The organism is Nonomuraea sp. NPDC050404 (assembly GCF_040655495.1).
Lineage (GTDB): Bacteria > Actinomycetota > Actinomycetes > Streptosporangiales > Streptosporangiaceae > Nonomuraea.
Window position 1 is genome coordinate 1 of sequence record NZ_JBFAKB010000020.1, and the last position, 229,211, is coordinate 229,211.

196 protein-coding genes and 2 riboswitches (1 of these 198 running past the window's edge) are annotated in these 229,211 nt (G+C 71.7%); of the genes, 87 read left to right on the forward strand and 109 right to left on the reverse strand.

The genetic code is table 11. The annotated features are described in order from the left end of the window. The first annotated feature begins 660 nt into the window (after window positions 1-660). The 3 genes from AB0I81_RS42300 to AB0I81_RS42310 are packed head-to-tail and all read left to right on the forward strand — an operon-like array spanning window position 661 to window position 3,250. Window positions 661-1,659 carry an NAD-dependent epimerase/dehydratase family protein gene (locus AB0I81_RS42300; RefSeq protein ID WP_360669745.1) on the forward strand — a complete coding sequence of 333 codons (999 nt, stop codon included), beginning with the start codon at window positions 661-663 and terminating at the stop codon, window positions 1,657-1,659. Beyond that, entirely contained in the window at window positions 1,656-2,459 is an 804-nt protein-coding gene (locus AB0I81_RS42305) for an inositol monophosphatase family protein (protein WP_360669748.1), read from the forward strand. Before AB0I81_RS42300 ends, AB0I81_RS42305 begins: the two co-directional genes overlap by 4 nt. Beyond that, window positions 2,459-3,250: a hypothetical protein gene (locus AB0I81_RS42310; RefSeq protein WP_360669751.1), complete on the forward strand. Its 792-nt coding sequence runs from the start codon at window positions 2,459-2,461 to the stop codon at window positions 3,248-3,250. The genes AB0I81_RS42305 and AB0I81_RS42310 overlap by 1 nt, the downstream gene beginning before the upstream one ends. A 136-nt stretch (window positions 3,251-3,386) precedes the next feature. Here AB0I81_RS42310 and AB0I81_RS42315 read toward each other — a convergent pair whose 3' ends face one another. Then, entirely contained in the window at window positions 3,387-4,022 is a 636-nt protein-coding gene (locus AB0I81_RS42315) for a pyridoxamine 5'-phosphate oxidase family protein (RefSeq protein ID WP_360669754.1), read from the reverse strand. An 82-nt stretch (window positions 4,023-4,104) separates the two neighbouring features. On the opposite strand from AB0I81_RS42315, the gene AB0I81_RS42320 reads away from it, so the two are divergent. From AB0I81_RS42320 to AB0I81_RS42340, 5 genes are all read left to right on the forward strand, one after another. After that, on the forward strand, window positions 4,105-4,896 hold the full coding sequence (locus tag AB0I81_RS42320; protein WP_360669756.1) for an AraC family transcriptional regulator: 792 nt from the start codon (window positions 4,105-4,107) through the stop codon (window positions 4,894-4,896). Window positions 4,897-5,041: 145 nt separating this feature from the next. Beyond that, window positions 5,042-6,100 carry an ABC transporter substrate-binding protein gene (locus tag AB0I81_RS42325; RefSeq protein ID WP_360669759.1) on the forward strand — a complete coding sequence of 353 codons (1,059 nt, stop codon included), beginning with the start codon at window positions 5,042-5,044 and terminating at the stop codon, window positions 6,098-6,100. Then, window positions 6,097-7,140: an iron ABC transporter permease gene (locus tag AB0I81_RS42330; RefSeq protein ID WP_360669762.1), complete on the forward strand. Its 1,044-nt coding sequence runs from the start codon at window positions 6,097-6,099 to the stop codon at window positions 7,138-7,140. Before AB0I81_RS42325 ends, AB0I81_RS42330 begins: the two co-directional genes overlap by 4 nt. A 206-nt stretch (window positions 7,141-7,346) precedes the next feature. Next, complete coding sequence (locus AB0I81_RS42335) at window positions 7,347-8,366, forward strand: iron ABC transporter permease (RefSeq protein ID WP_360670328.1); 1,020 nt, start codon at window positions 7,347-7,349, stop codon at window positions 8,364-8,366. Next, entirely contained in the window at window positions 8,363-9,178 is an 816-nt protein-coding gene (locus AB0I81_RS42340) for an ABC transporter ATP-binding protein (RefSeq protein WP_360669765.1), read from the forward strand. The genes AB0I81_RS42335 and AB0I81_RS42340 overlap by 4 nt, the downstream gene beginning before the upstream one ends. A gap of 74 nt (window positions 9,179-9,252) precedes the next feature. On the opposite strand, the gene AB0I81_RS42345 is transcribed toward AB0I81_RS42340, so the two are convergent. Further along, a complete protein-coding gene (locus tag AB0I81_RS42345; protein ID WP_360669768.1) occupies window positions 9,253-10,290 on the reverse strand; it encodes a serine hydrolase domain-containing protein in 1,038 nt (345 codons plus the stop codon). A gap of 32 nt (window positions 10,291-10,322) precedes the next feature. Next, window positions 10,323-11,033 carry a WD40 repeat domain-containing protein gene (locus AB0I81_RS42350; RefSeq protein WP_360669771.1) on the reverse strand — a complete coding sequence of 237 codons (711 nt, stop codon included), beginning with the start codon at window positions 11,031-11,033 and terminating at the stop codon, window positions 10,323-10,325. Window positions 11,034-11,231: 198 nt separating this feature from the next. Between AB0I81_RS42350 and AB0I81_RS42355 the strand changes: the two genes are divergently transcribed. Further along, on the forward strand, window positions 11,232-12,524 hold the full coding sequence (locus AB0I81_RS42355) for a cytochrome P450 (RefSeq protein ID WP_360669774.1): 1,293 nt from the start codon (window positions 11,232-11,234) through the stop codon (window positions 12,522-12,524). Continuing rightward, window positions 12,521-13,165: a TetR family transcriptional regulator gene (locus AB0I81_RS42360; RefSeq protein ID WP_360669777.1), complete on the forward strand. Its 645-nt coding sequence runs from the start codon at window positions 12,521-12,523 to the stop codon at window positions 13,163-13,165. Before AB0I81_RS42355 ends, AB0I81_RS42360 begins: the two co-directional genes overlap by 4 nt. Window positions 13,166-13,177: 12 nt before the next feature. On the opposite strand, the gene AB0I81_RS42365 is transcribed toward AB0I81_RS42360, so the two are convergent. Together AB0I81_RS42365 and AB0I81_RS42370 are read right to left on the reverse strand one after the other, a co-directional pair. Further along, a complete protein-coding gene (locus tag AB0I81_RS42365; protein WP_360669780.1) occupies window positions 13,178-14,074 on the reverse strand; it encodes a M23 family metallopeptidase in 897 nt (298 codons plus the stop codon). A gap of 178 nt (window positions 14,075-14,252) precedes the next feature. Further along, on the reverse strand, window positions 14,253-15,461 hold the full coding sequence (locus tag AB0I81_RS42370) for an MFS transporter (RefSeq protein ID WP_360669783.1): 1,209 nt from the start codon (window positions 15,459-15,461) through the stop codon (window positions 14,253-14,255). Window positions 15,462-15,584: 123 nt separating this feature from the next. Between AB0I81_RS42370 and AB0I81_RS42375 the strand changes: the two genes are divergently transcribed. From AB0I81_RS42375 to AB0I81_RS42385, 3 genes are all read left to right on the forward strand, one after another. Beyond that, on the forward strand, window positions 15,585-16,199 hold the full coding sequence (locus tag AB0I81_RS42375; protein ID WP_360669786.1) for a TetR family transcriptional regulator: 615 nt from the start codon (window positions 15,585-15,587) through the stop codon (window positions 16,197-16,199). A 91-nt stretch (window positions 16,200-16,290) separates the two neighbouring features. Then, entirely contained in the window at window positions 16,291-17,874 is a 1,584-nt protein-coding gene (locus tag AB0I81_RS42380) for an MDR family MFS transporter (RefSeq protein WP_360669789.1), read from the forward strand. 105 nt (window positions 17,875-17,979) lie between these two features. Further along, window positions 17,980-19,365 (forward strand): glutamine synthetase family protein, encoded by a 1,386-nt coding sequence (locus tag AB0I81_RS42385; RefSeq protein ID WP_360669792.1) that lies wholly within the window; start codon window positions 17,980-17,982, stop codon window positions 19,363-19,365. A gap of 22 nt (window positions 19,366-19,387) precedes the next feature. On the opposite strand, the gene AB0I81_RS42390 is transcribed toward AB0I81_RS42385, so the two are convergent. After that, on the reverse strand, window positions 19,388-20,020 hold the full coding sequence (locus AB0I81_RS42390) for a shikimate kinase (RefSeq protein WP_360669795.1): 633 nt from the start codon (window positions 20,018-20,020) through the stop codon (window positions 19,388-19,390). A gap of 72 nt (window positions 20,021-20,092) precedes the next feature. On the opposite strand from AB0I81_RS42390, the gene AB0I81_RS42395 reads away from it, so the two are divergent. Beyond that, entirely contained in the window at window positions 20,093-21,364 is a 1,272-nt protein-coding gene (locus AB0I81_RS42395; protein ID WP_360669798.1) for a PP2C family protein-serine/threonine phosphatase, read from the forward strand. Here AB0I81_RS42395 and AB0I81_RS42400 read toward each other — a convergent pair. The 5 genes from AB0I81_RS42400 to AB0I81_RS42420 are packed head-to-tail and all read right to left on the reverse strand — an operon-like array spanning window position 21,357 to window position 26,209. Next, entirely contained in the window at window positions 21,357-22,040 is a 684-nt protein-coding gene (locus AB0I81_RS42400; protein ID WP_360669801.1) for a hypothetical protein, read from the reverse strand. The genes AB0I81_RS42395 and AB0I81_RS42400 overlap by 8 nt on opposite strands. A 5-nt stretch (window positions 22,041-22,045) precedes the next feature. Further along, window positions 22,046-22,936, reverse strand: a complete 891-nt coding sequence (locus AB0I81_RS42405; protein ID WP_360669804.1) for a carbohydrate ABC transporter permease — start codon at window positions 22,934-22,936, stop codon at window positions 22,046-22,048. Further along, the gene (locus AB0I81_RS42410) at window positions 22,936-23,832 is read right to left on the reverse strand and encodes a sugar ABC transporter permease (protein WP_360669807.1); all 897 of its coding nucleotides are present in this window, start codon (window positions 23,830-23,832) and stop codon (window positions 22,936-22,938) included. The genes AB0I81_RS42405 and AB0I81_RS42410 overlap by 1 nt, the downstream gene beginning before the upstream one ends. A gap of 54 nt (window positions 23,833-23,886) precedes the next feature. Next, the gene (locus tag AB0I81_RS42415) at window positions 23,887-25,161 is read right to left on the reverse strand and encodes a sugar ABC transporter substrate-binding protein (protein WP_360669810.1); all 1,275 of its coding nucleotides are present in this window, start codon (window positions 25,159-25,161) and stop codon (window positions 23,887-23,889) included. Window positions 25,162-25,198: 37 nt separating this feature from the next. Further along, entirely contained in the window at window positions 25,199-26,209 is a 1,011-nt protein-coding gene (locus AB0I81_RS42420) for a hydroxyacid dehydrogenase (RefSeq protein WP_360669813.1), read from the reverse strand. A 279-nt stretch (window positions 26,210-26,488) separates the two neighbouring features. On the opposite strand from AB0I81_RS42420, the gene AB0I81_RS42425 reads away from it, so the two are divergent. Further along, window positions 26,489-28,579 carry a DUF2264 domain-containing protein gene (locus tag AB0I81_RS42425; RefSeq protein WP_360669816.1) on the forward strand — a complete coding sequence of 697 codons (2,091 nt, stop codon included), beginning with the start codon at window positions 26,489-26,491 and terminating at the stop codon, window positions 28,577-28,579. Window positions 28,580-28,675: 96 nt separating this feature from the next. Here AB0I81_RS42425 and AB0I81_RS42430 read toward each other — a convergent pair whose 3' ends face one another. Together AB0I81_RS42430 and AB0I81_RS42435 are read right to left on the reverse strand one after the other, a co-directional pair. Beyond that, complete coding sequence (locus tag AB0I81_RS42430) at window positions 28,676-29,800, reverse strand: substrate-binding domain-containing protein (RefSeq protein ID WP_360670331.1); 1,125 nt, start codon at window positions 29,798-29,800, stop codon at window positions 28,676-28,678. An 82-nt stretch (window positions 29,801-29,882) separates the two neighbouring features. Then, window positions 29,883-31,961, reverse strand: a complete 2,079-nt coding sequence (locus AB0I81_RS42435) for a heparinase II/III family protein (RefSeq protein WP_360669819.1) — start codon at window positions 31,959-31,961, stop codon at window positions 29,883-29,885. Window positions 31,962-32,129: 168 nt separating this feature from the next. Here AB0I81_RS42435 and AB0I81_RS42440 point away from each other — a divergent pair, with 168 nt between their 5' ends. From AB0I81_RS42440 to AB0I81_RS42455, 4 genes are all read left to right on the forward strand, one after another. Next, the gene (locus AB0I81_RS42440) at window positions 32,130-33,317 is read left to right on the forward strand and encodes a serine hydrolase domain-containing protein (RefSeq protein WP_360669822.1); all 1,188 of its coding nucleotides are present in this window, start codon (window positions 32,130-32,132) and stop codon (window positions 33,315-33,317) included. A gap of 53 nt (window positions 33,318-33,370) precedes the next feature. Next, window positions 33,371-34,855: a sulfatase gene (locus AB0I81_RS42445; protein WP_360669825.1), complete on the forward strand. Its 1,485-nt coding sequence runs from the start codon at window positions 33,371-33,373 to the stop codon at window positions 34,853-34,855. Beyond that, a complete protein-coding gene (gene dacB, locus AB0I81_RS42450; RefSeq protein ID WP_360669828.1) occupies window positions 34,852-36,432 on the forward strand; it encodes a D-alanyl-D-alanine carboxypeptidase/D-alanyl-D-alanine-endopeptidase in 1,581 nt (526 codons plus the stop codon). The genes AB0I81_RS42445 and dacB overlap by 4 nt, the downstream gene beginning before the upstream one ends. A gap of 137 nt (window positions 36,433-36,569) precedes the next feature. Then, window positions 36,570-37,868, forward strand: a complete 1,299-nt coding sequence (locus tag AB0I81_RS42455; RefSeq protein ID WP_360669831.1) for an alkaline phosphatase family protein — start codon at window positions 36,570-36,572, stop codon at window positions 37,866-37,868. Here AB0I81_RS42455 and AB0I81_RS42460 read toward each other — a convergent pair. Both AB0I81_RS42460 and AB0I81_RS42465 read right to left on the reverse strand, forming a co-directional pair. Beyond that, window positions 37,862-38,893: an alpha/beta hydrolase gene (locus AB0I81_RS42460; protein WP_360669834.1), complete on the reverse strand. Its 1,032-nt coding sequence runs from the start codon at window positions 38,891-38,893 to the stop codon at window positions 37,862-37,864. The two genes, AB0I81_RS42455 and AB0I81_RS42460, sit on opposite strands and share 7 nt — an antisense overlap. A 15-nt stretch (window positions 38,894-38,908) precedes the next feature. After that, window positions 38,909-40,003, reverse strand: coding sequence for a LacI family DNA-binding transcriptional regulator (locus AB0I81_RS42465; RefSeq protein WP_360669837.1), 1,095 nt, complete (start codon window positions 40,001-40,003; stop codon window positions 38,909-38,911). A gap of 181 nt (window positions 40,004-40,184) precedes the next feature. Here AB0I81_RS42465 and AB0I81_RS42470 point away from each other — a divergent pair, with 181 nt between their 5' ends. From AB0I81_RS42470 to AB0I81_RS42480, 3 genes are read left to right on the forward strand one after another with little or no spacing between them, the layout of a single operon-like run. Next, complete coding sequence (locus tag AB0I81_RS42470) at window positions 40,185-41,096, forward strand: sugar ABC transporter permease (protein WP_360669841.1); 912 nt, start codon at window positions 40,185-40,187, stop codon at window positions 41,094-41,096. A gap of 2 nt (window positions 41,097-41,098) precedes the next feature. Beyond that, window positions 41,099-42,022 carry a carbohydrate ABC transporter permease gene (locus AB0I81_RS42475; protein ID WP_360669844.1) on the forward strand — a complete coding sequence of 308 codons (924 nt, stop codon included), beginning with the start codon at window positions 41,099-41,101 and terminating at the stop codon, window positions 42,020-42,022. Between the two features lie 32 nt (window positions 42,023-42,054). Beyond that, a complete protein-coding gene (locus AB0I81_RS42480; RefSeq protein ID WP_360669847.1) occupies window positions 42,055-43,392 on the forward strand; it encodes a sugar ABC transporter substrate-binding protein in 1,338 nt (445 codons plus the stop codon). A gap of 37 nt (window positions 43,393-43,429) precedes the next feature. Here AB0I81_RS42480 and AB0I81_RS42485 read toward each other — a convergent pair whose 3' ends face one another. Then, window positions 43,430-43,555, reverse strand: coding sequence for a hypothetical protein (locus AB0I81_RS42485; protein ID WP_360669850.1), 126 nt, complete (start codon window positions 43,553-43,555; stop codon window positions 43,430-43,432). After that, window positions 43,552-44,544: a magnesium/cobalt transporter CorA gene (gene corA / locus AB0I81_RS42490; protein ID WP_360669853.1), complete on the reverse strand. Its 993-nt coding sequence runs from the start codon at window positions 44,542-44,544 to the stop codon at window positions 43,552-43,554. The genes AB0I81_RS42485 and corA overlap by 4 nt, the downstream gene beginning before the upstream one ends. Before the next feature lie 46 nt (window positions 44,545-44,590). Here corA and AB0I81_RS42495 point away from each other — a divergent pair, with 46 nt between their 5' ends. Together AB0I81_RS42495 and AB0I81_RS42500 are read left to right on the forward strand one after the other, a co-directional pair. Next, a complete protein-coding gene (locus AB0I81_RS42495; protein WP_360669856.1) occupies window positions 44,591-44,932 on the forward strand; it encodes a VOC family protein in 342 nt (113 codons plus the stop codon). Window positions 44,933-45,071: 139 nt separating this feature from the next. Next, the gene (locus AB0I81_RS42500; RefSeq protein ID WP_360669859.1) at window positions 45,072-45,725 is read left to right on the forward strand and encodes an aquaporin; all 654 of its coding nucleotides are present in this window, start codon (window positions 45,072-45,074) and stop codon (window positions 45,723-45,725) included. A 53-nt stretch (window positions 45,726-45,778) separates the two neighbouring features. On the opposite strand, the gene AB0I81_RS42505 is transcribed toward AB0I81_RS42500, so the two are convergent. Together AB0I81_RS42505 and AB0I81_RS42510 are read right to left on the reverse strand one after the other, a co-directional pair. Further along, window positions 45,779-47,191, reverse strand: coding sequence for an APC family permease (locus AB0I81_RS42505; RefSeq protein ID WP_360669862.1), 1,413 nt, complete (start codon window positions 47,189-47,191; stop codon window positions 45,779-45,781). Between the two features lie 510 nt (window positions 47,192-47,701). After that, complete coding sequence (locus AB0I81_RS42510; protein WP_360669865.1) at window positions 47,702-48,049, reverse strand: hypothetical protein; 348 nt, start codon at window positions 48,047-48,049, stop codon at window positions 47,702-47,704. 802 nt (window positions 48,050-48,851) lie between these two features. On the opposite strand from AB0I81_RS42510, the gene aroQ reads away from it, so the two are divergent. After that, window positions 48,852-49,460: a gamma subclass chorismate mutase AroQ gene (gene aroQ, locus AB0I81_RS42515; protein WP_360669868.1), complete on the forward strand. Its 609-nt coding sequence runs from the start codon at window positions 48,852-48,854 to the stop codon at window positions 49,458-49,460. 236 nt (window positions 49,461-49,696) lie between these two features. Here the strand turns inward: aroQ and AB0I81_RS42520 are convergent, their stop codons facing one another. The 3 genes from AB0I81_RS42520 to AB0I81_RS42530 all read right to left on the reverse strand — a co-directional run bounded on the left by AB0I81_RS42520 (window position 49,697) and on the right by AB0I81_RS42530 (window position 53,582). Next, window positions 49,697-51,877 (reverse strand): fibronectin type III domain-containing protein, encoded by a 2,181-nt coding sequence (locus AB0I81_RS42520; protein ID WP_360669871.1) that lies wholly within the window; start codon window positions 51,875-51,877, stop codon window positions 49,697-49,699. Window positions 51,878-52,067: 190 nt separating this feature from the next. Beyond that, window positions 52,068-53,354 carry a glycoside hydrolase gene (locus tag AB0I81_RS42525; protein ID WP_360669874.1) on the reverse strand — a complete coding sequence of 429 codons (1,287 nt, stop codon included), beginning with the start codon at window positions 53,352-53,354 and terminating at the stop codon, window positions 52,068-52,070. Window positions 53,355-53,384: 30 nt separating this feature from the next. Next, complete coding sequence (locus AB0I81_RS42530) at window positions 53,385-53,582, reverse strand: hypothetical protein (protein ID WP_360669877.1); 198 nt, start codon at window positions 53,580-53,582, stop codon at window positions 53,385-53,387. A gap of 143 nt (window positions 53,583-53,725) precedes the next feature. Between AB0I81_RS42530 and AB0I81_RS42535 the strand changes: the two genes are divergently transcribed. Next, complete coding sequence (locus AB0I81_RS42535; RefSeq protein WP_360669880.1) at window positions 53,726-54,139, forward strand: spore-associated protein A; 414 nt, start codon at window positions 53,726-53,728, stop codon at window positions 54,137-54,139. Between the two features lie 46 nt (window positions 54,140-54,185). Here the strand turns inward: AB0I81_RS42535 and AB0I81_RS42540 are convergent, their stop codons facing one another. Both AB0I81_RS42540 and AB0I81_RS42545 read right to left on the reverse strand, forming a co-directional pair. Next, on the reverse strand, window positions 54,186-54,689 hold the full coding sequence (locus tag AB0I81_RS42540) for a DoxX family protein (protein WP_360669883.1): 504 nt from the start codon (window positions 54,687-54,689) through the stop codon (window positions 54,186-54,188). A gap of 195 nt (window positions 54,690-54,884) precedes the next feature. Next, a complete protein-coding gene (locus AB0I81_RS42545) occupies window positions 54,885-57,509 on the reverse strand; it encodes a CHAT domain-containing protein (RefSeq protein WP_360669886.1) in 2,625 nt (874 codons plus the stop codon). Window positions 57,510-57,598: 89 nt separating this feature from the next. On the opposite strand from AB0I81_RS42545, the gene AB0I81_RS42550 reads away from it, so the two are divergent. The 4 genes from AB0I81_RS42550 (at window position 57,599) to AB0I81_RS42565 (ending at window position 63,073) form a co-directional block, all read left to right on the forward strand. Further along, complete coding sequence (locus AB0I81_RS42550) at window positions 57,599-58,813, forward strand: S8/S53 family peptidase (protein ID WP_360669889.1); 1,215 nt, start codon at window positions 57,599-57,601, stop codon at window positions 58,811-58,813. Window positions 58,814-58,911: 98 nt separating this feature from the next. Further along, window positions 58,912-60,516 carry a hypothetical protein gene (locus AB0I81_RS42555; protein WP_360669892.1) on the forward strand — a complete coding sequence of 535 codons (1,605 nt, stop codon included), beginning with the start codon at window positions 58,912-58,914 and terminating at the stop codon, window positions 60,514-60,516. Then, window positions 60,513-62,576 carry a hypothetical protein gene (locus AB0I81_RS42560; RefSeq protein WP_360669895.1) on the forward strand — a complete coding sequence of 688 codons (2,064 nt, stop codon included), beginning with the start codon at window positions 60,513-60,515 and terminating at the stop codon, window positions 62,574-62,576. The genes AB0I81_RS42555 and AB0I81_RS42560 overlap by 4 nt, the downstream gene beginning before the upstream one ends. A gap of 26 nt (window positions 62,577-62,602) precedes the next feature. Then, on the forward strand, window positions 62,603-63,073 hold the full coding sequence (locus AB0I81_RS42565) for a hypothetical protein (RefSeq protein WP_360669898.1): 471 nt from the start codon (window positions 62,603-62,605) through the stop codon (window positions 63,071-63,073). Here AB0I81_RS42565 and AB0I81_RS42570 read toward each other — a convergent pair whose 3' ends face one another. After that, the gene (locus AB0I81_RS42570; protein ID WP_360669901.1) at window positions 63,074-63,640 is read right to left on the reverse strand and encodes a sigma-70 family RNA polymerase sigma factor; all 567 of its coding nucleotides are present in this window, start codon (window positions 63,638-63,640) and stop codon (window positions 63,074-63,076) included. 191 nt (window positions 63,641-63,831) lie between these two features. On the opposite strand from AB0I81_RS42570, the gene AB0I81_RS42575 reads away from it, so the two are divergent. Both AB0I81_RS42575 and AB0I81_RS42580 read left to right on the forward strand, forming a co-directional pair. Beyond that, the gene (locus AB0I81_RS42575) at window positions 63,832-64,923 is read left to right on the forward strand and encodes a hypothetical protein (protein ID WP_360669904.1); all 1,092 of its coding nucleotides are present in this window, start codon (window positions 63,832-63,834) and stop codon (window positions 64,921-64,923) included. A gap of 245 nt (window positions 64,924-65,168) precedes the next feature. Then, window positions 65,169-68,441, forward strand: a complete 3,273-nt coding sequence (locus tag AB0I81_RS42580) for a glycoside hydrolase N-terminal domain-containing protein (RefSeq protein ID WP_360669907.1) — start codon at window positions 65,169-65,171, stop codon at window positions 68,439-68,441. A 93-nt stretch (window positions 68,442-68,534) separates the two neighbouring features. On the opposite strand, the gene AB0I81_RS42585 is transcribed toward AB0I81_RS42580, so the two are convergent. From AB0I81_RS42585 to AB0I81_RS42595, 3 genes are all read right to left on the reverse strand, one after another. Beyond that, on the reverse strand, window positions 68,535-69,938 hold the full coding sequence (locus tag AB0I81_RS42585) for a BNR repeat-containing protein (RefSeq protein WP_360669910.1): 1,404 nt from the start codon (window positions 69,936-69,938) through the stop codon (window positions 68,535-68,537). Between the two features lie 186 nt (window positions 69,939-70,124). Then, the gene (locus tag AB0I81_RS42590; protein ID WP_360669913.1) at window positions 70,125-71,120 is read right to left on the reverse strand and encodes a putative FMN-dependent luciferase-like monooxygenase; all 996 of its coding nucleotides are present in this window, start codon (window positions 71,118-71,120) and stop codon (window positions 70,125-70,127) included. A 121-nt stretch (window positions 71,121-71,241) separates the two neighbouring features. Then, complete coding sequence (locus AB0I81_RS42595; RefSeq protein ID WP_360669916.1) at window positions 71,242-72,174, reverse strand: squalene cyclase; 933 nt, start codon at window positions 72,172-72,174, stop codon at window positions 71,242-71,244. Window positions 72,175-72,400: 226 nt separating this feature from the next. Here AB0I81_RS42595 and AB0I81_RS42600 point away from each other — a divergent pair, with 226 nt between their 5' ends. Then, a complete protein-coding gene (locus AB0I81_RS42600) occupies window positions 72,401-73,819 on the forward strand; it encodes an amidase family protein (protein WP_360669919.1) in 1,419 nt (472 codons plus the stop codon). Window positions 73,820-73,848: 29 nt separating this feature from the next. Here the strand turns inward: AB0I81_RS42600 and AB0I81_RS42605 are convergent, their stop codons facing one another. From AB0I81_RS42605 to AB0I81_RS42615, 3 genes are read right to left on the reverse strand one after another with little or no spacing between them, the layout of a single operon-like run. After that, complete coding sequence (locus AB0I81_RS42605) at window positions 73,849-75,813, reverse strand: ABC transporter ATP-binding protein (RefSeq protein WP_360669922.1); 1,965 nt, start codon at window positions 75,811-75,813, stop codon at window positions 73,849-73,851. Further along, window positions 75,810-77,546 (reverse strand): ABC transporter ATP-binding protein, encoded by a 1,737-nt coding sequence (locus AB0I81_RS42610; protein ID WP_360669925.1) that lies wholly within the window; start codon window positions 77,544-77,546, stop codon window positions 75,810-75,812. Before AB0I81_RS42610 ends, AB0I81_RS42605 begins: the two co-directional genes overlap by 4 nt. After that, complete coding sequence (locus AB0I81_RS42615) at window positions 77,546-78,148, reverse strand: helix-turn-helix domain-containing protein (protein ID WP_360669928.1); 603 nt, start codon at window positions 78,146-78,148, stop codon at window positions 77,546-77,548. The genes AB0I81_RS42610 and AB0I81_RS42615 overlap by 1 nt, the downstream gene beginning before the upstream one ends. 217 nt (window positions 78,149-78,365) lie before the next feature. Between AB0I81_RS42615 and AB0I81_RS42620 the strand changes: the two genes are divergently transcribed. Both AB0I81_RS42620 and AB0I81_RS42625 read left to right on the forward strand, forming a co-directional pair. Further along, window positions 78,366-80,603, forward strand: a complete 2,238-nt coding sequence (locus AB0I81_RS42620) for a hypothetical protein (RefSeq protein WP_360669931.1) — start codon at window positions 78,366-78,368, stop codon at window positions 80,601-80,603. 189 nt (window positions 80,604-80,792) lie between these two features. Next, window positions 80,793-81,596 (forward strand): IclR family transcriptional regulator C-terminal domain-containing protein, encoded by an 804-nt coding sequence (locus AB0I81_RS42625; protein ID WP_360669934.1) that lies wholly within the window; start codon window positions 80,793-80,795, stop codon window positions 81,594-81,596. Window positions 81,597-81,615: 19 nt separating this feature from the next. On the opposite strand, the gene AB0I81_RS42630 is transcribed toward AB0I81_RS42625, so the two are convergent. Genes AB0I81_RS42630 through AB0I81_RS42650 form a run of 5 tightly spaced genes read right to left on the reverse strand, consistent with a single transcriptional unit; the run spans window position 81,616 to window position 85,957 of the window. Continuing rightward, entirely contained in the window at window positions 81,616-82,650 is a 1,035-nt protein-coding gene (locus AB0I81_RS42630) for a zinc-binding dehydrogenase (protein ID WP_360669937.1), read from the reverse strand. Continuing rightward, window positions 82,650-83,012, reverse strand: coding sequence for a hypothetical protein (locus AB0I81_RS42635; RefSeq protein ID WP_360669940.1), 363 nt, complete (start codon window positions 83,010-83,012; stop codon window positions 82,650-82,652). Before AB0I81_RS42635 ends, AB0I81_RS42630 begins: the two co-directional genes overlap by 1 nt. After that, complete coding sequence (locus tag AB0I81_RS42640) at window positions 83,009-83,875, reverse strand: extradiol ring-cleavage dioxygenase (RefSeq protein WP_360669942.1); 867 nt, start codon at window positions 83,873-83,875, stop codon at window positions 83,009-83,011. The genes AB0I81_RS42635 and AB0I81_RS42640 overlap by 4 nt, the downstream gene beginning before the upstream one ends. Next, complete coding sequence (locus AB0I81_RS42645; protein WP_360669945.1) at window positions 83,868-84,716, reverse strand: citryl-CoA lyase; 849 nt, start codon at window positions 84,714-84,716, stop codon at window positions 83,868-83,870. The genes AB0I81_RS42640 and AB0I81_RS42645 overlap by 8 nt, the downstream gene beginning before the upstream one ends. 50 nt (window positions 84,717-84,766) lie before the next feature. Further along, window positions 84,767-85,957: a CoA transferase gene (locus AB0I81_RS42650; protein ID WP_360669948.1), complete on the reverse strand. Its 1,191-nt coding sequence runs from the start codon at window positions 85,955-85,957 to the stop codon at window positions 84,767-84,769. Window positions 85,958-86,155: 198 nt separating this feature from the next. Here AB0I81_RS42650 and AB0I81_RS42655 point away from each other — a divergent pair, with 198 nt between their 5' ends. Further along, complete coding sequence (locus AB0I81_RS42655) at window positions 86,156-87,598, forward strand: amidohydrolase family protein (protein WP_360669950.1); 1,443 nt, start codon at window positions 86,156-86,158, stop codon at window positions 87,596-87,598. A gap of 155 nt (window positions 87,599-87,753) precedes the next feature. On the opposite strand, the gene AB0I81_RS42660 is transcribed toward AB0I81_RS42655, so the two are convergent. Both AB0I81_RS42660 and AB0I81_RS42665 read right to left on the reverse strand, forming a co-directional pair. Next, entirely contained in the window at window positions 87,754-88,725 is a 972-nt protein-coding gene (locus AB0I81_RS42660; RefSeq protein WP_360669953.1) for a glycoside hydrolase family 11 protein, read from the reverse strand. A gap of 292 nt (window positions 88,726-89,017) precedes the next feature. Further along, window positions 89,018-90,442, reverse strand: coding sequence for a glycoside hydrolase family 28 protein (locus AB0I81_RS42665; RefSeq protein WP_360669955.1), 1,425 nt, complete (start codon window positions 90,440-90,442; stop codon window positions 89,018-89,020). Between the two features lie 175 nt (window positions 90,443-90,617). Beyond that, window positions 90,618-90,747, forward strand: a riboswitch (cobalamin riboswitch). 32 nt (window positions 90,748-90,779) lie between these two features. On the opposite strand from AB0I81_RS42665, the gene AB0I81_RS42670 reads away from it, so the two are divergent. The 6 genes from AB0I81_RS42670 to AB0I81_RS42695 are packed head-to-tail and all read left to right on the forward strand — an operon-like array spanning window position 90,780 to window position 96,607. Then, window positions 90,780-90,968 (forward strand): CbtB domain-containing protein, encoded by a 189-nt coding sequence (locus AB0I81_RS42670; protein ID WP_360669957.1) that lies wholly within the window; start codon window positions 90,780-90,782, stop codon window positions 90,966-90,968. 8 nt (window positions 90,969-90,976) lie between these two features. Continuing rightward, window positions 90,977-91,771 (forward strand): CbtA family protein, encoded by a 795-nt coding sequence (locus tag AB0I81_RS42675; RefSeq protein WP_360669959.1) that lies wholly within the window; start codon window positions 90,977-90,979, stop codon window positions 91,769-91,771. Window positions 91,772-91,788: 17 nt separating this feature from the next. Continuing rightward, window positions 91,789-92,463 (forward strand): histidine phosphatase family protein, encoded by a 675-nt coding sequence (locus AB0I81_RS42680; RefSeq protein ID WP_360670334.1) that lies wholly within the window; start codon window positions 91,789-91,791, stop codon window positions 92,461-92,463. A gap of 3 nt (window positions 92,464-92,466) precedes the next feature. Further along, window positions 92,467-94,635 carry a VWA domain-containing protein gene (locus AB0I81_RS42685; protein ID WP_360669961.1) on the forward strand — a complete coding sequence of 723 codons (2,169 nt, stop codon included), beginning with the start codon at window positions 92,467-92,469 and terminating at the stop codon, window positions 94,633-94,635. A gap of 2 nt (window positions 94,636-94,637) precedes the next feature. Beyond that, window positions 94,638-95,240 carry a cob(I)yrinic acid a,c-diamide adenosyltransferase gene (cobO, locus tag AB0I81_RS42690; RefSeq protein ID WP_360669964.1) on the forward strand — a complete coding sequence of 201 codons (603 nt, stop codon included), beginning with the start codon at window positions 94,638-94,640 and terminating at the stop codon, window positions 95,238-95,240. After that, entirely contained in the window at window positions 95,237-96,607 is a 1,371-nt protein-coding gene (locus AB0I81_RS42695) for a cobyrinate a,c-diamide synthase (RefSeq protein ID WP_360670337.1), read from the forward strand. Before cobO ends, AB0I81_RS42695 begins: the two co-directional genes overlap by 4 nt. Here the strand turns inward: AB0I81_RS42695 and cobN are convergent. Then, on the reverse strand, window positions 96,562-100,233 hold the full coding sequence (gene cobN, locus AB0I81_RS42700) for a cobaltochelatase subunit CobN (RefSeq protein WP_360670340.1): 3,672 nt from the start codon (window positions 100,231-100,233) through the stop codon (window positions 96,562-96,564). The two genes, AB0I81_RS42695 and cobN, sit on opposite strands and share 46 nt — an antisense overlap. A 170-nt stretch (window positions 100,234-100,403) precedes the next feature. Further along, window positions 100,404-100,561, reverse strand: a riboswitch (cobalamin riboswitch). 38 nt (window positions 100,562-100,599) lie between these two features. Here cobN and cobG point away from each other — a divergent pair. The 3 genes from cobG to cobJ all read left to right on the forward strand — a co-directional run bounded on the left by cobG (window position 100,600) and on the right by cobJ (window position 104,096). Further along, window positions 100,600-101,853, forward strand: coding sequence for a precorrin-3B synthase (gene cobG / locus AB0I81_RS42705; RefSeq protein WP_360669967.1), 1,254 nt, complete (start codon window positions 100,600-100,602; stop codon window positions 101,851-101,853). Between the two features lie 135 nt (window positions 101,854-101,988). After that, window positions 101,989-102,609, forward strand: a complete 621-nt coding sequence (locus tag AB0I81_RS42710; protein ID WP_360669970.1) for a precorrin-8X methylmutase — start codon at window positions 101,989-101,991, stop codon at window positions 102,607-102,609. 5 nt (window positions 102,610-102,614) lie between these two features. After that, a complete protein-coding gene (gene cobJ, locus AB0I81_RS42715) occupies window positions 102,615-104,096 on the forward strand; it encodes a precorrin-3B C(17)-methyltransferase (protein WP_360669972.1) in 1,482 nt (493 codons plus the stop codon). Here the strand turns inward: cobJ and AB0I81_RS42720 are convergent. The 12 genes from AB0I81_RS42720 to AB0I81_RS42775 all read right to left on the reverse strand — a co-directional run bounded on the left by AB0I81_RS42720 (window position 104,084) and on the right by AB0I81_RS42775 (window position 115,204). Continuing rightward, window positions 104,084-104,824 carry a cobalt-precorrin-6A reductase gene (locus tag AB0I81_RS42720; protein ID WP_360669974.1) on the reverse strand — a complete coding sequence of 247 codons (741 nt, stop codon included), beginning with the start codon at window positions 104,822-104,824 and terminating at the stop codon, window positions 104,084-104,086. The genes cobJ and AB0I81_RS42720 overlap by 13 nt on opposite strands. A 49-nt stretch (window positions 104,825-104,873) precedes the next feature. Next, window positions 104,874-105,629, reverse strand: coding sequence for a precorrin-4 C(11)-methyltransferase (cobM, locus tag AB0I81_RS42725; protein WP_360669977.1), 756 nt, complete (start codon window positions 105,627-105,629; stop codon window positions 104,874-104,876). Further along, the gene (gene cbiE, locus AB0I81_RS42730) at window positions 105,626-106,840 is read right to left on the reverse strand and encodes a precorrin-6y C5,15-methyltransferase (decarboxylating) subunit CbiE (RefSeq protein WP_360669980.1); all 1,215 of its coding nucleotides are present in this window, start codon (window positions 106,838-106,840) and stop codon (window positions 105,626-105,628) included. The genes cobM and cbiE overlap by 4 nt, the downstream gene beginning before the upstream one ends. Continuing rightward, a complete protein-coding gene (locus AB0I81_RS42735) occupies window positions 106,837-107,229 on the reverse strand; it encodes a pyridoxamine 5'-phosphate oxidase family protein (protein ID WP_360669982.1) in 393 nt (130 codons plus the stop codon). Before AB0I81_RS42735 ends, cbiE begins: the two co-directional genes overlap by 4 nt. 75 nt (window positions 107,230-107,304) lie before the next feature. Continuing rightward, window positions 107,305-107,931, reverse strand: coding sequence for a helix-turn-helix domain-containing protein (locus AB0I81_RS42740; RefSeq protein WP_360669985.1), 627 nt, complete (start codon window positions 107,929-107,931; stop codon window positions 107,305-107,307). Between the two features lie 87 nt (window positions 107,932-108,018). Continuing rightward, window positions 108,019-108,996: a sugar-binding transcriptional regulator gene (locus AB0I81_RS42745; RefSeq protein WP_360669988.1), complete on the reverse strand. Its 978-nt coding sequence runs from the start codon at window positions 108,994-108,996 to the stop codon at window positions 108,019-108,021. Window positions 108,997-109,087: 91 nt separating this feature from the next. Then, window positions 109,088-110,080, reverse strand: a complete 993-nt coding sequence (locus AB0I81_RS42750; RefSeq protein ID WP_360669991.1) for a D-ribose ABC transporter substrate-binding protein — start codon at window positions 110,078-110,080, stop codon at window positions 109,088-109,090. 18 nt (window positions 110,081-110,098) lie between these two features. Further along, entirely contained in the window at window positions 110,099-111,196 is a 1,098-nt protein-coding gene (locus AB0I81_RS42755) for an ABC transporter permease (protein WP_360669994.1), read from the reverse strand. Next, a complete protein-coding gene (locus AB0I81_RS42760; protein ID WP_360669997.1) occupies window positions 111,193-112,719 on the reverse strand; it encodes a sugar ABC transporter ATP-binding protein in 1,527 nt (508 codons plus the stop codon). The genes AB0I81_RS42755 and AB0I81_RS42760 overlap by 4 nt, the downstream gene beginning before the upstream one ends. Then, window positions 112,716-113,360 (reverse strand): DUF2291 domain-containing protein, encoded by a 645-nt coding sequence (locus AB0I81_RS42765; RefSeq protein WP_360669999.1) that lies wholly within the window; start codon window positions 113,358-113,360, stop codon window positions 112,716-112,718. Before AB0I81_RS42765 ends, AB0I81_RS42760 begins: the two co-directional genes overlap by 4 nt. A gap of 12 nt (window positions 113,361-113,372) precedes the next feature. Further along, window positions 113,373-114,326, reverse strand: coding sequence for a transketolase C-terminal domain-containing protein (locus AB0I81_RS42770; protein WP_360670002.1), 954 nt, complete (start codon window positions 114,324-114,326; stop codon window positions 113,373-113,375). Continuing rightward, window positions 114,323-115,204: a transketolase gene (locus AB0I81_RS42775; RefSeq protein ID WP_360670005.1), complete on the reverse strand. Its 882-nt coding sequence runs from the start codon at window positions 115,202-115,204 to the stop codon at window positions 114,323-114,325. Before AB0I81_RS42775 ends, AB0I81_RS42770 begins: the two co-directional genes overlap by 4 nt. A 221-nt stretch (window positions 115,205-115,425) precedes the next feature. On the opposite strand from AB0I81_RS42775, the gene AB0I81_RS42780 reads away from it, so the two are divergent. From AB0I81_RS42780 to AB0I81_RS42805, 6 genes are all read left to right on the forward strand, one after another. Next, complete coding sequence (locus AB0I81_RS42780) at window positions 115,426-116,418, forward strand: sugar phosphate isomerase/epimerase family protein (protein ID WP_360670008.1); 993 nt, start codon at window positions 115,426-115,428, stop codon at window positions 116,416-116,418. Further along, window positions 116,418-118,079, forward strand: coding sequence for a DUF4038 domain-containing protein (locus AB0I81_RS42785; protein WP_360670011.1), 1,662 nt, complete (start codon window positions 116,418-116,420; stop codon window positions 118,077-118,079). Before AB0I81_RS42780 ends, AB0I81_RS42785 begins: the two co-directional genes overlap by 1 nt. 149 nt (window positions 118,080-118,228) lie before the next feature. Further along, window positions 118,229-118,894 carry a DUF998 domain-containing protein gene (locus AB0I81_RS42790; RefSeq protein WP_360670014.1) on the forward strand — a complete coding sequence of 222 codons (666 nt, stop codon included), beginning with the start codon at window positions 118,229-118,231 and terminating at the stop codon, window positions 118,892-118,894. A gap of 39 nt (window positions 118,895-118,933) precedes the next feature. Then, the gene (locus tag AB0I81_RS42795) at window positions 118,934-119,308 is read left to right on the forward strand and encodes a hypothetical protein (RefSeq protein WP_360670016.1); all 375 of its coding nucleotides are present in this window, start codon (window positions 118,934-118,936) and stop codon (window positions 119,306-119,308) included. A 59-nt stretch (window positions 119,309-119,367) separates the two neighbouring features. Next, window positions 119,368-120,624, forward strand: a complete 1,257-nt coding sequence (locus AB0I81_RS42800) for an RNA polymerase sigma factor (RefSeq protein ID WP_360670019.1) — start codon at window positions 119,368-119,370, stop codon at window positions 120,622-120,624. 170 nt (window positions 120,625-120,794) lie between these two features. Then, entirely contained in the window at window positions 120,795-122,123 is a 1,329-nt protein-coding gene (locus AB0I81_RS42805) for a hypothetical protein (RefSeq protein WP_360670022.1), read from the forward strand. Here AB0I81_RS42805 and AB0I81_RS42810 read toward each other — a convergent pair whose 3' ends face one another. Continuing rightward, window positions 122,124-125,348 carry an amidohydrolase family protein gene (locus AB0I81_RS42810; protein ID WP_360670025.1) on the reverse strand — a complete coding sequence of 1,075 codons (3,225 nt, stop codon included), beginning with the start codon at window positions 125,346-125,348 and terminating at the stop codon, window positions 122,124-122,126. 356 nt (window positions 125,349-125,704) lie between these two features. Between AB0I81_RS42810 and AB0I81_RS42815 the strand changes: the two genes are divergently transcribed. Next, window positions 125,705-126,550, forward strand: coding sequence for a TIGR03943 family protein (locus AB0I81_RS42815; RefSeq protein WP_360670028.1), 846 nt, complete (start codon window positions 125,705-125,707; stop codon window positions 126,548-126,550). Between the two features lie 60 nt (window positions 126,551-126,610). Here the strand turns inward: AB0I81_RS42815 and sigJ are convergent, their stop codons facing one another. Further along, entirely contained in the window at window positions 126,611-127,492 is an 882-nt protein-coding gene (gene sigJ, locus AB0I81_RS42820) for an RNA polymerase sigma factor SigJ (RefSeq protein ID WP_360670030.1), read from the reverse strand. 79 nt (window positions 127,493-127,571) lie between these two features. On the opposite strand from sigJ, the gene AB0I81_RS42825 reads away from it, so the two are divergent. Further along, window positions 127,572-127,715, forward strand: coding sequence for a hypothetical protein (locus AB0I81_RS42825; RefSeq protein ID WP_360670034.1), 144 nt, complete (start codon window positions 127,572-127,574; stop codon window positions 127,713-127,715). On the opposite strand, the gene AB0I81_RS42830 is transcribed toward AB0I81_RS42825, so the two are convergent. The 16 genes from AB0I81_RS42830 to AB0I81_RS42905 all read right to left on the reverse strand — a co-directional run bounded on the left by AB0I81_RS42830 (window position 127,716) and on the right by AB0I81_RS42905 (window position 145,724). After that, complete coding sequence (locus AB0I81_RS42830; RefSeq protein WP_360670037.1) at window positions 127,716-130,451, reverse strand: fumarate reductase/succinate dehydrogenase flavoprotein subunit; 2,736 nt, start codon at window positions 130,449-130,451, stop codon at window positions 127,716-127,718. Further along, window positions 130,451-131,233, reverse strand: coding sequence for an ATP-binding cassette domain-containing protein (locus AB0I81_RS42835; protein WP_360670040.1), 783 nt, complete (start codon window positions 131,231-131,233; stop codon window positions 130,451-130,453). Before AB0I81_RS42835 ends, AB0I81_RS42830 begins: the two co-directional genes overlap by 1 nt. Then, entirely contained in the window at window positions 131,230-132,006 is a 777-nt protein-coding gene (locus AB0I81_RS42840) for an ABC transporter permease (RefSeq protein ID WP_360670043.1), read from the reverse strand. The genes AB0I81_RS42835 and AB0I81_RS42840 overlap by 4 nt, the downstream gene beginning before the upstream one ends. Then, window positions 132,003-133,382, reverse strand: coding sequence for an ABC transporter substrate-binding protein (locus tag AB0I81_RS42845; protein WP_360670046.1), 1,380 nt, complete (start codon window positions 133,380-133,382; stop codon window positions 132,003-132,005). The genes AB0I81_RS42840 and AB0I81_RS42845 overlap by 4 nt, the downstream gene beginning before the upstream one ends. 11 nt (window positions 133,383-133,393) lie before the next feature. Beyond that, entirely contained in the window at window positions 133,394-133,621 is a 228-nt protein-coding gene (locus AB0I81_RS42850) for a 4Fe-4S dicluster domain-containing protein (RefSeq protein WP_360670049.1), read from the reverse strand. Next, window positions 133,618-134,391 carry a GntR family transcriptional regulator gene (locus tag AB0I81_RS42855; protein WP_360670052.1) on the reverse strand — a complete coding sequence of 258 codons (774 nt, stop codon included), beginning with the start codon at window positions 134,389-134,391 and terminating at the stop codon, window positions 133,618-133,620. The genes AB0I81_RS42850 and AB0I81_RS42855 overlap by 4 nt, the downstream gene beginning before the upstream one ends. A gap of 115 nt (window positions 134,392-134,506) precedes the next feature. Then, window positions 134,507-136,222, reverse strand: a complete 1,716-nt coding sequence (locus tag AB0I81_RS42860; protein ID WP_360670055.1) for an ABC transporter ATP-binding protein — start codon at window positions 136,220-136,222, stop codon at window positions 134,507-134,509. Further along, complete coding sequence (locus tag AB0I81_RS42865) at window positions 136,219-137,049, reverse strand: ABC transporter permease (protein ID WP_360670058.1); 831 nt, start codon at window positions 137,047-137,049, stop codon at window positions 136,219-136,221. Before AB0I81_RS42865 ends, AB0I81_RS42860 begins: the two co-directional genes overlap by 4 nt. Before the next feature lie 3 nt (window positions 137,050-137,052). Continuing rightward, a complete protein-coding gene (locus AB0I81_RS42870) occupies window positions 137,053-137,958 on the reverse strand; it encodes an ABC transporter permease (protein WP_360670060.1) in 906 nt (301 codons plus the stop codon). A gap of 83 nt (window positions 137,959-138,041) precedes the next feature. After that, entirely contained in the window at window positions 138,042-139,637 is a 1,596-nt protein-coding gene (locus tag AB0I81_RS42875) for an ABC transporter substrate-binding protein (RefSeq protein WP_360670063.1), read from the reverse strand. Continuing rightward, window positions 139,634-140,719: an LLM class flavin-dependent oxidoreductase gene (locus tag AB0I81_RS42880; RefSeq protein ID WP_360670066.1), complete on the reverse strand. Its 1,086-nt coding sequence runs from the start codon at window positions 140,717-140,719 to the stop codon at window positions 139,634-139,636. The genes AB0I81_RS42875 and AB0I81_RS42880 overlap by 4 nt, the downstream gene beginning before the upstream one ends. After that, window positions 140,716-141,759, reverse strand: a complete 1,044-nt coding sequence (locus tag AB0I81_RS42885; RefSeq protein ID WP_360670069.1) for an LLM class flavin-dependent oxidoreductase — start codon at window positions 141,757-141,759, stop codon at window positions 140,716-140,718. Before AB0I81_RS42885 ends, AB0I81_RS42880 begins: the two co-directional genes overlap by 4 nt. Beyond that, window positions 141,756-142,919: an LLM class flavin-dependent oxidoreductase gene (locus AB0I81_RS42890; RefSeq protein ID WP_360670072.1), complete on the reverse strand. Its 1,164-nt coding sequence runs from the start codon at window positions 142,917-142,919 to the stop codon at window positions 141,756-141,758. Before AB0I81_RS42890 ends, AB0I81_RS42885 begins: the two co-directional genes overlap by 4 nt. Then, entirely contained in the window at window positions 142,916-144,238 is a 1,323-nt protein-coding gene (locus AB0I81_RS42895; protein WP_360670075.1) for an NtaA/DmoA family FMN-dependent monooxygenase, read from the reverse strand. Before AB0I81_RS42895 ends, AB0I81_RS42890 begins: the two co-directional genes overlap by 4 nt. Further along, window positions 144,235-145,143, reverse strand: a complete 909-nt coding sequence (locus AB0I81_RS42900) for a glutathione S-transferase C-terminal domain-containing protein (RefSeq protein ID WP_360670077.1) — start codon at window positions 145,141-145,143, stop codon at window positions 144,235-144,237. Before AB0I81_RS42900 ends, AB0I81_RS42895 begins: the two co-directional genes overlap by 4 nt. A 20-nt stretch (window positions 145,144-145,163) precedes the next feature. After that, window positions 145,164-145,724: a flavin reductase family protein gene (locus AB0I81_RS42905; RefSeq protein WP_360670080.1), complete on the reverse strand. Its 561-nt coding sequence runs from the start codon at window positions 145,722-145,724 to the stop codon at window positions 145,164-145,166. A gap of 424 nt (window positions 145,725-146,148) precedes the next feature. Here AB0I81_RS42905 and AB0I81_RS42910 point away from each other — a divergent pair, with 424 nt between their 5' ends. Continuing rightward, complete coding sequence (locus tag AB0I81_RS42910) at window positions 146,149-147,963, forward strand: beta-L-arabinofuranosidase domain-containing protein (RefSeq protein ID WP_360670343.1); 1,815 nt, start codon at window positions 146,149-146,151, stop codon at window positions 147,961-147,963. Between the two features lie 54 nt (window positions 147,964-148,017). Here the strand turns inward: AB0I81_RS42910 and AB0I81_RS42915 are convergent, their stop codons facing one another. Further along, complete coding sequence (locus tag AB0I81_RS42915) at window positions 148,018-148,197, reverse strand: hypothetical protein (RefSeq protein WP_360670083.1); 180 nt, start codon at window positions 148,195-148,197, stop codon at window positions 148,018-148,020. 123 nt (window positions 148,198-148,320) lie between these two features. On the opposite strand from AB0I81_RS42915, the gene cobF reads away from it, so the two are divergent. Together cobF and AB0I81_RS42925 are read left to right on the forward strand one after the other, a co-directional pair. After that, window positions 148,321-149,070: a precorrin-6A synthase (deacetylating) gene (gene cobF / locus AB0I81_RS42920; RefSeq protein WP_360670086.1), complete on the forward strand. Its 750-nt coding sequence runs from the start codon at window positions 148,321-148,323 to the stop codon at window positions 149,068-149,070. Between the two features lie 94 nt (window positions 149,071-149,164). Beyond that, window positions 149,165-149,365 carry a hypothetical protein gene (locus AB0I81_RS42925; RefSeq protein WP_360670089.1) on the forward strand — a complete coding sequence of 67 codons (201 nt, stop codon included), beginning with the start codon at window positions 149,165-149,167 and terminating at the stop codon, window positions 149,363-149,365. Window positions 149,366-149,405: 40 nt separating this feature from the next. Here the strand turns inward: AB0I81_RS42925 and AB0I81_RS42930 are convergent, their stop codons facing one another. The 8 genes from AB0I81_RS42930 to AB0I81_RS42965 all read right to left on the reverse strand — a co-directional run bounded on the left by AB0I81_RS42930 (window position 149,406) and on the right by AB0I81_RS42965 (window position 160,911). Further along, on the reverse strand, window positions 149,406-150,278 hold the full coding sequence (locus AB0I81_RS42930) for a siderophore-interacting protein (protein ID WP_360670092.1): 873 nt from the start codon (window positions 150,276-150,278) through the stop codon (window positions 149,406-149,408). After that, window positions 150,275-151,981, reverse strand: coding sequence for an ABC transporter ATP-binding protein (locus AB0I81_RS42935; RefSeq protein WP_360670095.1), 1,707 nt, complete (start codon window positions 151,979-151,981; stop codon window positions 150,275-150,277). The genes AB0I81_RS42930 and AB0I81_RS42935 overlap by 4 nt, the downstream gene beginning before the upstream one ends. Beyond that, window positions 151,974-153,689, reverse strand: coding sequence for an ABC transporter ATP-binding protein (locus AB0I81_RS42940; protein WP_360670098.1), 1,716 nt, complete (start codon window positions 153,687-153,689; stop codon window positions 151,974-151,976). Before AB0I81_RS42940 ends, AB0I81_RS42935 begins: the two co-directional genes overlap by 8 nt. A gap of 35 nt (window positions 153,690-153,724) precedes the next feature. Next, on the reverse strand, window positions 153,725-154,816 hold the full coding sequence (locus tag AB0I81_RS42945) for an iron chelate uptake ABC transporter family permease subunit (RefSeq protein ID WP_360670101.1): 1,092 nt from the start codon (window positions 154,814-154,816) through the stop codon (window positions 153,725-153,727). After that, entirely contained in the window at window positions 154,813-155,829 is a 1,017-nt protein-coding gene (locus AB0I81_RS42950; protein WP_360670103.1) for an iron chelate uptake ABC transporter family permease subunit, read from the reverse strand. Before AB0I81_RS42950 ends, AB0I81_RS42945 begins: the two co-directional genes overlap by 4 nt. Next, window positions 155,826-156,698 carry an ABC transporter substrate-binding protein gene (locus AB0I81_RS42955; RefSeq protein WP_360670106.1) on the reverse strand — a complete coding sequence of 291 codons (873 nt, stop codon included), beginning with the start codon at window positions 156,696-156,698 and terminating at the stop codon, window positions 155,826-155,828. The genes AB0I81_RS42950 and AB0I81_RS42955 overlap by 4 nt, the downstream gene beginning before the upstream one ends. A 481-nt stretch (window positions 156,699-157,179) precedes the next feature. Further along, window positions 157,180-159,807, reverse strand: a complete 2,628-nt coding sequence (locus tag AB0I81_RS42960) for a DUF4132 domain-containing protein (protein WP_360670109.1) — start codon at window positions 159,805-159,807, stop codon at window positions 157,180-157,182. 189 nt (window positions 159,808-159,996) lie between these two features. Next, window positions 159,997-160,911, reverse strand: a complete 915-nt coding sequence (locus tag AB0I81_RS42965) for an ATP-binding cassette domain-containing protein (protein ID WP_360670112.1) — start codon at window positions 160,909-160,911, stop codon at window positions 159,997-159,999. Between the two features lie 163 nt (window positions 160,912-161,074). Between AB0I81_RS42965 and AB0I81_RS42970 the strand changes: the two genes are divergently transcribed. Both AB0I81_RS42970 and AB0I81_RS42975 read left to right on the forward strand, forming a co-directional pair. Further along, entirely contained in the window at window positions 161,075-162,460 is a 1,386-nt protein-coding gene (locus AB0I81_RS42970; protein WP_360670115.1) for a histidine kinase, read from the forward strand. Beyond that, entirely contained in the window at window positions 162,433-163,095 is a 663-nt protein-coding gene (locus AB0I81_RS42975; RefSeq protein WP_360670118.1) for a response regulator transcription factor, read from the forward strand. The genes AB0I81_RS42970 and AB0I81_RS42975 overlap by 28 nt, the downstream gene beginning before the upstream one ends. On the opposite strand, the gene AB0I81_RS42980 is transcribed toward AB0I81_RS42975, so the two are convergent. The 5 genes from AB0I81_RS42980 to AB0I81_RS43000 all read right to left on the reverse strand — a co-directional run bounded on the left by AB0I81_RS42980 (window position 163,068) and on the right by AB0I81_RS43000 (window position 169,656). Beyond that, window positions 163,068-163,877, reverse strand: a complete 810-nt coding sequence (locus AB0I81_RS42980) for a MaoC family dehydratase N-terminal domain-containing protein (protein WP_360670121.1) — start codon at window positions 163,875-163,877, stop codon at window positions 163,068-163,070. The genes AB0I81_RS42975 and AB0I81_RS42980 overlap by 28 nt on opposite strands. Before the next feature lie 17 nt (window positions 163,878-163,894). After that, on the reverse strand, window positions 163,895-165,127 hold the full coding sequence (locus tag AB0I81_RS42985; RefSeq protein ID WP_360670124.1) for a CoA transferase: 1,233 nt from the start codon (window positions 165,125-165,127) through the stop codon (window positions 163,895-163,897). A 20-nt stretch (window positions 165,128-165,147) separates the two neighbouring features. Continuing rightward, entirely contained in the window at window positions 165,148-166,122 is a 975-nt protein-coding gene (locus tag AB0I81_RS42990; RefSeq protein WP_360670126.1) for a hydroxymethylglutaryl-CoA lyase, read from the reverse strand. Continuing rightward, entirely contained in the window at window positions 166,119-167,393 is a 1,275-nt protein-coding gene (locus AB0I81_RS42995) for a hydroxymethylglutaryl-CoA reductase, degradative (protein ID WP_360670129.1), read from the reverse strand. The genes AB0I81_RS42990 and AB0I81_RS42995 overlap by 4 nt, the downstream gene beginning before the upstream one ends. Before the next feature lie 115 nt (window positions 167,394-167,508). Then, entirely contained in the window at window positions 167,509-169,656 is a 2,148-nt protein-coding gene (locus AB0I81_RS43000; protein ID WP_360670132.1) for a GAF domain-containing protein, read from the reverse strand. 129 nt (window positions 169,657-169,785) lie between these two features. Here AB0I81_RS43000 and AB0I81_RS43005 point away from each other — a divergent pair, with 129 nt between their 5' ends. Then, a complete protein-coding gene (locus tag AB0I81_RS43005; protein ID WP_360670135.1) occupies window positions 169,786-170,403 on the forward strand; it encodes an FMN-binding negative transcriptional regulator in 618 nt (205 codons plus the stop codon). A gap of 4 nt (window positions 170,404-170,407) precedes the next feature. On the opposite strand, the gene AB0I81_RS43010 is transcribed toward AB0I81_RS43005, so the two are convergent. Genes AB0I81_RS43010 through AB0I81_RS43035 form a run of 6 tightly spaced genes read right to left on the reverse strand, consistent with a single transcriptional unit; the run spans window position 170,408 to window position 178,193 of the window. After that, the gene (locus AB0I81_RS43010) at window positions 170,408-171,181 is read right to left on the reverse strand and encodes an ATP-binding cassette domain-containing protein (protein ID WP_360670138.1); all 774 of its coding nucleotides are present in this window, start codon (window positions 171,179-171,181) and stop codon (window positions 170,408-170,410) included. Further along, the gene (locus tag AB0I81_RS43015) at window positions 171,178-172,878 is read right to left on the reverse strand and encodes a dipeptide/oligopeptide/nickel ABC transporter permease/ATP-binding protein (protein ID WP_360670140.1); all 1,701 of its coding nucleotides are present in this window, start codon (window positions 172,876-172,878) and stop codon (window positions 171,178-171,180) included. The genes AB0I81_RS43010 and AB0I81_RS43015 overlap by 4 nt, the downstream gene beginning before the upstream one ends. A 4-nt stretch (window positions 172,879-172,882) precedes the next feature. Then, on the reverse strand, window positions 172,883-173,911 hold the full coding sequence (locus AB0I81_RS43020) for an ABC transporter permease (RefSeq protein ID WP_360670143.1): 1,029 nt from the start codon (window positions 173,909-173,911) through the stop codon (window positions 172,883-172,885). A 3-nt stretch (window positions 173,912-173,914) separates the two neighbouring features. Further along, window positions 173,915-175,495: an ABC transporter substrate-binding protein gene (locus tag AB0I81_RS43025; protein WP_360670146.1), complete on the reverse strand. Its 1,581-nt coding sequence runs from the start codon at window positions 175,493-175,495 to the stop codon at window positions 173,915-173,917. After that, window positions 175,492-177,078 (reverse strand): hydantoinase/oxoprolinase family protein, encoded by a 1,587-nt coding sequence (locus AB0I81_RS43030; protein ID WP_360670149.1) that lies wholly within the window; start codon window positions 177,076-177,078, stop codon window positions 175,492-175,494. The genes AB0I81_RS43025 and AB0I81_RS43030 overlap by 4 nt, the downstream gene beginning before the upstream one ends. After that, window positions 177,075-178,193 (reverse strand): DUF917 domain-containing protein, encoded by a 1,119-nt coding sequence (locus AB0I81_RS43035; protein WP_360670152.1) that lies wholly within the window; start codon window positions 178,191-178,193, stop codon window positions 177,075-177,077. The genes AB0I81_RS43030 and AB0I81_RS43035 overlap by 4 nt, the downstream gene beginning before the upstream one ends. A gap of 73 nt (window positions 178,194-178,266) precedes the next feature. On the opposite strand from AB0I81_RS43035, the gene AB0I81_RS43040 reads away from it, so the two are divergent. Further along, a complete protein-coding gene (locus AB0I81_RS43040; protein WP_360670154.1) occupies window positions 178,267-179,838 on the forward strand; it encodes a helix-turn-helix domain-containing protein in 1,572 nt (523 codons plus the stop codon). Window positions 179,839-180,022: 184 nt separating this feature from the next. Beyond that, on the forward strand, window positions 180,023-181,555 hold the full coding sequence (locus AB0I81_RS43045; protein ID WP_360670157.1) for an amidohydrolase family protein: 1,533 nt from the start codon (window positions 180,023-180,025) through the stop codon (window positions 181,553-181,555). Window positions 181,556-181,694: 139 nt separating this feature from the next. Here the strand turns inward: AB0I81_RS43045 and AB0I81_RS43050 are convergent, their stop codons facing one another. Both AB0I81_RS43050 and AB0I81_RS43055 read right to left on the reverse strand, forming a co-directional pair. Next, window positions 181,695-182,048, reverse strand: a complete 354-nt coding sequence (locus AB0I81_RS43050) for an Lsr2 family protein (protein WP_360670159.1) — start codon at window positions 182,046-182,048, stop codon at window positions 181,695-181,697. 281 nt (window positions 182,049-182,329) lie between these two features. Further along, window positions 182,330-182,920 carry a TetR/AcrR family transcriptional regulator C-terminal domain-containing protein gene (locus tag AB0I81_RS43055; RefSeq protein WP_360670162.1) on the reverse strand — a complete coding sequence of 197 codons (591 nt, stop codon included), beginning with the start codon at window positions 182,918-182,920 and terminating at the stop codon, window positions 182,330-182,332. A 91-nt stretch (window positions 182,921-183,011) separates the two neighbouring features. Between AB0I81_RS43055 and AB0I81_RS43060 the strand changes: the two genes are divergently transcribed. Continuing rightward, a complete protein-coding gene (locus AB0I81_RS43060) occupies window positions 183,012-184,247 on the forward strand; it encodes a cytochrome P450 (protein ID WP_360670164.1) in 1,236 nt (411 codons plus the stop codon). A 167-nt stretch (window positions 184,248-184,414) separates the two neighbouring features. Here the strand turns inward: AB0I81_RS43060 and AB0I81_RS43065 are convergent, their stop codons facing one another. Beyond that, complete coding sequence (locus AB0I81_RS43065; protein WP_360670167.1) at window positions 184,415-184,975, reverse strand: isochorismatase family protein; 561 nt, start codon at window positions 184,973-184,975, stop codon at window positions 184,415-184,417. Window positions 184,976-185,148: 173 nt separating this feature from the next. On the opposite strand from AB0I81_RS43065, the gene AB0I81_RS43070 reads away from it, so the two are divergent. Further along, window positions 185,149-186,849 carry a ThuA domain-containing protein gene (locus AB0I81_RS43070; RefSeq protein ID WP_360670170.1) on the forward strand — a complete coding sequence of 567 codons (1,701 nt, stop codon included), beginning with the start codon at window positions 185,149-185,151 and terminating at the stop codon, window positions 186,847-186,849. Window positions 186,850-186,869: 20 nt separating this feature from the next. Here AB0I81_RS43070 and AB0I81_RS43075 read toward each other — a convergent pair whose 3' ends face one another. Beyond that, window positions 186,870-187,307 (reverse strand): hypothetical protein, encoded by a 438-nt coding sequence (locus AB0I81_RS43075; protein WP_360670173.1) that lies wholly within the window; start codon window positions 187,305-187,307, stop codon window positions 186,870-186,872. 170 nt (window positions 187,308-187,477) lie between these two features. On the opposite strand from AB0I81_RS43075, the gene AB0I81_RS43080 reads away from it, so the two are divergent. Continuing rightward, the gene (locus AB0I81_RS43080; protein WP_360670175.1) at window positions 187,478-188,704 is read left to right on the forward strand and encodes a cytochrome P450; all 1,227 of its coding nucleotides are present in this window, start codon (window positions 187,478-187,480) and stop codon (window positions 188,702-188,704) included. On the opposite strand, the gene AB0I81_RS43085 is transcribed toward AB0I81_RS43080, so the two are convergent. Beyond that, window positions 188,694-189,449 (reverse strand): class I SAM-dependent methyltransferase, encoded by a 756-nt coding sequence (locus tag AB0I81_RS43085; RefSeq protein ID WP_360670178.1) that lies wholly within the window; start codon window positions 189,447-189,449, stop codon window positions 188,694-188,696. The two genes, AB0I81_RS43080 and AB0I81_RS43085, sit on opposite strands and share 11 nt — an antisense overlap. Before the next feature lie 106 nt (window positions 189,450-189,555). On the opposite strand from AB0I81_RS43085, the gene AB0I81_RS43090 reads away from it, so the two are divergent. From AB0I81_RS43090 to AB0I81_RS43100, 3 genes are all read left to right on the forward strand, one after another. After that, entirely contained in the window at window positions 189,556-190,146 is a 591-nt protein-coding gene (locus tag AB0I81_RS43090) for a TetR/AcrR family transcriptional regulator (protein WP_360670181.1), read from the forward strand. A gap of 97 nt (window positions 190,147-190,243) precedes the next feature. Then, a complete protein-coding gene (locus AB0I81_RS43095) occupies window positions 190,244-190,657 on the forward strand; it encodes a ribonuclease domain-containing protein (RefSeq protein WP_360670184.1) in 414 nt (137 codons plus the stop codon). Between the two features lie 8 nt (window positions 190,658-190,665). Then, a complete protein-coding gene (locus AB0I81_RS43100) occupies window positions 190,666-191,022 on the forward strand; it encodes a barstar family protein (protein ID WP_360670186.1) in 357 nt (118 codons plus the stop codon). On the opposite strand, the gene AB0I81_RS43105 is transcribed toward AB0I81_RS43100, so the two are convergent. Both AB0I81_RS43105 and AB0I81_RS43110 read right to left on the reverse strand, forming a co-directional pair. Then, window positions 191,011-191,655 (reverse strand): response regulator transcription factor, encoded by a 645-nt coding sequence (locus AB0I81_RS43105; protein ID WP_360670189.1) that lies wholly within the window; start codon window positions 191,653-191,655, stop codon window positions 191,011-191,013. The two genes, AB0I81_RS43100 and AB0I81_RS43105, sit on opposite strands and share 12 nt — an antisense overlap. Window positions 191,656-191,658: 3 nt before the next feature. After that, complete coding sequence (locus tag AB0I81_RS43110) at window positions 191,659-192,873, reverse strand: sensor domain-containing protein (protein ID WP_360670192.1); 1,215 nt, start codon at window positions 192,871-192,873, stop codon at window positions 191,659-191,661. A gap of 173 nt (window positions 192,874-193,046) precedes the next feature. Here AB0I81_RS43110 and AB0I81_RS43115 point away from each other — a divergent pair, with 173 nt between their 5' ends. After that, window positions 193,047-194,489 carry an alpha/beta fold hydrolase gene (locus AB0I81_RS43115; RefSeq protein ID WP_360670195.1) on the forward strand — a complete coding sequence of 481 codons (1,443 nt, stop codon included), beginning with the start codon at window positions 193,047-193,049 and terminating at the stop codon, window positions 194,487-194,489. Window positions 194,490-194,494: 5 nt separating this feature from the next. On the opposite strand, the gene AB0I81_RS43120 is transcribed toward AB0I81_RS43115, so the two are convergent. Next, window positions 194,495-195,454, reverse strand: coding sequence for a nitronate monooxygenase (locus AB0I81_RS43120; protein ID WP_360670198.1), 960 nt, complete (start codon window positions 195,452-195,454; stop codon window positions 194,495-194,497). A gap of 154 nt (window positions 195,455-195,608) precedes the next feature. Here AB0I81_RS43120 and AB0I81_RS43125 point away from each other — a divergent pair, with 154 nt between their 5' ends. The 3 genes from AB0I81_RS43125 (at window position 195,609) to AB0I81_RS43135 (ending at window position 202,686) form a co-directional block, all read left to right on the forward strand. Then, a complete protein-coding gene (locus AB0I81_RS43125; RefSeq protein ID WP_360670201.1) occupies window positions 195,609-197,312 on the forward strand; it encodes a phosphodiester glycosidase family protein in 1,704 nt (567 codons plus the stop codon). Window positions 197,313-197,461: 149 nt separating this feature from the next. Continuing rightward, window positions 197,462-202,207, forward strand: a complete 4,746-nt coding sequence (locus AB0I81_RS43130) for a GH92 family glycosyl hydrolase (protein WP_360670204.1) — start codon at window positions 197,462-197,464, stop codon at window positions 202,205-202,207. A gap of 230 nt (window positions 202,208-202,437) precedes the next feature. Next, window positions 202,438-202,686: a hypothetical protein gene (locus AB0I81_RS43135; protein ID WP_360670207.1), complete on the forward strand. Its 249-nt coding sequence runs from the start codon at window positions 202,438-202,440 to the stop codon at window positions 202,684-202,686. A 141-nt stretch (window positions 202,687-202,827) separates the two neighbouring features. On the opposite strand, the gene AB0I81_RS43140 is transcribed toward AB0I81_RS43135, so the two are convergent. Continuing rightward, window positions 202,828-203,337 (reverse strand): DUF305 domain-containing protein, encoded by a 510-nt coding sequence (locus tag AB0I81_RS43140; RefSeq protein ID WP_360670210.1) that lies wholly within the window; start codon window positions 203,335-203,337, stop codon window positions 202,828-202,830. Between the two features lie 228 nt (window positions 203,338-203,565). On the opposite strand from AB0I81_RS43140, the gene AB0I81_RS43145 reads away from it, so the two are divergent. Next, complete coding sequence (locus tag AB0I81_RS43145) at window positions 203,566-203,982, forward strand: ankyrin repeat domain-containing protein (protein ID WP_360670213.1); 417 nt, start codon at window positions 203,566-203,568, stop codon at window positions 203,980-203,982. Continuing rightward, on the forward strand, window positions 203,979-204,521 hold the full coding sequence (locus AB0I81_RS43150; RefSeq protein ID WP_360670216.1) for a DUF6461 domain-containing protein: 543 nt from the start codon (window positions 203,979-203,981) through the stop codon (window positions 204,519-204,521). Before AB0I81_RS43145 ends, AB0I81_RS43150 begins: the two co-directional genes overlap by 4 nt. A gap of 82 nt (window positions 204,522-204,603) precedes the next feature. Here AB0I81_RS43150 and AB0I81_RS43155 read toward each other — a convergent pair whose 3' ends face one another. Both AB0I81_RS43155 and AB0I81_RS43160 read right to left on the reverse strand, forming a co-directional pair. Then, the gene (locus AB0I81_RS43155; protein WP_360670219.1) at window positions 204,604-205,200 is read right to left on the reverse strand and encodes an aldo/keto reductase; all 597 of its coding nucleotides are present in this window, start codon (window positions 205,198-205,200) and stop codon (window positions 204,604-204,606) included. Between the two features lie 87 nt (window positions 205,201-205,287). Beyond that, on the reverse strand, window positions 205,288-205,710 hold the full coding sequence (locus tag AB0I81_RS43160; protein ID WP_360670222.1) for a VOC family protein: 423 nt from the start codon (window positions 205,708-205,710) through the stop codon (window positions 205,288-205,290). Between the two features lie 113 nt (window positions 205,711-205,823). Here AB0I81_RS43160 and AB0I81_RS43165 point away from each other — a divergent pair, with 113 nt between their 5' ends. The 3 genes from AB0I81_RS43165 to AB0I81_RS43175 all read left to right on the forward strand — a co-directional run bounded on the left by AB0I81_RS43165 (window position 205,824) and on the right by AB0I81_RS43175 (window position 209,089). Beyond that, window positions 205,824-206,903 carry a WYL domain-containing protein gene (locus tag AB0I81_RS43165; protein ID WP_360670225.1) on the forward strand — a complete coding sequence of 360 codons (1,080 nt, stop codon included), beginning with the start codon at window positions 205,824-205,826 and terminating at the stop codon, window positions 206,901-206,903. A 41-nt stretch (window positions 206,904-206,944) separates the two neighbouring features. After that, window positions 206,945-207,832, forward strand: a complete 888-nt coding sequence (locus AB0I81_RS43170) for an AraC family transcriptional regulator (RefSeq protein WP_360670227.1) — start codon at window positions 206,945-206,947, stop codon at window positions 207,830-207,832. 99 nt (window positions 207,833-207,931) lie between these two features. After that, complete coding sequence (locus AB0I81_RS43175) at window positions 207,932-209,089, forward strand: FAD-dependent monooxygenase (protein ID WP_360670229.1); 1,158 nt, start codon at window positions 207,932-207,934, stop codon at window positions 209,087-209,089. Here the strand turns inward: AB0I81_RS43175 and AB0I81_RS43180 are convergent. After that, a complete protein-coding gene (locus AB0I81_RS43180) occupies window positions 208,989-210,266 on the reverse strand; it encodes an AI-2E family transporter (RefSeq protein ID WP_360670232.1) in 1,278 nt (425 codons plus the stop codon). The two genes, AB0I81_RS43175 and AB0I81_RS43180, sit on opposite strands and share 101 nt — an antisense overlap. A gap of 104 nt (window positions 210,267-210,370) precedes the next feature. Here AB0I81_RS43180 and AB0I81_RS43185 point away from each other — a divergent pair, with 104 nt between their 5' ends. Then, entirely contained in the window at window positions 210,371-211,165 is a 795-nt protein-coding gene (locus tag AB0I81_RS43185) for a hypothetical protein (protein ID WP_360670235.1), read from the forward strand. 33 nt (window positions 211,166-211,198) lie between these two features. Beyond that, window positions 211,199-211,834 (forward strand): TetR/AcrR family transcriptional regulator, encoded by a 636-nt coding sequence (locus tag AB0I81_RS43190; protein WP_360670238.1) that lies wholly within the window; start codon window positions 211,199-211,201, stop codon window positions 211,832-211,834. On the opposite strand, the gene AB0I81_RS43195 is transcribed toward AB0I81_RS43190, so the two are convergent. From AB0I81_RS43195 to AB0I81_RS43210, 4 genes are all read right to left on the reverse strand, one after another. Next, a complete protein-coding gene (locus tag AB0I81_RS43195; RefSeq protein ID WP_360670241.1) occupies window positions 211,831-212,058 on the reverse strand; it encodes a hypothetical protein in 228 nt (75 codons plus the stop codon). The genes AB0I81_RS43190 and AB0I81_RS43195 overlap by 4 nt on opposite strands. A 14-nt stretch (window positions 212,059-212,072) precedes the next feature. Then, window positions 212,073-213,410: a TRAP transporter large permease subunit gene (locus AB0I81_RS43200; RefSeq protein WP_360670244.1), complete on the reverse strand. Its 1,338-nt coding sequence runs from the start codon at window positions 213,408-213,410 to the stop codon at window positions 212,073-212,075. Window positions 213,411-213,491: 81 nt separating this feature from the next. Next, a complete protein-coding gene (locus tag AB0I81_RS43205) occupies window positions 213,492-214,508 on the reverse strand; it encodes a CoA ester lyase (RefSeq protein ID WP_360670247.1) in 1,017 nt (338 codons plus the stop codon). Further along, the gene (locus tag AB0I81_RS43210) at window positions 214,505-215,680 is read right to left on the reverse strand and encodes a CoA transferase (RefSeq protein ID WP_360670250.1); all 1,176 of its coding nucleotides are present in this window, start codon (window positions 215,678-215,680) and stop codon (window positions 214,505-214,507) included. Before AB0I81_RS43210 ends, AB0I81_RS43205 begins: the two co-directional genes overlap by 4 nt. 68 nt (window positions 215,681-215,748) lie before the next feature. Between AB0I81_RS43210 and AB0I81_RS43215 the strand changes: the two genes are divergently transcribed. Then, on the forward strand, window positions 215,749-216,402 hold the full coding sequence (locus AB0I81_RS43215; protein ID WP_360670252.1) for a GntR family transcriptional regulator: 654 nt from the start codon (window positions 215,749-215,751) through the stop codon (window positions 216,400-216,402). Window positions 216,403-216,424: 22 nt separating this feature from the next. Here the strand turns inward: AB0I81_RS43215 and AB0I81_RS43220 are convergent, their stop codons facing one another. Then, on the reverse strand, window positions 216,425-217,261 hold the full coding sequence (locus AB0I81_RS43220; RefSeq protein WP_360670255.1) for a Scr1 family TA system antitoxin-like transcriptional regulator: 837 nt from the start codon (window positions 217,259-217,261) through the stop codon (window positions 216,425-216,427). 136 nt (window positions 217,262-217,397) lie between these two features. Between AB0I81_RS43220 and AB0I81_RS43225 the strand changes: the two genes are divergently transcribed. Next, window positions 217,398-218,123 (forward strand): hypothetical protein, encoded by a 726-nt coding sequence (locus tag AB0I81_RS43225; protein ID WP_360670258.1) that lies wholly within the window; start codon window positions 217,398-217,400, stop codon window positions 218,121-218,123. Further along, complete coding sequence (locus AB0I81_RS43230; RefSeq protein WP_360670260.1) at window positions 218,120-218,830, forward strand: HAD family hydrolase; 711 nt, start codon at window positions 218,120-218,122, stop codon at window positions 218,828-218,830. The genes AB0I81_RS43225 and AB0I81_RS43230 overlap by 4 nt, the downstream gene beginning before the upstream one ends. Here the strand turns inward: AB0I81_RS43230 and AB0I81_RS43235 are convergent, their stop codons facing one another. Continuing rightward, a complete protein-coding gene (locus AB0I81_RS43235; protein WP_360670263.1) occupies window positions 218,831-219,604 on the reverse strand; it encodes an inositol monophosphatase family protein in 774 nt (257 codons plus the stop codon). Window positions 219,605-219,690: 86 nt separating this feature from the next. Here AB0I81_RS43235 and AB0I81_RS43240 point away from each other — a divergent pair, with 86 nt between their 5' ends. Together AB0I81_RS43240 and AB0I81_RS43245 are read left to right on the forward strand one after the other, a co-directional pair. After that, window positions 219,691-220,431, forward strand: a complete 741-nt coding sequence (locus AB0I81_RS43240; RefSeq protein ID WP_360670266.1) for a GntR family transcriptional regulator — start codon at window positions 219,691-219,693, stop codon at window positions 220,429-220,431. A 228-nt stretch (window positions 220,432-220,659) separates the two neighbouring features. After that, complete coding sequence (locus AB0I81_RS43245; protein WP_360670269.1) at window positions 220,660-222,897, forward strand: alpha/beta fold hydrolase; 2,238 nt, start codon at window positions 220,660-220,662, stop codon at window positions 222,895-222,897. 3 nt (window positions 222,898-222,900) lie between these two features. Here the strand turns inward: AB0I81_RS43245 and AB0I81_RS43250 are convergent, their stop codons facing one another. Both AB0I81_RS43250 and AB0I81_RS43255 read right to left on the reverse strand, forming a co-directional pair. Beyond that, complete coding sequence (locus tag AB0I81_RS43250) at window positions 222,901-223,890, reverse strand: aldo/keto reductase (RefSeq protein WP_360670272.1); 990 nt, start codon at window positions 223,888-223,890, stop codon at window positions 222,901-222,903. A gap of 31 nt (window positions 223,891-223,921) precedes the next feature. Further along, entirely contained in the window at window positions 223,922-224,392 is a 471-nt protein-coding gene (locus tag AB0I81_RS43255) for a hypothetical protein (RefSeq protein WP_360670274.1), read from the reverse strand. Between the two features lie 206 nt (window positions 224,393-224,598). On the opposite strand from AB0I81_RS43255, the gene AB0I81_RS43260 reads away from it, so the two are divergent. The 4 genes in view from AB0I81_RS43260 to AB0I81_RS43275 are tightly spaced (at most 2 nt apart) and all read left to right on the forward strand, a layout consistent with a single transcriptional unit that may run on beyond the window. Beyond that, window positions 224,599-226,524 (forward strand): beta-L-arabinofuranosidase domain-containing protein, encoded by a 1,926-nt coding sequence (locus tag AB0I81_RS43260; RefSeq protein WP_360670277.1) that lies wholly within the window; start codon window positions 224,599-224,601, stop codon window positions 226,522-226,524. Further along, on the forward strand, window positions 226,521-228,209 hold the full coding sequence (locus tag AB0I81_RS43265; RefSeq protein ID WP_360670280.1) for an ABC transporter substrate-binding protein: 1,689 nt from the start codon (window positions 226,521-226,523) through the stop codon (window positions 228,207-228,209). The genes AB0I81_RS43260 and AB0I81_RS43265 overlap by 4 nt, the downstream gene beginning before the upstream one ends. A gap of 2 nt (window positions 228,210-228,211) precedes the next feature. Beyond that, on the forward strand, window positions 228,212-229,147 hold the full coding sequence (locus AB0I81_RS43270; RefSeq protein ID WP_360670282.1) for an ABC transporter permease: 936 nt from the start codon (window positions 228,212-228,214) through the stop codon (window positions 229,145-229,147). Continuing rightward, window positions 229,147-229,211 carry the 5' end (the start) of an ABC transporter permease gene (locus AB0I81_RS43275; protein WP_360670285.1) on the forward strand. It continues 931 nt past the right edge of the window, so only the first 65 of its 996 coding nucleotides appear in the window; it begins with the start codon at window positions 229,147-229,149; its stop codon lies off the right edge, out of view. Before AB0I81_RS43270 ends, AB0I81_RS43275 begins: the two co-directional genes overlap by 1 nt.

Here is a 229,211-nt window from a genome sequence, read left to right on the forward strand (position 1 = left end):
TCGGTGAAGCTGCCGGCGGTGGCGGCCTTGCCGGCCGCGAGGTTGACCTCGGCGGCGGCCTGCGCGGGCGGGGCGATGAGAAAGGCGAGCAGTAACGTGAGGGCGGCTAACAGAGCTCTCATGGGGGTGGCCTTTCGGGTAAGGCGGATGGCCGAACCATAAGATGTCGAGCAGATAGCCGCAATATTTCGACGAGATTGCGCAAAGAACTAACTTTCATCGGCAGGGTATTGGGCGGTCTTCTCCCTGCGTGCGCCTGCGGACTGGGCAGCCAGCCGATTTCAGAGGACCGCAAGGCACGACGTCGTGCGAGCGCAAGAAACTTGCAAGTCTTGCGTCCCATACGACGTCACTTGCGCGGCGACGGCGCAGGCGGGTCGCCCGATGCTCTCCGGCGCTTCTGCCGTGCAGGTCTCCCCGCCGGCGATGTCACGCCCCGTGGTGCTCCAGATGTGAAAGTGAATTGCCCGAACATGGCCACCTCCCAAAAAAACAGCTAATCAGCGGGAGGAGGCGGACATATTCCGAGACAGTATCCAGGGTGGCATCACCCGGTCGAATTGATCTTTATATTGAAGGCGCAGGCAGCGCGGCGTATGATGGCGACATCAGCACCCACACCGGCGAGAAGCGGGGCCCGGTTTGAGTGGAAAGGTTTTGGTGACAGGCGCCGGAGGATTCATCGGCGGGCATATGGTCAGGAATCTACTGGATTCCGGCCACTCCGTAACCGGGGTCGATATCAAGCCTTTGCATGAATGGTGGCAGCGTTTCGACATTCACAATATCGTGGCCGACCTCAGGGATCCGGCGGCCGGCCGGGAGCTCAGTCGGAACATCGATGTGATCTACCATTTCGCGGCCGATATGGGCGGGATCTCCTACATCAGCGAAAACGACTGGGACTGCGCCTCTTCCGTCGCCATGACAGTCAATCTCCTGCGTGCCGCCACCGAAAGAGACGTACGGTCCTTCGTCTACGCCTCCTCCGCCTGCGTCTATCCCGCGACCTTGCAGGGAAGCGATCCCTCACCACTACGCGAAGAGCTGGCGCATCCGGGCGACCCAGAAGGCGGATACGGCTGGGAGAAACTGTTCTCGGAGCGATTATGCCGGTATGCGGCGCGGGCCGGTGGTCCCGGCGTCAGGATAGCCCGGCTGTTCAATGTCTATGGCCCGCACGGCACCTGGCGCGGCGGCAGGGAAAAGGCACCGGCCGCCATCTGCCGGAAGGTCGCCGAGGTCGCACTGGGCAAGTCGGACCAGGTAGTGGTCTGGGGCACCGGCACCCAGCTCAGAAGCTTTCTCTACATCGACGACTGCGTACGAGGATTGGCCGCGCTCGCGCGGGCGGGCGATGCCCGGCCGACGAATCTGGCGAGCGACGAGCTCGTGACCGTGGCCGAGCTGACGGCGTTGACGGCGGCGGTCGCCGGCGTGGAGGTTTCCCTGCGATACGACCCAGCGCAGCCCACTGGCGTACGGGCACGAATTCCGGACATTTCATGTGCCGCGCAGCGGCTCGACTGGCACCCTGCGTTCTCCCTTCTGGAAGGTATTCGGCTCACCTATCGATGGATTTGCGGTCAGCTCGGTGGAGAGAGAGCTCCACGAACACACGACAGATTCTCACAGGGAGAGACGGAGAAGATCACATGAATTTGCTGCGAATCGCGAAAGAACTCGAAGAAGTGCTACGCGAAGCGCCCTCCGAACATCTGACCGACGTGCGGGTGACACGAGCGGACGACAATCCGCAGACCGACTTGGACAAACGCATTGACAACTACCTGGCGACGGCGCTGCCGAAGATCCTCGATGTGCCGATCATGTCGGAGGAGGATCCGGACAAGGTCCTGGGCCGGTCGGGCCTGTGCTGGATCGTGGATCCCATAGACGGCACGATCAACGTCATCGCCGGAGCCGGAGAATTCGCGATCTGCGTGTCCCTGGTGGACGCGACGACACTGCGGTCGTTGGTCGGCATGGTATACCTGCCCCGCCCGGCACAGCTCTTGAAAGCCGTGTCCGGCGAAGGTGCATACCAAAACAGTGAGTTGCTGGACAAACGGACAGTCTTTGAGAAAGACTCACTCACGATTCAGCGTATCGCCGCCTTCGGAGTGCCCAAAGACGGGCAGGCCGTGGCCCGCCGCATGTCCGACGCGTTGCACAACCTTTTCGCCTCGGGCTGGATCACCCGTCAGCAGGGAGCAGCGTCCGTGGACATCTGCCGGGTGGCGACCGGGTCCTGGGCCGCCTTCTTCGAGTACGGGTTGATGTATTGGGATTTCGCCGCCGCCGCTCTCATCGCGGCCGAGGCGGGTTGCTCGGTGCGCGCCATACCGTGTCAACCGGTCCTGCCGGACGTCGTACCCGTCGAGTACGACCTCGTGGTGGCCCGGACACCCGGACTCCTGGAGGAAGTCATGACCGCGATCGGCATCCGGGGAGGGTGATGACGGCCGCCGGCCTGATTCTCTCCGTCGTAGGCGTCTTACCGGTCGCGGCGGCGGTCTGGTACTGGCTACAGCGTTTCCATCGGGGTCGCAGGATCCTGCAGTTCTCCCGCACCGCGCCCATCGACCTGGTCCTGACGACCTCGTCAGTGACCGCGGCCGTGCACGGGGTGCCGGCCAATCGCCCTCTCACCGGGTACGGGCAGGTGCGCGCGGTGGCGAGCTGTGTACGAGCGCTGGCCTCGCTCTACCCTCGCAAAAACGTGAACATCCACCTCAGCGGGTTCATCAGGAACCGGCTCGACCGGGACCTCGTGGTCCTCGGCGGCCCGGCCAAGAACGAAGCGGCCGCGGCCATGCTGGACGATTTCCTGCTTGCCCATGATCTGCAGCGGTTCTCCTTCGACGACGTGGCCGACACCCTCGAGATAGCCGATCACGACAGGCATTTCGAGGTGAAGGACTTCGACCCGCGCATCACCGATGGATACCCCGCCAACGACCACGGTCTGATCATCGTTACGTACCACCATGGGAAGAGCGGCCGGCGATACCGGTCCATCCTGTGCGCGGGCTTCACAACGTACGGGACGGCGGCGTCCGCGGAGTACCTGTTCGGGGACCTGGTTAGGCTCTCCGCCCGGAGGTTCGCCGAACGTACCGGAATCCGGTCCCCGCGGCGCTCGCATGCCTTTGTCATCGTCGTCTCTGCACGGTTCTCCCGGGGAGAGTGCACCGAGGTCCGCCTGGTCTTCGGCCAGGCTCTGCGGCACCGCGAAGCGACCGGATGATGTTCCGCTCCGCGTGGCCGGCCGCCTGCCGGGCTCCCCGACCACGGGCCAGGCCGGGCAAGGCCCAATGCCGGCCTCGCGCGGGAGGCCGACGTGCTCGGCGAAGCCCGGGCCCCTCAGATCGCCCTGCGGGTCATCAGTACTGGTTGTGCACGGCGTCCCGGTCGAATCCCTCGTCGAGCGACTCCGCCGTCGCCTCCTTGATGTTCATGTGGTCCTTGGCGATCCGTCCGAGGGTGGGCAGGCCCTTGCGGTCCGGCCAGGTCTCGGGCTTCCACAGGGACGAGCGCAGGAACGCCTTCGCGCAGTGGATGAACAGCTCTTCGACCTCCACCAGGACCGCCAGCCGCGGCCGTTTGCCCTGCACCACCAGGTCGTCGAAGAAGGGCGCGTCCGACACGAGCGTCGCCCGGCCGTTCACCCGCAGCGTCTCGTTCATCCCCGGCACCAGGAACAGCAGCCCGACGTGCGGGTTGCGCAGCACGTTGCGGAAACTGTCGACCCGATGGTTGCCGGGCCGGTCGGCGATCGCCAGCCGGTGGTCGTCCAGGACCAGCACCGACCCGGCGGGGTCGCCGCGGGGCGAAACGTCGCAGGTCCCCTCCGGGGTCGAGGTCGCGAGCAGCACGAACGGCGAGTTCGCGATGATCGTACGCGCATGCTGGTCGATGCGGGCGATGTCCTTGTCCCAGATGACCTTGTGGGGCTCCTGCACGACCTCGCGCAACTCGGCCTCGGTCGTCACCGTACGAATGTCAGTTTGATCCACCATCTGACTAAGGTAAGCCTAACCGGTAGGGCCGGTCGACATCTCCCCCGGCTCCCGGCGCCGGCCGCCCGGTTAAGCTGGGCGAATGCCGCTCGTCTCGCGCCCGCCCACGACGAGGGAGTTTCGTGAGCTGCCCGTGCTCGCGGCGGCCGAGATGCCGTTCGTGATGGTGAGCTGGAGCGAGAGCTTCACCCGGGACATCACCTGGAACGAGCACTCCCACCCCTTCCACGAGCTGCTCTGGAACGAGCGGGGCGCGTCCACGGCGGTGGTGAGCTCGCAGGTCTGGACGATCACCCCCACCCTGGGCCTGTGGATGCCGGCGGGCACGCTGCACTCCGGCTCGGCCATCGCCGGCACCTGGTGCCGCGCCACCTTCTTCGGCTTCGGCACCGTGACCTCGATCTCCCCCGCGCCCGTCGGCGTCGAGATCACGCCGCTGCTCCGGCTGCTGCTGGAGCGGCTGGCCGACAAGGAACTGCCCGCCGAGTCGCGGGCGGTGACCGAGGCGATGGTGCTCGACGTGCTCAAACCCACCACGCGCGAGCTGCTGCTGCACCTGCCCACCTCCGACCTGCTGCGCCCGATCGCGGACGCGGTCATGGACAATCCCGGCGATCCGCGCACGCTGACCAACTGGGCGTCCCAGCTCGGGGTCAGCGCCCGTACGATCAGCCGTGCCTTCAACGCCGAGACGGGCACCAGCTTCGCGCGCTGGGTCGCGGCGGTGCGCGCCCAGCACGCGGTGGAGCTGCTGGCCAGGGGCTGGGAGGTCGATGCCGTGGCCGAGCAGGTCGGTTACCGGTCGGCCAGCGCGTTCGGTGTGGCCTTCCGGCGTACGACCGGGCTGACTCCGGGGGCGTTCAGGACCTCCTGAGACGGGCGGCGATGTCCCGATCTCGACAAAGGCTGTCCCAAAAGATCGATTGCGACAACTCGGTCATGTCTCTTATCGTGCGAGCAAGGCAAGCCTTACCTAACGAGCCTGGTTTGCCAGCGGATCTTTCGAAGTGGAGTACGGATTGAAGCGACCACCGAGCCTGCGCATTTTCGCCGTGGCCGCGGTACTGCTGGGCCTGACGGCCTGCGGCAGCACGACGGAGACCGCCGGCCAGAGCGCGAGCCCCAGCACCGCCGCCAGTACGGGCGGCGCCTCGAACGCCTTCCCCATGACGATCAAGCACGCGCTGGGCACGACCACCATCGAGGCCAAGCCCGAGCGGGTGGCCACGGTCAACTGGGCCAACCATGAGGCGCCGCTGGCCCTCGGCGTCGTCCCGGTCGGCATGGCCGCCGCCAACTTCGGCGACGACGACAAGGACGGGTTGCTGCCCTGGGTGTCGCAGCGCCTGAAGGAGCTCAACGCCAAGACGCCCGTGTTGTTCGACGAGACCGACGGCATCGACTTCGAGGCCGTCGCCGACACCCGGCCGGACGTGATCCTGGCGGCCTACTCGGGCCTGACCAAGCAGGACTACGACACCCTGAGCCAGATCGCCCCCGTGGTGGCCTACCCGGACGCCGCGTGGGCGACGCCGTGGCGCGAGATCATCAAGCTGAACAGCAAGGCCATCGGCCTGGCCGCCGAGGGCGACAAGCTCATCAGCGACATCGAGGGCGACATCCAGGAGGTCGTCGCCAAGTATCCGCAGCTCAAGGGCAAGTCGGCGATGTTCATGACGCATGTCGACCCCAATGACGTGAGCGAGATCGGCTTCTACACCTCGCACGACACCCGCACGCTGTTCTTCGAGGACCTCGGACTGACGATCCCGGGCAGCATCGCCGAGGCGTCCAAGGGCACCGAGAAGTTCGCCCTGAGCCGGAGCGCCGAGCAGATCGACGTGTTCGACGACGTGGACATCATCACCGGGTACGGCGGCGACAACGCCTCCCTGCTGGAGAAGATCCGCAAGGACCCGCTGCTGTCGAAGATCCCGGCCGTCAAGCGCGGCTCGATCTACCTGCTGCCCGACAGCAAGCCGCTGGGCACCGCCGCGAACCCCACTCCCCTGTCGATCTCGTGGGTGCTGGAGGACTACGCCAAGGCGCTCGCAGAGGCCGCGGACAAGGTCAAGTGACCCAGGCCGATCTCGACCGTACGCCGGACGTCGTCATCGGACGGCGTCCGGCGCGCGTGCGGGTCCTGTGGTCGCTCGTCGCGGTCCTGGTCCTGGCCCTGCTCATGGTGGCCTCCGTCGCCCTGGGCTCGCGCGACGTCGCCTGGTCCGACGTCTGGGCGGCACTCGGCGGCGCGGAGGGCTCGCTCGAACAGGCCGCCGTGGCCAAGCGCATCCCGCGTACCCTGCTCGCGGTGATCGTCGGGGCCGCGCTCGGCCTGGCCGGCGGGGTCATGCAGGGCGTGACCCGCAACCCGCTGGCCGACCCGGGGATCCTCGGCGTCAACATGGGCGCCTCGCTCGCCGTCGTCACCGGCGTCTCCTTCTTCGGGCTCACCTCGCCGACCGGGTACGTCTGGGTCGCGATGGCGGGGGCCGCGGCCGCCGCCGTGTTCGTCTACACCGTCGGGTCGCTCGGGCGGGGCGGCGCGACGCCGCTCAAGCTCGCCCTCGCCGGAGCCGCCACGTCGGCGGCCTTCGCCTCCCTGGTCAGCGCCGTCATCCTGCCCCGCAACGACATCGCGGGCAGCTTCCGGCTGTGGCAGATCGGCGGGGTCGGCGGCGCGTCGTACGAGCGCATCGGCCACGTCCTGCCGTTCCTCGCCGTCGGCTTCGCCATCTGCCTGCTGTCCGCGCGGGCGCTGAACCTGCTCGCCCTCGGCGACGAGATCGCGGCCGGGCTCGGCGAGCGCGTGGCCCTGATCAGGGCCACGGCCGCGCTCGGCGCCGTCGTCCTGTGCGGCGCGGCGACGGCCGTCGCCGGGCCGATCGCGTTCGTCGGGCTCGTCGTCCCGCACGCGTGCCGCCTGCTCATCGGGGTGGATCACCGCTGGCTGCTGCCGCTGTCCGCGCTGACCGGCGCGTCGCTGCTCACCGCCGCCGACGTCATCGGCCGCATGGTGACACGCCCGTCGGACGTGGAGGTGGGCATCGTGACGGCGCTGATCGGCGCCCCGTTCTTCATCCACATCGTACGCCGCCAGAAGGTGCGTGAACTGTGAGCGAGCGAACCGGCCGGCCCGGCGGCACCGCGCCCGCCGTCCCGGACGAGACACGCGTCGCGAGCGCGGCCCCTGCCGTTCCCGAGCCGCCTGCCATTCCCGAGACGCCCGCTGTTTCCGAGACGCCCGCCGTTCCCGACACGCCCGCTCTTCCCGACACGCCAGGCACCCGTGCGGCCGCGTCCGGGGTCCCGCGGCCGGCCGTCGTGCAGGCCGTCGCCCGCGGCAGGCGCCGGCGCTCCACCCGCCGCCTGCTGATCATCGGGACGCTGGCGGTGCTGGCCGTCGCCGCGTTCGCCGTGTCCCTGATGTTCGGCCAGCGCTTCTATCCGCCCGCCGACGTGCTGAACGTCATCCTCGGCGAGCAGGTTTCCGGGGCGTCCTTCACGGTCGGGCGGCTCCGGTTGCCGCGGGCCGTGCTCGCCGTGGTCGCGGGGTTCAGCTTCGGGCTGGCCGGCGTCACCTTCCAGACGATGCTCCGCAACCCGCTGGCCAGCCCCGACATCATCGGCATCAGCTCGGGGGCGAGCGCCGCGGCGGCCATCGCGATCGTGTCGATGTCGCTGGGCGGCACCCAGGTGTCGATGTTCGCCATCGTCTCCGCCCTGGCCATCGCGTTGCTGGTCTACACGCTGGCCTTCCGCGACGGCGTCGCCGGCACACGCCTCATCCTGATCGGCATCGGGATCTCCGCGATCCTCGACAGCATCACCAGCTACGTCCTGTCCCGGGCCGCCGAATGGGACCTTCAGGAGGCCATGCGCTGGCTGACCGGCAGCCTCAACGGCGCGTCCTGGGAACAGGTCCTGCCCGCCCTCGTCGCGCTGGTCGTCCTGACCCCGGTCCTGCTGACCAAGGCGGGCGACCTGTCGGCGATGCAACTAGGCGACGACACCGCCGCCGCGCTCGGCGTCCGCGTCGAACGTACCCGCGTCCTGGTGATCGTCGCCGCCGTCGGGCTGATCGCCTTCGCCACGGCGGCGGCCGGGCCGATCGCGTTCGTGGCGTTCCTGTCCGGTCCCATCGCGGCCAGGCTCGTCGGCGCGGGCGGCTCGCTGCTGGTGCCCGCCGGGCTGGTCGGCGCCCTGCTGGTGCTCGTCGCCGACTTCGCCGGCCAGTACGCCTTCGGCACCCGCTACCCGGTCGGGGTCGTCACCGGCGTGCTCGGAGCGCCGTACCTCGTGTATCTGATCGTCCGTACGCATCGGGCCGGAGGCTCGCTATGACCACGTCCCACTCCCTCGCGGCCGAGGACCTCACGCTCGGCTACGGCGACCGCGTCGTGGTGGAGTCGCTCGACCTGGTCGTGCCGCCCGGCGAGATCACCGTCATCGTCGGCGCGAACGCCTGCGGGAAGTCCACGCTCCTGCGTTCGTTGTCCCGGCTGCTCACCCCGCGTGCGGGCCGGGTCGTCCTGGACGGCAAGGAGGTGCACTGGATGCCCGCCAAGAAGCTGGCGCGCACGCTCGGGCTGCTGCCCCAGTCGCCGGTCGCGCCGGAGGGCATCACCGTGCTCGACCTCGTCGGCCGGGGCCGCCATCCCCACCAGGCCATGTTCGCCCGCTGGAACAGCAAGGACGACACCGCCGTGGCGGCCGCCCTGGAGGCCACGCAGACGACGGACCTCGCCGACCGCTCCGTGGATGAGTTGTCCGGCGGCCAGCGGCAGCGGGTCTGGATCGCCATGGCACTGGCCCAGCAGACCGACCTGCTCCTGCTGGACGAGCCCACCACCTTCCTCGACGCCAGCCACCAGATCGAGGTCCTGGACCTGCTGACCGACCTGAACCGTTCCCGCGGCACCACCATCGTGATGGTCCTGCACGACCTCAACCTCGCCGCCCGCTACGCCGACCACCTCATCGCCCTGGCCGGCGGCCGCCTGCACGCCTCCGGCACACCGGCCGAGGTCCTCACGGAGGACAGCGTGCGTACGGTCTTCGGCCTCGACAGCCGCATCATCGAGGACCCTCTCACCGGCCGCCCCCTGATGCTCCCCATCGGCCGCCACCACGTCCGCCCGCAGCCCGCTCCGTGAGGTTTCCTCCTACCAGGAGGCGCCCGTGCATCAGGAGGCGCCGACGCGGGAGTGGCTGAGGTCGGCTAGCAGGTTCAGGCTGGCTCGGGGGTGCCGAGGTCGGCCAGCAGGGTCAGGCCGGGGCGGTCGACCGAGCGCGCGTCGGCGCTGAGGATGACGACGGCGGTCCGCCGTTCGGGTACCACGGCCATGATCGAGCGGTAGCCGCCGGTGCCGCCGTTGTGGAACAGCGTGCGCGGCCCCTCGCGATCGGGCCCGCCGGGCAGCGAGATCCAGCCCGGATGGGCCAACGCCGGGCCGCGCAGCGGATGGACGGTGTCCCTGGTCAGCGCGAAGGCCCGTACCAGCTCCTCCGGCGCGTCCCCGAACGTGGCCCTGGCCAGCCGCAACATGTCGGTCACCGTGGAGGCCAGCCCGCCGGCCCCGGCAAGCGCGGCCAGCCGCCAGCGCGAACGGCTTCTGCCGAAGCGGGAGTGCCCCGGCGCGAGCCTGGCGGTCTGCTCCTCGTCGAGCACCACCCGGGTGTCGGCCATGCCGAGCGGCCGGCAGATCTCCGCATGGACCAGGTCCTCGTAGCCGACCCCGGCGTGCCGGGCCAGCGCGATCCCCAGCACGCCCGCGCCGAGGTTGGAGTAGTGGAACCGATCCCCCGGCACCGACCGCAGCCGGGTGGCGGCCAGCCCGCCCAGCACCACCTCCTCGGTGCAGCCCGCATAGGGGTCGGCGGCGAACATCCCGCGCGGCATCAGCCCTTTGGGCAGCCGGGGCAGGCCGGAGATGTGGCAGGCCAGATGCCCCAGCTCGATGTCGCGCCCGTCGCGCTGCGGAACGGCCGTGCCGGGCGGCAGCAGCTCACGCACGGGCCGGTCGAGCGCGAGCTCACCGCGCACCACCATCTTGGCCAGCATCAGCGAGGTGAACGTCTTGCTGATCGAGCCGATCTCGAACACGGCGCGCGGATCGGCGCCGTGGGTCGCGCTCTCTTCGCCCCTGATCGCGCCGACGGCCACCGCACCGCGCCGCCCGGAGGCGACCTCTGCGGCGGTACGCCGTACGAGGTCGGCCAACGGCAAACCGCCGGCCGCTTCCCTGGCTCGTTTACGTCCGATCACGCGTCAATCATGGTTGACGACACGATCGCACGTCAACACGGCGGATCGTGCGGCACGTCGGGCAGGTATCGCTCCCATTCCGCCGCCGTCAGCGGGTCACCGGCCAGTGCGCACAACTCCCTGGCCACCCGCTCGGGATCGGTCGTCCACAGGCGCACGGTCGCGTCGGCCCCGCCGGCGGAGAGCAGGCGGCCACCGGGGCCGAAGCTCACCATCCAGACGGCGCTGCTCCCGCCCGCGAGCGTCGCGTACGTCACGGGCCGCGCCGGATCGCGCACGTCCCACAGCCAGACGGTGCCGTCTCCGCCGCCGGCGGCCAGCGTGTGCCCGTCGGGACTGAAGTCCAGCCAGTAGACGGTGTTGTTCGGCCCGGTCAACGGCTTGCCCAGGCGCCTGGGCCGCCCGGCGATGTCCCACAACTGGATCGTCTTGTCCGCGCTGCCGGCCGCCAGGAGGCGGGCTCGCGGGTCGATCGCGACGGAGTAGACCTCCTGGCGGTGGCCGTGCAGTTCCCCGAGCTTGACGGGGCGGCGGCGGTCCTCGACATTCCACAACCAGGTCTTCTTGTCGCCGCTGCCCGCCGCCAGCAGCCTGCCGTCCGCGCTGAACGTGGTGGCGTACACGTAGTCCCGCGGGTCGTCCAGGGTGGTGAGCGCGGCGGGCTCGTTCGGGTCGGTGACGTCCCACAGGCGTATTGCGGTGTCGTCACCGGCGACCGCGGACCGTGGCGCCGTCCGGGCCACCTGATCCTCCAGGCGTCGGACAACCGCTACGTCACCGGGGGCCGGGTGGGCCTGTGGAGCTACCGCGCGCAGATCAACGTCAAGAACTTCACGGTGAAGGCCACCTGATCCGCATCAAACATGCACGATGTGCATGCATGCACGTCGTGCACGTTTGAGGTAGCGTGGCACGAGACCCCCGAGGAGAGGATGCGGCGAATGACGGCTTCCGGCGAGCGGACCAGCGCTTCGACCACCGAGTCCCCGACAGCGATGCGCCGGCTGCTGCCGGCGGACATGGTGGAGCGGGGCAAGTGCCCCTTCGATCCGCCCGAGGGGCTGCGGCGGCGGCGTGGACAGGGCGCGGTGCAGCCGCTGGAGCTGGCCAACGGGGCTTCCGCCTGGCTGGTCACCAGCATTGAGGCGGCCAGGGCCGTGATGGCGGACGTGCGCTTCAGTTCCGACCGGGTGCGTTATCCCGACGCCACCAAGTTGCAGCCGCACGAGGTCGAGGAGCTGGCCGCGGGCAAGGCCGCCCTTACGCCGAAGGTGGACAGTCGCGAGGACGGGATGTTCGTCTTCATGGACCCGCCCGAGCACACGCGGCTGCGGCGCCTGCTGACCGGCCAGTTCACGGTCCGGCGGATGAAGGCGCTGGAGTCACACATCCGCGACATCGCCGTACAGCACATCGAGGCGATGCGGGCGGCGGGCACCGAGGCCGACCTCGTGCCCGCGTACGCGCTGCCGATCCCCTCGCTGGTGATCTGCGAGCTGCTCGGCGTCGACTACGCCGACCGCGACCAGTTCCAGGAGCGCACCGCGATCGCGCTGAACTCCAACACCCCCGACGACGAGCGGGCCACCGCCGGCATGGAGCTGTACGGCTTCATCCAGGACCTGGTGAGCGCCAAGCGCAAGGAGCCGGGCGACGACATCCTGTCCGGGCTGATCCACGACGCCGACCCGCCGCTGACCGACGCCCAGCTCACCGACGTGGCCCTGGTGCTGCTCGGCGCCGGCCACGAGACCACCGCCAACATGCTGGGGCTGGGCACGTTCGCGCTGCTGGAGCACCCGGAGCAGCTCGCGGCGCTGCGCGCGGACCCGGCCCTCCTGGACGGCGCGATCGAGGAGTTGCTGCGTTACCTGTCCATCATCCAGATGGGCGTCACCCGGGTGGCCACCGAGGACCTCACGGTCGATGGCGTGCGGATCGCCGCGGGCTCCACCGTGATCATCGCGACGCCCGAGACCAACCGCGACCCGGAGCACTGGGACGAGCCCGACCGGCTCGACGTGCTGCGGCCCCGCGCCTCGCACCTGGCCTTCGGGCATGGCATCCACCAGTGCCTGGGGCAGCAGCTCGCCCGGGTGGAGATGAAGGTCGGCCTGGGCGAGCTGGTCACCCGGCTGCCGGACCTGCGCCTGGCCGTGCCCGCCGACCAGGTGCCGCTGCGTAATGAGATGCTCATCTTCGGGGTTCACTCGCTGCCCGTCACGTGGGCATGATCCTTCGGGAGGACGCGGGGATGTCCGGGCGGCGCGAGCGCAAGAAGCTGGCCACCCGCGCCGCCGTACGGGAGGCGGCGCTGCGCCTGGCCGCCCGTCACGGTGTGGAGAAGGTCACCGTGGAGCAGATCGCCGCCGAGGCCGACATCGCGTTGCGGACCTTCTTCAACTACTTCTCCAGCAAGGAGGAGGCGGTGGTCGCCACGCTGGCGGCCGGGGCCGAGGAGCTCATCGCCGAGTTCCGGGCCCGGCCGCGTACCGAGCCGGTGTTGCGGGCGCTGCGCGAGGCGGTCCTCGTCGTCATGGCGCACGGCGACGCCGGCAGGCGCGACCACCTTGAGGCGCTGCACCTGATCCGCAGGGCCCCGTCGCTGGTGCCCCAGCAGCTGGCCGTGCTCGCCGCCCAGGAGAAGGCGCTCGCCGAGGCCATCGCCGAGCGCCTCGACCAGGACGCGGACGACATCTATCCCATGTTGTGCGCGGCCACGGTGATGACGGCCCTGCGCGTGGTGTTCAACCGGTGGCTGGACCGCGCCGTCGAGTCCACGGACCTGCCGTCCATGACCGCGCTGCGCGAGGAGGTGGACGAGGCGATCACCGAGCTCGCCGCCGGTCTCGACCGGCCGGGACGGGCCCGGTGATCACCTCTCACCTCAGTCGCAGTGCTCGAAGGGGCTGGTGTAGGTGCTGCTGCCGACCGAGCCGCCCCACTTGACGCACTGTCCGGGCGCGCTGGTCGTGACGGGCCCCGCGTAGTAGCCGTAGCTGCCCGAGTCGGTCTTCCTGGACTCCCCTTGCGGCTCCAGGAAGGCCGACACCGGGGTGGACGTGCCGAGGTTCGTCGACTTCAGCGTCACGACGCAGTTGTTCTTGTTGCCCGAGTTGTAGAGCAGGTAGACGCGGCCTCCGGTGAGCGCGGCCGAGTCGATGACCCCGTAGCCGCTACCGCAGGCCTCCTCCGGCGTGTACGGGTTGCCGCTGCCGCCGCAGGAGTTGGTGCTCGTGATGGCCTTCTTCTGGCCCCGGGAGACGGTCACGCCCTCCACGGTCGGGCTGGTGTCCACCGCGCCGCCGGAGGTCCGCTGCTCGTAGTGCAGGTGCGGGGCGTTGGAGCCGCCCGAGGAGCCGACGGTCCCGATGGTGGTGCCCTGGCTGACGGTCATGGAGCCGCCCGCCGCCCGCACCATGGTCGCGAGGTGGGCGTAGCGGGTCCTGGTGCCGTCGCCGTGCCGGATCTCCACCCACTTGCCGTAGCTCGAGCTTCCCGTGTCGGCGAAGTACGCGGTGCCGGCGGCGGTGGCACGCACGGTCTCACCGTTGATGGCGTCGCTGCCGTAGTTCTGCCAGTCGATGGAGCCCGGCGGGTTGTGGTCCGGGGTGTCGATCCAGTTGTTGGCGTTGAAGGTCTTCCCGCAGTTAAACGGGCTCTTGTGCGTCGCCAGGAGGCCGGTTTCCTGTGCCGAGGCCGCCTGCGGGACCAGTGCCGTGGCAAAGATGACCGATAGGGCAGTGATCGCGATTCTGAGGGCCGATGTACCGAGTGCGGGCATGCTCACCTCTCCGGGCAAGGGCGTAGGGGGGAATACGTGCGGTGCCCAGCGCTGGATCGCACCGTCCATGGGAGGTGGACGGCCGATCATGAAGATAACTCTGAAAGTTCTTTTCATCAATCGTTATGAGATGAAATTTTTATGACGCGAGGGCGGCCGGCTCGGACAACCTCCGGCCCTACGGGGGCGGCCGGCCCGCGTACCCGCCGGTCGTCGCCGGTGAGAGCCGGTGCGCCAGCACGGCGAGCAGCACCACCGCCACGACGATCGAGACCAGCGCGAAGCGGAGCCCGATGAGGCCGCTCAGGGCGCCGATCATCGCCGGGGCGGCGATCGACGCTCCGGGCATCTGGCCGATCTCCACCATCGAGACCCCCTCGCTCGGTGACAGCCCCTCCTGCGTTCCCGCGAGGGTGTAGATGCTCGGATTCACGCCGGCCATCCCGATCGCGAGCAGGACGAACCCGGCGATGGCCGCGCCCGGACCGCCGATCGCCAGGCAGAGGCCGAAACCCGCCGCGGCGAACAGCGTGGACCCGCGTACCAGGGCAACGATGCCCAGCCGCGCCGTGGCCCGGTCCACCGCCACCAGCGCCGCGAGGGTGCCGGCGGTGGCGGCGAGGGTGTAGGAGACGCCGCCGGCGACGGGGCCCGCGCGCAGGGTGTCGGCCACGTAGACGGCGTTCCAGAGGATCGCCGACTCCGACACGTACCCGGACAGGAAGGCCATGGCGGTGATCGGCAACATCCGGCGGTGGAACCTTCTGCGCAGCGACATGCGCAGCGTCCCTGGCGTCCGCCCGTGCTCCTCGGGCAGCCATCGGGCCGTCGCCGCCAGGCACAGGCCGAGCAGCGCGCTGGTGACGGCGAACTGCACCCACGGCCGTACGTCCAGCGCCGCCGCGAGCGTGCCGGTGGCGCCGCCGGCCAGGGTGCCCAGGCCGAAGCAGGCGTCAAAGGCGCCCATGAGGGGTCTGCGGTAGCGGCGTTGCACGTCGAGCGCGAGCGCGCCCATGGGCATGTCCATGATGTGGGCGACCAGCGCCCAGGTCGTCAGTCCGAGCACCATACCCGTGAAGCTCGCCGACAACGCCGTCAGCGGCACGGTCAGCAGGACCAGGCCGGAGCCGATGACGGCGAGCGGGCGGTTGCCGGTCCTGCCCGCCAGCAGCAGGATCGTGCAGAGCCCGATGATGTTGCCGGCGCTCGGCACGGTGTTCGCCAGGCCCCAGAGCGCGTCGTCCGCGCCCACCTGGCGGCGGAGGTCGGGAACCCGGGCGGCCCACCCGCCGATGGGCATGCTCATGATCACGTAGAGCAGGGCGACGGATAATCGTGCCCGCCGGTTCTTCGCGGCGTCGATCGGGGTGTGCCGTGTCGGAGCCATCGCCGGGAACGCTACGAACGGACCACAGGTCCCGTCAATCCCGTCCGTACCCTGCTGTGATCTGCCACACTTCAGGCTCTGAAATCTTGCAGATCCTGAAATTTCACCTCTAATCTTGACATCGTGACCATCGTGGACAGCGCTGACGAACTCGGCCGCAGGGATCGAAAGAAGCTCGAGACCCGCGCCGCGCTCGAACACGCCGCCCTGACCCTGGTCGCCGAGCGCGGCCTGGCGGGCGTCACGGTGGAGGACATCGCCGAGGCGGTGGACGTCTCCTCGCGCACGTTCTTCAACTACTTCCCGGCCAAGGAGGACGCGCTCGTCGGCTCGGGCTCCGCCTCGGCCACCGATCTGCGCGAGAAGCTGGAGGCGGTGCCCGCGCGGGTGCCCGTGCTGGAGGCGCTGCGCCTCATGTCGCGGGCCGAGGCCGAGCGCGTACAGGAGCAGCGTGAGCAGTGGCTGCTCCGGCTGAAGGTGTTTGAACAGAACCCGTCGTTGTTCCCCCGGCTGGTCGCCAGCGGCACCGAGACCGAACGCGTCGTGATGACCGCGGTCGCCCGCCGGGCGGGCGTCGAACCGGGCACGAGCGGCTATCCCGAACTGGCCACCGCGGCGGCCATGGCGGCCTTCAGGGTGGCGATGATGCGCTGGGGCGCCGCGGGCGGCCGGCCGGTCCTGGCCAACCTCGTCGACGACGCCTTCTCCCAGCTCGCCGCCGGTCTGCCCAATCCGTGACCGGCCTGGTCACCGACTTTATTTCTGACTGAATCCGCGTACGCGGGAGCCCCGCGGGACGGCGGCCCCTGCACGAGAAAATCGAGGGAAAATGACAACCACCAGCGCGCAGCCCGAGCCCGTGGCCGCGACGCCGACCTCCAGACGGAAGGTCCTGCAGGCGCTTTCCGGGCTGATGGTGGGCATGTTCGTGTCCATCCTGGCCTCCACCGTGGTGGCCAACGCCCTGCCCCGCATCATCACCGAATTGCACGGCACGCAGACGATCTACACCTGGATCGTCACCTCGGAGCTGCTGGCCATGACGGCCACGGTGCCGCTCTGGGGCAAGATGGCCGACCTTTACAACAAGAAACTACTGATCCAGCTATCGCTCGGACTGTTCGTGGCGGGCTCCCTGATCGCGGGCCTCACCCCGAACGTTGAGATTTTGATCGTCAGCCGCGTGGTGCAGGGCATCGGCGCGGGCGGCATGACGGCGCTGTCGATGGTCGTGATGGCGGCCATGATCCCGCCGCGTGAGCTCGGCCGCTACGCCGGGATCTTCGGCGCCGTGTTCGGCGTCGGCACCGTGGCCGGGCCGCTCATCGGCGGTGTGCTCGTTGACACCTCCTGGCTCGGCTGGCGCTGGTGCTTCCTGCTCGGCGTGCCGTTCACGATCGTGGCCATCATCCTGCTGCAGCGCACCCTCGACCTGCCGGTGGTGCCCAAGAAGGACGTCAAGGTCGACTACCTGGGCGCCCTGCTGATCACGGTCGGCGTCTCCACGCTGCTGATCTGGTCGTCGCTCGCGGGCAACCAGTTCGAGTGGGGCTCCATGTGGACCGTCGGCCTCGTGGGCGGCGGCCTACTCATCCTCGCGCTGGCCGTCTTCGTGGAGTCGCGGGCGGCCGAGCCGATCATCCCGCTGGCCATCTTCAGGAACCGCACCGTCGCCCTCGCCACCGTGGCCAGCGCCCTGGTCGGCGTGGCCATGTTCGGCGGCACGGTCTTCCTGTCGCAGTACTTCCAGGTGGCGCTCGGCAAGTCGCCGACGGTCGCCGGACTGATGAGCCTGCCGATGGTGTTCGGCCTGCTGATCTCCTCCACCGTGGCGGGCCAGCTCATCACCAAGTCGGGCCGCTGGAAGCGCTTCCTGGTGGCCGGCGGCATCGTCATGCTCGGCGGCATGGGCCTGCTGTCCACCATCGACGGGGAGACCGGCACGGTACTGCTCGGGGTCTACATGGCGGTGCTCGGCATCGGCGTCGGCATGCTCATGCAGAACCTGGTGCTCGCCGCCCAGAACGACGTGCCCGCCCAGGACCTGGGCTCCACCACCTCGGTGCTGACCTTCTTCCGCAGCATGGGTGGCACGATCGGCGTCAGCGCCCTGGGCGCGGTGCTGGCCAACCGGGTCACCTCGCTCATGACGGAGAAGCTCGGCCCGATGGCCGCCGCCGGTGGCGGGGGCGGCGACGCGCACGCCGTACCCGACATCTCCAAGCTGCCCGCCCCTGTGGTGAAGGTCATCCAGGACGTGTACGCGACCGCGACGGCCGAACTGTTCCTCATCGGCGTACCGCTCACCGTGCTCGCGCTGGTGGCGGTGCTGTTCATCAAGGAGAAGCCGCTCAACACGCTGTCGGGCGAGGAGCGCCTGGCCCAGGAGCGGCTCGCGCAGTCCGGCCACTGAGCGGCAGGCGGTTGCCCGGCCGACACAACTTGACGTTAAGTGCCCTTGCGAACGCACAGCGTGATCTAGTCTGTACGCGGGTGTGATCGCGAGGAGGCTATGTCGATGCTCGACCAGGCAACCGCCGGCCCAACGCCGGAGACCAGCACGGACGACCTGGCCCAGGCAGGTGTCGTCGGAGTCACCATCGTCTGGGCCGACAACAACGGGATCCCCCGCTCCCGCACGGTGCCCATCGGGGCGTTCGGCGCGGCGGCGGAGCGGGGCGTCGGCGTCACCCCGCTGTTCGCGGTGTTCGACTCCCACGACGCCATCACCTTCGACCACGCCCCCTTGGGCACCCCGTCGGGCGACATCCGGCTGGTGCCGGTGTCCGAGCGACTCGTCCGGCTCTCCGGGCAGCCCGGGTTCGCGTGGGTGCCGGGGCGGCAGGTGGCGCCCGACGGCTCGGTGTGGCCGTACGACCAACGCGGTGTGCTGGAGCGGCAGCTCTCCCGGGCCTCAGAGCTGGGGCTGGACTTCCTGGCCGGCTACGAGATGGAGTTCCACCTCAGCCGGGCAGAGGATGACGACGGCGGCGCGCACGTGCGCCCCGTCTACGACGGGCCCTCCTACGGGCCGGCCAAGATGCTGGCCGTGGACGGCTTCGCCGAGCAGTTGCTGCGCGACCTCGACCGCAACGGCGTGCCGATCGGCCAGTTGCACGGCGAGTACGGCCCAGGGCAGTTCGAGTTCAACATCGCCCCCGCCGACCCGGTCACCGCCGCCGACCTGCAGCTTCTGGCCCGCCAGACCGTGCACGCCGCCGCCCGCGCGCACGGCCTGCGGGCGAGCTTCGCGCCGCTGGTGAACCCCGGCCAGGTGGGCAACGGCTGGCACCTGCACACCTCGTTGTCCCGCGCCGGGGCCAACCTGCTGTCCGGCGGCGACGGACCCGCCGGGATGACCGCCGAGGGCGGCGCCTACCTGGCCGGGCTGCTGCGCGACCTGCCCGCCATCGTGGCCGTCACCGCGCCGAGCCTGTCGTCGCTGCAACGGCTGCGGCCCGGGTACTGGTCCGGCGCCTACACCTGCTGGGGGGTGGAGAACAGGGAGGCGTCGTTGCGGCTCGTACCGGCCACTCCCCTGCTGGGCGGCGCGAACGCCAACGTCGAGCTCAAGCCGTCCGACGCCGCCGCCAACCCCTACCTCGCGATGGCCGCGGTGATCGCGGCGGGGCTGGCCGGCATCGAGGACGGTCTCACGCCGCCCGAGCCGGTGCAGGAGAACCCGGGCCTGTGGAGCGAGGAGCAGCGGGCCGGACGCGACATCCGCCGGCTGCCCACCAGCGTCGAGGAGCAGCTCGGCGCGCTGCTGGCCAACCGGCGCATCCGGGCGGCGCTGGGCGAGGAGCTGACCGACGCCTTCCGTGCGGTACGCGCCTCCGACGCCGCCCGCGCCGACGGCCGCGACCCGGCCGAAGTGCTGCGCTCCTACCGCTGGCTCTACTGAGCTGCTTGGACGGTCACTGCCGTCAGAGCCCGAACACCGCCGTCACCCGCGCGGCCAGCTCATCCTCGGTCATCGGGGCGCGGACCTCGATGACCGGCAGGCCAAGGCGTCCGGTCTCCTCGTGCAGGCGCTCGGTGAACATGCGGTCGCGTTCGAGCAGGTTCCGCAGCGCCCGCTCCGGGTCGCCGGTCCGCCCGGCGATCTCCCACAACGAACCCCGGCTCTCGAACGCGCTCCGGCGGAAGTCCGGCGTGGGCAGCAGCCAGACAGCTTGGGCGGGCGTGGCCAGGAGGGGCTTGACGAGGTGGGGCAGCAGCCGGAAGCCCTCGACGATCACGCCCTGTTCCGGCGGCAGCCGCAGCAGGTCCTCGACGATCAGGCCGAAGCCCTCGCCCCGGTACCAGTGGAAGGTCTCCAGCATGGTCCGCGCGGAGCGGTTCACCCAGCGTTCGTCCATGTCCATGGCGGCGAACTCGCGCAGGTACGGGGCGTCCTCGGGAGTGCTGCGGGCGGCGTGGTCGGTCATCGTGTCGTCGGTGGCGTAGAGGCGCAGGCCGTGCCGGGCCGCCAGCCGCCGGCCGATGGTCGACTTGCCCGCGCCGCTCGCGCCGCCGATCCAGAAGACGTGCCGCAGCCGTTCGGTTCGTGCTCTCACCCCGTACACGTGATCACACGGTACCGGCATGCCGATCACCGGCCGCCCGCCCCGAGTCGTTACGGTGGGTGCATGACCGCTCACGATGACCTCGAAGCGAGGTCGGCGGCGGCGCGGGCGGCGATGTTCGGGGCGCTGATCTCCGCGAGCCACACCTCCACGCTGGAGCAGGTCCCCGGCCTGGTCTCCGAGCACGCCGGGCAGGCGGGGCTGGACGAGGTGGTGATCTACCTGGCGGACCTGCAGCAGGATGTGCTCTCCCCGCTGGTCGCCCGGCCCGAGCCGGCCGGCGAGGGCGAGAGCCACGAGATCGGCATCGAGGGGACGGTCGCGGGCCGGGCCTTCCAGCACGGAAAGATCTTTCCTGCCACGGTACGGGACCCGCGTCAGTGGTGGGTGCCGCTGGTGGACGGCACGGACCGGCTGGGCGTGTTGCGGATCACCGTCGCCGGCGCGGACACCGGGGCGCTGCTGGACATGGAGCGGCTGGCCGGCCTGGTGGCGCTGCTGGTGGTCTCCAAGCGTCCGCTGAGCGACACCTACGCCAGGCTGGTGCGGCGCAGGCGGATGAGCGTGCCGGCGGAGATGGAGTGGCGGCTCATGCCGCAGCGCACGTTCGCCACCGACCGGCTGGTGATCAGCGCGGTGATGGAGCCCGCGTACGACGTCAGCGGCGACGTCTACGACTACGCCTTCGAGGGCGACACGACACATCTGGCGATCTTCGACGCGATGGGGCACGACACGGCCGCGGGCCTGACCGCCAACCTCGCGCTGACGACGTTGCGCAGCAGCCGCCTCGAAGGCCAGGGGCTCGCCCGCGCGGCGACCCGGATGGACGAGGCGCTCATGGGGCTGTTCGCCGGCGACCGGTTCGCCACCTGCGTCGTCGCCGCCCTGGACGTCACCAGCGGCGCCCTGGACTGGGTCAACTGCGGCCACCATCCGCCGGTCATCCTGCGCAGGCGCACCACCATCGAGCTCGCGTGCGAGCCGAGCCCGCCGGCGGGCACCGGGCTGAACCTGCCCGTGACGGTGTGCCACGCCCAGCTCCAGCCCGGGGACCGGCTGCTGCTCTACACCGACGGCATCACCGAGGCGCGCAACGAGCACGGCGAGGAGTTCGGCATGGACCGCTTCACCGACTTCCTCATCCGGCACCAGGCCGACGAACTGCCGGTGCCCGAGACGTTGCGCCGCCTGATCCACCACCACCTCGACTATCACAACAGCCGGCTGCGCGACGACGCCACCGTCGTGCTGGTCGAATGGCCCGGCACCCCCTACTCGCAGGAGGAGGTGGAGGCGCTGGGCGGCCTGCCGCCTGAGACGCCGCTCAAGTGACCGCGTCGCTCAGCAGAGGCGTGAGGACGAACCGGGTCGTGGCCCACACCAGGTACAGCAGGGGCGCTCCGAGGAGCAACACGCCGATCACCGGCCTGGTGAGCACGACGGTGACGGCCACGCCCAGCGCGGCGACGTTGAGCGCCGCCAGGTACCAGCGCCGCGCCACCAGGTAGAGGCAGGGACGCAGCACGTCGCGGACCCGTACCGGCTCGCCCGGCTCGGCGAGCAGCACCAGGACGGCGATGAGCACGCAGGCCACCAGCGCCGCCGCCGTGGCGAAGAACGGGACCAGCGCCGGGCCCCAGGCGGTGGGCATGACGACCGCGGCGTCGAGCGCGAGCACGCTGACCACCGCGGCGCCGCCCGCCCAGGCCAGGGCCGCGCGGGCCGCGCCACGCCGGTAGCCGGTCAGGAACGGGCGGAGCACGACGGCCTGGCCGGGCTCGCCCAGCGCGGCGAAGCACGCGAACGCCCCCGTCAGCGCCGGCGCGCACAACGACGACAGGACGGCGAAGAACGGCCACGACGCGAGCGGGTCCCGCACGATCGCCAGAGCCGCCAGCAGCGGGGAGACGGCGACGGCGAGCAGGACGTTCGTCATGAGGCCGACGTAGACGGTGCCGAAGATCCGCTCGTACGTGGTCTGGGCGGCCGGCCGCAGCAGCCGTCGCACCCCGTTCATCCCTTGAGCCCGCTGGTCGCGATGCCGCGGATGAAGTACCGCTGGCCGAGCAGGAAGACGAGGAGGATCGGCAACACCGACAACACCGCGCCGGTCATCATCATCGCGTAGTCCGCCTCGTACTGGCCGACGAACGAGCGCAGGCCCAGCTGCACGGTCCACAACTCGTTGCTGGTCAGATAGATGAACGGCCCCATGTAGTCGTTCCAGGTGTTGACGAAGGTGAGCAGCGCCAGGCTGGCCAGTGCCGGTTTGGACAGCGGCAGCATGATCCGCCAGTAGATGCCGTACTCGCTGAGCCCGTCGATCCGCGCGGCCTCGCAGAGGTCGTCGGGGATCGACATGTAGTACTGGCGCATGAGGAAGACGCCGAACGCGCCGAACGCCTGCAGCAGGATGATCGACCAGTACGTGTTCGTCAGCTCCGCCCGCTGCATCATGATGTACTGCGGCACCATGTAGGCCTGCCACGGCACCGCGATGGTGGCGATGTAGGCGACGAACAGCGCGTCCCGGCCGGGGAAGCGCACCTTGGAGAACCCGTAGGCGGCGAAGCTGCCGGTGAGCAGTTGCAGCAGCGTGATCGTCACGGCGAGGAACGCGGAGTTGCCCAGGTAGGTCAGCAGCGGGATGCGGTCCCAGATCTCGACGAAGTTCGACCAGCGCAGCTCGTCCGGGATCCACTGGATGGGGATGGTCAGCACCTCGTTGTCGCGTTTGAGCGACGCGGAGATCATCCACCCGAACGGCACCAGGACCAGCACCGTGACCACGGTCAGGACCACGTACGTGATCGCCTTGCGGACGAGCCCGAGGCCGCGACTTACCGGGGCGGGCGGCGCCGGCCGCGTGGCGGGGGCGGGAGGGGCCTCGCGCAGTGTCGTCATCAGCCGCTCCTGCGTTCGTTGAGCCGGAACTGGATGAGGGTGGCGGTGAGCACGATGAGGAAGAGCACCAGGGCGATCGCCGAGGAGTAGCCGAAGCGGCCCTCCCTGATCCCCTGCTCGTAGACGAGTTGCGCCAGCACCTTCGTGCTGCGGCCGGGTCCGCCCTCGGTCATGACCACGATGAGGTCGAGGACCTTGAAGCTGTGGATGGTCAGCATGACCACGACGAAGAACGTCGTCGGCCGCAGGCTCGGCAGGGTGATGCTCCAGAAGCGCTGCCAGGCGTTGGCGCCGTCCACCGTGGCGGCCTCGTAGTACTCCTTCGGGATCGTCTGCAGGCCGGCCAGGTAGAGCACCATGTAGTACCCCATGTCCCGCCACACGCTGGTCACGATCACCGCGGGCATCGCCCAGTCCGTGCTGGCCACCCACCTGGGCGGGTCGTCGATGCCGATCGCCAGGAGGAACTGGTTGACCGGTCCCGCCGTCGGGTTGAACAGCATGTTCCAGACAATGGCCACGGCGACCAGCGAGGTGATGTACGGGAAGAACGCCGCGGTACGGAAGATGGCCATGCCGCGCAACTTGCGGTTGAGCACCAGCGCCAGGCCCAGCGCGGCCACCAGGGTGAGCGGGATGTGGCCGAGGGCGTAGTAGAGCGTGTTGCGCAGCGCGACGTGGAAATTCTCATCGCCCAGCATGCGCTGGAAGTTGTCCAGGCCGACCCATTCCGGGGTGCCGTAGGAGTCCCAGTCGAGGAAGGCCAGGGCGAAGGCGGCCAGCATGGGGACGAGGGTGAACAGCGCGAAGCCGATGAAGTTGGGCAGGATGAAGCTCCACCCGATGAGGATCTCGCGCCACGCGCGTTTCCTGGAGGGCGGCGCCGGTTGCGTCATCACATGGGCCATAAGCGTCCTCAGTACCTTCTTGGGGAGTCGGCGCAGGGGCCGTTAGTTGAGCGCCTCGCTCTTGACGCGCTCGTTCATCGAACGCAGGCCGTCGGCCAGCTGCTTGTCGCCGACCATGATGAGCTGGTGCTCCTCGTTGAGAATCGTGTCGATGTCGGAAGTCTTGTCGCTGACCGGCATCTCCAGCACGACCTTGTCCGGCTCGAACGCCTTCTTCGACAACTCGTCGGAGGGCATGCCCTCACGCTCGAAGTACGCCTTGGTGATCTCGGGCGTCTGCAGCGCGGGCACCACGCCCACCTTGGTGATCGCCTCGGCGCCGGCCTGGCTCGCGGCGAACTGCACGAACTTCTTGGCGGCGTCGGTGTTCTCGGCCTTGGCGTTGACGGCGAAGGCGGTCGGCGAGCCGAAGGTCGTCACGCCGGAACCGCCGGGGCGCTGCGGCATCGGGGCCAGCGCCCAGTCGACGTCGGTGGCCGCCTTCTCCTTGGCCTCCAGGATGCCGGCGACGTACCAGGTGCCCATGGGCATCATGGCCGCCGCGCCGGTCTCGAACTGCGTGCGGTAGTCGGACTTCTGCGCGCTCGCGGTGCCGAAGTCGAGGACCGCGCCGGCCTTCTGCAGCCCGAGCGTCATCGTGTACTGGTCGTTGAAGAAGGAGTACTCGCCGCCGAGCTGGTCGCCGCCGGTCTGGGCGGCGGAGATGGCCTGCACCAGCGAGCGCCAGATGTGGTGGTAGGTGCCGTAGACCTTCTTGCCGCCCTCCTCGCGGGTGAGCTGCTGCGCGAGCTTGGCGTACTCGTCCCAGGTGAGCTTGTCCGGCATCGTGACGCCGGCCTTCTTGAAGGCCTTCTTGTCGTAGTAGAGCAGCCAGAAGTCCTGCCGGTAGGGCACCGCGAAATACTTGCCCTGGACGTTGAACGTCTCCAGCCCCGCCAGCTTCGTGGCGTCCGCGGACTTGGCCAGGTCGCTGACGTCGAGGAGCTGGTTCCTGCTGGAGAAGCGCGAGTAGTCGATGACGTTCTTCATGGCGATCACGTCGGTCGTGTCGCCGCCGGCGAGCATCGTGGTGACCTTCTCCGGATAGTCGTCCGCGAGGATGTCCACCGGCTTGACCGTGATGCCGGGGTTCGCCTGCTGGAAGGCGTCGAACAGCGCCTTGAACTCGGGGGTCTTGGCGAGGTTCCACACCGAGACCGTCAGCGTGACCTTCCCGTCGGCCGCCTGCTCGCCGGAGCCTCCGCCGCCACAGGCGGTCGCGGCGAGTGCGAGCACGGCCACCGCCGCGAGGCGGCGTGAGGTGTTAGAAGCGATCATTGATCCGGTTCCTTTCCGTTGAGCCGGGGTCCGGGGCTCAGGCGCTCACCTTGAACTCGTCCGCGGTCACGGCCGCACGCGGCGGCCGGCCGGTCAGATGGCGTTCCAGCTCGTCGAGCGCGCTCTCGCTCATCCGCCGGGTCTCCGAGCCGAGAGATCCGGCGACGTGGGGGGTGATCATGACGTTGGGCAGGCCGTACAACGGGGAGGCCGACGGGAGTGGCTCCGGGTCGGTGACGTCGAGGATCGCGTTGAGCCGGCCGGCGACGCACTCGCGTTCCAGGGCCGCGGTGTCCAGGACGGCGCCGCGGGCGGTGTTGATCAGGGTCGCGCCGTCCGGCAGCAGGGCCAGCTCCGGCGCCCCGATCAGGTGGCGGGTGGCGGGCAGCGCCGGGACGTGCAGGGTGAGCACGTCGCAGCGCGGCAGCAGCTCGGGCAGCTCGACCAGGCGGGCGCCGGCCTGGCTCACCTCGGATGCGGTGGCGTACGGGTCGGCGACGAGGATCTCGACCTCCAGGGCGCGCAGCCGTTCGACGACCCGGCGTCCCACCCGGGAGTAGCCGACGACCCCGACCGTGCGCCCGCGGTTGGACAGGTCCTCGCGGTGCACCATGGAGGACCAGACGGCGCGGCGCATGCGCGCGTCCCTGGCCAGGAAGGGCGCCTTCTTCCCGGCGAAGATGATCGCGGCGAGGGTGAACTCGGCGACCGGGATCGCGTTCTCGTCGGCGGCGCTGGTGACCAGGATGCCCCGGCGCCACACCTCTTCGGTCACGAACGAGCGGACCGTGCCCGCGCAGTGGAAGATCGCGCGCAGCCGCGGCGCGTCGGCGAGCCGCTCGGCCGTCAGCGGCGGGCAGCCCCAGGAGGTCAGCAGCACCTCGGCCTCGCGCAGCCGGTGCCGCGCCCGCGCCGTGTCGAGGTCGGCGGTCACGATCGGCTCGCCGAGGTCGGCGAGCTCCCGCAACCGGCGCAGCTGCGGTTCCTTGAACTGCATGCCGAAGGTCGCGTGATCCATGACCAGCAGGGCCTGCGGTCGTCCCGTCATGACGTCTCCGCCTCCGTGGCGGGCCTCACGACCACGTTGCTGAGCTTGATGGTTTCGCCTCGCTTCACTCGGCACATTCGGTCACCCGGCACGCTCGGTCACTCACAGCAAGCGCTTTCCGATGGCGCCGATCATGTCCGATCGTTACAATCGCGTCAATACCTGGTTAATCAGATCGATCACGTTTACCTGATCGATATTGATCGTTCTCGCTCCATGGATCCTGACGCGTGATATCAACGGCGGAACGCCATGCGCCCGATCACGTCAGGAGGACGGATGCCCACTCTGCGGGACTCTCTGCGGGAACTCGACGACCGCCGGCTCTCGCCGTACACCGGATGGACGAGGGATCACTGGGCGGCGCTCGCAGACCACCTCCTGCTCTCGGCCCGCCCCTACGCCTCGGCCTCGCACGCGCGCGTCTCCTTCCCCGGGGCGCCCGGCGGGTACGGGCCGGACGTGGACGGGCTGGAGGGTTTCGCGCGCACGTTCCTGGCCGCGGGCTTCCGGGTGGCGGGCGAGGGCGGGCGCGATCCGCTGGGCCTGATGGACTGGTACGCCAAGGGCCTCGCGGCCGGCACCGACCCCCGCTCGCCGGAGCGCTGGGTCCGGCTCGACGAACACGGCCAGCCCAAGGTCGAGGCCGCCTCCATCGCCCTGGTGCTGCACCTGACCAGGCCGTGGTTGTGGGACCGGCTCACGCCGCTCGTCCAGGAGCAGGTGGTCGACTACCTCGCGCCCGCGATCGGCTCCGGCTACCCGCCGATCAACTGGATCTGGTTCCAGATCGTCGTCGAGCAGTTCCTGTCCTCCGTCGGCGGGCCCTTCTCCGCCAAGGACATCTCCGAGGGCCTCGCGCTCACCGACGGTTTCGTGCGTCAGGACGGCTGGTACGCCGACGGGGCCGAGCGGGCCTACGACCACTACGTGGGCTGGGCGCTGCACTTCTACCCGTTGTTGTGGACGGAGATGGCGGCCGGGGATCCGGTGGCGGACGCGCGGCGGCCGGTCTACCTGGAACGCCTCGAACGCTACCTGCACGACGCCGTCCACCTCGTCGGCGCCGACGGCTCCCCCCTCCTCCAGGGCCGCAGCCTCACCTACCGCTTCGCCGCCGCCGCCCAGTTCTGGATGGGCGCACGGGCCGGCGCGCCGGGCGGGCCCGGCACAGGGGCCGACGCGCAACACGGGCCCAGCGCGGGACCCGGCCCGGGGGCCGAGGTGGGACCCGGCTCGGGGGCCGAGGTGGGCTCGGGGGCCGGGGCGGGGGCCGGGGTGTCGATGCCGGGGTTCGGGCTTCTGCGCCGGGCCGCCTCGGGTGTCGCCCGGCACTTCACCGAGCACGGCGCTCCCGACGAACGGGGGCTGCTGACGCTGGGGTGGCACCGGGAGTGGCGGCCGATCGCGCAGTCCTACTCGGGGCCCGGCTCGCCGTACTGGGCGGCCAAGGGCTTGTTCGGTCTGACGCTACCTGCCGACCACCCGGTGTGGACGGCCGTCGAAGAGCCCCTGCCGGTCGAGTCGGGTGACTTCCGGCTCGCCGTCCGCTCCCCCGGCTGGCTCGTCAGCGGCACCCGCGCCGACGGGATCGTACGCGTCGTCAACCACGGCACCGACCACTCCCACCCCGGCACCCACCTGACCGACTCACCGCTGTACGCGCGCCTCGGCTACTCCACCGCGACCTCCCCCCTGCTGACCGGCGAGCCCTTGGACCAGTCGGTCGCGCTCCTCGACGACGACGGGCTCCCCAGCCACCGGACCGGCTTCGAGACCACCGCCACCAGCCGCCTCCCTTCCGGAACCCTCGTCGGCGCGTCACGCTGGCAGGCCCACTGGGTCACCCCCGAGGCCGACCAGCCGGACCACGGCAGCGGCCGGTCCGGGGCACTGCGGCTGGGGCCGTGGCTGGAGGTGATCTCCGCGGTGCGCGGGGCCTGGGAGGTGCGCCTGGTGCGGGTGAACACGTACACGGAGAATGCCGGGGAGAGCGGGCCGTTGCGCGTCGGCGGATGGCCGCTCCCCGTCACTGGGGAGGTCCGCGAAGAGGGAACCACCGCCTGGAACGGCACCCGATGCTCCCGGCTCGTCCCAGGACCCGGGCTGGCGTCGTCCGGAGTGCTCGGCGTCGAGGACTCCTCGCCGCTCGCGGTCCGCACGCTCATCCCCTGGTGCGCCACCGACGGCCCCGCACAACCGGGCATCTGGTACGACGTGGCGCTCTACCTGGGCGGACACCACCCGGGCGAACCGCCGGCCCTGTCCTGGGACGGCACCGCAACCGCCGTTCTGACCTGGCCGGACGGAACACGGGACCATCTGAACGCGGCCGAGGCCCTGGGCGAACCGGCAACGCGAACGCCCTGACCCACGCCCGACCCTCCCCGGGCACTCTCACACGGGCACGCACCACGCCCTCGGGGCGCAGTGCGCCGGGCGCGGTGGCCCGGGCGGGGGCGGGCGCTATGACGACGAGGAGCGCACGATCAGGCGTGGCTCGATGGTGACGCGGTGGGTGGGCCGTTCCGGGTCGGGGTCGGCCAGGCGTCCCGCGAGCAACGCGAACGCCGCCCGCCCGATCGCCGCCTTGGGCGGCCGGACGGCGGTCAGCGGCGGATCGCACAACTCGGCCACCTCGTCGTCATACGTCACCAGCGCCAGATCCCCCGGAACCCGGATGTCGCGTTCCCGGCAGCGTTCCACCAGGCCGATCGCCTCCGGATCCGAATGCACCAGCAGCGCCGTCGTACGAGAGGCGACACACGCGTCGATCACCTCATCCACCGCCTCCGGCCAGCCGGGATCCCACTGATCGACCGTGTCGACGTCCGGCACGCAGGCGTCATCAGGGGTGACGCCGTCCCGTGCGAGGCCGTCGAGTTCGAGGTCCTCGCACGCCTGCCGCCACCCGCGCCGCACGTGCGGGCTCGTCGGGCTCCGCCGGGTGACCAGGCCGATGCGCCGATGCCCCAGCGCGGCCAGGTGCCGTACGGCCATGGCGGCCCCGAACGCGTGATCGCTGACCACCGACTCCATCGCCTCCCGGTAGTCGCCCACGGCGGCGGCCCGTTCGACGAGCACGACCGGCACCCCGGCGCCCTGCAGCCACCGCACCAGCGCCTCCCCGTCGTCGCCGGTCGTGGTCGGCGTCACCAGCAGGCCGTCCAGGCCGTGCTCCTCGACCAGACGGGCGAGCTGGCGGCGCTCGTCGGCGGCGTGGTAGCTGGCGCCGCGCAACACGATCCGCGCCCCGGCCGCCGCCGCGGCCTCGCGCACGCCGCGGATCACGTCCGGGTAGTAGTAGGTCAGCGACGGCACCATCATGCCGATGGTCAGCTGTCTCTCCTCCGTCGCCGGGTCCTCGCCGCCGAGGGTTTCGGCGATCGGGCCGCTCTGGAGTGCGGCCCCGCCGCGTACCCGGCGGATGAGGCCCTGCGAGGAGAGCAGCGAGATGTCCCGCCGGATGGTGATGACCGAGACGTCCAGCTCTGCGGCCAGTTCGTTGACGCGTACGACACCGCGCCGCCGCAGCACCTCCAGGAGCTGGGTACGGCGTTCGTCCGGCAGCGCGGCCGGCGGATCCGGCACTGTCAATGTGGCACCGTCTTTCTCGAAGGCACCGCTACGGTGCCCGGGCAAGGAACTCGGCCGGGGACGGGGCGTGCACGCCTCACTGCCCCACCTCCACCCGCACTGCGAAGGCGCCGCCCGCCGTACCGGGCAGGAGCAGTTCGAGCCTGGTCAGGCGCTCGCCCCACACGTCCGACACCATGGGGTCCTCCAGCGTACGCACGGTGAAGCCGGCCGTCGCAAGATCAGGATCCCAGGAGATCAACGCGGTACGCGTCCCGTCCACCGGCCGCACCGCGACCTGACCGGCGGAGCGCCGCTCGACCTCCCCGGCCAGCACGAAGTGCAGGACACTCGGGCCAGCCGAGCCGCCATCCGAGCCGCCGTCCGGGGTGAAGTCCGGGGTGAAGTCCCAGGCGTCCTCGATCGTCACCAGGCTCTCGGCCCGGTCCAGGGAGGCCGTCCGTGACCACCGCCGCAGGCCCGGCACGGGATAGGCGGCGGCCAGGTCCATCTCCACGGCGAACCGGCCGCCGTCGTCCGCCACCCGCACCTCGCGCGCGTGGAACCCGCGTCCCTCCCCCTGCGAGACACCCCGCACGCGCGGGACGTTGTGCCAGTCGCTGACCATCGTCCAGATCGCGTACCGGTCGGGCCCGAACGTCTGCGCCGTGTACGTCGGCCGCCCCGGATCGACGAGCACGGGCACGCCGTCCAGCGCGACGACGACGGATCCGGCGTCGTTGTGGTTGTGGTGCTCCCCGTTGTGCCCGCCCTTGACCGCCAGCGTCAGGCCGTGCGCCCGACCGCCCGCCGTACGCGCGACGGCGACCTGCGTACCCGGCAGCCAGACCCCGGCCACCAGCGGCGGTTCGGCCGGCCCGCACGCCTGCCACTCCTCGTCCGCCAGTTCCCGCAGCGCCCGCCCGAGTTCCGCCGAGACGCCGATCGAGGCCGCGCGCTGGGACCGCGCGTGGCGTACCACGTCGGGCTCGCCCAGTCTGCGACCCCAGCGGTAGGGCACGTGCCAGGGCTGGCCGGCCGGCGGGCGGGCGCGCGCGTCGGCCAGGTTCAGGTACCACGGGCCGCCGAGGTGCATGCGGTGCGGGAAGTGCACGGTCTCGCGCACGACCGGGATACCGGCCGCGCCGAGCGCCCCCGAGGTGGCGTGTTCGAGGATGTCGAGCGCTTCGAGGGCGCGGCACGCCCCGTTCCACCAGTATTCGTACCCTTCGTCCACCGAGCCGTCCTCCGGCAGCGCCGCGAGGTAGCGGTCCACTCCCGCGACGGCGTGGGCGACCTGCGTAGCCCGCTCGCGCTCGCCCTCGCCCAGCCGCAGCGCGGCGACCAGGACATTGCCGCAGATCCACGGGCACCAGTTGTGCACGTCGCCGTCGAGCCCGAGCCAGTGCCAGTCGCGCCGCGTGACGAACGGTTCGAGCACCCGCACCCGCACTTCCGCGCGTACGCGTTCGCGCAGGCCGGGGAAGTGCTCACGGAGCCGGTCGCCGAGCACCTGGTCGGCCCAGGCCAGCTGGGCGGCGACGTCGGCGGCGCCGAGGTCGAGGCACGGCGCGGCGGGGTCGGGCAGGACGGTGCCGCGCGGGCGGCAGGTGTCCTCGTGGGCGGGCCAGCACCAGGAGCTCTGCTCGCACAGCTGCACGATGCCGTCGGCCGCCTCGTCCAGCCACACCTGCTCGCCGGTGACCGTCGCCATGAGCACCGCGCGGGTCAGCCGGTCCTGGCGCTCGAAGACACTGCTCTCGTACGCGGTGCGGTTGCCGTCGCGGAAGTAGCGGGCGTACTGCGAGGCCAGCGGCTGCGGCCACGGCGTTCCCAGGTCCGCCGACGCCCGCTCGCGCACGGCGAGCAACACCTGCCCCGCACCGGCCCCACTCCGCAGGCCGTCCCCGTCCAGGAGGCCGGCTCGATCCCAGCGGCCGTCCCCGGCGGCGGGCACCGGCAGCGCGGTCTCCGGCGGCAGGAGAACACCCATCAGACCGTCCGGCTCGGCACCGGCCCCCCAGGCAGCCAGCAGCGGCCCGGCCACCGCCCGCCCCGAGCCGATCGCGCCGGCAGCGGGCCCTGAGCCGGTCGTGTGGGTGTGGCCGAGAGGCTCGCCCTCCTCCCGGCCGGGAGGCTCGGCCGCCTCGCTTCGCCCGGTCACCGTGTTCGTCATATTCCTCCTAGCCGGCGGTCCATGCTACCGATCCAAAGGTGATCGAAGTTGAATCATCATGATAGAGGTGATCGAAATGTCACCGCCCTCCCGTCCCGGTCGGAGAAACGCCCAGGAAACACCGCGTTGTGTTCCATCGGGCTCAACAGGACGTAAGGAGGCGTTGTCATGGAAAAGCCGTCAGCATCCAGGCGATCCGTGTTAGGGCTGCTAGGAGCCGCTCCGGTCGCGATCGCGGCGGGTCCGGCCCGCGCGTCCACCGGCGCGGGCGAACGCGGCGGGGTGCCGCGCGACCTGCGTCCCGGCGGCGAGTACGACCGTTTCGTCGCCGAACGTGCCGCCGCCGACGAGTTCTCCGGCACGGTGCTGCTGGCCCATCGCGGCAAGACCGTACTGCAGCGGGCCCACGGCATGGCGGACAAGGACAAGAAGCTCCCCAACCGCACGGACACCCTCTTCCTGATCGGATCGATCACCAAGTGCTTCACCGCCACGGCGGTGCTGCAACTGCTCCAGCGGCGCAAGGTGGCCCTGCACGAGCCGCTGGGCACCTACCTCGACGGTTTCCCCGCCGAGGCCGCCGCGGCGACCGTGCACCAGTTGCTGACCCACACCTCCGGCGTGGGCAGGTCGCCGATCAGGAACGGGCCGCCCGGCGAGGAGGAGTTGTCGTGGGACACGGTCGAGGAGGTGTGGGAGGGCAACCTGGCGATCATCCGCGCGCTGCCGCCGCAGTTCACACCGGGCACCCAGTACCGGTACAGCAATGACGGCTACATCGTGCTCGGCGCGATCGTGGCCGCGGTGTCCGGCATGACCTACTACGACTACGTCCGCGAGCACGTGTTCAAACCGGCCGGCATGACCAGGACGGCCTTCTACACCAGGCCGGAGGTGCTGGCCGCGGACGACATGGCCCACTCCTACACGATCCACCGCCAGACGGGCGAACGTTACGACTTCACCAAGAGCAGGGAGTTCCAGTTCGTCGGCACGCCCGCGGGCAGCGCCTTCTCCACCGCGGGAGAGCTGCTGAAGTTCGTGACGGCCCTGCGCGAGGACGGCAAGCTGCTCAGGCGCGCCTTCGCCGAGCTGGGCACCGGCGCCAAGACGGTCGTGCCGCCGGAGGAGGGGCAGGACCCGCTGCTGATGTGCTCGCACTACGGCTACGGGTTCGCCTCCCACATCTTCGACTTCCAGCGCCTCTTCGGCCACACCGGCGGCGGTTTCGGCATCAGCACGAGCTGGAACCGCTACCCCGATCTCGACTGGGTGTCGGTGATCCTCGGCAACTACGACAGGCAATCCACCAAACCCGTACTCGCGCTGGAACGCCGGCTCATCACCGCCCGATGACCGCGGCCGGTCCCCGACGAAACCCGCCACTCACACGAACAGGTGATCAACGTATGGGCTCTCCGCTCACCCGACGCACACTCCTGTCCGCTGCCGCCGCCGCCCCGCTCGGCGCCGGCCTGGCCGCCCGCCCGGCCTGGGGCCGGTCCGGGAGCTCCGCCGCCGGGCCGCCGAACATCCTGCTGTTCACCACCGACGACCTGGGCGGCAACTCGCCCGGCTGCTTCGGCGGCCCCGCCGACCTCACTCCTGCCATCGACCGGCTGGCCGCCGAGGGCGTCTCCTTCCACCGCGCGCACGTTCCGGTCGCGATCTGCCAGCCGAGCCGCTCGGCGGCGCTGACCGGCCGCTACCCGCACCGCAACGGCGCGGAGGGCTTCGAGCCCATCCGCGACGACGTGCCCATCCTGAACGACGTGCTGCGCGCGCGGGGTTACCTGACCGGCATCCTGGCCAAGGTCCAGCACCTCACTCCCATCCCGCGGTTCGCCTGGGACCTGCAGGTCGGCCAGACGGATCTCGGCATGGGACGCGACCCGGCCCGCTACGCCGAGCAGGCCGCGGCCCTGTTCGCGCGGGCGAAGTCGGAGAACAGGCCCTTCTTCCTGATGGCCAACGCCCAGGACCCGCACCGGCCCTTCAGCGGCAGCGCCGACGAGCAGAACCTGCCGTCGAGGGATTACCCGGCGCCGTCCCGGGTCTACACGGCCGACGAGGTGAGCGTGCCCGGCTTCCTGCCCGACCTGCCCGAGATCCGCACGGAGGTCGCGCAGTACCAGAGCAGCGCCCGCCGCGCCGACGACACGCTCAAGGCCGTGCTCGCCGAGCTGGAGGCCGCCGGCCTGGCCTCGAACACCATCGTGATCTTCATGTCGGACAACGGCATCGCGTTCCCGTACGCCAAGGCCAACGTCTACCAGCACTCCACCCGCACGCCGCTGATCGTCCGCTGGCCCGGCACCACCCGCCCGGGCCGCGCCGACCGTACCCACTTCGTCTCCACCATGGACCTGTTCCCCATGCTCTGCCGGGCCGCGGGCGGGACGACGCCGGACGGGATCGACGGCCGCGACCTCACCCCGCTGCTGTCCGGCGGCGCCCAGACCGGCCGCGACCGCCTCACCACCGTCTTCCACGAGTCCAGCGCCGAGCAGCGGTACGACATGCGCGGCGTCCACGACGCCCGCTGGACCTACGTCTGGAACGCCTGGTCCGACGGCCAGACCAGCTACCGGGCCGAGAACATGGCGGGCCTGAGCTGGAACGCCATGGTCGCGGCCGCCGGCAGTGACCCCGCCGTCGCCGCCCGGGTCGGCTTCTACCAGCTCAGGACCCCCGAAGAGCTGTACGACCTCGACGCCGACCCGCACGCGCTGCACAACCTCGCCCAGGACACCCGTCCCGAGGTCGCCGCCGCGCTGGCCGCCAGGCGCACCGCGCTGGACGCCTGGATGAGCGCGACCGGCGACCCGGCGCAGCAGCAGTACCGCGACCAGATCATCAACCCGCCCGCCACGAAGGGAGCCGACGCGTCATGAACCGCTGGTCACGCAGGTCCGTGCTCGGGCTGATGGCCTCCGCCCCCTTCCTGGCCGCCGCGCCGCGCGCCGCCCACGCCGTGAGCGCGCCCACCGGCGACCTGGAGACCAGGATCCAGGAGATCATCGGCAGGCCGGAGTTCGCCGGCTCGCACTGGGGGATCGAGTTCCACGCGACGGACACGGGGCAACCGCTCTACTCCCTCAACGCCGCCGAGCTCTTCGTCCCCGGCTCCTCCTTCAAGGTCTTCCCCGCCGGCACCGCGTTCGAGACGCTCGGCGCCGGCCACCGCTTCCGCACCCGGGTGTACCGGACGGGACCACTGGTCAAGGGGGTGCTGAAGGGCGATCTGGTGCTGGTCGCGGGCGGGGACCTGCTGCTGTCCGGGCGGCTACGGCGGGACGGCTCCCTGGCATTACCCGACCCGGACCATTCCTACGATCTCAGCCAGGGAGCGGGCCCCCTTCCCGGCGACCCGCTGGCGGAGCTGCGCGGGCTGGCCCGCCAGGTCGCGGCCCGCGGGGTGCGGCGGGTCGAGGGCCGGGTGCTCGTGGACGTCTCGTTGTTCCGCGAGGGCAAGGAGAGCCTGGCCAACGGCATGCAGAACGCGACGATGTCGCCCGTCATGGTCAACGACAACCTCGTGGACATCACGGTGAAGCCGGGCGGCGCCGCCGGTCAGCCGGCCGTGCTGGAGGTCTCCCCGCCGAACGCGTACCTGAAGGTGCTCAACGGGGTCACCACGGTCGCCGCGGGCACCGCCGCGCGGCCGCTCACCTTCACCGGCGCGGCGGACGCCCCGGACGGGACGCACAGCGTGACGATCACCGGCGACGTGCCGCTCGGCGTTCCGAAACTGTTCCGCGCGTACTACGTGCCCGCGCCCGCCCGCTTCGCGGCGGCGCTGTTCGCCGGGGCGCTGCGGGACGAAGGGGTACGGGCCGAGGCCGGGCTGACGGAAAGCCCGCGGCCGTCGTCGCACTACACGCACGGCAACCGGCTGGCCGAGCACGTGTCCCCTGCGCTGCCCGACGAGCTGAAGGTGATGCTCAAGGTCAGCTCGAACATCCACACCGCCATGTGGCCCTACCTCATCGGCGCGATCGCGGGCCGCGACGCGGAGAACGCCAAGGCGGCGGGGATGGCGCTGCAGCGGGAGTTGTTCGAGAGGGCAGGGCTGGACGGGACGCCGCCGGGAGCCTCGGAGGGCACGTACACGCCGCGGTTCTTCACGCGGTTCCTGGACCACATGTCGCGCCGGCCGTACTATCGCGCCTACCGCCGGACTCTGCCGATCCTGGGCAGGGACGGCACGCTGGCCGACGTGCAGCCGGACTCGCCGGCGGCCGGGCACGTCTTCGCCAAGACGGGAACCGCGGTACGCCTGCAGCAGGGCCCCGCGGACCTCAGCAAGGGGCTGGCCGGCTTCGTGGAGTTGCCGGACGGCCGGGTGCTGACCTTCGCGACGTTCGCGCGCCTGCGTGCGCCGTCGGCGGAGGGGGCGATGGAGCTGGCGCGGCTCGCGGGCCAGGCTCTGGGCGAGATCGCGGCGGCCTCCTACGAGACCAGCCGCTGAGGCGGACGGAGATGGTTTGACGACATGATCGGCAGGGCGTTCACGCGGCTGTCACCCGATTCGGGGGTGATCTTCGCCTGGCGTCCGTACCCTGGCGGCGGCCGTCGCGGCGGCGGCCCCGAAGGCGAGGGTCGTCCATGTCGATTTCCCGGCGTACCATGCTGACCGGCCTCGCGGCGGCGGGCGCCGTCACGGGCGCCGTCACGAGCACAGCACCCGCGGCCCTGGCCGGCACCGGCCAGGGCGGGCGGCGGCGGGCCGCGCACGTCGTCCTCGTGGACTGGGACGGCTTCGACCCGCGCTACCTGGGGCGGGTGCCGACCCCCAACCTGGACCGGCTCGCGGCCCGTGGCGCGCTCACCACCGCCGATGCGACCTACCACACCGTCTCCAACCCGTGCCGCGCCTCCATGAGCACGGGCGCTTATCCGGAGGTGCACGGCAACGTCGCCTACGTGTACGACCCGGTGAGCGGCAGGGCGCAGGGGCAGAGCCGGTTCCTGGCGGCCGAGACCATCGCCGAGTCCCTGGCCGCCGAGGGGCGCACGGTCGCCTCCGTGCAGTGGTACATGGTGCAGGACCACGGGGTGCGCTACGGCGATCCCGAGCACCTGTACGTCCAGCCGGGCGGCAACTTCGAGCAGCGGGTGAACGCGGCGATCGAGATACTCAACCTGCGGCCGGTGTCGTCCAACGGGCAGCCGGTGACCGTGCCGAGGATTCCCGACCTGCTCGCCGTCTACAGCTCCGACCTGGACGGGCTCGGCCACAACGAGGGGCCGGACAGCCCCGGCATCGCCCCGCTTCTGGCCGAGCACGACCGGCAGCTGGGCAGGCTGGTGCAGGCCGTCGAGGACGCCGGCATCTATGAGGACACGGCGTTCCTGCTCACCAGCGACCACGGCATGACCGCCTGGAGCCGTACGCTGCTTCCGCAGGTCGTCGCGACCGTGGAGGGCACGGGCCACAGCGTCGAGGTGATCCCCGCGGGCGGCTCTCCCGCCGCCGGCACCGAGGTCGTCATCGTGCCCAACGGGGTGCGGATGGGCGACATCACGCTGCGCGGCGGCGCGGCCGAGCCACGTGCGCGGGCCAGGATCGCGCGGGCGCTGCGCCGCCTGCCGGAGATCAGCCGGGTGCTGGACGAGCGCGCGCTGCGTGCCCTGCATGCCGGCGACAAGCTCGGCGACCTGGTGGCCGAGGCGGCGCCGCCGTACGGCTTCGCCCTCGACGAGCCGCCGGCCGGCCAGTCGCGCGGGGCGCACGGCAGCCTGGCCGAGATCAAGGTGCCGCTGCTGTTGTCGGGCGCGGGTATCCGCGCCGGCCTGCGCCCGCACCGGGCCCGGCTGATCGACATCGCCCCGACCATCGCGGCGCTGCTCGGCACCCGTCCTCCCGCGCAGGCCCAGGGACGGGACCTGACAGGACGCTACTGACCCTGCAACGTGTCCAAAAATTCCTCGACCGCACGCACGTACTGGCGCGGCTTGAACATGTGAATGACGTGGTTGGCGGAGATTCGCCGGTATTCGCTGTGCGGCACGAGTTGCCCGATCCGGGCCGCGTCCTCGTCGTCCATCGCGCCGACCAGCCCGTGCGCGGGCAGGCGGCGCCAGTCGGCGTGCAGCACCAGCAGCGGGCAGGTCACCCGGGCCAGCGCGTCGGCGTGGTCGAGCCCGTCGTAGAAACGGCCGTCGGTGAACGCGCGGGCGAAGTCGGGGTCGAACATGGACAACGACTTGAGCAGCAGGCGCAGTTTCAGCGGGAAATAGCCGATGTCCACCGGGCTGTCCGGATGACGTGACTGGAACGCGCGGACGCGGCCGGACAGGAAGGTGAGGAACCAGCCGGGCACGCGGCGCTCGCGGGTCTCCGAGACCGGCAGGCTGAGCCCGCGGAAGTAGTCGGTGAGGTCGCGGGTGCGAGGGTCGCCGAGTTTGTCGGCGAGGTGGCAAAGCCCCCGGTAGACGTACCGGTCCCGGTCGCGGAAGCGGGGCAGCTCGGCGGAGAACACCGGGGCGTCCTCCAGAATCGCGCCCGCGACCTGGTCCGGCAGGTTGGCCGCGCACCACAGGGCGATCAGGCCACCCGAGGAGTTGCCGGCGATGACCGCCGGGGCGCCCACGACCTGGGTGAGGAAGGCGGTCATGTCGGCGCCGATGTCGCGCCACGAGTACGCGCCCGGCGTCCAGCTCGATTTGCCGTGCCCGCGCACGTCCACCGCGTACACCCGGGACCGGCGCGACAGCGGGACCAGGACCCGCTGGTAGCTCTCCCAGGTGGCGGTCTGCGCGGGGACCAGCACCAGCGGCGGCCCGTTGTCGGGGCCCGCCACGTAGTTGATCCGCACGTCGCCGAGATCGAGCCGGTGCTCACGGAAGCCGGCGGCGCGCACGGCCCGGAGCCCGATCGTCCCTGACGAGCCTTCGTACGGATTGCGGTAGGTATAAGTGTCCATCATGCGCCCTTCGCCTGGTCAGGAGGGTGGTGCCGCGGTGCTGTGGCGGAGCACCAGCCGGGTCGGCACGACGTCGGTGCCGGGACGCACGCTCTGACCCTCACGGATGCGCGACAGGACGCGCTGCACGCACCGCCGCCCCACCTCGGCGAAGTCCTGGTGAACGGTGGTCAGGGGCGGGATGAAGTGGGCGGCGTCGGGGATGTCGTCGAACCCGACCACGCTGACCTCCCGGGGAACCGCCCGGCCGCGCTCGTGCAGGGCCCGCAGCACGCCCAGCGCCATCTGGTCGTTGGAGACGAACACCGCCGTGCAGTCCGGCTCGGCGGCGAGCGCGAGCCCGGCGGCGTAGCCGGACTCCGCCGACCAGTCGCCGTGCAGGGGCTCGGGGACCGGCCGGCCGGCCTCGCGCAGCGTGGCGCGCCAGGTCTGCGCGCGGCGCTGGCCGGCGAAGGACGTCCGCGGCCCCGAGACGTGCCAGACGGTTCGGTGCCCCAGGTCGAGCAGGTGGCGGACGGCCTGCCGCGCGCCGTCGGCCTGGTCGGTGTCGACCACGCTGTAGCGGTCGCCGGCGTTGGAGTCCACGACGACGACGTGCACGCCGGGCGGCAGGGTCACGGTGGCCGCGTCGAGGAGGTGGATCTCCAGGATGACGATCACGGCGTCCACGGCCAGCTCGCCCATCCGGGTGAAGGCCCCCAGCACGTTGTCCTGCGTCGGCACGTCGAGGGGCATCAGCGTGATGGCGTAACCCTCGGCGGCGGCGTGGGTGGCGATCGCGTCCACGGTGCGGCTGTTGCCGGTCGAGGTCAGGCCGAACAGGATGACGCCAATCGTGTTGAACTGGCCGTAACGCAGCGCGCGGGCGGCGCTGTTGGGCCGGTAGCCGAGCTGGCGCATGGCCGCCAGCACCTGCTCGCGGGTGGCCTCGACCACGCTCGGGTGCCCGTTGGAGACCCGGGAGACGGTCTGCGAGGAGACGCCCGCGAGCCTGGCGACGTCGGCCATCGAGACGCGCTGCTTGCGGCGCCCGCCGGGGATGCCCGAGGTGGCGCGATGCGCCGCGCCGCTCCATGTGAGCGCGCCCTGCTGCTCTCGCTCCCCCGGCTCCATGGCTCCACCCCTGCCTGCCTGCTGACGTCGGCTGACCCTTGACGGGCTGTGTGGCCGATGTCACGATACCGCACGACTGTTTACGTAAACATCACCGCCGAAACCCTACTGCGCAGGCGCCGGCGGAGTTCTTCCCGCATGCGGTGTTTACGTGGGCACCGACGCGAGGAGGAGTGCACTGGTGGTCGCGAAACCGCAGGCGAGCGTCCGAGCGACGGCACCGCCCGGCAAGCGGCGATCGTGGACGGGCTGGCGGTTCGTGGCGCCGTTCATGGTGGTGTTCGCGCTGGTCTTCCTGGCGCCGATCGCGTACTCGATCTATCTGAGCCTGTTCCGCACCCAGCTCATCGGCGGGACCGTCTTCGTCGGCGCGGACAACTACCTCAAGGCGCTGGGCGACCCGCAGTTCTGGTCGGCCTTCGGCAGGGTGGCGCTCTTCCTCGTCGTGCAGGTCCCGATCATGTTGTTCCTGGCGCTGCTGGTGGCCCTGGCCATCGACAGCGGCCGGCTGTACGGGGCGGGCTTCTTCCGCATCTCGGTGTTCCTGCCGTACGCCGTCCCCGCCGTGGTGGCCACGCTCATGTGGGGCTTCATGTACGGCACCCGCTTCGGCCTCGTCGGCAACCTGAACGAGTCCTTCGGCCTGTCGCTGCCCGACCCGCTCTCCCCCGACCTGATCCTCGCCTCCATCGGCAACATCGTGACCTGGGAGTTCGTCGGGTACAACATGCTGATCCTGTACTCGGCCCTGCGCGTGGTGAACCCGTCCCTGTACGAGGCCGCCGAGATCGACGGCGCCGGCCAGTACCGCATCATCTGGGCGATCAAGCTCCCGGCCCTGCGCGGCGCCCTGCTGATCGCCACCATCTTCTCGATCATCGGCAGCTTCCAGCTCTTCAACGAGCCGCACATACTCAAGACCATCGCCCCCAACTCGGTCACGACCTACTTCACGCCGAACGTCTATGCCCACTCGCTGTCCTTCGCCGGCCAGCAGTTCAACTACTCCGCGACCGTCGCCATCGTCATGGGCCTGATCACGATGGTCATCGCCTACGTCGTCCAGTTGCGCGGCATGCGGAAGGGAGTCTGACCTTGACCGCCACCGCCTCCCGCAAACCGCGTGCCGGCAAGGGACCGCTGGTCGTCCGCGGCGGCCACCGGCGCCGTTCGCCGCGCGACCGGCGCAGCGTCACGCTGACCGTGCTGACCGCGGTGATGCTCGTCTACACGCTGCTGCCGCTGCTCTGGCTGGTCATCAACGCCAGCAAGACGCAGGAGGGGCTGTTCCGCTCGTTCGGCCTGTGGTTCGACTCCGACTTCGCGCTGTTCTCCAACATCGCCGACGCCTTCACCTACGACGGCGGCATCTTCACCCGCTGGCTGCTCAACACCCTGCTCTACGTGGTCGCCGGCGCGGGTGGCGCGACCCTGCTGGCCACCGTCGCCGGGTACGGGCTTGCCAAGTTCGACTTCCCCGGCAAGAAGGCGGTGTTCGCGGTCGTCATCGGGGCGGTCGCCGTGCCCGGCACCGCGCTGGCCGTGCCCACGTTCCTGATGTTCTCCAGCCTCGGCCTCACCGACACCCCGTGGGCGATCATCATCCCGTCGCTGGTCTCGCCGTTCGGGCTCTACCTCATGTGGACGTTCGCGGCCGACGCCGTGCCCGACGAGATCCTCGAGTCCGCCCGGGTGGACGGGGCCCGCGAGTTCCAGACGTTCTTCCGCATCAGCCTGCCGCTGCTGGCGCCCGGCATCGTCACGGTGCTGCTCTTCGCCGTCGTCGCAACCTGGAACAACTACTTCCTGCCGCTGATCATGCTGAAGGACCCGGCCTGGTACCCCCTCACGATCGGCCTCAACAGCTGGAACGCCCAGGCCACCACGATAGGCGGAGACGTGATCTTCAACCTGGTCATCACCGGCTCACTGCTCACCATCATCCCGCTGATGGCGGCGTTCCTGCTGCTGCAGCGGTACTGGCAGTCGGGCCTGGCCGCCGGAAGCGTCAAGGCGTGACCGGCATGTACTCGAAAGGGATGTTCATGACGATGAACCGCCGACACGCCCTCCTCGCGGGCGCGGCCTTGTCATTGTCGCTGGCGATGACCGCCTGCGGCTCCCCGGGTGACGGCGGCTCGGGGGCGGCCCCGGCCCAGAGCTCGTCGGCCGGGGACGTCGAGGCGGCGCTGAACGCCGGCGGCACGATCACGGTGTGGGCGTGGGAGCCGACGCTCAAGCAGGTGGTGGAGGGCTTCCAGGCCAAGTACCCGAAGGTGAAGGTCAACCTGGTCAACGCCGGCACCGGCGACGACCACTACACCGCGCTGCAGAACGCTGTCAAGGCCGGCTCGGGCGTGCCCGACGTGGCGCAGATCGAGTACTTCGCGCTGCCGCAGTTCGCCCTGGCCAAGTCGATCGCGGACCTGACGCCGTTCGGCGCGGACAAGCTGGAGGGCACCTTCACCCCCGGCCCCTGGAACTCCGTGCACTCGGGGCCGGGGATCTACGGGCTGCCGATGGACTCCGGGCCGATGGCGCTCTTCTACAACAAGGAGGTCTTCGACAAGCACAAGATCGAGGTGCCGGCGACCTGGGAGGAGTACATCGAGGCCGCCAGGAAGCTGCACAAGGCCGATCCGAAGGCGTACATCACCAGCGACACCGGCGACCCCGGCTTCACCACCAGCCTGATCTGGCAGGCCGGCGGCAAGCCCTACCAGGTGGACGGCACCAAGGTCGGCATCAGCTTCGCCGACGCCGGCACCCAGAAGTTCGCCTCGGCGTGGCAGCAGATGGTCACCGAGAAGCTCGTCGCGCCCGTCTCCGGCTGGTCCGACGCCTGGTACAAGGGCCTGGCCGACGGCACCATCGCCTCGCTCGTGATCGGCGCCTGGATGCCGGCCAACCTGGAGACCGGCGTCAAGGCGGGGGCCGGCAAGTGGCGGGTCGCGCCGATGCCGCAGTGGGAGGCCGGCGGCAAGGCCACGGCCGAGAACGGCGGCAGCTCGCTCGCCGTCCCCGAGGCGAGCACGAAGAAGGCGCTCGCCTACGCCTTCATCAAGTACGCGGGCGTGGACGAAGGGGTGCAGACCCGGCTGGACAACGGCGCGTTCCCGGCCACGACCTCGCACCTCAACGCCGCGGCCTTCAAGGACAAGAAGTTCCCCTACTTCGGCGACCAGCAGGTCAACCAGGTGCTGGCCGAGTCGGCGAGCCAGGTCGTCACGGGCTGGAAGTACCTGCCGTACCAGACCTACGCCAACAGCATCTTCAACGACACCGTCGGCAAGGCCTACACCGGCGCCGGCACGCTGCAGGACGGGCTGAAGGCGTGGCAGGACGCCTCCGTCAAGTACGGCCAGGAGCAGGGCTTCACCGTCCAGTGACCTCTCAGGGCACCTGCCGCTCCGGCGGCGGGTGCCGTCAGGCGCCGGCGGCGCCGGGGTCGAGCAGGATGAGCAGGGTCAGCAGCAGGATCCAGGCCACCACCGCGGCCACCAGCCATCTGCTCACGGAGAACCTGCGGTACAGGCGCTTGAGCGGGTTCACAACCATCCACTCCTGCGCAGCAGCCGGTGCACGATGAGCACGGCGATCACCATCATGGTCAGGCTGAGCGGATAGCCGAGCAGCCAGTGCAGTTCGGGCATGTAGTCGAAGTTCATGCCGTAGATGCCGGCGATCATGGTCGGGACGGCGATGAGGGCCGCCCATGAGGAGATCTTGCGCATGTCGGCGTTCTGCTGGATGGCCGCCTGGCTCTGCTCCCTGCTCACCAGCGCCAGGTGGGCGCTCAGGGCGCTGCTGAGCAGCTCGTTGTGCTCATCGACCTGGACGTCCACCCGCAGCAGGTGATCCAGCACGTCGCGGAACTGCTCCCGGGTGTCGGAGCACAGCTCCACCCGCCCCTTGACGATCTCCTCCAGGACCGGGATCAGCGGGTCCTGGGCGGTGCGGAACTCCAGCACCTCGCGTTTGAGCGAGTAGATGTCGGCGGTGACGTCGGCGTGCTCGCCGCTGAACACCCTGCGCTCCAGCTCGATGAGGTCGTTCTCGACCTCGTGGGAGATGCGGGAGTAGGTGTCCACGACCTGGTCGCAGATCGCGTACAACACACCGGACGGCCCGGCGGCCAGCAGCCCCGGGTCGGCCTCGATCCGCCGGCGCACCCCGCCCAGCGGGTCGGCCTGGCCGTGCCGGACGCTGATCACGAAGTCCGCGCCGAGGAAGAGGTTGATCTCGCCGACCTCGATGTCGGAGGTCTCCTCCACGTACAGCAGGGGTTTGAGCACGATGAACAGGGTGTCGTCGTAGCGTTCGAGCTTGGGGCGCTGGTGGGCGTGAATGGCGTCCTCGACCGCCAGCGGATGCAGCTTCACCTCGCTGGTGATCAGGTCGAACTCCTCCTGGGTGGGCTCGTGCAGGCCGATCCACAAGAAGCAGTCGCCCCTGGTGCGGGCGTTGTTGAAGGCGTCGCTGATGTCCCCGCTGATCGTCTCGCGTACGCCGTTGCAGTAGATCGCCTTGTCCACAATCACACCAGGCATTCTCGCCCAATCGCTCACGGCTCCGTAAGATCACCGCATGGCCCTCGATCTGTACGCCGGCATTCCGGTCGCCGACTACCCGGCGGCGCTGAAGTGGTACGAGCGGCTGCTGGGCTGCCCGCCCACGTACGTGGCTAGCGACACCGAGGCCGTGTGGGAGCTGGCCGAACACCGTTCCCTGGCCGTGGAGCACCGGCCCGAGCACGCGGGCCACAGCCTGCACACGATCTTCGTCGACGACTTCGACGAGCGCGTGGCCCGGATCGCCGAGCGGGGGCTCGAACCGGCCGGGCGCGAGACGTACGGCAACGGGGTGCGCAAGGCGACCTACCGCGATCCGGACGGGAACGAGATCGGGTTCGGCGGCGCTCCCCTGTGACCCGCCCGATATCGGCCGCGGCGCAGCCGTAACCGACCGTAATATCGCGCGATCTCCTCCCCGGCGCACCATAGTCCCTACGACTGAAAAGCCGCCTCTTCAGCGTGTGAACAGCGTCGTTTACGCAGGGAGGGATGTCGTGCGCAGGTACATCACGGAATTCATCGGAACCTTCTTCCTGGTCTTCACCGTCGGAACCACGGTGCTGGGCCAGGTGCCGCTCGCCCCGCTGGCCATCGGCGCCACGCTGATGGTCATGGTCTACGCGGGCGGCCACATCTCCGGCGCCCACTACAACCCGGCGGTGACCCTGGCCGTGTTGTTGCGGGGCAAGATCACCGGGGCGCAGGCGGTGCCGTACTGGATCGCCCAGCTTCTCGCGGCCGTCGTCGCGGCCATCCTCGCCGTCTTCGTCGTCAACCCCGCGACGGTGACGGCGGTGTCGCCTTCCGGGCGCGACATCTGGACGGCGCTCCTGGCCGAGGCGCTGTTCACCTTCGCGCTCGCGTACGTGGTGCTGAACGCCGCCACCAGCGGCGACCACCCGGGCAACAGCTTCTACGGCCTGGCCATCGGGTTCACCGTGGTGGCCGGGGCGTTCGCGGTGGGCGCGATCTCGGGGGGCGCCTTCAACCCGGCCGTCGCCGTCGGGGCCGCGACCATGGGCCTGTTCGACTGGACGAAGATCTGGATCTGGCTGCTGGCCGACCTCGCCGGCGGCGCCCTCGCCGGGGTGACCTTCCTGGCACTCAACCCGAAGGAGCGCCTGCCGCTGGAGACCGCAGCCGCCTGACAAAACCCGGGGCGGGCACGGTGGGGTGCCACCGTGCCCGCCCCGGGGGCGTATCACTTGCCGATGGTCTCCTGGTTCTGCCTGTTGCGGCCACTGAGCCAGGTGACCGCCCACAGGACCAGGCCGACCGCCAGGAGCACGCCCGCGATCTGGTACTGGCCGGCCGGGCGGCCGGAGGACCAGGGCAGGACCAGGTAGAGGCACGTGATCGTGCCCAGCACGGGCAGCACGCGGCCCGCGTTGAAGTGCTTGCCCGGCTGCCTGTCCTTACGCAGGATGAGAACGGCCGCGTTGACGGCCGCGAAGACCGCGAGCAGCAGCAGCGAGGTCGTTCCGCCCAGCAGCGCCACGACGGGGCTCTCCGGGTCGAGCGAGACGAAGGTGATGAGGGCGAGGGCGATGAGCGTGGTGAACACGATCGCCGCCTCCGGCGTGCGCCGCTTGGGGTTCACCCTCGACAGGAAGGGCGGCAGCACGCCCTGCTTGCTCATCCCGTACAGGAGCCTGCTGGCCATCAGCATGTTGATCAGGGCGGAGTTCGCGACGGCGAACATCGAGATGAACGGCAGCAGGTCGGCGATCGGGAAGCCGGGCGTCGCGACCTCCACCACGGTCGCCAGCGGGGTTTCGCTCTCGGCCAGTTGCCCGACGGGGACCACGGCGACGGCGCAGATCGACACGAGGATGTAGATCACGCCGGTGATGCCGAGCCCGGTGAGCATGATCTTGGGGAAGATCCGGGCCGGGTCCTTGGTCTCCTCGGCCATGTTGACCGAGTCCTCGAAGCCCACCATGGCGAAGAAGGCCAGGGAGGTCGCGGTGCTGACGGCCAGGAACACGTTCTTGTCGGCCGCGGTCTCGAAGGCGACGACGCGGGAGAAGTCGGCGTTGCCACCGGCGATGAACCACATGCTGAGCATGATGACCAGCAGCAGCCCCGAGAGCTCGATCGCGGTGAGCACCACGTTGATCTTGACGCTCTCGCCCACGCCCCGGAGGTTGACGGCCAGCACCAGGAGCATGAAGCCCAGGCCGATCGCCAGGATGACGCCGTTGGGAACGTCGAAGCCGAACCCCTTGACGAGGTTCGCGGCGAAGGCCCTTGACGCGGCCGAGGCGGAGGTGATCCCCGAGCACATCACGGTGAAACAGACGAGGAAGGAGACGATGTGCAGCCGGAACGCCTTATGCACGTAAAGCGCGGCGCCCGCGGCCTGCGGATATTTCGTGACCAGCTCCAGATAGGAGCAGGCCGTGATTCCGGCGACCACGAAGGCGATGGCGAAGGGCAACCAGGCGGCCCCTCCCACCTCACCGGCGACCTGGCCCGTCAGAGCGTAGACGCCGGTGCCGAGGATGTCACCGATGATGAACAGAAGCAGAAGGCCGGAACCCATGACCCGCTTGAGTGCCGGCGGCTCGCCGTCGGTCGTCGATGCGGGGTTCGGGGGGCTGATTTGGGCCATGACGGTGGTCCTTGTCTCGGATCGGCCGTGGCTGGGAGTGAGGGCGGTCTATCGGTCGCGTAATCGGCACAGGTAGACGGGCTGATCATCCGTCATCTTGACACTGTAATCCGCCCGCGCGGCCGCGCGGGAGCCGAGCGTGAATTAAATGATCTAAAGTAAGCGGCTCGTAACACACCGAAAGACCTCCTGCTCGGAGATTCCCGGTCCCGGTGCCGGATGTCAGGCTACGCGGGAAATGTCCAGGACATGCCGCCCGAGATTGGCCGGAATGCCGGATGTCTCTCGTCGAAGGAATCGTCAGTGGCCTGCTCGTCGAGGCGGTCACGCCGCCATCACGGTGAGCGGCGGTGGGCACGGCGGGCCCAAGGACGCGCCTCACCGGACGGACAGTCCCTGACGGGCGCGACGCTGCGACCGCCTTCCGGGACCTCCGAGATTCCAGGACGGACCGTCTTCCGGGACTTTCAGGACGGGGACCGCCTCACAGAGGCAGCGGACCCTGCCCGGCTATCTTCTGCTACTGGCTTCGCGGGCGTGCCGGCGAGTGGGCGGTCCTCCCTCGGCCGCCGACTCGGCCAGGCGGCCGATCCGGTTCGGGTCGCAGCGCACTAACGCATTGATCGAACGCAGATTGACGGCAGTGCCGTTGGCGAAGCCGGGGCCGCTGATGGTGGCGTGTTGTGGGGCTCGATCCGTGAAGGAGACCTCCAGCCGCCATGCGTCGCGGCACAGCGTCAGCAGGAGACCGGTAGGTGGACGGGTGCTCTGGATGTTCCAACCGTGCCGGCGTGCGCGGCTGGAGAGCGCATGCGGATGCATCAGGTCGTCGTCCTTTGTCGTCAGATGGATGTTCACTGGCTGGCTGGGCGAATTGACCGTCTGATATCTCTGACGGTTGCAAGGGGCGAATTGGAACCACCTCCTGCCCACTGGAAACCGGTCAATGCCCTGCTCGCCCTCCCCGGCGGTGCTCGGCGCGATGCCTTCACCTGTTCCGACGATGCTACTGACCTGGCAATATGGTGCGGCTAACGTCAACAAGTGAGGTTGTGCCGGACATCCGGAGTGCACGTCCGCAGATGACACAGCGCCTGCTGCGACGGCACCGACAACGGTTGCGTCAGGGACGCGAAGTCGGCACCTGGCCACAAGCGGTACATGTTGGCCCGCTTCGCCATCTGCGCCACAGCTCACACTCTAGTACACGATCAGTCACGTAACGTGCGGTCGGCGTCCCCGGCGGCGAGAGACTGACTGCCGTCCGCCGGGTGTCGAGTGACGTAAGGGCTAGACCTTGGGCACTTTTCCGGCACCCCGAAATCACAACGGGTGGCATTGATGTTACTGAGAGTAGCGATCAGGGTTGAAGGCGCAACACGGATCACGGCTGTGGCGCCCCCTCCGCAACCCTCACCGCGGAGCGGGGCCCGCCGCTGCCTGCCCTCTCACCAAAGGAGACGTCAGGCCGGGGCCCTGGTGAAAGGTGGGATGGGTTCGTCGGGACTGGGCTGGAAATGTTCATCATGGGCGAACGAGTTGGGTCAGGCGCGGGGCCTCCCGGAGGGCGGGCGAGACAGAAAGCATGTTGTATGGCCGGAGATCTCTTCTCTGTAAGAACCATCGGAAATCCTCACCGGGAAGGCTTTCCGCGATAGCGGTGGCGGGCGGCGCGGGGCCCGTGGTCACCGCCGCGCTCGTCGTCGCCGTGCTGCCGTTCTCGCTCGCCCCGTACGGGTCATCGCCGGGTCCCGCCGCCGCGGTGGCGGGTCCGAGCGTCACGGAGAGGCTGGCGGGGCTGGTGGATCTCACGGTACGGCGGCTGTTGCTGGCCGATGAGGTGGCGGCGGCCAAGTTCGGCGGCGGAGGCCCCATCACCGACCCGGAGCGGGAGAGGCGGCTCCTTGACGCGGTCGCCGACCTGTCCGAGCGGACCGGGCTGGCGCGGGACACCGGGGTGCGTTTCTTCGTGGCGCAGATCGAGGCGGCCAAGGTGGTGCAGCGGGGCCTGCACGCGCGCTGGCGGGCCGACTCCGCGCTGCGTCCCCGGCAGCGGCCTGACCTGGCCACCGAGGTACGACCGCGACTCGACCGGCTCACGCTTCCGATGGTGCGCCTGCTGAAGGAGACGACCCCGGTACGCGCCGACACCGGCCGCTGCCGGGCGCTGCTGGGCCTGGCCCGGCTCGCGGCCGAGGAGCGGGCCGGCCTGGACGGGCTGCACAGGGAGGCCCTCGGCTCGGCCCTCCGCCCGGTCTGCACCCCGTGAAGCCCTCGCCTGCCGCCCGGCCTGCACCCGGTAAAGCCCCCGCCCTCCGCCCGATCTGCACCCGGCAAAGCCCCCGGCCTCCGCCCGGCCTGCCTCCGGTGAAGGCCCCGGCCCGCCCGCCGCCGAGGAGTGGGCGAGCGGGCCGGGGAGCGAGCGGGCGGGCGGGGAGCGGCGGGCCGGGGCCAGGTATCGGTGCGGGCGGGCCGGGGCCAGGTGCAGGTGCGGGTGGGCTGGGGTCAGGTGCAGGTGTAGGTGGAGGGGACGGTGGTGTTGCCGTTCGGGCGGGTCGCCTGGAAGCCGACGCTGGTGGTGGCGGCTCCGGGGGCGAGAGCGCCGTTGTGTGCGACGTTCCTGATGGTCACGGTCTGCCCGCTGGTGGTGACGGCGCCGTTCCAGGAGCCGGTCAGCGTGTGCCCGGCCGGGAGCGTGAAGGTGACCGTCCAGCCGGTGATCGCCGTGCTGCCGGTGTTGGTGATGGTGAGCGGCTGGATGACGTACCCGGTGGCCCACTGGTTCTGTACGGTCGCGACCGCCGTACAGCCTCCCGTTGACGAGCCGGGCTGGGTCGTGACCTGCACGGTGTTCGAGGGCGGCGAGGTGTTGCCCGCCGCGTCCCGCGCCACGACCTGGTAGCGGTAGGCGGTGCTCGGGGCCAGGCCGGTGTCGTTGTAGGAGGTCGTGGCCGAGCCGCCGACCCGGGCGAACGTGCCGCCGCTCGCGCCGGGCGCGCGCAGCACGTCGTAACCGGCGACCCCGGTGTCGTCCGTCGAGGCCGTCCAGCTCAGGCTCGTACCCGTGGATGTGGTGCCCGAGGCCGTCAGCCCGGCCGGCGCGGTCGGCGGTGAGGTGTCGCCGCCGGTCGAGGTCGTGGTGAAGGTGACCACCGGGGAGTTGCCCGACAGGTTGCCCGCTCCGTCGCGCGCCCGCACGTACACCTGGTACTGGGTGTTGGCGGTCAGCCCCGTGAGGGTGATCGAGTTGGTGGTGGACTGGCCGAGTCGCGGGTCGGTGGTGCCCTGCTCGCGGTGGACGTCGTAGCCGGCCAGGCCGGAACCGCCCTGGTCGGTGGCGGCGGCCCAGCTCAGCGTGGCGCTGGTGGCGGTGATGGCGGAGGCGGTGGGGGTGCCGGGCGTGCTCGGCGCGGTGGTGTCGCCGCCGGTGTCGCCGAGGGTGGGCGTCTGCCAGTCCCGCCACTCGGCCAGGTTGCCGCTCTTACTGGCCGCGATCCGCATCGTGCCGGTGTAGCTGCCGGTGTTCAGCAGGAACTTCTGGATGTTCTGCTGCAGCGGCCCCCGCCATTCGGACCGGGTGGCGCAGTGGTTGCCGTCCTGGACGTCGGACCAGTACGTGATGTTGCCGCCCGCCCCGAGTGCCTTGTAGACCTCGGCCCCGCCCAGGGCGCCCACGCTGGCGGACCTGGCGGCGAGCCAGTCGATGTGCGGGTTGTCCATGATGAACAGCCCGCGTGGCGCGATCATGCCGACGACGGAGTGGGTGTCCACCGGCAGTCTGGCGGGGCTGCCGGTGAAGGTGCCGAACGCGTCGCCGAGCCACGGCTGTTCCGAGTAGGCGCTGCTCAGCGGCTGGGCGCCGCTCTCGCCGGGAATCGCGCGGAAGGCGGCGAGGCCGCCGCTGCCCGCCTCGATCGGCATGGTCAGCGCGATGCGCTGGTCGAACGCGCCGACTGCGAAGGCGCCCTTGCCGTACCGGGAGCAGCCCGTGACGCCGGTCGCGTCCGCCCGCAGGATGCTGCCGCCGGACTGCTCGATGACGTCGATGATCCGGCTCACGCCCCACGCCCAGGCGGCCAGCACGCCTGTCGGACTGGAGGAGCCGTAGATCGTGTAGAACGCGCCCTGCTTGTTGTTGCGCGGCGTGCCCTCCCTGCCGACGGCGAGGGGGTCATAGCTGATGACGGCTGCGCCCGCGGCCTTGATCGTGGCCGTGTCCGCGCCGAATCCGCCCAGGACGACGACGGCGGGGAAGGGACCGGAGCCGCTGGGCAGATCGACGCTCGCCGAGAAACTGGCGCTCCTGCCGTTGTGTGAGACGTTCACGCCGATGCCGGTCCTGGAGACCGTCCCGGTGACGCTTGCCGGCTTGGCGGGCTTCTCGCCGTAGACGAACTTCTCCGCCAGCCTCTTGATCTCCTCCCGCCGGCACCGCCAGTCGGACCTGGCCGTGATGCGCGTGCCGTCCAGCTTCCTGAACGGGTCGGGCAGCCGTGCGTTGGTGGGCAGGGACCCCGCGTCGGGCAGGCCGGGCACCGCGCAGTCGGCGCCCTCGTTCTCCACTCCGGCGGCCGCGGCGGCCCCGGTGGGCGCTCCCGTCACCACTCCGGCGACCGCGAGGGCCGTCGCCAGCGTCAGCGCGACCGCCCGTGAACGGATCTTGGAGCGGGCCAGGCGAGTGATCACGGGGCTCTCCCTTCCGGGTGGGGTGTTGGCGATCAGTCTGAGAACCCGCCCGAAACATGTCAAGCCCCGTCCGAAACATTTCAAACTCAGTGTCTTACAAGCTCGGCATATGGCACCCCGAGCTCCGGGAGTTTCGGAAATTAGCTGAAAACGACCCTCAGCGAGTCACTGGGACCGAAACTTTCGGCCGTTACAGGACGATCGTTGTCAGGGCGCGCGGCCCGAACGTCACCACGCCGTCCCGCACGGGAAGCGACTCCAGCGAGGAGTCCTCGTCCGTCAGGTACACCTCGGCGGCCTCGCTCACGCCCTCCCAGGTGACGGGCGTCATGGCGGTGTTGAGCACCTCGACGACGCGGGAGCCGTCCGGGTTGCGGAAGGCGCACACCTTCAGCGAGGGCTTCGCGGCCACGGCCCCGATCCGCACCGCGCCGGGCCTGATGAACCTGCCGTACGCGGCCAGCGCCCACAACCGCTTGGAGACCCGATAGTCGCCGGCCTCCTCGTCGATCCTGAGCAACGCCCTGGTGGTGCCCGTCGAGGCCCCCAGCCAGTACACGTAACCGGAGACATCTCCGAGGGTGAGCGCGTCGTGCACGGCGGAGGCGACCGTGTAGCCGTCGGAGCCGCTGCCGTCGTACCAGCTCTCGTTCCAGGCGGAGCCGTTGGGGTTCCACTCCGACATCCACGTGGGCAGCTTGGTCGGCAGCGGGGAGTCCACGGGGGTGCCGTAGCCGTGCCCGGTGTGCACCTTCACCCAGCGGCGGGCCTCGGCGTCGGCCGCGATGGCCGCCGTGTACGCCTTGGCCTCGGTCCAGCCCAGCGACTCGCAGCACACCAGCCGCACACCCGAGGCGAGGGGCCCGAGCACCTTGACGAACTCGACGGCCTGCGAAGGGGTGAAGCGCATGGACGGGTGCGGGGCCGTCCAGTCGGGCTCGTTCGCGAAGCCCAGGTCGGTGATCCGGATGCCTTCCCTGGCGTAGAACCTCGTGTAGGCCACCAGGTAGTCGGCGTAGGCGCGGCGCCACTCGGGCAGGAGCGCGCCGCCGTTCCTGTCCTCGCCGTTGTCCTTCATGTAGCCGGGCGCGCTCCAGGCCACGGCGAAGAAGCGCTCGACCCCGTACCGCTGGGCCTCCTTGGCCAGCCAGACCTGGCCGTTGTCGTCGCCGTCCCAGACGTACCCGGGCGGGGCGCCGGGGCCGCCGGGGTCCTCCGGCTGGATGGAGACCATCTCGTCGTACGGGCTGCCGGCCGGCGCGGAACCGATGCCCAGGCGCAGGATCGTCAGCCCGGCGCCCTTCTCGCGGCTGAACCACAGGTCGAGGACCTCGCGCCGCCGCTCGTCCGGCAGCGCCCTGATCAGCTCGCCCCGCCGGAACGCCGTGGAGAAGCCGAACCCGTCGATCGTCTGGTGCCGGACCTCATCGTCGATCGTGATGGCCGGTCGCGGGAACTCCGGGCGGGTAAGGCTCATGGCGCCATACAGTTAGCACATCGGTGCTTCTCACGCCAGATCGTTGTAACGCGGTGTGGCGCCCGTGAGGATCTCGGCCAGCCCGTAGAAGCGGTGGCTGGCGCCGATGAGGCCGTCGCGGACGTTGTGCAGGGTCTCGATCGGCCCGGCGGCCGGCGCCGTGACGGCGAACGTGGCCAGGCCGGAGAGCAGGGCGACGGTGGCGAGCAGCTGAGCGCGACGGCGCATGAGTACCTCCATGGGTGGACTTCGCCCAGGACATCACGGAGATCACCAGCCGTCCGCATGCCATCGCCGCGCGGAGGCGCGTTCTTTACCCGGCCGATCCCCGTGCCTGGACGGCGAGGCCCGTCACGTTCTATAACCGAACTGTGACTCTCAGCAATCATTCCAGGCGAGTGGCCGCCTGCGTCCTCGCCGCGGTGACCGGGGCCGTCCTCATGACCTCGCCGGCCGCCGCCGCGACGTACGCGGGCGAGTGCGGCGCCGGCTACCGCGTCGTCAACTCCGCCCCGATCGGCAGGCTCGGCACCGTCTTCCTGGCCTACAGCTCCGCCTCGGGCAAGAACTGCGTGATCGCCAAGCGGCATCGCGCGGGCTCGCGGGTCGTGATCGAGGCGGGCCTGGGGGTGCATCCGGTGGGCCCGCACTGGCCCGCGTACCAGGGAGATCGGTTCACCTCTTACGCCGGGCCCGTCAGGCTGGCGGCGGCGGGCAGGTGCGTGGACTGGATGGGGCGCATCTCCGGGGTGGAGGGCGGCAAGCGGCGGACCAACTGCGGTTGAGCAGCACAACAGAGGGCCGGGGCGTTCACCCCGGCCCTCTGCCGTCTCAGGCCGCCACACGCTCGCGCACGTCACGGACCTGCGCGGTACGCTCCACGGCCGGCACCAGGCGGGCGCCCAGGGCGCGGGCGCCGATCACCATGGCCGCGGCGGCCAGCACGATGTCCTTGAAGATGTACTGCGCCTCCAGCGTCGGCGCGCCGGGGAACAGGTCGGTGAAGAACAGCGCGTACGGCGCGAAGAACCCCGCCAGCGCCCCGGCCATCACCACCAGGCCGGTCTTCAGCAGCCTGCCGGTCACCAGCGTGAGCCCGATGAAGACCTCCATGCCGGCGACCACGAACTGCGCCGCGTAACCCGACAACATGCCCAGGGACAGTTTCTCCAGTGTGGCCACCGACAGCGCCTCCGCCGGACTCACCCCCGGGAAGAACTTGAGCGTGCCGAAGGCCACGAACACCAGGCCCAGGCTCACCCGCAGCACGTCGATGCTGTGCCGGGACAACCAGGCGGCCAGCTTGGAAATCGAGTTTTGGAGAAGGGCGGTCATGTCGTGCTCCTCTGTCTTGGTCGTTCTCGTCTGCGTCAAGACTCGCGAAATCGACCGCCGGCGACGTCCGGCCACAGGAGACACCTGGCCTACATCTCCACAGGTACGGCGGGCGGTGCGCGTACCACGCGGCGCCTAAGGGGTTGGCCCTAGGGGAAGACGGACGCCCAGGTCAGGCACTACGCCCGGCGGACGTCAGCCCGCCCCGAAGCAGAGGAAGGACCAGCCGGTGGCCGTCGCGACGGGGTCGCCGGCGCCGACGCGGCGGGCGGCGCTCAGTGCGGCGGGCAGGCCGGCTCCGGCGCGCAGCTCACGGTGCAGGGCGATCATGAGCGGGACGACCGCGACGTCGTTGACCGGGACGACGCTGGCCACCATGGCCGTCGTGCCGAGCTGCATGAGGGAGACGGCCAGGCCCAGCAGCTCGTCCGTGCCCGCCGCGTGCGCGCGCCCCGAGTCGCAGCTCGACAACACCACCTGGCGGGGCGCGCGGCGGATGCGTTCGAGGTCGTAGACGGTCAGCGGGCCGTCGTCCACCCGCAGCGAGGACAGCAGCGGGCTGTCGGTACGGAAGTCGCCGTGCGCCGCGATGTGCGCCAGCCGCGCCCCGTCCATCGCCGCCAGCACCCGGGTCACGGTCGCGGTGCCGCCGCCGAGCACGACCGCGGCGTCGCCCAGCTCTCGGGCCAGGTGCGCCACCTCGGCGCCCTCCGACGGCAGCCCCGGGCCGCGGATGAGCGCCACGCCCGTGCCCTCATCGCCCCTGCCCCGCGCCCGCAACCAGAACGCCGCCGAGGGGGCCACGCTCACCACCCGCTCGCGCAGGGCGGGCAGCAGCGCCCACGGCACGGCGTGCAGGCGGCCCGGCGGCACGATGACCACCTCCCGGTCGCCGAGCAGGCTCACGGCGTCGCCGAGCAGCAGCCGTTCGAGCACCCGGCCGGCGACGTCGAGCTGGCCGAGCAGTTGCTGGGGCGTCAGCGTGGAACGCCCGTGCGCCAGCCGGGTCAGGGCGAACCTGACGAGGTCGACCTGGCGGGCGGCCTGCTCGGTGTGGCCCGCCGCGACCATCCGCACGGGTCCGGCGCCGTCGCAGACCAGCACGTGCAGCTCGCCGGCCACGTCCACCAGCTCCAGCAGCAGCCGCTCCCCCAGCTCCGCGCGCAACCGGGGCAGGTCGAAGGTGAACGGCTCCACGCGGTCGCCGCCGTGGGCCCGGCGCGCCCGGTCCCTGGCCGCCCGTTCCAGGCGCAGCTGCTCGCGCCGCAGCGCGCCGGTCGGCAACCCCTGGGCCTGCGCCTCGGCCAGACGGCTGGTCACCATCCGCATGGCGGCGAGGTCGGCCTGCAGTTCCTCGTCGTCGGGCGGCCGCACGGGCGGTACGGCCAGCGCCCCGGCCCGCCACCGCTCGCTCCAGGCCAGCAGCAGCCGCGGCCGGTTGAGCCGCAGGGCGTGCCGCTGCGCCAGCCTGGCCAGCTCGGCCCCGTGCGCGGTGGCCTGGGCGCGCAGCTCCGACGAGCCCAGCGTGGCCCGGTGCTCGTTGATCAGCTCCAGGCCGCGCCGGCACGCCCGCATGAGCCGGCGGTGGTCGCCGACCGCCTCCGCCCGCAGCGCCTCGGCCAGCCAGCCCGCGGTACGCGACAACGCCGGCCCCCTGAGCCTGGCCCCGGCCGCCACGCCCAGGTGTTTGTCCGCCTCGCCGGTCCTGCCCAGCGCGAGCGCGATCTGCCCGGCCACCAGCCGGCTCAGCGGCACCCGCGACGAGGACAGCGCGTCCAGGTCGGCCGCGCACCTCGCGGCGTCCTTGAGCAGCGCCTCGCCGGGCGGCCCCGCGGCGAACTGGGCCTGCGTCAGCACCAGCCGGGCGTGCACCCGCCACCAGGGCCGCCGCTGCCGCTCGAACAGCTGGGCCGCGCTCCTGGCCCGGTCGCGCGCCACCGCCGGCCGGCCGGCCGCCAGCGCGCACTCGGCCGCCGTCAGGAGCAGTTCGGCCCGCTTCAGCGGCGCGCCGCGCACGCGTTCCAGCCGGTCGATCTCGGCGTCGGCCTCGCCCAGGGCCTCCTCGGCCAGCCCGGCCGCGAGCAGCGCCGCGCACCGGTGCGCGCTCAGTGCCGGGTCGGCGGCGCCGAGGCCGGCGAAGCGTTCGGCGGCGGCGTCGAACCAGGACAGGGCGGCGGGCAGGTCGCCGATGCGGTGCGCGAGCACCCCTCGGTGCACGATGGCGTCCGCGGACTCCAGCTCCTGCCCGGTGCGGGCGAACAGCTCCTCGGCACGGCGCAGGCCGGTGACCGCCGAGCGTACCGAGCCGAGCGCGAGGGCGCAGAAGGCCCGCTCGGTCTGGGCCCTGGCCTCCCAGAGCAGGTCGCCCTCCAGCCGGAGCACGGCGATGGCGGCGTTCAGGTCCCGCAGGGCCGAGCGGTGCTCGCCGAGCGCGAGCAGCACGCCGCCGCGCCGCAGCAGGATCCGCCCGCGCAGCAGGCCGGTCGAGCGCTGCGCGGCGGTGTTGAGCGCGTTGCGGCCGGAGGCGGTGCGCCCGGCGAAGACCAGCGCGACGCCGAGCGTGGCCAGCACGTCGGCCTCGCGCTCCGCCGATCCCGAGGCCCGCGCGAGGGCCCTGGCCGCGCGCAACTCCTCCACGGCGGCGCCGATGTCGCCGAACTCGCGCAGCACGATGCCGATCGCCTGCCGCGCGACGGACGCCTCCAGCGGCGGAAGACCCGCTGCCAGCAGGTCCTGCGCCCGTTCCAGCGCCTCGTAGGGACGCGAAAGCGCCAGGGAGAGCAGCTCCGTCGTCCCGGTCACAGCCGGTTCGGCAGCCATGTCATGACTTTCGGGGATCTCCGTACCGAGTGCAAGGCCCGGGGCGATGAAACGGGTGGGACCCGAATCGACGACGAGAAGGGACGACCATGGACGCCGTCTTCGCCGCGCAGTACCGGCTCATGCAGAAGGAGTTCGCCAGGCGGGGCATCGAGATCAACGTCGCGCTCACCCCCAAGGGCGAGGTGGAGTACGTCTACCGCTCGCGACGGCTGCTCACCAGGAACCGCGGCCGCAACATCGCCCAGATCAACGACCTGCTGCCGGGCGTACGCGTGGAGGGCCGCTCCTTCGGCGACCTCACCGTGCTGTCCATCGAGGACGTCGAGCGGGGCTCGTTGTCCGTCCCCGAGGCGCTGGCCCTGCTCGACCAGCGGCTCGGCGACGACAACCCCGGACGCCGCGGCGAGCCTCCGCTGGCCAGCCCCGACCACGTGGTCAGCATCACCCGGCTCTGCCCGGCCACCGAGCCCGAACTGCCCGCCGGCGTGAACGCCCCGTACCCGGCCCAGCGCCTGCCCACGGCCGGAGCCCCCGTCATGATCGGGGTGGTCGACACGGGCCTGCTGGCCGGCACGCTGCCCCCGTGGCTGAACAAGGTCCAGGGAGATGTCGACACGCTCGGGCCGATCCTGCCCGGCGGCCTGCACCGCATCCCGCCGTTCAAGGGGCACGGGACGTTCGCCGCGGGCGTCGCGCGGCTCATGGCGCCGCAGGCCGACGTGTTCGTGGCCGACCACTTCAGCGTGTCGGGCGGCGAGCTGGAGAGCGAGATCGTGGCCAAGCTCGACACGATGATCCAGCAGCACGGGCCTGCCGTGGTGAACCTGTCGGCGGGGACGTACACGCGCGAGAACTGGACCTCGCTCGGCTTCGAGTCCTTCAACGAGACCCACCCGGACGTCGTGCTGGTCGCCGCCGCGGGCAACGACTCCACCGACCGTCCCTTCTACCCCGCGGCCTACCCGTGGGCGGTGTCGGTCGGCGCGCTCGGGCCCGACCAGACGCACCGGGCCTGGTTCAGCAACTACGGCGACTGGGTCGACGTGTACGCCCTGGGCGAAGGCATGGTCAACGCCTACGCCACCGGCGAGTACGTCTACCAGGAGCCGCCCAAGGCCCCCGCCGTCCAGATCTTCCAGGGCATCGCCCGCTGGGACGGCACCTCGTTCGCCGCGCCCCTGGTGGCGGGCATGATCGCGGCCCATCTGTCGGCGAACGGCGGCACCCCCGACCAGGCCAGGACCGCCGTGCTGGCCCAGGCGAGCACCCTGCCGGGCGTCGGCCGGGCGCTGCTGGTTTAGGCAAGAGTCAGGCGGTGACGCCGCGGTCGCGCGTATCAGCGGCGACGTCACGCGCTCCGGAGGAAATGAGCACGCCCACGAGCGAAGGTGAACTCACGATGACCCGCGGCAACGGGAACGGGAACGGCAACGACATCGACCGCCTGTTCACCGTTCAGAAACCCCTCGGCCCCATCGCGGTCTCCGACTCGCAGAACACGAACGTGCTGAGAGCCCTGTACGACACGCGCGTCCAGCTACATCTGCGTTCGGAGGACAACCCGCCCACGTTCATCGTCGGGCGCCGCGGTTCCGGTAAGACCGCACTGCTCCTGTCCCGCGAGTTCTACCCGGAGAACCTGTCGATCCGGCTCAGCGCGGACGACGCGTTCGCCGGCATGCAGGCGGTCACCCGGCAGATAGGCGCCTCGATGTTCCTGCCGGTCGAGGGCGTGGCGCGGCTGTGGAACGCGCTGCTGTGGGCGCCCATCGCCACCCGCCTGGTCCTGTCGGAGCGGCGCCCGGACGATCCCGGGCGCGCGTTCCAGATCCTGTGGCAGGAGACGGCGCAACTGCGCAAGCACACCGCCGGTTCGGCCGACCACGCCCTGGACTACGCGGCGCTGCGGCTGATGGAGCACGTGGACGGCGTCAGGCGGATCATCAGCGTGGAGAGCCTGCTGAACGGCTTCAAGCTGGCCGAACGGCCGTGGAACGAGGTGGTCGAGGCCGCCAGGGACGTCCTGGCGGCCCGCGGCACCCCGGTGTTCGTGCTGATCGACTCGCTGGAGAACATCGGCGACCACATCCGCGACGACGACAGCGAGCACACCAAGGACATCAGGCGGATCCTGCAAGGGCTCTTCCATCTGGTGGGACAGGTCGGGCAGTGGACGGCGCAGACCCCCGTACGCATCCAGTGCTGCTTCCCGAGCGAGTTGTGGCCGGTGCTGAACCGGGTGTCGACCAATCCGCCCAAGGACTTCAGCGGGCGGCTGATGTTGCGCTGGCAGTGGCGCGACCTGCTCAGGGTGGTCGGCATGCGGCTGCGGATCTTCCTGTCCCGGCACTTCCCGCAGAAGTTGCGCGGGGTCGGCCAGGACGACCACGAGCTGCTGCTCGAACGCGTGTTACCGGCGAGCGTGACCAACTCCCGCGGCATCCCGGAGCTGGCGGTGCCCTACATCCTGCGGCACACCCAGCTCCTGCCCCGCCAGGTGCTCTACATCTTCGGTGAGGCGCTGCACCACGCGATCGTGGAGACCGGCGGGCCGCACATCCGCGACAAGGACGTGGTGAACGCGGTGGCCGAGGTGGAGGCCGTGTTGTGCCCCGAGGTCTTCTCGGCGCACAGTTTCCGCTATCCGAAGGCTCCCGACGTGGCCCAGCGGATCATCCCGTACCTGCCCTTCCGGTTCAGCGACGGCTTCCTGCACCAGATGTTCAACCACGCGGGGATCAGGAAGAACTTCGACCTCAACTACGTGGAGATGCGCGAGATGCTCACCGACCTGGGCATTCTCGGCCAGTACACGGGCGAGACGGAGCACTACCTGCAGGCCGAGTTCGCCTACACCGTGGACCGCCAGCTCACGTTGTCGCCGGACAAGGAGTACTGCCTGCATCCGCTGTTCGTGCGCCACTACAGTTCCCCCGACACGCTGCCCGGCGCCAAGGGGGTCAAGCCGGTCTACCCGTCGGGCGTGGAGGTGGTGTCGTTGTGAGCGGGCCGCGCGCGTACTCGCGCTACCACTACCTGCACTCCCCCGGCGGCGTGGACGAGATCGGGATCGCGCTGGCGGGCGGCGGGGTCAGGGCCGCGTGCCTGGCGCTCGGCGCGTTGCAGGCCGCCGAGGAGACGGGCGTGCTGGCCCGCGCCCGGTACGTCTCGGCGGTCTCCGGCGGCAGTTACATGGCGACCGCCTTCCTGTCGGCCAGGGCGCACCTGCGGCGCAACCCGCTGGAGGATCGGGGTCAGCCGCCGTGGAGCCGGGGCTCGGCCGAGGAGGAGCACCTGCGCAGGAACCTGCGCTACCTGGGCGAGGACATCTCCGACCTGTTCCTCGGCCTGATCCGGTACGTGCTCAGCCTGCTGGTGAACCTGGTGCCGTTCGTCACCGTGATCGTCCTGGCCGGATGCGTGCTCGGCTCGCTCTACCGGGCCGTGCACGCGCTGGTGCCGGTGGACGAGGCGCTGGCGGCCCGGCTGACCGAGCAGCGCTGGGCACTGGCGGCGGCCGTCGCGGTGGCCGGGGTGCTGCTGGAGCGGCGGTTCGGCCCGGCCGAGCGGCGGGCGCGGCGGGTGGTGCTCGGCCTGGTGGGCGTGCTGCTGCTGCCGGACGCCGTGGTGCTGGCCACGTACGTGCTGGACACCCGGATCTTCGACGCCTCCTCGGGCACCCGCCTGGCCGTGCTGATCGCGCTGCTGGCCGTGGTGGCGGCGGCGGTGGTGCGCACGCAGTGGAGCTTCGCCGTCAACCCGGTCCGCCAGCTCCTGCTCCAGGTCCTGCGCGCGTTGTTCTCGTTGTCGATGGTGGTGGTCCTGGTGCTGCCGCTGCTGCTGGCGATCGGGCAGGCCAGCCAGCTTCCGTACACGACCACGGCCGCGATCGCCGGGGGCGCGCTGCTGATCCTGCTGATCTTCCATCTCGCCGCGCACGCCAACCGCACCTCCTTGCACGAGACCTACCTGCAACGGCTCAACCGCGCCTACGTGGTACGGGCCGCCGGCGAACCAGCGGGCAAGTTCATCCGCCTGTCGGACGTGCCGCTGGAGCACCTGCACGCCGAAGGGCTGCCGCGGCTGCTCGTCTGCGCCTCGGTCAACCTGCGGGCCAGCGAGTCGGCCGAGGGCGAGGGCTGCGCGTCGTTCGTCTTCTCCACCGACTACGTCGGCAGCGCCGCGACCAGGGAGGGGCCGCCCTCCGTCAATGGCTACGGCGGTGATCCCGGCGACGCCGTGCCGCCCTCGTTCAACGGCCAGTTGAAGGCCGCCACGCTGGTGGCCGCCTCCGGCGCCGCCGTCGCCCCGCACATGGGCCGCTACACCGGGCGGGCCACCCGCATCGCGCTCGCGCTCATCAACCTGCGTCTGGGGTTGTGGTTCAGCAATCCCGCGATCAAGCCGAGGACGTACACGGGTCCCCGGGCGTGGCGCTGGCTCCGCAGCCGCTGGCACCAGCCGGGGCCGCTGTCCACCTGGCGGGAGGCGCTCGGCGGGCTGTCGGCCAAGCACCGCTACCTGTTCGTCTCCGACGGCGGCCACTGGGACAACTCGGGCGTCGTGGAGCTGCTGCGCCGCCGCTGCCGGACGATCTTCGCCGTGGACGCCTCGGTGGATGAGTTCCGGCTCGGCAACGTGCTCCGCATGATCGCACTGGCGCGTACGGAGCTGGGCGTGGAGTTCGAGGCGGACGGGCTGCTGCTGGAGTCGCACGAACCGGTGTTGCGGATCAGGTTCGCCTACCCCGACGACACGCCCGACAGCCCTTCCGGCTACCTGATCCTGCTGCGCACCCACATCAACCAGGAGATGCCCAGCGATCTCGTCGCGCTCGCCACGGACAGGACCGGCTTTCCGCGTCACTCCACGCTCAACCAGTTCCTGCGTGCCCGCGACGTCGACGCCTACATCACCCTGGGGCGCTGGTTGTTCCAGCACGGCCTGGCCGCCGCCGATCTGCTTCCCGCGCAGGCGCCCGCCGTAGGAGGATTGCCCGCAGGTGGAGTAACCGTAGGAGGAGTGTCCGCAGGAGGAGTGCAGAGTGCTGGCCGGACGTACTGACGTGCCTTTAGCCGACAACCGAACGGATGAGTGACATGGCCACCTCCCCGTGGGCCGACGACGATCGGCTGCTGGCCGCGCTCCGGGACGCCGTCCGGGCCGCGGCGGCCGTCCCGCCCGAGTTCACCGAGATCGGCAAGGCCGTCTTCACCTGGCACGATCCGGAGGCCGAGTTGGCGCTGCTGGTCTACGACTCCGCCTATGACCGCGATCTCGTGGCCGTCACCAGGGGCGGGCCGCGTACGCTGATCTTCGACGCGGGCGGGCAGCTCACGATCGAGGTCGAGGTGGGCCCCGACGTGCTGGTCGGGCAGGTGCTGCCGCCCAGGCCCGGCACGGTCGAACGGCACCTGCCGGGCGGCGACGTCGCCACCGCGCCGATCGACGACGGGGGCGGCTTCGCGCTGCGGCCCTCGCCCGCCGGGACCTTCCGCCTGCGCTGCTCCTGCGAGGAGCATGTGCTCACGACCGCCTGGGTGCCGCCCGACCTGGCCTGATCAGTCGTCCTCGGAAAAACCGCTCAGGAGCGGGCTGCGCCGTAACCGGGCCAGGCACCGGGCGCGTTGCGGGCCGATGCCGCCGATGGGCACTCCCAGCGTCTCGCTGATCTGCGCGTACGACATCGGCGTCTCGCTCAGGAAGCAGGTCAGCAACGTCCTGCAGTATTCGGGCAGGTCGGCCAGGGCGGTGCGCAGCGCCAGCGCCCGCTGGGCGCGCTCCACCTCCTCGTGCACCACGGCCGTGTCGTCCTTCAGGTCCACGTCCAGCACCTGCTCGGAGTCCTGCCTGCGGCGCGAGACGCGGTACTGGCGCAGGCACTCGCGCTGCGCGACCATCGCGATCCAGCCGGGCAGCGCGGCGGGCTCGCGCAACTCCGCAAGGTGCTCGACCAGGCGCAGCCACACGGTCTGGGCCACGTCGAGGCCGTCGGCGTTGCTCAGGCGATAACGCAGGCAGATCGACCACACCAGGGGCGAATACCGCTCCACGATGTCGTCCCACGCGTCCTGCTCGCCCTTACGCGCCTTGACGACCAGTGCCACGACCTGCGGATCGTCTCGCATGCCGCCTCCAAGGCGCGCCCGTCACCGATCGTGTCGTCCACCTGACGCACGGGTTCATCGTATGCGCGCGGCCCGTGGTAAAGGGTTATCGGGCTTGTCCTAGTACGTAGGAGCGCGCGAGCCGGGTTCACTCCGATGCCGACTGGCGACGAGGTCGCGGCAAGGGCGGCGGGCGGTCTCACAATGGGGCAATGGCCTACCCACCACAGCCTCACCCGCAAGATCCGTGGGGCCGGCAGACGCAGGAAGCACCTCAGGGACACGGCCGGCCGCCCCGGTACGGCCAACCGCCCGCGCAGCCCGGATACGGTCCGCCCGGAGCCGGGTACCAGGGATACGGTTACCAGGAGCACGGGGAGCACGGGGAACTCCGCCACGGCCCGCAGCCCAGGCAAGGGGGCCCGCCACCACCCGGCTTCGACCAGCACGAGTTATGGGGAACACAGAGTCCCTACGACCGGCAGGGCCCCCTGTACGAGAGCCACGGCTCGCCGAACCCCTACGGCCAGGGCGACCCGTACGGACTGCCCGACTACGGCCTGCCTCCCAGGCACAACAACACCATGACCATCTGGTTGTCCGTCGGGCTCGGCCTGGTCCTGCTGGTCGGCGGCACGATCGGCGCGGTCGCGTACGTCAGGTCCGCCGGCCCCAAGCCCGCCGCCCTGCCGACCAGCGCGACCTCGTTCCCCACGACCGCCCCCTGGCAGTCCGGCGCACCCTCGGCCCAGCCGTCGCAGGAACCCTCGGAGCAGCCGTCGGGCGACCCCACGGGCGACCCCACGGGCGACCCCGGCACCGCCGCGGCGGGCTCGCCGCTGCAGGACAGCGAGTTCGACGACTGGAAGTTCAACCTGAGCGGCGTCAAGTTCGACGCCAACAAGGTCGAAGGCTGGACCTACGACTCGTGCGACCCGGTGGACGGGCGGGGCGTGCTGGCCAAGAACAAGTGCGAGAGCGCCATCCAGGTCGCCTACTCGGCCTATCGGGGACACCTCAAGGCGGTGCAGGTCATCATGGCGTTCCCGTCGGACAGCGCCGCCAAGACCGCCGCCGCGCGGCTGAGCAAGCTCACCTCGAACGCGGTGAACATCCGCAGCGACATGACGCTGCCCGACTTCACCTACGGGAAGATCCAGACGAACGCCTCGAAGAGGTACGTGGTCACCACGGTCGTCACCGCGGACAAGACGGCCCAGCGCAAGGCCCAGCAGTTCCACATCTACCTGCAGGCCGACTCCATGAGCTACTGCCTGCTGCGCGACACGACGGTCACGAGCTGACCCCGGGCGGATCAGGATGGGAGGCGCGCCGTGGGCGGGCGCGCCCGCTCCCATTCATCGGATCTCCGATGCCGTCGTCGTGGAACCGCAGGTCTGGGTGTGATTCGGGGGATACATCCGATGTCAACCCTTGTTGCGTGGACATTTCGGTGCTATCTCCTTGGATCATGCCCCTCGTGTGATCGGAGGAATCCGTGCAGCACCCCCCACGACGACGTTTACGCGCTGCCTTGATCACCATCTTCATGCTCGCCGCAGGACTCTCGGCGCCGGTGCACGCCGCCGCCGACTCAGTAGAGACACCCGATGACTTGACCCTCTGGTACGACAAACCCGCGACCGACTGGGAGACCCAGGCCCTGCCCATCGGCAACGGCCCGCTGGGCGCGATGGTGTTCGGCGGTGTGGCGTCCGAGCAGATCCAGTTCAACGAGAAGACCCTGTGGACCGGTGGTCCCGGCTCGCCCGGCTACCACTTCGGCAACTGGAAGACGCCACGCCCCGGCGCCATCGCCGCCGTCCAGGAGCAGATCGACCGGGACGGCAGGATGAAGCCGGAGGAGGTGGCGGCGAAGCTGGGCCAGCCCAAGACGGGCTTCGGCGCGTACCAGACCTTCGGCGACCTGTTCCTCGACTTCGGCCATGCGGCTCCGGCCGATTACCGGCGCGAGCTGAGCCTGCGTGAGGCCGTCGCCCGCGTCGGCTACACCGCCGACGGCGTGCGGCACTCGCGCGAGTTATTCGCGAGCAACCCGGGCAACGTGATCGTCGGGCGGCTCTCGGCCGACCAGGGCGGGAAGGTGTCGTTCACGTTGCGGCACACCTCGCCGCGCGAGGACAAGACGGTCACCGCCTCCGGCGGCCGGCTGACCATTCGCGGCCGGCTCAGCGACAACAAGATGGCCTTCGAGGCCCAGGTCCAGGTCGTCACGCAGGGCGGCACCCGCACCGACGACGGAGACAAGATCACCGTCTCGGGCGCGGACAGCGCCGTGTTCGTGTTGTCGGCCGGCACCGACTACGCCGGCTCCTATCCCACCTACCGGGGCGAGGACCCGCACGCCAAGGTCACCGCCGCCGTGGACGCCGCGTCCGCCAAGGGCTACGACGCGCTGCTGCGGGCGCACCTGGCCGACTACCGCGAGTTGTTCGACCGGGTGAAGCTGGACCTCGGCGGCTCGACCCCGACGGTTCCCACCGACCAGCTGCGCAGGAACTACACCGGCGGCGCCTCCCCCGACGACCGGGCGCTGGAGGCGATGTTCTTCGCCTACGGCCGTTACCTGCTCATCGCCTCCTCCAGGGAGAACGACCTGCTGCCGGCCAACCTGCAGGGCGTGTGGAACAAGGTCACCAACCCGCCCTGGTCGGCCGACTACCACGTCAACATCAACCTGCAGATGAACTACTGGCTCGCCGAGCAGACCAACCTGCACGAGACGACCACGCCCTACGACCGCTACATCTCAGCCCTGGTCGAGCCGGGCCGCAAGACCGCCAAAGACATGTACGGGGCGCGCGGCTGGGTGGTCAACAACGAGACCAACCCGTTCGGGTTCACCGGCGTGCACACCTACGCCAGCTCCTTCTGGTTCCCCGAGGCCGCCGCCTGGACCACCCAGCACCTCTACGACACCTACCGCTTCACCGGCGACCTCGGCTATCTGCGCGAGACCGCGTACCCGGTGATCAAGGGCGCGGCGGAGTTCTGGCTGGACTTCCTGCACACCGACCCGCGCGACGGCAGGCTCGTCGTCTCCCCCAGCTACTCCCCCGAGCACGGTGACTTCTCCGCCGGCGCGTCGATGTCGCAGCAGATCGTCGGCGAGGTGCTCGCCAACGCGCTGGCCGCCGCCCGCAAACTCGGCGTGGACCGGGCTTTCCAGGACGAGGTGAGTGCCGCGCTGGCCAAGCTGGACCCGGGCCTGCGCGTCGGCTCGTGGGGTCAGCTCCAGGAGTGGAAGTCCGACTGGGACTCCAAGACCGACACTCACCGGCACGTCTCCCACCTGTACGCCCTGCACCCCGGCAACCGGATCGAGCCCGGCACGCCCGAAGCCGCCGCCGCCGAGGTGTCGCTGACCGCGCGCGGCGACGGCGGCACCGGCTGGTCCAAAGCCTGGAAGATCAACTTCTGGGCGCGGCTGCTCGACGGCGACCACGCCCACAAGATGCTCTCCGAGCAGCTCAAGTCCTCCACGCTGGACAACCTGTGGGACACCCACCCGCCGTTCCAGATCGACGGCAACTTCGGCGCCACCTCCGGCATCGCCGAGATGCTCGTGCAGAGCCAGCACGACGTGCTGCACCTGCTGCCCGCGCTGCCGTCCGCCTGGAAGGACGGCTCGGTACGCGGCCTGCGCGCCCGCGGCGGCGTCACGGTGGACGCCTCCTGGAAGGACGGCGCCCCCGACACCGTCACCGTCCGGCCCGGCAGGACGGGGCCGATCAAGGTCAAGTCGTCGTTCATCGCCGGCCGCTACCGGGTCTACGACGAGCGGGGGCACGAGGTCGGGCCGCGCCGTGAGGGAGACACGCTGAGCTGGAACGCGCGGGCCGGGCAGGCGTACACGATCCAGAACGAGGCCGCCGTCGTGTTGAAGACGCCCGCCACCGCGATGCCGGGCACGCCGTTCGAGGCGCGGGTCGCGGTCACCGCCACCCGGCGTCGCGCGGTGCCCGCCGCCAGTGTGGCGCTCACCGTGCCGCAGGGCTGGACCGTCTCGCCCGCCACGCGCTCCCTGCCCGCCGTCAAACCCGGTCAGACGGGCACCGCCGCGTTCACCGTCACGCCGGGGCCCGCCGACGGGACCCGCCGCGCGGTGCTCGCCGCCGCCGTCACCGGTTCCTGGAAGGGCGCGGCCACCGCCGTGCTCGCCCTGGACCCCTGCGCGCCCGCCACCGCCGGGTCGGTCCTGGTCGCCTGGGACCCCAAGGAGGGCGGCACGGTCGCCGACGCCTCCGGCAACGGCCGCGACGCCACCGTCACCGGGACCGCCGCCTACGACGCCACCGCGCCGTCCGGCAGCGGGCTGCTGCTCGACGGGAACTCCTATCTGACCACCGCCAACACCACGCTCGGCCTGGTACGGGAGGCCACCTTCGCCGCCGAGGTCAAGATCGGCGGCAGCGGCTACCGCCGCCTGTTCGACTCCCAGCCGTCCGGTGACCCCGGCACCGACGGGGTGCTCATCGACGTGACCCCTGGCGGCACGCTGCGCTTCATCGGCGCGGGCGCGAACGTCACCCTGAACACCGCCCTTCCCGCCGGCCGCTGGATCGACGTCGTGGTGACCCTCGACCGCACCGGCGCGGTCACGGTGTACGTGGACGGCGAGCGCAAGGCGTCCGCCCAGGCCACCTCCGACGGCATCGCGGGCTGCGCCGCCCGGCCGCTGCGCTTCGGCGCCGACCAGGGCGGCGGGCAGCGGCTGACCGGCGGGGTGGACCGGGCGGCCATCCTGGCCAGGGCGCTCAGCGCCGAGGAGGTGAAGAACTGGCGGGACCTGGCCTTCTGACCTGAGTCCCGCTGACCCGGCCGGGTGGGGCACCTCGCGGCCCCGCCCGGCTTCGCGGCCCCGCCTGGCTTCGCGGCCCCGCCTGGCTTCGCGTCACCCGCCGAGGCGGAGATCGAGTACCCGCAGGGCCGAGGGGGTCGTGCCGCTGGAGCTCTGCTGGTACATGACCGACAGGACACGCTCGGCGGCCAGACGCTCGTAGTCCACGACGACCTCGCCGAAGGCGTTCAAGCCCGCCCCGTCATACAGCAGGCTCCAGTCCGCCCAGCCGGAGGACGCGCTCGCCGCCACCACCCGCCCGAACGGCAGCACCACGTACGCGTTGTCGGCCGCGTCGAAGACCAGCCGCGAACGGCCGGTGGAGTTCGGCGGCACCGGGATCTCCCGCTTCTGCCAGGCCCCGGCCGGGTCCCGCCGCACGTGGAAGACCCGCCCGTACTGGCGGCGCTGCGCGGCGTAGGACGAGACGCACTGCGTGAAGCGGCCGGGCACGTAGCTGATGACGACGTGCGGCCGGCCGGCGGAGTCGACGGCCTGGCTCTCCTGGTTCATGAGGCCGTGGTCCACGGTGAGCGGGTCGGCGATCAGGCCGGGCGAGGTGACCGAGATCGGGGTCCCGCCGGTCGTGCCGACCTGGGCGCCCGCGCCGTTGCGCCAGGTGCGGCCCTGGTCGTCGCTGTAGACGTAGCAGGTGTCGTGGTTGGCGAGCCCGCCCTGGTTGCACAGCACGCCCGTGTTGCCCTCGCGCCAGGTGAAGGCGACGTGCAGGCGGTTGCCGCGGTAGGTCAGGCCGTGCACGTACATGTTGCGGGTCGTGCTGGTGACGCCGTTCGTGGTGTGGGAACCGGTGGCGGAGGACCATCTGCCGAGCCTGGTCCAGCCGGCCGTCGTGTACTCGGCCAGTTCGTTCGTGCCGTTGCCCGAGCCGCCCGTACGGTAGAACAGCTGCAGCCGGCCGGACGGCGCCACGACGAACTGCGGATACGTCATGGCGCCCGGCGACACCCCGTCGAGGCTGCGCTGCACCGGGCCGAAGCGGGCGGCCGACCACGCGCCGCCCGTCACCAGTCCCGGCTCCGACTTGGTGTAGTAGATCGTGCTGTTGTGGGTGTCCATGGCCACGTGCAGGCGGCCGTCGGCGGGCGAGAGGCCCAGGCAGATGACGTTGTGCGAGTCGTTCACGGTCAGCCGGTGCGGCAGCGTGATCGTCTGCCACGCGCCGCCGGGCAGCGCGCGGCGCGCGATCCGTACGTCGCGGGTGGCGGTGTACCAGGCGGCGTACTGCTGTCCCGCGTGCGTGAGGATGCCGTTGAGCTGGAAGGACTGGTTGTTGACCAGCCCGTCGTAGGAGACGAAGTACAGCGCCGACCGGTCGAGCAGGCTGTCGCCGAGCCTGCTCACCACCGGCCCCGCCGCCGCGGCGGGTGCGAGCGCCGCCGCCACGACCCCGCCGCCCGCCGCGAGCAACCGCCGCCTGCTCAACCAGGAACCGGCCATGACACCTCCGCTCGGTCGCTACCAGACGTTAGGGAGGTGCGGCTACGGGAGCAAAGACGCGAGTGATTCGGGCCGCCGCTTAACCTGCTCCCGGCCTGTCCCCTGCCTGGTCATCCGAGCGATCACCAGAGCACTCGGCCGGCCGTGCGCCTTGGGCGGAGGTGAAAATTTCAGCCCGCGCCGTGCTCACTTCCGCGACGATGGTTCCGCGGAGGGGAGCCGGCCGAGCGCGGGCGCGACCTCGGTCGCGAGCAGCTCGATCGAGCGCAGGACGAGCGGGTGCGGCGGATCGACCGAGTGCACCTGGAAGACCAGGTCGGTCGCGTGCTCCAGGGTCGGGTCGGCGCGCAGGCTCTCGATGACGTCCTGCGGCGTGCCCAGGTGCACGTCGAAGGCGGCGATGCGGCTGTGCAGGCTGTCGTCGGGCAGCTCGAAGGGCAGCCGGCGGCGGCCCAGGCCCAGTTCGGCGTGGCGCAGCGCCTCGGCCCGGCTGTCGGCGACGAACGCGGTGCGCGAGGCCATGACGCGCGGCGCGACGCCCGGCGGCAGGCTCTCGTGGTAGGCGGCCACGATCGGCAGTTGCAGGTCGGCCAGCGTGGCCTGCGGGTCGTCGGCGGGCCGTGGCTGGGTGCGCGAGAGCATCAGCCCGTGGCCGGCCCGTCCCGCCCTGGCCCCGCCCGCGACGGAGAACGTGGCCTCCCACACGGCGTCAAGGAGCCGGGGCGCGGGCGGGTAGAGCCGGTTGCCGCCCCCGAGGTCCTCCCCCGCCCAGGCTTGCCGCAGCCGCCGCAGGTGCTCGGCGTACAGCGCCGCGCGCTCGGCGCTGTCGTGCCCGAAGGCCGGGAACGCCGACGGCGTGCCGCCGCCGCCCACGCCCACCTCCAGCCGCCCGCCGGTCAGCAGGTCCAGCACGGCGGTGTCCTCGGCCACCCGAAGCGGATGTTCGAGCGGCAGCGTGATGATGCCGGTGCCGAGCCGGATGCGGCTGGTACGGGCGGCGACGTGGGCGAGGAACACCAGCGGCGCGGGCAGCCCGCCCTCCTCGCCGTCGAAGTGGTGCTGAGCCACCCACGCGGTGTCGAACCCGTGCTTCTCGGCGTGCCCGATCTGCTCGGCGGCCAGCCGGTAGCGCTCCTGCGGCGGCGCGTCGTCGAGCAGCCGGGTGAAGAAACCGAACCTCATCGCACCCGCCCCGGCCCTGCTGCCGGCAGTTTTCGGATGTCGGTGAAGAGCTGGCGGGTGGTTCCGGTTTCCACGATGCGTCCTTTACTCATGACGGAGACGGTGTGCGAGATACAGCAAATCAGCCCCGTGCCCAGTCGAGCACCCGCAACGCGCGCAGCGTGTTCCAGCGGCTCGGCTCGCCCACGCCCTCGTCGAAGGGGAAGTGGACCCGTCCCGGATACACGTGGTCGAGCAACCAGCGGCCGTCGGGCTGCCGCTTCGAGCGCACGACCTCCACGGCCTGCGCCACCCGGGGATCCGGCGCGGCCCCCGTGCTCCTGAAGTAGTCCAGCGCCCGCAGCACGTCGTGGTACCAGTAGAACGGGAAGGCGAAGTCGAGGAAGGCCGCGTCGGCGACCTCACCGGTGCTCTTGCGGCGGAACAGGCCGCGTTCGAGCAGGTACTCCTCACCGCCGAGCCGCGCCTGACGCACCGCGTCGGACGGGCCGGTCGCGCGCTCGAACACGAGCAGCCCCTCCAGCACGCTGGTCGTCGTGTGGAACGAGGAACGCACGGACCCGTTCTCGGCCTCGCAGTTCCAGCCGCCGTCGGGGAGCCGCTCGCCGAGCACCCGCTGCACGATGCCCGAGACGTCCACCCCGAAGTAGGCCCCGGCCTCGATCGTCCTGCCGTTGATGCACGGCTCGACCTCACCGTCGAAGTACCGCTGCCCGGCGTGTTCCCACCGGCCGTGCTCGGCGACCAGCGGAATCGCGCGGCGCGCCGACTCCGACGCCGGGTCGAGCCCGAGGATCTGCAACGTCTGGAGGCTGTGCATCGTGGCCGTCCAGGGCTGGCCGGGTTCGTCGCCGGTGCGGACGCCCGGGAAGCAGGCGCCGCCGTCCCACAACCCGTCGGCGCCCTGAAGCGCCAGGAGCCGGGCGCCCCAGCCCTCGTGCTCAACGCGCGCCCGCTCGGCGGCCACCTCCTCGGGCGAGGCGTCCGTCAGATCGCGCATCACCTGCCAGCGGATGGCGGGGTCGGAATCGAGCAGCCATTCGATAACGTCCATCGTCGCACCTTAGGGCATCGAACCTGTGATCGGAAGATTCAATTCGATGGACGCCGGGCCTGGGCCGCTGCCAGCATGGACACGATGTACCGAGCGTAGGGACTCTTCGATCACCGGCGGGAGATGGCCTCTGACAGCCATCGCCCCGGTCCGGGCTGTTCGCCGTCGGCGGCGCCCGCCGCGCCGCCCCCACCCGAACGTAGTGATCGAGACCCAAGGACTTCTCATGGACCTCCACGAGTACGCGAGGTACGACGCCGTCGGCCTCAGAGACCTGATCAAGGCGGGCGAGGTCACGGCCGCCGAGGTCGAGACCGCCGCCCGGCAGGCCCTGGCCCTGGCGGACGGGCGGCTCAACGCCCTGGCGCTGCCGATCTTCACCCCGGCCCTGGACCACGCCGCCGACGGGCCCCTGGCCGGGGTGCCGTTCCTGATCAAAGACCACGGGCCGGTGGCGGAAGGGGTGCCGTTCACCCTGGGCAGCCGCGCCCTGCCGGGCGTCGTCGCCTGGCGCGACACCGACCTGATGACCCGCTTCCGCGCCGCCGGGCTGCTCACGCTGGGGCTGACCACCGTGCCGGAACTGTGCGTCAGCTTCACCACCGAGCCGCTCCGGTACGGCCCCGTCCGCAACCCGTGGCACCTCGGGACGAGCGCGGGCGGGTCGAGCGGGGGCGCCGCCGCGCTGGTCGCCGCCGGGGCGGTGCCCGTCGCGCACGCCAGCGACGGCGCGGGCTCCATCCGGATCCCGGCCGCCTGCTGCGGCCTGGTCGGGCTCAAGCCGAGCCGCGGCCGGGTCACCTCGGGGCCCGACCTGGGTGAGCCCATGCTCGGCATGGCGTACGAGTTCGCGCTCACGCGCACCGTCCGCGACACCGCCGTCCTGCTGGACGCCGTCCAGGGTCCGGGGGTCGGCGACAAGTACACCGCGCCGCCCCCGCACCGCCCGTACATCGAGGAGGTCGGCGCCGATCCCGGCCGGCTGCGGGTGGCGGTGCACACGACGTCGTGGGCGGGGACGTGGGTCGACCCCGAGATGGCCGCGGCGGCCGTACGGACCGGCGAGGCGCTGGCGGCGGCCGGGCACATCGTGACGGAGGCCGGCCCGGCCTTCGACTGGGCGGACCTCGTACGGGCGGCGATGGGCGAAGGCGTGGCGATCGCCTCCACGCTGCTGCTGGCGCCGCGGGTGCCCGACGAGTCGCTGATGGAGGCCGTCTCGCGGCAGTTCATGAAGGTGGCCGGGGAGTGGGGCGCGCTGGACCTGCTGGCCGCGCTCGACGCGCAGAACCGGGTGACCCGGTCGGTGGCGGCGTTCTTCACCGGCCACGACCTGCTCGTCACCCCGGCGCTCGGCCGCCCGCCCGTCCCGCACGGCACCCTCCGGCAGGACGACCCCGGCCACACCATGGCGAGCTGGCTGGCGACGCTGGCCGAACACGGGCCGTTCACGCAGGTGTTCAACGTCACCGGCCAGCCCGCGATCAGCCTGCCACTGGGTCACGGCCGGGACGGGCTGCCCATCGGCGTGCAGATCGCGGCGGCCTACGGGCGCGAGGACCTGCTCCTGCGCGTCGCGGCCCATCTGGAGCGGGCCATGCCGTGGCGGGACCGCACACCCCCCGCCTCCGTCGTGAACGCCTGACGAGGACGAGGGGTGCGCCGGGGCCGCCGTCAGTCCACCTCGACGACGGCCTCGGCGAACTGCGCGGAGTAAAGCCGGGCGTAGGCGCCCTCCGCGGCCAGCAGCGACTCGTGCGTGCCCTGCTCGACGATCCGCCCGTTCTCCATGACCAGGATCAGGCTGGCGTCGCGGATCGTGGACAGCCGGTGCGCGATCACGAAGCTGGTGCGGCCCTCGCGCAACGAGCTCATCGCCCGCTGGATGAGCACCTCGGTACGGGTGTCGACCGAGCTGGTCGCCTCGTCCAGGATCAGGATCGCCGGCTCCGACAGGAACGCCCTGGCGATCGTGATGAGCTGCTTCTCACCCGCGCTGACCGTCGCGCCCTCCTCCTCGATGACCGTGTCGTAGCCGTCGGGCAGCGTGTGCGCGATGCGGTCCACGTGGGCGGCCCGCGCGGCGGCCTCGATGTCCTCGCGGGTGGCGCCCTCGGCGCCGTAGCCGATGTTCTCCGCGATCGTGCCGCCGAACAGCCAGGTGTCCTGCAGCACCATGCCGATGTTGGCGCGCAGCTCCTCCCTGGACATCTCGGCGGTGTCGACGCCGTCGAGCGTGATGCGGCCGCCGGTCACCTCGTAGAAGCGCATGACGAGGTTGACCAGCGTGGTCTTGCCCGCTCCCGTGGGGCCCACGATGGCCACGGTCTGGCCGGGCTCCACCGTCAGTGACAGGTTCTCGATCAGCGGCCGGTCCTCTGCGTAGCGGAAGGACACGTTCTCGAACGCCACCCGGCCCCTGAGCCGTTCCGGCCGCGCGGGCTTGGCGGGCTCGGCGGACTGCTCCGGCGCGTCGAGCAGCTCGAAGACCCGCTCGGCGGAGGCGATGCCGGACTGCACCAGGTTCGCCATGCCGGCCACCTGGGTCAGCGGCTGGCTGAACTGCCGCGAGTACTGGATGAACGCCTGCACGTCGCCCAGCGAGATCGAGCCGGAGGCCACCTTGAGCCCGCCGACCACGGCGACCAGCACGTAGTTGAGGTTGCCGATGAACATCATGGCCGGCTGGATGAGGCCGGAGATGAACTGGGCGCGGAAGCTGGAGGTGAACAGGGCCTGGTTGTGCTCGGTGAAGGTGTCGGCGGCCTCCTTCTGCCTGCCGAACGCCTTGACCAGGGTGTGGCCGCCGTACATCTCCTCGATGTGGCCGTTGAGCTTGCCCGTCGAGGACCACTGCTTGATGAACTGCGGTTGCGAGCGCTTGCCGATGACCGCGGTCACGTACACCGACACCGGCACCGTGATGAGCGCGATGAGCGCGAGGATCGGCGAGATCCAGAACATGAACGCGAGCACCCCGACGACCGTCAGCGCCGAGGAGATGAGCTGGCTCATCGTCTGCTGCAGCGTCTGCGCGATGTTGTCGGTGTCGTTGGTGGCGCGGCTGAGGATCTCGCCGCGCGGCTGGCGGTCGAAGTAGCTCAGCGGCAGCCGCGCCAGCTTGGCCTCGATCTCCTCGCGCAGCCGGTACGCCGCCCGCTGCACGACGGTCGTCGTCATCCTGAACTGCGCGATGCCGAGCGCCGCCGCCACCAGGTAGAGGGCCAGCACCCAGGCCAGCACCACGGCCAGCGCGGTGAAGTCGATGCCCTGACCGGGCACCACGTTCATCGCCGCCACCATGTCGGCGAAGGTGGTCTCGCCCCGGGCGCGCAGCCCCGCCACGGCCTCCGCCTTGGTGGCCCCCGCGGGCAGCTGGGCGCCGATGATGCCGGTGAAGATCAGGTCCGTGGCCTGGCCGAGCACCTTGGGGCCCGTCACGGTGAGCGCCACGCTGGCCGCGCCGAGGGCCAGGACGACGATGAGCAGCGTGCGTTCCGGGCGCAGCAGCCGCATCAGGCGGCGCAACGTGGCGCCGAAGTCGAGCGCCTTCTCGGCCGGGCCGCCGCCCATCATCCTGCCCGGCCCGAAGCCGGGCTGCGGCCGGCGCGCGGGCGCTTCCGTGGTGCTGCTGCTCACGCCGCTGCCTCCTGTTCTGTGAGCTGGGAAAGCACGATCTCCTTGTACGTCGGGCAGGTCTCCATGAGTCCGGCGTGATCGCCGCTGCCCACCACCCGGCCCTCTTCGAGCACGATGATCTGGTCCGCGTCGCGGATCGTGCTCACCCGCTGGGCCACGATGACGATCGTGGCGTCGGTGATCCGCTCGGCCAGCGCGGCCCGCAGCCGGGCGTCGGTGGCGTAGTCGAGCGCGGAGAAGGAGTCGTCGAAAAGGTAGATCTCGGGCCGGTGCACCAGGGTCCTGGCGATGGCCAGGCGCTGGCGCTGGCCGCCGGAGACGTTGGTGCCGCCCTGGGCGATCGGCTCCTCCAGGCCGCCGGGCATCTCCTCGACGAACCCGCGGGCCTGAGCCGTCTCCAGGGCCTGCCACAACTCCTCGTCGGTGGCGTCGGGCCGGCCGTAACGCAGGTTGGAGGCGACGGTGCCGGAGAAGAGGTAGGGCGACTGCGGGACGATGCCGACCGCCTCGGCGAGCACGACCGGGTCGAGTTCGCGTACGTTGACGCCGTCCACCAGCACCTCGCCGGCGCTGGCGTCGAACAGCCGCGGGACGAGGTTGAGCAGCGTCGTCTTGCCGCTGCCGGTGCTGCCGATGATCGCGGTGGTCCTGCCGGGCCTGGCCGTCAGGTTCACCTCGCTCAGCACCGGCTCCTCGGCGCCCGGATAGCGGAAGTCGACCGACCTCAGCTCCAGCTCGCCGATGCGCCGTTCCGGAGTGACGGGGTTCGCCGGCGGGTGGACGGTCGGCTCGGTGCCGAGCACCTCCTCGATGCGCTCGGCGCAGACCTCGGCCCGCGGGATCATCATGAACATGAACATCGCCATCATGATCGACATCAGGATCTGCATGAGGTAGGAGATCACCGCCGTCAGCGCGCCCACCTCCATGGCGCCGTCGGCGATGCGGTGGCCGCCGAACCAGACGGCGGCGACGCTGGAGACGTTCACCACGAGCATGACGGAGGGGAACATCAGCGCCATCAGCCGCCCGACCTTCAGCGACACGTCGGTCAGGGCCTCGTTGGTCACGGCGAAGCGCTCGCGCTCGTGCCGGTCGCGGACGAAGGCCCTGATGACGCGGATGCCGGTGATCTGCTCGCGCAGCACCTGGTTGATCCGGTCGATGCGCTCCTGCATCGTACGGAAGAGCGGGCGCATCAGCACCACGATCAGGCCCACGATGGCGATCATCACCGGCAGCACGACGACCAGCAGCGACGACAGCGCCGCGTCCTGGCGCAGCGCCAGCACGATCCCGCCGACGCACATGATCGGCGCGGTCACCATCATCGTGAACGTCATCAGCACGAGCAGCTGGATCTGCTGCACGTCGTTGGTGGTCCTGGTGATCAGGGACGGCGGGCCGAACCTGTTGACCTCCTGGGCGGAGAAGTCCTGCACCCGGTGGAAGATCGCGCCCCGCAGGTCCCTGCCCAGGGCCATCGAGGTGCGGGCGCCGTAGTACACGGCCACGGTCGAGCAGATGATCTGGATCAGCGTCACACCGAGCATCACCAGGCCGAGCCGCATGATGTAACCGGTGTCGCCGACGACGACACCGTGGTCGATGATGTCGGCGTTGAGCGTGGGGAGATAGAGCGTGGCCAGCGTCTGCACGAACTGGAAGATCACGACGAGCGTGATGTCCTTCCCGTACGGCCGCAGCTGGACCCGCAACAGACGGAACAACATTATCGGGGGCTTTCTGTAGAGGGGGTATCAGGAGGAGACGAGCGCAGGAGCAGGCCGTCGAGCAGGACGGAGACGATCTCCTCGTCGTCCATGTCGCCGAAGTCGGCGCTGTGGCCGAAGCCCCGCTGCACGCTGACCGCGGTCAGCATGGTCAGGAGCTGGGCCGCGGCCTCGGGAGAGCGGCGCAGCCGGGCGCGGTCGGGCTCGATCAGCGCGGCGAGCTGAGCCACGATCTGGCGCCGGTTCTCCATCATCCGCTCGCGGAACTCGACGTCGTCCGTCGTCATCAGCTTGGGCGCGGCGAAGAGGTTGGCGTTGGCGCTCATTCCCTCCCGCATCAGGGCGACCGCCATCCGGAGCCGCTCGCGCAGGCCGGCCTCCTTGTCGATGGCCGCCAGCGCGGCCACGGCCGGGCTGGGGTCGAACGCGCTCATCAGGGCCGCCCGCAGCAGCGACGCCTTGTCGGGGAACACGCCGAAGATCGTGCCCTCGGCCACGCCCGCGGCCTCGGCGATCTGGCGGGTGCTCACGTCGGTGCCGTATTCGCGCAGCAGCGGGAGCGTGGCGGCGATGAGTGCGGCACGTCGGTCTTCTGGTGCCATCGCCGGCACCCTTCGCTTTCTCGTCACAGTACGAGAGTAATGAGCGAGTACTCACTCGTTCAACTCATTATTCGGCTCTTGATCAACTTTGCGGTGGATCGCTAAGGTTGGGCGCTTTGCTCATCCATCCACCCCCCACCTCCGGGAAAGTGCCCTCATGCGCCTTCACCGCTTCGGCCGGCTCGCGGCCGGCTTCGCGCTCTTATACCTGGCCGCCGTGGTCGTGCTCGCCGTCCTGTCGCAGGTCACCGGCGACATCATTCCCCTGTGGCGGGTCGTCGCGGACCGCCGCGGGCACATGAGCGGCGGGTTCATGGACGACGCCATCCAGCCGTGGCCGATGCTCGCGGTCGCGCTGGTACTGGTCGCGATGGTGCAGGCGTGGGCTCTGCGGGAGGTGCTGCGCGGGCGGCTGCGCGGGGAGCCGGCGCGGTACGGCGGGCAGGTGAGGTTGCTGCGGATCGCGCTCTACGTCATGGCCGGATACGACCTGGCCCTGTTCCTGCCGATCCCGTACCTCTGGTGGCTGTGGGTGATCAACGATGTGGTCCTGCTCGTCGCGGTGTGGCTGTTGTTCCGGGTGCTGCGCGGCGGCACCCGGCCGTGGCCGAGGGTCTTCATGCTCGCGACAGGCACGCTCTCGGGCATGTACGGCCTGCTCCACACGATCGCCTACGGACTGGGCGACTACCTGTCCTGGCTGCCGGATTGGACGTGGGCGCTGACGGCGCTGTGGCCGCTGTGGATGGCGTCGGTGCTGGTGGCGCAGGCCAGAGATCCGCGATGGAGCAGGAGGACCGTGCGGGTCGGCGTCTTCGCGGTCGTCATGTGGTTCTTCGGTTCCGGCGGCGGCATCTCGATCGGCGGGTTCAGCTATTACGGCAGCGTGCCATGGGAGTTGCTGCTCTCCACGATCCTGGGTGCCTCCTCCGTCTTCACGCTGGTCTGGTCGGCGCGGTCCGCGCACGACCTGGGCTCGCTCCAACCCCCGGAGCCGCGGACGGTGCCCGCGCGGGCGCCCGCCAGGTGGTGGCCGCTTCCCCTGCTCGCGATTGTGCTCCCGCTGATCCCGGCGGCCGTCAACCTCGCGCAGGGCGTGCCGTTCTGGCTGGGGCCGAAGACCGTGTTGTGGGAGGGCGTCGGACAGGTGGGCGGCTCCTGGCTCACCCTGACCTGGTACCTGCTCGACCTCCTGGTCGGCGTCGGCGCGCCGGCCCTGCTGATCCTCATCGCCGTCCTGCGCCGTACGCACCGACTGCTGCGCGCGACGATGCTGAGCCTGTTCCTGCTGTCCGGGGCCGGCCTGACGACCGCGTTCACCCAGGCGAGCCCGGAGGTCTTCGACAACCTGCCGTTCTATCCGGACAGCCTGTACATCAAGGGCGGCGCGCTCGTGGAGGGCGTCATCTCCGAACTCGTCTCCGCCGGCATCTCCCCCCTCTGGTACGCCCTCGCACTCACCGCCTCCGGCCTGATCCTGCTGTTCCTGTACGCCGCCCCGCCCGCCCACCGCGTCCGCCACCACGTGCTCCTGGCAGGGCTCGCCTCGGCCGTGCTGCTGTGCCTGCTACCCGCGGCGGACACTGCCCGCGGCCCGGCCACCGCGGGCCCGGAGTGCACTACCGCCGAGCGGTGGATGGCACGCATGGGCGAGCGGGTGCCCGAGCTGACCGCCGAGCAGACGTTTGCCTGCTCCCTGCGCCAGGACACCGGCGGCGGCCTGTCGCGCTTCGCCGACACCACGCCCGACCAGGTCATCCTCGCCTACGGACGCCGCATGTGCGCCGTGCACGCCCGCAACGACGCCCAGGAACTGTCCCGGCTCAAGGTCAGCCGCGACGCCCTCACCTACCCGCTCGCCCAGATCTGCCCCAGCGCCGCCGCCATCGTCAAGGCCGCCCAGGTCAAGCAGGATCAGGAGTTCGCGGCATGGGAGGCCGACGCCCAGGCCATGTGCGACGCCACCCCGCGGCACCGCCCGCGGATCAAGCCTGCCAAGGCGGTCCGGATCAAGGAGCCGCAGATGACCGACTATGGGGTGTTGCAGACCTACGAGGGCGGGGAGGAGATGGAGCCGGACCTGGATCCCGCCAACGGCCTGATCTCCTCCCATCGCGGCATCCTGGCCGTCATGACCCACTCCGACTACGACCTCTGCATCACGGTGGAGACCTACCCGCGCCGCCCGCCCGTCGAGACCAAGGGCTGGGACACGGTGGTCGAGGTGGGTTATGACAGCCCGACGGGGAACATCGTGCTCAACGACAGCCTCAGTGGCACCGAACTGCCCAACCTGGCGCTCGACGGCCGCGCGGGGCACTACCGGATCCGCGCGCACCACGCCTGGTTCCCCTGGAAGGGTGAGGTGGGGGGCGGCCAGCGGTTGCTGATCATGGCGTATCCCGGAAAGGGCGACAAGGAGATCGTGCACCGCAAGCGGAAGCCCGCTTCGTGACATCCTGGATCGGACAGGCGTCCGCCTAACGAGCAGTTGTGGACGTCTCCGCTGCTCCGGCGGCTGTCCGGTTGTCGTATTACCGGCTCAGAGCGGGCAACGCTATGCTCGCCCAGGACGCCGCTGTGCGGACATCCGGCCTGCACCGTCTAGAGTCGGATCGGCGGGCTCCGGACAGGGAGGCTTTCCATGGCACGTGCTGACACCGGCCCCGACTTCATCGAGGCGCTGGCGCGCGGCCTCGATGTGATCAGGGTGTTCCAGCCGGGCCGCGCGGTCATGTCCCTGACCGAGGTGGCCACCGCCGCCGGCCTCGCCCGGCCCACGGCCCGGCGCATCCTGCTCACGCTCCAGGAGTTGGGTTACGCCAGGAGCGAGCGGGGTGGCTACGCGCTCACGCCGCGCGTGCTGGAGCTCGGTGTGTCGTACGTGCGGTCCATGGGGTTGTGGGAGGTGGCCAGGCCGCACATGGAGTGGCTGGTGGAGCGGACCCGCGAGTCGTCGTCCATCGCGCAGCTCGACGGGTCCGACATCGTGTACGTAGCGCGGGTGGCCGTGCCGAAGATCGTCACGTTGTCGGTGCAGATCGGCACCCGGTTCCCGGCTTTGCAGACGTCGCTGGGCAAGGTGCTGCTGGCCGCGCTGCCGCCAGGGGAGGCCGGCCGTGTGCTGGCCGAGCCCAGCCGGTCGGGGGTGGAGCCGCGCTGGCGGCCCGACGTGGCCGAGCGGGAGGCGGCGCTGCGCGAGGTGCGGGCGAAGGGGTGGGCGCTGACGGACGAGGAGCTGGCGCTGGGCATCCGAAGCGTGGCCGCGCCGCTGCGGGACGGGCTCGGCAACGTGATCGCGGCGATCAACGTGAACGCGCACGCGGCCGAGACGTCGGTGGAGCGCCTGGCCGAGGAGCATCTGCCGCTGCTGCTGAGGACGGCGAGCGCGATCAGCGCCGACTGGGCCCTGTACGAACGCGTCCCGCACGCCACGACGACCGCCTGACGACTTACGGTGTCGCGACTTACGGTGTCACGACGAGGCGGCCGGAGGTGGTGCCGGTGGACTGGCGGTTCCAGGCTGAGGCGATCTCCGCCAGCGGCACCGCTTCGTGTGCCACGCTCAGCTCCCCCTTCGCCGCCAGCTCCGCCACCTTGCCCATCGCGGTGGCCCGCTGCTCCCGGCTGAGCTCGTTGTTGGTGTAGCCGAGCACCCGCAGCGACCGGCTGCGCAGCGTCGAGGAGTCCAGCGGGGAGGTCTCCCCGGCAGAGCCGCCCAGGTTCACCAGCCGCCCACCGGGCCGCAGGACCCGGGCCGCCGCCGCGGCGGGGACCCCGTAGAGCGGGTCGAGCACCAGGTCGGCCGGCCCATCGCAGGCGGCAGACAACCGCGCCGCCAGCCCGGCCACGTCGTCCGCCCCGAGTTCCGCGTCCGCGCCACGCGACCCGCCACTCACGCCACGCGACCCGCCGTCCGCGCCAAGCGACCCGCCGTCCGTCCCGAGTGCCACGACGGCGTCCGCGCCCGCCTGTTCGGCGCGGGCCCGGCCGGTGGCGGAGCGGGCCGCCGCGATGACGCGGCGGGCGCCGGCCAGGCGGGCGAGCTGGACGGCGGACTGCCCGACCACTCCACCGGCGCCCAGCACGATCACCTGTTCCCCGGCCGCGAGCTCACCGCGCCAGGTCAGCGCCATGTACGCGGCCACCGCCGACAGCCCGAGCGCGGCCACGGCGACCGGATCGGCCCCGGCGGGCAGCTCCACCAGGTCCTCGCAACGCGCCGACGCCACTTCGGCCATGCTGCCGTCCCCAGGCGCCATCCCGGCGGAGGTCGGGAACCACACGAGCCGCCCGCCCGCCTGCCCGACCCCCTGGACACCGGGCACGTACGGCACGGCGGGCGCCCCGAAATACGACGCCCCGCCCGCGCACAGCAGGTCCAGCGGCGTGATCGGGGCGGCGAGCACCCGCACCGGCTCCCAGCCGGCTTCCGGGGCGGGCTCGGGGCGGTCGGCCGGCACGGGCGGCAACCCGCAGGCGGAGATCTGGGCGGCGCGCATCAGGTGGCGATGTCCGGATAAGGCAGGCTGTGGTGGGAGAGCCTGCGAGCGTACTCAAGCTGGAACCCCAGCGGCTCGGCATAGTCGCGCTCGAACATCGCGATGAACAACGTCAGCGTCAGGAACGGATGCGCCCCCAGCTCGAACAGCCGGGGATAGTCGTGCGCGGCCAGCGCCTCGCGCTCGGTGTCGTCGAAGCGCAGCCACGTGGACGACTCGCCGGCGTGGCAGCCGAGCACGCGGTTGGCGTACTGCGACTCCCACCACTCCACGGTGGCGCGCGGCTCGGAGCGGTAGCGTTCGACCAGCTCGGGGTCGCGATCGACGGTGAACAGGAACTTGTTGAGCAGGTACTTGCTCACGAGCGGCCGCCTCCGTTCGGGTACCAGGTGAAGTACGCCTCCATGGTGTGGAACAGGTCGTAGGTGTCGACGTAGTCGGCCTTACGCCCCTCGCCCGCGACCCCCATCATCAGCATGAAGTCCATGAAGCCGTGGGTGGCGTTGCCGGGGTTCCACAGGCTGTCCAGGGTGACCTCGGCCAGGCTGCCCTCGATGTCCCCCGAGGAGATCCACTCGACGGCCTTGCGGTCGAACTCGGGGTCGGGGCCGTGCGGCCCGAACTGGCGCGGCCCGCCGAGTTCGAGCGACAGGTGCCCGGTGCCGATGACCGCCACCCGCCGGTCATCCGGCCACGACTCGACCAGCTCGCGGATGGCCCGTCCTAACTGGACGAAACGGCCGGGGCGCGGCAGGGGCGGGGCGAAGATGTTGGTGTAGACGGGGACGATCGGCAGGTCGTTCTGGGGGCGCAGGGTGATGATCGGGCACGTGATCGAGTGGTCGATCCGCAGCTCGTTGGAGAAGGCCAGGTCGAAGCCGAGGTCCAGGCCGCCGCGCAGGATGTGGGCCGACAGGTCCTCGTCCCCTTGGAAGAGCATGCGGGGCAGGCCGAACTCGCGTTCCTCGTTGTAGAAGTTCGCGTCGTAGTAGGGCGCCTTGCCGACCAGGAACTGCGGCATGTTGTCCAGCCAGAGCTGGTGGAAGTGGTCGGAGCCGACCATGACCAGCACGTCGGGCCTGGCCCTGGTGAGGGTCTCGCGGAACGCCTCGACCTTGCGCACCCATTCGTCGGCGAACGGCGGGCGCTCCTCGCCGGTCGAGGTGGAGGCGCGGTAGTAGAAGGGATGGTGGGTGGACGCGATGACCGCGACGAGCTCAGCCATGCAGACCTCCATCTGAGTACGGCTCGGGCGGGATGGACCGGTTGCCCCGGTCCACGGACAGGAAGATCTCGTTGGCCACCGGCCGCCGCAGCTCCTCGGCCAGCTGCCCGATCAGGCCGGCGGTCCTGGCCAGCAGCGCGAAGGCGCGCAGCAGTTCCAGCGGCAGGCCGAGGTCGGCCAGCGCGGCCCCGCACACGCCGGCCCCGTTGAGCGGCAGGGTCCGGCCCAGCACCTGGGGGTGCACGCGGCCGATGGCGGCGAACAGCTCCAGGTGCGGCCCGTGCAGCCCTTCCTCGCCGGCGATCTCGAACAGCCGGTCCGTGCGCGGGTCGCCGTCCTTGTGCACGTGGTGGCCGAGTCCGGGGATCAGCTCGTTCCGTTCGCGGCGGGCGCGTACGGTCTCCAGGGCGAGCGCGTCCCAGGCGGCCTCGTCGCATGGGAGCGGGTCGCCGCCGGCCAGTGTCTCGTGCAGGAACCTGCCGCAGTCCTCGGTGACGCCGAGGAAGCGCGAGCCGCCGCCGAGCAGCCCGGCCGCCAGCGCCCCCTGTACGGAGTCCGGCGCCGACAGGTACGTCAGCCGCGTCACGATCGCGGTCGGCGTGAACCCGTGATCGGCCAGCGCGGCCAGCACGGCCTCGAACACGCGCGCCTCGCCGGGCGACGGACGGCGCTGCGCGGCCAGCCAGAACGCCAGCTCACCGAAGCCGACCTCGCCCATCACGTCACGCGCCAGGTCGTGCCCGAGCAGGGTGATCGTCTCCCGCGTGGACGCCCCGAGCGCGGTCGGATATTCGCGCGGAGACCCCTGCGGCTCCGCGAGATGGCCGCGAGGCGGGGACACCGCAGGCTCCGTGAGATGGTCGCGCGGAGACGCCTCAGGCTCCGGTTCGGTCACGCCCGCTCCCCCTTGTCAGGGCCGGCCAGCCACTTGCGCAGTTCCGTGCCGTGTTCGTCGAGCTCCGGTGGCGGCAGCGTATAACCGACCGGCGTCTCGGAGAACCTGATCGGGTTCCGCGTCGTCGGCACCGCCCGCTCCCCCTCGCCCACCTCGACGACGGGCTCCAGCCCGAACCGCTCGGCCATCTCGAACCCGCCGTCGATCGTGTTGATCGGCCCGCTCGGCACCCCGGCCTCCACCAGCAGGTCGAACCACTCGACCGCGCCACGCAGGGCCAGCCGCTCGACGAGGATCGGCCGCAACTCGTCGCGGTGCGCGGTACGGCCGGCGTTGCGGGCGTAGCGCGGGTCGTCGGCGATCTCGGGGATGCCGAGCACCTCGCACAACTTGCGGAACTGGGCGTCGTTCGCGGCGGTGACGATGAGGTCGTTGTCGGCGGTGGGCAGCGGCTCGTACGGGAACACGCTCGGGTGCGCGTTGCCCATCCGGTAGGGCACCACGCCGCCCGCCACGTACGCGGAACTGTGGTTGACCAGGCCCGTCAGCGCCGACGACAGCAGGTTCACCTCGACGTGCTGCCCCCGCCCCGTGGCCTCGCGGTGCCGCAGCGCGGCCAGCACGCCGATCACGGCGTGGTTGCCCGCCATCACGTCGAACACCGAGATCCCGGCCCGGTACGGCGGCCCGTCCGGGTCGCCCGTCAGGCTCATCAGCCCGGACATGGCCTGCACCATCAGGTCATAGCCGGGCACCCGCGCCCCGGCCCCGGAGCCGAAGCCGCTGATGGAGGCGTACACGATGCCGGGGTTGGCGGCGCGGACGGCGGCGAAGTCGAGGCCGTACTTGGCCAGCCCGCCGGGCCGGAAGTTCTCGATGAGCACGTCCGCGCGCCTGGCCAGTTCCCTGGCCGCCGCCGCGTCGTCCTCGTCGCGCAGGTCCAGGGCGATCGAGCGCTTGCCCCGGTTGACGCCGAGATAGTAGGTGGACGTCTCACCCCGCACCGGCGGGGTCCAGCCACGGGTGTCGTCCCCCTTGTGCCCTTCGACCTTGACGACGTCGGCGCCCAGGTCGGCCAGCAGCATGGTGGCGTACGGCCCGGCCAGCACCCGGGAGAAGTCCGCCACCAGCACGCCGGACAGCGGTCCGTTCTCCGCCCGCCCGTTCGGCACGTCGTCTTCGGTCATCCGGCTCCCTTTCCGTTCGCCATACGGACAGTCGTCCGCGAGTGACTTGGGACACATCCTGCTACTTCTGGGACATGAAGTCCACGGGGCAGGGCAGCCTCTTGACAGCAATCCCGCCGATCGTAGAGTTACGGCGAATGGCTGACCGCGCAGCGGACAACCGTTCGCCCACCCCCGTGCCTTGAGGAGGGCCGACCCATGAGCCAGCCGACCGAGTTCGGGGCAGGACGCCCCGTCGTGCTGCGCGGCGGCACCGTACTGCCCATGGACGGCCGTCGGGTGCTGCCCGGCACGGACGTCTTCGTCGCCGGCGACCGGATCAGCGCCGTCGGCCCCTCGCTGGACGTGCCCGAGGGCACCGCCGAGATCGACGCCACCGGCGGCATCGTCATGCCCGGCATGATCGACACCCACCGGCACATGTGGCAGACCGCGCTGCGCGGCTACGGCGCCGACTGGACCCTCACCCAGTACTTCGTCTGGTTCTACCTGGAGTACGGCAAGCTGTTCCGGCCCGAGGACGTGCACGCGGGCAACACGCTGGCCGCGATCGAGGCCCTGGACGCCGGAGTCACGACCGTCGTGGACTGGTCGCACGGCCTGCGCACTCCCGACCACGCCGACGCCGCCGCCGACGCGCTGCAGGGCGTGCCGGGCCGGTACGTGCTGGCGTACGGCAACATCCAGCAACCTCCCGCCGAGTGGGCCACCGCGCCGGAGTTCCGCGACTTCGTGCGCCGCCGGATCACCGGCGACGACCTGCTCGGCTTCCAGATCGCCTTCGACGTGCTCGGCGACCCGTCCTTCCCCGAGCAGCCCGCGTTCGAGGTCGCCCGCGACCTCGGCGTGACCGTCACCACGCACGCCGGCGTCTGGGGCGCCACCAGCGACGACGGCATCCGGCTGATGTACGAGCACGGCTACATGAGCCCCGGCACCATCTACGTGCACGCCGCCTCGTTGTCGGCCGACTCCTACCACCGCATCGCGGCGACCGGCGGCTCGATCTCGGTCTCCACCGAGAGCGAGCAGAGCGCCGGCCAGGGCTACCCGCCCACCTGGGCGATCCGCTCGCACGGCATCCCGGTCTCGCTGTCCATGGACACCAGCGTCTGGTGGAGCGGCGACCTGTTCTCCGCCATGCGCTCGACGCTCGGCGCGGACCGCTCGCGCGAGCACCTGGAGTCGCACTCCAAGGGCGACACGGTCACGCACTGCGCCCTCCGCGCCGACCAGGTCGTGGACTGGGCCACCCGGGGCGGCGCGCAGGCCATCGGCCGCGACGACCTCGGCACCGTCGAGCCCGGCAAGAAGGCCGACCTGGTGCTCATCAAGAACGACGCGTCACCGGTGTCGTTCCCGCTGCTCAACCCGTTCGGCCACGTCGCGTTCCAGGCGCAGCGCGGCGACGTGCACACCGTGCTGGTCAACGGGCGGGTGGTCAAGCACGAGCACCGCCTCGTCGGCATCGACCTGGGCGCGGCGCGGGCCGGGATCGAGCGGACGATCGAGCACCTGAAGGGGGAGATGGGCGAGGAGGCGTGGGAGAAGGGCATGAACCCGGACGTGCCCGCGACCAAGATCCTCGACAACCCGTACACGTACACCGACTACCGCAGCGACGCCACCCACCGCCGCTGAGCGAGCGCACGAGCGGGCCGGGAAGCCCGGCCAAGCACATGAGCGCGGGCCGGGAGGCCCCGCCAAGCGCACGAGCGCGGACCGGAAGGCCCGCCGAGCGCACGAGCGGGCGCGGCGGCCGGAGAGCCGCCGCGCCCGCTGGAGCCGTCTGCCGGTCAGCCTCCGCTGCAGGAGACCGTCGGCCAGGTGTAGTTGCCGTTGTGCTGGACGGTAACGCCCCAGTTGTTGCCGTTGCCGTTGGGCCTGGCGGTCAGGGTCTGGGCGCTGGGATAGCTGGCGCTGATGTTCCACGTGGACAGGATCTTCGCGGGCGACGGCACGTTCATCGTCACGGTCCAGTTGCTGGAGCCGCTGACCGAGACGTTGAGGTTGTACCGGTCGCTCCACTGCTGACCTGCGGAGAGCGTCGCGGTGCAACCGCCACCTCCGCCACCACCACCGCCACCTCCGCCACCGCCACCGGAACCTCCGATGGTGATGTTGGAGCTGCCGCTGCTCTGGTAGCCCTCGGTGGCCATGATCATGTAGTCGTGGTTGCCCAGGTTCATGCCCTTACTGGCCCAGGCGTCGAAGTGGGTGCCGGCGCTGATGGTGCCGCCGGTCTTCTTGGACTGCCGGACACTCCAGTACTGGTCGAAGGTCCTGGTGCCCTCGATGGAGGGGGCGTTGTAGCGGGTCGTCTTGTAGATGTCGTACGTGCCGCCGTCACTGCTGACCGTGCCCATGAACGTGCCCGTGGGCCGGTAGGTGCCCCAGTTGTCGACGATGTAGTACTCGATCAGCGGGTTCCTCGTCCAGCCGTACAGGGTCAGGTACGAGTTGCCTGACGGGTTGAAGCTGCCCGAGTAGGTGACGGTCCTGCGTCCGCCGGGGTTCCAGCCCTTGCCCGCGACGAAGTTGCCGGTGTTGCGCCACGAGGTGCTGTAGTTGCCGCCGGACCCCAGCTCCATCGAGACCGTGCCCTGGCTGTCGGTCCAGAAGGAGTAGAAGTAGCCGTTGTTGTTGCCGGTCTGGTTGGTGGTGATGGCGGCGTGCGCGATGCCGGGCATCGCCAGGGTCAGGGCCAGCGCCGCGACGACGGCGCAGGCACGGCCGATGAGCTGTCTCCGGCCTTTCCAGTAATTCATGTGCGTGCTTCCTCCTCGCGAGGCTGACAGGGGGCGACCAGCGTGAAACGAGAGGTTCTCGACAATGAAAGTATCGGTGCGGTGGCGAAAGTATCGGGCGCATTGCGCGGGGTTGTCAACGCTCCGAACCCGGCTGTGAAGATCCCGGCAAAGCCTTCTCCCTGACCGGCGGCCCCACCTGCGTGTGCACCCGGAAAGGGAGATATGAAATTTTCACCTACACGCCGAAATATTGCGAGAACAGCACAACGCCGCCCGCGATGATCGCGGGCGGCGAAGGAACGAGCGCGGATCAGGGCACGATCAGCGGTTCCCCGTTGGCCAGGACGTTCTTGAGCACCAGGTTCTCGACGTGCTCGACCCGGACGGGCGTCGCGGTCGTGCCGAAGTTCACGTCGGTCAGCGTGACGTCACGGATCGGCGCGTCGGCGTACCCGCGCAGGTTGAGCGCCCGGTTGGCGGTGCTCACGGTCATGTTCCGCACGTCGATCCCGCCGACCACGGGGTTGAACCCGTGTCCCGGCCCTTCCTCGTAGTTGAAGTTGATGTCGATGACCGAGCCGCCGACCTGGCCGATCTCCAGGTCCCTGGCGTGGAAGCCCTCGATGAAGCCGCCGCGCACGGAGTTCGTCTTGAAGCGCAGCGCGATGTCGAGGTTGGGGCTGGACATCGAGCAGTCCCTGATGAAGACCTGGCGCACGCCGCCGGACATCTCGCTGCCGATCGTCATGCCGCCGTGCCCCTCACGGAAGGTGCAGCCCTCGACGAGGATGTACTCGCTGGGCACGTTGACCCGGCGGCCGTCGGCGTTGCGGCCCGACTTGATGGCGATGCAGTCGTCGCCGGTGTCGAACGTGCAGTCGCGGATGACCACCATCTTGCTGGACTCGGGGTTGCAGCCGTCGTTGTTCGGGCCGTGCGTCTGGACCGTGACGCCCTGGACGAGCACGTTCTGCGACAGCGTGGGGTGGATCTCCCACATCGGCGAGGCGACGATGGTGACGCCCTCGATGAGCACGTTCTGGCACCGGTAGGGCTGGATGAAGGACGGGCGCAGGTAGCCGCCCTCGCCGTACAACCGCTTCTCGACCGGCACCCCCTGCTCTGCCTGCGCGAACAGCGCGGTCCGCGCCGCGGCCTGGTGCGGCTCGCCCGGCTCCCAGCCGTCGTCGCCCGAACCCTTCCACGGCCACCAGTGATCCTGGTCGGCCTGCCCGTCGAGCACCCCCGACCCGGTCACCGCGATGTTCCGCTGGCCGTAGGCGTAGATCAGCGGCGAGTAGTTGTAGAGTTCGACGCCCTCGAACCTGGTCAGCACCAGCGGCAGGTACGCCTTCGGATCGGTGCTGAACAGCAGCCTGGCACCCTCCCCGACATGCAGGTCCACGTTGCTCAGCAGGTGGATGGCCCCGGTCGGGTACCGCCCCTCGGGCACGTCCACATGCCCGCCGCCCGCCGCATGGCACGCCCTGATCGCGGCGCGGATGGCCGCCGTGCAGTCGGTGACCCCGTCCCCGACCGCGCCGTACTTCCTGATGTCGAACCGCCGGCGGGGAAATCTCGGCGGACGTACCCGCGCCGCGATCAGGTTGGCCAGCCCCCACGGATCGCCCCCTGCCGGCGGCACCGGTGAGGCGTGCGCCGTTCCCGTGCTGAGCACCGGAACGGCAACGGCGGACATCGCCACGACTCGCATGGCGTCACGACGGCTCAGCATGGGGCGGCTCCCTACCCGGCTCGGAACATCCGGAGCATAAATCAACCAGTTGCAGTGATCTAGATGCTTCCGGGACATCTGACCAGGATCAGGGCCGCAAACGGTTGCATCGTATGCTCTCCGCCGCCGGGATGCCCGATTGATAAGGGGCCGTTCCCGCTGTTGACTCGAACCGGATGAAAGGATACGTTCCGGTAGATTTCACGGTTGTCCAAGGGAAATCCGGTGAGATGCCGGTGCGGACGCGCCACTGTATCCGGGACGTAGATCCCGGGAGCCAGGTCGCTTGGCGACCGTGACCTCACGACATGGGACGCGACAACCCTGAGGAGGTTCCATGAGTGGGCTCACCACTCCTTCCGTGATTCCCTTTCCGCGCCTGCGCCCCTGGCTGCTGGCCGTGCCGCTGCTGTTGCTCGTCGCGTATCTCGTCCTGATGGACAACGGCGCCGTCTCGCAGACGGGCACCTTCCTGCACGAGTTGATGCACGACGGGCGGCACCTGCTCGGCGTGCCCTGCCACTAGAGCCCGGCATGGTACGCACCCTGCTGGTCAGGGGCCTGCTGGTGGGCCTGCTGGCCGGATTGCTCGCGGGCGGCTTCGCCTTCCTCTATGGGGAGCCGCACGTCGACAGCGCGATCGCCCTCGAAGAGGCGGCCGCCGCCCAGGACACTGAGGCTGAAGGGGCGGCGCCCGCGGACGGCGGAGAAGCGGCGCACTCGCACGGTGAGGAGGCCGAGGTGAGCAGGCCGGCGCAGAAGGCCGGGCTCTTCCTGGCGACCGGCCTGTACGGGCTCGCCATGGGCGGGGTCTTCGCGCTCGTGTTCGCGGGCCTGCGCGGGCGGGTCGGGCCACGTTCGGACGGTCCTCTGGCGCTGGCCGCCGCGACGGCGGTGTTCGGCGCGGTTGTCCTCGTCCCTTTCCTGAAATATCCGGCTAATCCTCCGGCCGTGGGCGACCCGGACACGATCGGCGGCCGCACGCTGTTGTACGTGGTGATGGTCCTCGTCGGGCTGGCCGCGACGGCGATCGCGGTGGCGACGGCCCGGCGGGTCTCCACGAAGGATCCGTGGGCCCGTTGGGTCTGGTCGGCGGTCGCCTTCCTCGTTCCGGTGGTCGCGGCGTGGTCGTTGCTGCCCGCGATCGACGAGGTGCCCGACGGCTTCCCCGCCACGCTGCTGTGGGAGTTCCGGATCGCCTCGATCGGCACGCAACTCGTCTTCTGGACGGCCTTCGGTGTGTTGTTCGGCTGGGTGAGCGACCGGGCCGCCCGGCGAGCGGCGTCCGTACCGGCTCCCGGGCCCGCCGCCGCGCCGTCGCCGGGCTGATCGCCGAGTTGATCGGAGTGTTGTTCGTCCGGCACGCCACGACGGCGGGGATGCGCGCGGCGTGCTTCCCCGATGACGGCGACGAGGCCGACTCCGCGTCCCTGACCAGGGCCGCCGCCACCCTTGGGGGGCTGCTTTCCGAGCGGCACCGAGCCCCCGGCCCTTTGACGGAACGGGCCGGGGGTGTGGCCGTGGATTCGCGTTTGGTGTTCACGGCTCCGGCGCGGGCCGCGCGGCAGACCGCGATCGCCCTCGGCTGCCCGGAGCCGCGTGTATGCGTGGCGCTCGGGGAGGCGGACTGCGGCCGGTGGCGGGGGCTGCCGTACGAGCGGGTGGCGCGGGAGGAGCCGGAGGCGCTGGCGAACTGGCCGGCCGACCCGCGCTCGGCGCCGCACGGCGGTGAGAGCCCGGCCGCGCATGCCGCGCGGGTGGCGGCCTGGCTGGACTCCCTGCGCGGCGGAGCCCTGCGCGACGGACCCGGCTGGCGCGAAACGCACGACGGGCGTGGCGCGTACCAGACCCAGGAGGTGGTCGCCGTCTGTGACGTGGGAACCATCAGGGCGGCGCTCGGGCACGCGCTCCGGCTGGATCCCCCGGCCGCCGCCCGCTTCGACCTCGCGCCCCTGTCCACCACCGAGCTGACCGCCACGCGAGACGGCTGGCGGGTCGCGCATGTCAACCGAAAGGTCTGAGTTTTGATCGTCACCTATCCGTTCAGCGCCGTCGTCGGCCTCACCGACCTGAAGCTGGCGCTGGTGCTGAACGCCGTCTCACCCAGGGTCGGCGGGGTGCTCGTACGCGGGGAGAAGGGCACGGCCAAGTCCACGATCGTACGGGCGCTGGCGGCCCAGTTGCCCGCCGTGGACGTGGTGCCCGGCTGCCGTTTCGCCTGCGATCCCGCCGCGCCCGCCGCCGAGTGCCCCGACGGCCCGCACGAGCCCGGCGCCGAGGGCATCATCCGTTCCGCCACGCTGGTCGAACTGCCGGTCGGCGCGTCGGAGGACCGGCTGGTCGGCTCGCTCGACGTGGAGCGGGCGCTGACGGAGGGGGTCAAGGCGTTCGAGCCCGGCCTGCTGGCCGCCGCCCATCGCGGCGTGTTGTACGTGGATGAGGTGAACCTCCTTCACGACCACCTCGTCGATCTGCTGCTCGACGCCGCCGCGCTGGGCATGTGCTACGTCGAACGCGAGTCCGTCTCCGTCCGGCACGCCGCCCGTTTCCTGCTCGTGGGCACCATGAACCCGGAGGAGGGCGAGCTGCGCCCGCAGTTGCTCGACAGGTTCGGGCTGACCGTCGAGGTCAAGGCGTCCCGGGAGCCCGCCGAACGGGCCGAGGTGGTGCGGCGGCGGCTGGCCTTCGACGCCGACGCCGAGGCGTTCGCGGCCCGGTGGGCGCGGGAGGAGGCGGCGCTGGCCGCCCGGATCGCCGAGGCCAGGAGGCGGGTGCCCGGCGTCCGGCTGCCCGACGCGCGGCTGCGGCAGATCGCGACGGTGTGCGCGGCGTTCGAGGTGGACGGGTTGCGGGCCGACCTGGTCACGGCGAACGCCGCCATCGCCCATGCCGCCTGGCAGGGACGGGATCGGGTCACCACCGATGACGTACGGGCGGCGGCCCGGTTGTCGCTGCCGCATCGGCGGCGGCGGGATCCGTTCGACGCACCTGGGCTGGATGAGGAACTGCTGGAGGAGTTGCTGGAGCGCACGTCGGGCGATGACGACCCGGACGACGACCCGGACGACGAGCGGCCAGGGACCTCCGGGCCGGACGGATCACCGCCGGATGGGTCCTCACCTGATGGGTCCTCGCCTGACGGGTCACCGCATGATGGGCCGTCGGCAGACGGATCCCCGTCCGACGGTGGCGGGCCACACGACTCGCACGGCCCACACGATGACCGGCACGACGAGCGGCTCTCCGACGACGGCGCCCGCGACGGCCAGGATGACCAGCCCGGCGGGCGGGTGCCGCCCGGGGCGGGGGCGCAGGACGGGGCTGGGCAGGAGTCGTCGGCCGAGGAGGCCGGGGAATCCGGGGAATCCGGGGACGCCACGCGGGACGGTGCCCTGCGGGTGGCCGGGGTGGCGCGGCCGTACCGGGTGCCGTTGCTGGAGGTGCCGGGGATCGGTGAGGGGGCCACGGGGCGGCGGTCGCGGTCACGGACGGCGCACGGCAAGGGCACCGGCGCGCGCCGCCCGTCAGGACGCGTGCACGACCTGCACCTGGGGGCCACGATCCGGGCGGCGGCCCCGTACCAGAGGGAGCGCGGGCGGCGCGGACCCGGGCTGGTGCTGCGCGGGGACGATCTGCGTGAGGTGGTCCGTGAGGGCAGGGAGGGCAATCTGGTGCTGTTCGCGGTGGACGCGAGCGGCTCGATGGCGGCCCGCAAGCGGATGACCGCCGTCAAGACGGCCGTGCTCAGCCTGCTGCTCGACGCCTACCAGCGGCGCGACAAGGTGGGGCTGGTCACGTTCAGGGGCTCGGGCGCGGAGGTGGCGCTGCCGCCGACCTCGTCGGTGGAGGCGGGCGCGGCCCGGCTGCGCACGCTGGCGACCGGCGGGCGCACGCCGCTGGCGGCCGGACTGGTACGGGCGGCGGAGGTGCTGCGCGTCGAACGGCTGCGCGACCCGGCCAGGCGGCCCCTGCTGGTGCTGGTGACCGACGGCCGCGCCACGGCGGGCGGCGACGTGGACCGGGCCGCCGCCCTGCTGGAGGGCACCGCCGTGGTGGTCGTGGACTGCGAGAGCGGGCCCGTGCGGCTCGGTCTGGCGGTACGGCTGGCGGCGCGGTTGCGGGCGCGGCTCGTACCGCTCGATGGGCTGGCCGACCTCGGGTCGGTCGTGCGTGACTACAGAAAGGCGAGTTGATCATGCCGCAGGGGAAGCCCGCCGTGGTGCCCGAGGACGGGCTCACCACCCGGCAGCGCCGCACCAGGCCGCTGCTCATGGTGCACACAGGGCCGGGGAAGGGCAAGTCAACGGCCGCCTTCGGCATGGCGCTGCGGGCCTGGAACCAGGGATGGCCCGTCGGCGTGTTCCAGTTCGTGAAGTCGGCCAAGTGGCGCATCGGGGAGGAACGGGCGCTGCGGGTCCTCGGCGACAGCGGCGAGGGCGGGCCGGTGACCTGGCACAAGATGGGTGAGGGCTGGTCGTGGATCCAGCGGCCGGGCACCGAGGAGGATCACGCGGCCGACGCCCGCGAGGGGTGGGAGCAGATCAAGCGGGATCTGGCGGCCGAGACGTACCGGTTCTACGTGCTGGACGAATTCACCTACCCGCTGAAGTGGGGGTGGCTGGACCTGGACGACGTGCTGGCGGCGCTCACGGGGCGGCCGGGCAACCAGCATGTGGTGATCACCGGGAGGGACGCGCCCAAGCGGCTGATCGAGGCCGCCGATCTGGTGACGGAGATGGGCAAGGTACGCCATCCCATGGACGCCGGGCAGAAGGGCCAGAAGGGCATCGAGTGGTGATTCCCCGCCTGGTCATCGCCGCGCCCTCGTCGGGGAGCGGCAAGACGACGGTGGCCACCGGGCTGATGGCGGCGCTGCGGGCGCGTGGCCTGCGGATCTCCCCGCACAAGGTGGGGCCCGACTACATCGACCCCGGCTACCACGCGCTGGCCACCGGCCGTCCCGGGCGCAACCTGGACCCGTGGCTGCAGGGTGAGGAGCGGGTGGCGCCGCTGTTCCTGCACGGCGCGGCGGGGTGCGACGTCGCGGTCGTCGAGGGCGTGATGGGGCTGTTCGACGGGCGCGGGGAGAGCGATTTCGCCTCGACCGCGCACGTCGCCAGGCTGCTGGACGCGCCCGTGGTGCTGGTGGTGGACGCGGCGCGGCAGAGCAGGTCGGTGGCGGCGGTGGTGCACGGGTTCGCCACGTTCGACGCGCGGGTGCGGGTGGGCGGTGTCGTACTGAACCGGGTCGGGTCGGACCGGCACGAGGAGTTGTGCCGGGCGGCGCTGGCCGAGGCGGGCGTGCCGGTGCTGGGGGCGATCCGGCGGGACGAGGCCGTGGTCACGCCGTCCCGGCATCTGGGGCTGGTGCCGGCGGCCGAGCGGAAGGGCGAGGCGGTGGCGGCGGTGGAGCGGCTGGCCGCGCTGGTGTCCCGCTCCTGCGACCTCGACGCCCTGCTGCGACTGGCCGCCTCGGCTCCCCCGCTCGACGGCACCCCCTGGGACCCGACCAACCCGGCTCCCCCACTCGACGCGACCCCCTGGCACCCAGAGGAGCGGCCGGTTCAGGTGGAGCGGCCGGTGGTGGCGGTGGCGGGTGGGGCGGCGTTCACGTTCGGGTACGCCGAGCACGTGGAGTTGCTGCGCGCGGCCGGCGCGGAGGTCGTGACCTTCGACCCGCTGCGCGACGAACGCCTGCCGGAAGGCACCGGCGGGCTCGTGATCGGCGGCGGCTTCCCCGAGGTGTACGCCGCGGAACTGGCCGCGAACGAGCCGCTGCGCGCCGAGGTGGCGGCCTTCGCCGGGCCGATCGCGGCGGAATGCGCCGGATTGCTGTACCTGTGCGAAGAGCTGGACGGCCGGCCCATGTGCGGGCGCGTGCCGGGACGCGCGTCGATGACCTCCCGGCTCACGCTCGGCTACCGGGAGGCCGTCGCGGTCGGCCACTCGCCGCTGACCAGGCCGGGCGAGCGCTACCGGGGCCACGAGTTCCACCGGACCACCGTCGCCTACCGGTCCGGGCCGCTGTTCCGCTGGGACGGCGGCTCGGACGGGTACGGCGACGCCCTGGTGACGGCCTCGTACCTGCACCTGCACTGGGCGGGCAGGCCCGAGACGGCTCAGCGGCTGGTGTCGTCCTCCAGATCGCCTTCCGTCTTGAGGTAGACCTCCCGCAGCCCGCGCAGCACGTCGGGGTCGGGGTGCTCCCACATGCCGCGCTCGGCCGCCTCAAGGAGGCGTTCGGCCATCCCGTGCAGCGCCCACGGGTTGGACTCGGCCATGAACGCCTGGTTCTCGGGGTCCAGCACGTACGTCTCGGTCAGCTTGTCGTACATCCAGTCGGCCACCACGCCGGTGGTCGCGTCGTAACCGAACAGGTAGTCCACGGTCGCGGCCAGCTCGAACGCGCCCTTGTAGCCGTGCCGCCGCATCGCGGCCAGCCAGCGCGGGTTGACGACCCTGGCGCGGAAGATCCGTGAGGTCTCCTCCGACAACGTCCTGGTACGTACGGCGTCCGGGCGGGTGCTGTCGCCGATGTAGGCGGCCGGGGCCTTGCCGGTGAGGGCGCGGACGGTGGCGACCATGCCGCCGTGGTACTGGAAGTAGTCGTCGGAGTCGGCGATGTCGTGCTCGCGGCTGTCCACGTTCTTGGCGGCCACCGCGATCCGGCGGTAGGCGTCCTCCATCTGCGGGCGCGCGGCCACGCCGTCCAGGTCGCGGCCGTAGGCGAAGCCGCCCCACACCGCGTACACCTCGGCCAGGTCAGCGTCGTCGCGCCAGCTCCGGTTGTCGATCAGCGGCAGCAGCCCGGCACCGTACGCGCCGGGCGCCGAACCGAAGATCCGCATGGTGGCCCGGCGCTCGTCACCGGCGGTCGCGGCGACGTGGGCACGGACGTAGTTGTCCTCGTGCGGCTCGTCCAGGCCGGCGACCAGGCGTACGGCGTCGTCCAGCATCGCCACCACGTGCGGGAAGGCGTCGCGGAAGAAGCCGCTGATGCGTACCGTCACGTCGATCCTGGGCCTGGCCAGCTCGGCGAGCGGGATCGGCTCCAGGCGGGTGACCCGGCGGGACGCCTCGTCCCATTCGGGGCGGACACCGAGCAGCGCGAGCACCTCGGCCACGTCGTCGCCCGCCGTGCGCATGGCACTGGTGCCCCAGACGGACAGCCCCACCGAACGCGGCCACTCCCCCGTGTCGGCCCGGTAGCGCTCCAGCAGCGACTCGGCCATCGCCTGCCCGGTCTCCCAGGCCAGTCTGCTGGGCACCGCCCTGGGGTCCACGGAGTAGAAGTTGCGGCCCGTCGGCAGCACGTTGACCAGGCCGCGCAGGGGCGATCCGCTCGGCCCTGCCGGGACGAAGCCGCCGTCCAGGGCGTGCAGGAGGTGGTCGAGTTCGTCGGTGGTACGGGCCAGGCGCGGCACCATCTCAGTGGCGGCGAAGGTGAGGATGCGCGTGACCAGGTCCACCCGCTCGTCGTGAGGTTCCCCCTGCCCCTCGCGATCCTCGCGGGGTTCGCTGAGAACCTCGCGATCCTCGTGGGATTCGCCGAGCACTGCCCTGGCCACCCCGGCCGCCGCGTCCGCCGCCCAGTCGCGTTCCTCCATGCCCGCCGCCAGAGCGCGGGCCAGCGCCTCGGCCCTGTCCACCTCCCCCAGCCCCGCCGTGCCGTCCTCGGCCAGGCCGAGGGCCTCGCGCAGGCCGGGCAGCGTCTCGCGGCCCGCCCACAACTGCCGGGCCCGCAACATGGCCAGCACGAGGTCCACCCGCACCTGCCCGGACGGCGCCTGCCCGAGGACATGCAGCCCGTCGCGGATCTGCGCGTCCTTCACCTCGCACAACCAGCCGTCCACGTGCAGGATGAAGTCGTCGAACTCGCTGTCGTGCGGCCGGTCGGCCAGCCCCAGGTCGTGGTCGAGCCGGGCGGCCTGGATCAGCGTCCAGATCTGCGCGCGGATGGCGGGCAGCTTGGCCGGGTCCATGGCGGCGATCGTGGCGTGCTCGTCGAGGAGTTGTTCCAGCCGGGCGATGTCGCCGTACGTCTCGGCGCGGGCCATCGGCGGCACCATGTGGTCCACCAGCACGGCGTGCGCCCGCCGCTTGGCCTGCGTACCCTCCCCCGGGTCGTTGACCAGGAACGGGTAGACCAGCGGCAGGTCGCCGATCGCCGCGTCGGTGGCGCACGCGGCCGACATGCCCGCCGCCTTGCCCGGCAGCCACTCCAGGTTGCCGTGCTTGCCGACGTGCACCATCGCGTGCGCGCCGAACTCGGCCGACAACCAGCGGTAGGCGGCCAGGTAGTGGTGGCTGGGCGGCAGGTCGGGGTCGTGGTAGATGGCGATCGGGTTCTCGCCGAAGCCGCGCGGCGGCTGCACCATCACGACCACGTTCCCGGCGCGCAGCGCGGCCAGCACGATGTCGCCCTCGTGCACGAACAGCTCGCCGGGCGGCGGCCCCCAGTGCCGCTCCATCCCGGCGCGCAGGTCCTCCGGCAGCGTCCGGTACCAGCTCTCGTAGGAGGCGGCGGAGATCCGTACCGGATTGCCCGCCAGGTGCTCCTCGGTCAGCCAGTCCTGGTCCTGGCCGCCGGCGGCGATCAGCGCGTGGATGAGCGCGTCGCCGTCCTGCCCGGCCACGCCGGGGAAGCCGTCGCCCAGGTCGTAGCCGGCCTCGGCGAGCCTGGCCAGCAGCCGTACGGTGCTGACGGGGGTGTCCAGGCCGACGGCGTTGCCGATGCGGGAGTGCTTGGTCGGGTACGCCGACAACATCACGACCAGGCGCCGCTCGGCGGGCGGGACGTGGCGCAGCAGGCCGTGCCGTACCGCGATGCCCGCCACCCGGGCCGCCCGCTCGGGGTCGGCGGCGTAGACGGTCAGCCCGTCCTCGTCGATCTCCTTGAACGAGAACGGCACCGTGATGATGCGCCCGTCGAACTCGGGGATGGCCACCTGGGAGGCGGCGTCCAGCGGCGACAGGCCGTCGTCGTTCTCCTCCCACGCCTGCCTGCTGGTGGTCAGGCAGAGCCCTTGCAGGATGGGCACGTCGAGCGCGGCCAGCGCGCCCACGTCCCACGCCTCGTCGTCGCCGCCCGCGCCGGCGGTGGCGGGGCGCGCGCCCCCGGCCGCCAGCACCGTCACCACCAGCGCGTCGGCGGCACGCAGTGCGTCGAGCAGTTCGGGCTCGGCGGTGCGCAGCGACGAGCAGAAGATCGGCAGCGCCCGGCCGCCCGCGTCCTCGACGGCCGTGCAGAGCGCCTCGACGAACGCGGTGTTGCCCGCCATGTGATGTGCGCGGTAGTACAGGACGCCCACCACCGGCCCGCCGCCGGACCTGGCCTCCCGCTCCAGCGGCCCCCACGACGGAGCCTGTACGGGCGGCGCGAACCCGTGCCCGGTCAGCAGCACGGTGTCGGACAGGAAGGCGTGCAACTCGGTCAGGTTGGCGGGCCCGCCGTGCGCCAGGTAGGCGTGGGCCTGCGCGCAGACGCCCGAACTGACCGTGGACAGCTCCATCAGCTCGGCGTCCGGCGCCTGCTCCCCGCCCAGCACCACGACCGGGCGCGGGCCGGCCAGCAGCGCGTCGAGCCCCTCCTCCCAGGCGCGACGGCCGCCGAGCAGGCGCACGACGACCAGGTCGACGCCTTCGAGCAGCGCGGGCAGGTCCTCCGGGCCCAGCCTGGCGGGGTTGCCCAGCCGGTATCCGGGTGCGCTCGCGCGAGCGCTCAGCAGGTCGGTGTCGGACGTCGAAAGCAGCAGAACGGTACGCCCGTCCGAACCCTCGCCGGAGCGCAGGCTCTCGTCGGAGCGTGAGCTCTCGCCGGGGCGCAGGCTCTCGTCGGAGCGTGAGCTCTCATCGGAGCCCGTGCTCTCGTCGGAGGGCAGCGGAACGGTGTGGCTGTCGCCAGGCAAGGCGCATTCCTCCCTCGGGGTCCTCGCCCCGGTCGCGGGTGACGCGACGGCAGGAGTCTCCTGGCTCCCGGATCAGCGCTCACCCCGGCCTTCCCACCCGTTGCCGGGCAGTGGCCTGCGGTGGGGTTCGCTCCCCGGTCACAGTGGCGGGACCGCGCCGGTTTCGCACCGGCTTCCTCACTCAGCCATCGTCTACCAGGAGACTACGGCAAGAGCGGCCTCCGCAAAACTGGCGTTACCATCCTCTTCGTGGCCAAAGGTGACCTTTCCGTACGCGTGCGTCCCGACGCCTGTCCGGGCGCGCTGCAGGTGCACGAGGCCGCCGACGGCGCCCTGGCGCGGATCCGGCTTCCGGGCGGCGCGGTGACCACCTCCCAGCTCCGCGAGCTCGCGGCCTGCGCGGATTCGCTCGGTTCCGGGGTGATCGAGTTGACCTCGCGGGCCAACGTACAGGTGCGGGGGCTGCGCTCGCCCGCCGCCTTCGCCACCCGGATGGCCGCCGCCGGGCTGCTGCCGTCGGCCGCCCACGAACGGGTGCGTAACATCGTCGCCTCGCCACTGAGCGGGCGCGAGGCCGGGGGCACGCTGGACGTGCAGCCGCTCGTGGAGGCGCTCGACGCGGGGCTGTGCTCGCGCCCTCGGCTGGCCGAGTTGCCGGGACGCTTCCTGTTCGCCCTGGACGACGGCACGGGGGACACGACCCCCCTCGGCGCGGACGTCACCTTCGCGGCCGGCGCTGCGGACCTCGCCTCCCCGGCCGGCGCTGTGGGTGTCGCCTCCACGGCCGGTACTGCGGACCTCTCCTCCCCGGCTGGGCAGGGACGGTTGCTCCTGGCCGGGGAGGACACCGGGCTCGTCACGCGGGCGGACGCGGCGGTCGCGCTGATGCTGGCAGCCGCCGAGGCGTTCCTCGACGAGCGCCACGCCGACGCGCCCGACGGCGAGGCCGCGGCCTGGCGCATCCACGAGCTCGACAACGGCCCCGCCCGCATCACCGCCCGCCTGGGCATCGGCGCGGCTACCGGGGCCGGCTCGGGCGGGCGGGTGAGCGGCCCGGCCCGGCCGCGTGCCGGGCGGGTGGTGCAGCAGGACGGGCGGGTGGCGCTGGAGGTGCTGGTGCCGCTGGGCAGGTTGTCCCCCGGTCAGGCGCGGGCCCTCGCCGGCTGCGGTCCCGTCGTGCGGCTCACCCCGTGGCGGACGGCGGTGGTGCTGGACCTGTCGCCCGCCGACGCGGACCGCGCGGAACGCACGCTCACCGACGCCGGCCTCATCACCGACCCCGACTCCCCCTGGGCCGGGGTCACGTCCTGCACCGGAAGCCCAGGTTGTGCGAAGGCGCTGGCGGACGTGCGGGCCGACGCGCGCCGCTGGGTCGAGGACCAGGACCGGGCCCCCGGGACACCCGTCCACTGGGCCGGTTGCGAACGGCGTTGCGGCCTGCCACGCGGCCAGGTCGTCCAGATGATCGCCACCGGCGACGGCTACCGGCAGGAAACCCCATGACACCAGCAGCCGAGGACAGCCACCGGCGGGAAACCCGATGACGCCGGCGACCGAGAACAGCCACCGGCGAGAACCCCGATGACAACCGCCATCGGCGGCGGCCGACGAGAGCCGCGGCCAACGAGAAGGGCACCAGTGACCGACTACATCCGCGACGGCGCCGAGATCTACCGGCGCTCGTTCGCGACCATCCGCGCCGAGACCGACCTCACGGGCCTGCCGCCCGACGTGGCCCAGGTCGCGGTGCGGATGATCCACTCCTGTGGCATGACCGACCTGGTCACCGACCTGGCCTGGTCACCCGGCGTGGTCGTACGGGCTCGTGAGGCTCTCGGGAAGGGCGCGCCCGTGTTGTGCGACGCCATGATGGTGGCCTCCGGCGTGACCAGGAGCAGGCTGCCCGCCGCCAACGAGGTGTTGTGCACGCTGAACGACCCGCGCGTACCCGAACTGGCCGAACGCCTGGGCACCACCCGCAGCGCCGCGGCCATGGAGTTGTGGCGCGACCGCCTCGACGGCGCGGTGGTGGCGATCGGCAACGCGCCGACCGCGCTGTTCCGGCTGCTGGAGCTGGTCGAAGAGGGGGCGGGCAGGCCGGCGGCGGTGCTCGGCATCCCGGTGGGGTTCATCGGCGCGGCCGAGTCGAAGCGGGCGCTGGCGGACAGCGATCTGGAACACCTGGTGGTGCACGGCCGTCGCGGCGGCAGTGCGATGACGGCGGCGGCGGTCAACGCCATCGCGAGCGAGAGGGAGTGAGGACGATGAAGGGACGCCTGTACGGGGTCGGCCTCGGTCCCGGTGACCCCGAGCTGGTCACGGTCAAGACCGCCAGACTGATCGGCGAGGCCGACGTGATCGCGTACCACGCCGCCAGGCACGGCCGCAGCATCGCGCGTTCGATCGCGCTGCCGTACATGCGGGAGGGGCAGATCGAGGAGTTGCTGCTGTACCCGCTGACCACGGAGACCACCGACCACCCCGGCGGCTACCAGGGCGCGCTCGACGACTTCTACGCCGACTGCGCGCAGCGGCTGGCCGTGCACCTGGACGCGGGCAGGACCGTGGTGGTGCTGGCCGAGGGCGACCCGCTGTTCTACGGGTCGTACATGCACATGCACAAGCGGCTCGCCCACCGCTACCCGACCGAGGTGGTGCCCGGCGTCACCTCGGTCAGCGCCGCCTCGGCCGTGCTCGGCCGTCCGCTGGTGGAGCGGGAGGAGGTGCTGACCGTGCTGCCCGGCACGCTGCCCGCCGACGTGCTCGCCGACCGGCTGCGCGGCACCGACTCGGCGGCGGTGCTGAAGCTGGGCAGGACGTTCGAGAAGGTACGCGACGCGCTCGCCGAGGCCGGGCGGCTGGACGACGCCTGGTACGTCGAGCGCGCCACCATGGGCACGGAACGGGTCGCGCCGCTCAAGGACGTGGACGCCGACGGCGTGCCGTACTTCTCGCTGGCCCTGCTCACCAGCCCGGCCGAGCGCACGTTCGTGCCTCCGGCCCCCGAGACGGAGCCGCGGGGCGAGGTCGCCGTGGTGGGGCTCGGGCCGGCGGGGCGGCCGTGGCTGACGCCCGAGGCCCAGGAGGCGCTGGCCGCCGCCACCGACCTCGTCGGGTACGGCCCGTACGTGGACCGGGTGGCGCCGAACCCGCGCCAGCGCCGCCACCGTACCGACAACCGGGTCGAGGGGGAACGCGCCCGGCACGCGCTGGAACTGGCCCGCGACGGCGCGCGGGTGGCGGTGGTGTCGTCCGGGGATCCGGGCGTGTTCGCGATGGCCAGCGCGGTGATGGAGGCGGCGGCCGACTTCCCTGGCGTGCCGGTGCGCGTCGTGCCTGGGCTGACGGCGGCGCAGGCGGTGGCGAGCCGGGTGGGCGCGCCGCTGGGTCACGACTACTGCGTGATCTCGCTGTCCGACCTGCTCAAGCCGTGGGAGGTGGTGGCCGGCCGGCTCGCGGCGGCGGCCGGGGCGGATCTGGTGCTGGCGATCTACAATCCGGCCTCGCGCAGCCGTACGTGGCAGCTCGGCGCGGCCCGCGACCTGCTGCTCGAACACCGTGAGCCCGGCACGCCCGTGGTGATCGGCCGGGACGTCGGCGGCGAGCAGGAGAGCGTCACCGTCACGACGCTCGACGAGCTGGACCCGGGGCAGGTGGACATGCGCTGCCTGCTGATCGTCGGCTCCTCGGCCACCCGGGTCACCGATCGCGGCCTGGTCTTCACCCCGCGCCGTTACCCATCATGAACCCAGGCCACCGCCGCCTCCACCGCGTCCACCAGATGGGCGCCGGGTGGGAGCGGCGGCCGGTTCACCATGATCACCGGTAGGCCGAGCTCGCGGGCGGCGACGAGTTTGGCGGCGGTCATGGTGCCGCCGCTGTCCTTGGTGACCAGCACGTTCAGGTGGTGTTCGCGGATGAGCGCCCGTTCGCCCTCGACGGTGTAGGGGCCACGGGCGAGCAGTACGTGCGCGTTGGGCGGCACGGGGGGCTCCGGCGGGTCCACCGACCTGGCCAGCAGCCATACGTCGGGGAGTGAGGCGAACAGCGGCAGGCTCCGGCGCCCGGTCGTGAGGAACACCCTCTGCCGGTCTCTGGCGGCGAGCAGGGTGACGGCGGCCTGGAGGGAGTCCACCCGCTGCCAGGAGTCGCCCTCTCCCGCGCGCCACCCGGGACGCCGCAGCACCAGCAGCGGGACCCCGGTCGCCGAGGAGGCCGCGACCGCCGAGGCCGTCATCCGCTCGGCGAACGGGTGGGTGGCGTCCACCAGCGCGTCGATGCGCTCCTCCACCAGCCAGGCGGCCAGCCCTTCCGCCCCGCCGAACCCGCCCTCCCGCACCTGCCCCACCGGCAGGCGCGGATTGCTCACCCGCCCGGCCAGCGACGACACCACGTGCAGGCCCGGATCCTCGGCAAGCGCGGCAGCGAGAGCACGCGCTTCGGCGGTACCACCCAGAATCAGGACCCGTCGCACACCCGCCCCCAGCCGCTCACGATCCGCCGCACGCGCACTCCCCGGCCGCTCACGTTCCGTCGCACGCCCGCTCCCTGGCCGCGCTGTACAGGTGGCTGTCGGGGAACTGTGACGCCGACAACACCCGGCCGACGACGATCACGGCGGTCCGGCGTACCCCGGCCTCGTGCACCCGCGCCGCGATGTCCGCCAGCGTCCCGCGCAGGATCACCTCATCGGCCCTGCTGGCCCGCGCCACCACCGCGACCGGGCAGTCGGCGCCGTAGGAGGGCAGCAGTTCGGCCACCACCGCGTCGATCCGCTGCACGGCCAGGTGCAGCACCATCGTGGCCCGGCCCGCGCCCAGGGTCGTCAGGTCCTCGCCGTCCGGCATGGGCGTGGCGCGGGCGGAGGTCCTGGTCAGGATGATCGTCTGGCCGACGCCTGGCACGGTCAGCTCCCTGCGCAGCGACGCCGCAGCCGCCGCGAAGGCCGGTACCCCGGGCACGACCTCGTACGGCACCCCGAGCGCGTCCAGCCGCCGCATCTGCTCGGCCACGGCGCTGAAGACGGACGGGTCGCCGGAATGCAGCCGCGCGACGTCGAGCCCGTCGCGGTGCGCGGCGGCGAACTCCGCGACGATCTCGTCGAGGGTCAGGTTGGCGGTGTCCACCAGCCTGGCCCCCGGCGGGCAGGAGTCGAGCAGTTCGCGGGGCACCAGCGAGCCCGCGTACAGGCACACCGGCGACGACTCCAGCCGCCGCAGCCCGCGCAGCGTGATCAGGTCGGCGGCGCCGGGTCCCGCGCCGATGAAGTACACGGTCACTTGGGGACGTCCTTCCTGGTCAGTGACCAGACGGTGATGGGCATGGCGGCCCGCCACCCGGTGAAGCCGCCGACCGGCGAGGCCCGCTGCACGGCCAGGCGCACCAGGTCGCCGCCGAGCCTGCCGTACCACTGGGCGATGACGGACTCCGACTCCAGCGTGACGGCGTTCGCGACCAGCCTGCCGCCGGGGCCGAGCCGTTCCCAGCAGTGTTCGAGCAGGCCGGGCGTGGTGAGGCCGCCGCCGACGAACACCGCGTCCGGCGCGGGCAGGCCGTCCAGCGCGGCCGGGGCCCTGCCCTCGACGACGCGCAGCGACGGCACGCCGAGCCGGTCGGCGTTGCGCCGGAGCGCGGCGGCGCGGTCGGCGCGGTGCTCGACGGCCACGGCGGCGCACGACGGGTGGCTGCGCATCCATTCGATGGCGATGCTGCCCGCGCCCGCGCCCACGTCCCACAGCAGCTCGCCGGGGATCGGGGCGAGCCGCGCCAGGGTGACCGCGCGGACCTCCCGCTTGGTGAGCTGGCCGTCGTGCTCGTACGCCGAGTCGGGCAGTCCGGGCACGCGGGCCAGCGGCTCGGCCTCCGGCCCCGCGACGCATTCGACGGCGATCACGTGCAGGGCGGAAGCGGCGGGCTCGTTCCAGGTCTCGGCCGTGCCCCGCTGCGCGGTCTCGGTGTCCGCGCCCAGGTCGGACAGCACGGTGATCGGGCTGGGACCGTACCCCTGCCCGGCCAGCAGCCCGGCGACCAGGGACGGCGCCTCGCGGCCCGCGCCGAGCACGATGACGCGCCGCCCGGGGAGCACGGCGGCGTTCAGCGTCTGCGGCGGGCGGCCGACCAGGCTGACCACCTCCACCCGCTCGACCGGCCAGCCGAGCCGCGCGCAGGCCAGCGACACCGACGACACGTGCGGCAGCACCCGTACGCGCGCCGCGCCCAGCAGCCCGACCAGGGTGGAGCCGATGCCGTGGAACATGGGATCGCCGCTGGCCAGCACGGACACCTCGCGCCCCGCGTGCCCGTCCATGAGCGCGGGCAGCGCGGGCAGCAGCGGCGATGGCCAGGCCACGCGCTCGGCCGTGAGGTGGGCCGGCAGCAGGTCGAGCTGCCGTGGGCCGCCCATGACGACCTCGGCCGTCTCCAACGCGTGCCGCGACGCCTCCGGCAGGCCGGTCCAGCCGTCCGCGCCGATGCCGACGACGGTGATCACACGTTGCCCAGCACGCGGCTGACGTGGATCTCGATGACCACCCGGGCGGGGTTGAGGCGGGGCGGTTTATAGCGGGCCGCGTATCTCAGCTCGGCGTCGGCGATCTGCTCCGGCTCGGTACGCACCACCGCCCGCCCCTCCAGCGTGGACCAGCGGCGCCCGTCCACCTGGCAGAGCGCCACCGGGGCGCCGTCGCAGGCGGCGATGAGCCTGGCCTTGGCCGAGGTGCCCGAGGTGATCACGCGGGCGACTCCGGCCGCCACGTCCAGCGTCGCCCCGACCGGCACCACGTGCGGCGGGCCGCCTCCGGGGCGGGCGGTGGAGAGCGTGCACACGTGCCGCTCCCGCCAGAAGGCGGCGAACGCGTCGCCCTGATCAGCCAGGTCCACGATCCTCCTCGGGTGATTTGCGAGGAATAGCCTATCTGTCAGGCGGAGGACGGCCCCCTGCCGTACACCCGGACCTCAGTTCAGCAGCTCGCGGGCCAGCGCCTGCCTCCACCACCGCTCGACCCGTGAGGGGGACCAGCCGCGTTCGGCGGTGAAGGTGTTGTAGACGTCGATGCTGCACAGGCCCGCGTAGATGTCGGCGGCCGTGCGCACGTCCAGACCGTCCCGGAGGGTGCCGGCCCGCCAGGAGGAGAACACCGCCACGCGGGTCTCGTCGGCGCGGGCGCGGGCGTCGCGGTAGAGGGTCGCGAGCTCGGGCTCGGTACGGCCGGCCTCGCGCAGGGGCACGATGAGGTCGCCCGCGCTTTCAAACAGCCGCCGGTCGAAGGCCGCCATGGCCGCGAGCTGGACTTCGGGGGTCGCGTCCGGGGCCTCCAGTTCGGAGAGCTGCCGGGCCGGGTCGCCCGACAGGCCGGCGGCGTCGGCCAGGGCCAGGGTCAGCCCGTTCTTGTTGCCGTACACCGAGTAGACCGTGGGCACGGAGACCCCCGCCTCGCGCGCCACCTCGCGCACGGTCGTCGCCGCCCACCCCTGGGCGACGAAGAGCCGGCGGGCGGCCTGCGCGATCTCGGCCCGGGTCTCCAGCGCCTGGGCCGTACGGCGCAGCGAATCGTAGCGCCGCCGGGGTGCCTCGTCACTCATGATCTGCACTCTAAGGGTGACGGCCGGGCCCGCGAGCCTCACTCGGTGAGTCCGGACCCTGGCGGGAAGCGCTCACTTCCGTCACCGTCAGTCGGCGTTCAGGCGCCGGGCGACGTGCAGGTCGGTGATGAGGATGTTCACCCAGCCGCCCTCGACGGCGGCCTTGATGGCGGGCGCCTTGCGCAGGCCGCCCGCCACGCCGACGCGGCGGGGCACGGCGCGGAAGGTGGGCGCGTCGATGCCGATGACGCGCTGGTCGAAGCCGGAGTCGATGGGTTTGCCCGCGGCGTCGAAGAAGTGCAGGCACACGTCCCCGACCGCGCCGAGCGCGCGCAGCTCCTCCTGGTCGGCCTGGCTGACGGCGTTGCCGCTGCTGAGCAGCAGGGGCGAGGGGTCGAGGCTGCCGATGCCGACCAGGACGACGGTGAGGTCGTTCCACTGGTTCCGCACGTCGATCACGGTGGGCTCCTGCAGGAGCGCGTCGCGGATGGCCGTGCTGGCGACCACCCCCGGCAGCGGCACGAAGATGGGGCGGCTGTTGGTGAGGTTGGCCAGGCGCGCCACCAGCCGGGTGGCGTGCACCTGCGCCTCGGGGCTGCCGACGCCGCCGACGAGCTGCATGACGCGGTCGGCGACCTGGGCGTTCTTCTGCGGCATCCGTTCGACGGTGGCCAGCAGGGTCTCGCTCCAGGAGGAGATGCCGACCACGTCGCCGCCGGTGAAGGTGACGCCGAGGTAGCCGGCGGCGGCCGAGGCGAGCGACGGGATGACGTCGTCGGTGAACTGCTCGACGTCCACGACGACCACGTCGCGCAGGTTGTAGCGGCGCTGGAGTGCCTCCTCCAGCTCGGTGTGCACGCCCTCGGGGAGGGTGACGACCGTGCGGACCATGCCGCGCGTGACCGCCTCCTTCAGGAGACGGGACACGCGGGGCTGGGAGATGTTGAGCACGGCGGCGATCTCGGGCTGGCGCAGCTCCTGCTCGTGGTACATGCGGGCCACCCTGGCCAGCAACCGCAGGTGGTCCTTGGTCGTGTCGCGCCTGCCCGCCGGGTCCTGGACCACTGTGCACCGCCTCCCGCCTGATTTTCTATTCACCCTCGAACGATTAATTCAGCTTAGGGGGCGTTGACCAGGGCGGCGACTGCCGGGAGGGCTATTTCCTGGCGAACACGCCGAACTCGTCGGCGTTGTCGGCGGTGACGAGCTCGCAGTCAATCGATTGCTTCTCCTCCTTGCCGGTCTTGCCGGTCTTGATGAACTGGTCGGCCTGCTCCACGGCGCTGGTGGCGCCGAGCGCGGCGGGCTGCAGGGCGGTGGCGTGCATCTCGCCCGCCTTGACGGCGGCGATGGCGTCGGGGCTGCCGTCGAAGCCGACGACGGTGACCTTGTCCAGCAGGTTCGCGGCCTTGAGCGCGGCGACCGCGCCGAGCGCCATGGTGTCGTTGCCGGCGATGACACCCTGGATGTCGCGGCTCTTCTGAATGATCGTCTCCATCTTGGTGAAGGCCTCCTGCTGGTCCCAGTTGGCGCTCTCCTTGGCCACCTGCTTCAGGTCCGGGTACTGCGAGATGACGTCGGCGAAGCCCTTGGAGCGCACGCTGGCGTTGGTGTCGGACTCCTTGCCGACCAGCTCCACGTAGTTGCCCTTGCTCTTCATCGCCTCCACGAACGACTGCGCGGCGGCCTGGGCGCCCTGGGAGTTGTTGGAGACGATCTGCGCCTTGGCGATGCCGGTGGCGTTGATCTCCCTGTCGATCAGGAAGACCGGCACGCCGCCCTCGGTGGCCTTGCGCACCGGGCCGATGGAGGCGTCGGCGCCCGCGTTGTCCAGGATGATCGCCTTGGCCTGGCGGGAGATCGCGGCGTCGATCAGCTCGCTCTGCTTGTTCGGGTCGTCGTCGTGGGAGGCCACGGAGGTCTCGTAGCCGAGGGCTTCGGCCTTGGTCTTCGCCGCGTCGGCCTCGGCCTTGAAGAACGGGTTGTCGTGCGAGGGGGTGATGATGGCGATCAGTCCGCCTGCGGTGGCGCTGCCACTGGCGGGCGCGCTGGTGGCGGGCTGCTGCCCGCCGCCGCCACCGCCGCAAGCGGACAGCGTGGCGGTGAGCAACACGGACAGGGCCAGGGTGACGACGCGGGTGGGGGGCATGGAAGGTCTCCTTGTGGTTCAGTCCTGCTTCTTGCTCGTGCTCGTGCTCGCGGCGACCGCCGCCGCGGCGGCCCCCCGGCGTTTGAAGCGCTGCTGGCCCTGGTCGAGCATGACGGCCAGGATGATCACGGCGCCCTTGATGAGGATCTGCCAGAACGTCGACACGCCCAGGATCACCAGGCCGTCGGCGAGGAAGCCGATGACGAACGCGCCGACCAGGGTGCCGCGCACGGTGCCCCGGCCGCCGCTGAGCGCCGCACCGCCGATCACCACCGCGGCGATCGCGTTCAACTCGTACGTCTCCCCCGCCTGCGGAGCGGCCGAGGTCAGCTCCGAGGCGATGATCAGCCCCGCGACCGCGGCGCACGCGCCGGAGATCACGTACACGATCGTCTTGACCCGGCGGATCGGCACGCCGGACAGGTCGGCGGCGCGCTCGTTGCCACCGGTGGCGTACAACCAGCGGCCGAACGGGGACTTGGCCAGCAACAGCGTGACCACCACCGCCAGCGCGATCATGATCCAGATGGAGGTGGGCAGACCGAGCGGCCGGCCGCTGCCCAGGAAGCCGAAGCCGGTGTTGCCGAGGGCGGGGTTGCCGGCCAGGTTGGGGTAGGTCGCGCCGCCGGAGATCAGCATCGCGGCGCCGCGCGCCACGTACAACATGCCGAGCGTGGCGATGAACGGCGCCACGTTGAAGCGCGTGACCAGCAGCCCGTTCACCGCGCCGACGGCCATGCCGACGGTCACGCACAACACGATCACCACCCACACCGGCGGGTAGGCGATCACGCCGCCCACGTGCAGGCCGCCCAGCAGTTCACCGGCGACCACACCGGACAGGCCGACGATGGAGCCGACCGACAGGTCGATGCCGCCCTTGAGGATGACCAGCAACATGCCGAGCGCGATCACCGCGTTGATCGCGACGTGCTTGGTCATCGTGATCAGGTTCGGGATGGTCAGGAAGGAGTCGGACAGCAGGCCGAAGATCACGATGAGCACGGCGAGCGCGATGAACGCGCGCAGCTCGAAGGCGACGTTGAGAAGCGACAGCCGGCGGGCCCGTGCGGCGGCGGCCTGCTCGGGGGGTGCGGTGGTGGCGGTCGCCGTCATGACCGGGCCTCCTGGGTTCCGCCGTCGGACACGCGCATCAGTTCCTCCCTGGTCAGCTCGCCGCGCCGGTACTCGCCGACCAGGGCGCCACGGGCGAGCACGAGCAGCCGGTCGGGAATGTGCAGGGCCTCTTCCGCGTCGGACGTGCTGAACAACACCGCCAGCCCGTCACGGGCCCGGTCCGCCATCAACGCGAAGATGTCGGCCTTGGCGCCCACGTCCACGCCGCGTGACGGCTCGTCGAGCAGCAGCACGCGCGGCCCGGTCAGCAGCGCCTTGCCGATGATGACCTTCTGCTGGTTGCCGCCGCTCAGCGAGCCGATCTCCGCCTGGGCGCCGCTGGTCTTGACGGTGACGTCGGCGATCGCCCGATCGACGGCGGCGCGCTCGCGCGGTTGCGAGACGAACAGGCCGCGCACGTACGCGCCGATCGCCGCCAGCGACAGGTTCTGCGCCACCGACATCGTCTGCACCAGGCCGTCGCGCTGGCGGTCCTCGGGCACCAGCACCACGCCGCGCCCGATCCGTTCCCGCACGCCCGGCTCGTCCAGCGGGGTCCCGGCCAGCAGGACCTCACCGGAGGCGGGGCGCAACCGGCCCGCGAGCGTCTCCAGCAGTTCGGTACGGCCGGAGCCCATCAGCCCGTAGACGCCGACGATCTCGCCTTCCCTGACGGTCAGGGACAGCTTGTCCACGGCCAGCCGGTCGGGAATGGCGGGGTCGGCCACGGTGAGGTCGCGCACGGTCAGCGCCTCCCGGCCGAGCACCGGCTCGCGGTCGGGGAAGAGGGCGTCCTGGTCGCGGCCGACCATCTGCTCGACGATCCACCGCAGATCCACCTGTGCCGCCTCGGCCGTGGCCACCAGGGCTCCGTCGCGCAGCACCACCACGTGATCGGCGATGGCCAGCGCCTCGTCCAGGTGATGGGAGATGTAGACGACGGCCACGCCCGCCGCGGTCAGCTCGCCGATGACCCGGAACAGCACCTCCACCTCGGGGGCGGTCAGCGCGGAGGTCGGCTCGTCCATGATCAGGACGCGAGCGTTCTGCAGCAAGGCGCGGGCGATCTCCACCAGCTGCTGCTGCCCCAGCCGCAGGTCACCGACCGGCCGGTCGGGGTCGGCGTGCTCCTCCAGCCGCTCCAGCACCTCGACCGTCGCCGCGCGCTGGGCCTTGCGGTCCACCGCGCCCCACGTCGTGCGCGCCTCGCGGGCCAGGAACAGGTTGTCGCAGATGCTGAGGTTCGGGCACAGGCTCAGCTCCTGGTGGATGATCGCGATGCCCTCGTCGGCGGCCTGCCGGGAGGACCGCAGCCTGACCGGCCGCCCGTCCAGCTCGACGTGGCCGGTGGTGGGCTGCTCGATCCCGGCCAGGATCTTCATCAGCGTCGACTTGCCCGCGCCGTTCTCGCCGAACAGGGCGGTCACCCGGCCCGGCGCGACGGCGAAGTCCACGCCTTTGAGCGCGTGCGTGCCGCCGTAGACCTTGGTGACCTCACACGCCCGCAACACCGGCGCCGTCATGAGATCTCCACCGGGGTGATCGTCACGGTCTGCGGGGTCAGCAGCGTGAACGCGCCGGTGAAGGTGATCTCCTTGCCGTCCAGCGCGGCCACGTCCAGGCCGTTGAGCAGCTTGGCGCGCATCTCGTTGTTCAGTGCGGTGGCCGCGTCGGCGTACTCCACCTGGTTGGTGAACTGGCCGAACGTGATGAACCCGGCCGCGTCGCGCAGCGCGGTGCCATTGATGGCCGGGCCGATCTGCAGCGACACCCGGGTGCCGTCCGGCAGGCCCTCGACGGTGACCGGGAGCAGCCCCGACCTGGCCTTCCCGGCCTCGCCCGTCGCCTTGACGGCGAAGGTGTAGGGGCCGGTGCCCTGGCGCTTGCCGTACTTCTGCCCGGCGGCCTCCTTGTCCTCGGTCGCGGCCTTCAGCAGGGTCGGCAGCTCGACGGCGGCGGACCGGATCGCGGGCACCACCTTGGCCTGGTAGTTCTGCGCGCCGTACGCCGCCGGATCGAACGCCTTGGGGGCGGCGGCCCTGGCGGATTCGACGGTTCTGTACTCGGTGCTGACGGCCATGGCGACGATCAGCAGGGCGATGGCCGCGGCGGCGATCCAGCGAGCGGGCAAGCGCCGACGGCCGGTCGGCACCGTCGTGGTCATGTGCGGCTCCTTTCAGTGATGGCGGAGCAGGTCCTTGACGGCGGTGACGATGCCGTCGGCCGTCAGCCCGAAGTGGTCGAGCAGGAAGGCGGTGTTCCCGGTCGGCGCGAACACGCGGGGCACGCCCAGGATGCGCATCGGGACCGGGTGACGGGTGACGACGACGGACGACACCGCCGCGCCCAGGCCGCCGCTGATCGTGGCCTCCTCGGCGGTGACGATCCGGCCGGTCTCGCGCGCCGCCGCGACCACGGCCTCCTCGTCGAGGGGGTCGAGGAAGGGCATGTTGAGCACCCGTACGGACACGCCCTCGCCGCGCAGCCGGGCCGCCGCCTCCAGCGCACGCGAGGTCAGCGAGCCGATCGCGATCACCGTGGCGTCGGCGCCGTCCTGGAGCCGTACGGCGCGGCGCGGCTCGAACGGCGCGCCGTCCGGCGTCACGACCGGCACCTTGAACCGCGGGATGCGCAGGTAGGAGGGCCTGCCCGAGGCGGCGGCCCAGCGTACGGCGGCCCGGGTCTGCACCGGGTCGGCCGGGATGATCACATCCAGGTTCGCCACCGCCCGCATCCACGACAGGTCCTCGATCGAGTGATGGGTCGGCCCCAGCTCGCCGTAGGCCATGCCGGGGCTCTGCCCGCACAACACGACATGCGCCTCGCTGTAGGCGACGTCGGCCTTGATCTGCTCCAGCGCCCGCCCGGTCAGGAACGGCGCCGCCGCGCACACGAACGGGACCTTGCCCGCGTTCGCCAGCCCGGCCGCCACCCCGACGAGATCCTGCTCGGCGATGCCGACATTGATCAACCGGCTGGGGAACCGCTCGCGGAAACCGACGAGATTGCTCGAACCCACCGAGTCGTTGCACACCGCCACGACCCGCTCGTCGGTCTCGGCCAGCGCCAGCAGTTCCGCGGCGAAGTCCTTGCGGCAGTCGAACACGGCCTCCTGCTCGGCGACGGTCATCGCGCCAGCTCCGCCAGCGCCGCCTCGACCTGCTCGGGGCTGGGCACCTTGTGGTGCCACTCCACCCGGTCCTCCATGAACGACACGCCCTTCCCCTTGATCGTGTTGGCGATGACGGCGACCGGCCGACCGGTACGGGGACCGTTCAGCGCCTGCCGCAGCGCAAGGTGATCGTGCCCATCCACCTCGCGCACCTCCCAGCCGAAGCTGCGCCACTTGTCCCCCAGCGCGCCCAAGGCGTTGGTCTCCTCCGTCCTTGCCCCCTGCTGCAGCCGGTTACGGTCGACGACCGCCGTCAGCGACGCCAGCCCGTGGTGGGCGGCGGCCATCGCGGCCTCCCAGTTGCTGCCTTCCTGCAGTTCCCCGTCTCCCAGCACGACGAACGTCCGCCAGCTCGCGCCGTCGATGCGGGCGGCCAGCGCGCAGCCGGTGGCGACCGGCAGCCCGTGGCCGAGCGCGCCGGTGTTGGTCTCGACGCCGGGCACCTTGAGCCGGTTGGGGTGGCCGTTCAACGCCGACAGCGGCGCCATGAACGTCTCCAGTTCGGCCGGGGCGAAGAAGCCGCACTGCGCGAGCGTGGCGTACAGCGCGGCGGCACAGTGACCCTTGCTGAGCACGAACCGATCGCGCCCCGCCCAGCGCGGACGCTCGGGATCCACCGACAACGCGCCGTAGAAACAGGACACCAGGATGTCGGTCACCGACAGATCGCCGCCGATGTGCCCCATGCCGGCCCGATCGATCGTCCGCACGATGCTCCGCCGCACCTCGGTCGCCAACCGGTCCAGCTCGGCCCCGGCCGTGGCCGGATCCGCTTCGCGGACCCGCTCGACCGTCTTGCGGTACGCGGCCGCCCGCGCCGGGTCAGAGGGGAGCAACGCCGGCATCCTTCCGCCGCAAAAGGCGCGTCGGACCAGCGGGTTGAATATTTATTCCATATTGACTATACATAATTAGACGTTACGGCGGCGGGGGATTCGTGTCAACGAGGTGTCGTCGGTCAGGTACACACCGGCTCCTTGACGGCCCCATGTCGCCGACGTTACATTCCGCGTGAATAACAAGGCAGTACCGAATGAAAATTCAATAGGAGCCGTTCATGGCAGCAGAACCTCTCTTCGGCGCCGGTCTGTGGCACTTCGGCCAGTTCCGCGACCGCTACGCCACCGACGGCTACGGCCCGCCCGTCTCCACCCTGGAGGCCATCGACCGGGCCGGCCAGGTCGGCAGCCTGTCGGTCGTCGACATCAACTACCCCTTCAACCCCGCCGACCTTGACGTCGCCCAGCTGGAGGAGCGGCTCAAGGTCAACGGGCTGCGCGCCATCGCCCTGACCCCCGAGATCTACACCCGCAAGTTCAGCCGGGGCGGCTTCACCAACCCCGACCTGGAGATCCGGCGGGCCGCGATCGAGCTGGTCAGCGAGTCCGCCGACCTGGCCCGCCGGCTCGGCTGCGACTACGTCAAGCTCTGGCCCGGGCAGGACGGCTGGGACTACCCCTTCCAGGCCGACTACCGGACGTTGTGGCAGTTGTCCATCGACGCCGTGCGCGAGCTCGCCCAGCGCCATCCCGACCTGCGCTTCGCCATCGAGTACAAGCCGCGCGAGCCGCGCAACCGGATGACCTTCTCCTCCGCCGCCCGTACCCTGCTGGCCATCGAGAAGATGGACGTGCCCAACGTCGGCATCCTGCTCGACTTCGGCCACTCCCTGTACGGCCTGGAGTCCCCCGCCGACGCCGCCCAGCTCATCATCGACCACGACCGCCTGTACGCGATCGACGTCAACGACAACTTCCGCGGCTGGGACGACGACATGGTCGTCGGCTCCATCCACCTGGTGGAGACCTTCGAGTTCTTCCACACCCTGCGCCAGAACGGCTGGCAGGGCGTCTGGCAGCTCGACCAGTTCCCCTTCCGCGAGGACTCCGTCGAGGCCGCCCGCGCCGGCATCGAGGTCATGCGGACCATCTGGCGAGCCCTGCAGATCCTCGACGTGGACGCACTCACCGAGGCGCAGGCCCGCCAGGACGCCCTGGCCGCCCAGCGCATCGCCCGCAAGGCCCTGCTGACCGCCCAGGTCGACGGCTGATGGGGGATGCGCCCCGCACCTCCCACGACGCGACCCACACCTCCCACGACGCGATCCACGCCTCTCACGGCGTGACCCACGTCGGCGGAGCGTGGCGGGAGGTGGAGATCACCCTCACCGCCTCCGCCGACCTCCCGGACGCCTACGCCGCCGTGGACGTCTGGGCCGACTTCACCCACGACGACGGCCTCACCCTGCGCCGGCCCGCCTTCTACGACGGCGGGCGCACGTGGCGGATCCGCTTCAGCTCGCCCCTGCCGGGCGGGCGGTGGCGCTGGCGCACCGACGCCTCACTCGATGACCCCGGCCTTCGCGGGGCGACCGGGACCATCGAGGTCGACCCGGCAGCGGCAGGCCGGGCCGCCGAGGGCGAGGCAGGGGCGGCGGGCAGGGCTGCTGAGGCCGTCAACCGGTTTCACCGGCACGGCTTCTGGCGCATGTCGCCGGGCGGGCGCAGCCTCGTCCACGCCGACGGCACCCCGGCCATCCTCGTCGCCGACACCGCCTGGGCCCTGCCCTGGCGCGCCACCGAGGACCAGGTCCGCACCTACGCCGCCGACCGGCACGCCAAGGGCTTCAACGCGGTCCTGCTCATGTCCGTCCAGCCCGACATGCGCGCCACCGGCCCCCGCGACCGCGGCACCGACGAGGGCTTCGACGTGGCCTTCGAGGACCTGCCCACCGGCCACCTCAACACCCTCAACCCGGCCTACTTCCAGTACCTGGACCGGCTCCTGGACATCCTCGCCGAACACGAGATCGTCCCCGTGCTGCAACCGGTCTTCCAGGGCTTCGGCTGGAAGGGCCTTGACGTGGCCGGCACCGTCGTCCCACCCGACGAGTACGCCCGCTACTGCCGCTACCTGGTGGCCCGCTACGGCGCCCGCCCCGCCATCTACCTGGTCGGCGCCGACGGCACAGGCCGCGAACCGCAGGTCCCGGCCGGCGGCGCCGAAGTGCACGCCTGGGACTGCTACGACCAGCCCACCGGCCTGCACTACCGCCCCCACAGCGACAACCGCGCCCACCAGGACGCCGACTGGCTCGACTTCCAGTGGTGCCAGACCGGCCACGGCGGCGAGCACGTCCCGGAACGCGTCACCGACATGCGGCGCAACACCCCCGTCAAGGCCGTCGCCAACGGCGAACCCACCTACGAACAGACCCGCTCGGCCACCAACGCCGCCGGCTGGTGGCAGGGCCACGAAGCCTGGTCCAACCTGTGCGCCGGGGGCACCATGGGCGTCGTCTACGGCGCCGCCAACATCTGGCAGTGGAAACTGCACGACGCCGAACCCGGCCACGCCCCCTACTTCCTGGCCCCGTCCGGCGGCTGGCGCGACTCCCTCGACTTCGAGGGCTCGGCCTACGTCGGCCTCCTCGGCAAGATCCTCGACGGCCTGCCCACCACCGACATGGAACCCGACTGGCAGATCTTCAACAGCCCGCGCACCCTGCGCGTACCCGGCCGCCTGCACATCGTCTACCAGGAGCACGGCGGGGCCCTGCGGCCCACGCACGAGGAAGGGCTGCCCGAGCACTACTGGGTCGTCGATCCCCGTACCGGCGAGATCCTGGCCACGGGCCGCCGTTCGCCGGGCGAGGCGGTCGAGGACGACCGGCGCACCACCCGGATCGTCATCTTCCACGAGGGCGTATAGCGGTCGCGATGGCGTCCTCCGGCGCCATCGCGACCACCCAGAAAAAATCTTGAAAAAGATTTGGGCCCCGTGTCGAAACCGGGTCTTCCCGTTCGCAGCCTACGCAGAGAGCCGGACGAGCCGGCTCCGGTAGCCGCGAGGTGACGACCATGGCCCAGCAACTCACCCACACCGCCGTCCGCCCGGCCTCCGCCCACCGCCTGCTGCTCGGCAGCGGCGTCGTGGCCGGGCCGGTGTACGTGACGGTCGCCCTGGCCCAGGCGCTCACCCGCGAGGGCTTCGACCTGGCCCGGCACCCCTGGAGCTTCCTGGCCATCGGCGACCTCGGCTGGATCCAGACCGCGAACTTCATCCTCACCGCCCTGGCCACCATCGCCTTCGCCGCCGGCCTGCGCCGCAGCCTGTCCCCCGGCCGGGGCGCACGGTGGGCTCCCCTCCTGCTCGGCGCCTTCGGGGCCGGCATGCTCGGCGCGGCGGCCTTCCCCGCCGACCCCGCGATGGGCTTCCCGGCCGGAACCCCGGAAGGTCCCGGCGCCATCACCCTCGCCGGCACCCTGCACATGGCGCTCGGCGGCGTCGGATTCCTGTGCGTGTCCGCGGCCTGCTACGTCATCGCCTCGCGGTTCTCCCGTACGGGCGGCAAGGGCTGGGCCGTGTACTCCCGCGTGACGGGCACACTGTTCCTCGGCTCGTTCATGGGGATCGCCAGCGGCGGCGTCATCCCCGGGGCCAACCTCGCCTTCGTCGCCGGCATCGTCGCGCTGTGGACCTGGATGTCGCTACTGTCGCTGCGCCTGCTCCGCGACGCCGCCTGACCTGACCACCTCATTCGATCACCGACAAGGAGAAACCCGATGCGTTACATAGTCACCCTCACGGTCGACTCCCAGCCCGACGGGCCGCCCCCGGCCGAGCTCATGGAGGCCATCTTCAAGCTCGGCGAGGAGGCCACGAAGTCCGGCTCCCTGCTGGACCAGAGCGGCCTGGCCCCCAGCTCCGAAGGAGCCAGGGTGCAGGTCAGCGGCGACCGGCTGACCGTGAGCGACGGACCGTTCGCCGAGGCCAAGGAGATGATCAGCTACGCCCTGTACGAGGTCAAGACGAAGGAGGAGGCCGTGGAGTGGGCCTACCGCTTCGTCAAGCTGCACCACGACCTGTGGCCCGGCTGGCAGGGCTCGGCGGACGTGCTGCGGCTCTTCAGCCCCGAGGACTTCGCTCAGCCGGCCTGACCCGGCCGCCCATCCGGCCGGAGCCGCCGTGCTCCGGCCGGATGCGGTATGTAAGGGGCATGACGGTAGCCGACTCCCACCGGGCGGTGGAGGCCGTGTGGCGGATCGAGTCCGCCCGCGTCATCGCCGCCCTGGCCCGCATGGTCAACGACATCGGGCTGGCAGAAGAACTGGCGCAGGACGCGTTGGTGGCCGCGCTCGAAGAGTGGCCGACCAAGGGCGTACCGGATAATCCGGGCGCCTGGCTGACGCTCACTGCCAAGCACCGGGCCATCGACCAGTTCCGCCGCCGCGACACCTACCAGCGCAAGCTGCAAGAAGTGGGACGCGCCATGGAGCTTCACCAGGAGTCGGCGGAGGCCGAACTCGACGACGCGCTCGACGACCACGTCGGCGACGACCTGCTGCGCCTGATCTTCACCGCCTGCCATCCGGCGTTGCCCGCGGAAGGCCGGCTCGCGCTCACCCTGCGCCTGCTCGGCGGCCTGTCCACCGAGGAGATCGCCCGGGCCTTCCTCGTCCCGGAGCCGACCGTCGGGCAGCGCATCGTCCGCGCCAAACGCACCCTCGCCGACAAGAAGATCCCGATCGAGCTGCCGCCGCCCGGTGAGCTGCCGGTCCGGCTGGCGTCCATCCTGGAGATCATTTACCTGGTCTTCAACGAGGGCTACGCGGCCACCGGCGGCGAGGACTGGATCCGGCCGTCGTTGTGCCAGGAGGCCATGCGGCTCGGCCGGGTACTGGCCGGGCTCATGCCCGCCGAGCCGGAGGTACACGGCCTGCTGGCGCTCATGGAGATCCAGGCCTCCCGCATCCCGGCCAGGACCGCTCCCGACGGCGCTCCCATCCTCCTGCCCGACCAGGACCGCAGCCGCTGGGACCGGCTGCTCGTCCGCCGGGGTCTGGCCGCGCTGGGGCGGGCCGAGGAGCTGGGCACGCTGGGGCCGTACGGACTGCAGGCCGCCATCGCCGCCTGCCACGCCCGCGCCCGCACCCCGCAGGACACGGACTGGGAGCGGATGGCCGCCCTCTACCGGCTGCTGGCCCACCTCACCCCCTCGCCGATCGTGGAGCTGAACCGGGCGGTCGCGGTCGGCATGGCCTACGGGCCGGCGCGCGGGCTGGAGATCGCCGACGCCCTCACCGGCGAGCGCGCCCTGCGCGGCTACCCCCAGTTGCCGGCCGTCCGCGGCGACCTGCTGGCGAGGCTGGGCCGCACCGAGGAGGCCGCCGCCGAGTTCCAACGCGCCGCCGAACTGACCCGCAACACCCGCGAACGCGACCTGTTCCTCAACCGCGCCACCGCACTCAGGTAACCCGCACTCAGGTAACCCCCACATTCACGAGACCGCACTGCTGGGCTCAGGCGGCCTGCGCCAGCGCGTCGCTCCGATGGCTCGCGCCGTACGCCGCAACGAAGATCGACTCTGTTGCCGGAGGTCGCTAGGGTGAGGCGCCCCCTACGCTCGATCCCTGGGAGAGTCACATGCTCCGATACCGATTAGCCGTCCCCGCCCTGCTCATCACGGGCGCCTACGCGATCGCCGTCACCGTCTCCGTCGTACTCGCGCTGAACGGCGGCGACCTCGGCCCACTGTGGCGGCTGACGTTGCTCTACGAGGTGCCCGACGACACCTCAGTCACCTGGCAGAACGTGTTGGCTCTGGTGCTCCTGGGCGTGCTCTCGGCCTGGGTGCTCTGGCAGAGCCTGCGCGGCCCGGTAAAGGGGGCGCGGCCCGCGGCGGGCAGGGACGTGCGCCGGCTGCGGGCCGCGCTGTACGCGGCGGTGGCGACCTGGCTGCTCTACGCGGTCCTGCCCATCTGGCCCTGGTGGGCGCAGGTCTTCGACTCGCTGGTCATGGCCGTCGTCGTGGTGCTGTTCCAGCCGGTGCTGCGACGCACCGTCCGCCTGGCGGACCTCGCCACGGCGGCAGGCGTGCTGAGCTATCTCGCGGTGGCGGCCGGAGCGGTGTTCGACGAGCTCGACCTGCGGGCCGGTGAAAGCACCGCCGACATCGCGGGACTCGGCGGCCTGGCCGCACTGTTCTGGCTGATCATGGCCCTGGTCGCCCAGTGGCAGGACGGCCGATTCCGGCGGGCGACCGTCTGGTACGGCGCCGGCTACCTGCTGGCGCCGGTCCTGCTCCTGCCGGTGCTCCTCCTCATGGAACTCCTGGGTGGCTTCGGCGACGTCAGCGGAGAACTCTCGGTGGCCACCGAGATCCTGCTGGTGGCCTGGCTGGCCCGGTCCGCCAACGATCTCGCCGACCCGCACGCCCGGCAGACTCCGTCCCCGCCGCTGCTCGCCGTGCCGCCCGCGTTCACCGCCGGGTCGCCGCTCGCCGCCCGCGCCGGGTTCGCCGCCTGCGCGGTGGTGCTGATCCCCGGCTTGGGCGCCCCGCTGCAGGGCAACAAGTACTTCGCCGTCCCGCGGATGCCCCGGGGGTGGCTGGACGGGCAGGCCGGGGATGCCGCGGCGATGTTGTGGCGGACCTTCGAGCTCTTCACCGCGTTCGGCGGCCTGGCCGTGGTGGTGTTGTTCGCGGCGTACCGGGGCACCCGGATCGCCTTCCTGACGGCCATGGGCGCGCTGCTCCTGACCGCCGTCACCGTCGCCACCGGCATGCTCGTCTTCCCCCCGTACGGAGAGCCCGCCCTGGTCTTCTCTGCGGCGGGCGAAGCCACGGACTTCAGACCCCCGCTGGCCCGCGCGCCCATGTGGTTCATCGCCGAGTGCGGCTGCGCGGCCGTGCTCCTGTGGTGGGCCCGCATCGCCCGCCCGCGAATCAACGACCACCCGTTGCCCGCTCCCTGATCAGCAGCAGCTCTTCGCCGAGCCGCTGTCCTCGTGCCACCACGGGCCCGTGGTGGCCAGCGGGCGCAGTTCGCGGTTGGTCGCGGACGCGCGGGTCTTGTCCGCCCTCGCGGTGAGGTCGCCGGTTTTGTGTAGTACGCCGCCCGCCATCACCATGCGTACGTCGGCCGCGGCGGCGATGTCGGTGAGCGGGTCGCCTTCGACGAAGACCAGGTCGGCCAGCTTCCCCCGCTCGATCGTGCCCAGTTGGCCGCCCACGCCGAGCACCTTGGCGGCGTCGCTGGTGGCGGTCATGAGGGCGGCGCGCGGGCTCATGCCGTAGGCGACGAGCGCGCGCAGGTTGAGGTGCAGGCTCAGCCCGAGGTGGTCGATCGGGGCGTCGGTGCCGGAGATGACCACGCCGCCCGCCTCCTGGATGCGCCTGACCGTGGTGACGTTGGCCCTCAGCACGTCGAGCAGCGCGGTGAGGCTCGCGGACGGGAGCTTCCGGAGGGAGGCCACGTGCTCGTCGAGGGCCTTCAGCTCCCAGCGGGGGTAGAGGGCGCGCACCCGCTTGTCCCCGGCGAGAGAGGCGTCCTTGGCGAGGGCAGGATCCTTGGCAAGGGAGGGGTCCTTGGCGAGGGCGGAGTCCTTGGCGAGCAGTCCCGAGGCGAGGAACAGGGTCGGCGTCACGCTCATGCCGCTCGCCCCGAACAGGGCGACGACGTCCTGGTAGGCGCGCCCGCGTCTGGTCACCGTCTGGGAGTAGCCGAGCCGGCTGGTCGCCCCAAGGTGTTCCATGCCGTCGATGCCGTGGCGCGCGGCCGGGTACAGGTAGTGCGAGGTGACCCACATCCCCGCCCGGTGCGCGGTGGCGATCACCTGGCGCTGGGCCCGCGCGGGCAGCCGTACGTAGCATTTGACCAGGTCGTAGCCGAGGCCGGTGGCGCGTTCCAGCTCTCTGGGCACGTCGCGCGGGCCGGTGGTGGGCCGCATGAAGTTGTAGTAGACGCGGGAGCCGTCGATGGCCTCGCCGGTGCCGAAGTAGCGCGGGCCGAGCCTGCGTCCCGCCGAGACCGCCTCGCGTTCCTCGATGGCCTGGTAGACCGGGTCGCCGGGTGAGCGGATCGTGGTGACGCCGAAGGCGAGCCAGATCCGGCCCTGCCTGCTCGCCAGGAACTTGCCGCGCATGTGGGCGTGTACGTGCATGTCGATCAGCCCGGGGAGGGCGGTCAGCGCGGAGGCGTCCACGTCTGCGGTGCCCCGGTGCGGGCGCACGTCGGCGATCCTGCCGTCCTCGATCACCAGGTCGACGTTCTCGCGCAGGCTCCCGGCGCGCCCGTCCCACATCCGGCCGACGTGGATCACGGTGCCGCCCGTGGCGACGGCGGGCTCCCAGGTGAGCGGGAGCGGCAGCGTACGCGGGCGTCCGCCGTTCGACGGGACGGCCCGCAGCCGGCCGTTGCTCAGGTAGAGCAGCGTGCGGGAGTCCCCGCTCCAGGAGGGCGCGTCGGTCACCTCGTCGTTGATCCGCCGCGCGGGCCCGGCCGGGCGGCCGGACGCGCCGACGGGCACGGTCCACAACCGGCTGCCCATGACGAACGCGATCCGGCCGCCGTCCGGCGACCACACCGGCCCGTCGTAGCCGCGGGTGCTGATGGAGCGGTGCGGCGCGGGCTCGTGATAGGCGATCTTTCCGGTACGCAGGTCCAGGGTGAGGATCTGGTTGGTGCCCTCGCGGTACCTCCTCGAGTACGGCTTGACGGCCGCCATGGCCAGCACGTCACCATCGGGCGACCAGGTGGGGCGGCCCGGCTGCCAGATCGCCTCCATGACCTTCCTGATGTCGCCCGACTTCACCACGACGGTGTAGGTGGCCCCCTCCTGGTCCTGGAACGCGATCCGGTCCCCGCCCGGCGACCACGCCGCCGCCACGGCCGCGTACGGCTGCGCGGTCAGCCGCCGGTCCGTACCGGAGTCCAGGTCCCTGATCCACAGGTCCGGATTGCCGGCCCGATCGCTGGTGTAGGCGAGCCGGCGGCCGTCCGGCGACCAGGCCGGGTCGGTCACGAACGCGTCACCCGAGGTCAGCCGCCGCGCCCGCCCACCGCCCCGAACAGGCGTGGACGCCTTCCCGCCCGCTGAGGGTCCAGACAGGCCCATGAGCCACAGGTCACCGAGCGCACAGAAGGCGACCGCCGTACCGTCGGGCGAAAGTACGGGACCGACGATGCCGCGAACGGGCCGCCTCCCCGGCCGGTCAAGGCTGCCGCGCCGTGGCAACTCACGGCGACGCCCAACCGGCACCTCGGCCGCGAACCGGACCTCGCCGGTGACTCCGGCATGAACCTCACCAGCGGCACCAGGGCGGACCTCGCCAGTGATGCCGGAAAGGGCCTCGCCGGTGGTGGCGGAGTGCAGGTGGCGGCGGCGGATTTGGCCGTCGGCGGTGTAGAGGATCTCCTGTGGTGACAGCCACGAGACCGGGAAGGGGAAGACGTCCTCGTCGTCGTCCGACACGGTCTTGCCGCCGACGACCAGCCTGGTGGGGCCGAGGGCGACGCGGCCGGGCAGGCGGCTGCCCGGGTACACGGCGTAGGCCACCGTCGTACCGTCAGGGGACCAGGAAGGCGCCCCGAGCGTGCCCAGCTCGACGTGCGCCAGCCGGCGGCGCTTGCCCGCACGGTCCACGGCGTCGATGGCGGCTCCTTCGCCCACGGTCGTGGTCACGGCGATCGTGCGGCCGTCGGGTGACCAGGCCGGGGTGCCCTCCTCGCCGGGCGGCCGTCCCGGCAGGGGCGTGATGGTGCCGGTGGCGATCTCGTAGAGGTGGATGCCGTACCGGCCGCCGCGGTCGGAGGAGAAGGCGATCCGCCTGCCGTCGGGCGAGAACCGGGGCTCGCGGTGGTCGAACGGGCCGGAGGTCAGCCGCCGCAGGCCCGTCCCGTCGGGGTTGATGAGGAAGAGGTGGAAGTTGCCGTCTACGTAGCCCTGGAAGACGATCCGGTCGCCGTCCGGGGCCCAGTGGGGTTGCGTCGCCTCCATGGCCTCGCCGGTGATCGGCGTGGCCCGGCCGCCCGTCATCGGGAGCGACCACAGGGTGCCCAGCAGGTCGATCACGATGGTGGACCGGTCAGGGGAGGGTGCCGCGGCGACGTTCGTGCCCTCGCGGATGGTTACCCGCGCCCCCGCAGCGGCCGTCCAGGTGACGGCCGGGTCCACGAGTCCCGCCGTCCGGGCTGCCATGCCTGGGATGGGCTCCACGAGTCCCGCTGCCGGAGCCGCGGTGTCCGGGGTGCGTGCCACGAAGCCCGCCGTCAGCGCCGCGGTGCTTCCCGCGCGGAGTAGTACGCGACGGGACAGAGGCATGGGCATCGGGGCTCCAGTCGTGCGCTGCCGGGCATGGCGAGCCCCAGTTTCACAGAGTCACCGATCGATTACGCGGCTTTCACTTCCCAGCGTAAATTTGGTCCTGAAATCTACGTCTTATTATTCGGTGCGAGCACTCGGTGGACGGTCGCGCGGGAGACGCCGAGATCCCCGGCGATGTGCTCCACCGTGTGTCGCTCCTCCTCGGCACAAGTTGTGCGAAGATGGCGGAAATGATTTTCATCTTTGCCAGAGCCGTGGGTCGACAGGCGCCCAGTGCTCTGTTCGTGCTGCTCGGCGCGGCGCTGCTGAAGATCTCCGTCTTCTCCGCGGACTATGCGAACTACGTCCGGCCGGGGTTCCGGCCCCTGCTGATCGGCGCGGGCGTCGTACTGGTCGTGCTGGCGGTGCTCGTGCCGATCCGGGAGCGGCGCCACCGCGCCGACACGGAGCGCCGCACGGCCGCGGAGCGTGCCCGCGCCGCCGAGGACGCGCACCTGGCGCGACTGCTCGGACGCGAACCCGCTCCCCCGCCCCAGCCCCAGCCGGCGGACGAAGGCCACGACCACGGCACCGCGGGCCGGACGGGCTGGCTGCTGATGGTCCCGGTCCTGGCGATCTTCCTCATTGCCCCGCCGCCCCTCACTTCGTACGCGGTCCGGCAGACCTCCCCCGCCGAGCCTCATCCGCCCCCGCCCGACGTGGTGGAGGCCCGCGAGACTCCGCTGAAGAAGGGGCGCGTGAACGTGCTCAGCATGAGCGAGTTCGCCAACCGCACCTGGCACGGTCCCGCGAAAGAGCTGGTGGGCAAGACCATCCGCCTGACCGGCTTCGTCATGGCGTCACCGGGCGACGACGAGTGGCACCTGGTGCGCATGCGGATCGGCTGCTGCGCCGCCGACGCGATGGCGATGAGGGTCCTCGTCACAGGCGCGCCCGCGCCGCGCACGGACACCTGGGTACAGGTCACCGGCACCTGGGTCCCCCATCCGCCAAGGGGGTCAGAGGCGTACACGGAGCCCGAGGTGGCCGCCTCCGGTGTCGACCCGATCCGTGCGCCGGCCGAGCCGTACGAGTAGGGCGGGCCGCCGGTCAGACACCGGGGGCACGGACAGCTCGTCGCGGCGCGGTTGCTTCCGTCAGCGGTCGAGGACGGACAGGTCGAGCGCGAGGAGGCGGTCGGGGTCGGCGAGCGCGTCGATGCCCACGATCCTGTCGTCCGAGACGGTGACCGCGACGACCGCGATCGGCCGCCCGTCCACGGTGAAGACGATCCCGGCGGCCCCGTTCACCAGCGCCGGCCGCGCCACCGCGGCGGGCTGGTGGAATCGCAGGGCCTGACGGGCGACGTCCGCGGCGCCGTGGACCACCACGGAGGCCTCCGGGCGGGCCGTCCCGCCGTCGGCGCGCATCACGACGTCGGGGTGGAGCAGTTCGACGAGCGCGTCGAAGTCGCCGCACCGCGCCGCGGCGTAGAAGGCGTCGACCACCTGCCGCTGGCGGCCGAGGTCGGGATCGGGCGCCTCGGCCCCCCGCACCCTGCGCCTGGCCCGGCTGGCGAGTTGCCGCGCCGTGGCGGGGGAACGCCCGACCATCGGGGCGATCTCGTCGAAGGGCAGGTCGAACATGTCGTGCAGGACGAACGCCAGCCGTTCGGCGGGGGTCAGCGTTTCGAGCACCACGAGCAGCGCGAGCCCGACCGAGTCGGCCATCAGCGCCTCTTCCTCGGGGTCGGCCGCGTCGATGCGGCCGATGACCAGGTCGGGGACGTGCGCGTCGAGCGGCTCCTCGCCCCGCGTCCTGCGTGAGCGCAGCACGTTCAGGCACACCCGGGCGACGATGGTGGTCAGCCAGGCGCCGAGGTTGTCCACGGCGCCGGCGTCCGACCTGGTGGCGCGCAACCAGGCCTCCTGTACGGCGTCATCGGCCTCGGCGAACGAGCCGAGCATCCGGTAGGCCACGGCCCGCAGGCGGGTCCTGTTCTGCTCGAAGCCTTCCGCCAGCCGATCGGACTCGGTCATCGGTCACATTCCTCCGCCAGTAGGTGTCGTAAGGGTGACACCTCGGAGGTGTCCGATGTGACAAGCCATGAGGAGATCCATGAACGACATGCGGAACATCGCCGACCGCGTCGAGATCGACGCGTTGCGCGGCGAGTTCACCGACGCCGGGATGATGCGCGACTACGACCGCTTCGCGGCGCTGTTCACGGCGGACGGCACGGGCACGAGCCACCGATCATGATCACCAAGACGCGGTCCTGGTCGGCCGGAACGTGACGCCGGCTCGTGCGGCCGGAGTCTGGCCGGTCCCGGCCTCGGTGCCGGGTGTCAGGGCGTGGCGGGCGTGGGCGCGGACGTCGGCGTCCGGGTCCGACTGGGCCGTGGTGAGCGCGTCGGCCACCCTCGCCTCGCCCGCCCACCGGGTCAGCGCGAGCACGGCCGCCTTGCGTACGTCCAGGTTGGCGTCGCCGAGTGCGCCGATGAGCGGCCCCGACGCGGTGTCCTGGCCGGCGGCGGCCAGGCAGCGGACGGCCCCGACCCGTACCTGCCAGGCGGGGTCGTCCAGCGCCGGGAGTGCCCGGTCCACCAGCGGCGCGCCCGTCGCGCCCGACGCCTCCAGGGCGGCGGCCCGGACGAGCGGGTCGGGGTCGCCGGCGAGGGTGGTCAGCGCGGCGGACGGCTTGCCGATGAGGCCCAGGCCCTTGGCCGCCCACACACGTACCTCCCTCGACGGGTCGGCGGCGGCCGGGGCGACCAGGTCGGCCTCGTCGAGCGAGACCAGCCCGCGGATGGCCTCGATGCGCACCCGGCGGTCGGTGTCGCGCAGGCCCGCGTCGAACGTGCGCCGCTCCCCCAGCCGCAGGGCGCGCAGGACGTCGAGCGCGCTCGCCCTGACCAGGGCGTCCTCGCCGGTCAGCCGCTCGGTGAGCGCGGCCCCGAGTTCGGAGGTGGCGGGCAGCACCTCGACCAGTTCCCGCAGCGCGGTGGCGGCGGCGCGCCGTACGGTGCCGTGGGCGTCGCCCAGCGCGGCGGCCAGGGCCGCGCCCGCGCCTTCCGGGGCGGTCTCGGTGAGCGTGGCGATGGCGGCCCGCCTGACCTTGGGGTCGGGGTCGGCGAGGTAGGGGGCGAGCTGTCCGGCGGTGGGCTGCTCCTCGGCCAGCCGGTGCAGTTCGAGGATGCGCGGCGAGCGGCCGACGGCGGCCCGTTCGGTACGGACGGCGGCGGCCCGCCGCACGGTGGCCGAGGTGTGCGCGCCGAGCAGTTCGGGTTCCGCGGCGGCCGGGGCGAACTCGGGCACGGGCACGACGTACGGGTCCACGGGCCGCTTGACGAACTCCATCGCGCCGTCGGCCCGCCTGCGCAGGTTCAGGTGGAACAGCCACGTGTCGTCGTCGCGGGCGGGCAGGTCGGCGCGCTCGTGGTAGAGGCCCCAGCGGCTCTCGGTACGCGTGATCGAGGCGCGCGCGGCCATCTCCGCGCAGTCCCTGATGAAGTCGACCTCCACGCAGCGCATGAGCTCGTGCGGCGTACGCGCGCCCATCCCGGCGATCTCCGCACGCATCCGCTCGAAGCTCTCCAGCGCGATGTCCAGCTTGGCGGCCGTCTTGGGCGGGGTGACGTAGTCGTTGACGAAGCGGCGCAGCTTGTACTCGACCTGCTGCTGCGGCGGCCCGTCCGGATGCCGCAGCGGACGGTAGACCAGCTCGTGCGCGCCGGCGATCTGGTCCTGCGGCAACTCGCCCGGCACCGCGTGGTGGGCGGCGGCGTGGGCGCCCGCCAGGTCGCCGAAGACGAACGCGCCGATCATGTAGTTGTGCGGCACGCAGGCCAGGTCGCCGGCCGCGTACAGGCCGGGCACGGTCGTCGCGCCGTGCTCGTCCACCCACACTCCGGAGGCCGAGTGGCCGCCGCACAGGCCGATCTCGGAGATGTGCATCTCCACGTCATGGGTACGGTAGTCGTGGCCGCGCCCGGCGTGGAACGTGCCACGGGTGGGGCGCTCGGTGCTGTGCAGGATGTTCTCCAGCGCGGAGACGGACTCCTCGGGCAGGTGGGTGAGCTTGAGGTAGATGGGGCCTCGGGCGGAGGCGATCTCGGTGGAGACCTCGGCCATCATCTGGCCCGACCAGTAGTCGGAGTCGACGAACCGCTCGCCCTTGTTGTTGACCTGGTAGCCGCCGAACGGATTGGCCACGTACGCGCAGGCCGGGCCGTTGTAGTCCTTGATCAGCGGATTGATCTGGAAGCACTCGATGCCGCTGAGCTCGGCCCCGGCGTGGTAGGCCATGGCGTAGCCGTCGCCGGCGTTGGCCGGGTTCTCGTAGGTGCCGTACAGGTAGCCGCTGGCGGGCAGGCCGAGCCGGCCGCACGCGCCGGTGGCCAGGATGACGGCGCCGGCGGAGACGGTGACGAACCGCCCGGAGCGGGTGTCGAAGCCCGCCACGCCGACCGCGCGCCCGCCGGAGGTGAGCACCCTGACGGGCATCACGCGGTTCTCGATGCGGACCCGCTCGCGGATCTCGCGGCGGCGCAGCACCCGGTAGAGGACCTTCTTGACGTCCTTGCCCTCCGGCATGGGCAGCACGTAGCTGCCCGAGCGGTGCACCCGGCGCACGGCGTACTCGCCGTGCTCGTCCTTCTCGAACTTCACGCCGTAGCGTTCCAGCCGCTGGACCATGGCGTGACCGCGGGTGGCCGTCTGGTAGATCGTCTTCTGGTTGACGATGCCGTCGTTGGCCCTGGTGATCTCGGCCACGTAGTCCTCGGGGGTGGCCTTGCCGGGGATGACCGCGTTGTTGACGCCGTCCATGCCCATGGCCAGGGCGCCGCTGTGGCGTACGTGCGCCTTCTCCAGCAGCAGCACGTTCGCGCCGCGTTCGGCGGCGGTGATCGCGGCCATCGTGCCCGCGGTGCCGCCGCCGACGACGAGCACCTCGCACTCCAGGCGCAGACCGTCCTCGATCGAGGGGATCTCCATTACAGCTCCTTCAGGATCCGTTCGCGCAGCCCGGCGCGGTCGTCGATGTCGTGCCCGCCCAGATGCGGTACGTCCCGCCCGGCGCGGTCGCCCGGGTCGCGTACGTCGAGGAGCGCGCGCAGGCCCTGCCCGCCGAGCACGGCGACCCGGTCGGCCAGCAGCAGCGCCTCGTCCACGTCGTGAGTGACGAACACGACCGTCGCCCGGGTGTCGCGCAGCACGTCGAGCAGGACGCGCTGCATCTGGGCGCGGGTCTGGGCGTCCAGCGCGCCGAACGGCTCGTCCATCAGCACCGCGCGCGGCGCCGCGACCAGGGCGCGGGCGAGCTGCACCCGCTGGCGCATGCCGCCGGACAACTCGCGCGGCAGCCTGTCCTCGTTGCCCGCCAGGCCCACCCGCTCGATCCAGGCCCGCGCCGCGGCGGCCCGCTCGCGCCGGCCGACCTTGCGGATGCGCAGGGGCAGTTCGATGTTGCGGCGGACCGTGCGCCACGGCAGCAGGCCGTCGTCCTGGAAGATCATCGCGCGTTCGGCCGAGGGGCCGGCGATCTCGGCCCCGTCCGCGTGGACGCTGCCGCCGTCGGGCCGCAGCAGCCCCGCCAGGGCCCGCAGCAGCGTGGACTTGCCCGAGCCGGAGGCGCCCACGACGACCAGCACCTCGCCCGGCACGACGTGCAGGTCGATCTCGCGGACGACCGCCCGGCCCCCATAGCCCAGGGACAGCCCTTCCAGGGTGAACCCGAGCCCGGCCCGCGCCTGCCCGGGTGGCGCGAGCGTGGTCACGCCGTCCTCCTCTCCGCCCGGGGCAACCAGCGGGTGACCCTGCGGCCGGCCAGCTCGACGGCCGCGGAGGTGAGCCAGCCCAGCAGCCCGATGGTGAGCATGCCGACGATCACCGCGGGATAGTCCACGAGCGTGTACGACTGCCAGGTCCGGTAGCCGACCCCGAACTCGCCGGAGATCATCTCGGCGGAGATGACGCAGATCCACGACACGCCCATGCCGACCGACAGGCCGCCGAACACGCCGGGCAGGATGCCGGGCAGGACGACGTGCCGGAGCACGTGCCCGCGCCGGCCGCCGAGCGTCTTGACGGCCTCCTCCCACAGGGTCGGCAGCGCCCGTACGGCGTGCCTGGTGCTGACCGTGATCGGGAAGAAGGCGGCGACGAAGGTGATGAACACGATCCCCTGCTCGTCGGTCGGGAACAGCAGGATCGCCACCGGCACCAGCGCGATCGCCGGGATCGGCCGCAGCGCCTCCAGCAGCGGCAGCAGCACGTCCCTGGTACGGGCCGACCTGCCCAGCGCGATGCCGGCGGCGATGCCCGCGACCGTGGCCAGGCCGAAGCCGGTGAGGATGCGGATCAGGCTCTGCGCCAGGTCGAGGGCGTAGAGCGGGGTCGCGAGCCGCCGCACGGCCTCGGCCGCGATCTCGTCCAGCGTGGGCAGCCGGTCGAACCTGAGCCACAGCACGGCGTCGGTGGCGGTGAGCACCTGCCACAACCCGGCCGCCACCAGGATGGAGGCGATCCTGATCGCCCATCGCGCGGTCATGCGGCGCTCTCTTTCAGCGCGTCCTCGTAGGTGATGGGCCGCGCCTCCGGGTGCTCCTCCCGGTAGGCGTCGGCGCCGTCCTGTGTGGTGAAGGGCCGGAATTCGTCCCCTTCGCGCAGCCACACCGCGTGGTCGGCGAACCAGCGGGTTCCGGTGACGGTGTCGGGCACGTACGCGGCCCGCACGGTCTTCCCCGCGGCGGCGGCGATCTGGCGCAGCAGGCAGGTGGGCGTGGCGGCGGGACTGGTCGTGTCCGAGCCGTCGAGCCACAACTCCGAGGCCGTCTCCGGATCGCTCACGACGCCGCCGCACACCGGGTCGGTGCCGGTGATCTTCGCGGGGTTGGCGGTGTCGGCGCGGGCGGCGTCGTACCCGGAGCCGTACGCCTTGCGCAGGTAGGAGTCGTTGACGAAGGCGGCCACGTCCACCCCGGGGAAGTCGGTGCCGATGCGCTTGAGGTAGGGCACGTCGTGCTCGTGCGCCTCCCGGAGTTGCGGCTTGAGCGTGACGTCGAAGGTGGAGATGCCGCCGGGGCCGTTGTAGAGGTAGACGACCTCGGCGGGCAGCCCGGTGTCCTCGGCCACGGACCGCGCCGCGGCCAGCGGGTTCTCGTGCAGGTAGCGGGTGGCGTCGATCTGCGCCTTGAGGAAGGCGTCCACCACCTCGGGATGCTCCTTGGCGTACGCCCGGCGCGCCACCGTACCGTGGAAGGTGGGCACGTCCAGCGCGGAGCCGTCATAGACCAGGCGGCCCTTGTCCTGGAAGACCACCAGGCCCGGCCAGGCCACGAACTGCGCATAAGCCTGCACGCCACCCGACTCCAGTTGTGCGGCGCCGACCGCCGGCTGGTGGTTGACCACCTCGACGCCGGACACCTTGGCCCTCTCCAGCGCCTGCACCAGCGTGCCGTGCCCGGCCGAGCCGACGCTGGCGGAGACCTTCGCGCCCTTGAGGTCGGCCAGCGTGCGCGCCCGGGAATCCGGCGGGACGACGACCATGTTGAGTCCGCCGCGCAGGTTGTAGCCGGTGGTGGCGATCAGCTCGGTACGCGCGGCGGGCACGCCCTGGGTGCGCGAGGCGTTGATCAGCAGCGGGTAGTCGCCCATCGAGCCGATGTCGATCTTGCCGGCGACCATCTTCGCGGTGATGGGCGCCCCGGTGTCGTAGTCCTGCCACCGCACGGCGTACTTGTCGCCGAGCCGCTTCTCCAGGTAGCCGAGCGAGCGCAGCAGCGTGCCCGCGGTGACCGTGTTGATGGTCTTGGACTGGTAGCCGACGACGACCGTCGTCCTGCCGTCGCCGCCGCCCGCCGCGCCGGCGACCGAGCAGCCGGTCGCGGCGACGAGCAGGGCGAGGGCCGCCGGTGCGAGGCGCATGGTGGAATCCTTCATCGCAGCAGGTAGGGGATGTTGATGGTGACGGCGTCGACGGGGCACCTGGCCGCGCAGGGCCCGCAGTACCAGCACTCGTCCACGAACATGTACGCCTTGCCCGTCTCGTCGCTGATCGCCAGGGAGTCCAGCGGGCAGGCTTCGACGCAGAGCGTGCAGCCCTCGATGCACAGGGCCTCGTCGATGGTCACGGGTACTTCGACCCGCTGGTTGATCAGGCTCATCGCGCCTCCTCGGTGGTGCGGTTCAGATGGCCGCGCATGGTCAGCCGGTCGCCACGGAAGCGGATGAACTCCAGATCGACGGGCCGGCCGTCGGCCAGGTGGGTGAGCCGCTCGACCATGAGCAGCGCGGCGCCGCGCGGCGCGTCGAGCGCGGCGGCGGTGTGGGGGTCGGCGTTGACCGCCTCCAGGGTGAGCTCGGCCGTGCCGAGCGGCTGGCCCGCGAGTTGTTCGAGCAGCACGAAGATGTCGTTGTTGGCCAGGTCGGCGTCGAACAGCGGCTCGCCGACGTCGCGGACCAGGTAGGTCAGGTCCAGCGAGAGCGGCAGGCCGTTGAGGCGGCGCAGGCGTTCCAGGTAGACGACCGGCTCCCGCTCGGGGAGCCCGAGCCGGTGGCTGACGGCGGCCGGCGGCTCGATCAGGGTCATGGTCCTGACCTGGTTGCTCACCTGGCCGTGCTCGTGCAGGGTCTCGGCGAGGCCGAGCAGCCGGTGCAGGCCGTGCGGGTACTTCTCCGCCGCCACCGTCGTGCCCACCCCCGGGCACCGCTCCACCAGCCCTTCCTCGCGCAGCAGGCGCAGCGCCTCGCGTACGGTGTTGCGCGAGGCGCCGAACTCGCGCGCCAGGGCCGCTTCCGGCGGCAACGGGCCGCGTACGAAGTGCCCGTGCACGATCTGGCGCCTGAGCAGGTCGGCCACCTGCCGGGCCCGGTCGGCCCTGAGCCGTGCCATCGCCACCATGTGTCCCACCTCCAGCCGGTCCCACCAGGACAACCTAGCATTTTGGTAGGTAAATAGGGATAACGGTAGGATTGCGCCACCCGGCCGGACCCCCGAACCGCCCGGGAGCAGCGGTTCCACCGCGCCGGACCAGGAGATCCGCCACCCTTCAAGCGACGGGCATGCGCGGGACGGCGGCGACCAGGGCCCGCGTGTACGGGTGGCGCGGCCGGGTGAACACGTCCTCGACGCCGCCCTCCTCCACGACCCGGCCGTCCTTCATGACCAGCACCCGGTCGGCGACGTGGTGGACCACGCCCAGGTCGTGCGAGATGAACAACATCGCGGTGCCGTACTCGGCCTGGAGGTCGGCGAGCAGGTCGAGCACCTGCGCCTGGATGGAGACGTCGAGCGCGGAGACGGGCTCGTCGCACACCAGCACGTCGGGGCGGGGGCCGAGGGCGCGGGCGATGGCCACGCGCTGGCGCTGGCCGCCGGACAGCTCGCGGGGATGGCGGGCGGCCGTCTCCGGCGGCAGGCCGACGCGGTCCAGCAGGTCGAGCACCCGCTCGCGGCGTTGCCCGCGCGGCAGGCGCAGCGGCTCGGCGACGAGGCGGCCGACGGTGTGGCGGGGGTCGAAGGAGTCGAGCGGGTTCTGGGAGATGAGCTGGATCCGGTGGCGCAGGGGGCGGCGCGCGCGTTCCGGGAGATGGCTCCAGAGCCGCTGGTGCAGGGCGACCCGGCCGCTGCCGGGTTCGAGCAGGCCCAGAGCCAGGCGGGCGAGCGTCGTCTTGCCCGAGCCCGACTCGCCGACCACGCCGAGGGTCTCGCCCTCGTGCAGGGTGAAGGAGACCCCGTCCACGACGCGGCGGGGGCCGTAGGAGTGGCCGAGACCGGTGCCGGCCAGCACCTGGGCGGACGGGTTCGGGGCGGGGCGGGTACGCGGGGTCGCGGTGGTGAGCCGGGTGCCGCGCGAAGCGGCGGAGGGCACGGCGGCCAGCAGCCCGCGCGTGTAGTCGTGCGCGGGCGCGGTGAGCACGTCCCCGGCCGGGCCCTCCTCCACGATCCGGCCCTCGCGCATGACGAGGATGCGGTCGGCGATCGAGGCGACCACCGCCAGGTCGTGGCTGATCAGCAGCAGCGCGGTGCCCGCGGCCCGGCGCTCGGCCAGCAGCCGCAGGACCTGGGCCTGGACGGTGACGTCGAGCGCGGTGGTGGGCTCGTCCGCGATGATCAGCTCGGGCTCGGCGGCGATGGCGGAGGCGATGAGCGCCCGCTGCCGCAGGCCGCCCGACAACTCGTGCGGACGTTGCCCGGCCCGCAGCTCCGGCTCCGGCACGCCCACCGACTCCAGCAGTTCCAGCACCCGGCTCATGCGCCAGGCGCGCGGCACCACGTCGTGCACCGCCAGCACCTCGGCGATCTCGGCGCCCACGGTGCGCAGGGGGTCAAGCGAGACCAGCGCGTCCTGGAGCACGAGCCCGGCGAACCTGCCCCGCAGGGACCGCCATTCGCGCGGCCCGAAGCCGAGCGCGTCCTGCCCCGACAGGGTGAAGCGGGCGGCCCGCACGGTGGAGCCGGGGCCGGCCAGCCCGAGCAGGGACCGCGCCGTGACGCTCTTGCCGGAGCCGGACTCGCCGACGATCGCCACGCACTCGCCGGGGGCGATCGACAACGAGACACCCCGTACGACCTCCCGCCCGCCGAAGCTCACCCGCAGGTCCGCGACGGCGGCGAGAGGGGCGGCGAGATCCCCGGAGCCGCCCGCACGGGAGTCTCCGCCACGGACGGAGAGATCGTTCCCGGGATCGCCCGCCCTGGGTGTCGGGGCGGGTTCGCCCGCCCCGGGTGTCGGGGCGGGTTCGTCGTGGGTGGTGGTCATCATGTCCTTCCTTCGATGCGGCGCTGGAGGCGGCGGCCGACGACCGTGAGGCAGGCGACGGTCAGCGTGATGGCGATGCCGGGGAAGACCGCCTCCCACCAGGCCACCCGCAGGTAGTTGCGAGCCTCGGAGAGCATCGCGCCCCACTCGGCGGCCGGGGGCTGCGGGCCCATGCCGAGGAAGCTCAGCCCCGAACTGGCGATGACCGCCTGGCCGAGCCCGATCGTGGCCAGCACGGGGATCGGCCCGAGCACGTTCGGCAGGACGTGACCGGCGGTGATCGCCGTCCGGGAGCGGCCGAACGTGACGGCCTGCTCGACGTAGCCGGAGCGGCGCACGACGAACGTCTGGGCGCGGATCACACGGGCGTAGTTCGGGATCTGGGCGACCGCGATGGCGAAGATCACGTTGCCGGTGCCGGGGCCGGTGATCGCCACGATGAGGAGGGCGAGCAGCAGCTCGGGCAGGGTGGACAACACGTCGAACGAGCGGGCCAGCGCCTCGTCCAGCCACTTGGGCGACAACCCGGCGGCCAGGCCGAGCAGCACGCCCGAGGTGACGGCCAGCACGGTCGCCGCGACGCCGATGCTGATGGAGTGGCGCGCGCCGTGCACGACCCTGGCCAGCACGTCGCGGCCGAGATGGTCGGTGCCGAACCAGTGGCCGCCGCCGGGCGGGGCCAGCGCGTTGAGCGGATCGGCGGCCAGCGGGTCGGCGGCGGTGAGCAGGCCGGGCACCGCCACGGCCAGCGCGAGCACGAGCAGGACGCCGACCGGCAGGAACAGCCGGAGGATGCCGGACGGGTACGCCGCCGCCTCATGAACGGCCATGGGTCAGCCTCGGATTCGGGGGTCGATGGCGCGGTAGGCCAGGTCGAGCAGCGTGCTGATGGTGACGTACACGACGGCCGACAGCAGGACGACGGCCATGACGACGGGCATGTCCCTGCCGGTCACGGCCTGCATCGCCACCTGGCCCAGCCCCGGCCGGCCGAACAGCACCTCGGTGATCACCGCGCCGCCCAGCAGCGCGCCGGTCAGCCAGCCGGCCAGCGTCACGGCGGGGATCAGCGCGTGCCGCAGGGCGTGCCGTACGACCAGGGAACGTTCGGTCAGCCCGCGCGCCCGCGCCGTCACCGCGAACGGCTGCTCCAGCGCCCGCTCCAGCCCGCCGCGCAACACCTGGCCGAGCACGCCCGCGATGGGCAGGCCGAGGGCGAGCGCGGGCAGCACCAGCGCCCGCGGCCCTTCCGCGCCCGAGACTGGGAACCAGCCGAGCGTGAAGGAGAACACCGACAGCAGCAGGATCCCGATCAGGAACGGCGGCACCGACACCGACACCAGTTCGGCTGCCGAGGCCGCGCCGCGCGACCAGCGGCCCCGGCCCGCCGTGACCACCGCGATGATCCCGGCCAGCGCCACCCCAGTCCCCGCTGCGGCCAGCGTGAGTTGCGCGGTCGGCCCTGCCTGGGTGGCCAGGATCTCGCCGACGCCGCGCTGGAGCTGGTAGGAGCGGCCGAGGTCGCCGTGCAGCAGCCGCCACAGGTAGGACAGGTACTGCACGACCTCGGGCCGGTCGAGCCCCCACTCCGCGACGATCCGCGCCCTGATCTCGGGGGTGTCGGGCCCGTCGCCGACCAGGATGTCCACGGTGTCGCCGGGCGCGAGCAGCAACGCCAGGTACGCGGCGGTCGCGGCGGCCCACAACACCGCCACCCCTGCTCCCAGCCGCCTGCCCACGGCCCCAACCAGCCCCGCTTTCGGCCGACCGGCCCCAGTCACATCAGACCGCGCCTCCTCCAACAGCGCGGCAGGCCGCGCGGTCATGTGCCGAGCCGGACGTCGTACGCGCCTGCCGGGGTGCCGGAGGCCGGGTCGAAGCCGACGCCCTGCACACTCCTGGCGGCGGCGATCTGGTCGGCGGGCACGTAGAGCGGGAAGACGATGGCGTTGCCGGCCACGGCCGCCCGCTGCACCTTGGCGTAGAGCTTCCCGCGCTCGGCCTGCGTCGAGACGGCCGAGGCGGTGGCCAGCCACTTGTCCACGCGCGGATCGGCGAAGCGGGTGCGGTTGATGGCGCCCTTCTCCGGCAGGATGAGGTTGAGCGCGGCGCCCGCGTCGGAGTCGCCGCGCGAGTTGCCGAAGATCTCGTACTGGTCGTCGTCCACGGCCTTCTGCGCGCTGCCCTGATCGACGATCCTGACCTGCAGGTCGATGCCGGCGTTCTGCTTGACCTGCGCCTGGACGGCCTGGCTGAGCACGTCGCGGCGGTCGCGGACGAACGGCGCGGAGGAGACCTCGCGCACGGTGAGCCGCTTGCCGTCCTTGGTCCGGTAGCCCTCGGCGTCGCGTCCCTTCCAGCCCGCCGCGTCCAGCAGCGCGTTGGCCTTGGCCACGTCGCCGCCGTAGGTCCGCTCCAGCGTGGCGTCGTAGAAGGGGCTGCGCTTGCCGACGACGCTCCACGCCCTGGTCGCGGTGCCCCGGTAGACCGAGCGCAGCACCGCGTCCAGGTCCACGGCCTCACGGAACGCCTCGCGTACGCGCCGGTCGTCGAAGGGCGGGTGTGAAGTGTTGAAGTAGTAGGAGTAGGAGGTGCCGGAGTTGAGCGAGGTGTGCAGGGCCAGAGTCGGGTCCTTCTTGATGAGGGCGACCTCGGTGGCGGGGACGCCCTCGATGACCTGCACCTGCCCGGAGGTGAGCGCGCCGACCCGGACCGCGGCCTCGGGCAGGAGCCGGTAGGTGATCTCGGACAGGTGGGCGGGCCCCCGGTGCGCGGCCGAGGCGGGCGGCCACCGGTAGGCGGGGTTACGGCGGTAGTGGATCTCCTGGCCCTGGACGTACCGGTCGAGGATGAACGGGCCCGTGCCGACCAGGTCCCGCCCGCCGAACTTGAGGTCCTTGGCCGCCTTCAGCGACCTCGGTGAGATCTGCCCGGCGTACGGCGAGGCGAGGAAATCGAGGAACAGCGCGTCCGGCTCCTTGAGCGTGATCTCCAGGACGGTCGGCGAGAGCACCTTCGCCCCCTTGAACGCCCGGAGCTGGATCGCGGCCACCGCCGGGTTGTATCCGGGCACCAGGAACTGTTCGAGGTTGGCCTTGACCGAGGCGGCGTCGAACTTGGCGCCGTCGTGAAAGGTGACGTCGTCGCGCAGGTGCAGGGTGTAGGTGCGGCCGTCCTCCGACACCTCCCACGACCTGGCCAGCCACGGCCGGAACGAGCCGTCCTCGGCGCGCGCGACGAGCGCGTCGAACTGGTTGAACACCAGCATCCTGACCTTGTTCTGCGACCAGAGCTGCGGGTTGAAGGTGATCGGCTGCGTCTCGATGGCCCAGGTCAGCGTGGCGGCTTCGGCGTTTGGGGCGGGCTGCGCGCCGCACGCGGCCAGGGCCAGCAGCAGGACGGGGATCAGGCGCCTCACGTGCGGCTCCAGGCCCGCGCGAGCAGCTCGTACGAGCGCACCCGGTCCTCATGATCGTGCGTGATGGTGGTGACCAGGAGTTCGTCGGCCCCGGTCACCCGGCGCAACACGCGCAGCCGCCCGGCGACCTGCTCGGGCGTGCCGGCGAACTGGGTGGAGACCCGGTCCGCCACCAGCTCCCTGTCCTGTTCCGTCCAGGTGTGGGCGGCGGCCTCGGCCGGCGTCGGGTACGGCATGGCACCCGCGCCGGTCCTGATGCTGCGCACCCACAGCCCGTAGGGGGAGGCCAGCTCGCGCGCCCTGCCCTCGTCCTCGGCGACGACCGCGTCGGCGGAGACGATGACGTACGGTTCGTCCAGTTCGTCCGACGGCTTGAACGCCTTCCTGTACGCCTCCACGGCCTCCAGCACGGTGGCCGGGCTGACGTGGTAGTTGGCCGCGAACGGCAGCCCGCGCTCCCCCGCCACCTGCGCGCTCTGCCCCGCGCTGCTGCCGAGGATCCACAACTGCAGGTCGGCGCCCTCGCCGGGGACGGCATGCGCCTCGTGGGTGCCTCCCAGGAAGGCGAGCACGTCGTCGATCTGGCCGGCGAAGTCCGGCGTCTGGGCGCCGGGCTGCTGGAGCAGCGTCGCGTAGTGGACGAGCTGCGGGTGGTTCATGATCTTGGAGAAGTCGAACGGCGGCGGAATGAGCAGCCCGTCAACCGTCCGCGCCCCGCCACCCGGCTTGGTGTCCGTGCGTTCGGTGCGGCGTTGTCCGGAGCGGCCTATTCCCAGGTCGAGCCGACCCGGGTGCAGCGCGTCGATGAGCCCGAACTGCTCCACCACCGACAGCGGCGTCTGATGGCCGAGTTGCACGGCCCCGGACCCCACCCTGATCGTGGCGGTGGCCGCGGCGATCAGGCCGATGAGCACCGCGGGCGCGGAACTGGCCACTCCGGGCGCGAAGTGGTGCTCGGCCACCCAGTAGCGGCGGTAGCCGAACCGTTCGGCGTGGCGGGCCAGGTCGATGGTGTTGCGCAGCGCGCCGGCGGCGGTGCCGCCGGACACGATCGGCGCGAGGTCCAGGATGGACAGCGTCATACGGCGGCTCCAGGAGTGACGGGGAATGGCCTGCTGAGGATCTCCGCCCGCAACACGGGCGCGATCTCGGCCTGGAACAGCTCCAGCGCGTCGCGGTGCCGCCCCGGAGTGAGGCCGTCGGCGTCGGCGTGCAGGTGCATGACCTCGTGCCCGAACCGTTTGTGGTACCGCAGCACCTTGTCGATGATCTGCTGCGGGCTGCCGACCAGGATGGAGCTTCGCTCGATGGCGTCCTCCAGGGTCGGGAAGACGATCGGGAGGCCGAGCCGGCGCTGGAAGTCCACGCGGGCGTCGAAGATCGGCCGGTACGCGGCGATCGCCTCCTGCGAGGTCCTGGCCGCGTAGTAGCCCGCAGACCCGGCCCCCACCAGCGCGCCGGCCGGGTCGTGCCCGTAGTGCGCCCAGCGTTCGCGGTAGTGCTCGACCAGTTCGGCGTAGGGGTCGATGGGGTTGCTGACGTTCGCCGAGAACAGCGGGTCGCCGTACCTGGCGGCCAGGTCCACCGACTCCTTGCTGGTCGCGCTGCCGTGCCAGACCCTGATCGGCCGTTGCAGCGGTCGCGGCCAGGTCTCGGCCTCGCTCAGCGGCGGCCGGAACCTGCCCTGCCAGGTGACCTTGTCCTCCCGCCACAGGCGGCGGAACAGCTCGTACGATTCCCGGTTGCGCTCCCACTGATCCTCGGCCGTGACGTGGAACAACTCGGCCTGCGCCGCGCCGTTGCCCTTGCCGATGATCAGTTCGAGCCGGCCGCCGGACAGGTGGTCGAGCGTGGCGTAGTCCTCGAAGGCCCGGACCGGGTCCAGCAGGCTCAGCGTGGTGACCGCGGTGAACAGCCTGATCCTGGAGGTCCTGGCGGCGATGTGGCTGAGCACGACCGGCGGTGAGGAGGAGATGAACGGGCGTTCGTGCCGCTCCCCCACCCCGTACCCGTCGAAGCCGAGCTCCTCGGCCAGCACCGCGTTGTCGACGACCTCGCGGAACCGTTCCGTCGTGGACTTGTCGCCGGTGTGCGTGATCAGTGTGATGAGCAGGAACTTCATCTCGCCTCCGCGTACCGGCTCACCGGGCGCGGCAGGCCCAGCAGGCCGCGCAGGGTGTCCGTCTCGTACCTGCTCCTGAACTGCTGCCGCGCCCGCAGCTCGGCCGTCAGCCCGGAGGTGATCTGCCACAGGTCGTACGGCACCGCCCCGGGACGCAGCCGGAACCCCTGGATTCCGGCGTCGCGGAAGGTCAGCAGCAGGTCGGCCAGCTCCCGCACGTGCCCGGTGAAGATGGCGGCGTCGGAGACGAGTTCGGCCCCGTCCAGCTCGTCCAGACGCGCCTTGCGCCGGTCCGCGTGCTCGCCCAGGAACACGACCAGGTCGGCGAAGATCTTCACTTCCGGTGACAGCTCTCTGACCTCGGTCACGATGGCGCGGGCCTCGTCGGCCGAGCGCGGGGTGACGAACACGACGTCGGCGTGCGCCGCGGCGAACTCGTACGGCAGCCGCGCGTGTGCCAGCGCCGCCACCACGGGCTGACCCTGCGGCGGGCGCGGCGTGATGGACGGCCCCTTGACGGAGAAGAACTCCCCGGCGAAGTCGATGTAGTGCAACTTGTCGCGGTCGATGAACCGGCCGGTGGCCTCGTCGCGGATCTCGGCGTCGTCCTCCCAGCTGTCCCAGAGCCGCCGCGCCGTCTCCACCGCGTCGCCCGCCTCGGCGAACAGGGCGCGCACGTGCGGATCGGCGTGCAGGCCGAGCCCGCCGGACCGGTTCCGCGGCGGGAACCGTCTGCGCCCGAAGTGCCCGGCCTCCGAGGCCCGCGCGGAGATCTGCGGCCGCCACCCCGCGCGCCCGCCGCTGACGTGGTCAAGAGTGGCGATGCCGACGGCCACGTGGAACGGTTCCGTGTGCGTGGTGGTGGCGGTCGGCACCAGCCCGATCCGATGCGTGAGCGGGGCCAGCCTGGCGGCGAGCAGCACCGCGTCGAAGCGGCCCCGTACCTGGTCGGTGCGGTCGTCAGGGCCGTCGGGCAGGGTGGACTGCGGGCCCAGCGCGTCCTCGATGGTGACGAAGTCGAGCAGCCCCCGCTCGGCCTCGGTGACCAGCCCGGCCCAGTAGCGGGCCGAGAACAGGGCGCGCGGCGCGGCGCTCGGCTCCCGCCAGGCGGCCGGATGCCAGCCGGCGCCGTCCAGCGCCACGGCCAGATGCAAGCTCACGTCAGCTCCAGGTGTTCGCGCAGGGTGGTCCCGGCGTAGTCGGTACGGAAGACGCCGCGCTCCTGCAACACCGGCACCACCCGGTCCACGAAGTCGTCCAGCCCGCCGGGTGTCAGGTGCGGCACGAGGATGAATCCGTCGGCGGCGCCCGCCTGCACGTGCTCGTCGATCAGCCTGGCCACGGTCGCCGGGGTGCCGACGAACGTCTGCCGGCCGGTCACCTCGATGACCAGCTCGCGGATCGTCAGGCTCTTCTCCTGCGCCAGTGCCCGCCACTTGGCGGCCACGGCCCCCCTGTCCTTGATCGCCACCCGTCCCCGGGAGACGTCGTCGGACAGGTCGGGCTCGATGTCGGGCAGCGGCCCGTCCGGGTCATAGGCCGACATGTCGCGGCCCCACACCTGCTCCAGGAAGGCGATCGCGGTCTGCGGCCCGACCTGCCCGCGGCGGATCTCGGCGGCGTTCTCGGCGGCGTCCTCCTCGGTGTCGCCGAGCGCGAACGTCACGCCGGGCATGATCTTGAGCTGGTGCGGCTCTCGGCCGTACCTGGCCAGGCGGCCCTTGACGTCGGCGTAGAAACGCTTGCCGTCCTCCAGCGTGCCGTGCCTGCTGAAGATCACGTCGGCCTGGGCGGCGGCGAACTCCCTGCCCTCGGCGGAGTCGCCCGCCTGGATGATGACCGGATGGCCCTGCGGTCCCCGGGGCAGCGTGAAGCGGCCCTCGACGGAGAAGTGCGGGCCCCGGTGCGCGACCGTGCCGATGGCGTCCCGGCGCAGGAACCGCCCCGCGCCCTGGTCGGCGAGCACCGCGTCCGGCTGCCAGGAGTCCCACCACTCGCGCGACAGGCGGACGAACTCGGCGGCGCGCTCGTACCGGTCGGCGCGGTCGAGGTAGCCGCCGCGCCGGAAGTTCTCGCCGGTGAAGGCGTCGGAGGTGGTCACCACGTTCCACGCGGCCCGGCCGCCGCTCAGGTGGTCGAGCGTGGACAGGCGCCTGGCCAGCTCGTACGGCTCGTTGTAGGTGGCGTTGACGGTGCCGGCCAGGCCGAGGCGGTGCGTCACGGCGGCCAGCGCGCTGAGCACGGTCAGCGACTCCGGCCGGCCCACCACGTCCAGGTCGTGGATGCGGCCCTTGAGCTCGCGCAGCCGCAGCCCCTCCGCCAGGAAGAAGAAGTCGAGCCTGCCGCGCTCGGCCGTCCTGGCCAGGTGGATGAAGGAGGCGAAGTCGATCTGGCTGCCGGAGCGCGGGTCGGTCCAGACGGTGGTGTTGTTCACGCCGGGGAAGTGGGCGGCCAGGTGGACCTGTCTGCGTACGGTCATCGGTCCCGCCCGTGCGGGGCGTCCCAGGCGGCGGGCAGGCCCTCGGTCGTCTCGCGGAAGGCCGGGCGCCGGTAGAGGTCGCGGGCGTAGCCCCACAGGTGCTCGAAGCCGGACAGGTCCCAGTCGGTGATCAGGCCGTCGCGGTTGTAGTGGGAGTCGTACCTGGCCAGCGTCACCCACAGCCGCACGTCGGCCTCGCTCAGCGTGTCCCCGACCAGGTAGCGGCGCCCGCCCAGCCGCTCGTCCAGCCATTGCAGGGCGGACACGACCCGGCTGTGCCCCTTCTCGCGCTCCTCTCCGTAGGCGTGGGTGAAGCGGGTGACGCCGGTGTTGACGTCGTGGTAGATCATCGCGTTCAGCTTGTTGATCTCCGGACGCCACGGCTGCGGGTAGAGGTCGATCGACGGGTCGGCCCACTGCTCGAACTGGGTGACCAGGTCGATCGTGATGTCGGGGAAGTGGTTGCTGACGATCCTGCCGTGCTCCCTGTCCCAGAGCACCGGTACGGAGATGTGGCCCGGGTAGCCCTTCTCGGTGGCGTCGTAGGCCTGCTCCAGCAGGGTGAAGCCGTTGACGGGGTCGGAACCCCTGCGTTCCCTGAAGGCCCAGCCCCGGCCGTCGCGCTCGTCGTCCACGTACGACAACGAGATCACCTCCTCCAGGCCCAGCAGCCTGCGGACGATGGCGGCGCGGTGGGCGTAGGGGCAGGCCCAGGAGACGTAGAGGTGGTAGCGGCCGGGTTCGGCGCGGTAGCCGCTGGAGCCGTCGGCGGTGATCCGGTCCTGGAAGGGGTAGGTGGGGCGGTTCCAGCCGGCCGACAGGTGCAGGCGGCCGGGGCCGTACTCGCCGTACGCGACGTGATCGACCGGGCTCGCGTACGCCGGCGGGTGCGTGGTGATGGACACGGGCTCTTCTCCGGGTTTCGTCAGGAGTTGGGGTGGGCCAGGAAGCGGCCGAAGCGGCCCTGGTGGTAGAGCAGGGGGCGGCCGGCGCTGTGCGTGCCGGCCTCGGCGACCAGCCCGACGACCAGGATGTGGTCGCCGACCTCGGCCCGCTCGTACGGCAGGCAGATCAGGTGCGCGCACACGTCGCGCAGCAGCGGCGCGCCCAGCGGACCCGGCTGCCAGCGGGTGGGCGGCGCGAACCGGTCGATGCCCTTGCGCGCGAACCTGGCGGCCACCTCCGACTGGTCGCTGCCCAGGATGTTGACCGCGAAGTGGTCGGCGGCGCCGAGGCTGGGCCAGGTGGCCGAGGAACGGTCCACGTAGAAGGAGACGAGCGGCGGATCGAGGCTGACCGAGGAGAAGGAGGTGGCGGTCAGCCCGACGGGGACGCCGCCGTGCTGCGCGGTGATCACCACGACGCCGCTGGCGTGCACGGCCAGCGCCTGGCGGAACGTGTCGGCGGCGACGGCCCGACCAGTCAGTGAGTCGGGCAGCGCGTCGGGCAGCGTGTCAGTCAGCGCGTCGGGCAGCGTGTCGGTCATGCGGGCGCCCCCGTCCTGGTGGCGCGGTCTGAGGTCATGGACGTTCTGATCACGAAATTTCCTCACAAAAGGCATGCTCACGGGGCGCGCCGGTAATGACCGGAGCGTGCGGAAAGCGTGGGCGTGGGGCGTGGGCGGCATCGGCCACGCCGGGAGCATGAGGGTGAAAGGCGGGCTACGGGTTCGCGATCAACGACACTGCGCGCTGGTGACGTGGCAGAAGTCCACGTAGGGGCGCGCGGTCAGCAGGAGGCCCTGGCTCATGCTCACGACGCTAGGTCACCCTTCCGCATAAGTCAACATTTCCTACTTGTTTTAAGGGGATATAATGAACACGCATGCTCAGGACACGCGGCACCGACCGATCCTGGGGCCGGCCGTGCCGAGACGGCCCGCGCGCCTTGGACCCCTGCCGTTGAGCGCGGTGCGGCTGGATCCCGAGTCGCTGCTCGGCGGCTGGCAGGAGCTCAACGCCGCCGCCACCATCCCGCACTGCGTGGACAACGTGGAACGTACCGGCACCATCGCGAACTTCCGCCGCCTCGCCGAGGCCGGCCAGGACGGCGAGCCGCGGGGAGCCTTCCAGGGCCCGTGGTTCGCCGACTCCGACCTGTACAAGGTCCTTGAGGCCATCGGCTGGGAGGCGGGGCGCTCCGGCACCGAGCGCTGGGCCGGCCTGCTGTCTGAGGTGGCCGGCCTGCTCGAACGGGTGCAGCGCCCGAACGGCTACCTCAACAGCTACGTCCAGGGCAATCCGGAGCAGGTGCCGTTCAGCAACCCCGAGCACACCCACGAGCTCTACTGCGCCGGGCACCTCATGCAGGCCGCCGTCGCGCTGCACCGGGGCAGCGGCGACGAGCGTTTCCTCGCGGTCGCCCGGCGCATCGCCGACATGGTCGTACGCGACTTCGGCGAGGACGGCGAACCGGTCATCGACGGGCACGCCGAGGTGGAGACCGCGCTGATCGAGCTCTACCGCGTTACGGGCGAGCAGTCCTACCTGCGCGCGGCCGAGCTCCAGGTCGAGCGGCGCGGGCGGCGCACGCTGGCCGCCGCCAGGTTCGGCTCGCAGTACTTCCAGGACCACCTCCCCGTACGGGAGGCCACCGAGGCCATCGGGCACTCGGTGCGCCAGCTCTACCTGGCCGCCGGCGTCACCGACCTCTACCTCGAAAACGGCGACGAGACGCTGCTGCGGGCGATGGAACAACTCTGGGACAGCGCCTTCGGCAGCAAGATGTACCTCATCGGCGGGCACGGCTCCCGCCACCGCGACGAGTCCTACGGCGACCCCTTCGAGCTGCCCCCGGACCGCGCCTACGCCGAGACCTGCGCCTCCATCGCCGCCCTGCAGTGGTGCTGGCGCATGTTGCTGGCCACCGGGCAGGCCCGCTACGCCGAGGAGATGGAACGCGCGCTGCTCAACGCGATCGCCGCCTCGACCGACCGCACCGGCACCAACTTCTTCTACTCCAACCCGCTGCAACTGCGCACCGGCCACGACGGCTCCCACGAGGACTCGCCCAGCGAGCGCCTGCCCTGGTACGGCTGCGCCTGCTGCCCGCCGAACCTGGCCCGCCTGCTCGCCTCACTGCACGGCTACGCGGCGACCTCGGACGCCTCCGGGCTCCAGCTCCACCTGCTCACCGCGGGCACGTTCGCCGGCGAGTCCCTGACCGCGACCGTCGAGACCGGCTACCCGTGGGACGGCGGCGTGCTGGTGACCGTCGCCGGGGCCGGCGACCTGGCCGTGCGCGTGCCGGCCTGGGCGCACGGCGCGACCGTCGCGGTGACCGGCGGCCAGGTGCTCGCCGAGCCCACCCCGGGCGAGTACCTGCGCGTGTCCTGCGAGGACGGCGCCACGGTGCGCCTGACGTTGCCGATGACCCCGCGCCTGGTGCGCGCCGACGACCGCGTCGATGCCGTACGCGGCTGCGTGGCGGTCATGCGCGGCCCGATCGTGTACTGCGTCGAACAGGCCGACCTGCCCGACGGCATCCTGGTCGAGCAACTGCGCCTGGACCCGGCCGCCGGCATCGCCGAGGATCACGCGCAGAGCGACCTGACCCCCGTGCAACTGCGTCTGTCCGGCGTGGTCCGGCCGCTCGAACCCGACCTGTACGTCCCCCACGACGCGTCCGTCGGGAACGGCACCCCGGTCACCTTCACCGCCATCCCCTACCACGCCTGGGCGAACCGCGGCCCCGGAGCCATGCGCGTCTGGATCCCGACCGCCTGACGGCCGGGCTGTCCCCCGCCGCGAGCGCTGATCCGCACCGGCGGGGGCGGCCGGTCACACCGGGCGCTTGGCGCCCGACTCGCCGTCGGCCAGCACCATGGCCCCCTGCGGCGTGCGGACCACGTTCGCCGCCAGGGACGGGCACGACGGGCTGTCCGCCTGCGCCGGTACGGCGCCCAGCGCCATCAACGCGACCAGACCCGCGGCGCAGGCGAGGGCACGGCGAATTCTCATGAGGTTCTCCCGGTGGTCAGGACGGCGTTCCGCACCACCAGCATCGGTGCTCCGCCCCTGGCCCGTCCATCCCGGGACGGCAGGGTGGCCGCAACCGGCCACGCGCTTTGGCACACTTTACGGGTGAAGCGGCTACTCATCATCGGCATCGGCGCAGGCGATCCCGACCATCTCACCCTGCAGGCGGCCAAGGCCATCGCCGCCGCGGACGTGTTCTTCATCGTCGACAAGGGCGAGGTCAAGCACGATCTCATCCAGCTCAGACTGGATCTGATCGCCGGGCACGGCCGGGCGCCGTACCGGATCGCCGAGGCGCGCGACCCCGAGCGGGACCGGGACGCCGCCGCCTACACGGCCGCCGTGGACGACTGGCGTTCGCGGCGGGCGCTGGCGTGCGAGGCGCTCATCCGCGACGAGCTGGCCGAGGGGGAGACCGGGGCGTTCCTGGTGTGGGGCGACCCCGGCGTGTACGACAGCACGCTGTCCATCGTCGAGGAGATACTCGGGCGCGGGCAGGTCGCGTTCGACTACCAGGTCATCCCGGGCATCAGCAGCGTGGCCGCGCTCACGGCCGCCCACCGCACCAGCCTCACCCAGGTCGGACGCCCCGTGCACCTCACCACCGGCCGCCGCCTGGCCGAGCACGGCCCCACCGCCGACGACGTGGTCGTCATGCTCGACGCCCACTGCTCCTTCGCCGGACTCGACGACTACTCCATCCACTGGGGCGCCTACCTGGGCACACCCGACGAGATCCTGGTGTCGGGGCCGGTCTCCGAGGTCGGGGAGCGCATCCGCGAGTTGCGGGCGCAGGCGCGGGCGCGCAAGGGCTGGATCATGGACACGTACCTGCTGCGGCGAAATCAGCCCTGATGCGGGCGCGCGGGCGGGGCTACGATGCCCGCATGGACGCAGCCGCCGGCCTCCCGGAGCGGGACGGGCCGGCGGCGGACGGAGGTGTGCAACGGTGAGGGCTTGGATTCTGATCGTGGTCGGCGCTCTGCTCGCCGTGACCGGTCTGGTGTGGACGTTGCAGGGGCTGGGCATGGTCGGCGGCAGCCCGATGACCGGCGTGGCCACCTGGGCGATCATCGGGCCCATCGTGTTCGTCGCCGCCGCCGTCATCGCCTCCATCGGGCTGCGCCAACTGCGTAACCGGCCGAAGTAGGGGTTGCGGGCCCGCAGTTCCCGGGCCCGTCGCCGGTTGGTTACAGGCCGGCCGCCTGGAGGGCCGCGTCGAACTCGTCCTGGCACTCCTCGCTGTCCCTGCCCAGGTCGCGGGCCCGCGCCACCCTCGCCCTGACCTCGGGCGCGACCTTCTCGAAGCGGCGCTGCCACTCCTCGGCGGCGGGACGCCAGTAGCCGAGCGTGCTGTGGCGCTCGTTCGGCAGGCCACGGTCGTGGCGCAGGTGGCGGCGGATCTCCCGCATCGCGCTCGCCTCGCCCCCGGCCCACGTGTAGGAGTGCTCGCCGGCGTCGTCGTGGCGCTTGACGGCGTCCTGGAGGGTCAGGCCGCCGCCCGGGTACAACCAGGTGATCTCGGCGTCGCCTTCGGTGTCGAACGACTGCCGCTCCTCCGGCCCCGCCACCTCGGCGTACACCACGGCCCTGGCTCCGGCGGGCAGTTCCTCCACGATGCGGCCGACGGCGGGCAGCGCGGTGGCGTCGCCGGCGATCACCCGCAGGGTCGTGTCGGCGGGCGGCCGGTAGATGCCGTGCGCGGCCGACAGCCCCACCTTGTCGCCGGGCGCGGCCTTGATCGCCCACGGGGCCGCCACCCCGCCCCGATGCACCACGAAGTCCACGTCCATCTCACCTGCGGCGGCGTCAAACCTGCGCACGGTGTAGGTCCGCAACACCGGCTCCACGGCCCCCTCGGGATAGACCCAGCGGCCCTCCACGACGTCGGGCAGCACCGGCGCGGCCTGCCCGGGGGCGGGGAAGAACATCTTGAAGTACTCGTCGGCGATCCCGCTGCTCTCGTAGCCGTGCAGGCCGGGGCCGCCGAGCGTGACCCTGATCATCTGGGGCGTCACGTGGCGGGCGCGCAGGACCTCGGCCAGGTACAGGTCGTCTCTCATCTGCTCTCCTCTGCTATCGGGTACGGGGCGGCGGCGCCCCGGCTGATATGGATCCGCCGGGTGAAACGGTCAATGGTGGCCCGGCGGTGGGCGATCACGATGAGCGTGCGCTCGCCCGCCTGCCGTTCCAGCGCGCCCTCGATGAGCGCCGAGGTGGCCGGGTCCACGTCGGCGGTGGCCTCGTCGAGCACGAGGACGGCGGGGTCGAGCAGGGCCGCCCTGATAAGACCGATGAGCTGGCGTTCCCCGGCGGACAGCAGGGCGCCGCGCGGCCCGGTCGGGGTGTCGAGCCCGTCGGGCAGCGCGCGCAGCCACTCCCCCAGCCCGAGCCGCTCGACGACCTCGACGACGCCTTCGCCGTCCGCGATCGTGAGGTTGTCGGCGATCGTGCCCCTGAGGGTCTGTACGTCCTGCGGCACGAGGACGACGCGTCGCCGCAGCTCACCAGGAGGCAGCTCGGCGAGATCCGTCCCGTCGTGGAACACCCGCCCGCGATCGGGCGCGTACAGGCCGGCCATGATCTTGGCGAGGGTGCTCTTGCCCGCCCCCGTGGCACCGACGATCACCACCCGGTCGCCAGGAGGCACGGTCAGCGTCACGTCGCGCAGCACGTCGGCGTCCGGCCCGTACCCGAACCAGACCTGCCGCACCTCCAGGCCCTTCGAGAGGGGTTTCGCCCCGCGCGGCCCGGCCGGTCGCGGCGGCTGGGCCGTGGTGTTCAGCAGGTCGAGCACCCGCGCGACCCCGACGCGCGTCCGCTGGACGGCCCCCGCCAGGCGGGTCAGCTCCATGAAGGAGTCGAACATGCCCCTGGACGACAACACGAACACCACCACGGTCCCCACCCCCTCGGGGCCGCCGCCGGTCAGCAGCCCGCCGAGCAGGATCACCCCGGCGATGGTCAGGCACTCGAAGAACTGCACGGCGGTCATGGTGTTGAGCGCCCGCGTGGTACGCACGATGCTGGCCAGCAGCCCGTCGTTGTCGGCCGCGTACCGGCGGTCCCACTCCCGCCTGGCGCCGGCCAGTTGCAGCGTCTCGCGCGCCTCCAGCCCTTCGGCGAACGTGGCCGACACCTTCGCCTGGGTGACGGCCTCGTCGTCCCACGCCTCGGCCGAGCGGGCACGGAAGCGGCGCAACACGTACAGGGCGGGCGGCATGAAGGCGCCGAACAGCAGCAACGCCAGCGGCCACGAGCGCGACACCAGCACGTAGCCGCCCACGAGCAGGTAGCCGGTGGAGGCGAGGAGGGCGGGCAGTTGCTGGCGGACGAACGTGGCCAGTTCGGAGATCTCGGCGGTGGCCCGCCCGACCAGCTCGCCGACGGGATGGCTCTCCGTGAAGCGCAGCGGGGCCGCCGCCAGGTGTTCGACCGCCTTGTCCCGCAGCCCGGCCACCACGCGCTCGCCCGCCTGGCTGAGCAGCAGGTCACCGGCCCGCCGCAGCAGCAGGTGGGCGACGGCCAGGGCCGGCAGGAGGAGGGTGAGCGCGGCCACCCGTTCCGCCGTGCCGCCGGAGGCGTCGAGGACGGCGGTGGTCAGGGCGCCGACGACGGCGGGGACGAGTGCCACGCAGGCGGTCGCGGCCAGGCTCGCCGCGATGCCTCCCGCGATCCTGGCGAACTGGGGCCGCAGGTACGGCAGCCCCGCCCGGAGCAGGCCGCGCCTGGACGGCGTGTCGGTGAGAAGCGCCACCTCAGCCACTGCCATCACCTTCGTTGTCCTTGGCCGGGGGTGTGATCGGGATCAGCTGGGTCGCGGCGCGCAGCACGGCCGGCCGGTGGGTGACCGCGATGACGGTCGCGCCGGGGCCGAGCCAGTCGCGTACGCCCGCCAGCATCGCCTCCTCGGTCGGCTCGTCCACCGCGGAGGTCACGTCGTCGAGCAGGAGCACGTCGGGGCGGCGCAGCAGGGCTGCGGCCAGCGCCACCCGACGTCGCTGGCCGCCGGACAGCGTGGTCCCGCCCTCGCCGATCACGGTGTCCAGGCCGTCCGGCAGCGCGTCGATCTCGTCGAGGATCGCCGCCGCCCGGCAGGCCGCCCGCAGCGTTCCGGGGTCCGGCGGGTCCGGCAGGCCGAGGGTCAGGTTGTCGGTGAGGGTGCCCGAGATCAGCACCGGCCGCTGGGGTACCAGGGTGACGCGCCGCCGCAGCGCGGCTGGGTCGAGGTCGCGCAGGTCGGTTCCGCCGTATCGGAGGTGGCCTCGGGTGGGCTCGCGCAGCCGTACGAGGAGGGTCAGGAGGGTGGACTTGCCGGCCGCGACCGGGCCGGTGATCACGGCGAACGCGCCGGTCCCCACCGTGAAGGCGACCGGCCCGAGCAGGGTGCGGCCCTCGCGCTCGACCGTCACGCCCACCACCTCGACCGGCCCGTGCACCGGTTCCGCGGACTGGGGCTGTTCCGTCGCGGAGGGGGTGGCGAGGAGTTCGGCGATCCTGGTGGCGGCCTCGACGGCCTGGGCGCGCTGCGACAGCCGTACGGAGAGCGTGGTGGCGGTGCTGGTGAGCAGCAACATCCACGACGCGAACGCGGCCAGCCCCCCGACGGTCATCGTCCCGGCCTGTACGGCGGGCACCGCGACCGCGACGCCGGCCGCGATCGCCAGCAGCGGCAGGAAGGAGGACACGGCCGACCAGTTGGCCCCCACCCGCCCCATGGCCAATGCCGTGTCGCGTACCTCGGCGCTGCGGGTGTGGTGCGCGCGCACCAGCGCCGCCTCCCCGCCCGCGCCCCTGATGGTCAGATGGCCGGAGACCAGGTCGTCCACGAGGTCGGCGCGCCTGCCGTGCGCCTGCGCGAGTGCCGCGCTGCGGGTGGCGAGCGTGCGGCCGAACACGACGTTCGTCCCGAGCACGGCCGCCACCGTGGCCGCGCACACCAGCGCGGGCCGCCAGTCGAGCAGCGCCACGGCCCCGATGACCGTGCCCAGCCCGATGACGAGTTGCGGGACCGCGACCGTGCCGCCCACCCAGATCCAGACCAGGTCCATATCGTGGGAGTTGCGCGCCTGCAGGTCGCCCCTGCCGTACGTGCCCGCCGTTGCGGTGTCGAGGCCGAGCAGGTGGTCGGACAGGCGGCGGCGCAGCCGTACGATCACGCGGGCGCCCGCCAGGTACTCCAGGCGCTGGCCGGCATGCTGGGCGGCCCAGGCGACCACGCCGGTGACCGCGATCACCGCGCTCCAGGCGAACAGGGCGGAACGGTTCCCGGCGACGAGCCCGTCGTCCAATGCCCGCCGTACGGACAGGGGCAGCGACACGATGGCGAGTTGCCAGAGCGTGGTGAGCGCGGTCGCCGCCGCGATGGCGGGCCCTTCGACCCGCAGGCACCAGCGCAGCAGGTCACGCGCGGCCCGTCGCGGCGAGGTCCCGGCGGCCTCCGGGCCGGCGGCGGCCGTTGTGTTGTCGTTCATTCGCGGCGAGGTCCCGGTGGCCGTCGTGTGGTCGTTCATCCGCGGCCCGCCCGCCACTGGGAGGTCAGCAGCAGCACCAGGTACAGGCCGCCGATGACGCCGGTCAGGATCCCCACGGGCAACTGCACGCCCGGCAACACCCACTGGGCGGCGATGTCGGCCCCGACCAGCAGCAGCGCGCCCATGAGGGCCGAGGACGCCAGGCCCTCGCCGCCCGTGCGGGTCAGCCTGCGGGCCAGTTGCGGCGCGGCCAGCGCGACGAACGCGATGGGCCCGGCCGCCGCCGTCGCCACGGCCGTCATGGACACCGACACCAGCACCAGCCCCAGCCGGGTCCGCTCCACCGACAGGCCCAGGCCGCGCGCGTGCTCGTCGCCGAGTTCCAGCAGCCGCAGCCGGCCGCCCATCAGCATCGCCAGCGGCAGCAGAACGACGGGCACCACCATGAGGACGCCGACGTCGGTCCAGGCGACGCCGTTCAGCGAGCCGATCAGCCAGCGCTGGGCGTTGGCGGCGATCTCCAGCTCCGCCCTGGTCAGCAGGTAGCTGTTGACCGAGACGAGCACCGAGGTCATGGCGATGCCCATGAGGATCAGCCGGTAACCCTGCACGCCGCGCTTGAACGACATCACGTACACGAGCAGCGAGACCACCGCACCCGCGATCAGCGCGCCGATCGCGACCTGGCCGGAGTCGCCGGCCAGCAACACGATGACCAGGATGCCGCCGGTGGCCGCGCCGGTGGTGAACCCGATGATGTCGGGGCTGGCCAGCGGGTTGCGGGTCAGGCTCTGGAAGATGGCGCCGCTCGCGCCGAGGCCGGCGCCGATGAGCAGCCCGCACAGCAGGCGCGGCAGGCGCAGGCCGACGACGATGAAACGGTCCCCGCCGTGGCCGCCGCCGGTCAGCAGGGACGGCAGTTCCGCGAGCGGGATGGGGTAGTCGCCAAGCGCGAGCGCCACCAGGCCGAGAGCCGCCGCGGCCACGGCCAGGAACACGCACACCACCAGCGGCCGGACGTTCAGGCGGAGCGAGACCCGCTCGCCGAACAGGCGCACTGCCGAGCGGGGCCGCTCCGCTTCCCGGGGAGCCGCCTTCGTCTGAGGGGTCGTGGCCGCGTGGTTCACAGTTGTGCGATCCTTCGCCTGCGTACGAGCCACATCAGCACCGGCGCGCCGAGCGCGGCGGTGAGCAGGCCCACCTCCAGTTCGCTCGGCCGGGCCAGCAGGCGGCCCGCCAGGTCGGCGCCGAGCAGCAGGATGGGCGCCGTGACCATGCTGAAGGGCAGGAGCCAGCGCTGGTCGGGGCCGGTGAACGAGCGCACCATGTGCGGCACCGCGAGCCCCACGAACGCGATCGGCCCGGCCGCCGCCGTCGCTCCCCCGCACAGCAGCGTGACCGCCAGCGCGCCGAGCACCCGTGTACGGCCGATCCGCAGCCCGAGCGCCCGCGCCCCGTCGTCGCCGAGGGCCAGGACGTTGAGCGAGGGCGCGAGCAGCAGCGCGATCACCAGCCCGATCAGGACGAACGGCAGCACCTGCACGACGACCGACAGGTCCCGCCCGGCCAGCGCGCCGACGGCCCAGAAGCGGTAGCGGTCGAAGGTGACGGGCTCGATCAGCAGCACGGCCTGGATGAGCGAGGTCAGCACCACGCTGATGGCGGTGCCCGCCAGTGCCAGCCGTACGGGGGTGGCGCCGCCGCGGCCTGCCGTGCTGATCGCGTACACCAGCAGCGAGATCGCCATCGCGCCCGCGAAGGAGAACCACACGTAGGAGATGAGGTCGTCCAGGCCGAGGAAGGCCACGGCGAAGACCACGGCCGTGGCGGCGCCGGCGTTGACGCCGAGCAGGCCGGGGTCGGCGAGCGGGTTGCGGGTCATGGACTGCATCAGCGCCCCGGCCGCGCCGAGCGCGGCGCCGGCGATCAGCCCCACGAGCGTCCTGGGTACGCGCATGGAGGTGACGATGAGGGCCGAGTAGGAGTCGTCGGGCGTCAGGAACGCCGAGATCACCGTGGCGGGCGACATCTGCATCGCGCCCAGGCCGACGCTGAGCAGGCACACCAGCGCCAGGACGGCACAGGCCGCCACCAAGGCGGCGCCGCGCAACGCGGCGCCGCCCCGATGGGCGGGATTCACTGGCTTCCGGCCTTTTCCAGCGCGGGTCGCATGGCCTCCAGGAGGTAGGGGATGTTACGGACTGTCGGTGTACGCATCGCGCCGATCTTCTCCGCGTCCAGCACCAGGTAGGTGCCGTCCTTGACGGTGGGGATCTTCTTAAACAGTTCGGACTTCTCGAAGTCGGTCATTTCCTTGTCACTGAAGCCGCCGATGAACATCACGTCACCGTCGAGCGCGCCGAGTTGCTCATAGCTGAGGAACCCGGTCTCACCGCCCTTCTCCTCCAGCGCGACCAGCCCCGGTGCCGGGCCTAACCCCATGGTCTGGAAGAACCTGACCAGATGGTCGTTGGCCTTGGCGCCGGCCTGCACGGTGCCGGGCTGGCGCAGCACCACGTACTGGACCGTCTTGCCCTTGAGGCCCGGGTGCACGTTCGCCACGTTCGCCAGGTCCGCCTCGGCCTTGGTCACGGCGGCCTCCGCCTCCGTGCTCTTGCCCAGGACCTTGCCGACCGTACGCAGGATCTCCTGCCAGGTGCCGTCCTGGTTGTCCTGGCCGATGATGCCGATGGTGGGCGCGATCTGGTTGAGCGCCGCGTACAGGTTCTTGTTCGAGGTGACCTGGTAGGAACCGAAGATGACATCCGGGCGCAGCTTGGCGATCTCCTCGACGGAGATGTCGGCCACGGTGTTGATCGGCGTGGTCTGTGCCTCGTTCAGCTCCTTGTTCCACGGGGCGAAGACGGGCCGGGTGGTGCTCCACCGGTTGGCGGCGACCGGCACCACGCCGAGCGCGAGCGTCGCGTCCACCCAGCCGGTGCTGAGGGCGACGACGCGGGTGGGCGCCTTCTCGATGGTCGCGGTGCCCGCGCCGTGCTTGATGGTCACGGGGAACGCACCCGTGTCCTGTTGCTTCGCGGACGCGTTCCCGGATGGCGAGGCGTTCTGGCCGCCGTCTCCGCCGCCACCACCGCATGCCGCTAGCAGGGTGAGGGCGAGGGCTACGACGGATGCCCGTAATCCTGCGACGGTTCTGGAACTTGCCTGATGACGCGCCAAGAAAACGGCTCCTCTCGTCGTGCTTGTGACGTTGGCACGACAAGTATGACCGCAATGGTTAGGTAAGGCTAGCCTAATGATCGACAAATTCACGACCGCCAACTCCCACCCCGCGAACCTCACAGACAGGACACCACCCGCCCTCTCCCCGACCTCCCCCCACCCCTGACGCCCACAACCGCACCATCCGCCTGACGCGGATCAGCCCTCGACCTGGGCGGCGACAACCCGCCCGATACGGGTCAGGTGGCGGCGGCCCACCCGATGTCGCTCGTCCCTGGACCTGGGTGACAACCGCCGCCCGACGCGGTCAGCCCTTGATCTGGGTGAGGATGCTCCCGTCGGTGATCTCCGTGTCGCGGGCGAGAAGGAGGGCCTTGCTGAGGATGAGCGCCAGTCGGTCGTCCTCCTCGAAGGGCAGGAACAGCCGCTCGGTGCGGCCGGGCGCGGAGACGATGCACAGGTACACGTCGCCGGGCTGCATGAGGATGTTGCCGCTACCGAGGTGGATACTGTACGTCCGCAGGTCTCCGCGGACGACCAGGAACCGGTCGGTCAGCGTGCAGCGGTCGGCGATGGCCAGGCGCGGCAGGATGCGGGCCACCGCGTCGCGACGCACCTCCCCCGAGGGCTGCAGCGAACCGAAAGCGTGGTCGCGCCAGTAGCCGCCAAGGTCCCAGTCGCCGAAGGGCTGGCCGTTCTCGCGGTCGGCCCACTCGGGATCGGCCGCGATCGAAGTCACCGCCACGAACAGGTCCACATCCCGCATGGCCTCGCCGAACACCAGCGGCGGCACCTCAGCCAGGGCCGCCTCCTCCCACCCGCCGCCGTCGCCACGCCGGTGGAAACGCACCCGGCCGGTGGCCGCGTATTCGCCCGGCGCGTCGTACAGATAGCGGTGGTGCAGAGACGCCCGCCAACGACCCTCCGCCAACACCCGCTCGGCATCGGCCTCATCGCCACCGTCCCACGGACCCAGCATCTTCGTCTGCCAGCCGCGACCCTTGAACAGCGCATACAACCGCCGATACTCCACGACGTGCGCCGCGAACCGGTTGGAGTACGTCGCAGTCTCCTCCTCGGCCGGCGTCAGCGGATAGACCTCACGAAACGCCTGCTTGAACGGCTGCTTGACCCGCCCCTCGGTCACGATCCCCCGCCACCGGGCCACCTCCTCCACCCGCGCCCGCCCCGGATGCCACAACCGCACCCGCCACTCACCACTCGCACCACTCCCGCCCGACCGGCCCGCCGTGCCGGCCGCGACTGGTTCGTTCGGCCCGCCGAGTTCGTCCGCCGGGCCGGCCCCCGCCGCTTCGCTCAGTCTGGTGAGTCGAGCCGGTGTGCCGAACGATTCCGGGGTGGTGCGCCAGTCGCCGGGAGCGACCTCGATCTCCCAGATCAGCCTGGCCGCCACGGCGCTGGTGATCGGATGCTCGGCGACCTGTTTACGCCAGGTCTCATAGGGCCAGGAGACCTCCCCGGCGAACCCCGCCTCCAGCGCCCTGCACAGCGTCGTCGTCTGCCGACGCACCTGCTTGACGAGTTCGCGCAGCCGTTTGACCTCCTCGGGATGCTCCTTGCGCACCGCGGCGGGCACGCTCTTGAGCCGCTTGCCGCCCTGCCACCAGCTCAGCTCGAACTCGCCGCTACCACCCCCGCCGCCCGTGTTGGCCGCGCCGTCCACGTTGCCCGCGTTGGTCGCGCCGCCGACAACCGCAGCGCCGCTCGCACCACCACCCACACCGGGACCCACACCGCCTACGCCATCGGCGCCGTCCGCGCTGCGGGCGCGACTGGACGTGCCGTCAGCGCCGGTGGTGGCGGGGGCGATTATTGCTCGGTGCTGGCCTAGCGGCACCTCCAGGTATCCCCCGGGGCCGAAGCCCAGGTCCGGCATGCGGAAGGCCACCTCGACGCGGTCGGCCAGGGCCAGGTCGGCCTTCTTGATCATGCGGTCGAGCTGTTTGATGATCCCGGCGTGCCGAGTCGTGGCGCGGGCCGTGCGCAGTGCCGTGATCGCCTCAGGCGTGGGGAAGCGCTCGGCCGCGCGGGCGATCTCGTACAGCAGTGCCTGCGAGGGTGCCGTCTTGGCGGCCGTCGGCGCGACGGCGGCGCGGGTCACCAGGTTGTCGAGCAGTGCGGGCAACCACGGATGGTCGCGGTGCAGTGCCAGCCGCACCGCCCGGCCCAGCACCGGCACCTCGGCCGCCGTGAACGCCTTGTCGGCGCGGTAGGGCAGGTCACCGGCGTGGATCGCGGCCAGCCGGGCCTCGGCGGTCCGCAGGGCATCGGCGGCGAAGTCCGCGTACACGGTCAACCCCGACAGCCGGTCCCACACGCCCGGCAACTCGGGCGGCGACCCGTACGAGCGTGGCGCGATCTCCGCCAGCAGCGCCCTGTGCTCGGCGTCGAGGCTCAGCAGCAGCTCACGCTCGGCCGCCGCGAGCGAGCTCGGCTCGTCTTCCGGCATTCCGGGCACCTCTTCCATCCCGGCCACCGCCGCCACGGCCAGCAGCGCGTACGGCTCCTGGAATCGCTCCCGCGCGGCCATGAACTCCGTCACCACGCGTGCGATCCCCTCCAACTCGGCCAGCGGCGCCCCGTCCGGGCATCGCAACAACGCCCCCGCCGCCAGGCACACGTTGGCCCACTTACGTTTTTCCAGACCGGCGGCCAGCGCCTCGTACAGCGCCACGCAGGACTCGGGGGTGAACTCGGGCTGCCGTTCCTTGACCTCGTCCTCGACGCTCACGCGCATCGAGAAGGCCGGACCGCCCACGCCCGGCGTGCGGTACGCGAGAGGCAGCAGATGGCCCAGGTCGACCGCGGTCAGCCGGGACGCGTCCGGCCATGGGGCGGGGTAGCCGACATCGGGCTCGGTCAGGTAGTGGTGCACGCGCCGGGCTTCGGGGGAGAGAGCAGAAGTGCCGTTCACGGGACACCACGGTGCCCTACGCCACCGACAGAATCCCAAGCGGGTCCGCTGCCACACTCGCCCCGGAATCGAGCGCGGAGGGTCCCATCTCACGCCGCTCCCACAACCGGGCGCGGAGGGTCCCATCTCACGCCGCTCCCACAACCGGGCGCGATGGAGCACGGCGCGCCCGCGACCAGGCGCGATGGGTCAGGCCGTTACGGTGGCCGGGAGGGCGCCGTACTCGATGCTGTCCTCCGTGAGCTCCATGAACGCCTCCTCCAGGGAGGCGCTGCGCGGTGTGAGCTCCCGCAGCGCGATCCCCGCCCCGAGCGCGAGGTCGCCGATCCGGTCCACGCCCATCCCCCGCACGCAGAAGGAATCGCCCTCGCTGGTGACGATCGCGCCGTGCGCGCGCAGGAGCTCCGTGAGCCGTTCCGGGTACGCGGCGCGTACGAGCACGTCGCGCTGGAACCGGGTGGCCAGCGCCTCCGTGGTCGTGTCGGCGATCAGCCTGCCGCGGCCGATGACGACGACATGGTCGGCGGTGAGCGCCAGCTCGTTCATCAGGTGGCTGGACAGCAACACGGTACGACCCTCCGCCGCCAGCGACCGCAGCAGGCCCCGGATCCAGCGGATGCCCTCCGGGTCCAGCCCGTTCAGCGGCTCGTCGAACATCAGCACCGCCGGATCCCCGAGCAGCGCGGCGGCGATGCCGAGCCGCTGCTTCATGCCGAGGGAGAACCCGCCGATCCGCCGGTTCGCGACGTCCGCGAGGCCGACCTGGTCGAGCACCGCGCTCACCCGCCGGGCGCCGATGCCGTTGCTGCGCGCCAGGCAGCCGAGATGGGCACGGGCGGTACGGCCTCCGTGCACGGCCCCGGCGTCCAGCAGCGCCCCCATCGTGCGCATGGGCCGGCGCAACGATACGTAGGCGCGCCCGTCCACCAGCGCCTCGCCCGTGGCGGGGATCTCCAGGCCGAGTACGGCCCTCATCGTCGTGGACTTGCCCGCGCCGTTCGGACCCAGGAATCCGGTCACCAGCCCCGGCTTCACCGTGAAGGTCAGGTCGTCCACGGCGACCGTGCGACCGTACCGCATGGTCAGGCCCTTTACTTCGATCACGTCTCTCCCTCGGTCGGTCTCGGCGGTGCGGTGTCTTCAGCGTCCCGGCCCGCAGGCCCGGCCTCCATGGGCGTCCGCCCACCGCCGGTGGTGGGAAAGGGCAACCCTCGGGGTGGGGCCAGCCCCACCGCCTCCTCCCCGTGGACACGGCAGACTACGAAGTGTGACCCGGACACGACCCGCGCTCCGCGAACGGCCACCAGGCGACGCGCTGCCCCGCCTCGCCGAGCGCGTGCCGAAACAGCTGAAGCGCGTGCCGCAACGGCTGAAGCGCGTGCCGCAACGGCTGAAGCGCGCGTCGAAACAGCTGACCCGCCTGAACAAGCGCATGGCCCACCTGAACGAGCGCATGGCCCGCCTGACCGAGCGCGTGCCGGGTCAGCCGCCCCGCCCGCCCGCGTACGTGATGAGCGTGGTGGCCGCTCTGGCGGCGCTCGTCTTGAACGCCGCCACCGGCCTGGCCGCGCTCGGGCTGTTCCTGCTGGTCGTCTTGCTGTCGGCGGTTGCCGTGTTCGTCCCGGCGATCCGGACGGGGCCGCTCGCCCGCGTGCTCACGCTCGTCCACCGTCTGGCCGCGTACCAGCGCCGCTGGGCGAGCCGGGTCCTGCGCGAGAACAACTCCCCGGGCACACAACACGGGCCACCCGCGCGGCGGCGGGAGCTGCGCTGGCTGGCCGTGCACAGCGTCGCGGGTCCGGCCCCGCCGGTGGTGGAGTTCGCCTTGCTGGCCGCCTTCGACTACGTCTACTACCGGCTGAGGCCGATAGAGACCAGCAGGCTGAACACGTTCTCCCTGAGCACCGCCGTCGTGGCCATCGCGCTGCTCATCCTCGTCTCTATCCTTCTGCTCCGCACCGGCCAGGCGCGGCTGACGCGCGTGTTGCTGGACCCGCCCACCGCGCCGGACGCCAGGATCAGGGAGCTGACCGAGTCGCGGGCCTCGGTGGTGGACGCGCGCGCGGCCGAGTTGCGCCGCATCGAACGCGACCTGCACGACGGCGCGCAGGCCCAGCTGATCGCCATCCGCATGAGCCTGGGCCTGGCCCGCGGCTGCCCCGACCCCGACGAGAGGCAGCGGATGATCGACGAGGCCAGGGAGATCGCCGGCCAGGCCCTGACGGACCTGCGTGACCTGGTACGCGGCATCCATCCGCCGGTACTGTCCGACCGCGGCCTGGCCGGCGCCATCGAGTCGTCCGCGCTGCTGTGCCCCATGCCCGTGGAGCTCGACATCGACCTGCCCGGCCGGCTGCAGCCGCCCGTCGAGTCGGCCGTGTACTTCGCCACCGCCGAGGCGCTGACCAACGTGACCAAGCACAGCGGCGCCTCCCGAGCCTGGGTACGGCTGCGGCTCTCGGCCGACCGGCTGCAACTGACCGTGGGCGACAACGGCGGCGGCGGGGCGCGCGACGACGGCGGCACCGGCCTGCGCGGCATCCGCGATCGCCTGACCGCCTTCGACGGCTCGCTCACCGTGAGCAGCCCTCGCGGCGGCCCCACCGAACTGACCATGGAGCTCCCGTGCGCGTTGTCATCGCCGAAGATCTAGCGCTGCTGAGGGACGGGCTGGTCCGCCTGCTGTCGGCGAACGGCTTCACCGTGGTGGAGGCGGTCGACAACGGCCCCATGCTGCTGCGCGCGCTGGTGGAGCACCGCCCGGACGTGGCCGTGGTGGACGTGCGGCTGCCGCCCGGCTTCACCGACGAGGGGCTGCGCGCCGCGCTGGAGGCACGCAGCCGGGTCCCGGGGCTGCCGGTGCTGATCCTGTCGCAGTACGTGGAGCAGCTCTACGCCAGGGAACTGCTGTCCGACCGGTCCGGCGGGGTCGGATACCTGCTGAAGGACCGGGTGGGAGACGTCGACCGGTTCGTCGACGCGGTCCGCCAGGTGGCCGGGGGCGGCACCGCGATGGACCCGGAGGTGGTCACCCAGTTGCTGACCCGCCACGGCCGGGACGAGCCGCTGGCCACGCTGACGGCGCGCGAGCGCGAGGTGCTCGAACTGATGGCGGAGGGCATGTCCAACCTGGCCATCGCCGCCCGCTTCCAGGTCACCGACAAGGCGATCGGCAAGCACACGAACAACATCTTCGCCAAGCTCGGCCTGCCGCCGTCCGACGACCACAACCGGCGGGTCATGGCGGTCCTGGCCTACCTTCAGGCCACGCCCGCACCGGGAACCTGAGAACCGAAGGTGATCTCCGCGCTGACGAGCACGCCGCCCGACGCGTCGAGGACCCACATCCGTGCCCCGCCCCCCTCGGGCCGCCCGGCGAGCCGCACCGGGGCCCCGAGGTGGACGGGCGCGACAGCGCGCATGGAGTACGTGGCGGGAACCCGGCCGGGGTTGCGCCGCAGGGCGAAGTCGAGCAGCAGCATGCTGGTGAGCGGCCCGTGCACGAGCAGTCCCGGCTGCTGCTCGACCTCGCGCGTCCACGGGTCGTTGTAGTGGATGAGGTGGCTGTTGTAGGTCAGCGCCGAATACCGGAACAGGTGGATGGGTCCCAGGTCGAGAGGTTCCTCCCAGTCGAGGTCGCCGGGTCCCGGGCCTGGCAGGGCGGGGCCGGTGGGGCCGAGGAAGACATCGTGCTGACGTACGGTGACCGCGTCCCCGACCGTCTTGGCGATCGTCACGAACACGAGCCTGCCGCTGCGTCCCTCCTTCTCCTTGAGCTGTTCGAGGGTGACGGTGAGGTCGAGCCGCTCGCCGAAGCGGATGGGGCGGTGGAAGGTCATCTCCTCCCCCGCGAACAGGCGGCGCGGCAGGTCGATGTCGGGGACGACGCCGTCGCGGGCCGGGGTGCCGTCGGGGCGGAGCGCGTCGAGCGCGAGGTCGGGCAGGAAGTAGAGGCCGTGCCAGCCCGGCGGCAGCTCGGCCCCCTCTGCGGGTTCGGGCGCCTGCGGGGCGAAGGTGTCGCGGTAGGCCCGCGCGGGCCACAGGCGGATGGTGTCGGTCCTGGCCGTCACAAGTCGTACCTCCGAGTTCAGATCGCGCCCGCGGCCCGCAGGCCGGCGATCTTGTCCTGGTCGTAGCCGGCGAGCGCCCGGAGCACCACGTCGGTGTGCTGCCCGAGGTCCGCCGCCGGGACGCTGACGTCGGCGGGCGTGGCGCTCAGCTTGATGGGCTGGCCGAACATCCGTACGGGGCCGAAGCCCGGATGTTCCACGCCCACCACCATGTCGCGTTCCGCGGTCCCCGGGTCCTCGACCACGTCCTTGACCGTCTTCACCACCGTGAGGGGCAGCACGTCGCCGGCCATCTCCTCCAGCTCCGCGGCCGTGCGGCCGGCCAGCCAGCGCGCGATGACGGGACGCACGCGGCGCTCATAGACGGCCTCGTCGAAGCGCTTGCGCATCGTGTCGATCTCGGGGTCGGCGGCCAGCTCCGCCTCCCCGAACAACTCGCACGCCAGCCGCCAGAACTTGTCGGTGTAGGCGCCGAAGAACACGTGCCCGTCCTTGCACGGGAACAGCTCGTACGGCCGCACCCACGGATGCCGGTTGCCGGTGTGCCGCGCCACCTCGCCGTCCACCGTGTAGTTGACCACGGCGTTCTCGGTGAGCGCGATGACGCTGTCCACCTGGGCCACGTCCACGAGCTGGCCCTGCCCGGTGCCCTCGGCGTGCCGCAGCGCCAGCAGGGTCCCGGTCACGGCGAAGAGGGTCGCGGCCAGGTCGCCCAGAACGGTGCCGACCCGTACGGGCGGGCCGGCCGGGTCGCCGTTCATCGACCACAGGCCCCCGGCGGCCTGCGCGGTGCTGTCGAAGGCCGGGCGCCTGCGGCGGGAGCCGGTCTGCCCGTAACCCGAGATGGCCGTGTAGACCAGGCGCGGGTTGCGTTCGGCCAGGGTCTCGTAGCCGACGCCGAGCTTGTCCATGGTGCCGGGACGGAAGTTCTCGATGAGGATGTCGGCCTTGGCGGCGAGGTCGCACAGCGCGGCGCGGCCGTCGTCGGTGGACAGGTCGAGCGTGATGGTCAGCTTGCCGCGGTTGTACTGCGCGAAGTAGCCGCTCAGCTCCTGGTCGCCGGCGCGCACGTAGGGCGGGAAGCCCCTGGTGACGTCCGGGTCGCGGGGGTTCTCGACCTTGATGACGGTGGCGCCGAAGTCGGCGAGGATCTGGCCGCAGTACGGGCCCGCCAGGACGCGGGACAGGTCCAGCACCACGATCCCGGTCAGCGCGCCGGGGCGCAGCGGAAGTCCTGTGTCGGCGATCATGCTCTACCTTCCTTTCGTCGTCATTGCCCGGCCGCCGCGATCAGCGCGGTGGTAACCCGGGAGCAGGATTCGGCGCGGCCGATCCGGGCGGAGATCCAGCGCGACACGCCGACCAGCGCGTCGAGGTCGGCGCCGGTCTCGATGCCCATTCCGTGCAGCAGCCATACGAGGTCCTCGGTGGCCAGGTTTCCGGTGGCGCCGCGCGCGTACGGGCAACGGCCCAGGCCGCCGACCGAGGAGTCGAACTCGCGCACGCCCGCGTCCAGGCCGGCGACCACGTTGGCGAGCGCCTGGCCGTAGGTGTCATGCAGGTGCAGCGCGACGGCTTCCGCGGGGACGCCGGCGGCGGTGACGGCGCGTACCGTGCGGTGGATCTGGCCGGGGTTGGCGACGCCGATGGTGTCGCCGAGCGCGACAGTCGAGCAGCCCGCCTGCGCCAGCGCGGCCGCCATGCCGGCCACCACGCCCCGGTCCACCGGCCCCTCCCAGGGGTCGCCGAACGCCATCGACACGTAGCCGCGCACGCCGAGCCCGTGCTCGCGGGCCGCGCCCACCACCCCCGTCGCGGTGTCCAGCGCGGCGTCCCTGGCCGCGTTGAGGTTGGCGCGGGCGAAGCTCTCCGTCGCGCTCACCACCACGGCGACGTCCCTGGCCCCGGCCGCGCGGGCGCGCTCCAGGCCGCGCCGGTTGGGCACCAGCGCCACCGTACGGACGCCGTCCTGGTGGCCGAGCGCCGTCAGCACGTCCTCGGCGTCGGACATCTGCGGGATCCACGACGGCGGTACGAAGCTGGTCACCTCGACGTCGCGCAGCCCGGCGGCGGCCAGGCGGCGGCACAACTCGACCTTCGTCCTGGCCGGCACGATGGCCGCCTCCGCCTGCAGGCCGTCACGCGGCGAGACCTCATAAACCCGCACCCGCTCCGGCCCGGCCTCCACCCGCTCCACGATCGGCTCAGGCCGCCAGCGCACCCGCTCCTCCCCCGGGGTGCTCACTGCTCCTGGCCCCGCAGTTCCCGCAGGACCTCCCGGGCGTACTCCGCCTGGATCCTGCCGTCCTTCACCAGGCGTTCCGCGACGCCCGGCACCTCGGCGGGTGTGGCGCCGGCGCCGGCCGCGACCGTGCGGGCGTGCAGGCGCATGTGCCCGTGCTGGATGCCCTCCGCGGCCAGCGCCCGGCACGCGGCCAGGTTCTGCGCGAGCCCCACCGACACGATGACCTCGGCCAGCTCCGTCGCCGATGAGACGCCCAGGATCCGCAGCGCCGCCTGCGCCGCCGGGTGCGCGCGGGTCGCCCCGCCGACCAGGCCGACCGGCATCGGCACCTCCAGCGTGCCGACGAGATGCCCGTCGCCGCCCTTCTCGAAGCGCGACAGGGCGCTGTAGCCGCCGTCGCGGGCGGCGTGCGAGTGGCAACCGGCCTCGACGGCGCGGGTGTCGTTGCCGGTGGCGAGCACGACCGCGCTGATGCCGTTCATGATGCCCTTGTTGTGGGTCGCGGCCCGGTACGGATCCGCCTCCGCGAACGCCGAGGCCGACACGATGTCGTCCACCACCCGGGCGCCCCCGAGCAGTTCGGCGTCGAACACGGCCCGCGCCCGCACCAGCCGCGTGTCGGCCTTGTTGCTCAGGATGCGCAGCAGCGACCGCGCCCCCGCACGCTCGGCGAGCACCGGCGCGACCGCCTCCGCCATCGTGTTGACGGCGTTGGCGCCCATGGCGTCGCGCACGTCCACGTGCAGGTGCGCGATCACCTGGATGCCGTCGCGGGTCTCCAGGACGCGGGCGGTCAGGTCGCGGGCCCCGCCGCCGAGCCGGGTCAGCACGGGATCCTGGGCGTTGGCCAGCTCCAGGATCTCCTCGCGCGCCTCCAGGACACGGGTGCGCGTCCCGTACGGGTCCACCACGTCGAGCAACTGGATCTGGGCGATCATGACAGGACCTGTCCCCGAGGCGCGGAACCCGCCGTGCGCGCGGGCGATCCGCGCGGCGTTGCTGGCGGCGGCCACCACGGACGCCTCCTCCGTGGCCATCGGCACGAGGTAGTCGCGGCCGTTCACGGTCACGTTGGTGGCCACGCCGACCGGCAGGCTCATCGTGCCGATGACATTCTCGATCATGTGGTCGGCCTGCTCCACGCCGAGCCCGCCGCCCGCGCCGAACGCCTCCAGCGCCGCGGCCTCCACCTCCGCGCCGTCCGCCACCAGGGCGCGCCGCTCGGCGACGCTCCTGTCCTTCAGCCCGGAGATCCGACTGTTGACCGCCACCGATGCTCCTCGTCGTCCGTAGGATGCGCCGCGAGCGCGACGCCGCTGGTCCCGTCAACGTAGGACGCGGTGCACGGGCGCGGCCATGTGCGTTCCCACCAGCCCGGGAGCCGGATCATGTGACGTTCGCCCGCCCCGCGCGCGAGTTCATCAGCTCGTGCAGGCGCACGGCCAGCGAGATGCGGAAGAACCGGTCGTCCTCGCGCCAGGCGGGGCCGAGCAGGGCGTCCAGGCGCTCCAGCCGCTGCAGGATCGTGTTGGTGTGGAAGCCGAGCGCGCGGGCGGTCCTGGTGGGGCCGGCGTTGCAGCGGACGAACGCGCGCAGCGTGGCGACCAGTTCCGTGCCGCGCTCGGCGTCGTAGTCCAGGACGGGGCCGATCAGTCCCGTGACGAACGAGTCGAGCGAGCGCGCGTCGGCGTCGAACACGCTGGCGTACGGGAGGTACTCGTCCGTCTCCGCCACCTCGTCGTCCACGCCGACCACGGCCAGCAGGCGGCTGGTGCGCAGCGCGGTGGTGAAGCGCCGCGCGAGGTCGTCCGGCGAGCCGGCCGGCGGCGGGACCACGGCGAGGGCCGGGCCGCCGACGCGGTGGGCCAGGTGCTGCCTGATGGCGTGCGCGTCGAGGCCGCCGCACCGGGAGTCCAGCAGCGCGACCACGACGCCGTGGCTCAGGCCGACCAGCCCGGCCGCGCCGACCTGCTGCCTTGCCGCCGCCAGGGCGCGGGCCCGCTGGTCGCCCGCGACGACGTAGAGGTGCACCGTGTCAAGCCTGGACAACACGACGCCGAATCTGCGCGCGCGGCGTTCCAGGTCGTCGCGGCGGCCGGGCTGGGCGTCGAGGATGTCGGCGACGAGGTCGGTGAGCAGCCGCCCCTCCACGTTCGCGACGGCCTGCTGCTGCAGTTCCAGCAGCGAGCACACCTGGGCGGCCCGCTCGATGGTACGGCGGTCCACGGGGCCGAGCTCGAACTCACCGGGCCCCAGCAACAACGCCCCGAACTCCTCCGCCCCCGCCCGCATCACCGCGACGGCACCAACCGCGCCCACCCCACCACCAGCCCGCTCACCACCACCACCGCTACCGCCATCGCCGCCAAGGAGCTGGCAGCGGCCCGACGCTGAACCGGCCGCAATGGCGGCGCGCACCTCCGGCGACAGCACGACGGGCGTGCCGGGCGCGGCGGCCGGTTGCGAAAAGGGCACTTGCGAAAAGGGCACTTGTGAGGAGGGCGCTTGCGCGAGGGCTGATTGCGAGGCAGGCGGTTGCGAGGAGCGTACTTGTGAGGGGACCGGTTGTGAGGAGCGTACTTGTGAGGGGACCGATTGCGAGGAGCGTGCTTGTGAGGGGGCCGGTTGTGAGGAGGCGACGATCCGGTCCTCGGCGTCGATGACGGTGACGCCGCGCCCGAGCGCCGTCGAGAGCGTCCGTACGAGCTGCCCGAACCCGCCCCCACCCAGCACGACCTCGACCAGCTCCTCATGCACGGCCCCGGCCCGGTCCCGCTCGGCCAGGTGCCCGGCGAGGCGGTCGAGCGTGCGGCGGGCCTCCTCCTCGGAGTCGCGCAGGTCCCGCAGGGTGCGCGCGGTCTGCAGGACGACGGAGGCATGGTCGGCCAGCGCCGACAACAACGCGATCTGGTCCGGCGTGAACGACCGCTCCTCGCGCGTCGCCACGAACAGCACCCCCAGCACGTCCTGCCCCGACACCATCGGCACGCCGAGGATGGAGACGATGCCCTCCAGCTCGACGGCCCTGTCGATGTCCGCGACCCGCCGATCGGCCAGGTACTCGCTGTAGCGCGGCACCCACCGGGCCATCCGCACCTCGGCGATCTCACTGGCCAGCCCGCACCTGGCCGGCACCCGCAGATGGCAGAACTCGGCGCTGTAGGCCCCGACGGTGGTGCGGACGTTCAGCTCCCTGGTCTCCCCGTCGAACTCCGACAGGTACGTCACGTCGCAGCCGAGGATCTCGTGCGCCCGCTGCACCAGCCGTTCGAGCAGCACCCCGCCGTCCCGTACCTCCGCCAGCTCGCGGGCGCTGGAGAAGAGCGCGCCCAGCTCGTGCTCGCGCCGCCGCAGCCGCGCGTGCTCGCCGCGCGCCCGGCGCAGGCGCTCCCGTACGTGGCGCGCGTCCGGGATCCCCAGCGTGTCCAGCGCCGCGCTCAGTTCGCGGGGACTGACTCCCGCGTCGTCCACGACGGCGCCGATGACGACGCTGAGCGCGGCCGACCGCGCGTGGACCGGCTCATTCTCCGGCAAGGCTCCTCCCTGAGATGACTGAGGCTATAACACATGAAATCTGGCCATAAGTGAGCGATCGTCCCATATGGACGCTCGCGCGCCGCTCATAGACTGGCCCGCCGAGGCACCACAGACAGGAGCGAGCCGGTGCGCGACAACAGGAACTACGCGCTCGACGACCCCGGGGCCGTCCGCGAGCTCATCCGCCACAACCCGTGGTGCACGTTCGTCAGCTCCGTCCCCGGACGCGGCCTCGTGGCCTCGCACTACCCGGTCATCCTCGACGACGCGGCCGATGGCATCGTCCTGCTGAGCCACGTCGGGCGTCCCGACGAACGGCTGCACGAGCTGGGCGGGCACGAGATGCTGGCGATCTTCCAGGGCCCGCACGGCTACATCTCCCCCGGCTGGTACGGCGGCGCGATCGCGGTCCCGACCTGGAACTTCGCGGTTGTGCACGCCCACGGCACCCCCGAACTCCTGGACGAGGCGGCGAACCTGGACGTCCTGGCCCGCCTCGTGGACCACTTCGAGGACCGGCTGCCCAACCCCTACCGGCTGCGCGCCACCCCTGAGGTCGCCGCCTACGCCGAGCGCATCGTGCACGGCACGGTCGGGTTCCGGATGCCGGTGACCCGGTTCGAGGCGAAGGACAAGATGAGCCAGGACCTGCCGGAGGCCGTCATCGGGAACGTCATCGAGGCATTGCGCCGACCGGGCCCGTACCGGAACCCGGAGCTGGCGCGGCGCATGGAGCGGTCGTAGCCGTTCACTCATCCCATTCGAGCCGCTCCCCCATCACGGGCACGGCGGCCAGCAACTCGCGGGTGTAGGGATCCTCCGGCTCGGACAACACGACCTCCGTACCGCCGGTCTCGACGATCCTGCCGTGCCGCATCACGCTCACCGTGTCGCACACGTAACGCACCACGGCGAGGTTGTGCGAGATGAACAACATGGTCAGGTTCAGCTCGGCGCGCAGCTCGCGCAGCAGGTTGAGCACGATGCCCTGCACCGAGACGTCGAGCGCGGAGGTGATCTCGTCGGCGATGATCACCTCGGGCTCGGCGGCCAGCGCCCTGGCGATCGTGATGCGCTGGCACTGCCCGCCGGAGAAGGCTCCCGGCGGGTCCCCCGCCCGGTCCGGATCGATGTGCACGAGCTCCAGCAGTTCCCCGACCCGGCGCGCGCGCTCCGCCTTCGGCCGGCGGCGTCCCGTGGCGCGCATGGCTTCCGCGATCGAGGCGCCGATCGCCATCCTCGGGTCCAGCGCCGCGTACGGGTCCTGGAAGACGAGCTGGACGCGGCGGCGCGCGGCTCGGGCCGCCGCGGAGGAGCCGGCGATGTCGGCGCCGTCCAGCCGGATCGAGCCGGCGGCGGGCCGCACCAGGCCCACCGCCACGGCGGCCAGCGTGGACTTGCCCGAGCCCGACTCCCCGACCAGGCCGTGCACGCCGCCCGAGGCCACGGTGAGATCGACCTCGCGCACGACCTGCTGGGCGCCGTAACGCACGCTCACGTTGGCGTATTCGAGAGTGCTCACGCCCGTGTCTCCTCGGCAACCTCGTCGATGACCGGCAGCGGCCGGGAACGGTCGGTGCCCATGTGCGGCACGCAGGCCACCAGCGCCCGCGTGTACGGATGGCGCGCCCGCCCGAGCGACGCCGCGTCCACCTCCTCGACGATCTGCCCGTCCTTCATCACCAGCACCCGGTCACAGAACCCGCTGACCAGGGCGATGTCGTGGGAGATGAACAGGATCGCGCTGCCGGTCCGCCGCCGCGCCCGCTGCAACACCCGCAGCACCTGACGCTGCACGGTCACGTCCAGCGCGGTCGTCGGCTCGTCGGCGATGATGAGCCGCGGGCGGCCCATGAGGCCCATCCCGATCACGGCCCGCTGCCGCATCCCGCCGGACAACTGGTGCGGGTACTGGCGTGCCCGCCGCCCGGCCTGCCCGATCCCGACCGACTCCAGCACCTCGCGCGCCCGGCTCCGCGCCCGCGCCCCGGCCGCGCCCTCGTGCACCTCGCTCACCTCAGTGAGCTGCCGTCCGACCGTGAGCGCCGGGTTGAGCGAGGTGAGCGGGTCCTGGTAGACCACGGACATCTCGGTGCCGAGTTTGGTGCGTTGCGCGCCCGTCAGCCGCCGCCGCGTCATGTCGATGCCGGCGAACCGCACGGCCCCGGCGCTGACCTGGGCCTCGTTGCCGAGCAGGCCCGCGATCGCCATCGCCGTGACGGATTTGCCCGATCCCGATGCGCCGACGATGCCGACGGTCTCGCCGGGCCTGATGGACAGGCTGACTCCGCGTACCCGCTCGACCTGCCGCCCCTCCCGGTCGGGGAAGCTCACGCGCAGGTCCTCGACCTGCACCACCGCGTCGGACTCCGGCGCGGTGCCGCCGCTTCGCGCGGGGCGGGCCGCGGGGACGGTCCTGGCGGCCGTCTCGCCCATCAGCGAGCCGATGGCGTTGAGCACCAGGCCCGTCACGACGATGGCCAGGCCCGCGCCGAGCGCGGCCATCGGGTTGACGTAGATGCGGGCGATGCCCTCGCGCAGCAGGCGTCCCCAGTCGAAGCCCGGGGCCTGCACGCCGAGGCCCAGGAAGGACAGACCGGTGAAGGACAGCAGGGCCGTGGAGGCGTGCGCGGCGGAGTTGACCAGCAGCGGCGGCAGGATGTTGGGGATCACGTGGCGGACGACGACGCCGGCCGGTCCCACGCCGACGATCCGCGCCGCCCGTACGAAGTCGCGCCCGGTCACCGAGGACGCCAGCGTGTACGTCAGCCGCGCCACGCTGGGCACCCCCGCGAACCCCACCGCGAGCATCGCCCCGGTCGCGCTCGCGCCCCAGATCACCGAGAAGAACAGCGCCAGCAACAACCAGGGGAAGGACAGCAGGATGTCGATGAGCGCGGTGACCATCCGGCGCAGCGGACGCGGCAGGACGGCCGCGACGACGCCGAGCACGATCCCGCCCGCGACCGCGATCCCGGTCGCCCCGAGCGCCAGCAGCAACGAGAGCCTGGTCGCGACGAGGACGCGGGCGAAGACGTCGCGGCCGAGCTCGTCCGTGCCGAACGGATGATCGGCGCCGAGCCCCTGGAGCCGGTCGGCCACCGACGTCTCGGCCGCCGCCTGACCCCAGACGAGCGGCGCGAGCACGGCGACCAGCACGATCGCGAACGCCCCGAGCAGGGTGACGACGCCTCGCGGACTGCGCAGCCTGGATCGCATGGTGCTAGCCCTCCATGATCGACGAACGGGGGTCCAGGGTGGCCAGGACCAGGTCGATGAGCAGATTGAGGGCGAGGACCAGGATCGCGTACACCAGGACGACCCCCTGGATCATGGGATAGTCCTTCGCCGTGATGGACGAGACGATCGTCGTGCCGAGCCCGGGGATGACGAACACCGTCTCGATGAGCACGGTCCCCGCCACCAGGCTGGTCAGGATGAGCCCGCCGGTGGTGAGCGCGGCGGTGATCATGTTCGGCAGCGCGTGCCGCAGGTAGAGCAGGCGCGCGGGCAGCCGTTTGCCGCGCGCGGTCGTCATGTACGGCGCGCCGAGCACCGCGAGCATCTCGACGTGCACGATCCGCGCCAGGTAGGCCAGCGGCCCCACGGCCAGCGCCGCGACCGGCAGCAGCGCCTCGGCCGCGCCGCCCCATCCGGCCACCGGCAGCACCCCCAGCGTGACGCCGAACAACGCGATCAGCCCGACGGCCAGCAGCAGGTTGGGGATCGCGATCAGCGCGCTGAGCAGCCAGGACAGCCCGGAGTCGAGCGCGCGGCGGCGGCCGCCCCACGCCGACACCGCCGTGGCCACGCCCAGCGGGATCGCGCCGGCCGCCGCGACGAGGAAGGACAGGCAGGCCAGCACCAGCGTGGTGGGGAAGCGTACGGCGAGGGTGTCGGCGACCGGGATGTGGGAGCGCAGCGAGACGCCCAGGTCACCGCGGAGCAGCCCCGACACGTAGTCGATGAACTGTTGCAACGCGGGTTTGTCCAGGCCCAGTTCGGCCCGCGTGCGGGCGACGAGTTCCGGCGTGGCGCTGGGCCCGAGCGCGGCGCGGATCGGGTCGCCGGGCACGAGGTGCACGATCAGGAACGTGGCCACGACGACGATGGCGAGCGACACCAGCGCCCGGCCCGCCCTGCGCAGCACGAACGCCACGCGGGGCGGCACGCGGACGAGCGGGGCACGATCCCCCCGGCCCGCCTGCGCGGGATCATCGGGGAGGGCGGGCGCGGTCGGGGGGGTCGCCATGTCCTACCCCAGCATCCTGATCGTGGTGGGTGTGACGAAGTTGGGCAGTTCGAGTTGTACGCCCGACAGGTAGGTACGCAGCTCGTTGTCGGCGAGGGGGAAGACGTCGGTGCGCTTGATCAGCTCCGCCTCGGCCTGCTGCCACAACTCGCACGTCTCCTCGGGCGAGGCGGCGGTGGCCTTCTTGATCAGCGACTTGTACGCGGCGTTGTCGACGAACATGAAGTTGTTGCCTCCCTTGTCCGGGGTCGCGCCGGCGAAGAAGCTGCTCAGCTGCACCGGGCCGACGGGGGCGACCTGGACGAAGCCGGTGTCCCAGTCGAAGGTCTCGAAAAGCTGCTCCGACCAGGCGTTGGCGTCGTTGGCCGACAACTCGGTCGTGACGCCCAGCCTGTCCCAGGTCTGCTGGACGAGTTCGGCGGCGGAGGCGTGCGTGGCGGTGGCGGCGTCGTAGATGAACTTGACCGTCAGCGGCTTACCGTCCTTGACGCGCTTCCCGCCCGGTCCTGCCCGCCATCCGGCCTGGTCGAGCAGGGCCGCCGCCTTGCCGGGGTCGGTGGCGGGCAGCGTCCACTTCGGGCCGCCCTCGACGCACAGCAGCGGCGTCTTGACCACCAGCGACCTGGCCTCCATCGCCGAGCCGTCGCTCACCACGTCGCCGATCGCCTTGCGGTCCAGCGCGGTGACCAGGGCCTGGCGCACCAGCGGGTCGGAGGTCGGGCGCTCGGCGCGCTCGTTGAACAACATCTCGCCGACCGGGTTGCGGGTGCCCTCCGACTTCAGTCCCGCCGCGTCGAGCCGCTGCCGGTCCGCGCCGGTGACGACCGCCGCGTGGATCTCGCCGGAGACCAGCAGGTTGGCCGCGGTCGACTCGTCGCTGATGACGCGGATCTCCAGGGTGTCGGGCAGCCCGGCGGTCTCGCTGGTGACGCCCGCCGGGCCCCACTTGTAGCCCTGGCGCCTGGTGTAGGTGTAGGTGGATCCCGCGGTGGCCTTGGACAGGGCGTACAGGCCGGTGCCGTTGGTCGCGGCCTTGAGGCTGTCGGGGTTCTTCAGGCCGGCCGCGCAGACCATCTCGACGACGCCGGTGTTGGCCAGCAGGAACGGGTCGGCGGACTCGCTGGTGATGGTGAGGGTGTTGCCCTCGGCCTCGGCGGTGACGCCCTTGTTGATCTGCGAGCCGTAGTAGAAGGTCGCGTGCTCGGGCTCGGCGTGGTAGTTGATGTTGTCGGCCGCGGTCCCGGCCGTGAACGGGGTGCCGTCGGAGCAGGTGATGCCGTCGTGCAGAGTGTAGGTGATCTTCTTGCCGGTCACCTCCCACTTCGTGGCCAGCCAGGGCTCGAACTTTCCGTCGGGGGTGGCGTACACGAGGGATTCGTAGGCGTAGGCGGCCATCTCGCGGGCCGCCAGCGAGACGCCGGTCATCGGGACGAGGCTGCCGGGGTCGGAGGAGATCGCCTTGACGAAGACGCCTCCCGAGACGGCCCGACCGGACTGGCCGCTGCCGCCGCCGCCCGAACCGCACGCCGTCAGAGAGGCCACGGCGACGGCGAGCGCCGCCGCCGTCCTGAGGGGTCTGTTCATTGAACCCGTTCCTTTCGGCCTGGTACGTGTCCGAACCGGGCGAGCGGTCCCGCCGCCTTGACCGCCACCTTGAGCGTGGGCCTGGTCGTGTAGGAGACCGGCGTCTCCAGCACGTCCACGACCTCGACCCGCGCGGGGTCGGCCCCCGCCTGGATGGCCTTCTCGATGGCCGCGCGGCTGGCCTCCTCGATGGCCGCCGCCCGGTCCGCGAGCTCGCACAACTCGTCGGCCCGGCCGCCCGCGAGCGCGATGGCCGCGCCGACCGCGTTCGCGACGGAGCCGCGCTCCGGCCTGACCACCTCGCTCGCGCCCAGCACCTGGTCGGGGACGAGGAAGCCGCCGCCGCCGACCACGACGAGCGGCAGTCCGGTACGGCCGAGCGACATACGCTCGACGGCCGACTCGATCCGGTCGTGGGCCACGGCCAGCGCGCCGGCCAGCGCCGCGCGTACCGAGCGGTCCAGCGGCGGCAGCTCGCGGCCGTCGAGGATCGCGGCGCCGGTCGCCGCCGCGTCGGTGAGCGTCGGAGTCGTGCCCCCGAACAGCAGCGCCTCCTCCGAGATGCGGTAGCCGACCGAGTCGTTGAGCGGCACGCCCGCGGCCACGTCCACGATCGTGCCGCCGCCGACGCCGAGGCTGAGGATGTCCGGCATGCGGAAGTTCGTCCGCACGCCGCCGACCTCGCGGGGCATCGTCGACTCCCTGGGGAAGCGGCCGACCAGCACGCCGAGGTCGCTCGTGGTGCCGCCGACGTCGATGACGATCGCGTCGTCGGCGCCGGAGAGCGCGGCGGCGCCCCTGATGGAGTTGGCGGGGCCGGAGCCGATCGTCAGTACGGGGTAGCGGGCCGCGTACTCGACGGCCATGAACGTCCCGTCGTTCTGCGCGAAGAACGTCGCCGCGTCCAGCCCGTGCTCGGTGACCACGGTGCTGAGGGCGGTGGTGATGTCGCGGGCGACGCCGTAGAGCGCCGCGTTGAGCACGGTCGCGTTCTCGCGTTCGAGCAGGCCGAGCGCGCCGATCTCGTTGCTGAGCGAGATGGGCACGTCCACGCCCACGTGGTTCTGGACCAGCGCCTCCACCTCCAGCTCCTGCTCGGGGAAGGAAGGGCTGAAGATGCCGCACACCGCGACCGCGTCGAACCGGCCGCCCAGGCCGTCCAGGAAGCGGCGGATGCCGTCGCGGTCCAGTTCGGCGATCGGGTAGCCGTCCACGAGGTGGCCGCCCCCGGCCAGCACGGCGCCGGCCAGCACGGTGTCGCGCAGGTCAGCGGGCCAGCCGGCCAGCGGCGGGTAGACGGTGGCGGCCGGGGCGCCGAGGCGGATCACGGCGACCCGGCCGAGGTCGCGGCGGCGTACGATCGCGTTGGTGGCGTGCGTCGTGCCGAGCATCACGCGGGAAACCGCGTCCCGGTCGTCGCCCAGGTCCTTCAGCACGGCGGCCAGGCTCGACCTGATGCCGCCAGTGACGTCACCCGTCGTGGGGCTCTTCGTCCAGGCGACCACCTCGCCCGAGGCGGACATCACGACGGCGTCGGTGTTGGTGCCGCCGACGTCGATCCCGACGGACAGGTCGCGGCTCATCGGGCGGCTCCTTCAGCTGCGGCGAACGGGACGTAGTCGAGCTCGTATCCGAAGGCGCGCGGGCCGGCGATCTCCAGCCCCCGCTCCGTCCGCCACAGCGGATCGCACGCCCAGGCCAGCACGCTGACCCGCTGACCGAACCTGAGCAGCTCGGTCGAGATGGCCTCGCCGGTCTCGGAGTCGACGATCGTGATGAGGTCGGGGACGCTGGCGACGACCAGGCCGTCCTCGATGATCACGAGGTTCTCGTTCTGGATCTCCACCCGGGTCAGGCGGCCACGGTCGGCGCCGACGCCCTCGACGGTCACCGAACCGCGGGTGAAACCGCCCTCGGTGGTGCGCTCCACGTCGATGACCTTGCCGGAGACGACGACCCGGGCGCCGAGCTCGGCGGCCAGTTCGGCGACGGGCTCGGTGGCGGCGAGCAGGCGGCGGCCGACCTGGACGGCGCGGCTCACCGTGCCCTCGATGACCGCCCCCGGAGCGGTCTCGGACGTGAGCACGTAGTGGGCGCCGAGTGAGATGGCGCCGCTGGCCACGGTGAGGGCGCGGGCGTGCCGCTCCAGCCAGGCCAGGTTGATCGGCCGCAGCAGGGAGACGTTGCCGATCACGTCGCTCATGACGGCGAACTCGCTGGGCAGTCCCGCCACGTTCATCGCGATCATGGGCGCCTCGGGGAAGGCCCGTCCCATGCCGTCCGCGTCGAGCACCTTCAGGCCGAGGCGGGCCGCCCAGCCGACGGGGGCCACGCCGTTGCTGCCGCCGATCTCGGCCGCCATCACGGCGGTCATCTTGCGGCCCGTGTACCGTTCGACCTCGGCCAGGATCGTGTCGGTCTGGCCCTGCGCGCCGAGCATCTCGATGCCGACGGACGGCGCTCCCATGGCCGACATGACGATGACGGCGTCCTCGTCGGTCAGCTCGGCGACCGGTACGACGCTGACGGGGCCGTACTCCTCGATCGCCATCTCCACGGCCAGCTGCTCGGTCTGCACGGCGCCGCCGCCGCCCGTGCCGAAGATGGCGGCGCCGGCCGCGAGGGCGGCCACATCGGAGCGGGCGATCGTGCGCACTGGTGCGACCTCGCCGTGAGATCGCGGGTCCTGTTCGGGCATGTACCGAGGCTAGGGAGGCGGGTGGGGCTCAACAATGTGCCGATGGCACAGAGAAATGCGCCATAGTGTGCCAATGAAACAGGTCACCGTCACCGACATCGTCGCGCAGGGTGAGCGGCTGGGCCTGCGCTGTGTCGCGGGCGCGCCGGACGGGGTCGGGGTCTCCGGCGTGGAGATCGTCGCCCTGGACGCGCTCAGGTCGGCCTCCCCGGGGCGGCTGGTGATCGTGGCCACGCCTGACGGGGCGGTGCCGCGGCCGTACCAGGTGGACATCGCGGTCAGGTGCGCGATCGCGGCGGGCTGCGCGGGGCTGGTGTTCATCGGGGACTTCCCGGTCGCCGAGACGGCCCGCGCGCTGGCCGCGCGCGGCGGGCTGCCGGTGCTGATGAGCACCGCCACGCCCTCCGAGCTCGCCGTCCTCATGGACCGCACGATCCGCGGCGGCGCGGAGGACGCACTGGCCCGCGCCGAGTACGCCATCACCCGCGCCACAGCAGTCGCGACCGGCCTGCCCGCCCAGACCACCCTCGACCCGGCGGGCACCGCGGTCGCGGCCGAGACGCCCACTCTCGACACAGCGGGCACCGCGATCACGGCCCAGATGCCCGCGCGGGCCATTCTTGACGCGGCGGGCACGGCGCTCGGTGCGCGGCTGTCGCTGGTCGAGGATCCCGGTGCGGCCTGGTCGGAGCCGCACACGGTGTGCGTGGGCGAGGTGCCGGTCGGGCGGCTGACCGCCGACCGCGAGGACGCCTCCGTCGCCCTCGCACTCCCCGTGATCGCCGCCCTGCTCTCCCGGACCATGCAACGCGAACTGCAGACCCGCTTCGGCCCGGTACGCTCACGCGCCGACCTCATCATCGAGCTCATCTTCGCCGAGTCGGCACGCATCGACCGGCTGGCCATGGAGGCGGGCCGCGCCGGGCTGCCGGTGCCGCTGTCACACGCGGTCGCCTGGCTCACCCCCACCCACCGAGGCGACCCCGAGCGGCGGACCCCCGCCGTGCTCGTGTCCTCCGTCGAGTTGCGCGCCCTGCAACTCGTCGATGGGCGCGACGAGGTGTGGCACCTGGCCACGTTCCACGACGACATCGTGATGGTCGCCTCGGAGGAGGCCGGCGCCCCCGACCACCAGCGGCGGCTGCGCGACGTCATGGAGTCCGTGGTGGCGCACGCGGGCTCGGTCGCGGGCGAGGAGTGGGCCTTCACCGTCGGGCTGGGGACGCCGCAGAGCGGCGCGGCCGGGCTGCGGCAGTCGGCGACCGAGGCGCGCGTGGCGGCCGAGTCGGCCGTGGCGGGCGGCAGGGCGGGCCGCATCGAGGCCACCGACGTGACCGGGCTGCGCCGCGTCCTGCTGGACTTCTACGCCTCCCCGCTGAGCCGGTCGCTGCTCGACGACATCCTGACGCCGCTGAACGAGCTGGGGCCGGAGCGGGCCGCGATCTCCATCCGTACGCTGGTCGCCTACCTCGGCCACCGCAACTCCCTGGCCCGCGCGGGCGAGGCACTCAACCTGCACCCCAACGCGGTCAACTACCGGATCCGGCGCATCGAGCAGACCCTGGGCCTCGACCTGACCGAGCCGGACGTGCGGTTCGCGGTCGAGCTGGCGTGCCGCGTCCGCCTCATCGCGTCCCTGCGCTGACGCGCCGTCGCGCTGACGTGGAACTCGTCGTGTCACAGCGCTGACGTGGCGCTCACCACTCCGCCGCCCTGGCGTGGCGCTCATGACCCCGGCGCGCCGACTTGGCCTGTGGCCACAATGGCGGCATATTTCCTGGTCCGTTGGCACATTGCCCGCCTTCGGAGCCCCTCCTTAACCTCGCAGCATGCCCGATCACGACCTGCATCCTGCCACTGACCTCCTGCTTCGCGACGCCCGCCTGCCGGGCCGGGGGACGACGAGCGACGTGCTCATCAGCGCCGGCCGCGTCGCCGCGATCGGCGCGCCCGGCACGGTGCGCCGGGACGGGGCCGCCGAGGCGCGGCTCGACGGGCGGTGGCTGCGTCCCGCGTTGTGGGACGAACACGTGCACTTCACGCAATGGGTGATCCGCCGCGGCCGGCTCGACCTGTCGGCGGCCGCAAGCGCGTCGGAGATCCTCGCGATCGTCCGCGAGGCCCAGCACCGGCCGACCGGCACCGGCACCGGCACCGGCACCGGCACCGGCAGGGAGGACGTGCTGGTGGGCTATGGGTTCCGTGACGGTCTGTGGCCGGACGCCCCGTCGCTCGCCGCGCTGGACGCCGCGGCCCCCGGCCGTCCCGTGGTGCTCGTCAGCGGCGACCTGCACTGCGGATGGGTGAACTCCCCGGCGGCGGCGCTGCTCGGCGTGCGCCCCGAGGAGTCGGGCCTCGTACGGGAGACGCCGTGGATCAGCGCGCTCCAGCGGCTCGACGCCGGGACGGCACCCTCCCCGGCCGCCTATCGCGAGGCCGCGCAGGAGGCGGCCCGCCTCGGCGTGGTCGGCATCGTGGACTTCGAGAACGCCGACAACGTGGGCGCCTGGCCCGCCCGGGTGGCCGCGGGCGTCACCGCGCTGCGTGTGGAGGCGTCGATCTGGCCGGACCGGCTCCGGGAGGCGGTGGAGCGCGGCCTACGTACCGGGAAGTCCCTCGACGAACGCGGGCTCATCACCGTGGGCCGCCTCAAGGTCGTCGTGGACGGGTCGCTGAACACCCGCACCGCCCTGTGCTGGGATCCCTACCCCGGCCTGGACCCGGCGGGGCCGCACGCGTGCGGTATGCAGACCGTCTCCCCCGCCGAGCTGGGCGGCCTGTTCACCGTCGCGCGCGAGGCCGGGATCGGCGTGGCCGTGCACGCCATCGGCGACCGCGCCAACACGCAGGTGCTGGACACGTTCGAGGAGCACGGCATGCCCGGCGTGATCGAGCACGCGCAACTCGTCTCGGCCGGCGACTTCGCGCGTTTCGCCCGGCTCGGGATCGTCGCGAGCGTACAGCCGGAACACGCGATGGACGATCGCGACGTGGCCGACCGCTACTGGCCCGGCCGCACCGATCGGGCCTTCGCGTTCCGATCGTTGCACGAGGCCGGGGCGACGCTGCGGCTCGGCTCCGACGCGCCCGTCGCGCCGCTGGACCCGTGGCTGGCGATCTCCGCGGCCGTCACCAGGTCGCGCAGCGGCCGGGCGGCCTGGCATCCGGAGCAGCAGTTGCCCCGGGAGGTCACGCTCGCCGCCTGCGCGCGCGGGCGCACCCGGGTGGACCCGGGCGACGTGGCCGACCTGATGGTGCTCGAACAGGATCCCGCCGTGATGCCCGAGGAGCGCCTGCGGGACGTCGGGGTGGCGGGCACGCTGCTCGCGGGCCGCTGGACGTGGAACGCGCTGGAGGGCTGAATGCGAACGCCCCCGAAGGGGCCTTTGAAATGCCCGGCGGGCTCCGCGGGTTAATCCGTGCGGGTTGCGAACCGCGCTAATCTCCCGCATCCCCGACAAAGGAAAGGCCCCCTATTGAAGAGGGCCTTTCGCGGGCTTTCTAGTGTGCGGCGTCGTACTGCTGGATCACCGTGGAGGCGATCCGGCCCCGCTCGCTGACCGGCAGACCGTGCGCCTTCGCCCACCGCCGGATCTCCTGGCTCTTCTCCTTGCTCATCGCCCGCGTCGCGCCACCGGCGGCACGCCTGCCACGAACCCGCGGCGCGACGGCCGCGCCGTCGCGCCGTGCCTTGGCGATGAAGGGCGCCAGGGCCGCGCGCAGCCTGTCCTCGTTGTCAGGGCTGAGGTCCATGATGAACCGGTCGCCCTTGATGCTGAAGGAGACGGTGTTCTCTACCTCCATCGGGGAGCCGTCGAAATCATCCGTGATCGTTTCAATGAGCCTCCTGGCCATGCTGGCACTCCAACTCATCCCTAGGGCTGTGCGGTACTCGGAGTTGTTCCCCGATACCGTCAAGCCAGTTGGGGATTAATCGAAAAAACTGAACATGGACGGGCGGACCAGCACAAGTTCGCCGCGAGCATTCTACCTAAATGAATCTCCGCACCGGAAGATCGATCTGTCAATTCATTTTCCGCGCGGGCACCCTTTCGGTTACGCCATTACCGTCATTTCGACCCTTCGCCTGGCGATCGAGTAATGCTCCTTACCCGGCGGCGAACTCGCGCGGTCACTCAGGTGGTCGCGCGGTCGTTCCCCTGATAGAGAAGCTCCAGAAGCGGCCGGGTCAGGCCGGCCATCTCCGCCGGCGAACGCGGGCAGCCGCGCTTGAGCCAGTCGCTGGCGACGCCGAGGAGCGCGCCCGCCGTGAAGGCGGCCGCCACGTCGTGCGGGGTCTCCGCGTCGCCGGGCGGGTGGGCGCGCAGGTGCACGGCCACCGTGGCGCGGTGGCGTACGTGGTCGATGACGCGGGCGCTGCCCTGCGGCCCCAGCACGCTGCGGTAGAGGCCGGCGTGCTCGGCGAGGTGGGCGAAGAAGGTCAGCAGGCTGTCGTACGGGTCGCCGGGCGGATCGGCGGTAGCGGAAGCGTGGTCGGGGATGGCCTCGATGAGCTCGTCGATCATCGCGGTGCAGGCGGCCTCGGCCAGCTCATGCACGTCGCGGTAGTGGTCGTAGAAGGTCGAGCGGCTCACCCCGGCCCGCTCGGCCACGTCGGCCACGCTGATCCTGGACAGCTCCCGGTGCTGGACGAGCTCGATCAGGATGGCCCGCAGCGCCGCCTGGGTGCGCCGCACCCGGGGATCCTGCTCTCTCGTTGTCACCACGGACGCAAGTGTAACGTCCCGGACAGATGTAGCTTAGGCTACAGGTGTACGGAAGATGTGCTGTCGGACACCACGCCGAATGGGGAGAGCATTGACCACCGAGAACACCGCGATTCACCCCGCCGCGAGCGACCCCGAGACGCTCGAAACCGCGCGTAGCTGCCCGTTCGCCCCACCGGAGCAGCACCAGAGGCTGCTGCGCGAGCAGCCGGTCAGCAAGGTCACCCTGCAGACGGGCGCGGACGCCTGGGTGACGACCCGCTACGAGGACATCAGGACGGTGCTGAGCGACCCGCGCTTCAGCGCCGACCGCCGCCACCCCGCCGCGCCACGGCTGTCGAAGAAGCCGGAGGGCACGGACGCCGCCGCGGGCATGCCGAAGATGTTGCTGGAGATGGACCCGCCCGAGCACGGCCCGGTCCGCCGCTCGGTGCTCGGCGAGTTCACCGTGCGCCGCATCGCGGCGATGCGCCCGCGCATCCAGCAGATCGTGGACGAGCACATCGACGCCATGCTCGACGGCCCCCGCCCGGCCGACCTGGTGCGTGACCTGGCCCTGCCGGTGCCGTCACTGGTGATCTGCGAGCTGCTCGGGGTGCCGTACGACGATCACGACTTCTTCCAGGAGCACTCGGCCAAGCTGGTCGACAGGAAGTCCAGCGAGCAGGAGCGGCGGCACGCCGTGATGGAGCTGGCCATCTACCTGGACAAGCTGATCACGGCCAAGGAGCAGGAACACGCCGACGACCTGCTCGGCCGCCTGATCGCCAAGCAGCGCGAGAGCGGTGAGGTGGATCGTCCCGCGCTGATCAGCATGGCGTTCCTGCTGCTGATCGCCGGGCACGAGACCACGGCCAACATGATCTCGCTGGGCACGTACATGTTGCTGCGGCACCCCGAGCAGCTGGCCGCGCTGCGCGAAGACCCGGACAAGACGGAGAACGCGGTCGAGGAGCTGCTGCGTTACTTCACCATCGCCGAGCTGGCGATGGTGCGGGTGACCCTGGAGGACGTCGAGCTCAGCGGCACCGTCATCCCGGCGGGGTCGGGCGTGATGATGCTGGCCAACGCCGGCAACCGCGACCCGGAGGCGTTCGAGGACCCCGAGCGCTTCGACATCGACCGCGGCGCCCGCAACCACCTGGCCTTCGGCTACGGCCCCCACCAGTGTCTGGGCCAGAACCTCGCCCGCGTGGAACTGGAGATCGTCTTCCGCACCCTGTTCCGGCGCGTGCCCGGCCTGCGCCTGGCCGTCCCCGACGATGAGCTCTCCTTCAAGGACAGCTCCGCGGTGTACGGCATGCACGAACTGCCCGTCACCTGGTGACCGGCGCGCACGGGCGAGCGCGCGGACCGGCGGCGCCCGCCCGTGCGACGCCCGCAGGGCCCCGAGCGTCCTGACGCCCATGCCCAAAAGCGGGCGTGAGCCTCAGGACGCCCATGCCTGTCGCGGGTGTGGGCTCAAAAGACGCCGATGCCCGTTGCGGGTGCGCGTCAGGACGCTGTGGCGAAGTCGACGTCCTTGGTCTCGACCGTGCCGGCCTTGCGTCCGGGCGCCGAGTGATACTTCCAGTACAGGTTCGTGTGCGCGATGACCTGTGCCGGCGTCGGCGCGCCATAGGCCGTCATGTCCTCGGTCGTGTGCGCGTCGCCGACCAGGAGCGCGTCGTAGCCCCTGGCGATCGCGCCGTGCAGCGTCGAGCGGATGCAGGCGTCGGTCTGCGCGCCCACGACCACCAGCCGCCCGATCCCGAGGCCGGCCAGCACGTCCTCAAGCGTGGTGTCCTCGAAGGAGTCGCCGTAGAGCTTCTCCACGAGCGGCTCACCCTCGGCGCGGGTCAGCTCGGAGACGATCTGCCACGCCTCGCTGCCCTTGGACATGTCCTCGTCGGAGTGCTGCACCCAGACGACGGGCACCTGCTCCTGACGTGCCTTCTCGACGAGGCTGCCCACGTTGGCGACCACCGTGTCGCGGTCGTGCGCCGCCCCGACGGCACCGTTCTGCACGTCAACGACGAGCAGCGCGGTGTTCGGCCGGTTCTCCAGTGTGGTCACGTCTTCCCCTTAGCGCCCTGTTGGTGAGTCCTTTTCCGCCCGACCGTACACCTGCCTCCCGACAAAAAACCTTGACGTCCCGCGGCGCAGCGGCGACGGTCAAGGCGAGTCCCACACCTCCAGCCCCGGGGGTGCCTCGAACGGCTTCCTGTCACCGAGAGAGGTAGGCGGCGATGCTGAACAGACTCCTGGCCCTCACTCTCCTCGCGGCGAGCCTGACCGCGACTCCAGCGACTCCAGCGACTCCCACGGCTCCAGCGGCTCCAGCGGCTCCAGCGGATCCGGCCTATCAGGTGCTGGTCTTCTCCAAGACCGCCGGTTTCCGCCACGACTCGATCCCGGCCGGCATCCGGGCCATCTCCGACCTCGGCGCGACCGGCGGCTTCTCCGTCATCGCCACGGAGGACGCCGGCGCCTTCACCGGCGAGAACCTGGCCCGCTACCGGGCCGTCGTGTTCCTCAGCACCACCGGCGACGTGCTCGGCGAGGCCCAGCAGGCGGCCTTCGAGGCGTACGTGGACGGGGGCGGCGGCTACGTGGGCGTGCACTCAGCGGCCGACACCGAGTACGACTGGCCGTACTACGGGCGGCTGGCCGGCGCGTACTTCAAGAACCACCCCGCCATCCAGCAGGCCACCGTGGTCACCGAGGACCGCGCGCACGCCGCGACCGCCCACCTCGGCAGGACCTGGACGCGTACCGACGAGTGGTACAACTACCGCGCCAACCCGCGCGGGTCCGTACGCGTGCTGCAGAGCCTCGACGAGAGCAGCTACACCGGCGGCGACATGGGCGACCACCCCATCACCTGGTGCCACACCCAGGGCAGGGGCCGGGCGTTCTACACCGGGCTCGGCCACACCATCGACTCCTACGCCGACCCCGTCTTCCGCCAGGTGCTGCTCGGCGGCATCGGCTACGCGGCGGGCGCGGTCCACGCGGACTGCCGCCCCGAGACCGGCTACACCCCGCTCTACGACGGCTCCACCGCCGGCTGGTCCCAGGCGGGACCGGGAGGTTTCACCGAACAGGACGCCACGCTGACCTCGCAGGGCGGGCTGGGCCTGCTGTGGTACTCCGCCAAGGCGTTCGGCTCCTACTCGCTCAAGCTGGACTGGCGGGTGACCGGCGACAGCAACTCGGGCGTCTTCGTCGGCTTCCCGGCCTCCGACGACCCGTGGTCGGCGGTGAACAACGGCTACGAGGTGCAGATCGACGCCACCGACGCGCCCGACCGCACCACCGGCTCGATCTACGGTTTCCGGGCCGCCGACCTGGCCGCCCGCGACGCCGTACTGAATCCGCCGGGCTCGTGGAACACCTACGAACTGCTGGTGGCGGGCGAACGGCTGCGCGTCCTGCTGAACGGCCGGCAGATCAACGACTTCACCAACACCGATCCGCGCCGCTCGCTCTGGCAGGGGCACATCGGCCTGCAGAACCACGGCGACGCCGACCAGGTGTCCTTCCGCAATGTCCGGATCAAGGAGCTGGGCGTCACGGTGGAGGGCGAGGCGTGCACCTCCTCGCGGGGCGCCCGCGTGACCGGCCATGCCTCGGCCGGCGGCGGCAAGGTGCTCGGCCACCTCGGCGACGGCGACTGGGCGGCCTATGCGCAGGTCGCCACGGCGGGCGCGGCCTCCTTCCGTGCCCGGGTCTCCTCGGCCCGGTCCGGTGGCGTCATCCAGGTCCGTTCGAGGTCGCGTACCGGGCCCCTGCTCGGCTCGGTCGCGGTGCCCGCCACGGGCGGAACCTTCCGCGACGTCGCCACGCCCCTCAAGGGCTCGGCGTCCGGCCCGCTCCACCTGGTCTTCAAGAGCCGCAGGGGCTCGTCGTTCGATCTCGACGCCTTCACTGTCGAACCCGCCCGCTGAAGCCGCGTCCTGGCGGGCGCTCAGGTGGCGGGCAACGCGGTGGCCAGCAGCACCACGCCGAGCGACCCCACCAGCGAGGCCACCGCCAAGGACCGCCCGAGCCGTGGCCGGCCGGCTCCGGTGGCCCAGCCGTGTGCCCCGGCCGCGGCCATGGCGGCGCAGAACAGCAGCAGTTTGACGGCCAGGATCCGCCCGTACCCCGGTCCGGCGAGCGAGGCCCAGGTGACGCCCTTGTGCCAGGCGATGGCGACCCCGGTGACGAGTTGCAGCGGCAGGAACGCGGCGACGGTCAGCAGCCCGAAGCGCCGCCCGACGGCGGTCAGCAACTGTCCGCGCCGCTCGTCGTCGAGCAGCCGCCTGGCCTGCGGCAGCAGCACCAGTGACACCGTGAGCTGCCCGCCGACCCACAGTGCCGCCCCGAGCACGTGCAGGAACCTGACCACGGACCACCACGTCATGACACGCCCCATTTGAGGAGGAGGAGGAGGAGAGGGAAGGGACCCGGACAAGCGCGCCCAGGTTACCCGCCTCGTACGGAGATCCAACGGCCACGACAGTGGGCGCGGCACCGCGCGATGGGAAACGCTGCCGAAAGACACGCCGCACACGATTGGGAGGGGAACCCACCATGCACGCACGTCCCTTCGTCATCGACCCCACCGGCCGCGACATCCATGGCCAGGCCGAGCGCATCCGCGCGCTGGGCCCGGCCGTGCCGGTGGAGCTGCCGGGCGGCGTACCGGCCTGGGCGGTGAGCGACCAGGCCGTGCTGCGGCGGCTGCTCACCGACCCCCGCGTGTCCAAGGACGCCTACCAGCACTGGCCGGTGTGGATGAAGGGTGAGATCACGCCGGAGTGGCCGCTGTTCGCGTGGGTGGCCGTACGCAACATGCTGACCGCCTACGGCCCCGACCACCGGCGGCTGCGCGGGCTGGTCTCCAGCGCCTTCACCGTCCGCCGCACCGCCGCGCTGCGCCCGCGCATCGCGGCCATCACCGAGGACCTGCTCGACGACCTGGCCGCCGAACCGCCGGGAGCGACGGCCGACCTGCGGGAACGTTTCGCCTACCCGCTGCCGATCAGGGTGATCTGCGAGTTGTTCGGCGTCGCCGACGAGGCCACCCAACGGGAGATCCGCCGCTCGGTTGACGCCTTCTTCCACACCGGCAAGGCCGCGGAGGACACCGCCGACGCCTTTCCGCGCATGCAGGCGGTCCTGCGCACGCTCGTCGCGGACAAACGCCGCAATCCCGCCGACGACCTGTCCTCCGCCCTGATCGCCGCCCGCGACGAGCAGGACGCGCCGCTGTCGGAGGACGAGCTGGTGGACACGCTGGTGCTGTTCCTGAGCGCGGGGCACGAGACGACGGTCAACCTGCTGGACAACGCGATCTTCGCGCTGCTCACCCGGCCCGGTCAGCTCGCCCTGGTCCGCGAGGGCCGGGTCACCTGGGAGGCGGTGATCGAGGAGACGCTGCGTTGTCAGGCCCCGATCGCCAACCTGCCGCTGCGCTTCGCCGTCGAGGACATCGAGGTCGGCGACGGCGTCACGATAGGCGCGGGCGACGCCATCCTCGCCTGCTACGGGGCCGCAGGCCGCGACCCGCACGTGCACGGGCAGGACGCGAGCCGTTTCGACGTCACCCGGGCGGAGAAGGAGCACCTGGCCTTCGGGTACGGCGTGCACCGCTGCCTCGGCGCGCCGCTGGCCACGCTGGAGGCCGCCGTCGCGCTGCCCGCCCTGTTCGGCCGCTTCCCCGACCTGGCTCTCGCCGCGGAGCCGGACCGGTTGCCGCCGCTGGAGTCCTTCATCTCCAACGGGCATCGCACGCTGCCCGCCCGCCTCACCGCGTGACGGCGGTGACCACCACCGTGGTGTAGTCCATCGTGAAGCGGCCCCCCTGCGCGTCGATGGCCGCGCCGACCTCCGCGAGCAGCGGATCCAACCTGTCCTGCGGCAGCCGGGTGAGCACGCCGGAGGTGGGGAGCTGGTCCAGCCACTCGTCCCGGGTGTAGGAGCACTTCCAGTCGAACGTCCACTCCTCGGGCTCGCCGAACCGGCCCGCCTCGCGGATCCCGTCGGCGGCCATGGTGAACATCGGCCGGTACCCCTCCATGCTGGTCTTGTCCGTCCGCGCGCCGAGCGGCAGGTCCGGCAGCAGCCGCGGGTAGATCTCGGCGAAGGCGGCGGTCAGGGCGGGCGGCATCGTGTACACGTGCCAGAACGCCGCCAGCCTGCCGCCGGGACGCAGCACCCGCGCCGCCTTGGCCGCGCCGGCGACCGGGTCGATCCAGTGCCAGGCCGTCGCGGCGACGGCGGCGTCGAAGGTCCGCCCGGCGGGCTCCCAGTCCTCAAAAGTCGCGACCTCGACCTCGATCCCGGTTCGCCGGGCGAACTCGGCCATGCGCGGATCGGGCTCGACCCCGAGCACCGTGCAGCCGGCCGCCCGGAACTGGCGGGCGGCGATGCCGGTGCCGGCGCCGACGTCCAGCAGGTCGCGGCCGGGGCTCGCGGCGATGATCCGGTTGACGAGCTCGTCGGGGTACGCCCGGCGGGTGCGGTCGTAGCGTTCGGCGTCCACACCGAACGATTCGGCCATCTGCCTGGCCTGATGCGGACTCTGCGGGGTACCAGAAGAAGTAGTGGGCATGCGCCCACTCTAGTGGGCACATGCCCACCCGGTCAACGGAAGGTAAGGTTCAGGGATGCCGACAGGGATCGCCATCCGCGACGTACGCGAGCAGCTCTTCGAGGCCGCCGACCGCGTACTGCTGAAGGACGGGCCGAGCGGGCTGACCAGCCGGGCGGTCACGACCGAGGCCGGGGTAGCCAAGGGCGTCCTGCACCGGCACTTCGAGGACTTCGACGCCTTCCTCGCCGAGTTCGTGCTCGACCGCGTCGACCGGATGGACACCCAGGTCGTCGAACTGCTCAGGACCGCGGGCAGCGGCACCGTCACCGGCAACCTCAGCGAGGCCATCACGGCCGTGTTCGGCTCGGTCGCCGTGGCGATCGTCGCGCTCATCACCTTCAGGGACGAACTGCGCGCCCGGCTGCGCGAGACCTGGCCGGCCGGCGTGCCGATCCTGACCGAAGCCTGCATCATGATCGCCAGCTATCTCACCGAGGAGCAGGCCCTGGGCAGGATCGCGGAGAACGCCGACGTGGAGTCGCTCGCGCCCGCCCTGATCGGCTCCGCGCACCTGCTGTTCGCCGACAGGACGGGCGACCCACCGCGGGCCGAGGCCGTGCACAAGATGGTGAGCACGGTGATCGGCGGCGTCGTACGGGCCTAACCCCAAGTTCACCGTCCCTTGGCACGGCGCGCCTTCCCCTGACAAACGCGAGCGGCGATCATGACAGGGTCAGTCACCTCGTCCGCAAGGAGGCTTCGTGCCCGCTCCCTCGCGCCCTCACCCCGCCTGGCCGGTGCGCCTCGCCGTCGTCCTCGCCGCCCTCGTCTCCGTCATCGGCCTGGCCGGCGTCGCGCCCGCCAACGCCGCCGTCTACAACTCCTGCACCATCTCCCGCTGCGCCGACGCGCGCTCGGCCAGGGCGACCTGGGCCTCCAAGGGCTTCCCCACCAGCGCCGGCTGGTACTCCTGGCCCGACGGAAGGTACAACTACACCGGCGGCCGCCACTACAACCGGGAGGGCCAGCTCCCCAGCGGCGCCACCTACTACGAGTACGACGTCTACAGCCGCGCGCGGGGCGCCTCCCGCGACGCCTACCGGATCGTCGTCAACCGCAGCACCGGCGTGACCTGGTTCTCGCCGAACCACTACACCGACTTCTACCGCCTCTAGGAACGTCCATGACCTCTGCCGCACGTCCGCTGCCGCCGTGGCTGACGGTGTCCACCGCGGTGCTGGACGGGCGGGCCTGCCGGACCCGCGCCGCCTTCTTCGAGGAGGTGGCGCGGGCTCTGCGCCTGCCGGACTATTTCGGCCGCAACTGGGACGCGCTGACCGACTCCCTGCGCGACGTCGGCGCGGCCGCCGTGGTCGTGCTGCACGCCGGGGAACTGCTCGACGCCGAGCCTCCCGAGCAGTTGGCGACCCTGCTGGCCGTGCTCGGCGACGCCGCCCGCGACGGTCTGCGGGTGACCCTGTGCACCGGCCCGGACGAGGAGGATCCGCTGCGCGATCGCCTGGCCGGGTCAGGCCTGTAGGTAGCGCAGGACGGCCAGCACGCGGCGGTGGTCGCCGTCGGACGGGGCCAGGCCGAGCTTGGTGAAGATCTGCGTCACGTACTTCTCCACCGACCCGTACGACACGAACAACGTCTCGGCGATGGCGGTGTTGGAGCGGCCCTGCGCCATCATGGCCAGCACCTCCCGCTCGCGCGGCGTCAGCAGCGCGAGCGCGTCGGCGCGCCCGCTGGCGCCCATGATCTGGGTGACGACCTCGGGATCGAGCACGGTCTGTCCGGCGGCGATCCGCTCCAGCGCGGACAGGAAGTCCTTGATGTCGGCCACGCGCTCCTTCAGCAGGTAGCCGACGCCGTGGGCGCCGCCGGCCAGCAACTGCGCGGCGTAGCGGGTCTCGATGTACTGCGAGAACACCAGCAGGCCCAGGTCGGGGTGGTCCCGGCGGATCCGGATCGCGGCGCGCAGCCCCTCGTCGGTGTGCGTGGGCGGCATGCGCACGTCGATCACGGCCACGTCCGGCAGGTGCTCGGCCACGGCCGCCGTCAGCGCCTCGCCGTCGCCCACGGCGGCCACCACGTCGTGGCCGCGGGTGGTCAGCAGCAGGCACAGGCCGTCCCTGAGCACCACGGCGTCCTCGGCGATCACGATACGCATGCGTCAGTCCGTCCCGGCGCGCAGGGGCAGGTCGATGCTCACCACCGTAGGCCCTCCGGCGGGGCTGTGGATCTCCAGTTCACCGTCCACCACCCGTACGCGGTCCTCCAGGCCACGCAGTCCCGACCCCGCGCCCATCCGCGCGCCGCCGTCGCCGTCGTCCCACACCCGCAGCCGCAGCCGCCCCTTCTCGGCCCGCACCCGCACCGCGGCCTGTCCCGCGCCGCTGTGCTTGGCCACGTTGGCGAGCAGTTCGGCGGTGCAGAAGAAGGCGATGGCCTCGACGGCGGGCGAGGGCCGCGCCGACACGTCGGCGTCGAGGTCCACGGGCAGCGGGCTGCGGGCGGCGAGCGTGGCCAGCGCCACCTCCAGCCCCTTGTCGAGTGCGGGCGGGTGGATGCCGCGAATCAGGTCGGTCAGCTCCGACAGGGTCTCCTTGGCGTTGCGGTGGGCGCTGTCGAGCAGGGCGCGGGCGTGTTCGAGCCGTTCCGGCTCGCCGGCGGCGTCCAGCTCCTCCTGGGCCATGCCGAGGCTCATGGCCAGCGCGGTCAGCCGGGCGGCCGTGCCGTCGTGCAGGTCCCGTTCGACGCGGCGCAACACGGCGGCGGCGTCGTCCACGGCCAGTGCCCGGGTCTCCTCCAGGGTACGGATGCGGGCCTGGCCGGGGGCGGGGCCGAGCAGCGTACGGGCCAGCAGTCGTTCGGGAGCCAGCGCGGCGTGCACACCCCACGGCGCCAGGAACAGCAGGCCCAGGCCCACCACGCCCAGCAGCAGCGCGCCCGGCCAGCCGCTGGGCGTCAGGGCGGCGAACGCGCCGAACTGCCACCACAGCGGGCAGGTGAGCAGCACCGGCCCGAGCCCCCAGGTCACGGCGGCGGCCGCGAGGGCGAGCGCGGCGGCGGGCAGGCGGACGAGGGTGTGGCCGATGGCGCGCCAGCCGGTGACGTCGCCGAGCGCCGCGCCCAGCCGGTTCAGCAGCCCCCGGCCGGGATCGAACGGCGCGGGCGCCGGCACCTGTACCCCGGCCAGCGTCCGCGCCAGCCTCCGATTGACCGCGCCCAGGCCCCTGGCACCCACCACGAGCAGCGCCAGCAGCGGCAGCCCGACGGCGTTGGCCGAGGCGAGCACGCCCAGCAGCACGGCGATCAGGTAGATCAGGCCGACGACGGCCATGAGCGCCGTGGCGAGCGCGTAGGCGAGTTCGTGCCAGATCCGCACCGGTCCGCTCCTCTCTGACGTTCTCTCCAGGGTGACGGGCCGGTCGCCGGGACACCATCCGGCTGTCCTCCGGGGGATGTCCCGAAGCCGATCCGGCGGAGGTTCCCGTGGTGCGGGCGCGGACGCCCGGCCGACAGTGGGGTCCTGTCGCGAACAGAATGGAGGCAGGACCCATGCCTGGCAAAGCCGCTGGACTCCTGATGGTGGTGATGACGCTGCTGGCAGGACTCGCCGTCCCGGCGAACGCGGAGGACAAGCCGATCACCTGGCGGGCGTGCGAGAAGAGTGAGGGGATGCCCGCCGGCGCGCGGTGCGGCGCGATCGAGGTACCCATCGACTGGTCCCGGCCGGAAGGCAGGAAGGTCAGGCTCGACCTGGTCAAGCTGCCCGCCGCCGAGCCCGCCCGCCGGATCGGCAGCGTGCTCGGCATCCCCGGCGGCCCGGGGGGCAACGGCATCGAGGACCTCAAGCTCGCCGCCGGCCACCTCACCGAGCTGCGCCGCCGCTTCGACCTCATCGGCTACCGCCCGCGCACCACCGTCTGGCGCGAGAGCGCGCCGGCGTCGTGCCTGCGGCCGGGGATGGCGCTGTACGAGCCGCGCGACCGCAAGCAGTTCAAGGCCCTGGCCGCGACGATGTCCAAGGCGTTCAAGCAGTGCCGCGCCGACGACCGGTCCGGCCTGTTCTCGCACCTGGACTCGCTGTCGGTCGCCAAGGACATGGACGCGATACGCGAAGGGCTGGGTGAGGAGCGGCTGAGCTTCATGGCCAACTCCTACGGCGGGGTGGCCTCGGCCGCGTACATCAGGCTGTTCCCGCAGCGGATCCGCGCCATGTACCTGGACGGGGTGATCAACCAGACCGACGGCTGGCCGAGCGCGAACCTGGTGGCGGCCAGGGGCGTGCAGGAGGCGCTGGAGCGGTTCGGCCGCTGGTGCGCGGCGACGCCGGCGTGCGCGCTGCACGGTGAGGACGCCCTGGACGTCTGGCGCAAGCTGGTCCGCGACGCCGACGCCAGGCCGATCCCGGCCGAGTCCTCCCAGTTCGGCGAGGGCGAGCTGACGGGCTGGGCCCTGCGTTCCCTCGGCTTTCCCCCGGACCCGGGCCCCGGTCATGCCCGGTGGCTGGACTTCGCCCAGTCGGTGGACAAGGCGCGGCGGGGGGACGGATCCGGGTTCGGTGAGTTCGTGATCGGCAACCTCCGGGTGTGGTCCATGCCCGGGATGCTGGCGATGACCTGCGGCGACGAACGCGGCTACACCGGGTGGGCGCAGCGCGCGGAGTACGGCCGCCAGATACGCGAGATCGCGCCGGACCTCGCGACGGCGTCGTTCGACGCGCTGGGCTGCACGGGCTGGCCGGAGAAGGTCGCCAATCCGGCCCGGCCGCTGGACCCGCGCGGGCTGCCGCCGATGCTGGGGGTCGGCACGCTGGAGGGCGACTTCCCGTGGACCGATCACTTCATCCGGATGGTGCCGGGGTCGGTCACCGTCGGCTACGAGGGGCCGGGGCACGTCATGTACCTCAATGGCAAGAAGTGCCCGATCGCGCACGCCACGACGTACCTGACTGAGTTGCGCCTGCCCGCCCCGGGGACCACCTGCCCCGCCGAGTGAGTGGTTTATGAGGCTTCGCCGAAGCGGGACAGCAGTTTGCCCGCTTCGGCGAATCCGGCGATCACGTCCGCAGCCGTGCGCTGCTCCTTCACCAGGCCCACCGCCTCGCCGGCGTAGACGTAGGCGGTGTCGAAGTCGCCCGCCGCCCGCGCCGCCTCCAGCTCGGCCCGAGCCGCCTCGTCGGCGGCCAGTTCCTCCTCGCGGCCGTCCCAGCGCTCGAAGAACGTGTTGCGCAGCGCCCGCCCGCCGAACTCCGGCGGCCAGGCCAGCCGCTGCGCGACGTCGAAGACCCGCCCGTACGCGGTGCCGGTCTCATCGGTGGCCAGCACGCGCGCGCGGGCGGCTTCGGAAAGCGTCGTCTCGGCGCAGCCCAGGAACGCGGTGCCCACCCAGGCGCCCTCCGCGCCCGCGGCCAGCACGGCGGCCAGCCCCCTGGCCGTGGCGATGCCGCCGGCGGCCAGCACCGGGATGCCCGCCTGCGCGAGCACGCCCTGCAACAACGGCAGCGTGGCCACCTCGGCGCGGCCGTGCCCGCCGCCCTCGCCGCCCCTGGCCACCACCACGTCCACGCCGGCCTGCTCGGCCGCCCGCGCCTCCCACGTGGTGCCCGCCTGGGTGGCCACGGCGATCCCGGCGCGGCGCAGCGGCTCGACGTACCGGGCGAAGTCTCCGTAACTCACCGAGACCAGCGCCGGCCGGGCCTCCAGCACCGCGTCGAGCTGGGCGGGGTGGTCCTCCAGCGCCCAGGCCATCAGCCCGATCCCGTACGGGCGCCCGCTCGCGGCGGCGACGCCGGCCTGCTGGGCGATCCATGAGGCGGGCGCGGCGGCGGGCACGCCGAACATGCCGAGAGCGCCCGCCGCGGACACGGCCGCGGCCAGCCGCCCGTCGCTCACTCCCGCCATCGGCGCTCCCACCAGCGGGATGTCCAGGCCGAAACGTTCGGTCAACCACGTACGCACCATCGCGCCCCTCCTCTGTAGGCGGGTTCACGGTACCTCGCGCGTCCCTGGCGCTGTTCACCTGTATGCTCCGCGGGCAGTGCCCGCCGTTCGGCCCGAGGTCATCCGCGCGCCCTTGACTGCCCTGGCACAACTTCGCTTCGGAGCAAGGACATTCATGCACCGCAACACCCTGCCCGCCCTCGCGGCGGCCGCGACCCTGCTGATCGCGAGCGGCGCGCCCGCCCGGGCCGCCACCACCCCAGCGCCCGCGCCGGCCACCGCCACTCCGACGCCCGCCCCGGCCGCCACCACCCCGGCGCCCGCCCCGGCCGCCACCACCCCGGCGCCCGCCTCGGCCGCGACCGCTGAGGCGGCACCCGCGCGCGACGGCTCCCACGGCTTCTTCGGGGGAAAGCTGCCGCTCAGCGCGCCGCCGGCGACCACGACCGTGGCCCCTGGGGTGACGCTGACCTCGATGTCGCTGGGCGCCAAGGACGCAGGCGACTTCTGGACCGTGCACGTGTACCTCCCGGGCACGATCGACGGCCCGCTCAACACGGCGGGGACCGCGCTGGGGGCGAAGGAGATCGCCGACCGGGTGGCCGGGGCAGTGCGGGAGAAGGGGTTCGAGCCGCGGCTGGAGGAGGTCACCTCGCCCGCGTACGCCGACCGTCCCGCCGGCACGCTGGGCTGGATCGTCCGGGTCGGGCAGTACGCCACCAGCACCGAGGCCGGCGCGGCGCTGTCCAAGATCAGGGCGGCCGGCTTCGCGGGCGGCACCCGCTACACCGCGCAGGACGGCACGGACGCGTCGGCACCACAGAAGGTGCACGTGCTCAAGGTCGACTTCGGCCGGTTCCGCGGCACGGTCGGCACCGACTTCGGCAAGGCGCTGAACGGCACCGAGAAGCTGACCGACCTCGCCGCCGCGGCGGGCGCGGTGGCCGGGATCAACGCGCAGTGGTTCTACAACAGCGCGCCCGGCGGCATGTACGTCAAGGACGGCAAACTGATCGGCTCCGCCACCCAGGGCAGGGGCGGCATCAGGATCACCAGGGGCGGCCGTGCGGTGGACGTGGACGCCTACACCGCCCGCGTGACCCTGCGCGCCGGCCGCGACAGCGTCGAGATCGACGGCGTGAACCGGGTGCCGGGTGAGATCTACAACTGTGGCGGCGTGGGCGGCGACCAGCCGACCGAGAAGCCGCAGCACGACCTGAAGTGCACCGATGACAGCGAGCTGGTGCTGTTCACGCCCGAGTGGGGCACGCCGCCGGCAGGGGCGGGCGCCGAGGCCGTGCTGGACGCGCGCGGCAGGGTGACGGCGGTGAACGACACGCGCGGCGCGAGCGTGCCCGCCGGCGGCTCCACGATCCAGGCCATCGGCGACAGCGCGGCCTGGCTGCTCGGCCACGCGAAGGTCGGCGAGCGGCTGCGGGTGAGCGAGCGGGTCGAGGACAGCAGGGGCAGGCGGGTCGCGCTGACCAGGGACACCACGATCCTCCAGGTGGGCCCGACGCTGGTACGGGACGGCCGGATATCGGTGAACGCCGCGGCCGACGGCCTGATCCGCGAGGGCACGGACCAGACGTTCACCTACAACTGGGCCGTGCGCGCCAACCCCCGGTCGATGATCGGCATGGACGGGCGGGGCCGGCTCATGCTGGTGGTGGTGGACGGCCGGCAGGACGGCTACAGCGAGGGGCTCGGGATCGCGCAGACGGCCGAGCTCATGAAGCTGCTCGGCGCCAGGGAGGCGATGAACCTGGACGGCGGCGGCTCCAGCGTCATGGTCACCTCGGGCGGCGGCATCGTGAACCGGCCTTCGGACGCGACGGGCCAGCGTTCGCTGGGCAACGTCTTCCTCGTCCGCCCATAGGACGCCGGGCCGGGGACGGGGGCGCTGGGGAGACTTTGACAGCGGTGTCTTGACAGCGGGCGCTGCGCTTGAAACTTTCTTAACAGAATCGGGACTGACAACGTTGTCAAACTCCCCCACTGGCCTGCTGACCCGCAGAAAGGTGCCCGATGAAGCGTCCCGTACTGTTAGCACTCTTATCCCCTCTCATCGCCCTCGTCCTCGCGGCCCCCGCCACCGCCGCGCTGACCGCCCAAGGAGTTCCAGACCCCGTGCCCAACCCCGGCCCCTCGGGTACCCCCTCACCCGGCCCCTCCTACAGCCCGCCGCCCGACCCGAACCGGGCGGAGCCGTCGCCGCCCGCCGAGGAGTTGCGCAGGGCGGCCCGCGACGGCCAGAGCCTGGCGCGGGCGGAGGGCGCGGCCTTCGCCTCCTCCTTCGAGCCGGGCGACCCCCAGCCGACGTGGGTCAACATGGCGGAGAAGTCGCGCGACATCACCGGCACGCTGCCCGGCGGCATCGAGGGCGGCCTCGCCGACAAGATCGTCCAGATCGGCGTCAGCGGCGAGTACGCCGCCGCGGGCGAGGTCAAGGAGAACCTCGCCGACACCGACGCGAGCACCAAGTGGCTGGTGTTCGCCGCCACCGGCTGGGCCAGTTACCAGCTGTCGGAACCGGTCGCGGTCGTGCACTACGCGCTGACCTCCGCCGACAACCCGCCCGAGCGCGACCCCCGCGACTGGGAGCTGCAGGGTTCGCAGGACGGGCAGAGCTGGACCACCCTGGACACCAGGACCGGCGAGACGTTCACCGCCCGCATGCAGCGCAAGGAGTACCGCTTCGCCAACCCGACCGCCTACGCCCACTACCGCCTGAACATCACCCGCATCGGCGGCGGCTCCACCCTGCAGCTCGCCGGCTGGGAGCTGTCGGACGGGCGCGGCGGCCCGCAGCCGCCCACCGCCATGCGCAGTGAGGTCGGCAACGGCCCGACCCGCGGGTACGTCTCCAAGCCGCGCGCCGGGTTCACCGGGCTGAAGGCGCTGCGGTACGCGGGCGGCACCACCTCCGAGAGCGGCGGCCGGTCCACGAACAAGGTGTTCGAGGTGGACATCCCGGTCACCTCCGCCACGGAGCTGTCCTATCTCGTCTTCCCCGAGTTCACCGCCGCCGACCTGCGCTATCCCAGCACGTACGTCTCGGTGGACCTGGCCTTCTCCGACGGCACCTACCTGAGCGACCTCAGGGCCGTCGACCAGCACGGGGTACGGCTGGCGCCGCGCGAGCAGGGCGAGTCCAAGACCCTGTACGCCGACCAGTGGAACTTCAAGCTCGCCGAGATCGGCAAGGTGGCCAGGGGCAAGCGGATCAGCCGCGTCCTGGTGGCCTACGACAGCCCCGCCGGGATGGCGGGCTTCCGCGGCTGGGTGGACGACATCAAGATCGTCACGGCGCGGAAGCGGCAGCCGTACGAGGGACGCGGCCACCACGGGGACAGCCCGTCGCAGTACGTGTCCACCACCCGCGGCACGCACTCCACCGGCGGCTTCTCGCGCGGGAACAACTTCCCGGCCACCGCGGTGCCGCACGGCTTCAACTTCTGGTCGCCGATGACCAACGCCGGCTCGACGAGCTGGCTGTATGAGTACCACCGGGCCAACAACGCGGCCAACCTGCCCGAGATCCAGGCGTTCACCGCCAGTCACGAGCCGAGCCCGTGGATGGGCGACCGCCAGACGTTCCAGTTCATGCCGTCGGCGGCCGAGGGGGTGCCGAACCCCTCCCGTACGGCCCGCGCGCTGCCCTTCCGCCATGAGCGGGAGGTCGCGAGCCCGCACCTGTACGCGGTCACGTTCGACAACGGCCTGAAGACCGAACTGGCCCCCACCGACCATGCTGCGCTGGCGCGCTTCACCTTCCCCGGCTCCGAAGCCAAGCTGATCTTCGACAACGTCAACAACAACGGCGGCCTGACGCTCGACACCGCCAACGGCGTCGTGACCGGCTACTCCGACGTGCGCAGCGGCCTGTCCACCGGCGCCACCCGGATGTTCTTCTACGCCGTCTTCGACCGCCCGGTCACCGGCGGCGGCAAACTCACCGGCCAGGGCCGCGACAACGTGCTCGGCTACCTGTCCTTCGACGCGGGCGCCGACCGTACGGTCAGCATGCGCATCGCCTCCTCGCTGATCGGCGTGGACCAGGCGAAGCGGAACCTGGAGCTGGAGATCGCCGCCGGCGACACGCTGGAGAAGGTCAGCGAGCGGGCGCGGCGGGCCTGGGACGCCAAGCTGAGCGTCATCGAGGTGGAGGGGGCGAGCCGCGACCAGCTCGTCACCCTTTACTCGAACCTGTACCGGCTCTTCCTGTATCCGAACTCCGGTCACGAGAACACCGGCACGGCCAACGCCCCGGTGTACCGGCACGCCGTGCAGTCGGCCACCAGCACCCCGCCGAGCACGCCCACCGAGACGGGCGCGCGGGTGGCGGACGGGAAGGTGTACGTCAACAACGGCTTCTGGGACACCTACCGCACCACCTGGCCCGCGTACGCGCTGCTCACCCCGGGCGCGGCCGGGGAGATGGTGGACGGGTTCGTGCGGCAGTACGAGGACGGCGGCTGGATCGCCAGGTGGTCCTCCCCCGGTTACGCCGATCTCATGGTCGGCACCAGCTCCGACGTGGCCTTCGCCGACGCCTACCTGAAGGGCGTCAAGGGGTTCGACGCCGAGGCGGCCTACGCCGCCGCCATCAAGAACGCCACGGTCGTCCCGCCCACCCAGCACGTGGGCCGCAAGGGGCTGGCCACCTCGGCGTTCCTCGGCTACACCAGCATCCAGTCCACGGGCGAGGCGATGTCGTGGGCGATGGACGGCTACATCAACGACTACGGGATCGCGAACATGGCCAAGGCCCTGGCCGAGCGGTCCACGGGAGCCAAGCGGGCCCGCTACCTGGAGGAGTACGAATATTTCCGTAACCGGGCGCTGAACTACGTGCATATGTTCGACCCGGCGACCGGTTTCTTCCAGGGCAGGAACGCCGACGGCTCCTTCCGCCGCAAGCCGGGCGCGTACGACCCGCGTACCTGGGGCTACGACTACACCGAGACCAACGGCTGGAACATGGCCTTCCACGTCCCGCAGGACGGCCGCGGCCTGGCCAACCTGTACGGCGGCGCGGACGGCCTGGCCGGCAAGCTGGACGACTTCTTCACCGACCAGGAGACGGCGCTGTTCCCCGGCTCCTACAACGGCGTCATCCACGAGATGCGCGAGGCCCGCGACCTGCGCATGGGCCAGTACGGGCACAGCAACCAGCCCTCGCACCACATCGCCTACATGTACGACTATGTCGGTCAGCCGTGGAAGACCCAGGCCAAGGTGCGTGAGACGCTCGCGCGGCTGTACCTGGGCAGCGAGATCGGCCAGGGCTACCCCGGCGACGAGGACAACGGGGAGATGTCGGCCTGGCAGGTCTTCGGCGCGCTGGGCTTCTACCCGCTGCAGATGGGCAGCCCCGACTACGCCATCGGCTCGCCGCTGTTCAAGAAGGCCACGGTGCGGCTGGAGAACGGCAAGAAGCTGGTGATCAAGGCGCCGGACAACAGCGCGCGCAACGTCTACGTGCAGGGGCTGAGGGTCAACGGCAGGCCGTACGGGAAGACGTACCTGCCGCACGACCTGCTCGCCAAGGGCGGCGAGCTGGTCTTCGACATGGGGCCCCGGCCGTCGCGCTGGGGCACCGGCAAGGACGCCGCGCCGCCCTCGATCACCCGCGACGACCGCGTGCCCGAGCCGCTGCGCGACGCCACGGGGCCGGGGCGCGGCACCGCGACGGGCGCGGGCGGCGCCGACGTGGGCGCGCTGTTCGACGACAACTCGGCCACGCGGGCCACGTTGCCCGAATGGGTCGGGTACGCCTTCCCCGCCGAACGCCGGATCAGCTACTACACGCTCACCTCCGGCGCCGGGCAGCCGGGCGAGGATCCGACCGGGTGGGCGCTGGAGGGGTCGGCGGACGGCGAGACATGGCAGGTGCTGGACGAGCGGTCCGGGGAGAGTTTCGCGTGGCGGCTGCAGACCCGGCCGTTCAAGGTCGCCAAGCCGGGGGCGTACAGCCACTACCGAATCAGGTTCACCGGCGGTACCTCACTTTCGGAGATCGAACTGCTCGCCCCCGAGCCACCGGCCACCTCACCCCTGACCGTCGAGGCGGCCGGGACCCTCGCCACGGCCGGCGAGACCGTGACGATCCCGGTGACCGTGGCCAATCACGCCGACCGTCCCGCCACCGGCCGCCTGACCGCGACCGGGCCGCAGGGCTGGACCGTCCGGCCCTCCTCCGCCGACTTCGGCCCCCTGGCGCCCGGCGCCTCCCGGGCGCTGTCGTTCGAGGTCGCGGTGCCGGCGACGGCCGGTCCCGGCACCCATCAGGTACGGCTGTCGGTCACCTCCGACCGGGGCCCCGTCTCCTCGCAGGTGCCGGTCACCGTCATCGGCGACATCGTGGAGTTCACCCCCGGCACCCCCGCCGAGCAACCCTGGCTCTTTGAAGAGGGCGGGTCCCAGCTCGACGGGGAGGTGCACGACGGCCGGGCCCGCTTCACCGACGGCAACAGCCACGCCGTCTACCGCTTCGACCTGCCGGCCGACGTGAGCGGGGGCTCGCTCACGCTGGACATCGGCAACCAGTTCCTGGTGCAGGTCTCGGCCGACAACCAGAACTGGCGGACGGTGCTTCAGGAGAGCGCCAACGTGCGTGACCTGTCCAACCGGAAGGAGCACACGCTCGACCTCGCCGACGTACGCGGCGAGGGCCGCACGTTCTACCTGCGCATCGGGGACAGCCGGCCGGAGGACGGCTGGGGGTCGTGGCTGGCCAGGCTCCGCCTGAACCTGACCCGCACCACCTGACCCGCACCACCTGACCCGCACCATCTGCACCACCTGAGCCGCCCGGGGACGCGCCTACCTCCCGCGTCCCCGGGCACCTTCCTGTCCACCACCTGCCTCCCACGGTCCCGGTGACCCGTCTATCACTCCACGGTCAGTGCTCCTCGCCACCAGCCGCGATTACTTTAAGAATGCGATTGCTTACGCTGAGTGATCGTACGAAGAGGGCTCGCGAACAAAGGAGACACTGCATGCAGGTACTCGGTCGCGCTCTACTGGTCATGCTGTTCACGGCGGGCGGCACCGCCGTCGCAGCAGCCGTGCCCACAGCCGCTTTCGCGGACTGCACCTCTCACCACGCGTCCGGAGGTCACGGCCCGAACGGCGAGACCACGGGGAGCGGCCACGACGCCGAGGGGACCACCGACGCCGAGGGGCGCATCTGCGCGGACGACGGGCGGGCCGACCCTGAACCGGCCCAGGATGATCTCGGTTCTTAGGCTTGCTCCCTGAGCAACCGCAGGGGCGTCCCTTTTCGCAAGGGGCGTCCCTGCACCACCTTCTCAGCCGACCGGGCACAACACTCCGCCCAGAAGCGCAAGCCACCTCGGCCGTACGGGACGCCGCATGTCAGCGGTTGCTTATGACGAGGCGCTGGATTTGGCTCGTGCCGCCGAGATCTCCTCCATCTTCGCGCCCTGCTCGCGGATGATCTTGTTGGCCAGTTCCAGCGTGGGGCCGTGTTTGCCCGTCTTCCGCACGTTCTCGGCCATCTGCAGGCCGTGGTGCAGGTGCTCCGACAGCGCCGTCAGCCACGCTTCGTCGAACTTCGGGCCCTTGCCGGGCAGGTTCGACTTCATGGGCGTCACCATGGGCACGGGCTCGCCCCAGGAACGCAGCCAGGACTCCATCATGTCGATGTCGGTCTGCTCCCGGGCGGGGAGTCGCGCGCTCAGTTCGCGTACGAAGGAGCTGTCCGCCCGGCCCTTCGCCGCCTCGGCCAGATCGATCGTCTGCTGGTGATGAGTGATCATCTCCGTGTTGAAGACCACGTCCGCCTCGACGTGTTCCGCGTTCGAGTCCGCCGCCGCGGCGCATCCCGCCGACAGCAGCAGGACCGACAACGCCACGATTGCCGTCTTCCACCGCATGTGCTGAGCTACGCACGGCGCCCCGGCACGGTTCATTCAGCGCCCGCGCTCCACGGAACCGGCCGGCGGCCCGCCCCTCCGGACGGGGATGATCAGCACCACCCTGCTCCCGGACGGCCTTCGTCCGCGGGTGCCTCGCACCGGGCGTTCGAGGCTCCGAAATTGTCCTAGCCGTCCGCCATGATGGCCCCATTCGTATCCGCGCGCGTGATCTCGAAGGGGCTTGGCATGACCGTCAGCGAGACCGGTGGATGGTCCGATCTGAGGTGGCGTTCCTGGGACGACCTCGCTCTTGTCCGTGCCAAGCTCGACACGGGCGCCGACCCCAACGAGGGGGAGCATCTCTTCGACCGGCCGCTGCACAGGGCGGCCGGTTACGGATCACCGGAGGTGGTCGCCGCGCTGGCAGAGCGGGCCGATGACGTTGACGCGGAGTGCGAGGGCCGCACCGCGCTCTGGGAGGCGGTCTTCAACGACCGGGCGGACAACGCCCTCGCCCTGGTGGCCGCCGGAGCCGACCCGTGGCGGCCCATGATGGGCGGCTGGTCACCCGGCCGGCTCAGTCTGGCGGGCCCCGGCCGGGGCTGTTCTTCCCGTTCCCGCGCGATCATGCCCGCCTTACCGAGGCCGAGACCGCCGCCGTGACGGAGTCCGATCGCCTGATCGACGTGTTGGCCGGGCTTCCGTACGACGGTTACAGCGCGGCGTGCGTACGCGGCATCGGCGCCGCCGAGGCGGCACAGCGGCTGGCCGCCGAACCGGTCGGCATGGACGAGTTAGCGGAGATCTTCGAAGACGTCTCCGCCGACCCGGCCTTGCGGATCATCGGCCTGTCCGACGTGCCCGGAGGCTGCGTCGTCAGCCAGGAGTGGGCCTACATGGCCGCCAACCCCGTCGTCATGCAACTCCTGTCGGCGGGCACGGTCGCCTACGGCATGTTCGCCAACCCCAAGAGCGGCAACCAGGGCCGCGTGTTCCGCGACGGCGCGCTGGCGGCCTGGGACACCGACCCGGGCGGCAACAACGTGTCCGGCGATGACTCGGCGGCAGAGATCCTGCTCAGATACCTCTACTCCGGCCAAGCCCTGGCCTACTGCTACGCCAGCGCGACCCTGCGCCCAACCGGCACCCACTCGATCACCAACCCGGACACCTACCTGCGCCTCCCCAACCGCAACTACTGACACCACCCACGGCCGCCGCTCCTGCTGAGCAGCGGTGTCTCCGCAGGGGGCGGCGACCTCGGCGGGGGAGGCCAGCGATCGGTCACGCTGCGGCCCGGTCGGTGGCGGGGCGGCGGCGGAGGGCTGCGTGAGTGAGGGGCGGTGGGTCGTAGGACACGTCGAGGGGGCCGATGTCGGCTCCCGGGGGGACGATCTCGTCGATCCTGTCGAGGAGGTCGTCGTCGAGCACCGTGCCGGCACCGGCCAGCAGGCCGTCGAGGTGTTGCATGGTGCGCGGCCCGATGATCGCCGCCGTGACGCCCGGATGGGCGATCGTGAACGCCATCGCCATGTGGGTCAGGGGAATCCCCGCCTCCTCGGCCAGCAAGGCGAACCGTTCGACGGTGTCGTGCGTACGCTCGTCCGTCATGTGCCTGGGCACCCAGGCCATCCGGCGCTCCGGAGCCGGACGTCCCTTGTCGTCACGGCGGCCCTTCAGCGCCTTGCCGACGATCTCCTCGGTCTCGCTGTAGGCGTAGACGTCGGCGGTGTCGATGACGTTGATCCCCGCGTCGATGGCCCGGTGGATGATGCGGACGCAGTCGTCGTGGTCGGGGTTGCCGATCTTCCCGAACATCATGGTGCCCAGGCAGTAGGGGCTGACCTGGATTCCGGTACGCCCCTGGGGCCGCGTTCTCATGGTGGTCCTTCCTTCGTTGTGCGGTGGCCGCGGCGGCGTGACGCGGGAGGGCGGCCGATGCGCGCCCTCCCGCACCACGCACGACGATCACCCGTTGTATTCGCTGACGACGTCCAGGACCCAGACGACGCCGAAGCGGTCCTTGAGCATCCCGTAGAGCGGCGCCCACCCCGACGGCTCCAGCGGCTGCACGATGGCGGCGCCCTCGGAGAGCTTCTCCCAGTACGCGCTGATCTCCTGCGTGGTCTCGCCGCGGACGGAGACGAAGAACGGGTTCTCGCCCTGGTTCCACGGCAGGCTCGCGGGCACGTCGTACGCCATCACGTGGAAGCCCTCGCCGGACAGCACCTGGCCCCACATCACCTGGTCAGCGGCGGCCGGGTCCTGCACGGCACCGGCGTCCTCGTAGGTGACGGCGGCGAGGTCGCCACCGAACACGGACTGGTAGAACTCCAGCGCCGCGCGGGCGTCGCCCCGGAAGTTCAGATGGGTCACGGTCTTGACGGACATATCGGCTCCTGGCACTTATCGGCTGCTGTACGCCGGACGGCGCCCGGCGATGAGACAACAGTCGCAGGGGTAGCGGACAGGGTGTGGCCGCTACTCCTGGCAAGATGAGATGCATGCCGAAGACCTCAGCGCGACTGCTGGCATTGCTCTCACTGCTCCAGACGCGCAGGGACTGGCCGGGGGCGCTGCTGGCCGACCGGCTGGAGGTCAGCCCGCGCACCGTGCGCCGCGATGTCGACCGCCTGCGTGAGCTCGGCTATCCGATCACGACCTTCAAGGGGCCGGACGGCGGATACCGCCTGGACGCGGGCACCGAGTTGCCCCCGCTGCTGTTCGACGACGAGCAGGCCGTCGCCCTGGCCATCGCGCTGCAGATCGCCGCCACCACCGGCGCCGGCATCGAGGAGGCGGCGGCGCGCGCGCTGAACACCGTCCGCCAGGTCATGCCCGCCCGGCTGCGCCACCGGATCGACACCCTCCAGGTCACCGCGGTCGAACGCCCCGCGACCCGCCCTGAGCCGCCGGTCGTCAGCGGTGTGCTCATGACCCTCAGCGCCGCCGTGCACGCCTGCGAGGTGCTCCGCTTCGACTACGCGCCCGCACCGGGAACGGGGACGGGGACGGGAACGGGAACGGGAACGGGAACGGCGGCAGGGGTGGGGACGGCGGGGGCAGGGGTGGGCGGCGGCCCCGGGCCGGTGCCGCCGCGTCGGGTGGAACCCCATCACCTCATCACCTGGGGCGGACGCTGGTACCTCGTCGCCTGGGACCTCGACCGCGCGGACTGGCGCACCTTCCGCGCCGACCGCATCACCCCGCGCACCCCCACGGGCCCCCGCTTCACCCCACGCGAACTACCCGGAGGCGACGTGGCCACCTTCGTGGCCGGCAGGTTCCGCGGCGCCCACGACGCCGGCGACCCGGCCACCACCGGCGACTGGCCGTGCCGCGGCGAGGTGATCCTCGACCTGCCCGCCGCCGAAGTGTCCCGCTACACACGCGACGGAGTGGTCGAGGAACTCGGCCGGGACCGCTGCCGCCTCGTCCTGGGCTCGTGGTCGTGGACCGGCCTGGCCGCCAATCTCGGCAGGTTCGACGCCGGCATCGAGGTGGTCGGCCCACCCGAGCTCAAGGACGCCTTCGCCCGCCTGGCCCGCCGCTACACCGCCGCCGCCGGCACGAGAGCAGGCTGACGGGAGACGGCGTGGATGCCCCGGCCGGGTATCGTGGCCGGGTGGACCCCTATGACGATCTGTTGAAAGGCGTGCGCGGCGAAGGGTCCGTGCTCGGCGTCTCCTCGTTGTCGCCGCCGTGGGCGCTCAGGCACACCGCCGCTGCGCCCCTGACCCTCTGCATCCCCATGCGCGGCGCGGGCTGGCTCATCCAGGGGGACGTCGCCCGCAGGGTCGAGGTGGGCGAGAGCGCGATCGTACGGGGGCCGGAGCCGTTCGTGTTCGCCGACACCGAATCGCCGGGGTCGGTGCTGGACGTCCGGGCAGAGGGCGCGGACGGGGATCTGGACGCGCACACCGTCCTGCTGACGGGCTCGTACGAGCTCGGCGGCGAGGTGACCCGGCGCCTGATCGGCCTGCTGCCGCCGGTGATCGTGATGGCCGAGGACTACGACTGCTCGTCGATCCGCGAGTACCTCGACATCCAGCTCCGCCGGCGCCGCCCCGGCTACCAGATCGTGCTGGACCGGCTGCTCGACTGGCTGCTCGTGTGCGTGTTGCGCGACTGGTTCGACCGGCCGGAGGCGCGGGCGCCCCGCTGGTACCACGCGCTGGCCGACGACGTGGCGGGCCCCGCGCTGCGCGCGATCCACGAGGCGCCGGCCGCGCCGTGGACGCTGGCCTCGCTGGCGGCCAGGGCGGGCGTCTCCCGTACGACGCTGGCCAAGCGCTTCACCGACGCCGTCGGGGAGCCGCCGCTGGCGTACCTGACGGGATGGCGCATGGCACTGGCCGCCGACCTGCTGGTGGACCGGGAGGCCACGGTCGCCTCGGTGGCCCGCAGGGTGGGCTACGCGGACGCGTTCGGCTTCAGCGCGGCCTTCAAACGCGTGAAGGGCGTCAGCCCCAGCGCCTTCAGGAAGGAGTCGCCCGCCGCCCGCGCCGGGTGAGCGCGCCGGGAAACGCCGACGCCGCTCCGCGACCACACCATCGCCACATGCTACTCTCCGTTACATATTGACTACTTTTCGTGCGGTGAGGAGCCTCTTGTGAAGGTCGCCTGTGTCGGTGGCGGTCCCGCCGGCCTGTACTTCTCGATCCTGATGAAGCGGGTGGACCCGGCCCACGACATCACCGTGTACGAACGGAACCCGGCCGGCTCCACCTACGGCTGGGGCGTCACCTACTGGGACGAACTGCTCGACTACCTCCACGACATGGAACCCGGCTCCGCCGGCGCCATCGGCAAGAGCTCGGCCGGCTGGGACAGCTGGGTCGTGCACCTGCACAACCGCGCGACGGTGACGGTCGAGCACGCCGACGAGGGCTTCGGCGTCGGCCGACGCCGGCTCCTCGGCATCCTCACAGAACGGGCCGAGTCCCTCGGCGTGCGCCTCGAGTACGAGCGGGAGATCACCGGCGAGGAGGAGGTGGCCGACGCCGACCTCATCGTCGCCGGGGACGGCGTCAACAGCGTGTTGCGCGAACGCCACGCCGGCCATTTCGGCACCGAGGTCGCGGTGGGCCGCAACCCCTACATCTGGCTCGGCACCACCAAGGTCCTGTACGCCTTCACCTTCGCCTTCACCGAGACCGAGCACGGCTGGATCTGGTGTTACGGCTACCCGTTCAGCCGGGAGCAGAGCACCTTCATCGTCGAATGCTCACCCGAGACGTGGCGCGGGCTCGGCCTGGACGACTCGAACGAGGCCGACAGCCTGGCGCTGCTGGAGAAGTTGTTCGCCGAGGTGCTGGAGGGGCATCCGCTGATCGGCCGTACGCAGGCCGACGGCGACGCGCAGTGGCTGCACTTCCGTACCCTGACCAACCGCACGTGGTTCCGCGACAAGCTCGTCCTGCTCGGGGACGCCGCGCACACCACGCACTTCTCCATCGGCGCGGGCACCGCGCTGGCGTTGGGGGATGCCGCCTCCCTGGTGGAGGCGCTGCACGCGGAAACGAACCTGGCCTCCGCGCTGACCCGCTACGAGCGGGAGCGCAGGTCCGCGATCCGGTCCTCGCAGGGCGCGGCCCGCCGCAGCTCCCAGTGGTACGAGAACATCCCGCGTTACATCGGCCTGCCGCCCGCCCAGTTCATCACGCTGCTCAACCAGCGCCACTCGGTGCTTCTCCCGCACCTCCCGCCGCGCCTGTTCTACCGCCTCGGCCAGGCGGCGGCCCGGCTGCCCCGCCTGGGCCGGAGGTGAGGCGGCCGGAGCCGGAGTCGGGCTCGGGGCCGGGGCCGGAGTCGGAGTCGGGCTCGGGGCCGGAGTCGGAGTCGGAGTCGGAGTCGGAGTCGGAGGGATCCGGCTCGACCACCTCCTGACGGGTGACGAACGAGTCGAGCAGCGCTAAGAGCATGGCCACCACGGGCACGGCCAGCAGCGCCCCCACCACCCCGAACAACGAAGCCCCCAGGATCACCGCCCCGAACGCCACCCCGGGATGGATGTGCACCGCCCGCGCGCTGATCCGCGGCTCCAGCGTCAGGTTCTCCACCTGCTGGTACAGCACGCCCCAGCCCAGCGCCACCAGCCCGACCCACGGCCGCGGCGAGACCAGGCCCACCACGACGGGCAGGGCGATGGAGATGTAGGTGCCGATGGTGGGCACGAACTGCGCCACCACGCCCGTCCACATGCCGAGCGCGAGCCACGACGGCATGCCGAACGCCATGAACACCAGGGTCGAGGCGGCGGCGTTGATCGTGGCCAGGACGAGCCTGGAGGAGACGTACCCGCCGGTCTTGTCCATGGACACGTCCCACACGCTGATGAAGATCTCCTGGAAGCGGCCGGGCAGGAGCTGGGCCAGCCACAGGCGCAGCCGCGGCCCGTCGGCGGAGAAGTAGAAGATCAGCAGCAGCAGCGTGAACGTGTTGAACACCGCGGCCGTCAGCGTCCCCAGCAGGCCCAGCACGCCGCCGAGCACATCCTGCGCGTACGTGGCCGCCTGCGCGGGGGTGAGGTTGATGGAGGTGAGGATGTCGGAGATCTGGTAGTTCGTTCCGAACCGGGCGTTGATCCAGGCGACGGCGCCGGTGACGATGTCGGGCAGCTCTTTCACCAGGACGGCGACCTGCTGCACGAACAGGTTCCCGAACAGCGCCAGGAAGATCACCGAGGCGAGCACGAACACCGTCATGACCAGGCCCGTGGCCGCGCCGCGGCGCATGCGCCTGGACAGGCGGGACACGCCCGGCTCCATGGCCAGGGAGATGAACCAGGCCATCACCAGCAGCACGATCAGCCCGCCCGCGTCGATCAGCACGAAGCGCGCGAAGAGCACCACGGCCACGACCCCCGCGAGGGCGAGCCCGGCCCGCCAGATGTTCCCGGGCGAGAGGAGCACCCGCACGACCCGCGTTTCGTCCCGCTCGCTCATGACCTCTCCCGTGCCAGGTGTCAATCTTGTGCGCAGAGTACGTGCCGGACAAGGCGATTGCACGACCCCGCCTGCCGCGGCCCGCGCGCGTGAGAAAGTTAGGCGTGGCAAGGACATCGGGCGACACGGCGACCGGCGGCCCGCCGCACGGCCCGAAACAGGCGACCGGCGGCCTGGCTCGCGGCCCGAAAGGGGCGGCGGGCGGTCTGCCGCGTGGCCCGAAAGAGGCGACCGGCGGCCTGGCTCGCGGCCCGAAACAGGCGGCGGGCGGCTTGCTGCGTGGCCCGAAAGAGGGGTCGGGCGGCCTGGCGCGTGGCCCGAAACAGGCGGCGGGCGGCTTGCTGCGTGGCCCGAAGGACTGGCAGGCCAGGTCGCGCAGGCTCTACCCGCTGTCCGTCACCACCCTGTCCACCCGCCCCGACCCGCGGGGCCGCCTGTGGTGGCACCTGGCCTACTTTCCCGCGGTGGCCCGTGGCAGCGGATCGGCCCTGCTGGGAGGGGTCGTCATCCCCGTGGTGTGCGTGGCGGTCAGCCTGGCGCTGCCGCTGGCCGAGGACGTGCTGCCGACGCTCGTGATCTTCCTCGTCGCGCTCGCGGCCGGGTTCGGGACGGCGCTGGCGCCGTCGCTGGCCGGCGCCTACCTGTTACGCCGCCCGTACTGGCAGCCGGGGGCGATCAGCCTGATGACGCTGTGCATGACCGCCGGCATCCCGCTCAGCCTCGGCGCCCAGACCCTCGCCGACGCCGAGTGGCCGTCCGCCGGGATGCGGGACGCGCTGGCGTGGCTGGCGCTGCACGGCCTGTTCACGGCCCTGGGCTCGACCGCGGCGGCGATCGTCTGGCTGCCGGTCGGCCTGTGGATCTTCAAGCGGCGCGGCGTGCCGTTCCGAGCACGTTAGAACGGAATTGTACGTTCCGCTAGACTGGCCCACATGACCAGCGCACCCATGAGCGGCCGCAAGGCACAGGCCGCGCGTAACGACGAGTTGATCCTGCGGGCGGCGCGGGCCGTCTTCACCTCCGACCCCGGCGCCCCCATCGCGGCCGTGGCCGAGCGGGCGGGCGTCGGGATCAGCGCGCTCTATCGCCGCTACCCCAGCAAGGAGGAGTTGCTGCGGAAGTTGTGCGGCGACGGGCTGAGACTGTACATCGAGGTCAGCGAGCGGGCACTGGCCGACGACGGCGACCCTTGGGAGGCGTTCGCGGGCTATTTGCGCGGCATCGTGGACGCCGACTCCAGCTCGCTGACGATCAAACTGGCCGGCACGTTCACCCCCACGGAGGAGCTGAACACCCTCTCGGCCAGGGCCTCGACCCTGGCCACCGAGGTGCACCACCGGGCGGTGGCGGCGGGCGTGCTGCGGCCGGACATGACGGTGGCCGACATCGCGCTGCTGTTCGAGCAGCTCGCCTCGATCAAGCTGGGCGACGAGGAACGCATCGGGCAACTGCGCCACCGCTACCTGACGCTCGCGATGGACGCGATGCGCGTCCCGCCGGCCCACCGCGAGTTGCCGGGCCCCCCGCCCAAGGACGAGGAGCTCGGCGCGCGCTGGATTCCCGGCTAGTCCTCGCCGACCTTCCAGTGGAACAGGTACGACATCACGAACCCGAGCAGCCCGGTGACCCCCGCCGACACGGTCATCGCCATGCCGAGCGCGGACACCGCCCCGGAGACCAGTCCCGGGTCGCCGGCGACGAGGCCGACCGCCTGGGCCAGCACGAGGACGACGCCGAGCGCGAGGAACAGCACGAGGCCGATCTTGAACAGGACCATGATGAGGCTCTTCATGATGAGATCTCCTTTCAGATCGGCAGCAGGCCGGTCGCGACCAGCACGCCTATGACCAGGGTCGGGATGACGAACCAGATGATCAGCCGCCCGAACGTCCTGGCCGGGTCCACCTGGGCGATGCCGCTGGCGATGTAGATCGGAGCCGCTCCCGGCGGGGACGCGCCCTCGGTCGAGGCGAAGATCATGATCGCGGTCGCCGCGGCCGCGGGGGCGACCCCCGCCGCGGTGAGCGCGCTGAAGGCCACCCCGCCGACGGCGGCGATCGTCGCGGTGCCGGTCAGCGGCGCGGCGATGATGACGAGCAGCAGGCCGACAATGGTGGCGATGACGACCGCAGGGGCGTCAATCCCTTGGAGTATCGCGGTGAGCTGGTCGACCAGGCCCAGCTCGCCCAGGCTCGCGGCGGCGGCGAAGGCGAAGAACAGCGTCGCGCCGATGACGGCGTACCGGGGGGCCATCTCGCCGAGCACCTCGCTCCAGGCGCGGGCGGTGCGCGGCAACCGCTTCCACGCCACCGCGAACGTGGCCAGCACGGTCAGCACCGGAATCCACACGATGATGCTGATGTCGTCGGCCGCCTCGCCGACCCGCGACTCCATCAGCGCCACGCCGAAGTCGAGGGTCATCAGCACCGGGACGAGGATGCCCGCGTACACCAGCAGCGATGTCCAGCCGGCCCGCAGCGCGGCGCGCAGCGGCACGATGTCGGCCGCGTCGGTGGCCGCGATCTTGTGCCTGCGCACCCACACGAACACCAGCACGAACCGGTAGGCCACCGTCCACAACCCGCCCACGAGGGCCGGCACGAAGAGCTGGTCGGCGGTCAGTACGGGCGCGACGGCGGCCGAGCCGAGCAGCAGGAACATCGACGAGCTCGGCGGGATCGAGATGCCGAGACCGGCGTTGCCCGCCACCAGCGAGGCGGCCAGGTCGGGGCGCCAGTTCGACCGGATCATCCACGGGATGGTGACCGAGCCGACGGACGCGGAGATGCCGGACCCGGAGCCGGAGGGGCCGCCCAGCAGCGCGGCGGCCGAGGTCGAGACGTAGCCGGCGCCGCCGCGCAGGCGGCCGAAGATCGAGTTCAGCACGGTGACCTGCTCCTGGATGAGGCCCAGCTTGGTGAGCAGGTAACCCATGAAGACGAAGGCCAGGGCGGCGAAGACCACCTCCTCGGCCATCGCGTCGATGATGCCGGCCCAGGCCAGCTCGAAGAACCCGGCGCCGCCGAAGAGGCACACGCCGATGAAACCGATGAGCATCGCCTCACCGATGTTGCGTTTGAGCACGCCGTTCCACACGACGATGATGGCGATATAGGCGATGAGCGCCCATACGGCGATTCCCATGGCGAATGTCCTCCAAGGGGGATTACTGGGGGTGATCGGCAGCGCCGCCGGCCGAACGGCCGGACGAATCGCTGCCTGCGGTCAGTTGCCGGAATCCGGCGGGTCGGTCTCGCGCGGGGCCGCACCCGCGTCGCCCGAGACCGGCGGGTCGGTGAGGTGGCGGCTCAGGGCCACGGTGCGGCGGGCCCTGGTGACGATCGGGGCGTCCACGAAGCGGCCGTCGGGCAGCGCCACCGCGCCGATCCCGGCCCGCTCCGCCTCTTCCGCCGCCGCGACGATCTCGGCGGCCCTGGCGGTCTCCTCCTCGGTCGGCCGGAAGGCGCGCCTGATCACGGGGATCTGGCGCGGGTGGATCGCGGTCCTGCCGAACAGCCCGAGCCCGCGGCCCGCCCGGCAGGAGGCCAGCAGGCCGGCCTCGTCCTTGACGTCCGGGTAGACGGACATCGGCACCGGGCTCAGCCCGGCCGCCGCGGCGGCCAGGACGATCTGCAGCCTGAGGTGGTTCATGGCCTGCTCGTCGGTGATCGCCAGCTCGGCCGCCAGGTCCTGCTCGCCCAGCGCCACGCCCGCCACCCGCGGATGCGCGGCGATCTCGCGGGCGGCGACGATCCCGGCCGCCGACTCCAGCAGCGCGTACGCGGGCGCGCCACCGACCAGGTCGAGCACGGACACCGACTCGACCTTCGGCAGCCGTACGGCGTCGGCCAGATCCCCGACGGCGGCCAGATCCTCGCGCCCGCGCCCGCTGGCCGCGTCATTGACCCGCACGTGCACCTCGGGCCCGGAGGCACCCGCCCCGAAACCCGCGCCGCTCCCACCGAAACCCGCGCCGCTCCCACCGGAGCCCGCGCCGTCCCGGAGCGGCTGCGCGGCCGCCCGGCGGTCGCGCAGGTCGCTCAGGTAGGCGACGGCGTTCTGCCGGGCCTCGTCCTTTCGCACGGGCGCGACGGCGTCCTCCAGGTCGATGATGACCACGTCGGCGCCGGAGGCCATGGCCTTGTCGAACCGCTCGGGGCGGTCGCCGGGCACGTACAGCCAGGTCACGGGGATGTTCGGGCGGCTCATGGGGGCCTCCGGCCGGATCTCGGGGGTGTTCACGCGATCACCCCGTCCTCGCGCAGCGCGGCGATCCGTTCGCCGGAGTAGTCCAGCTCGCCGAGCACCTCGTCGGTGTCGTGGCCGAGCGTCCGCCCCGCCCAGCGGATCTCACCGGGCGTGTCCGACAGCCGGAACATGACGTTCTGCATGGTGACCGAGCCGAACTCCTCGTCCGGCACCTCCACGAACGTGTTCAGCGCCGCGTACTGAGGGTCCCGCGCCGCGTCGGTGACGTCGTAGATGGGCGCGATCGCGGCCTGAACCTCCTCGAACCTGGCGATGACCTCCTCGGCGTCGCGCTCGGCGATCCAGGAGGCGACGGCCTCGTCCAGCTCGTCCACGTGTTGCACCCGGCCGTGCCCGCTGGCGAACCAGGGCTGTTCGACCAGGTCGGGCCGCCCGACGAGGGTGACCACGCGCTCGGCGATGGGCTGGGCGCTGGTGGAGATCGCCAGCCAGCGGCCGTCGCGGGTGCGGTAGGTGTTGCGCGGCGCGTTGCTGCTGGAGCGGTTGCCGGTGCGCTCGGCCACGATCCCCAGCGCCTTGTACGCGCTCATCTGCGGCCCGAGCAGGCTCATGATCGGCTCGATGATCGCCATGTCGATGACCTGGCCGCGCCCGGTGCGTTCGCGGTTGTGCAGGGCGAGCATGATCGCGTACGACATGGCCATGCCCGCGATGCCGTCGGCCAGGGCCAGCGGCGGCAGCGTGGGCGGGCCGTCCGACTGCCCGGTCATGGCCGCGAACCCGCTCATGGCCTCGGCGAGCGTACCGAACCCAGGGCGCTTGGCCATCGGCCCGAACTGCCCGAACCCGGTCATCCGCGCCACGATCAGCCTCGGGTTGATCTCCAGGAGGTCGGCGGGGTCGAGGTTCCAGCGTTCCAGGGTGCCGGGGCGGAAGTTCTCGATCAGCACGTCGGACCGCCCGACCAGGCGGCGCAGGATCTCCTGCCCCTCGGCCCTGGACAGGTCCACGGCCGCGGCGCGCTTGTTGCGCGACAGCGTCTTCCACCACAGGCCGGCGGCGCCGTGCCCGCGTGAGGGGTCGCCGCGGCGGGGATGCTCGATCTTGACCACGTCGGCGCCGAAGTCGGCCAGCATCATGGCGGCGGAGGGACCGGCGAACAAAGTCGCCGCGTCGATGACCCGCAGGTCGTCGAGGCTCGTCATGAGTATGTAACTTATAAGAAATATGTCATAGGTCAAGGACACGACTGATCTGCGAGACACTTGAGGACATGTCACCCAGCGAGCCGCGGCCGCCCATGAGCAAGGCCGACTACGTCTACAGCGTGCTCCTAGAGGACATCCGCACCGGGCAGATCCCCGGGGGTACGGCGCTGCGGGCCGGCGAGGTGGCCAAGCGCCTCGGCGTCTCCGTCACGCCGGTGCGCGAGGCGCTACGCCGGCTGGAGAAGGACCGGCTGATCAGCTACGAGGCGCACCACGGCGCGACCGTGGTGGATCTGGGCGATGAGGCGGTGGCCGAGTACTACGGGCTGCGCTCGGTCGTCGAAGGGCTGGGCGCGCGACTGGCGGCGGCCCGGATCACCGCCGAGGAGCTGGCCGGGCTGCGCGAACTGCACGCCTCGATGGCCGACGACTTCGCGCACGGCCGGCACGACCGGCTCGGCGAGCAGAGCAGGCGCTTCCATCTGGGCATCGTGGACATCGGCGGCCCCGCCTTCCTGGGCGGGCACGCCCGCTCGGTGCGCAACAGCTTCCCGGTGCCGGCCGAGGCGTCGTTGTGGCTGGACGAGACGCAGGTCAAGGCGCAACTTGAGGCCCACGAGGGCATACTGAACGCGCTGGAGTCCGGCGACGGGGAGACGGCGGAACGCATCATGATCGACCACGTGCGCCTCGCCGGCGAGTTCCGCCAGCACCACTGACTGCCGTCATAACGGGTCAGGGTCAGGCGGGAAGGGTCATGCGGATCTCGTTCAGCACGCCGGCCGTGACCTCGACGGGCAGCGCCGACAACGACAGCCGCGCGAACGCCTGCTGGTGCTCCTCAACCCGCCGCCGGTCCTCGATCACGATCGGGGCGTGCAGCAGGTGCAGCACCAGCGCGTCCGGACGGTCCCGGCCGGCGAAGCGCAGCAGCGTGAACGGCGGCCCCTGGTAGAGGTAGCCCGACTCGCGAACGGGCCGGGCCACCTGCACGGCGAGGTGCGGCTGTTTGACCGCCTTGGCGAGCGCGTCGAGCTGGTCGATCCGGTCCTCCGACCGGCCGAGCGGCGGATCCAGCAGCGCCGGCCGGTCGAGCACGGCCCACAGGTGCGGCCCCCGGTGCCGGTCGAGCACCCGCTGCCGGACCGCGACCAGCCCGGCCGCGCGCGCGGCCTGCTCGTAGGTGGCGCCGGCCGGGAGCGCGGCCAGCGCCGCCGACAGGGCGTAGGCGGGGGTCTGGAGCAGCGGGGGGACCTGCTGCGGGCAGTACGTGTAGACGATCTCCGCCTGGTCCTCCAGTTCCAGGAACGCCGACAGCCGCAGCGGCACCCCGGGGGCGTCGTACCAGCCGGGGATCCGTTCCTCACGCAGCAGCGACAGCAGGCGCGGCGTGTGCTCGCCCTCCCCGTACAGCTCAAGGAGGGTGCGTACGGTCCCCTCGCGCGGCGCCACGAGCCCGTGCTCGATGCGGAAGATCGTGGAGGTGTTGAGCCCGGCGGCCTGCGCCGCGGACTTCATCGACAGCCCGGATCCGGTGCGCAACGAGGAGAGCCGGGCTGCCACAACGCTTAACTGCATACGTCTGTCACCGCCATCGATGACAAATATCAGCGTTTACACCTGGTCTATTGCAACCGAGTGACGGGTGATGCACGATTGCCACTCTAGTGGTCTGACACGTAATGCATATGCCAATCGGAGAGGCAGAAGAACTGTGGCGGACGCGTGGATACTCCATCCCGACTACCGGACTCCTCCGGCCCCCACAGACCTTGGCATCGCCCCCGGACCGTGGCGGCACCCCGACGGCGGCCAGATCATGAACGGCACCTACGAGCGTCCCCTCGCCAAGCGCAGGGTCGAGGTCGTCACCGTCTGGTACGGCTACCCCCTCAGCCACTGGCGCGGCCCGCGCATGCCGCGTTTCAGCAGCCCGATGGTGTCGGCCTGGAACCCGGTGCTGGCGCAGGGCCTGGCCGTCGATCCCCGGTCGCCGGCACCCTATCGCGACGAGTTGTGGTGTGACCGGTGGATCGCCGAGGCCCTGTTGTACGGGCGCAAGCCGTACGGGGCCTTCACGCTGCCCGCCGACGAGGCGATGCGCTGGTTCGGCAAGAGCGGCGGCACGAACCTGGTCTACCATGCCCAGGTGGACGATGATCTGGTGCGGGTGGTGGCGGGCACGTCGGAGCGTTACGGGCAGCTCTTCGACCTCGACGCGCTGATCGCCGACTATCGGGAGGCGCTGCCACGGGATCTGGCCGAGCTGGAGGCGGAGGCGCTGGAGGCGCACCGGGCCCACTCCCCCGCACTGCACTACGTGCTGAGCGAGGACGCCGAGACGCTGTTCGCGCAGGCCCCGCTGTCGGTACGCGGCCTCACCCTCGGCTACCCACCCCGGGAAACCGCGGCCCGCATCACCACGGAAGCCGCCAAATGACCGATCCCCTGCTGTACGGGATCAAAGGGGTCCTGTTCGACCTTGACGGCACCCTGTTCGACCACCGTTCCGCCGCCGACGCGGGTATAGCGGCCTGGTTCGCCGACCGTTTCCCCGGCCATCCGCGCCAGGACGAGGCGGCGGGCATCTGGGCCGCGCTGGAGGTGCCGTACCTGGCGATGTGGCAGTCGGGCCGGTGCACGGTGCAGGAGCAGCGCCGCCTGCGCTTCGCCGCGCTCTGCGAGCAGCTCGCCGTCCCCGCCCCCGACGACCTGGACGCCGCCTACGCCGAGTTCGCCGCCCGGTACCGGCAGAGCTGGGCCGCCTTCCCCGACGCGGCCGGGACGGTGGCGGCGCTGGGCGGGTTCGCGCTCGGAGTCCTGACCAACGGCGCGCAGCGGATGCAGGAGGAGAAGGTCCGTACGATCGGGCTGCACGGCCTGGTCGGCCCGGTGCTCACGGGCGAGACCCTGGACGGCCACTTCAAGCCCTCCCCCGCCGCCTACACGGGCGCCGCGGCGGCGCTCGGGCTGGCGCCGCGGGAGGTGCTGCTGGTGGGCGACGACGTCACCAACGACGTGACGGGACCGGCGGTGACCGGGATGCGCTCGCTCTGGCTCGACCGCCTCGGGGCCGAGCGGCCACCCGCCGGTTTCCCCAGGATCACCTCGCTGAAGGAACTGGCGCCTCTGCTGACCGGGGGTTGATCAGCGCGGCGCCACCTCCGCCAGCGCGGAGGACCCGAGGTCGAACCCGCCCACGTGGGCAAGGTAGTCCCCCTTGGCCAGCGGGTCCCCCAGGTAGACGCCGCCCGCGGCGCGCACCAGCAGCGCTCCGGCCGCCACGTCCCACGGGTTGGAGCGGGTGCCGTAGGCGGCGTCGGACCAGCCCGCGGCGACGTGGGCCAGCTTGAGCGCCGCGCTGCCGACCTTGCGCACCGCGGCGAAGGATTCCAGGAAACGGCCGTAGCGGCGCAGCGCGTTGTCGCCGTCGGTGTCCAGGTCGAGCGGGGTCGGGTAGCTGGACAGCAGCATGGCCTCGCGGTCGCCGGTCGCGCCCCGGCTGTTGATGGGTTTGCCGTTGCACCAGGCGCCGTCGGCGGTGGCGGTGAACTCGTCCTCGCGGATGGGGTCGTACACGATGCCCGCCACCAGTTCGCCGCGCAGGGCGACGCCGATGGAGACGCAGAAGAACGGGATTCCCGCGGCGAAGTTGGCGGTGCCGTCGATGGGGTCGACGTACCAGACGATGTCGCCGGTGCCGGTCGTGCCGCCCTCCTCGCCCACGATCGTGCTGTACGGGGTGCGGCCGTCGATGACGGCGCGGATGACCTCCTCGCAGGCGCGGTCGTGCTCGGTCACGGGGTCGTGGAAGTCGCGTTTGGTGGCCACCTGCGGCCGGGATCTGAATGCGGCGCGCAACCGGGGGCCGACGGCTCTGGCCGCCTCGGTGGCGGTGTCGAGCAGGTATGTCACGTCCATGCCTTCACCTCTACCTCCTGCACGCCCGCCGCACACGTCACTGTGTGGTTTGTCATGACATTCTGACCTCGGTTAAGCTGATCAGCATGACCGCGAACCTGGCCATCGACCTGGACCGATCCAGTCCCGTGCCGCTCTATTTCCAGGTGGCCGAGCAGATCGCCGAGGCGATCCGCAGGGGCGATCTGACCCCGGGCTCGCGGCTGGACAACGAGATCCTGCTGGCCGACAAGCTGGGGCTGTCCAGGCCGACGATCCGGCAGGCGATCCAGTACCTCGTGGACAAGGGCCTGCTGGTGCGCAAGCGCGGCGTCGGCACCCAGGTGGTGCACGGGCAGGTCAAGCGCTCGGTCGAGCTGACCAGCCTCTACGACGACCTGCGCAGGGCCGGGCAGGAGCCGGCCACGCAGGTGCTGAAGCTGGAGTCGCGGCCGGTGGAGGAGGAGATGGCCGGCGTCCTGGGCGTGCGGCCCGGCTCGGAGATCCTCTACCTGGAGCGGGTGCGCTTCGCGGGCGGCGAGCCGCTGGCGGTGCTGCACAACTGGCTGCCGCCGGGCCTGGCCCAGCTCACCGCCCCCGACCTCGAGGGCCGCGGCCTGTACGAGCTGCTGCGCGGGGCGGGCGTGCGCATGCGGGTGGCCAACCAGCGCATCGGCGCGCGGGCGGCCACCCAGTCGGAGGCCAGGCTGCTGGAGGAACGTCGCGGCGCGCCGCTGCTGACGATGATCCGCACCACGTACGACGACCAGGGCAGGGCCGTCGAGCACGGCTCGCACATCTACCGGGCCTCGCACTACTCCCTGGAGGTCACGCTCATCGAGCGCTGAGCCCGGGTGGTGGGGCCAGCCCCACCCCCACGGGTGGCGAACTCCCACCCCGCCCGGTGGGCCGACGCCCATGGAGACAGATCCCCCGCGCCGCGAGGCTGGAAAGGTCCGATCAGAACGAGCTGATCGAAGCGGATGCGAGGGTGACGTGATCGAAGTCAGGGGACGGAGCCTGCGGTACGGCCGCACGCTCACCGGGAGCGGGGCCGGTTCACGGGAGGCGGTCCGATGATCGACGCGATCGCCTCGGAGTGGCTGAAACTCCGCTCGCTCCGGTCCAACCTCTACCTGCTGGCCTGCTCGGTGGCGGCCGTCCTGGCCTGCGCCGGGATCGCGTTCATGATCGGCCGCGGGTTCGACAACCAGACGGCCGACGAGAGGATGGCCTTCGCCGGCAACGGGGACGGCCTCGGCAACGGCATCGCGGTCGCCTACCTGGTGTTCGCCCTGCTGGGCGCCCTGACGATCACCTCCGAGTACGGCACCCGGATGATCCAGGCGAGCCTGACGGCCGTGCCGCGCCGGCAGGTGCTGCTGCTGGCCAAGGTGCCGGGCCTGGCCGCGGTCGCGCTGGTGGCGGGTCAGGTGCTGGCCTTCGCCATGCACGCGGCCTCGATGGCGGCGCTCGGCGACCGGGCCGGGCAACTGCTGCGCGACGGGGCGACGCTGGGCACGCCGCTGTCGGAGCCGGGCGTGCTCGCCTCGGTGATCGTCGCCGGGCTGTCGATGGCCGCGGTCGCGCTGATCGGGCTCGGGGTCGGGGCGGCGGTCCGTTCCACCGCCGGGGCGCTGGTGGTGCTGGCCGTGCTCATCGTGGTGCTGCCGACGGTGGCCAAGACGCTGCCCATGCCGCTGCGCGCGCAGGCCGGCTCGTACATGATCGAGAACCTGCCGGCGCAGATCGCCGGGGTGGGCGGCGGCATCCTGCCGCCCGCCGCCGCGGCGGGCCTGCTGATCGGGTACGTGATCGCCGCGCTGACGGCGGGCGCGACCGTGATCGCGCTGACCGGCCGCCGGGTCAGGGTGCTGGCGCTCGGCGTCGCCGCGACCGTCCTCGTCTCGGCGGTGCCCGCCGCCGCGGCCGGTGCGCCGGCCTCCGGCCGGTCCACGCTGGCCTGGGCGGACTGCGCGGACGAGACCCTGGTCGGGGAGATGCGCTGTGCCTCGGTCAAGGTGCCGGTGGACTGGGCCAAGCCGTCAGGGCGGAAGATCGACCTGACCGTCGGCCTGCTGCCGGCCACCGGCGCCCAGCGCCGGATCGGCACCGTGTTCGCCGTCCCCGGCGGGCCGGGCGGCTCGGGCCTGGAGGACATGAGCAAGGCCGCAGGCAGCTACGGCGAGCTGCGCGAACGATTCGACGTGGTCAGCGTCGAGCCTCGCAACACCATCGACAAGGGTGTGCTTTCCATCGACTGCCTCCTCTCCGGGCCGTGGATCGTCTGGCCTGACAGCCCGGCCGAATACGCCGAGGTGGGCAGGCGCAACCGGGCGGCGGCGGAGCGATGCCGGGCCGCCGACCCCGAGTTCTTCGACAACATGGATTCGGCCTCCGTGGCACGGGACATGGAGGCGATCAGGATCGCGCTGGGTGAGGAGAAGCTGAGCTTCATCGCCACCTCCTACGGCGGCCGGCCCGCGATCGGCTACTCCCGGCTGTTCCCCGGCCGGGTGCGCGCGATGGTGTTCGACGGTGCGGGCAGCCCGACGAAGGACCGCACGCAGAGCTGGCTCACCTTCGAGGAGTCCTTCGCCCGCTTCACCGCCTGGTGCGCGAAGTCCACCACCTGCGCGCTGCACGGCCAGGACGTCAACAAGGTCTGGCGGGAGCTGATAGCTCGGGCCGACCGCCTCCCTGTGCCGGTCAGGGGGGAATCGCGGCGGGCCGCCTACAGCGGCTTCGACATCAAGCACGCCGCCGGCCCGAGCTTCAAGCAACCGGGCGCCGAGCCTGAGTTCCCCCGATGGAAGGAACTCGCCGATGCGATCAAGCGGGCCGCCGGCGGTGACGCCTCCGGGTTCGCCGACTACGTCCGGCCGGTCATGAAAAGCCCGAAAGTTCCGTCAACGGTCGGTATGAACATGACCCACTGCCTCGACGGCAAGGGATACCGCGACTACCGGGATTACCAGAAGAAGCGCCGCGAAGGTGAGCGCCTGCTGCCGACCATGGCCGGGAGCGAGCTCTGGCACGATCTCGGCTGCGTCGGCTGGCCCACCCCCGCCACCAACCCGCCCACGTCGCTGCCCGCCCAAGGGCTGCCGCCCTACCTGGGCGTCGGCTCCTGGACGGACGCCGACGAGTCCGAGGACATCGTGCGGCGGGTGCCCGGCTCGGTCACGGTCCAGTACCAGTGGCACGGCCACGGCCTTTACAACGCCGGGGTCTCCTGCATCATCTCCCAGGTCAACCGCTATCTGATCAGCCTGCGCGTGCCCGCGCCCGGCACCGTGTGCCCCAAGACCTGACGGTCAGCGTTCGCTGTCGAGGGTGGACATCATCGCCTCGGGGTAGCGCGTGCCGGCGGCGGCGCCCGCCGGCACGGCGGCGTCGATGGCGGCCAGTTCCTCGGGTGTCAGCCTCACGTCGAGCGCGCCCAGCGCCTCACTGAGCCGTTCGCGGCGCCGCGCCCCGACGAGCGGCACGATGTCCTCGCCCCGCCCGAGCACCCAGGCGACGGCCAGCTGCGCGACCGTGATGCCCCTGGCTTCGGCCGGCGTCCGCAGCGCGTCCACCAGGGCCAGGTTGTGGGCGAGGTTGTCACCGGAGAAGCGAGGGCTGTGGGCGCGGAAGTCACCGGCGCCGAGCTCGCGGTCCTTGCTCCAGTGCCCGCCCAGCAGCCCTCTGGCCAGCACCCCGTACGCGGTCACGCCGACCCCGAGCTCGCGGCAGGCGGGCAGGACCTTGTCCTCGATCCCCCGGCTCAGCAGCCCGTATTCGAGCTGGACGTCGGCGATCGGGTGCACGGCGCAGGCGCGCCTGATGGTCTCGGCCCCGGCCTCGGAGAGCCCGATGTGCCGGACGCGTCCCTTCTGCACCTCCTCGGCGATGGCCCCGATCGTCTCCTCGATGGGCACCGCCTGGTCCACCCGCGAGATGCGGTAGATGTCGACATGGTCGGTGTCCAGGCGGCGCAGCGTGTAAGCCAGCGCGGTCTTCACGGCGGCGGGCCGGCCGTCGTAGCCGAGCCAGCCGCCGTCGTGGTCGCGCTGCGCCCCGAACTTCACGCTGATCTGTACGGCGTCGCGCGGCCGCCCGCGCAGCGCCTCGGCGATGAGCAGCTCGTTGTGGCCCATGCCGTAGAAGTCGCCGGTGTCGAGCAGGGTGATGCCGGCGTCGAGCGCGGCGTGGATGGTGGCGATCGACTCGGCCCTGTCGGCCGGCCCGTAGAAGTCGGACATGCCCATGCAGCCGAGCCCGAGCGCGGACACGACAGGCCCGCCGGTTCCCAGAGTTCTCATGGGACCAGTATGGCCATTGGAATGACAGATTTCAATTTTTGTCAGCCGCGCGCACCAGCCGGTCGAAGTCGGCGCGGGAGGCGACGCGGACGAACCTCAGGTGCCCGTTGGCCGGGTCCGCGGCGGCGCGGGCGTACTCCTCGCTGAAGGAGGCGTGCTTGGTCCAGGCGTAACGCAGGATCGACTCGTCCTTGTCGAGCAGGAAGCGGAAGGACTCCTTGTTGCCGTTCCACAGTTCGGCGCCGGTGGCCATCCGCCGCAGGGTCCTGGCCAGGAGCCGGCGCATGACCGTGTGCCTGGGCAGGTCGAAGTAGACCACGGTGTCGGCGCGCGCCCACACCAGGTCGCGCACGCCGGAGTAGTTGCCGTCCACCACCCAGCCGTCGGCGGCGGTGAACCGATCGACTTCGGCGCGAAACTCCTCCCTCGGGCGGGGCGTCCAGCCCCGCATGTGAAAGATCGAGTCGAGTTCCAGCCAGGGCACACCGAGGCGCGCGGCCACCTGCTCGGCCAGCGTCGACTTACCGGAACCACTACAACCCACCACAGATACGCGTCGCACGCGCGCCAATCTAGCGGTCGGCGCACCAGGCCCGAATCGGGATTTCGGGCAGGTTACTTTCTCCCAGAACCCGTCCGGAACCCTTGGCAACACACCTCCCGGACACCTAAGGTTCAGTGCAATGCCACACATTACTGGGAAGGGCCATGACGTCTAAGCAGGTCAAGCCGCTGGTCGGCGCCGTACGCACCGCCTCGGGAGCCGTACGGCCGCTGTCGGGAGTGCGCATCACCGGTGGTCTGCTGCACCACTGGCAGCACCGCAACGGCACGGCCACGATCCCGCACACCATCGACCGGCTCCGCGAGGCGGGCAACGTCGCCAACCTGAGCCGGCTCCTGGAGGACGAGGCGGCGCGGCCGTACCGGGGCCGGTACCCCTTCCTGGACACCGACCTGTACAAGACCCTCGAAGGTCTGGCCTACGAGCTGGGCGACGGGCACGCGGCGGAGCCGGTGCGGGAGTTCTACGAGGAGGTCGTCGGCCTCCTGGAGCGGGTGCAGGCCGAGGACGGCTACCTCAACTCCTACTTCCAGGACCCGGCCTCCCCCAAGAAGCCGTGGGAGGACCTGGCCTGGGGGCACGAGCTGTACAACCTGGGCCACCTCATCCAGGCCGCCGTCGCCGCGGCGCGCCGGATGGGCGACGACCGGCTGCTGCGCGTGGCGCGGCGCTTCGCCGACCTGGTGGTGGAGCGGTTCGCGGACGGCGGCGTGTGCGGGCATCCCGAGGTGGAGATGGCGCTGGTCGAGCTGTTCAGGGAGACCGGCGAGCGGGCCTATCTGGACCTGGCGGGCGCGTTCGTGGACCGGCGCGGCTCCGGCCAGCTCAAGCACAGCATCTTCGCCGGCGACTACTTCCAGGACCACGTGCCCTTCCGCGAGCTGCCGTCGGTGACGGGGCACGCGGTGCGCATGACCTACCTGGCGGCCGGCGCGGCCGACGTCTTCCTGGAGACCGGCGACCGGTCGTTGTTCGAGGCGCTGGAGCGGCTCTGGGACGACATGGTGGCGACCAAGCTGTACATCACGGGCGGGCTGGGCAGCCGCCACTCCGACGAGGCCATCGGCGACCGGTACGAACTGCCGTCCGAGCGCGCCTACAGCGAGACCTGCGCGGCCATCGCCGTCATGCAGTGGGGCTGGCGGATGTTCCTGGCCACCGGCGGCGCCAAGTACCTCGACGTGTTCGAGCGCGTCCTCTACAACGCCTACGCCGTGGGCCTGTCGGCGGACGGCAGGGCCTTCTTCTACGACAACCCGCTGCAGCGCCGCCCCGACCACGAGCAGCGCAGCGGCGCGGAGGCGGGCGGCGAGCCGCTGCGCCGCGCCTGGTTCGGCTGCCCCTGCTGCCCGCCGAACATCGTGCGGTGGATGGCGCAGCTAGCCGACTACGTGGCGGCCGAGCGGGACGGCGCGCTGCTGATCGCCTCCTACACTCCGGCCCGGATCGAGTCCGCGGCGCTGGACCTGGCGATGGAGACCGGCTACCCGTGGGACGGCGAGGTGCGGCTCACGGTCGGGCGCGCCCAGGACGACGCCTGCGAGCTGCGGCTGCGCGTCCCCGGCTGGGCGCGCGGCGCGAGCGTCACCGTCAACGGCGAGCCCTTCGACGCCGAACCGGCCGGCGGCTGGCTGAGCGTCGAGCGCCGCTGGTCGGCGGGCGACGAGGTACGGCTCACGCTGCCGATGCCGGTCCGCGCGCACGGCTCGCACCCCCACCTCGACGCCACCAGGGGCGCGGTCAGCCTGGCGCGCGGCCCGCTGGTCTACTGCGTGGAGCAGCACGACAGCCCGGACACCGCCGTGGACGACCTGGTGGTCGGGGTGCCCGAAATCCTCGGCGCGAGCGTCGGGCGGCGCGAGGATGCGGTCGTGCTGAGCGTGGCGGCCGGCATCGCCGCCCCGCACTCCGCGCAGCTCTATCCCGAGCTGCCGCTCGAAGAGGCGCTCCCGGAGGCGGCGGCCACGGCGACGTTCCTCCCCTACTTCCTCTGGGGCAACCGCGGCCCCGAAGCCATGCGGGTCTGGGTCAGGACCCCGAACGTAACCAACGGAAAGAAGGCGACATGAGGAGATCGGCGGCGCTCGCGAGCGTCTCGATGACCGCCGTGCTGGCGCTCTCGGCGTGCGGCGGTGGCGGGGCGGCTCAGGCCCCTGGCGGCACCGGCGCGACCGGCTCGGGAGCGGCCCCCGCGAAGGGCGGCACGGTGCATGTTCTGGCCAACGCGGACTTCTCGCACCTGGACCCGGTGCGCGGCTTCGACGGTGGGGTGAACAACTTCTACCGGCTCATCTACCGGGGGCTGACGACGTTCGGCGCGGCGCCGGGCGCCGAGGGCACGAAGATCGTGCCCGACCTCGCGACCGACACGGGCAAGCCGTCCAAGGACGCCAAGACGTGGACGTTCACGCTGAAGGACAACATCTTCTTCGAGGACGGCACGCCGATCACCAGCGAGGCGGTCAAGTTCGGCTTCTCGCGGGCCTTCGACCCGGAGGCGGGCATCGGCTCGCCGTACGGCAAGCTGCTGCTCGACGCGCCCAAGGACTACCAGGGGCCGTACCTGTCGGGTGACCTCGACACGATCGAGACGCCGGATGACAAGACGGTCGTCATCCACCTCAAGAAGCCGTACGCCGACCTCCCGAGCGCGCTGGCGCTGGCGAACTTCACCCCGTTCCCCAAGGGCACCGGGGCGGGCGCGGCGTTCGACAGCAAGCCGATCGCCAGCGGGCCGTACAAGGTGGCCTCCTACCAGCGCGGCGTGTCGCTCAAGCTTGAGCGCAACCCGCAGTGGAAGCAGGAGACCGACACCGTGCGTACGGCCAAGCCGGACGCGTTCGAGTGGACGTTCGGCCTGGACCCGGCCACGATCGACGAGCGCATGCTGGCCGGCCAGGGCACCGACGCCGACGCGCTCGGCCAGAGCATCCAGGCGGCGACGGTGGCGCGGGTGCAGACGCCGCAGATCAAGGCGCGCACGTTGGCCGGGCTCAACGGCTGCACCACGTACATGGGCATGAACATGACCAAGAAGCACCTGAAGGACGTGCGGGTGCGCCAGGCGATCGCCCACGCGATCGACAAGGACACCATCGTGGCGGCGATGGGCGGGTCGCTGCTGGCGGAGAAGGGCTCCTCGATCCAGCCGCCCACGGTCGCCGGCCGGGTGGAGTACGACCCGTACCCGTACAACGTCGAGCAGGCCAAGAAGCTGCTGGCCGAGGCGGGCGTGTCGGGCGGGCTCACGCTGACCCTGGACACCCGGGCGCAGCCGAAGATGGCGGCGGTCTCGGTCGCCATCCAGGAGGCGCTCAAGCAGGTGGGCATCGACGTCAAGATCAACAACATCGACACCTCGACGTACTACGAGGTCATCGGCACCCCCGCCAAGCAGAACGACATGGCCGTGACCGGCTGGTGCCCCGACTGGGCCTCCGGCGCGACGTTCCTGCCGCCGCTGTTCGACGGCCGCAACATCACCACCAAGGGCAACTCCAACCTCGCCCAGATCAACGACAAGGCCATCAACGACAAGATCGACGAGATCGCCGCGATGACCGACGTCGAGCAGGCCAACGCGGCCTACGGCGAGCTGGACAAGCAGATCATGGAGCAGGCGCCGGTCGTCCCGCTGGCCTACGAGAAGCTCATCCTGGTCAACGGCTCGAACATCGCGGGCGCCTACCAGACCAACTCCTACTCCGGCGGCGTCGACCTGGTCTCCGTCGGGCTGGCGAAGCCGACGAAGTAGTCATGACCGTCGCAGCTCATCCAGAGCAGGTGGCGGGCGGCACGCCCGCCACCTCGGGCCGGCGCGTCCTGCGCGCGCTGCTGCGTGATCGGGGCGCCGTGCTCAGCGGCGCCTACCTCGCGCTGATCGTGCTGATGGCGCTCGGCGCGCCGCTGATCAGCGCGATCACCGGGCACGGCCCCAACGACTTCAACACGGCCGCGGTCAACACCGACCTGGGCGGGGTGCCCCACGGTGCACTCGGCGGGATCAGCGCCGAGCACCCGCTGGGCGTCGAGCCGCAGAACGGCCGCGACATCCTGGCGCGCATCGCCTACGGCGCCCGCGTCTCCCTGATCATCGCCGCCTCCGCCACGGCGCTCACCACGCTGCTCGGCGTGGTGCTGGGCATGCTGGCCGGGTTCTACCAGGGCTGGGCGGACCAGGTGATCTGCCGGGTGATGGACTTCCTGATGGCCTTCCCCGCGCTCATCTTCATGATCGCGATCCTGTCCGCGCTGCCGCAGGGCAACCGGCCGGTGCTGCTGGTCGTGGTGATCAGCGTGTTCGGCTGGCCGTACCTGGCGCGGGTGGTGCGCGGGCAGACGCTCACGCTGGTGAACAGGGAGTTCGTGGAGGCCGCGCGGGCCTCTGGCGCCTCCACGGGGGCGCTGGTGTTCAAGGAGATCCTGCCGAACCTGCGCAGCTCGCTGATCGTGATGGTCACCCTCGCCGTGCCCGGCTACGTCGGGACCGAGGCGGGGCTGTCGTTCCTGGGGGTCGGCGTCACGCCGCCCACCCCGTCGTGGGGTCAGATGATCGCCAGTTCGGTCGGCTGGTACGCCGTCGACCCGATGTACTTCGTGATCCCCGGCGCGTTCCTGTTCCTCACGGTGCTGTCGCTGACCGTGCTCGGCGACCGGATCCGGGCCGCCTTCGACGCGGGGGAGGCGTCCTGATGGCGCGTTACGTGATCGGCCGCCTGGCCGGCGTCGTGGTGGTCCTGTTCCTGGTGTGCCTGTT

What these genes read in the sequence shown, in the direction of transcription:
- AB0I81_RS42460 (WP_360669834.1), bottom strand. Translation starts at nt 38,893, where the DNA reads ATGATGGACACTTATACCTACCGCAATCCGTACGAAGGCTCGTCAGGG.
- AB0I81_RS43130 (WP_360670204.1), top strand. Translation starts at nt 197,462, where the DNA reads ATGAAGCGTCCCGTACTGTTAGCACTCTTATCCCCTCTCATCGCCCTC.
- AB0I81_RS43210 (WP_360670250.1), bottom strand. Translation starts at nt 215,680, where the DNA reads ATGACGAGCCTCGACGACCTGCGGGTCATCGACGCGGCGACTTTGTTC.
- AB0I81_RS42850 (WP_360670049.1), bottom strand. Translation starts at nt 133,621, where the DNA reads ATGAGCCTGATCAACCAGCGGGTCGAAGTACCCGTGACCATCGACGAG.
- AB0I81_RS42625 (WP_360669934.1), top strand. Translation starts at nt 80,793, where the DNA reads ATGGCACGTGCTGACACCGGCCCCGACTTCATCGAGGCGCTGGCGCGC.
- AB0I81_RS42650 (WP_360669948.1), bottom strand. Translation starts at nt 85,957, where the DNA reads ATGACCGAAGACGACGTGCCGAACGGGCGGGCGGAGAACGGACCGCTG.
- AB0I81_RS42455 (WP_360669831.1), top strand. Translation starts at nt 36,570, where the DNA reads ATGTCGATTTCCCGGCGTACCATGCTGACCGGCCTCGCGGCGGCGGGC.
- AB0I81_RS42305 (WP_360669748.1), top strand. Translation starts at nt 1,656, where the DNA reads ATGAATTTGCTGCGAATCGCGAAAGAACTCGAAGAAGTGCTACGCGAA.
- AB0I81_RS42580 (WP_360669907.1), top strand. Translation starts at nt 65,169, where the DNA reads ATGCTCGCCGCAGGACTCTCGGCGCCGGTGCACGCCGCCGCCGACTCA.
- AB0I81_RS42915 (WP_360670083.1), bottom strand. Translation starts at nt 148,197, where the DNA reads ATGAGAATTCGCCGTGCCCTCGCCTGCGCCGCGGGTCTGGTCGCGTTG.
- AB0I81_RS42395 (WP_360669798.1), top strand. Translation starts at nt 20,093, where the DNA reads ATGACCGCTCACGATGACCTCGAAGCGAGGTCGGCGGCGGCGCGGGCG.
- AB0I81_RS43245 (WP_360670269.1), top strand. Translation starts at nt 220,660, where the DNA reads ATGATCGACGCGATCGCCTCGGAGTGGCTGAAACTCCGCTCGCTCCGG.
- cobJ (WP_360669972.1), top strand. Translation starts at nt 102,615, where the DNA reads ATGAAGGGACGCCTGTACGGGGTCGGCCTCGGTCCCGGTGACCCCGAG.
- AB0I81_RS42590 (WP_360669913.1), bottom strand. Translation starts at nt 71,120, where the DNA reads ATGAGGTTCGGTTTCTTCACCCGGCTGCTCGACGACGCGCCGCCGCAG.
- AB0I81_RS43250 (WP_360670272.1), bottom strand. Translation starts at nt 223,890, where the DNA reads ATGAGAACTCTGGGAACCGGCGGGCCTGTCGTGTCCGCGCTCGGGCTC.
- cobO (WP_360669964.1), top strand. Translation starts at nt 94,638, where the DNA reads ATGCCGCAGGGGAAGCCCGCCGTGGTGCCCGAGGACGGGCTCACCACC.
- AB0I81_RS42565 (WP_360669898.1), top strand. Translation starts at nt 62,603, where the DNA reads ATGAGTGACATGGCCACCTCCCCGTGGGCCGACGACGATCGGCTGCTG.
- AB0I81_RS42770 (WP_360670002.1), bottom strand. Translation starts at nt 114,326, where the DNA reads ATGACCGTCGCCGAGCAGGAGGCCGTGTTCGACTGCCGCAAGGACTTC.
- AB0I81_RS42905 (WP_360670080.1), bottom strand. Translation starts at nt 145,724, where the DNA reads ATGACCGACACGCTGCCCGACGCGCTGACTGACACGCTGCCCGACGCG.
- AB0I81_RS43165 (WP_360670225.1), top strand. Translation starts at nt 205,824, where the DNA reads ATGCCGAAGACCTCAGCGCGACTGCTGGCATTGCTCTCACTGCTCCAG.
- AB0I81_RS42615 (WP_360669928.1), bottom strand. Translation starts at nt 78,148, where the DNA reads ATGGCACCAGAAGACCGACGTGCCGCACTCATCGCCGCCACGCTCCCG.
- AB0I81_RS43040 (WP_360670154.1), top strand. Translation starts at nt 178,267, where the DNA reads ATGAAACAGGTCACCGTCACCGACATCGTCGCGCAGGGTGAGCGGCTG.
- AB0I81_RS42405 (WP_360669804.1), bottom strand. Translation starts at nt 22,936, where the DNA reads ATGACGACACTGCGCGAGGCCCCTCCCGCCCCCGCCACGCGGCCGGCG.
- AB0I81_RS42595 (WP_360669916.1), bottom strand. Translation starts at nt 72,174, where the DNA reads ATGGACGTTATCGAATGGCTGCTCGATTCCGACCCCGCCATCCGCTGG.
- AB0I81_RS43260 (WP_360670277.1), top strand. Translation starts at nt 224,599, where the DNA reads ATGACGTCTAAGCAGGTCAAGCCGCTGGTCGGCGCCGTACGCACCGCC.
- AB0I81_RS43105 (WP_360670189.1), bottom strand. Translation starts at nt 191,655, where the DNA reads ATGCGTATCGTGATCGCCGAGGACGCCGTGGTGCTCAGGGACGGCCTG.
- AB0I81_RS42765 (WP_360669999.1), bottom strand. Translation starts at nt 113,360, where the DNA reads ATGACCACGACGGTGCCGACCGGCCGTCGGCGCTTGCCCGCTCGCTGG.
- AB0I81_RS42885 (WP_360670069.1), bottom strand. Translation starts at nt 141,759, where the DNA reads ATGAAGTTCCTGCTCATCACACTGATCACGCACACCGGCGACAAGTCC.
- AB0I81_RS43240 (WP_360670266.1), top strand. Translation starts at nt 219,691, where the DNA reads ATGACCGCGAACCTGGCCATCGACCTGGACCGATCCAGTCCCGTGCCG.
- AB0I81_RS42555 (WP_360669892.1), top strand. Translation starts at nt 58,912, where the DNA reads ATGACCCGCGGCAACGGGAACGGGAACGGCAACGACATCGACCGCCTG.
- AB0I81_RS42550 (WP_360669889.1), top strand. Translation starts at nt 57,599, where the DNA reads ATGGACGCCGTCTTCGCCGCGCAGTACCGGCTCATGCAGAAGGAGTTC.
- AB0I81_RS43100 (WP_360670186.1), top strand. Translation starts at nt 190,666, where the DNA reads ATGACCTCTGCCGCACGTCCGCTGCCGCCGTGGCTGACGGTGTCCACC.
- AB0I81_RS43135 (WP_360670207.1), top strand. Translation starts at nt 202,438, where the DNA reads ATGCAGGTACTCGGTCGCGCTCTACTGGTCATGCTGTTCACGGCGGGC.
- AB0I81_RS42440 (WP_360669822.1), top strand. Translation starts at nt 32,130, where the DNA reads ATGGAAAAGCCGTCAGCATCCAGGCGATCCGTGTTAGGGCTGCTAGGA.
- AB0I81_RS42860 (WP_360670055.1), bottom strand. Translation starts at nt 136,222, where the DNA reads ATGATGACCACCACCCACGACGAACCCGCCCCGACACCCGGGGCGGGC.
- AB0I81_RS42545 (WP_360669886.1), bottom strand. Translation starts at nt 57,509, where the DNA reads ATGGCTGCCGAACCGGCTGTGACCGGGACGACGGAGCTGCTCTCCCTG.
- AB0I81_RS42540 (WP_360669883.1), bottom strand. Translation starts at nt 54,689, where the DNA reads ATGACCGCCCTTCTCCAAAACTCGATTTCCAAGCTGGCCGCCTGGTTG.
- AB0I81_RS42495 (WP_360669856.1), top strand. Translation starts at nt 44,591, where the DNA reads ATGGCCCTCGATCTGTACGCCGGCATTCCGGTCGCCGACTACCCGGCG.
- AB0I81_RS42525 (WP_360669874.1), bottom strand. Translation starts at nt 53,354, where the DNA reads ATGAGCCTTACCCGCCCGGAGTTCCCGCGACCGGCCATCACGATCGAC.
- AB0I81_RS42360 (WP_360669777.1), top strand. Translation starts at nt 12,521, where the DNA reads ATGATCCTTCGGGAGGACGCGGGGATGTCCGGGCGGCGCGAGCGCAAG.
- AB0I81_RS42365 (WP_360669780.1), bottom strand. Translation starts at nt 14,074, where the DNA reads ATGCCCGCACTCGGTACATCGGCCCTCAGAATCGCGATCACTGCCCTA.
- AB0I81_RS43180 (WP_360670232.1), bottom strand. Translation starts at nt 210,266, where the DNA reads ATGAGCGAGCGGGACGAAACGCGGGTCGTGCGGGTGCTCCTCTCGCCC.
- AB0I81_RS42425 (WP_360669816.1), top strand. Translation starts at nt 26,489, where the DNA reads ATGCCCACTCTGCGGGACTCTCTGCGGGAACTCGACGACCGCCGGCTC.
- AB0I81_RS42340 (WP_360669765.1), top strand. Translation starts at nt 8,363, where the DNA reads ATGACCACGTCCCACTCCCTCGCGGCCGAGGACCTCACGCTCGGCTAC.
- dacB (WP_360669828.1), top strand. Translation starts at nt 34,852, where the DNA reads ATGAACCGCTGGTCACGCAGGTCCGTGCTCGGGCTGATGGCCTCCGCC.
- AB0I81_RS42505 (WP_360669862.1), bottom strand. Translation starts at nt 47,191, where the DNA reads ATGGCCCAAATCAGCCCCCCGAACCCCGCATCGACGACCGACGGCGAG.
- AB0I81_RS42830 (WP_360670037.1), bottom strand. Translation starts at nt 130,451, where the DNA reads ATGGAGATCCCCTCGATCGAGGACGGTCTGCGCCTGGAGTGCGAGGTG.
- AB0I81_RS43200 (WP_360670244.1), bottom strand. Translation starts at nt 213,410, where the DNA reads ATGGGAATCGCCGTATGGGCGCTCATCGCCTATATCGCCATCATCGTC.
- AB0I81_RS42665 (WP_360669955.1), bottom strand. Translation starts at nt 90,442, where the DNA reads ATGCTGAGCCGTCGTGACGCCATGCGAGTCGTGGCGATGTCCGCCGTT.
- AB0I81_RS43025 (WP_360670146.1), bottom strand. Translation starts at nt 175,495, where the DNA reads ATGAACAGACCCCTCAGGACGGCGGCGGCGCTCGCCGTCGCCGTGGCC.
- AB0I81_RS43070 (WP_360670170.1), top strand. Translation starts at nt 185,149, where the DNA reads ATGCTGAACAGACTCCTGGCCCTCACTCTCCTCGCGGCGAGCCTGACC.
- AB0I81_RS43230 (WP_360670260.1), top strand. Translation starts at nt 218,120, where the DNA reads ATGACCGATCCCCTGCTGTACGGGATCAAAGGGGTCCTGTTCGACCTT.
- AB0I81_RS42985 (WP_360670124.1), bottom strand. Translation starts at nt 165,127, where the DNA reads ATGATCGCCGACACAGGACTTCCGCTGCGCCCCGGCGCGCTGACCGGG.
- AB0I81_RS43030 (WP_360670149.1), bottom strand. Translation starts at nt 177,078, where the DNA reads ATGAGCCGCGACCTGTCCGTCGGGATCGACGTCGGCGGCACCAACACC.
- AB0I81_RS42670 (WP_360669957.1), top strand. Translation starts at nt 90,780, where the DNA reads ATGAGTGGGCTCACCACTCCTTCCGTGATTCCCTTTCCGCGCCTGCGC.
- AB0I81_RS42575 (WP_360669904.1), top strand. Translation starts at nt 63,832, where the DNA reads ATGGCCTACCCACCACAGCCTCACCCGCAAGATCCGTGGGGCCGGCAG.
- AB0I81_RS43050 (WP_360670159.1), bottom strand. Translation starts at nt 182,048, where the DNA reads ATGGCCAGGAGGCTCATTGAAACGATCACGGATGATTTCGACGGCTCC.
- AB0I81_RS42845 (WP_360670046.1), bottom strand. Translation starts at nt 133,382, where the DNA reads ATGCGCCTCGCACCGGCGGCCCTCGCCCTGCTCGTCGCCGCGACCGGC.
- AB0I81_RS42790 (WP_360670014.1), top strand. Translation starts at nt 118,229, where the DNA reads ATGGCCCAGCAACTCACCCACACCGCCGTCCGCCCGGCCTCCGCCCAC.
- AB0I81_RS42840 (WP_360670043.1), bottom strand. Translation starts at nt 132,006, where the DNA reads ATGACCGCGCGATGGGCGATCAGGATCGCCTCCATCCTGGTGGCGGCC.
- AB0I81_RS42415 (WP_360669810.1), bottom strand. Translation starts at nt 25,161, where the DNA reads ATGATCGCTTCTAACACCTCACGCCGCCTCGCGGCGGTGGCCGTGCTC.
- AB0I81_RS42810 (WP_360670025.1), bottom strand. Translation starts at nt 125,348, where the DNA reads ATGGCAGCCCGGACGGCGGGACTCGTGGACCCGGCCGTCACCTGGACG.
- AB0I81_RS43215 (WP_360670252.1), top strand. Translation starts at nt 215,749, where the DNA reads ATGTCACCCAGCGAGCCGCGGCCGCCCATGAGCAAGGCCGACTACGTC.
- AB0I81_RS43220 (WP_360670255.1), bottom strand. Translation starts at nt 217,261, where the DNA reads ATGCAGTTAAGCGTTGTGGCAGCCCGGCTCTCCTCGTTGCGCACCGGA.
- AB0I81_RS42815 (WP_360670028.1), top strand. Translation starts at nt 125,705, where the DNA reads ATGATTTTCATCTTTGCCAGAGCCGTGGGTCGACAGGCGCCCAGTGCT.
- AB0I81_RS42445 (WP_360669825.1), top strand. Translation starts at nt 33,371, where the DNA reads ATGGGCTCTCCGCTCACCCGACGCACACTCCTGTCCGCTGCCGCCGCC.
- AB0I81_RS42315 (WP_360669754.1), bottom strand. Translation starts at nt 4,022, where the DNA reads ATGGTGGATCAAACTGACATTCGTACGGTGACGACCGAGGCCGAGTTG.
- AB0I81_RS42655 (WP_360669950.1), top strand. Translation starts at nt 86,156, where the DNA reads ATGAGCCAGCCGACCGAGTTCGGGGCAGGACGCCCCGTCGTGCTGCGC.
- AB0I81_RS42600 (WP_360669919.1), top strand. Translation starts at nt 72,401, where the DNA reads ATGGACCTCCACGAGTACGCGAGGTACGACGCCGTCGGCCTCAGAGAC.
- AB0I81_RS42530 (WP_360669877.1), bottom strand. Translation starts at nt 53,582, where the DNA reads ATGCGCCGTCGCGCTCAGCTGCTCGCCACCGTCGCCCTGCTCTCCGGC.
- AB0I81_RS43145 (WP_360670213.1), top strand. Translation starts at nt 203,566, where the DNA reads ATGACCGTCAGCGAGACCGGTGGATGGTCCGATCTGAGGTGGCGTTCC.
- AB0I81_RS43020 (WP_360670143.1), bottom strand. Translation starts at nt 173,911, where the DNA reads ATGGCGACCCCCCCGACCGCGCCCGCCCTCCCCGATGATCCCGCGCAG.
- AB0I81_RS42805 (WP_360670022.1), top strand. Translation starts at nt 120,795, where the DNA reads ATGCTCCGATACCGATTAGCCGTCCCCGCCCTGCTCATCACGGGCGCC.
- AB0I81_RS42795 (WP_360670016.1), top strand. Translation starts at nt 118,934, where the DNA reads ATGCGTTACATAGTCACCCTCACGGTCGACTCCCAGCCCGACGGGCCG.
- AB0I81_RS43045 (WP_360670157.1), top strand. Translation starts at nt 180,023, where the DNA reads ATGCCCGATCACGACCTGCATCCTGCCACTGACCTCCTGCTTCGCGAC.
- AB0I81_RS43115 (WP_360670195.1), top strand. Translation starts at nt 193,047, where the DNA reads ATGCCTGGCAAAGCCGCTGGACTCCTGATGGTGGTGATGACGCTGCTG.
- AB0I81_RS42740 (WP_360669985.1), bottom strand. Translation starts at nt 107,931, where the DNA reads ATGAGTGACGAGGCACCCCGGCGGCGCTACGATTCGCTGCGCCGTACG.
- AB0I81_RS42570 (WP_360669901.1), bottom strand. Translation starts at nt 63,640, where the DNA reads ATGCGAGACGATCCGCAGGTCGTGGCACTGGTCGTCAAGGCGCGTAAG.
- AB0I81_RS43270 (WP_360670282.1), top strand. Translation starts at nt 228,212, where the DNA reads ATGACCGTCGCAGCTCATCCAGAGCAGGTGGCGGGCGGCACGCCCGCC.
- AB0I81_RS42355 (WP_360669774.1), top strand. Translation starts at nt 11,232, where the DNA reads ATGACGGCTTCCGGCGAGCGGACCAGCGCTTCGACCACCGAGTCCCCG.
- AB0I81_RS42420 (WP_360669813.1), bottom strand. Translation starts at nt 26,209, where the DNA reads ATGACGGGACGACCGCAGGCCCTGCTGGTCATGGATCACGCGACCTTC.
- AB0I81_RS42930 (WP_360670092.1), bottom strand. Translation starts at nt 150,278, where the DNA reads ATGAGAGACGACCTGTACCTGGCCGAGGTCCTGCGCGCCCGCCACGTG.
- AB0I81_RS43265 (WP_360670280.1), top strand. Translation starts at nt 226,521, where the DNA reads ATGAGGAGATCGGCGGCGCTCGCGAGCGTCTCGATGACCGCCGTGCTG.
- AB0I81_RS42585 (WP_360669910.1), bottom strand. Translation starts at nt 69,938, where the DNA reads ATGGCCGGTTCCTGGTTGAGCAGGCGGCGGTTGCTCGCGGCGGGCGGC.
- AB0I81_RS43235 (WP_360670263.1), bottom strand. Translation starts at nt 219,604, where the DNA reads ATGGACGTGACATACCTGCTCGACACCGCCACCGAGGCGGCCAGAGCC.
- AB0I81_RS43075 (WP_360670173.1), bottom strand. Translation starts at nt 187,307, where the DNA reads ATGACGTGGTGGTCCGTGGTCAGGTTCCTGCACGTGCTCGGGGCGGCA.
- AB0I81_RS43090 (WP_360670181.1), top strand. Translation starts at nt 189,556, where the DNA reads ATGCCGACAGGGATCGCCATCCGCGACGTACGCGAGCAGCTCTTCGAG.
- AB0I81_RS42940 (WP_360670098.1), bottom strand. Translation starts at nt 153,689, where the DNA reads ATGAACGACAACACAACGGCCGCCGCCGGCCCGGAGGCCGCCGGGACC.
- AB0I81_RS43085 (WP_360670178.1), bottom strand. Translation starts at nt 189,449, where the DNA reads ATGGCCGAATCGTTCGGTGTGGACGCCGAACGCTACGACCGCACCCGC.
- AB0I81_RS42785 (WP_360670011.1), top strand. Translation starts at nt 116,418, where the DNA reads ATGGGGGATGCGCCCCGCACCTCCCACGACGCGACCCACACCTCCCAC.
- AB0I81_RS42895 (WP_360670075.1), bottom strand. Translation starts at nt 144,238, where the DNA reads ATGACCGTACGCAGACAGGTCCACCTGGCCGCCCACTTCCCCGGCGTG.
- AB0I81_RS42755 (WP_360669994.1), bottom strand. Translation starts at nt 111,196, where the DNA reads ATGACGGCGACCGCCACCACCGCACCCCCCGAGCAGGCCGCCGCCGCA.
- AB0I81_RS43190 (WP_360670238.1), top strand. Translation starts at nt 211,199, where the DNA reads ATGACCAGCGCACCCATGAGCGGCCGCAAGGCACAGGCCGCGCGTAAC.
- AB0I81_RS43035 (WP_360670152.1), bottom strand. Translation starts at nt 178,193, where the DNA reads ATGCCCGAACAGGACCCGCGATCTCACGGCGAGGTCGCACCAGTGCGC.
- AB0I81_RS42825 (WP_360670034.1), top strand. Translation starts at nt 127,572, where the DNA reads ATGAACGACATGCGGAACATCGCCGACCGCGTCGAGATCGACGCGTTG.
- AB0I81_RS43195 (WP_360670241.1), bottom strand. Translation starts at nt 212,058, where the DNA reads ATGAAGAGCCTCATCATGGTCCTGTTCAAGATCGGCCTCGTGCTGTTC.
- AB0I81_RS43125 (WP_360670201.1), top strand. Translation starts at nt 195,609, where the DNA reads ATGCACCGCAACACCCTGCCCGCCCTCGCGGCGGCCGCGACCCTGCTG.
- AB0I81_RS42640 (WP_360669942.1), bottom strand. Translation starts at nt 83,875, where the DNA reads ATGGCTGAGCTCGTCGCGGTCATCGCGTCCACCCACCATCCCTTCTAC.
- AB0I81_RS43140 (WP_360670210.1), bottom strand. Translation starts at nt 203,337, where the DNA reads ATGCGGTGGAAGACGGCAATCGTGGCGTTGTCGGTCCTGCTGCTGTCG.
- AB0I81_RS42310 (WP_360669751.1), top strand. Translation starts at nt 2,459, where the DNA reads ATGACGGCCGCCGGCCTGATTCTCTCCGTCGTAGGCGTCTTACCGGTC.
- AB0I81_RS42750 (WP_360669991.1), bottom strand. Translation starts at nt 110,080, where the DNA reads ATGCCCCCCACCCGCGTCGTCACCCTGGCCCTGTCCGTGTTGCTCACC.
- AB0I81_RS42865 (WP_360670058.1), bottom strand. Translation starts at nt 137,049, where the DNA reads ATGGCCGTTCATGAGGCGGCGGCGTACCCGTCCGGCATCCTCCGGCTG.
- AB0I81_RS42385 (WP_360669792.1), top strand. Translation starts at nt 17,980, where the DNA reads ATGCTCGACCAGGCAACCGCCGGCCCAACGCCGGAGACCAGCACGGAC.
- AB0I81_RS43080 (WP_360670175.1), top strand. Translation starts at nt 187,478, where the DNA reads ATGCACGCACGTCCCTTCGTCATCGACCCCACCGGCCGCGACATCCAT.
- AB0I81_RS42800 (WP_360670019.1), top strand. Translation starts at nt 119,368, where the DNA reads ATGACGGTAGCCGACTCCCACCGGGCGGTGGAGGCCGTGTGGCGGATC.
- AB0I81_RS43015 (WP_360670140.1), bottom strand. Translation starts at nt 172,878, where the DNA reads ATGCGATCCAGGCTGCGCAGTCCGCGAGGCGTCGTCACCCTGCTCGGG.
- AB0I81_RS43120 (WP_360670198.1), bottom strand. Translation starts at nt 195,454, where the DNA reads ATGGTGCGTACGTGGTTGACCGAACGTTTCGGCCTGGACATCCCGCTG.
- AB0I81_RS42880 (WP_360670066.1), bottom strand. Translation starts at nt 140,719, where the DNA reads ATGACGCTGTCCATCCTGGACCTCGCGCCGATCGTGTCCGGCGGCACC.
- AB0I81_RS42610 (WP_360669925.1), bottom strand. Translation starts at nt 77,546, where the DNA reads ATGTTGTTCCGTCTGTTGCGGGTCCAGCTGCGGCCGTACGGGAAGGAC.
- AB0I81_RS42780 (WP_360670008.1), top strand. Translation starts at nt 115,426, where the DNA reads ATGGCAGCAGAACCTCTCTTCGGCGCCGGTCTGTGGCACTTCGGCCAG.
- AB0I81_RS42660 (WP_360669953.1), bottom strand. Translation starts at nt 88,725, where the DNA reads ATGAATTACTGGAAAGGCCGGAGACAGCTCATCGGCCGTGCCTGCGCC.
- AB0I81_RS42370 (WP_360669783.1), bottom strand. Translation starts at nt 15,461, where the DNA reads ATGGCTCCGACACGGCACACCCCGATCGACGCCGCGAAGAACCGGCGG.
- AB0I81_RS42465 (WP_360669837.1), bottom strand. Translation starts at nt 40,003, where the DNA reads ATGGAGCCGGGGGAGCGAGAGCAGCAGGGCGCGCTCACATGGAGCGGC.
- AB0I81_RS43155 (WP_360670219.1), bottom strand. Translation starts at nt 205,200, where the DNA reads ATGAGAACGCGGCCCCAGGGGCGTACCGGAATCCAGGTCAGCCCCTAC.
- sigJ (WP_360670030.1), bottom strand. Translation starts at nt 127,492, where the DNA reads ATGACCGAGTCCGATCGGCTGGCGGAAGGCTTCGAGCAGAACAGGACC.
- AB0I81_RS43160 (WP_360670222.1), bottom strand. Translation starts at nt 205,710, where the DNA reads ATGTCCGTCAAGACCGTGACCCATCTGAACTTCCGGGGCGACGCCCGC.
- AB0I81_RS42410 (WP_360669807.1), bottom strand. Translation starts at nt 23,832, where the DNA reads ATGACGCAACCGGCGCCGCCCTCCAGGAAACGCGCGTGGCGCGAGATC.
- AB0I81_RS42675 (WP_360669959.1), top strand. Translation starts at nt 90,977, where the DNA reads ATGGTACGCACCCTGCTGGTCAGGGGCCTGCTGGTGGGCCTGCTGGCC.
- AB0I81_RS42480 (WP_360669847.1), top strand. Translation starts at nt 42,055, where the DNA reads ATGAACCGCCGACACGCCCTCCTCGCGGGCGCGGCCTTGTCATTGTCG.
- AB0I81_RS42760 (WP_360669997.1), bottom strand. Translation starts at nt 112,719, where the DNA reads ATGACGGCGCCGGTGTTGCGGGCGTGTGAGGTCACCAAGGTCTACGGC.
- AB0I81_RS42320 (WP_360669756.1), top strand. Translation starts at nt 4,105, where the DNA reads ATGCCGCTCGTCTCGCGCCCGCCCACGACGAGGGAGTTTCGTGAGCTG.
- AB0I81_RS42435 (WP_360669819.1), bottom strand. Translation starts at nt 31,961, where the DNA reads ATGACGAACACGGTGACCGGGCGAAGCGAGGCGGCCGAGCCTCCCGGC.
- AB0I81_RS42630 (WP_360669937.1), bottom strand. Translation starts at nt 82,650, where the DNA reads ATGCGCGCCGCCCAGATCTCCGCCTGCGGGTTGCCGCCCGTGCCGGCC.
- AB0I81_RS42380 (WP_360669789.1), top strand. Translation starts at nt 16,291, where the DNA reads ATGACAACCACCAGCGCGCAGCCCGAGCCCGTGGCCGCGACGCCGACC.